General features: G+C 62.4%; 194 protein-coding genes, 1 tRNA gene and 2 other RNA genes (1 of these 197 cut by a window edge). 114 read left to right on the top strand and 83 right to left on the bottom strand.

The annotated features are described in order from the left end of the window. Positions 1 to 183: the beginning of a serine hydrolase domain-containing protein gene (locus tag ACTIGF_RS02640; RefSeq protein ID WP_439635393.1), read on the bottom strand. Its footprint begins 882 nt before the window's first position; 183 of the gene's 1,065 nt are visible here — the first part of the coding sequence; it begins with the start codon at positions 181 to 183; its stop codon lies beyond the left edge, outside the window. 101 nt (positions 184 to 284) lie between these two features. On the opposite strand from ACTIGF_RS02640, the gene ACTIGF_RS02635 reads away from it, so the two are divergent. From ACTIGF_RS02635 to ACTIGF_RS02625, 3 genes are all read left to right on the top strand, one after another. Further along, positions 285 to 737: an Lrp/AsnC family transcriptional regulator gene (locus tag ACTIGF_RS02635; protein ID WP_439635392.1), complete on the top strand. Its 453-nt coding sequence runs from the start codon at positions 285 to 287 to the stop codon at positions 735 to 737. 639 nt (positions 738 to 1,376) lie between these two features. Beyond that, the gene (locus ACTIGF_RS02630; RefSeq protein ID WP_439635391.1) at positions 1,377 to 2,072 is read left to right on the top strand and encodes a hypothetical protein; all 696 of its coding nucleotides are present in this window, start codon (positions 1,377 to 1,379) and stop codon (positions 2,070 to 2,072) included. 214 nt (positions 2,073 to 2,286) lie between these two features. Continuing rightward, complete coding sequence (locus tag ACTIGF_RS02625; RefSeq protein WP_439635390.1) at positions 2,287 to 2,538, top strand: hypothetical protein; 252 nt, start codon at positions 2,287 to 2,289, stop codon at positions 2,536 to 2,538. Between the two features lie 80 nt (positions 2,539 to 2,618). Here the strand turns inward: ACTIGF_RS02625 and groL are convergent, their stop codons facing one another. Further along, a complete protein-coding gene (groL, locus tag ACTIGF_RS02620) occupies positions 2,619 to 4,259 on the bottom strand; it encodes a chaperonin GroEL (RefSeq protein ID WP_439635389.1) in 1,641 nt (546 codons plus the stop codon). Between the two features lie 54 nt (positions 4,260 to 4,313). Next, positions 4,314 to 4,601: a co-chaperone GroES gene (gene groES, locus ACTIGF_RS02615; protein ID WP_022700132.1), complete on the bottom strand. Its 288-nt coding sequence runs from the start codon at positions 4,599 to 4,601 to the stop codon at positions 4,314 to 4,316. 292 nt (positions 4,602 to 4,893) lie between these two features. On the opposite strand from groES, the gene ACTIGF_RS02610 reads away from it, so the two are divergent. The 3 genes from ACTIGF_RS02610 to ACTIGF_RS02600 all read left to right on the top strand — a co-directional run bounded on the left by ACTIGF_RS02610 (position 4,894) and on the right by ACTIGF_RS02600 (position 7,905). Continuing rightward, positions 4,894 to 5,547: an OmpA family protein gene (locus ACTIGF_RS02610; protein WP_439635388.1), complete on the top strand. Its 654-nt coding sequence runs from the start codon at positions 4,894 to 4,896 to the stop codon at positions 5,545 to 5,547. Positions 5,548 to 5,743: 196 nt separating this feature from the next. Then, positions 5,744 to 7,006: an EAL domain-containing protein gene (locus tag ACTIGF_RS02605; RefSeq protein WP_439635387.1), complete on the top strand. Its 1,263-nt coding sequence runs from the start codon at positions 5,744 to 5,746 to the stop codon at positions 7,004 to 7,006. A gap of 50 nt (positions 7,007 to 7,056) precedes the next feature. Then, complete coding sequence (locus ACTIGF_RS02600) at positions 7,057 to 7,905, top strand: TIGR01459 family HAD-type hydrolase (protein ID WP_439635386.1); 849 nt, start codon at positions 7,057 to 7,059, stop codon at positions 7,903 to 7,905. Here the strand turns inward: ACTIGF_RS02600 and ACTIGF_RS02595 are convergent, their stop codons facing one another. Continuing rightward, positions 7,906 to 8,628, bottom strand: coding sequence for an SIMPL domain-containing protein (locus ACTIGF_RS02595; protein WP_439635385.1), 723 nt, complete (start codon positions 8,626 to 8,628; stop codon positions 7,906 to 7,908). It abuts the gene before it with no gap. A gap of 179 nt (positions 8,629 to 8,807) precedes the next feature. Here ACTIGF_RS02595 and ACTIGF_RS02590 point away from each other — a divergent pair. The 5 genes from ACTIGF_RS02590 to ACTIGF_RS02570 all read left to right on the top strand — a co-directional run bounded on the left by ACTIGF_RS02590 (position 8,808) and on the right by ACTIGF_RS02570 (position 14,700). Then, positions 8,808 to 8,884: transfer RNA gene (locus ACTIGF_RS02590), tRNA-Ile, on the top strand. 40 nt (positions 8,885 to 8,924) lie between these two features. Beyond that, positions 8,925 to 9,446, top strand: a complete 522-nt coding sequence (locus ACTIGF_RS02585) for an HAD-IA family hydrolase (protein ID WP_439636639.1) — start codon at positions 8,925 to 8,927, stop codon at positions 9,444 to 9,446. Between the two features lie 546 nt (positions 9,447 to 9,992). Continuing rightward, on the top strand, positions 9,993 to 12,890 hold the full coding sequence (locus ACTIGF_RS02580; RefSeq protein WP_439635384.1) for a TonB-dependent receptor: 2,898 nt from the start codon (positions 9,993 to 9,995) through the stop codon (positions 12,888 to 12,890). A 164-nt stretch (positions 12,891 to 13,054) separates the two neighbouring features. Beyond that, complete coding sequence (locus ACTIGF_RS02575; protein ID WP_439635383.1) at positions 13,055 to 13,774, top strand: FadR/GntR family transcriptional regulator; 720 nt, start codon at positions 13,055 to 13,057, stop codon at positions 13,772 to 13,774. A 29-nt stretch (positions 13,775 to 13,803) separates the two neighbouring features. Next, a complete protein-coding gene (locus ACTIGF_RS02570) occupies positions 13,804 to 14,700 on the top strand; it encodes an SMP-30/gluconolactonase/LRE family protein (protein ID WP_439635382.1) in 897 nt (298 codons plus the stop codon). Positions 14,701 to 14,718: 18 nt separating this feature from the next. On the opposite strand, the gene ACTIGF_RS02565 is transcribed toward ACTIGF_RS02570, so the two are convergent. Both ACTIGF_RS02565 and ACTIGF_RS02560 read right to left on the bottom strand, forming a co-directional pair. Next, positions 14,719 to 16,371 carry a sodium:solute symporter gene (locus ACTIGF_RS02565; protein ID WP_439635381.1) on the bottom strand — a complete coding sequence of 551 codons (1,653 nt, stop codon included), beginning with the start codon at positions 16,369 to 16,371 and terminating at the stop codon, positions 14,719 to 14,721. Positions 16,372 to 16,562: 191 nt separating this feature from the next. Beyond that, the gene (locus tag ACTIGF_RS02560) at positions 16,563 to 17,594 is read right to left on the bottom strand and encodes an arabinan endo-1,5-alpha-L-arabinosidase (protein ID WP_439635380.1); all 1,032 of its coding nucleotides are present in this window, start codon (positions 17,592 to 17,594) and stop codon (positions 16,563 to 16,565) included. A 163-nt stretch (positions 17,595 to 17,757) separates the two neighbouring features. Here ACTIGF_RS02560 and ACTIGF_RS02555 point away from each other — a divergent pair, with 163 nt between their 5' ends. From ACTIGF_RS02555 to ACTIGF_RS02535, 5 genes are read left to right on the top strand one after another with little or no spacing between them, the layout of a single operon-like run. Further along, the gene (locus ACTIGF_RS02555) at positions 17,758 to 19,329 is read left to right on the top strand and encodes an aldehyde dehydrogenase (NADP(+)) (protein WP_439635379.1); all 1,572 of its coding nucleotides are present in this window, start codon (positions 17,758 to 17,760) and stop codon (positions 19,327 to 19,329) included. A 49-nt stretch (positions 19,330 to 19,378) separates the two neighbouring features. Beyond that, positions 19,379 to 20,368 carry an AraD1 family protein gene (gene araD1 / locus ACTIGF_RS02550; protein WP_439635378.1) on the top strand — a complete coding sequence of 330 codons (990 nt, stop codon included), beginning with the start codon at positions 19,379 to 19,381 and terminating at the stop codon, positions 20,366 to 20,368. Beyond that, complete coding sequence (locus tag ACTIGF_RS02545; protein ID WP_439635377.1) at positions 20,365 to 21,291, top strand: Gfo/Idh/MocA family protein; 927 nt, start codon at positions 20,365 to 20,367, stop codon at positions 21,289 to 21,291. Before araD1 ends, ACTIGF_RS02545 begins: the two co-directional genes overlap by 4 nt. A 55-nt stretch (positions 21,292 to 21,346) precedes the next feature. Next, the gene (locus ACTIGF_RS02540) at positions 21,347 to 22,978 is read left to right on the top strand and encodes an alpha-N-arabinofuranosidase (RefSeq protein WP_439635376.1); all 1,632 of its coding nucleotides are present in this window, start codon (positions 21,347 to 21,349) and stop codon (positions 22,976 to 22,978) included. Positions 22,979 to 22,983: 5 nt separating this feature from the next. Next, positions 22,984 to 25,332: a beta-L-arabinofuranosidase domain-containing protein gene (locus tag ACTIGF_RS02535; protein WP_439635375.1), complete on the top strand. Its 2,349-nt coding sequence runs from the start codon at positions 22,984 to 22,986 to the stop codon at positions 25,330 to 25,332. A 76-nt stretch (positions 25,333 to 25,408) separates the two neighbouring features. Here the strand turns inward: ACTIGF_RS02535 and ACTIGF_RS02530 are convergent, their stop codons facing one another. Beyond that, the gene (locus ACTIGF_RS02530) at positions 25,409 to 27,214 is read right to left on the bottom strand and encodes an IlvD/Edd family dehydratase (RefSeq protein ID WP_439635374.1); all 1,806 of its coding nucleotides are present in this window, start codon (positions 27,212 to 27,214) and stop codon (positions 25,409 to 25,411) included. 23 nt (positions 27,215 to 27,237) lie between these two features. Then, a complete protein-coding gene (locus ACTIGF_RS02525; RefSeq protein ID WP_439635373.1) occupies positions 27,238 to 28,350 on the bottom strand; it encodes an aldose epimerase family protein in 1,113 nt (370 codons plus the stop codon). Between the two features lie 259 nt (positions 28,351 to 28,609). On the opposite strand from ACTIGF_RS02525, the gene ACTIGF_RS02520 reads away from it, so the two are divergent. The 6 genes from ACTIGF_RS02520 (at position 28,610) to ACTIGF_RS02495 (ending at position 35,841) form a co-directional block, all read left to right on the top strand. Further along, complete coding sequence (locus ACTIGF_RS02520) at positions 28,610 to 29,698, top strand: ABC transporter ATP-binding protein (protein ID WP_439635372.1); 1,089 nt, start codon at positions 28,610 to 28,612, stop codon at positions 29,696 to 29,698. Further along, a complete protein-coding gene (locus ACTIGF_RS02515) occupies positions 29,695 to 30,606 on the top strand; it encodes a carbohydrate ABC transporter permease (protein WP_439635371.1) in 912 nt (303 codons plus the stop codon). The genes ACTIGF_RS02520 and ACTIGF_RS02515 overlap by 4 nt, the downstream gene beginning before the upstream one ends. After that, positions 30,606 to 31,445 (top strand): carbohydrate ABC transporter permease, encoded by an 840-nt coding sequence (locus ACTIGF_RS02510; protein WP_439635370.1) that lies wholly within the window; start codon positions 30,606 to 30,608, stop codon positions 31,443 to 31,445. Before ACTIGF_RS02515 ends, ACTIGF_RS02510 begins: the two co-directional genes overlap by 1 nt. Then, positions 31,442 to 32,752: an ABC transporter substrate-binding protein gene (locus tag ACTIGF_RS02505; protein WP_439635369.1), complete on the top strand. Its 1,311-nt coding sequence runs from the start codon at positions 31,442 to 31,444 to the stop codon at positions 32,750 to 32,752. Before ACTIGF_RS02510 ends, ACTIGF_RS02505 begins: the two co-directional genes overlap by 4 nt. A gap of 23 nt (positions 32,753 to 32,775) precedes the next feature. After that, a complete protein-coding gene (gene arfA, locus ACTIGF_RS02500) occupies positions 32,776 to 34,281 on the top strand; it encodes an arabinosylfuranosidase ArfA (RefSeq protein ID WP_439635368.1) in 1,506 nt (501 codons plus the stop codon). A gap of 351 nt (positions 34,282 to 34,632) precedes the next feature. Beyond that, a complete protein-coding gene (locus ACTIGF_RS02495) occupies positions 34,633 to 35,841 on the top strand; it encodes a GTP-binding protein (RefSeq protein WP_439635367.1) in 1,209 nt (402 codons plus the stop codon). A gap of 733 nt (positions 35,842 to 36,574) precedes the next feature. Here the strand turns inward: ACTIGF_RS02495 and ACTIGF_RS02490 are convergent. From ACTIGF_RS02490 to ACTIGF_RS02480, 3 genes are all read right to left on the bottom strand, one after another. Further along, entirely contained in the window at positions 36,575 to 37,726 is a 1,152-nt protein-coding gene (locus tag ACTIGF_RS02490; protein ID WP_439635366.1) for an ROK family transcriptional regulator, read from the bottom strand. Continuing rightward, on the bottom strand, positions 37,719 to 38,690 hold the full coding sequence (locus ACTIGF_RS02485; RefSeq protein ID WP_439635365.1) for a glycerophosphodiester phosphodiesterase family protein: 972 nt from the start codon (positions 38,688 to 38,690) through the stop codon (positions 37,719 to 37,721). Before ACTIGF_RS02485 ends, ACTIGF_RS02490 begins: the two co-directional genes overlap by 8 nt. Before the next feature lie 83 nt (positions 38,691 to 38,773). After that, entirely contained in the window at positions 38,774 to 41,416 is a 2,643-nt protein-coding gene (locus ACTIGF_RS02480; RefSeq protein WP_439635364.1) for a TonB-dependent receptor, read from the bottom strand. A 163-nt stretch (positions 41,417 to 41,579) separates the two neighbouring features. On the opposite strand from ACTIGF_RS02480, the gene ACTIGF_RS02475 reads away from it, so the two are divergent. The 3 genes from ACTIGF_RS02475 to ACTIGF_RS02465 all read left to right on the top strand — a co-directional run bounded on the left by ACTIGF_RS02475 (position 41,580) and on the right by ACTIGF_RS02465 (position 46,631). After that, positions 41,580 to 42,902, top strand: coding sequence for an MFS transporter (locus ACTIGF_RS02475; RefSeq protein WP_439635363.1), 1,323 nt, complete (start codon positions 41,580 to 41,582; stop codon positions 42,900 to 42,902). A 957-nt stretch (positions 42,903 to 43,859) separates the two neighbouring features. Beyond that, positions 43,860 to 45,305, top strand: coding sequence for a glycerophosphodiester phosphodiesterase (locus ACTIGF_RS02470; protein ID WP_439635362.1), 1,446 nt, complete (start codon positions 43,860 to 43,862; stop codon positions 45,303 to 45,305). Between the two features lie 12 nt (positions 45,306 to 45,317). Then, positions 45,318 to 46,631, top strand: a complete 1,314-nt coding sequence (locus tag ACTIGF_RS02465) for a glycerophosphodiester phosphodiesterase family protein (RefSeq protein WP_439635361.1) — start codon at positions 45,318 to 45,320, stop codon at positions 46,629 to 46,631. Between the two features lie 83 nt (positions 46,632 to 46,714). Here ACTIGF_RS02465 and ACTIGF_RS02460 read toward each other — a convergent pair whose 3' ends face one another. Further along, positions 46,715 to 48,037 (bottom strand): MFS transporter, encoded by a 1,323-nt coding sequence (locus ACTIGF_RS02460; protein ID WP_439635360.1) that lies wholly within the window; start codon positions 48,035 to 48,037, stop codon positions 46,715 to 46,717. Between the two features lie 18 nt (positions 48,038 to 48,055). Next, positions 48,056 to 49,207, bottom strand: coding sequence for an ROK family protein (locus tag ACTIGF_RS02455; RefSeq protein WP_439635359.1), 1,152 nt, complete (start codon positions 49,205 to 49,207; stop codon positions 48,056 to 48,058). A gap of 156 nt (positions 49,208 to 49,363) precedes the next feature. Here ACTIGF_RS02455 and ACTIGF_RS02450 point away from each other — a divergent pair, with 156 nt between their 5' ends. Together ACTIGF_RS02450 and ACTIGF_RS02445 are read left to right on the top strand one after the other, a co-directional pair. After that, a complete protein-coding gene (locus tag ACTIGF_RS02450; RefSeq protein ID WP_439635358.1) occupies positions 49,364 to 52,102 on the top strand; it encodes a TonB-dependent receptor in 2,739 nt (912 codons plus the stop codon). Beyond that, a complete protein-coding gene (locus ACTIGF_RS02445) occupies positions 52,102 to 53,073 on the top strand; it encodes a glycerophosphodiester phosphodiesterase family protein (RefSeq protein ID WP_439635357.1) in 972 nt (323 codons plus the stop codon). The genes ACTIGF_RS02450 and ACTIGF_RS02445 overlap by 1 nt, the downstream gene beginning before the upstream one ends. A 226-nt stretch (positions 53,074 to 53,299) precedes the next feature. Here the strand turns inward: ACTIGF_RS02445 and ACTIGF_RS02440 are convergent, their stop codons facing one another. Continuing rightward, positions 53,300 to 53,902, bottom strand: coding sequence for an alpha-ketoglutarate-dependent dioxygenase AlkB (locus tag ACTIGF_RS02440; RefSeq protein ID WP_439635356.1), 603 nt, complete (start codon positions 53,900 to 53,902; stop codon positions 53,300 to 53,302). A gap of 147 nt (positions 53,903 to 54,049) precedes the next feature. Next, positions 54,050 to 54,901 (bottom strand): hypothetical protein, encoded by an 852-nt coding sequence (locus ACTIGF_RS02435; protein WP_439635355.1) that lies wholly within the window; start codon positions 54,899 to 54,901, stop codon positions 54,050 to 54,052. A 243-nt stretch (positions 54,902 to 55,144) separates the two neighbouring features. Here ACTIGF_RS02435 and ACTIGF_RS02430 point away from each other — a divergent pair, with 243 nt between their 5' ends. From ACTIGF_RS02430 to ACTIGF_RS02420, 3 genes are all read left to right on the top strand, one after another. Next, positions 55,145 to 55,291 (top strand): hypothetical protein, encoded by a 147-nt coding sequence (locus ACTIGF_RS02430; protein WP_439635354.1) that lies wholly within the window; start codon positions 55,145 to 55,147, stop codon positions 55,289 to 55,291. 49 nt (positions 55,292 to 55,340) lie between these two features. Next, the gene (locus tag ACTIGF_RS02425) at positions 55,341 to 55,496 is read left to right on the top strand and encodes a hypothetical protein (protein ID WP_439635353.1); all 156 of its coding nucleotides are present in this window, start codon (positions 55,341 to 55,343) and stop codon (positions 55,494 to 55,496) included. A gap of 113 nt (positions 55,497 to 55,609) precedes the next feature. Continuing rightward, positions 55,610 to 56,317, top strand: a complete 708-nt coding sequence (locus tag ACTIGF_RS02420) for a TetR/AcrR family transcriptional regulator (RefSeq protein WP_439635352.1) — start codon at positions 55,610 to 55,612, stop codon at positions 56,315 to 56,317. Here the strand turns inward: ACTIGF_RS02420 and ACTIGF_RS02415 are convergent. Together ACTIGF_RS02415 and ACTIGF_RS02410 are read right to left on the bottom strand one after the other, a co-directional pair. Beyond that, positions 56,282 to 57,046, bottom strand: coding sequence for an SDR family NAD(P)-dependent oxidoreductase (locus ACTIGF_RS02415; RefSeq protein ID WP_439635351.1), 765 nt, complete (start codon positions 57,044 to 57,046; stop codon positions 56,282 to 56,284). The genes ACTIGF_RS02420 and ACTIGF_RS02415 overlap by 36 nt on opposite strands. A gap of 130 nt (positions 57,047 to 57,176) precedes the next feature. Then, on the bottom strand, positions 57,177 to 57,872 hold the full coding sequence (locus ACTIGF_RS02410) for a TetR/AcrR family transcriptional regulator (RefSeq protein ID WP_439635350.1): 696 nt from the start codon (positions 57,870 to 57,872) through the stop codon (positions 57,177 to 57,179). A gap of 177 nt (positions 57,873 to 58,049) precedes the next feature. On the opposite strand from ACTIGF_RS02410, the gene ACTIGF_RS02405 reads away from it, so the two are divergent. Continuing rightward, a complete protein-coding gene (locus ACTIGF_RS02405) occupies positions 58,050 to 60,389 on the top strand; it encodes a TonB-dependent receptor (RefSeq protein WP_439635349.1) in 2,340 nt (779 codons plus the stop codon). Between the two features lie 50 nt (positions 60,390 to 60,439). On the opposite strand, the gene ACTIGF_RS02400 is transcribed toward ACTIGF_RS02405, so the two are convergent. Next, complete coding sequence (locus tag ACTIGF_RS02400; protein WP_439635348.1) at positions 60,440 to 61,912, bottom strand: M20/M25/M40 family metallo-hydrolase; 1,473 nt, start codon at positions 61,910 to 61,912, stop codon at positions 60,440 to 60,442. Positions 61,913 to 62,167: 255 nt separating this feature from the next. On the opposite strand from ACTIGF_RS02400, the gene ACTIGF_RS02395 reads away from it, so the two are divergent. The 6 genes from ACTIGF_RS02395 (at position 62,168) to ACTIGF_RS02370 (ending at position 72,291) form a co-directional block, all read left to right on the top strand. After that, entirely contained in the window at positions 62,168 to 63,040 is an 873-nt protein-coding gene (locus ACTIGF_RS02395; RefSeq protein ID WP_439635347.1) for an alpha/beta fold hydrolase, read from the top strand. A 234-nt stretch (positions 63,041 to 63,274) separates the two neighbouring features. Further along, a complete protein-coding gene (locus ACTIGF_RS02390) occupies positions 63,275 to 66,061 on the top strand; it encodes a TonB-dependent receptor (RefSeq protein ID WP_439635346.1) in 2,787 nt (928 codons plus the stop codon). 115 nt (positions 66,062 to 66,176) lie between these two features. After that, a complete protein-coding gene (locus tag ACTIGF_RS02385) occupies positions 66,177 to 67,703 on the top strand; it encodes a phosphoesterase (protein ID WP_439635345.1) in 1,527 nt (508 codons plus the stop codon). Between the two features lie 12 nt (positions 67,704 to 67,715). Continuing rightward, positions 67,716 to 68,291 (top strand): RNA polymerase sigma factor, encoded by a 576-nt coding sequence (locus tag ACTIGF_RS02380; protein ID WP_439635344.1) that lies wholly within the window; start codon positions 67,716 to 67,718, stop codon positions 68,289 to 68,291. Beyond that, a complete protein-coding gene (locus ACTIGF_RS02375; protein WP_439635343.1) occupies positions 68,284 to 69,354 on the top strand; it encodes a FecR family protein in 1,071 nt (356 codons plus the stop codon). The genes ACTIGF_RS02380 and ACTIGF_RS02375 overlap by 8 nt, the downstream gene beginning before the upstream one ends. Before the next feature lie 111 nt (positions 69,355 to 69,465). Further along, a complete protein-coding gene (locus tag ACTIGF_RS02370) occupies positions 69,466 to 72,291 on the top strand; it encodes a TonB-dependent receptor (protein ID WP_439635342.1) in 2,826 nt (941 codons plus the stop codon). 195 nt (positions 72,292 to 72,486) lie between these two features. Here ACTIGF_RS02370 and ACTIGF_RS02365 read toward each other — a convergent pair whose 3' ends face one another. Both ACTIGF_RS02365 and ACTIGF_RS02360 read right to left on the bottom strand, forming a co-directional pair. After that, positions 72,487 to 73,635, bottom strand: coding sequence for an OprO/OprP family phosphate-selective porin (locus tag ACTIGF_RS02365; RefSeq protein WP_439635341.1), 1,149 nt, complete (start codon positions 73,633 to 73,635; stop codon positions 72,487 to 72,489). Between the two features lie 85 nt (positions 73,636 to 73,720). Further along, entirely contained in the window at positions 73,721 to 75,394 is a 1,674-nt protein-coding gene (locus ACTIGF_RS02360) for a methyl-accepting chemotaxis protein (protein ID WP_439635340.1), read from the bottom strand. A 413-nt stretch (positions 75,395 to 75,807) separates the two neighbouring features. Between ACTIGF_RS02360 and ACTIGF_RS02355 the strand changes: the two genes are divergently transcribed. After that, entirely contained in the window at positions 75,808 to 77,586 is a 1,779-nt protein-coding gene (locus ACTIGF_RS02355) for a peptidase M61 (protein WP_439635339.1), read from the top strand. Between the two features lie 25 nt (positions 77,587 to 77,611). Here the strand turns inward: ACTIGF_RS02355 and ACTIGF_RS02350 are convergent, their stop codons facing one another. From ACTIGF_RS02350 to ACTIGF_RS02340, 3 genes are all read right to left on the bottom strand, one after another. Continuing rightward, positions 77,612 to 78,769, bottom strand: coding sequence for a pyridoxal phosphate-dependent aminotransferase (locus ACTIGF_RS02350; protein ID WP_439635338.1), 1,158 nt, complete (start codon positions 78,767 to 78,769; stop codon positions 77,612 to 77,614). A 194-nt stretch (positions 78,770 to 78,963) separates the two neighbouring features. Beyond that, positions 78,964 to 81,957, bottom strand: coding sequence for a TonB-dependent receptor domain-containing protein (locus ACTIGF_RS02345; protein ID WP_439635337.1), 2,994 nt, complete (start codon positions 81,955 to 81,957; stop codon positions 78,964 to 78,966). A 280-nt stretch (positions 81,958 to 82,237) separates the two neighbouring features. Next, on the bottom strand, positions 82,238 to 84,019 hold the full coding sequence (locus tag ACTIGF_RS02340; RefSeq protein WP_439635336.1) for a peptidase M61: 1,782 nt from the start codon (positions 84,017 to 84,019) through the stop codon (positions 82,238 to 82,240). Positions 84,020 to 84,303: 284 nt separating this feature from the next. On the opposite strand from ACTIGF_RS02340, the gene ACTIGF_RS02335 reads away from it, so the two are divergent. Genes ACTIGF_RS02335 through ACTIGF_RS02320 form a run of 4 tightly spaced genes read left to right on the top strand, consistent with a single transcriptional unit; the run spans position 84,304 to position 89,292 of the window. Beyond that, a complete protein-coding gene (locus tag ACTIGF_RS02335; protein ID WP_439635335.1) occupies positions 84,304 to 85,566 on the top strand; it encodes an aminotransferase class V-fold PLP-dependent enzyme in 1,263 nt (420 codons plus the stop codon). Continuing rightward, positions 85,563 to 86,516 carry an ornithine cyclodeaminase family protein gene (locus tag ACTIGF_RS02330; RefSeq protein ID WP_439635334.1) on the top strand — a complete coding sequence of 318 codons (954 nt, stop codon included), beginning with the start codon at positions 85,563 to 85,565 and terminating at the stop codon, positions 86,514 to 86,516. The genes ACTIGF_RS02335 and ACTIGF_RS02330 overlap by 4 nt, the downstream gene beginning before the upstream one ends. After that, positions 86,517 to 87,836, top strand: coding sequence for an APC family permease (locus tag ACTIGF_RS02325; protein ID WP_439635333.1), 1,320 nt, complete (start codon positions 86,517 to 86,519; stop codon positions 87,834 to 87,836). Beyond that, on the top strand, positions 87,823 to 89,292 hold the full coding sequence (locus tag ACTIGF_RS02320) for a S10 family serine carboxypeptidase-like protein (protein ID WP_439635332.1): 1,470 nt from the start codon (positions 87,823 to 87,825) through the stop codon (positions 89,290 to 89,292). The genes ACTIGF_RS02325 and ACTIGF_RS02320 overlap by 14 nt, the downstream gene beginning before the upstream one ends. 24 nt (positions 89,293 to 89,316) lie before the next feature. Here the strand turns inward: ACTIGF_RS02320 and ACTIGF_RS02315 are convergent, their stop codons facing one another. The 7 genes from ACTIGF_RS02315 to ACTIGF_RS02285 all read right to left on the bottom strand — a co-directional run bounded on the left by ACTIGF_RS02315 (position 89,317) and on the right by ACTIGF_RS02285 (position 96,611). Further along, positions 89,317 to 90,288, bottom strand: a complete 972-nt coding sequence (locus ACTIGF_RS02315) for an ornithine cyclodeaminase family protein (RefSeq protein ID WP_439635331.1) — start codon at positions 90,286 to 90,288, stop codon at positions 89,317 to 89,319. After that, entirely contained in the window at positions 90,285 to 92,333 is a 2,049-nt protein-coding gene (locus ACTIGF_RS02310; RefSeq protein WP_439635330.1) for an amidohydrolase family protein, read from the bottom strand. The genes ACTIGF_RS02315 and ACTIGF_RS02310 overlap by 4 nt, the downstream gene beginning before the upstream one ends. A gap of 147 nt (positions 92,334 to 92,480) precedes the next feature. Continuing rightward, positions 92,481 to 92,960, bottom strand: coding sequence for an Lrp/AsnC family transcriptional regulator (locus tag ACTIGF_RS02305; RefSeq protein WP_439635329.1), 480 nt, complete (start codon positions 92,958 to 92,960; stop codon positions 92,481 to 92,483). 134 nt (positions 92,961 to 93,094) lie between these two features. Then, positions 93,095 to 94,558: a S10 family serine carboxypeptidase-like protein gene (locus ACTIGF_RS02300; RefSeq protein WP_439635328.1), complete on the bottom strand. Its 1,464-nt coding sequence runs from the start codon at positions 94,556 to 94,558 to the stop codon at positions 93,095 to 93,097. A 164-nt stretch (positions 94,559 to 94,722) separates the two neighbouring features. After that, positions 94,723 to 95,643 (bottom strand): glutamate cyclase domain-containing protein, encoded by a 921-nt coding sequence (locus ACTIGF_RS02295; RefSeq protein ID WP_439635327.1) that lies wholly within the window; start codon positions 95,641 to 95,643, stop codon positions 94,723 to 94,725. Positions 95,644 to 95,651: 8 nt separating this feature from the next. Next, a complete protein-coding gene (locus ACTIGF_RS02290) occupies positions 95,652 to 96,143 on the bottom strand; it encodes a hypothetical protein (protein ID WP_439635326.1) in 492 nt (163 codons plus the stop codon). A gap of 9 nt (positions 96,144 to 96,152) precedes the next feature. Then, positions 96,153 to 96,611: a YHS domain-containing (seleno)protein gene (locus tag ACTIGF_RS02285; protein WP_439635325.1), complete on the bottom strand. Its 459-nt coding sequence runs from the start codon at positions 96,609 to 96,611 to the stop codon at positions 96,153 to 96,155. Between the two features lie 199 nt (positions 96,612 to 96,810). Between ACTIGF_RS02285 and ACTIGF_RS02280 the strand changes: the two genes are divergently transcribed. Continuing rightward, a complete protein-coding gene (locus ACTIGF_RS02280; RefSeq protein ID WP_439635324.1) occupies positions 96,811 to 97,311 on the top strand; it encodes a GAF domain-containing protein in 501 nt (166 codons plus the stop codon). Here ACTIGF_RS02280 and ACTIGF_RS02275 read toward each other — a convergent pair. Together ACTIGF_RS02275 and ACTIGF_RS02270 are read right to left on the bottom strand one after the other, a co-directional pair. Then, positions 97,308 to 97,742 carry a hypothetical protein gene (locus ACTIGF_RS02275; protein ID WP_439635323.1) on the bottom strand — a complete coding sequence of 145 codons (435 nt, stop codon included), beginning with the start codon at positions 97,740 to 97,742 and terminating at the stop codon, positions 97,308 to 97,310. The two genes, ACTIGF_RS02280 and ACTIGF_RS02275, sit on opposite strands and share 4 nt — an antisense overlap. A gap of 36 nt (positions 97,743 to 97,778) precedes the next feature. Continuing rightward, positions 97,779 to 99,017 (bottom strand): hypothetical protein, encoded by a 1,239-nt coding sequence (locus ACTIGF_RS02270; protein WP_439635322.1) that lies wholly within the window; start codon positions 99,015 to 99,017, stop codon positions 97,779 to 97,781. A 176-nt stretch (positions 99,018 to 99,193) separates the two neighbouring features. Here ACTIGF_RS02270 and ACTIGF_RS02265 point away from each other — a divergent pair, with 176 nt between their 5' ends. Next, positions 99,194 to 99,790 carry a DsbA family protein gene (locus tag ACTIGF_RS02265; protein ID WP_439635321.1) on the top strand — a complete coding sequence of 199 codons (597 nt, stop codon included), beginning with the start codon at positions 99,194 to 99,196 and terminating at the stop codon, positions 99,788 to 99,790. An 827-nt stretch (positions 99,791 to 100,617) separates the two neighbouring features. Here ACTIGF_RS02265 and ACTIGF_RS02260 read toward each other — a convergent pair. Then, entirely contained in the window at positions 100,618 to 102,876 is a 2,259-nt protein-coding gene (locus ACTIGF_RS02260) for a S9 family peptidase (protein ID WP_439635320.1), read from the bottom strand. Positions 102,877 to 103,023: 147 nt separating this feature from the next. Between ACTIGF_RS02260 and ACTIGF_RS02255 the strand changes: the two genes are divergently transcribed. Then, complete coding sequence (locus ACTIGF_RS02255; RefSeq protein WP_439635319.1) at positions 103,024 to 103,383, top strand: hypothetical protein; 360 nt, start codon at positions 103,024 to 103,026, stop codon at positions 103,381 to 103,383. Here ACTIGF_RS02255 and ACTIGF_RS02250 read toward each other — a convergent pair. After that, the gene (locus ACTIGF_RS02250; protein ID WP_439635318.1) at positions 103,380 to 104,825 is read right to left on the bottom strand and encodes a M61 family metallopeptidase; all 1,446 of its coding nucleotides are present in this window, start codon (positions 104,823 to 104,825) and stop codon (positions 103,380 to 103,382) included. The two genes, ACTIGF_RS02255 and ACTIGF_RS02250, sit on opposite strands and share 4 nt — an antisense overlap. A gap of 171 nt (positions 104,826 to 104,996) precedes the next feature. Here ACTIGF_RS02250 and ettA point away from each other — a divergent pair, with 171 nt between their 5' ends. Beyond that, positions 104,997 to 106,661, top strand: a complete 1,665-nt coding sequence (gene ettA / locus ACTIGF_RS02245; protein ID WP_439635317.1) for an energy-dependent translational throttle protein EttA — start codon at positions 104,997 to 104,999, stop codon at positions 106,659 to 106,661. 70 nt (positions 106,662 to 106,731) lie between these two features. Here ettA and ACTIGF_RS02240 read toward each other — a convergent pair whose 3' ends face one another. The 3 genes from ACTIGF_RS02240 to ACTIGF_RS02230 all read right to left on the bottom strand — a co-directional run bounded on the left by ACTIGF_RS02240 (position 106,732) and on the right by ACTIGF_RS02230 (position 108,938). Further along, entirely contained in the window at positions 106,732 to 107,406 is a 675-nt protein-coding gene (locus ACTIGF_RS02240) for a CatA-like O-acetyltransferase (RefSeq protein ID WP_439635316.1), read from the bottom strand. A 142-nt stretch (positions 107,407 to 107,548) separates the two neighbouring features. Continuing rightward, the gene (locus ACTIGF_RS02235; RefSeq protein ID WP_439635315.1) at positions 107,549 to 108,166 is read right to left on the bottom strand and encodes an MlaC/ttg2D family ABC transporter substrate-binding protein; all 618 of its coding nucleotides are present in this window, start codon (positions 108,164 to 108,166) and stop codon (positions 107,549 to 107,551) included. A 31-nt stretch (positions 108,167 to 108,197) separates the two neighbouring features. Then, positions 108,198 to 108,938: an MlaA family lipoprotein gene (locus ACTIGF_RS02230; protein ID WP_439635314.1), complete on the bottom strand. Its 741-nt coding sequence runs from the start codon at positions 108,936 to 108,938 to the stop codon at positions 108,198 to 108,200. 187 nt (positions 108,939 to 109,125) lie between these two features. Here ACTIGF_RS02230 and metF point away from each other — a divergent pair, with 187 nt between their 5' ends. From metF to ACTIGF_RS02210, 4 genes are all read left to right on the top strand, one after another. Continuing rightward, on the top strand, positions 109,126 to 110,025 hold the full coding sequence (metF, locus tag ACTIGF_RS02225; RefSeq protein ID WP_439635313.1) for a methylenetetrahydrofolate reductase [NAD(P)H]: 900 nt from the start codon (positions 109,126 to 109,128) through the stop codon (positions 110,023 to 110,025). Positions 110,026 to 110,039: 14 nt separating this feature from the next. Further along, on the top strand, positions 110,040 to 111,101 hold the full coding sequence (locus ACTIGF_RS02220) for a homocysteine S-methyltransferase family protein (RefSeq protein WP_439635312.1): 1,062 nt from the start codon (positions 110,040 to 110,042) through the stop codon (positions 111,099 to 111,101). A gap of 9 nt (positions 111,102 to 111,110) precedes the next feature. Further along, complete coding sequence (gene metH, locus ACTIGF_RS02215; protein ID WP_439635311.1) at positions 111,111 to 113,798, top strand: methionine synthase; 2,688 nt, start codon at positions 111,111 to 111,113, stop codon at positions 113,796 to 113,798. Positions 113,799 to 113,875: 77 nt separating this feature from the next. Further along, positions 113,876 to 114,553, top strand: a complete 678-nt coding sequence (locus ACTIGF_RS02210) for a hypothetical protein (protein WP_439635310.1) — start codon at positions 113,876 to 113,878, stop codon at positions 114,551 to 114,553. Here the strand turns inward: ACTIGF_RS02210 and ACTIGF_RS02205 are convergent, their stop codons facing one another. Both ACTIGF_RS02205 and ACTIGF_RS02200 read right to left on the bottom strand, forming a co-directional pair. Continuing rightward, positions 114,554 to 115,525 (bottom strand): glutathione S-transferase family protein, encoded by a 972-nt coding sequence (locus ACTIGF_RS02205; RefSeq protein ID WP_439635309.1) that lies wholly within the window; start codon positions 115,523 to 115,525, stop codon positions 114,554 to 114,556. 67 nt (positions 115,526 to 115,592) lie between these two features. Continuing rightward, positions 115,593 to 116,429: a pirin family protein gene (locus tag ACTIGF_RS02200; protein WP_439635308.1), complete on the bottom strand. Its 837-nt coding sequence runs from the start codon at positions 116,427 to 116,429 to the stop codon at positions 115,593 to 115,595. Positions 116,430 to 116,616: 187 nt separating this feature from the next. Between ACTIGF_RS02200 and rimK the strand changes: the two genes are divergently transcribed. Then, complete coding sequence (gene rimK / locus ACTIGF_RS02195) at positions 116,617 to 118,038, top strand: 30S ribosomal protein S6--L-glutamate ligase (protein ID WP_439635307.1); 1,422 nt, start codon at positions 116,617 to 116,619, stop codon at positions 118,036 to 118,038. A gap of 58 nt (positions 118,039 to 118,096) precedes the next feature. On the opposite strand, the gene ACTIGF_RS02190 is transcribed toward rimK, so the two are convergent. The 3 genes from ACTIGF_RS02190 to ACTIGF_RS02180 all read right to left on the bottom strand — a co-directional run bounded on the left by ACTIGF_RS02190 (position 118,097) and on the right by ACTIGF_RS02180 (position 122,955). Further along, entirely contained in the window at positions 118,097 to 118,636 is a 540-nt protein-coding gene (locus tag ACTIGF_RS02190; protein ID WP_375548532.1) for a fasciclin domain-containing protein, read from the bottom strand. A 173-nt stretch (positions 118,637 to 118,809) separates the two neighbouring features. Continuing rightward, the gene (locus ACTIGF_RS02185) at positions 118,810 to 119,214 is read right to left on the bottom strand and encodes a BLUF domain-containing protein (protein WP_439635306.1); all 405 of its coding nucleotides are present in this window, start codon (positions 119,212 to 119,214) and stop codon (positions 118,810 to 118,812) included. A 141-nt stretch (positions 119,215 to 119,355) separates the two neighbouring features. Further along, positions 119,356 to 122,955, bottom strand: coding sequence for a hydantoinase B/oxoprolinase family protein (locus ACTIGF_RS02180; RefSeq protein WP_439635305.1), 3,600 nt, complete (start codon positions 122,953 to 122,955; stop codon positions 119,356 to 119,358). A 211-nt stretch (positions 122,956 to 123,166) separates the two neighbouring features. Here ACTIGF_RS02180 and ACTIGF_RS02175 point away from each other — a divergent pair, with 211 nt between their 5' ends. From ACTIGF_RS02175 to ligA, 25 genes are all read left to right on the top strand, one after another. Then, the gene (locus ACTIGF_RS02175) at positions 123,167 to 123,871 is read left to right on the top strand and encodes a TerB family tellurite resistance protein (RefSeq protein WP_439635304.1); all 705 of its coding nucleotides are present in this window, start codon (positions 123,167 to 123,169) and stop codon (positions 123,869 to 123,871) included. A 99-nt stretch (positions 123,872 to 123,970) separates the two neighbouring features. Beyond that, positions 123,971 to 124,261 (top strand): hypothetical protein, encoded by a 291-nt coding sequence (locus tag ACTIGF_RS02170; protein WP_439635303.1) that lies wholly within the window; start codon positions 123,971 to 123,973, stop codon positions 124,259 to 124,261. A gap of 107 nt (positions 124,262 to 124,368) precedes the next feature. Continuing rightward, positions 124,369 to 125,280 carry a DMT family transporter gene (locus ACTIGF_RS02165; RefSeq protein ID WP_439635302.1) on the top strand — a complete coding sequence of 304 codons (912 nt, stop codon included), beginning with the start codon at positions 124,369 to 124,371 and terminating at the stop codon, positions 125,278 to 125,280. Between the two features lie 12 nt (positions 125,281 to 125,292). Beyond that, the gene (locus ACTIGF_RS02160; RefSeq protein ID WP_439635301.1) at positions 125,293 to 126,030 is read left to right on the top strand and encodes an N-acetylmuramoyl-L-alanine amidase; all 738 of its coding nucleotides are present in this window, start codon (positions 125,293 to 125,295) and stop codon (positions 126,028 to 126,030) included. Positions 126,031 to 126,098: 68 nt separating this feature from the next. Beyond that, on the top strand, positions 126,099 to 126,473 hold the full coding sequence (locus ACTIGF_RS02155) for a DUF2141 domain-containing protein (RefSeq protein WP_439635300.1): 375 nt from the start codon (positions 126,099 to 126,101) through the stop codon (positions 126,471 to 126,473). Between the two features lie 76 nt (positions 126,474 to 126,549). Next, positions 126,550 to 126,954: RNase P RNA component class A (rnpB, locus tag ACTIGF_RS02150), an RNA gene on the top strand. A gap of 220 nt (positions 126,955 to 127,174) precedes the next feature. Beyond that, the gene (locus ACTIGF_RS02145; RefSeq protein WP_439635299.1) at positions 127,175 to 127,639 is read left to right on the top strand and encodes a division/cell wall cluster transcriptional repressor MraZ; all 465 of its coding nucleotides are present in this window, start codon (positions 127,175 to 127,177) and stop codon (positions 127,637 to 127,639) included. Further along, positions 127,636 to 128,640: a 16S rRNA (cytosine(1402)-N(4))-methyltransferase RsmH gene (rsmH, locus tag ACTIGF_RS02140; protein WP_439635298.1), complete on the top strand. Its 1,005-nt coding sequence runs from the start codon at positions 127,636 to 127,638 to the stop codon at positions 128,638 to 128,640. Before ACTIGF_RS02145 ends, rsmH begins: the two co-directional genes overlap by 4 nt. Continuing rightward, positions 128,637 to 128,999 carry a cell division protein FtsL gene (ftsL, locus tag ACTIGF_RS02135; protein ID WP_439635297.1) on the top strand — a complete coding sequence of 121 codons (363 nt, stop codon included), beginning with the start codon at positions 128,637 to 128,639 and terminating at the stop codon, positions 128,997 to 128,999. Before rsmH ends, ftsL begins: the two co-directional genes overlap by 4 nt. Next, positions 128,999 to 130,834: a peptidoglycan D,D-transpeptidase FtsI family protein gene (locus ACTIGF_RS02130; RefSeq protein ID WP_439635296.1), complete on the top strand. Its 1,836-nt coding sequence runs from the start codon at positions 128,999 to 129,001 to the stop codon at positions 130,832 to 130,834. The genes ftsL and ACTIGF_RS02130 overlap by 1 nt, the downstream gene beginning before the upstream one ends. Then, on the top strand, positions 130,831 to 132,288 hold the full coding sequence (locus tag ACTIGF_RS02125; protein ID WP_439635295.1) for a UDP-N-acetylmuramoyl-L-alanyl-D-glutamate--2,6-diaminopimelate ligase: 1,458 nt from the start codon (positions 130,831 to 130,833) through the stop codon (positions 132,286 to 132,288). The genes ACTIGF_RS02130 and ACTIGF_RS02125 overlap by 4 nt, the downstream gene beginning before the upstream one ends. Next, positions 132,285 to 133,694: a UDP-N-acetylmuramoyl-tripeptide--D-alanyl-D-alanine ligase gene (locus ACTIGF_RS02120; RefSeq protein ID WP_439635294.1), complete on the top strand. Its 1,410-nt coding sequence runs from the start codon at positions 132,285 to 132,287 to the stop codon at positions 133,692 to 133,694. Before ACTIGF_RS02125 ends, ACTIGF_RS02120 begins: the two co-directional genes overlap by 4 nt. A 15-nt stretch (positions 133,695 to 133,709) precedes the next feature. Then, entirely contained in the window at positions 133,710 to 134,810 is a 1,101-nt protein-coding gene (gene mraY / locus ACTIGF_RS02115; RefSeq protein WP_439635293.1) for a phospho-N-acetylmuramoyl-pentapeptide-transferase, read from the top strand. A gap of 42 nt (positions 134,811 to 134,852) precedes the next feature. After that, positions 134,853 to 135,986, top strand: a complete 1,134-nt coding sequence (locus ACTIGF_RS02110) for an FtsW/RodA/SpoVE family cell cycle protein (protein ID WP_439635292.1) — start codon at positions 134,853 to 134,855, stop codon at positions 135,984 to 135,986. Further along, positions 135,983 to 137,080 (top strand): undecaprenyldiphospho-muramoylpentapeptide beta-N-acetylglucosaminyltransferase, encoded by a 1,098-nt coding sequence (murG, locus tag ACTIGF_RS02105; protein ID WP_439635291.1) that lies wholly within the window; start codon positions 135,983 to 135,985, stop codon positions 137,078 to 137,080. The genes ACTIGF_RS02110 and murG overlap by 4 nt, the downstream gene beginning before the upstream one ends. After that, entirely contained in the window at positions 137,080 to 138,489 is a 1,410-nt protein-coding gene (gene murC / locus ACTIGF_RS02100; protein ID WP_439635290.1) for a UDP-N-acetylmuramate--L-alanine ligase, read from the top strand. The genes murG and murC overlap by 1 nt, the downstream gene beginning before the upstream one ends. After that, on the top strand, positions 138,486 to 139,409 hold the full coding sequence (gene murB / locus ACTIGF_RS02095) for a UDP-N-acetylmuramate dehydrogenase (protein WP_439635289.1): 924 nt from the start codon (positions 138,486 to 138,488) through the stop codon (positions 139,407 to 139,409). The genes murC and murB overlap by 4 nt, the downstream gene beginning before the upstream one ends. Continuing rightward, positions 139,406 to 140,320 carry a D-alanine--D-alanine ligase gene (locus ACTIGF_RS02090; protein ID WP_439635288.1) on the top strand — a complete coding sequence of 305 codons (915 nt, stop codon included), beginning with the start codon at positions 139,406 to 139,408 and terminating at the stop codon, positions 140,318 to 140,320. The genes murB and ACTIGF_RS02090 overlap by 4 nt, the downstream gene beginning before the upstream one ends. Beyond that, positions 140,308 to 141,213: a cell division protein FtsQ/DivIB gene (locus ACTIGF_RS02085; RefSeq protein WP_439635287.1), complete on the top strand. Its 906-nt coding sequence runs from the start codon at positions 140,308 to 140,310 to the stop codon at positions 141,211 to 141,213. The genes ACTIGF_RS02090 and ACTIGF_RS02085 overlap by 13 nt, the downstream gene beginning before the upstream one ends. Continuing rightward, complete coding sequence (gene ftsA / locus ACTIGF_RS02080; RefSeq protein ID WP_439635286.1) at positions 141,210 to 142,544, top strand: cell division protein FtsA; 1,335 nt, start codon at positions 141,210 to 141,212, stop codon at positions 142,542 to 142,544. Before ACTIGF_RS02085 ends, ftsA begins: the two co-directional genes overlap by 4 nt. A 141-nt stretch (positions 142,545 to 142,685) precedes the next feature. Beyond that, entirely contained in the window at positions 142,686 to 144,275 is a 1,590-nt protein-coding gene (gene ftsZ / locus ACTIGF_RS02075; RefSeq protein ID WP_439635285.1) for a cell division protein FtsZ, read from the top strand. 213 nt (positions 144,276 to 144,488) lie between these two features. Then, positions 144,489 to 145,388, top strand: coding sequence for a UDP-3-O-acyl-N-acetylglucosamine deacetylase (gene lpxC, locus ACTIGF_RS02070; protein WP_439635284.1), 900 nt, complete (start codon positions 144,489 to 144,491; stop codon positions 145,386 to 145,388). A 150-nt stretch (positions 145,389 to 145,538) separates the two neighbouring features. After that, the gene (locus ACTIGF_RS02065) at positions 145,539 to 146,372 is read left to right on the top strand and encodes an outer membrane protein assembly factor BamD (RefSeq protein WP_439635283.1); all 834 of its coding nucleotides are present in this window, start codon (positions 145,539 to 145,541) and stop codon (positions 146,370 to 146,372) included. Positions 146,373 to 146,395: 23 nt separating this feature from the next. Continuing rightward, positions 146,396 to 148,096, top strand: a complete 1,701-nt coding sequence (gene recN / locus ACTIGF_RS02060; protein WP_439635282.1) for a DNA repair protein RecN — start codon at positions 146,396 to 146,398, stop codon at positions 148,094 to 148,096. Continuing rightward, positions 148,093 to 150,180 (top strand): NAD-dependent DNA ligase LigA, encoded by a 2,088-nt coding sequence (gene ligA / locus ACTIGF_RS02055; RefSeq protein WP_439635281.1) that lies wholly within the window; start codon positions 148,093 to 148,095, stop codon positions 150,178 to 150,180. Before recN ends, ligA begins: the two co-directional genes overlap by 4 nt. Before the next feature lie 132 nt (positions 150,181 to 150,312). Here the strand turns inward: ligA and ACTIGF_RS02050 are convergent, their stop codons facing one another. From ACTIGF_RS02050 to ACTIGF_RS02020, 7 genes are all read right to left on the bottom strand, one after another. Then, entirely contained in the window at positions 150,313 to 151,227 is a 915-nt protein-coding gene (locus tag ACTIGF_RS02050; RefSeq protein WP_439635280.1) for an alpha/beta hydrolase, read from the bottom strand. Positions 151,228 to 151,410: 183 nt separating this feature from the next. Then, positions 151,411 to 153,711, bottom strand: coding sequence for an ATP-dependent helicase (locus tag ACTIGF_RS02045; protein ID WP_439635279.1), 2,301 nt, complete (start codon positions 153,709 to 153,711; stop codon positions 151,411 to 151,413). An 85-nt stretch (positions 153,712 to 153,796) separates the two neighbouring features. Then, positions 153,797 to 154,111, bottom strand: a complete 315-nt coding sequence (locus ACTIGF_RS02040) for a HigA family addiction module antitoxin (RefSeq protein ID WP_160092358.1) — start codon at positions 154,109 to 154,111, stop codon at positions 153,797 to 153,799. Positions 154,112 to 154,122: 11 nt separating this feature from the next. Continuing rightward, positions 154,123 to 154,410 carry a type II toxin-antitoxin system RelE/ParE family toxin gene (locus ACTIGF_RS02035; RefSeq protein WP_439635278.1) on the bottom strand — a complete coding sequence of 96 codons (288 nt, stop codon included), beginning with the start codon at positions 154,408 to 154,410 and terminating at the stop codon, positions 154,123 to 154,125. A gap of 40 nt (positions 154,411 to 154,450) precedes the next feature. Further along, a complete protein-coding gene (locus ACTIGF_RS02030; RefSeq protein WP_439635277.1) occupies positions 154,451 to 156,103 on the bottom strand; it encodes a chloride channel protein in 1,653 nt (550 codons plus the stop codon). A 42-nt stretch (positions 156,104 to 156,145) separates the two neighbouring features. Then, positions 156,146 to 156,364: a ribbon-helix-helix domain-containing protein gene (locus ACTIGF_RS02025; RefSeq protein WP_439635276.1), complete on the bottom strand. Its 219-nt coding sequence runs from the start codon at positions 156,362 to 156,364 to the stop codon at positions 156,146 to 156,148. A gap of 5 nt (positions 156,365 to 156,369) precedes the next feature. Then, positions 156,370 to 157,470, bottom strand: coding sequence for an NADH:flavin oxidoreductase (locus ACTIGF_RS02020; RefSeq protein WP_439635275.1), 1,101 nt, complete (start codon positions 157,468 to 157,470; stop codon positions 156,370 to 156,372). 325 nt (positions 157,471 to 157,795) lie between these two features. On the opposite strand from ACTIGF_RS02020, the gene ACTIGF_RS02015 reads away from it, so the two are divergent. After that, positions 157,796 to 159,907 carry a TonB-dependent receptor gene (locus tag ACTIGF_RS02015; RefSeq protein WP_439635274.1) on the top strand — a complete coding sequence of 704 codons (2,112 nt, stop codon included), beginning with the start codon at positions 157,796 to 157,798 and terminating at the stop codon, positions 159,905 to 159,907. A gap of 137 nt (positions 159,908 to 160,044) precedes the next feature. Beyond that, complete coding sequence (locus tag ACTIGF_RS02010; protein ID WP_439635273.1) at positions 160,045 to 160,596, top strand: CBS domain-containing protein; 552 nt, start codon at positions 160,045 to 160,047, stop codon at positions 160,594 to 160,596. A gap of 77 nt (positions 160,597 to 160,673) precedes the next feature. Here ACTIGF_RS02010 and ACTIGF_RS02005 read toward each other — a convergent pair whose 3' ends face one another. Next, positions 160,674 to 160,868 (bottom strand): DUF4169 family protein, encoded by a 195-nt coding sequence (locus ACTIGF_RS02005; protein WP_439635272.1) that lies wholly within the window; start codon positions 160,866 to 160,868, stop codon positions 160,674 to 160,676. A gap of 49 nt (positions 160,869 to 160,917) precedes the next feature. Beyond that, positions 160,918 to 162,309 (bottom strand): class II fumarate hydratase, encoded by a 1,392-nt coding sequence (gene fumC / locus ACTIGF_RS02000; protein ID WP_439635271.1) that lies wholly within the window; start codon positions 162,307 to 162,309, stop codon positions 160,918 to 160,920. A gap of 169 nt (positions 162,310 to 162,478) precedes the next feature. Here fumC and ACTIGF_RS01995 point away from each other — a divergent pair, with 169 nt between their 5' ends. Then, the gene (locus tag ACTIGF_RS01995; RefSeq protein WP_439635270.1) at positions 162,479 to 163,036 is read left to right on the top strand and encodes a DUF6653 family protein; all 558 of its coding nucleotides are present in this window, start codon (positions 162,479 to 162,481) and stop codon (positions 163,034 to 163,036) included. Between the two features lie 88 nt (positions 163,037 to 163,124). Next, a complete protein-coding gene (locus tag ACTIGF_RS01990) occupies positions 163,125 to 163,484 on the top strand; it encodes a RusA family crossover junction endodeoxyribonuclease (protein WP_439635269.1) in 360 nt (119 codons plus the stop codon). Between the two features lie 57 nt (positions 163,485 to 163,541). Here the strand turns inward: ACTIGF_RS01990 and ACTIGF_RS01985 are convergent, their stop codons facing one another. The 6 genes from ACTIGF_RS01985 to ACTIGF_RS01960 all read right to left on the bottom strand — a co-directional run bounded on the left by ACTIGF_RS01985 (position 163,542) and on the right by ACTIGF_RS01960 (position 169,664). Beyond that, entirely contained in the window at positions 163,542 to 164,753 is a 1,212-nt protein-coding gene (locus tag ACTIGF_RS01985; protein WP_439635268.1) for an alginate export family protein, read from the bottom strand. Between the two features lie 177 nt (positions 164,754 to 164,930). Further along, positions 164,931 to 165,584, bottom strand: coding sequence for a hypothetical protein (locus tag ACTIGF_RS01980; protein WP_439635267.1), 654 nt, complete (start codon positions 165,582 to 165,584; stop codon positions 164,931 to 164,933). A 180-nt stretch (positions 165,585 to 165,764) separates the two neighbouring features. Continuing rightward, entirely contained in the window at positions 165,765 to 167,438 is a 1,674-nt protein-coding gene (locus tag ACTIGF_RS01975; protein WP_439635266.1) for a methyl-accepting chemotaxis protein, read from the bottom strand. Between the two features lie 123 nt (positions 167,439 to 167,561). Beyond that, positions 167,562 to 168,773 carry an MFS transporter gene (locus ACTIGF_RS01970; protein ID WP_439635265.1) on the bottom strand — a complete coding sequence of 404 codons (1,212 nt, stop codon included), beginning with the start codon at positions 168,771 to 168,773 and terminating at the stop codon, positions 167,562 to 167,564. After that, positions 168,766 to 169,209, bottom strand: a complete 444-nt coding sequence (locus ACTIGF_RS01965) for a PaaI family thioesterase (RefSeq protein ID WP_439635264.1) — start codon at positions 169,207 to 169,209, stop codon at positions 168,766 to 168,768. Before ACTIGF_RS01965 ends, ACTIGF_RS01970 begins: the two co-directional genes overlap by 8 nt. Then, on the bottom strand, positions 169,206 to 169,664 hold the full coding sequence (locus ACTIGF_RS01960; RefSeq protein ID WP_439635263.1) for an SspB family protein: 459 nt from the start codon (positions 169,662 to 169,664) through the stop codon (positions 169,206 to 169,208). Before ACTIGF_RS01960 ends, ACTIGF_RS01965 begins: the two co-directional genes overlap by 4 nt. Before the next feature lie 366 nt (positions 169,665 to 170,030). On the opposite strand from ACTIGF_RS01960, the gene ACTIGF_RS01955 reads away from it, so the two are divergent. After that, positions 170,031 to 171,671, top strand: coding sequence for an ATP-binding protein (locus ACTIGF_RS01955; RefSeq protein WP_439635262.1), 1,641 nt, complete (start codon positions 170,031 to 170,033; stop codon positions 171,669 to 171,671). Positions 171,672 to 171,674: 3 nt separating this feature from the next. On the opposite strand, the gene ACTIGF_RS01950 is transcribed toward ACTIGF_RS01955, so the two are convergent. The 5 genes from ACTIGF_RS01950 to ACTIGF_RS01930 all read right to left on the bottom strand — a co-directional run bounded on the left by ACTIGF_RS01950 (position 171,675) and on the right by ACTIGF_RS01930 (position 178,664). After that, the gene (locus tag ACTIGF_RS01950) at positions 171,675 to 172,835 is read right to left on the bottom strand and encodes a methyl-accepting chemotaxis protein (protein ID WP_439636638.1); all 1,161 of its coding nucleotides are present in this window, start codon (positions 172,833 to 172,835) and stop codon (positions 171,675 to 171,677) included. A 408-nt stretch (positions 172,836 to 173,243) separates the two neighbouring features. Continuing rightward, positions 173,244 to 173,600: a transfer-messenger RNA gene (ssrA, locus tag ACTIGF_RS01945) on the bottom strand. Positions 173,601 to 173,624: 24 nt separating this feature from the next. After that, positions 173,625 to 174,002 carry a VOC family protein gene (locus ACTIGF_RS01940; protein WP_439635261.1) on the bottom strand — a complete coding sequence of 126 codons (378 nt, stop codon included), beginning with the start codon at positions 174,000 to 174,002 and terminating at the stop codon, positions 173,625 to 173,627. Positions 174,003 to 174,131: 129 nt separating this feature from the next. Beyond that, positions 174,132 to 176,156, bottom strand: coding sequence for a S8 family peptidase (locus tag ACTIGF_RS01935; RefSeq protein WP_439635260.1), 2,025 nt, complete (start codon positions 176,154 to 176,156; stop codon positions 174,132 to 174,134). A gap of 252 nt (positions 176,157 to 176,408) precedes the next feature. Further along, positions 176,409 to 178,664: a heavy metal translocating P-type ATPase gene (locus tag ACTIGF_RS01930; protein ID WP_439635259.1), complete on the bottom strand. Its 2,256-nt coding sequence runs from the start codon at positions 178,662 to 178,664 to the stop codon at positions 176,409 to 176,411. 189 nt (positions 178,665 to 178,853) lie between these two features. Between ACTIGF_RS01930 and ACTIGF_RS01925 the strand changes: the two genes are divergently transcribed. The 14 genes from ACTIGF_RS01925 to ACTIGF_RS01860 all read left to right on the top strand — a co-directional run bounded on the left by ACTIGF_RS01925 (position 178,854) and on the right by ACTIGF_RS01860 (position 193,835). Further along, positions 178,854 to 179,666, top strand: coding sequence for a thymidylate synthase (locus ACTIGF_RS01925; protein ID WP_439636637.1), 813 nt, complete (start codon positions 178,854 to 178,856; stop codon positions 179,664 to 179,666). A 3-nt stretch (positions 179,667 to 179,669) separates the two neighbouring features. After that, positions 179,670 to 180,191 (top strand): dihydrofolate reductase, encoded by a 522-nt coding sequence (locus ACTIGF_RS01920; RefSeq protein ID WP_439635258.1) that lies wholly within the window; start codon positions 179,670 to 179,672, stop codon positions 180,189 to 180,191. 102 nt (positions 180,192 to 180,293) lie between these two features. After that, a complete protein-coding gene (gene hflK, locus ACTIGF_RS01915; protein ID WP_439635257.1) occupies positions 180,294 to 181,460 on the top strand; it encodes an FtsH protease activity modulator HflK in 1,167 nt (388 codons plus the stop codon). A gap of 3 nt (positions 181,461 to 181,463) precedes the next feature. After that, positions 181,464 to 182,345, top strand: a complete 882-nt coding sequence (gene hflC / locus ACTIGF_RS01910; RefSeq protein ID WP_439635256.1) for a protease modulator HflC — start codon at positions 181,464 to 181,466, stop codon at positions 182,343 to 182,345. Between the two features lie 159 nt (positions 182,346 to 182,504). Further along, a complete protein-coding gene (locus ACTIGF_RS01905) occupies positions 182,505 to 183,911 on the top strand; it encodes a Do family serine endopeptidase (protein WP_439635255.1) in 1,407 nt (468 codons plus the stop codon). Between the two features lie 9 nt (positions 183,912 to 183,920). Then, positions 183,921 to 184,865, top strand: coding sequence for a tRNA (adenosine(37)-N6)-dimethylallyltransferase MiaA (miaA, locus tag ACTIGF_RS01900; RefSeq protein WP_439635254.1), 945 nt, complete (start codon positions 183,921 to 183,923; stop codon positions 184,863 to 184,865). Then, a complete protein-coding gene (gene ilvC, locus ACTIGF_RS01895; RefSeq protein ID WP_439635253.1) occupies positions 184,865 to 185,854 on the top strand; it encodes a ketol-acid reductoisomerase in 990 nt (329 codons plus the stop codon). The genes miaA and ilvC overlap by 1 nt, the downstream gene beginning before the upstream one ends. A gap of 124 nt (positions 185,855 to 185,978) precedes the next feature. Then, positions 185,979 to 186,770, top strand: a complete 792-nt coding sequence (locus ACTIGF_RS01890; protein WP_439635252.1) for a TVP38/TMEM64 family protein — start codon at positions 185,979 to 185,981, stop codon at positions 186,768 to 186,770. A 56-nt stretch (positions 186,771 to 186,826) separates the two neighbouring features. Then, a complete protein-coding gene (locus ACTIGF_RS01885; protein ID WP_009801441.1) occupies positions 186,827 to 187,867 on the top strand; it encodes a rod shape-determining protein in 1,041 nt (346 codons plus the stop codon). A 77-nt stretch (positions 187,868 to 187,944) separates the two neighbouring features. Further along, positions 187,945 to 188,790, top strand: a complete 846-nt coding sequence (gene mreC / locus ACTIGF_RS01880; RefSeq protein WP_439635251.1) for a rod shape-determining protein MreC — start codon at positions 187,945 to 187,947, stop codon at positions 188,788 to 188,790. Further along, on the top strand, positions 188,790 to 189,299 hold the full coding sequence (locus tag ACTIGF_RS01875) for a hypothetical protein (RefSeq protein ID WP_439635250.1): 510 nt from the start codon (positions 188,790 to 188,792) through the stop codon (positions 189,297 to 189,299). Before mreC ends, ACTIGF_RS01875 begins: the two co-directional genes overlap by 1 nt. A gap of 27 nt (positions 189,300 to 189,326) precedes the next feature. Then, positions 189,327 to 191,204, top strand: coding sequence for a penicillin-binding protein 2 (gene mrdA, locus ACTIGF_RS01870; protein WP_439635249.1), 1,878 nt, complete (start codon positions 189,327 to 189,329; stop codon positions 191,202 to 191,204). Between the two features lie 3 nt (positions 191,205 to 191,207). Continuing rightward, a complete protein-coding gene (gene rodA / locus ACTIGF_RS01865; RefSeq protein ID WP_439635248.1) occupies positions 191,208 to 192,353 on the top strand; it encodes a rod shape-determining protein RodA in 1,146 nt (381 codons plus the stop codon). 126 nt (positions 192,354 to 192,479) lie between these two features. Continuing rightward, a complete protein-coding gene (locus ACTIGF_RS01860) occupies positions 192,480 to 193,835 on the top strand; it encodes a sodium-dependent transporter (protein WP_439635247.1) in 1,356 nt (451 codons plus the stop codon). Between the two features lie 78 nt (positions 193,836 to 193,913). Here ACTIGF_RS01860 and pip read toward each other — a convergent pair whose 3' ends face one another. Next, positions 193,914 to 194,888, bottom strand: a complete 975-nt coding sequence (gene pip, locus ACTIGF_RS01855; protein WP_439635246.1) for a prolyl aminopeptidase — start codon at positions 194,886 to 194,888, stop codon at positions 193,914 to 193,916. A 125-nt stretch (positions 194,889 to 195,013) separates the two neighbouring features. Between pip and ACTIGF_RS01850 the strand changes: the two genes are divergently transcribed. Both ACTIGF_RS01850 and ACTIGF_RS01845 read left to right on the top strand, forming a co-directional pair. Further along, on the top strand, positions 195,014 to 195,652 hold the full coding sequence (locus ACTIGF_RS01850) for a hypothetical protein (RefSeq protein ID WP_439635245.1): 639 nt from the start codon (positions 195,014 to 195,016) through the stop codon (positions 195,650 to 195,652). Further along, the gene (locus ACTIGF_RS01845; RefSeq protein ID WP_439635244.1) at positions 195,652 to 196,284 is read left to right on the top strand and encodes a class I SAM-dependent methyltransferase; all 633 of its coding nucleotides are present in this window, start codon (positions 195,652 to 195,654) and stop codon (positions 196,282 to 196,284) included. The genes ACTIGF_RS01850 and ACTIGF_RS01845 overlap by 1 nt, the downstream gene beginning before the upstream one ends. On the opposite strand, the gene ACTIGF_RS01840 is transcribed toward ACTIGF_RS01845, so the two are convergent. From ACTIGF_RS01840 to ACTIGF_RS01830, 3 genes are read right to left on the bottom strand one after another with little or no spacing between them, the layout of a single operon-like run. Further along, entirely contained in the window at positions 196,253 to 197,356 is a 1,104-nt protein-coding gene (locus ACTIGF_RS01840) for a hypothetical protein (protein ID WP_439635243.1), read from the bottom strand. The genes ACTIGF_RS01845 and ACTIGF_RS01840 overlap by 32 nt on opposite strands. Beyond that, positions 197,353 to 198,075, bottom strand: coding sequence for a class I SAM-dependent methyltransferase (locus ACTIGF_RS01835; protein ID WP_439635242.1), 723 nt, complete (start codon positions 198,073 to 198,075; stop codon positions 197,353 to 197,355). The genes ACTIGF_RS01840 and ACTIGF_RS01835 overlap by 4 nt, the downstream gene beginning before the upstream one ends. Next, on the bottom strand, positions 198,072 to 199,373 hold the full coding sequence (locus ACTIGF_RS01830) for a glycosyltransferase family 4 protein (RefSeq protein WP_439635241.1): 1,302 nt from the start codon (positions 199,371 to 199,373) through the stop codon (positions 198,072 to 198,074). The genes ACTIGF_RS01835 and ACTIGF_RS01830 overlap by 4 nt, the downstream gene beginning before the upstream one ends. A 108-nt stretch (positions 199,374 to 199,481) precedes the next feature. Between ACTIGF_RS01830 and ACTIGF_RS01825 the strand changes: the two genes are divergently transcribed. From ACTIGF_RS01825 to ACTIGF_RS01805, 5 genes are read left to right on the top strand one after another with little or no spacing between them, the layout of a single operon-like run. Then, entirely contained in the window at positions 199,482 to 200,660 is a 1,179-nt protein-coding gene (locus ACTIGF_RS01825; RefSeq protein WP_439635240.1) for an MFS transporter, read from the top strand. Between the two features lie 49 nt (positions 200,661 to 200,709). Beyond that, the gene (locus ACTIGF_RS01820) at positions 200,710 to 201,864 is read left to right on the top strand and encodes an ABC transporter permease (protein WP_439635239.1); all 1,155 of its coding nucleotides are present in this window, start codon (positions 200,710 to 200,712) and stop codon (positions 201,862 to 201,864) included. Then, positions 201,861 to 202,637 (top strand): ABC transporter ATP-binding protein, encoded by a 777-nt coding sequence (locus tag ACTIGF_RS01815; RefSeq protein ID WP_439635238.1) that lies wholly within the window; start codon positions 201,861 to 201,863, stop codon positions 202,635 to 202,637. Before ACTIGF_RS01820 ends, ACTIGF_RS01815 begins: the two co-directional genes overlap by 4 nt. A gap of 9 nt (positions 202,638 to 202,646) precedes the next feature. Then, on the top strand, positions 202,647 to 203,603 hold the full coding sequence (locus ACTIGF_RS01810) for an MlaD family protein (RefSeq protein ID WP_439635237.1): 957 nt from the start codon (positions 202,647 to 202,649) through the stop codon (positions 203,601 to 203,603). Continuing rightward, positions 203,600 to 204,235, top strand: a complete 636-nt coding sequence (locus tag ACTIGF_RS01805) for an ABC-type transport auxiliary lipoprotein family protein (RefSeq protein WP_439635236.1) — start codon at positions 203,600 to 203,602, stop codon at positions 204,233 to 204,235. Before ACTIGF_RS01810 ends, ACTIGF_RS01805 begins: the two co-directional genes overlap by 4 nt. A gap of 73 nt (positions 204,236 to 204,308) precedes the next feature. Here ACTIGF_RS01805 and ACTIGF_RS01800 read toward each other — a convergent pair whose 3' ends face one another. Beyond that, positions 204,309 to 206,435 (bottom strand): hypothetical protein, encoded by a 2,127-nt coding sequence (locus ACTIGF_RS01800; RefSeq protein ID WP_439635235.1) that lies wholly within the window; start codon positions 206,433 to 206,435, stop codon positions 204,309 to 204,311. A 127-nt stretch (positions 206,436 to 206,562) separates the two neighbouring features. Beyond that, a complete protein-coding gene (locus ACTIGF_RS01795) occupies positions 206,563 to 206,883 on the bottom strand; it encodes a hypothetical protein (protein ID WP_439635234.1) in 321 nt (106 codons plus the stop codon). Positions 206,884 to 207,092: 209 nt separating this feature from the next. Here ACTIGF_RS01795 and ACTIGF_RS01790 point away from each other — a divergent pair, with 209 nt between their 5' ends. After that, entirely contained in the window at positions 207,093 to 208,304 is a 1,212-nt protein-coding gene (locus tag ACTIGF_RS01790) for a DUF418 domain-containing protein (protein ID WP_439635233.1), read from the top strand. Further along, on the top strand, positions 208,304 to 208,699 hold the full coding sequence (locus tag ACTIGF_RS01785) for a gamma-glutamylcyclotransferase family protein (RefSeq protein ID WP_439635232.1): 396 nt from the start codon (positions 208,304 to 208,306) through the stop codon (positions 208,697 to 208,699). The genes ACTIGF_RS01790 and ACTIGF_RS01785 overlap by 1 nt, the downstream gene beginning before the upstream one ends. On the opposite strand, the gene maiA is transcribed toward ACTIGF_RS01785, so the two are convergent. Beyond that, the gene (maiA, locus tag ACTIGF_RS01780; protein ID WP_439635231.1) at positions 208,696 to 209,331 is read right to left on the bottom strand and encodes a maleylacetoacetate isomerase; all 636 of its coding nucleotides are present in this window, start codon (positions 209,329 to 209,331) and stop codon (positions 208,696 to 208,698) included. The two genes, ACTIGF_RS01785 and maiA, sit on opposite strands and share 4 nt — an antisense overlap. A 152-nt stretch (positions 209,332 to 209,483) precedes the next feature. On the opposite strand from maiA, the gene hppD reads away from it, so the two are divergent. After that, positions 209,484 to 210,551, top strand: coding sequence for a 4-hydroxyphenylpyruvate dioxygenase (hppD, locus tag ACTIGF_RS01775; protein WP_439635230.1), 1,068 nt, complete (start codon positions 209,484 to 209,486; stop codon positions 210,549 to 210,551). A gap of 2 nt (positions 210,552 to 210,553) precedes the next feature. Next, positions 210,554 to 211,048 (top strand): MarR family winged helix-turn-helix transcriptional regulator, encoded by a 495-nt coding sequence (locus tag ACTIGF_RS01770; protein WP_439635229.1) that lies wholly within the window; start codon positions 210,554 to 210,556, stop codon positions 211,046 to 211,048. A gap of 100 nt (positions 211,049 to 211,148) precedes the next feature. On the opposite strand, the gene ACTIGF_RS01765 is transcribed toward ACTIGF_RS01770, so the two are convergent. Then, positions 211,149 to 211,601, bottom strand: a complete 453-nt coding sequence (locus ACTIGF_RS01765) for a MaoC family dehydratase (protein ID WP_439635228.1) — start codon at positions 211,599 to 211,601, stop codon at positions 211,149 to 211,151. Between the two features lie 31 nt (positions 211,602 to 211,632). Continuing rightward, positions 211,633 to 211,893 carry a CBU_0592 family membrane protein gene (locus ACTIGF_RS01760; RefSeq protein WP_439635227.1) on the bottom strand — a complete coding sequence of 87 codons (261 nt, stop codon included), beginning with the start codon at positions 211,891 to 211,893 and terminating at the stop codon, positions 211,633 to 211,635. Positions 211,894 to 212,047: 154 nt separating this feature from the next. On the opposite strand from ACTIGF_RS01760, the gene ACTIGF_RS01755 reads away from it, so the two are divergent. Continuing rightward, entirely contained in the window at positions 212,048 to 212,362 is a 315-nt protein-coding gene (locus tag ACTIGF_RS01755; RefSeq protein ID WP_439635226.1) for an Hpt domain-containing protein, read from the top strand. Here the strand turns inward: ACTIGF_RS01755 and ACTIGF_RS01750 are convergent. After that, a complete protein-coding gene (locus tag ACTIGF_RS01750; RefSeq protein WP_439635225.1) occupies positions 212,359 to 212,703 on the bottom strand; it encodes a chorismate mutase in 345 nt (114 codons plus the stop codon). The genes ACTIGF_RS01755 and ACTIGF_RS01750 overlap by 4 nt on opposite strands. A gap of 102 nt (positions 212,704 to 212,805) precedes the next feature. Here ACTIGF_RS01750 and ACTIGF_RS01745 point away from each other — a divergent pair, with 102 nt between their 5' ends. Beyond that, entirely contained in the window at positions 212,806 to 213,429 is a 624-nt protein-coding gene (locus ACTIGF_RS01745; RefSeq protein WP_439635224.1) for a glutathione S-transferase family protein, read from the top strand. 69 nt (positions 213,430 to 213,498) lie between these two features. Here the strand turns inward: ACTIGF_RS01745 and ACTIGF_RS01740 are convergent, their stop codons facing one another. The 5 genes from ACTIGF_RS01740 to ACTIGF_RS01720 all read right to left on the bottom strand — a co-directional run bounded on the left by ACTIGF_RS01740 (position 213,499) and on the right by ACTIGF_RS01720 (position 218,800). Beyond that, the gene (locus tag ACTIGF_RS01740; RefSeq protein ID WP_439635223.1) at positions 213,499 to 214,686 is read right to left on the bottom strand and encodes a vWA domain-containing protein; all 1,188 of its coding nucleotides are present in this window, start codon (positions 214,684 to 214,686) and stop codon (positions 213,499 to 213,501) included. An 11-nt stretch (positions 214,687 to 214,697) separates the two neighbouring features. Further along, positions 214,698 to 215,540, bottom strand: a complete 843-nt coding sequence (locus ACTIGF_RS01735; protein WP_160092315.1) for an AAA family ATPase — start codon at positions 215,538 to 215,540, stop codon at positions 214,698 to 214,700. A 79-nt stretch (positions 215,541 to 215,619) separates the two neighbouring features. Next, positions 215,620 to 216,345, bottom strand: a complete 726-nt coding sequence (gene pseF, locus ACTIGF_RS01730; RefSeq protein WP_439635222.1) for a pseudaminic acid cytidylyltransferase — start codon at positions 216,343 to 216,345, stop codon at positions 215,620 to 215,622. A 2-nt stretch (positions 216,346 to 216,347) separates the two neighbouring features. Then, positions 216,348 to 217,571 carry a DUF4915 domain-containing protein gene (locus ACTIGF_RS01725; protein WP_439635221.1) on the bottom strand — a complete coding sequence of 408 codons (1,224 nt, stop codon included), beginning with the start codon at positions 217,569 to 217,571 and terminating at the stop codon, positions 216,348 to 216,350. Then, the gene (locus ACTIGF_RS01720; protein ID WP_439635220.1) at positions 217,568 to 218,800 is read right to left on the bottom strand and encodes an N-acetyl sugar amidotransferase; all 1,233 of its coding nucleotides are present in this window, start codon (positions 218,798 to 218,800) and stop codon (positions 217,568 to 217,570) included. The genes ACTIGF_RS01725 and ACTIGF_RS01720 overlap by 4 nt, the downstream gene beginning before the upstream one ends. A 121-nt stretch (positions 218,801 to 218,921) precedes the next feature. On the opposite strand from ACTIGF_RS01720, the gene ACTIGF_RS01715 reads away from it, so the two are divergent. Beyond that, positions 218,922 to 219,650: a WbqC family protein gene (locus ACTIGF_RS01715; RefSeq protein WP_439635219.1), complete on the top strand. Its 729-nt coding sequence runs from the start codon at positions 218,922 to 218,924 to the stop codon at positions 219,648 to 219,650. Positions 219,651 to 219,653: 3 nt separating this feature from the next. Here the strand turns inward: ACTIGF_RS01715 and hisF are convergent, their stop codons facing one another. Genes hisF through pseI form a run of 5 tightly spaced genes read right to left on the bottom strand, consistent with a single transcriptional unit; the run spans position 219,654 to position 224,214 of the window. Further along, on the bottom strand, positions 219,654 to 220,439 hold the full coding sequence (gene hisF, locus ACTIGF_RS01710; protein ID WP_439635218.1) for an imidazole glycerol phosphate synthase subunit HisF: 786 nt from the start codon (positions 220,437 to 220,439) through the stop codon (positions 219,654 to 219,656). Further along, positions 220,433 to 221,065 (bottom strand): imidazole glycerol phosphate synthase subunit HisH, encoded by a 633-nt coding sequence (gene hisH / locus ACTIGF_RS01705; protein ID WP_439635217.1) that lies wholly within the window; start codon positions 221,063 to 221,065, stop codon positions 220,433 to 220,435. Before hisH ends, hisF begins: the two co-directional genes overlap by 7 nt. A 13-nt stretch (positions 221,066 to 221,078) precedes the next feature. After that, positions 221,079 to 222,077: a hypothetical protein gene (locus tag ACTIGF_RS01700; RefSeq protein WP_439635216.1), complete on the bottom strand. Its 999-nt coding sequence runs from the start codon at positions 222,075 to 222,077 to the stop codon at positions 221,079 to 221,081. After that, complete coding sequence (locus tag ACTIGF_RS01695; RefSeq protein WP_439635215.1) at positions 222,074 to 223,156, bottom strand: DegT/DnrJ/EryC1/StrS family aminotransferase; 1,083 nt, start codon at positions 223,154 to 223,156, stop codon at positions 222,074 to 222,076. Before ACTIGF_RS01695 ends, ACTIGF_RS01700 begins: the two co-directional genes overlap by 4 nt. Next, positions 223,153 to 224,214, bottom strand: a complete 1,062-nt coding sequence (pseI, locus tag ACTIGF_RS01690; RefSeq protein WP_439635214.1) for a pseudaminic acid synthase — start codon at positions 224,212 to 224,214, stop codon at positions 223,153 to 223,155. The genes ACTIGF_RS01695 and pseI overlap by 4 nt, the downstream gene beginning before the upstream one ends. Positions 224,215 to 224,304: 90 nt before the next feature. Here pseI and ACTIGF_RS01685 point away from each other — a divergent pair, with 90 nt between their 5' ends. Beyond that, positions 224,305 to 224,952, top strand: a complete 648-nt coding sequence (locus ACTIGF_RS01685; RefSeq protein WP_439635213.1) for a class I SAM-dependent methyltransferase — start codon at positions 224,305 to 224,307, stop codon at positions 224,950 to 224,952. 3 nt (positions 224,953 to 224,955) lie between these two features. On the opposite strand, the gene ACTIGF_RS01680 is transcribed toward ACTIGF_RS01685, so the two are convergent. Then, on the bottom strand, positions 224,956 to 226,755 hold the full coding sequence (locus ACTIGF_RS01680; RefSeq protein ID WP_439635212.1) for a tetratricopeptide repeat protein: 1,800 nt from the start codon (positions 226,753 to 226,755) through the stop codon (positions 224,956 to 224,958). A 167-nt stretch (positions 226,756 to 226,922) separates the two neighbouring features. Between ACTIGF_RS01680 and flbT the strand changes: the two genes are divergently transcribed. The 4 genes from flbT to ACTIGF_RS01660 all read left to right on the top strand — a co-directional run bounded on the left by flbT (position 226,923) and on the right by ACTIGF_RS01660 (position 229,918). Next, positions 226,923 to 227,324, top strand: coding sequence for a flagellar biosynthesis repressor FlbT (gene flbT / locus ACTIGF_RS01675; RefSeq protein WP_133725231.1), 402 nt, complete (start codon positions 226,923 to 226,925; stop codon positions 227,322 to 227,324). 15 nt (positions 227,325 to 227,339) lie between these two features. Beyond that, on the top strand, positions 227,340 to 227,690 hold the full coding sequence (flaF, locus tag ACTIGF_RS01670; protein ID WP_439635211.1) for a flagellar biosynthesis regulator FlaF: 351 nt from the start codon (positions 227,340 to 227,342) through the stop codon (positions 227,688 to 227,690). Positions 227,691 to 227,916: 226 nt separating this feature from the next. Beyond that, complete coding sequence (locus tag ACTIGF_RS01665) at positions 227,917 to 228,744, top strand: flagellin (RefSeq protein ID WP_439635210.1); 828 nt, start codon at positions 227,917 to 227,919, stop codon at positions 228,742 to 228,744. A gap of 349 nt (positions 228,745 to 229,093) precedes the next feature. Continuing rightward, positions 229,094 to 229,918 (top strand): flagellin, encoded by an 825-nt coding sequence (locus tag ACTIGF_RS01660; protein WP_439635209.1) that lies wholly within the window; start codon positions 229,094 to 229,096, stop codon positions 229,916 to 229,918. Positions 229,919 to 230,016 lie beyond the last annotated feature (98 nt).

Raw genomic sequence — 230,016 nt, 5'->3', positions numbered from 1 at the left:
ACCGCGCGTGATGATCCTGCGGCCTTCAGCGTCTTCAACCAGAACCACGGCGCCCGCGATCTCACCCTCTTCAAGAATGGCGTCGATCTCCGCTTCGATGGTCGGCGTGTCGGGGAGAGCGGCCAAAGCGCTGATGGGAAGGAGCCATGCAATCAACACAGCGATGGGGAGCAGGCGTGTCATGACGAACCTCATCTGTTTTGCAGACATGCTAGCAGAGCCGACTTGCCTGATCCCGCCGAAATCAGCACGTTAAGCGCCGAAATTCGGCGCGGAGCAGGCTTATGACACTGGATGAGACAGATCGAGCGATCTTGCGGATCGTGCAGTCTGACAACCGCCTCTCCAACCATACAATCGCACAGCAGGTGAACCTGTCTGAAACCGCTGTCCGTCGTCGGCTTGAGCGGTTGCGGCGGGAAGGCGTCATCATGGCGGATGCGGCGCTGCTGGATCGAGCCCGCCTCGGGCAGACGCTGATCGTGTCGGTGACCTTTCACGATGACGCGCCGGACATCTATGAGCGTTTTCGCGCGGCCATGCAGGCGGACCCGAACGTCACCCAGATCTATTCCATCGCGGGCGAGGTGGACTTCCTGCTGCACGTACACGCGCCTTCACTGGCGTCCTATGAGCAATGGGCGGAAGCCAGCCTGCTGCAAGATCCGATTGTGCGGCGCTATGAAACCTCTGTGGTGCTCAGCACCGTCAAATTCACGACAGAAACTCCTGTGTGATAGAGCGGACCGGCTAACCCTCTAAATATTTTGACGATTTGTCTGCATTGGCGCGTGAGGCTCTCGTCCCTGATCTGTCTGGCGGTCGCCAAATCGGATTGAGATTCGTGTTTGTCGCCCAGTCATGATCTGGCTGTATTGGAGAATAATGATTTTAAATTCCCTTTTTGGGAGTATCGTGGTGTCCGTGTCTTTTGCAGATAGCGACATGTTCGAAGGGAGATGATCAATGAGACAGACGTTTTTCACCGCCTTGGTTTCAGCCGCCGCCTTGTGTGTATCGTTGACTGCGCAGTCGGCAGCTCAAACTGGCGCGAGTTCAGACTGTCTTATGCAAGCCCGCGCGTATTGCGCTTATCTGAGTTCAGACCGGATAGCCTATTATGAGTGCGTGCTGGCGCAGTATGAAGCGTGTCTTGGATCGGCGACACAAACTCATCAGCCAGACGCGCCATTCCGAGGGCGAGACTGCGAGATTGCCTAAGTGCGATGCAGTTTTGAATGAAACAGGGCGGCTCGATTGAGCCGCCCTGTTTGATGAAGAGAGCTGAATTCAGCCTGTCGGACACGTTTTTGCTCCCTGTCCTGACACGGTTTCGATAGCGTCAGAGCGTTCGAAGTCTCTTTGTCGGAGCCGCCATGAAACGCGACCGGATCGAAAGTCTCAAACACAACGCCAAGCTTGATGTGCGCTTGCCCGACCAGCTCAAGGACGAGTTCCTGGCGCGCTGTCGGGAGGAAGGCGTCTCCAGCGGGGCGGTGATCCGGTCGTTGATCCTTGATTATGTGACGGCCCAGCCCCGGCATCTGCCGGTCATGGCGGCGCGGCTGAAGGAGACGATCATGAAACGCGCGAAATGGATTGCCGGCGGCGTCGGCGGAAGCGTCCTGGCCGGGCTGGCGGCGATGAGCTTTGTCTTTGCGCCGATGGCGAACGCCGAGGATGTGAGGGTGGATTTCGAACTCACGCTTGGAGATGGTCAAACAGACCTGTCTTTCTCAAACTCGTATCTGACCGAGCTGGGCGAGAGGCTCATGATCATTCCTGAAACTGAGCAGGGCGGCGTAACGCATGCCGTCGTACTCGACGTTCGGTCCTGCACGGGTGACGAGCTTGCACAGACGCCCCAGTGCGAAGTGGTCTTTGAGGTCGAGATCATGGAAGTGCTCGCCTATCACGACAATGAGCAGGGCGGCATTAGCGTGACCGAGAAGCGAGTTCTGTCGGCTCCGGTCCTGATGGGGGCATTGGGGCGAGCCGCGATGATTGAGATTGGAGCAGAGCAGGGCACGCGTTTGCAAATGAGCATGCAGGCGGCTCCGGTCAACGGCTAAAAAACCTGCCCGATCAGCTCCAGGACGAGTTCTTGAGGAGTCCCGCGGGCTGCCGGTCAAGGACGGAAAACGAGCCTGTGGCGAGGGCGAGACTGAATTGCGACTCGCCTTAATAGGGAAACTATTGTCAAACTTCTCTCAGAAGGCGGCTTTACGGGTGAGCCGTTAAGCCAGTCTGTGGCCTCCCCGGTCACCAGAAAGGGAGAAACGAACCATGATCAAATCAATCGCTCTCACCGGCGCGGCGGCGCTGATGGCGCTTTCATCCGCTTCGATCGCAAGCGCGCAGTCCTCGCCGTTTGATCCGTGCATGGTGGAAGCCCGAGCCTATTGCCGTTCGCTCAACCTCGCTGACCGGCTCGAATTCTACAATTGCGTCCAGGAAGAATACGCGGCTTGCATCGGTTCGCTGACACTCAAGGTCTCAGCGGGTCAAAAGGCATATCTACGTCGTTGTGCGAGCTAGCTTACAGTCTGTGAGCCACGTCAAAAAAAGGGCGGCTCGATTGAGCCGCCCTTTCCGTTCGTAGGCTGTGAGAGCCGAGCTTAGAAGCCCATGCCGCCCATGCCGCCCATATCAGGCGCAGCCGGAGCTGCACCTTCTTTTTTGGGCTTTTCAGCGATCGCCGCTTCGGTGGTGATCAGCAGGGAGGCGACAGACGCCGCGTCCTGCAGAGCGATGCGGGACACTTTCACCGGATCGATGACGCCGGATTTCACCAGGTCTTCGTACTCGCCGGTCTGGGCGTTGTAGCCGAAGTTCACATCGTTGTTTTCCAGCACTTTGCCGACGACGATGGAGCCTTCAACGCCTGCGTTTTCGACGATCTGGCGGATCGGAGACTGCAGGGCGCGCGCCACGATGGCGATGCCCTGGTTCTGATCTTCGTTATCGCCGGTCACGCCTTCAAGCGCCTTGGTGGCTTTCAGCAGCGCAATGCCGCCGCCCGGCACGATGCCTTCTTCCACCGCAGCGCGGGTGGCGTTCAGGGCGTCGTCCACGCGGTCCTTGCGCTCTTTCACTTCGATTTCCGAAGCGCCGCCGACCTTGATCACCGCAACGCCGCCAGCGAGTTTCGCCAGACGCTCTTGCAGTTTCTCTTTGTCGTAATCAGACGAGCTGTCCTCGACCTGACGACGGATCTGGTTCACGCGGCCTTCGATGGCCTCTTTCTCACCGGCGCCGTCCACGATGGTGGTGTCGTCTTTGGTGATGGTGACTTTCTTGGCGGTGCCCAGCATGTCGAGGGTGACGTTCTCGAGCTTGATGCCCAGGTCTTCAGAGACGACCTGACCACCGGTGAGAACGGCGATGTCCTCGAGCATGGCTTTCCGGCGATCGCCGAAGCCCGGCGCCTTGACGGCTGCGATTTTCAGGCCGCCGCGCAGCTTGTTGACCACCAGGGTCGCCAGCGCTTCGCCTTCAACGTCTTCTGCGATGATCAGCAGTGGACGGTTGGACTGAACCACAGCTTCCAGAACCGGCAGCATGGCCTGCAGAGAAGACAGTTTCTTCTCGAACAGCAGGATGTACGGGTCTTCGAGATCCGCGATCATCTTTTCGGAGTCGGTGATGAAGTACGGCGACAGGTAGCCGCGGTCGAACTGCATGCCTTCCACGACGTCCAGCTCGGTCGCCAGAGACTTGGCTTCCTCGACGGTGATCACGCCTTCATTGCCGACTTTCTCCATGGCGTTGGCGATCATGTCGCCAATTTCTTTTTCGCCATTCGCGGAGATGGTGCCGACCTGAGCAACTTCAGAATTGCCCTTGATCGGGGTCGCGGAGGATTTCAGGTGCTCGATGACCAGCGAGACGGCTTTGTCGATGCCGCGCTTGAGGTCCATCGGGTTCATGCCGGCGGCGACCGATTTCATGCCTTCACGCACGATCGATTGCGCCAGAACGGTGGCGGTGGTGGTGCCGTCGCCCGCTTCGTCATTGGTGCGCGAAGCGACTTCGCGAACCATCTGGGCGCCCATGTTCTCGAACTTGTCTTCCAGTTCGATTTCCTTCGCTACGGACACGCCGTCCTTGGTGGTGCGCGGAGCGCCGAAGGATTTCTCGATCACCACATTGCGGCCTTTCGGGCCGAGGGTGACTTTCACGGCGTCGGCGAGGGTATCCACGCCTTTGAGCATTTTTTCGCGGGCGGAAGCGCCGAACTTAACGTCTTTGGCAGCCATTGTTCGTCCCTATCAATCTTGAGTGTGTGGTTCGGAAAAGCGGTGAGGCGGCGATTAGCCGACCACGCCCAGAATGTCGGACTCTTTCATGATCAGCAGATCCTGACCTTCCAGAGTGATCTCGGTGCCGGACCATTTGCCGAACAGCACGCGGTCGCCGACCTTGACGTCCATGGCGATCAGAGCGCCCTTGTCGTCACGGGCGCCCGGGCCCACAGCCACGACTTCAGCTTCTTGCGGCTTTTCCTTGGCGGTGTCGGGGATGATGATGCCGCCAGCGGTCTTGGATTCTTCCTCGACGCGCTTGACAACAACGCGGTCCTGCAGAGGACGAAATTTCATTGCCGGTACTCCGTTTTTGAGCGTCAGCTCACTGAAGATCTGGTTTAGCTCTCGCCGCCTCGAGGCGCTTAGCACTCTCTTGGGTCGGCTGCTAACAGAGGCGGAGGTAAGAGGCGCGCGTGACCCCGTCAAGAGCGCCGAGCGACATTTTTGGCCGCGTAATTCAGCGCGATCTCCAGCCGGTTCAGCCTGCGTTCATGCACACGTCGCGCACATAGGCTAGGATAGGGCTAGCTAGACGGGGAACTTCTAGGTTAGTTCTGCGTTTTAGGGGACGTTTACGGGAGAGAGTATGATGTTTCGTTCAATGATCGCCGCCGTCATGGCGCTGGGCCTTGCGGCCGCCTGCACCACCACTGACCAGTATGGCAATGTCACGCAGAACCGGACGGGCACCGGCATTCTGGCCGGCGCAGCGGCTGGCGCGCTGCTGGGCACGCTGGCGGGCGGTGATGACCGCCGCAATGCGCTGATCGGCGCGGGCGTGGGCGCCCTCGCTGGCGGCGGCATCGGCAACTACATGGATCGCCAGGAAAACGCTTTCCGCGAGCGTCTGCGCGGTTCGGGCGTGACCGTGCGTCGTGTGGGCAATGACCTGTATCTGGTGATGCCGGGTGATGTGACCTTCGCCACCAACTCCGCCCAGATCAGCGGCCGCTTTGGTCCTGTGCTCAATGATGTGGCGGACGTGCTGATGACCTATCCGGCCACGTATGTGGACGTGATCGGTCATGCCGACAGCGTCGGCGACGCCGGCTACAATCAGGCGCTGTCCGAGCGCCGCGCCAGCTCTGTGGCGTCGGAACTGATCGCACGCGGCGTCATGCGTGACCGTCTGTATGTTGCGGGCATGGGCGAGAGCCAGCCGATCGCCTCCAACGACAGCGATGCAGGCCGCGCTGCGAACCGCCGCGTGGAAATCAAGATCGCCCCGCACACCTCGTAACTGCGAGGCGGGAGACCGCGATTAACGACAAGGCGCGTCCGCATGTGCGGGCGCGCCTTTGTTTTTTCCATTTGTCCACGGCTCACAGCGTTAACGTTCTGACAAGTCCGGTTAACGCACTTTATGATCGCCAAAATGAGTGTGATTCGTTGGACTTGGTCTGGTCTGGACCAAGTCGCGACATTCAGGAGCGAGAATGCCGCGCGCAAGCGACATATTGGTGATCCTAACCTATGCGATGGTCGCCATCGTCGCGGCTCTGGCGTTTGATCGCTTCGGGCTGATGTCGGCCGAGCTCGCCTGGATGATGGGCGCGCTGGTGTTCCTGATCGGCGGCCAGGTGCACGCCTCTGTCGCGCGCGCTGAAGAACGCAAACTCTTTGAGGACGAGATCCATCTTCTCAAAGCCGCCAACATGTCCATGCTTGATGAGCTGAGCAGCGCTCAGGACCGGATTGAAGCGCTGGCGGAGACCGCGGTCGCCACCAAATCCAAGACAGCGGAAACCCGCACTTCGGCCACACAGGAGTCGGCGCTGGAATTGAGCCAGCCGATCCAGGCCGCGGGCGATCCGCAAAACGCCGATGAGCGTCTGGTCGCTGAAATTCTGGCGCGACTGGAAGGCGGCGGTCGCGCTGCGCCTGTCGCCGCCCAGACGCCGGATGCGGTGGATCTGGTGCGCCGGGCGCTCGATGACAATCGCGTCGATCTGTATCTGCAGCCTGTGGTCGGCCTGCCGCAGCGCCGCACGTATTTCTATGAAGGCTATACGCGCATTCGCGACGAAAACGGTCAGGTTCTGGGACCGGGCGAGTTCCTGGCCGCCGCCGAAGAAGCGGGCCTGATCACCGATGTGGACAATCTGCTGCTGCTGCGTTGCGTGCAGATCGTGCGCCGTCTGACCAAGTCTGATCGCCGGGTCGGCGTGTTTTGCAATGTCTCTATCCGTTCGCTCGCCGATGAAGACTTCTTCCCCGCCTTCCTCGATTTCTTGCGCCGCAATTCCGACCTCGCCGGCGCGCTGATCTTTGAATTGCCGCGCGCCCAGTTTGAAAACCGCTCCGCCACCGCCGCCCGCAATATGGCGCGTCTGGCCGATTTCGGGTTCCGCTTCTCCATCGACCAGGTCAATGACCTCAATATCGACCTTGCGGAGCTGCAGCGCGCGGGCGTTCGCTTCATCAAGGTGGCGGGCGACCGCCTGATCGCCGCCGCCCATGGCGCCGAGCCGATTGCAGGGCGTGAACCGGGCGCCTTGCGCCCTGAAGACGTGGCGGGTCTGTTCGCGCGTTATGGCGTGGATTTGGTGGCTGAAAAGATCGAGGTGGAGAGCACGGTGGTTGAAGTGCTTGATCTCGACGTCGCCTATGCCCAGGGGCATCTGTTCGGCGCGCCGCGCCCGGTGCGCGATGAAGTGCTCAACGAAGCCGATAACAAGCTGCGTCGCGCTGCGGGCTAGGGTGTGCTTTCATCGTTGACGCGCGCGTCTCAGCAGCCTAGCTCCGCGCCATGACCGATTTTCCTCGCCTCTCCGATCTCGCCCAAGACTATGACGCAATCCTGTGTGACGTCTGGGGCGTCATCCGCGATGGCTCGGACCTTTTGCCCGAAGCGCTCGACGCCTTGCGCCGCTATCGCGCTCAGGGCGGAACCGTGGTGCTGGTGTCAAATTCACCGCGTCGCGCATCATCGCTTGAGAGCTTCCTCAAACAGATGGGATCGGGCGAGGATGTCTGGGATGGCGCCGTCAGCTCGGGCGAGGCGACCCATGCCTTGCTTGAAAGCCGCGCGCCAGGTCCCGCCTTCAAGCTCGGCCCCGATTGGGATGACGCGCTGTATGAGGGGACGGGGCTGGAGTTCGCCAAGCTCGAAGACGCCGCCTTCATCTCCTGCACGGGCCTGTTTGACTGGGAAAACGAGACCCCGGACGACTACACGGATCTTCTGACCGAAGCCAAGCTGCGCCGCCTCGACCTGATCTGCGCCAATCCCGATATCGTCGTTCAGTTTGGCGACGGCTTGCGCTATTGCGCGGGCGCGCTGGCGCAAAAATACCAGGAGATGGGCGGGACGGCGATCATGGCCGGCAAACCCCATCCACCGATTTACGATCTGGCCTATCGCGAGATCGAGCGCCTGCGCGGCGAGCGTCTGGACAAGGCGCGGGTTCTGGCCGTGGGCGATGGCCCGCACACCGATATTCAGGGCGCCCAGTCTGAAGGCGTGGATGCGCTGTTCATCGCCGACGGCATTCTGGGGCAGGCCTTCGAGGCCGGGTTTGACGCACACAAAGCGGCCGCCCTCCTTGAGGAGGACGGCCTTGTTGCGCGCTATTGTGCGCCCAAGCTGGTCTGGTGATCAGCCTTCGATCTCCCAGGTCCCGTTGACGGTGATCGAGACGACAAGCTCGCCGCCCGAGACCGGCGTGGCTGAATCTTCCATCGCCATGGCGCGCGAGAACATCACCGGCTGGGGCGCATAGCCGCCGCTTTCAGAGAAGTTCAGCAGGCGCTCGACGGTGAACCCGCCCGCCTCGGCGTAGAGGTCGCGGGTCTCGTACAGCTCGGCGACAGCGCGGCGCCGCGCTTCGGTCTCTGCGGCGTCGGCTTCAGAGCTGGAGAAGGTCACGCCGTTCAGCGAGTTGGCGCCCGCCTCAAACAAGGCGTCGATGGCCGGGCCGACGCTGTCCATGCCGCGCACCAAAGCGGTGACGGTGTTGCGCGCGCTATAGCCGGTGATCTCACGCGTGCCGCCGTCGCGGCTGGACGGCTGGGAATAGACCGGGCTGACATTGAGCTGGCTGGTCTGAATGTCGCGCGCTTCGACGCCGGCCTCCTCCAGCGCGCTGAACACGCGCTGCATGCGTTGGCTGTTGGCGCGCAGCGCCTCGGCCGCCGTGCGCGCCTCGGTGACGACGCCGGCTGAGACTTGCGCCTGGTCCGGGGTGATGCGGACTTCGCCGCTGGCTGACAGGCTCAGCTGTGCGGTCTGTTCCTGCGCGGGCGCGGTTTGGGCGACCGCTGCAGCGGGCAGGGCGGTGGTGGTCATCAGGGCGGCGGCGAGAAAAACGGTGCGGATCATAATAGCTCTCCCAGTCTGTTGTGCGTCCAGTATACGGTCTTTGAAGCCCGTCTCATGTCGGAAACGCGACTCTTTGATGGCCGTTCCCTGAACGCCTGTTCAGCTGCGTCTCGCCGCCATCGCCACTTTGCCAAATTCGCCGCCCGCGTTATCAAGTCAGGACGCTGTCTCGTCTCAGCGGGCCTGTAGCTCAATTGGTTAGAGCCGGCGGCTCATAACCGCTTGGTTGGGGGTTCGAGTCCCTCCGGGCCCACCAGAGCTTCTGGAAAACTTCAGGGGTAAAGCACTGTCAGGACCTGTCTGTCAGGACAGCCGTTGAACGGGCCGTGCCCATCCCTGGCGTGCTCGACTCTATCGCTCGGCTGCGCAAGGCCGGCGTCAAGATCGGCTCGACCACAGGATATGCCCGCAAGACGCTGGACAAGCTGGCGCCGGCCGCCGCAGCGCTGGGGTATGCGCTTGATGTTATTGTAGCGGGTGATGAAGTCGAGAATGGTCGACCAGGGCCTGGCATGATGCTGGCTTGCATGCAGGCGTTGGGCGTGACCGCAGAAGAAACCGTCAAGGTGGATGACGCCGCTGCGGGCGTGGCTAAAGGGCGTGCTGTTGGCGCTTATACATTTGGTCTGGCGTTGACCGGCACGCTTGCAGGTCTGGATAAGCGACAACTCTTCAATCTGGGCGGTCTAGAGCAGCAGCGCCTTCGCGATCGGGCTGAGAGCATTTTGGTTCCAGCCGGAGCGAACCGGATTATCGGTAGCGTCGCAGGTTTGGCGGATATTTTGCTCAGAGAGCCAGCCTTCCATCTAAAGGGGTGAACCCTTTACAGGCTTGCTCGCCATGGCATTTCGAGCATTGAAACCTCTTTGTTCCCGCCAAGCCCATCATCGTTGCGGTCTGTTGCCCAAGACACTCATGGTTCTAAGGCGGCGCCGTGCCCGGATCAATTTCCATGACTCCTTTGGCCGGGGGGGCTTGTCCAGACGCTCATAGAGCTGACTTCCCAGAATGAATGGTCTACTTTAGTGGTGTTTTCACCAAGGTTGTTCCGAGGCGCTGGTTGTCAAAGTAGTCTTTGATTCGGAATGCTGCACTAGCGAATTTCTTTGATAATTATTTGTGCAGGCGCGAAGTGCTTTGCGATAGTTTGGTATAATTATACGATAAAAGGACTGGGTGCGTGTGTCTGAAGGATGTAATTTCACTATAAATTATAAGTTAATCTATTGTTTTATAAGTGAATTTGGGAGATTTTTTAAAAGTTCAATTTAAGCGGGCTGAGGCGTTGACATTCAATAAGTAAGATAAATACTCTCAATAGATGTCAGGGTGAAAATACACTCGACCGAAATGGGGAGGACAGAATGAACGTTAATCAGGGACAGAGTGAACACAGCCGTCTGAAGCGCCTGCTGAAGCTGTCTTGCGGTGTGCTGGCGCTTGGGCTGGCCATGCCGTCGGCCTATGGTTTCCAACAGGCCGACGAGGGCGAAGCGGCCGAGCAGCAAGAAACGCGAGACGTGATTGTGGTGACCGGCATCCGAGCCTCGGTCACCCAGGCGCTGGATCTCAAGCGCACGTCGACCGAGATCGTGGATTCGATCGTTGCTGAAGATATTGCGGAATTTCCCGACAACAATGTGATTGAGGCGCTCCAGCGTGTTGCTGGCGTGCAGATTACAGACCGGGGGGCGGGCGAGGGCTCTGCCCTGACGATCCGGGGACTTCCGGACGCAACCACGACCTTCAATGGGCGTAATGTTTTCACAGCCTCCGGCGCGGCCCTGTCCCTTGCAGATGTGCCGGCCAACCTTGTTCAGCGTTTGGATGTCTACAAGACCCGCTCTGCTGACCAGTTTGCAGCCGGTCTGGCGGGACAGATCGATATTCGCACCCGACGTCCGTTCGATTTCGAGGATTTCAGCTTATCGGCGGTCGCGCGTGCGACCTATAATGAGCAATCGGACAGGATTGATCCCAATTTCAGCGCCCTCATCGCAAATCGTTGGGAGACGAGCGCCGGTGAATTCGGCCTCATGGCGAATGTCAGCTATTCCGAGACCCATTATCGCGATATGGGGGCCTCGGCGGGGGCGATCATCCCGTTCGCTACCGCGGACAATCCCCCGCCCGGCTTCGCGCCGCTCGAGCGGATCTTCCCGACCGATGCGCGCGTGGTCGACGCCAATGGTGAGCAAGTTGAAATCTGGCAGCCAGGCCTGGACCGTGGTCTGCCTGATGCGGCCGGCTCCACGCTGAATTTCGGCACGCTGGGCGATTATGAATATGTTCTGGCGCGCGATGCGCTCTTTGCGGGGGATCTCTACGGCGAACGGGAACGCCCGGCCTTTAATATCGCCGCGCAATGGTCGCCCAACGCCAATGCGGTTTATACGGCGGAATACCTCTACCAGGGCTTCCGGTCGCAAACCTTCAACAGCCTGCACTTCACCTTCGCGGACTGGTGGGGATCTCTGGGCGCCGATCCGGGCTCGACGTTCGAGACATATGAAGGCACGAATGTCATTTCCTCTCGCACGGTTCGGGATGTCTTCGGCTTCCAAAGCGGGGATTTCACCGACAGCCAGACCGACAGCCATGTCTTTGCGCTGAACGGGGACTGGACGCTGTTTGACGATGCCCTGAATCTGGTGGGGGATTTATCCTACCAGACCTCGGAATTTGAAACCGCCTTCATCGCGATGCGCACATCGCGCGTTGCGCCGGAGCTCACCGTGGACTTCAACTCGGGCAATGGCATGCCTGACTGGGGCTTTACGGATGAATCCCTTCTGCTCGATCCGTCTGTCTGGACGGTCGGGGAGCTGTTTGACAATCGCGGGCGCAATACCGGCGACGCCATCACCTTCTCTCTGGATGGCGATTACGATCTGGACCGGGGACGTGGCGGCTTCCTGCAAACCTTCAGCGCGGGCCTTCGCTGGGACCGCCGCGGCGCCACAGAGGGCATTTGGGAGCAACCCCAATCCGTCGGAGCTCTGGGCCAGCCGTTTTCGAACCTGCCTGAAGCGGCCTATCATGTGAACAAGGGTTTCAACGACGGTCGGTCTGATGTGCCGACAAGCTGGGTGCTGCCCAATGGCTACTGGTTGGCGGACAATGCTGATCAGGTGCGCAGCCTTTACGCGGCGGCTTTGCCAGCCTTGGACATCGAGTTGAGCGACGAGATCGAGATCGTGGATGATTTCGATGTCGAAGAAACCACCATGTCGGTCTACGCCATGCTCGACATGCAGTTCCAGCTGGCCGAGCGTCCCCTGGATGTGCGTCTGGGCGGCCGTTACACCAGTGTGGAAACCGATATTGCGTTCACGGACCGCATTACCGGTGATTCCTCCGATGCATCGCCTTCCAGCGAGAAATTCCTGCCGTCCGTGCTGCTGCGTTATGAAATGACGGACGACATCGTGCTGCGGTTTAACTACGGCGAGACCTTGCGCCGTCCGGCTTTCGCAGCCCTAAATCCGAATTTCAGCCTGACAGAAGACTTGACCAATGTGGGCTATGGCAATGGCGACGGGGGCAATCCCGATCTCGATGTCACCACGTCGAAGAACTACGACTTCTCGGCTGAATGGTATTTCGGCGACGATGACGCGTTTTACGTGACGGTCTTCCGCCGTGAAGTGGATGGCCTGGTGGTTCCGCTGAACCGGCGCATCACGATCCCGAACGACCGCTACAACACCGACCTCTTCGTGGTCAGCCAGCCCGTGAATGCGTCTGACGGCGTGCTTGAAGGCGCAGAAATCGGTCTGACCTACTTCCCGGACAATCTGCCCGGTTTGCTGGACGGGTTCGGGGTTCTGGGCAGCGTCACCTTCCTGGATTCCGAGCAGAATATCCCGCTGACCAACAGCGCGGGCGAGATCGTTGGCGAGGAAAACACGTCTTTCTTCGGCGTTTCGGATTTCTCCTACAACGCCACGCTGGCTTACGAGAACGAATGGCTTGGCGCGCGCCTGTCCTATGTGTATCGGGAAGACTTCCTGAATGCGAATGAGGAGCGCAACTTCGCCAACCCGATCGGGATCTGGCGTCGTCCCGAAAAGAGCCTGGATCTGGCTGTGAACCTGAACTTGCGTGACAACGTCTCTGTGACGTTCGACGCCGTGAACATCACAGACGAGGTCCAGCAGGAATACTATGCGTTCGGCGATGCAGGCGGACCGGATATCTACAATTTCCGGAATCTCATCCTCGGCCGGACTTTCACGGTGGGCGTCAAATATGACTTCTAGAGTTTGAAGCCCCCCTGACTGACTGGCGTCGCTGCATTCCCTCCAACCAGAGGGTTCGGCGGCGCCAGTTTTCCTGTGCATTCAAGACTTCAGGTAAGCTTGAACCCACTCGGGCCGCGCTGTAAGCATATGATAATATAAAAAGCTGCAGAGCGGACATCGTAATGGAACGACATCAGAACCTGACCATGAGCGTCAATCAGGCCCTGGGCCGTGAGATTGCGACGGGCAAGTACCCGCCCGGATCGTCCCTGCCGCCTGAGAAGGATCTGGTGATTGAATTCAACGCCAGCCGTACGGTACTGCGTGAGGCAGTGAAAATGCTCGCCGCCAAAGGGCTGGTTGATACTCGCCCCCGCCGCGGCACGGTCGTCAAACCCGAGGGCGACTGGAATCTGGCGGATCCTGACCTGCTGGGCTGGTTGCTTCACCGCAAGAATGTTCTGCCGCTGATTCTGGAGTTTGCGGATGTGCGGCTTGCCATCGAACCGGCTGCGGCGGCTCTGGCCGCCCGTATGCGGGATCCAGACATGATTGCTGAAATGGAGGGCGCGCTGCAGCGGATGATTGATGCCGAATCCGGCAATGACGATTCCCTGGAAGCGGATATCGCCTTTCACGTCGCCATTTTGCGCGGCAGCGGCAACCGGTTCTTCTGGAGCTTACGCTATATGGTTGAAGTCGCTTTGCGATTTTCAATCCGGATCACCAACGCCCGCAAGGCCGGGCGCGGCCCTTCCATCCCGGCGCATAATCGCGTCCTGCAGGCCATCAGGGCGGGCGACCAGCAAGCGGCTGAGTCCTCCATTCGCGCTTTGATCATCGAATCCAAGACTTTGCTGTATGAGGCGCAGGAAAAGGACGACACAACTGTGCTCGGCTAAGATTGACCCGTATTATCAAGGAAAATCAAATGGCGTCTGATGTCTTGAAGGCTGAACTGATTGGCCGCCTTGATTGCAAGGCGACGCTTGCGGAAGGCGTGATCTGGGACGAAGAGGCGCATGCGGTATTCTGGGTCGATATTGAAGGCGCCAGGCTGTGCCGGGCGCGCACCCCATTTGAAGCATTCGAAGTCTTTGAAACGCCTGAACGGATTGGCTCCATTGGACTCGTCGAAGGGCGCACAGACTGCCTGATTGCTGCATTTGAAAGCGGGTTCGCACTTTTCCATTTCGAGACGGGCCAGGTGGACTGGCTTGCCAGGCCTGAACTGGCCAGCGATGTCCGCTTCAATGACGGCCGGGTAGACCGGATGGGGCGCTTCTGGGCCGGGACCATGGTCGAGACCGCGGCCCGGCGCCACTCAGGGGATGGCGCATTGTTCCGACTGGATGCGTCTGGTCAGGCCTCTGTTCACCTCAAGGGGATCGGCATCTCAAACAGTCTGTGCTGGAGCCCTGATGGGGCGACGATGTATTTCGCAGACACGCCTGAAAAGACCATTTGGTCATTTGATTTTCAGGACGGTCGGCCGAGCGGGCAGGCCGTGTTTGCAAGATGCGCCGCGGGCGCGCCTGACGGGTCAGCTGTGGATGCAGACGGCTGTGTCTGGAATGCGGAGTGGGGGGCTGGCCGGGTCGTGCGGTATGACGCGCAGGGCCGCATTCTGGGTCACGTGCCGGTTCCGGCGCCCCATGTCAGCTGCGTGGCGTTCGGCGGCGAAGCGCTGGACTTGCTGTTCGTCACGACCGCGCGAGCCGAGATGAGCGCGGACGCGCTTGAGCGCACCCCTGAGGCCGGTTCGGTTTTTGTCTACAAGACAGATTGTAAAGGTCTTCCCGAAAGCCGCTGGCGTCCTGTTGACTGACGCCAGCGGCAAGCGGGCCTACCAGAAAATGATATAGATGATAGCGGTGATCGACAGGATCGCCACGGTGTGAACCACATCCCAGAGGTTCCAGCTGGCCCTGACATCCTGCGCCTGCTCAGATGAGATCGACTGATGTGTCAGTCCGTCTAGAGCTTCACGCGATTTCGGACGGGTCACCAGAGAGACCACAAACATGACCGCCAGCGTGAACGCCAGCAGCCCGCAGCAATAATACAGCCAGTTCAGGGACTGGATTGCGGTCAGGGCGGGGTGGGCGTTGGTCAGCCCAGGCGACAGGTCAAGCACGAGCCTGAGCATGCCGGCGGCGAAGCCCGCCACCAGGCCGTAGAAGCCAGCTTCGGGCGTGGCGCGAGTCGACCACAGACCAACGAAGAAGACCGCGACGATGGCGGGCGCAATCAGACCCTGAACCTTTTGCAGCGCTTCATACAGGGAATCGCCCAGCATGGGGATGACCGGCACCCAGGCGATGCCCAGCAGAACAACGACCAGTGTCGCGCTCCGGCCTACGGAGAGATAGTGTTTCTGCGTGAGCCCGGGGCGAATACGCTCATAGAAGTCCACGGTGAATAACGTGGCGGATGAGTTGAAGAGCGAGGCCAGCGAGCTCATTAAAGCGGCGATCGCGCCGCCCAGCACCACGCCCTTCACCCCTGCCGGCAACAGCTCTCTGACCAAGGTGGGGAAGGCGGCGTTGGCGCCGCCTTCCAGCGAGATCAGTCCCTCCTGGGCCATGGCGGCGGCGATCATGCCCGGCATCAGGAAGATGAAGACCGGCAGGAGTTTGAGATAGCCGCCAAAAATGGCCCCGCGCCGCGCTTGCGTCATGTCACGCGCCGACAGGACGCGCTGGACGATGTATTGATCTGTACACCAGTACCAGGCGCCAATGATGATCGATCCGCCAACCACGGCGGGCCAGGGGAAGTCCGGATCATCAATGGGACGGAATAGATGCATGTTCTCGCCGCTGGCCTGTTTCAGGACGACAAACCCTTCCATTAGCCCGCCATCTCCACCGAGTTGGGTCAGCCCGACGAAAAGGATGATCACCGAGCCCAACAGCAGCACCGGTGTCTGGATGACAGATGTCCAGAGCACCGCCTTCATGCCGCCGACGACGGTGTAAAGGCCGGTGATGAGCACGAGTGAAATCGCAGCAATCCAGAAGAAGTCGATGCCGAACATCGTATCGATGCCGAAGATTTCCTGAATGGCCAGGCCGCCGGCGAACACGGTGACGGACACCTTTGTGAGCACGTAGGACACAAGGGAGATAAAGGAGAAGAAGGTCCGCGTGCGGCTGGAATAGCGCTTCTCGAGGTATTCCGGCGTTGTAAAGATCTTGGCGCGCCAGAAATAGGGCGCGAAAACCCAGGCCAGCACCAGGATAAGCCAGGACTGCAGCTCCCAATGGGCCATGGCCATGCCGTTCTCAGCGCCCGCAGACGCCAGGCCGACCAGGTGTTCAGACCCGATATTGGAGGCGAAGATCGAGGCCCCGATGACCAGCCAGCCGGCGTTGCGACCAGCGAGGAAATAATCCTCGGTATCTTCTTCTTTCATCAGGGCGACCCAGACGACCACCCCCAGCAGCACCAGGGCGAAAAGCCCCAGGATCGCCCAGTCCAGCGCAACGAACGACATTTTCCCTCTCATTGGCGACGCCTGCGGCGCCACACACGCCGACAAGTCACCTCTCTGCCTAAGGGAGACACTGCTCGGATCGTCGCGCCCGAATTCGGGCGTCGCAATCCTGTTCCTCCCCCTATGCCGTGCGCCTTGTGTGACGCTTGAGCATATTTATCTGACAAATAGAGGGGTTTCAGGTCCGTCCGTCAAGTGACGACGGGCCAATCATTGCGCCACTGGATGGGACGAATTCGTAATGTCGGTATTCCGTCCGCCTGCAGGTCATAGGCGTGATGCACCAGATAATCCTGGTCTGTGTCGCGCAACACCGCGCAATGGCCCGGCCCGACAAAGCGGCCATCGGGGTCATCCGCGGCTTGAAGAATGACCGTTCCTCCGCCTTGCATCATGTCAACCCCGTCCTGGTCCAGATATGGGCCAGTCGCCTGTCGGGAGCGCCCGACAACGGTGCGATAGGTGCTCTCTTCCCCGCGGCAGCACAGGCCAAACGAGGCGAACAGGTAATGCCAGCCGTTGCGGACAATGATGAAAGGCGCCTCGATCGCGCCGGGGCTGGGTCGCTGGGCGATGGCATGCAGCTCCGGCTCTGCTTCCAGCGCCAGGCCTGTGAGCGGATCAAGCTCGAAAACCTTCAGGCCGCTCCAGAAGCTGCCGAACGACATCCAGTGTCGCCCATCGGCGTCTGTGAAGACGGCGGGGTCAATGGCATTGTAATCATTGGCGTCCGTTGATCGGAAGACAGGCCCTCGATCAACCCAGGACGTGGGAGACGACAGGTCGTTGCAAACCGCCATGCCAATGGCGGATTTGTTTTCGCCAAAGCTTGAGACCGAATAATACAAGCGATGTTCGCCCTCTATGGTGACGATATCAGGCGCCCAAAGCCCGCGACTCTCCGGATAGTCGCTTCGGGTCCAGTCCGGCATTTCGGCAAAAACGGCGCCGTGCAGGGTCCAGTCTGTGAGATTGGTTGATGTTCGCCAGTGCACAAGTCCGGGCGCTTCACCCATGTGCGAGGTGGAAAACAGATGGTAGACGCCATCCGTCTTGAGGATGGCCGGATCGTGGACGGGGGTCAGGTTCCCGCTCAGCGCTAGCGGAGCAAGACCGCTTGCAGGCTGTAATCTGGAGCTCGCGAGCGAACACCCGCCAAGCCCGGCAGCCGCACCTGTTGCGAGCGCACCCCAAACAGCACGTCTTGTAAATCCTTCTGGCATGAACGCCCCTCCCGCATTTTCAAAAAGCAGCCTCTTGCTGACTTTGAAAAAGCCGCCGGGCTGTCTTGTCATGGCAAATTATCATATTTATCGTCTTAGCCAACTTCTTGATGGGTCTGGCGGGTGAACCGCCGTCCCGACGCAAAAATCGGAGCACCGACGGATGAGTATCACCGGCGAACTTTTCATCGCAGGCGAACGCGTGGCCAACGGCGAAACCTACAAGGCCGTGGACCCCTCGACGGGCAAGGAGCTCAGAGAAACCTTCTCCATTGCTTCGACGGCGGATGTGGCAAAGGCCTGTGAAGCAGCCGGCGATGCTTTCGCGTCCTATTCCGCAAGCGCGCCGGAAGATCGCGCGCGCTTTCTCGAAGCGATCGCCGACAATATCGAGGCGCTGGGCGATGAACTGCTGGAGCGCGGCGTTCTGGAAACTGGCCTGCCGACAGCGCGTCTGACAGGTGAACGCGGCCGGACAGCCAACCAGCTGCGTTTGTTCGCCAGTGAATTGCGCGATGGTGGGTATGAAGGCGTCCGTATCGACAGCGCGCTTCCCGATCGGGAGCCTGCGCCTCGCCCTGCCTTGCGCACCCGTAAGGTCGCGCTGGGCCCGGTTGCGGTCTTTGGCGCGAGCAATTTTCCGCTGGCCTTCTCGGTTGCAGGCGGGGACACCGCTTCGGCCTTGGCGGCGGGCTGCCCCGTGGTCGTCAAGGCGCACCCGGCCCATCCGGGCGTGTGTGAACTCGTCGCCGGCGCCATCGCAAAGGCGGTCAAGGATTGCGGTCTGCACAAAGGCGTCTTCTCGATGGTGGCGGATACCGGACACAAGGGCGGTCAGGCGCTTGTGGCGGATCCCAACATCAAGGCCGTGGGTTTCACTGGATCGCGCGGCGGCGGCCTGGCCTTGATGAAGATCGCCGCCGAACGCGCCGAGCCCATCCCGGTTTACGCCGAGATGAGCGCCGTAAACCCGGTCGTGTTGTTCAAGGGCGCGCTCGAGAAAGACGCGGCTGGACTGGGCGAAGCCTTTGTCGGTTCGCTGACCATGGGCGCCGGTCAGTTCTGCACCAATCCGGGGCTTGTCTTTGCGATTGATCGCCCGGAGCTGGACGCCTTCGTGGACGCCGCGCGCAAAGCGGTGGAGGCCGCGTCGCCGCAAGTCATGCTGACCGCGGGAATCAAGTCCGCCTATGACAGCGGCGTGGAGAAGCTCGCCCAGGTCAAGGGTGTGAAAAAGCTGGCGCGCGGCGAGGATGGCGATGCCTGTGGTGCCGGGCCCGCACTCTTTGAAGCGGCCGCCGACATCTTTGAAGGTGATGCCGCGCTGAGCGAGGAAGTCTTCGGGGCCAGTTCCGTGCTCGTGCGCTGCAAGGATGAAGCGAGTTTGATCAAGGCGCTTGAACGACTTGAGGGCCAGCTGACCGCTACGCTGCATCTGACCGAGTCCGACCATGCGCTCGCTTCGAAAGTTCTGCCGGTTCTGGAGCGCAAGGCGGGCCGCATTCTCGCAAATGGTTGGCCGACCGGCGTGGAAGTCTGCCACGCCATGGTTCATGGCGGCCCGTTCCCGGCGACCAGTGATACGCGCAGCACCTCTGTGGGGACCATGGCGATTGATCGTTTCCTGCGGCCGGTCTGTTTGCAGAACATCCCTGAAGCCCTGCTGCCGGCCTCGCTGAAAGGCCAGGGGCTGGACGGACGGTTGCGTCGCGTCGATGGCGAATGGCGCAGCTGAGCCATCCAGTACAGTAACTAGACAAGATACAAATTAATCGGGGGAAACCATGACGCTGAGGCTGGTCCAGTATATCGACGCTTCAAACGCGCCCAGTATCGCTTTGCTCGATGACTCGGGGCCAGCGCGCCGCATTGAAGGCTATGAGCACGTGCTCGACATGGCGAAAGCCGCGCTTTCAGAAAGCGTGTCTCTTGCAGAGCTGGCGAGCCGTCAGGCGGGCGCTGAGATTGATCTTGATGACCCCAAGACCGTGAAGGCCTTGCGGGCGCCCATCAGTCATGGCGATCCGGCCCATCTGGCGCTCACTGGCACGGGTTTGACCCATCTGGGCTCGGCTGAAGGCCGTGACAAGATGCACAAGGCGGCCGCCGGCGAAACGCTGACGGATTCCATGCGCATGTTCAATATCGGTCTGGAGGGCGGCAAGCCGGCCCCGGGCGAGGAGGGCGCCCAGCCTGAATGGTTCTACAAGGGCGATGGTTCCGGCGTCGTGGCGAGCGGCGAGGCGCTTCAGTCTCCGGCCTTTGCGCTGGATGGCGGTGAAGAGCCTGAAGTGGCGGGCGTCTATCTGATCGACGACGAAGGCTGCCCGCGTCGTCTCGGATTTGTGCTGGCCAACGAGTTCTCTGACCACATCACCGAGCGTGGCAATTATCTCTGGCTCGCACACTCCAAATTGCGTCCCGCCTCCTTGGGGCCGGAGCTCTATCTGGGCGATTTGCCCCCTAGCGTGATCGGCAAGAGCCGCATCATCCGCAATGGCGAGATCGTCTGGGAGAAGGACTTTCTCTCGGGCGAAGACAACATGTCTCACTCGCTGGCCAATCTGGAGAACCATCACTTCAAGTATGAGCAATTCCGTCGGCCCGGTGATGTGCATGTGCATTTCTTCGGCACGGCGACATTGTCGTTCTCGGATGGCTTTGAAACCCGGGAGGGAGATGTTTTCGAAATTGAAGCCGCGCCCTTCCGACTGCCTTTGCGCAACCCATTGAAGCGCGCCTCCAAGGTCAGCGTCGAGGTCAAAGCGTTGTGAGTAAGGTCAAACTCGCCCTGATCGGCATCGGCAAGATCGCGCGGGACCAACACATCCCGCACATCGCCGAAAGCCCGGATTTTGAGTTGGTTGCAGCCGTGACGCGACACACGGCGCCTGAGGGCGTTCCAGGCTATCCGACGCTCGCCGCCATGAAAGCCGCTCACCCGGAGGTGACGGCTCTGTCTGTTTGCACGCCGCCGTTCGGACGGCTAGACGTGGTGCGCGAAGCCCTGACGCTGGGGCTTGATGTAATGATCGAAAAACCACCCGCGGCCACCGTGAGTGAGGCGCGCGCCAGTGTTGCGCTAGCCGCCGAGACGGACCGCGTTTTTTATGCGACCTGGCATTCGCGTGAAGCCGCCGCCGTTGAGCCGGCCAAGAGCTGGCTCGCGGACAAGATGATCAAGCGCGTCACCACACACTGGAAAGAGGATGTGCGCGTCTGGCATCCAGGACAAAGCTGGATCTGGAGCCCGGGCGTCGGCGTGTTTGATCCGGGGGTGAACGCCCTCTCGGTGCTCACTGAAATCCTGCCCGGGCCCGTGCTTCTCGACAGGGCTGACTTGCGTTTCCCGGAAAACAAGGACGCTCCGATCGCCGCTGATCTCGATATGAGATGTGGGTGCGATGTGCCTGTCCGGGTCGAGTTCGACTTTGACCAGACTGGCGAGCAGACCTGGATGATCGAAGTCGAAACCGATACCGGAACGCTGCGCCTGACTGACGGCGCCTCGCGGCTCTGGCTGGATGACGCTCCGGTCAAGACATCCGAAGACCCCGAATACCGCCGTCTGTATCGCCGGTTCGCTCAATTGTTGGCGGAGCGTCGGTCAGACGTCGACATGTCACCCTTTCAACTTGTGGCGGACGCTTTTCACATCGGCCGACGCCAAACGGTAGGGCCATTCAACGACTTCTGATGACCCAAGCGCCGGCAAGTGCGCACGGTCATGCATGACACAAGGGAGGAATGTCATGAAACGGACTACGAACTCTGCGGTGGCGTTTGCCGCTATTCTGGCCGCGGGTGCGCTGGCGCCTGCAAGTCTGGCTCTGCAAGACGGGCCGCCCAATCCCGCCGACGTGTTTGACGCGCAAGAGCGTCTCGATCACTGGAGACCTGCGCGAAACGCTGAACTCAGAGCCGATCTGGACGCCACGGGCGCTCCGATAGCGCCGGAGATCTATGGTCACTTCGCCGAACATCTGGGTCGCGGCATTTATGAAGGCATCTGGGTTGGCCCGGAGTCCGATATCCCCAACACCAATGGCTATCGGCAGGATGTCGTTGAGGCGCTGAACGTCCTCGACGTGCCGGTGGTGCGTTGGCCGGGCGGCTGCTTCGCAGACGAGTATGACTGGCGTGACGGCATTGGGCCGCGTGACGAGCGTCCGGTGCGGATCAATACGCACTGGGGCTGGGTGACCGAAGATAACAGCTTCGGCACGCACGAATTCATGAATTTCGCCGAGCTGATCAATGCTGACGCCTATGTGGCAGGCAATATGGGATCCGGTTCGCCGCGTGAAATGGCTCAATGGGTCGAATACATGACCTCCGATATGGAGACGAGCCTGGCGGAGGAACGGCGCGCGAATGGTCGTGACGAGCCCTGGGATATGCCTTATTTCGGTGTGGGCAATGAGAGTTGGGGATGCGGCGGTCACATGACCGGCGAATACTCAGCCGATTTGCACAATCGCTACGCCACCTTCATCAAATCGCCTCCGGGCGCCGAAACGCGTGTCGCGCGTGTGGCCACGGGCGCCAATGTGAATGATTACGCTTTCACACGCGCCTTGATGCGCGATGCGCGTCCCTGGCTGATGGATGCGTTGTCGCTGCACTACTACACCTTCGCAGGGCGTTGGGAAGACAAGGGCGCCGCCACCGAGTTCACCGAGTCCGAGTGGGGTCGCACGCTCTATCACGCCCTGTTCCTGGAAGAGCTTGTGGCCGAGCATAGCGCCATCATGGATGAGTATGATCCGGAGAAACGGGTCGGTCTTTATGTGGATGAGTTCGGCACCTGGTTTGAATCCACCGTAGGCTCCACTCCGGGCTTCCTCGAGCAGCAGAACACCATTCGCGACGCGCTTGTGGCGGGGCTGTCCTACAACATCTTACATCGTCATACCGACCGGGTCCGGATGGCCAACATCGCCCAGATGGTGAATGTGCTTCAGGCGTCCATCCTGACGCGTGGCGAAGAGATGATCCTGACGCCGACCTATCATCTCATCCGCATGTATCAGCCCTTCCGTGGCGCGACGCCGATTGATCTCACGATCGAGGCGCCGTCGGTGGAGATTGGCGGCGATGCCTTTCCGCATGTCGACGCGTCGCTCGCGCGCATGGAGAATGGCGATCTGGTCCTGTCGCTGATCAATCTGCACCCGACCGAGGCGATCACTGTACCGACCAATCTGAGCGGTTCGGTGACGGGTGAGGTGCTGACCGGCGCATCGATTGACGCCCACAACACCTTTGAGGCGCCTGAAACGGTCACTCCGGCGATCTATGACGGCGCCCGTGAGCGGAATGGGGCTCTCAGCTTCGCGCTGGAACCGCGTTCGGTGACGGTCGTGCGCATCGCACAGGACTGATCTCAATGCAGTCTCGACGCGGATTTCTTGCAAGCGCCAGTTTTCTGGCGCTTGCGGGAGCCGTGGCGCCCGGTTGGATGCCCGCCGCCGCGTTCACAGGACGGTCGACGCGCCGTCAGCCCTTGCCCTTGCGGGATGTGAGGCTCAAGCCTTCGATTTTCGCAGACGCTGTTGAACGAAACAGTGAATACCTGCTGTTCCTTTCCCCCGACCGGCTGCTGCACAATTTCCATCTCAGCGCGGGTCTGGAGCCACGCGGGCCGGTCTATGGCGGCTGGGAAGCCCGCGGCATCGCCGGACATACTCTGGGCCATTATCTGACGGCCTGCGCGCTGGCCTATGCCCAGACCGGGCGCGGCGAATTACGGGAGCGGGTCGCTTATGTGGTCGACCAGCTGGCAATGTGTCAGGCGGCGCACGGCGACGGCTATGTGGGCGGGACGACTGTCGAACGAAACGGCGAAGTCGTTGACGGCAAGATCATCTTTGAAGAACTGCGAGATGACGACATCCGCACTGGCGGCTTCGACATCAACGGGGGCTGGGTGCCGCTGTACACCTGGCACAAGGTTCAGGCCGGTCTGATCGACGCGTTGCGTCACGCTGAGCTGGACGCGGCCAGGCCGGTTCTGCTCGGCATGGCGGCATATCTCGCGGAGATACTCGAGGGGCTCGATGACAGCCAGATGCAGACCTTGCTCGCCGCCGAGCATGGCGGGCTGAACGAAGTCTATGCCGAACTCTACGCGCTGACCGGCGAGCGGCGCTGGCTGACCCTGGCGGAACGGATCCGGCATAGGTCAGTGCTGGACCCGCTGGCCGCCGGCGCTGACCCCTTGCCGGGGCTGCATGCCAACACTCAGATTCCCAAAGTCATTGGTCTGGCGCGCCTTCACGAGCTGACAGGCGAGACGCAATACCGGGAAACGAGCGAGCATTTCTACGCTCTTGTGACGGACCACTATTCCTATGTGATCGGCGGCAATTCAGAGCGGGAACATTTCCCCGAACCCGATGTCATCGCGGGGCGCCTGACAGACCGAACCTGTGAAGCTTGCAATACCTACAATATGCTCAAGCTGGCGCGCCATCTGCATGCCTGGTCGGGCGACCCGGCGATACTGGATTATTACGAGCGCGCCCATCTCAACCACATCATGGCGCACCAGCACCCCCAGACCGGCGGGTTTGTATACTTCATGCCTTTGGCGTCGGGCTCGCGACGGATCTATTCAGAACCTGAGGACAGTTTCTGGTGTTGCGTGGGCAGCGGCATGGAAAGCCATGCCAAACATGGCGAGTCCATCTGGTGGGAAGATGAGGGCGGTCTCTATCTGAACCTCTATTACGCGTCCCGCGCTCACTGGAGAAATGGCGGGATGACGATCTCGCTGGACACCGATTTTCCGATGGACGAGCAGGTGACGATCACCATCGAGGACGCGCCAGACGCCGATCGAAGTCTGGCCTTGCGAATACCCGGTTGGTGCGCCAATCCGGAACTGTCCATAAACGGGGCGCTTCATAGGGTGGAGGTTCAAGCCGGTTATCTGCGCCTCACTCGCAGATGGCGCGCCGGAGACGTGATCCGCCTCAGGCTGCCAATGGCGCTTTCAATGGAAACGCCGCCGGATGCCCCCAACCTGACGACTTATTTGCATGGCCCTCTGGTGTTGGGGGCGGATCTTGGCGACGCAGCGGAGCCCTATGAGGCCTTGCCGCCAGCGCTGATCAGCGCCGATCCTGGAGCGGCCTTGCAGGCGACGGGCGCGGGGTTTGCGCAATACGCCATGGGGGGCGCTGAACCTCGGGGGCTCACTCTAAGCCCTTTCTTCAGCCAGTATGACAGGCGATCCGCCGTCTATTTTCCAAGCTTCACCCCGGAGGAATGGGCGCTTCAACGTGATGCGTTTGAAGCTGAGCAGCGTGCGGAAGCGGTTCTGCAGGCCCGGACAGTGGACGTCATCCATCTGGGAGAAATGCAGCCCGAACGCGATCATGACTTCCGCTTCAATCAGGCGGACCTGATCGCTTTTGGCGGGTTGACCGGGCGCCAGGCCTGGTGGGGCGAGGGCAACTGGATGGCCTTTGATCTGGCGGTCGATGATGGCCCCATGATCTTGCAGGCTCTGTATTGGGGTGAAGAGATCAACAAGGATTTCGAGGTCCGGGTTGACGGCCAGCTCATTGCCCGAGAGCGTCGGGATCGTGAACCCGATCAGGAATTTCACGCTGTGGATTATCCGCTTCCTCTTGCTCTTACCCAGGGTAAGGACGAGGTCGAGATCCGCTTCGTGACACGCGGCACTGATGCGCCAGTCTATGTCGCTCGGATGCTTCGCGAGGAAGGCTGAACCTCAGGCGTCTTCTTATGAAAACGGGGCGACACTGGAGTTCCCAGTGTCGCCCCGTCATGCGCAAGTGGTATGCTTAATGATTGTTACGAGGCGGCCCATACTTCCGGGTGATGTCCTTGTATTTCAGAGCCGGTTCCAGAACGGCGCCGGTTCCCAAATCTCCGACAACGCTGCGCTGCATTTCCTGCCAGGGCGTCTGGCTCTCGGGATACTTGTAGCCGCCCTGTTGCTCCAGAGCGTCTTTGCGGCGTTCCCATTCGTCGGCGTCGACCATCGCATTGACTTCGCCCGTATTGAGATCGACCCGGATTGTGTCGCCGGTCTGAAGCAGGGCCAGGCCGCTATTCACTGCCGCTTCGGGCGAAGCGTTCAGGATTGACGGGCTGCCGGATGTGCCGGATTGGCGGCCATCGCCAATGCAGGGCAGGGCTTCTACGCCTTCCGCCAGCAGGCTGGCCGGTGGGCGCATGTTCACGACTTCTGCCCCGCCTGGATATCCGATCGGACCGGCGCCCCGCATGACAAGGATAGAGCGCGCAGTCGCGCCCAGATCAGGAGAGTCGATGCGGTGGTGATAATCTTCAGGCCCGTCAAAGACGATGGCTTTGCCTTCGAAGGCATTCGGATTTGCTGGATCAGACAGGAACTCCTTGCGGAACCAGTCCGAAACCACGCTCAGTTTCATGATGGCGTTATCGAACAGATTGCCATGAAGGACCGTAAAGCCGGCATTCTGGCGTATTGGACGGCTGAAGGGTCGAATGACGTCTTCGTCGTGGATTGTCGCGTCCTTGTAGTTCTCGCCGATAGTCGCGCCGTTCACCGTGAGCGCATCTTCCTCAATCAAGCCCTGAGCCATCAGTTCGGACATCACCGCGGGCACGCCGCCCGCGCGATTGAAATCCTCGCCCAGATATTCGCCGGCGGGCTGGAGATTGACCAGGAGCGGCAGATCGCGACCGTAAGTCTGCCAGTCATCCAACGTGAGCTCGACGCCCAGATGGCGGGCGATGGCGATCAGGTGAATGGGCGCATTGCTGGATCCGCCGATCGCCGCGTTCAGGCGAATGGCGTTCAGGAACGCCTTGCGCGTCATGATGTCAGAGGGTCGGCGGTCCGCGTGAACCATGTCCACGATGGCGCGTCCGGTATGGTAGGCGTTCTCGGCACGGTCCCTGTGAGGCGCCGGGATCGCCGCCGAGCCGGGCAGGGACATGCCCAGTCCCTCGGCCAGGGAATTCAGGGTGGTGGCCGTGCCCATGGTGTTGCAATACCCGGTCGAAGGCGCGGAGGATGCAACGATGCGGATGAACTCCTCTTTGTCGATCTCGCCTGCGGCGTACATTTCGCGCGCTTGCCAGACGATGGTTCCCGAGCCGGTTCGCTTGCCTTTGTACCAGCCGTTCAGCATGGGGCCGACCGAGAGGGCGATCGAGGGGATATTGACCTGCGCGGCCGCCATCAGGCAGGCCGGCATGGTTTTGTCGCAGCCAATGGTCAGGACGACCCCGTCAATAGGGTAACCGTAGATCAGCTCTACAAGGCCCATATACGCGAGGTTCCGGTCCAGCCCTGCGGTTGGACGTTTCCCGGTTTCCTGGATGGGGTGAACCGGAAATTCAATCGGAATTCCGCCCGATTCCCGAATGCCTTCACGCACCCTCTCAGCCAGCTGGAGGTGGTGCCGGTTGCAAGGCGACAGATCGCTGCCGGTCTGGGCGATGCCGATGATGGGACGCCCGGATTGCAGCTCTTCCAGGGACAGACCGAAGTTGAGATAGCGCTCAAGATAAAGCGCCGTCATGTCCGGGTTTTCGGGGTTGTCAAACCAGTGTCGCGAGCGAAGGTTCGTTTCGGATCGACGTTTGGTGTCGCTCATTAAACTGAAGTCCTGTGCAAGTGTCAGTCGGTTGCGGCGTCAGTGACGCTGAACCGCAGGACGATTTCATTGCGATAGGTCTCACCCGGATTGAGGCGGGGAGACGGAAAGCGCGCTTCATTGGGCGCGTTGGGGAAGGTTTGCGGCTCCAGGCACAAGGCATCGCCTTGGCGGTGCGCGACGCTGTCTTTGCCAGTCAGCGTGCCGTCCAGGAAATTGCCGGAGTAGAACTGGATGCCGGGCGCCGTGGTGTGCATCTCCAAGCGGCGACCACTGGCCGGATCTTCCAGCACGGCCGCCAGTTCGAGCGCGCCAGGCGCATCCCGCAGGACCCAGTTGTGATCATAACCGCGTCCGAGGCGGAGCTGTTCATTTGTGTAATCACGCACTGATTCCCCGATGCGACGGGGCTGGGTGAAGTCGAAGGGCGTGCCGACGACAGGGCGCAATTCACCTGTGGGAATGAGCCCGGAATCTACGGGAGTGAAGCGGTCGGCATTCAAGACGAGGGTCTGGTCCAGGATGCTTTCACCGCTGTTGACGCCCGCCAGATTGAAATAGGCGTGATTGGTCAGGTTCACGATGGTGGGGGCGCTGGTCTCGGCTTCATAGACGATGCTCAGCTCGCCTGAATCCGTTAGCTCATAGGTGACACGGGCCTGGAGTTCTCCGGGATAACCGCCATCGCCATCCGGGCTGACCAGGGACAGGACAACGCCCGAACGTTCGCCGTCATAGACCTCTTCAATGGTCCATAGACGCTGGTCAAAACCGTCAGCGCCGCCGTGGAGGTGGTTGTCACCGTCATTGACGTCGAGCTGATAGGTCTGCCCGTCCAGTTCGAAGCGGCCCTGTGCAATGCGGTTGGCGTAGCGACCCACGCTGGAGCCGAAATACTGGCCTTTATCAAGATATTCCTGCGGCGTGTCATAACCGAGCACGATATCGGCGCTTTCGCCTGCAGCGTCGGGTGTGTGAAGGGACTGGATTGCTGCGCCGAGGGTTATGAGGCGCACTGAAATGCCCGCATCGCTGGTCAGTCGTACGGATTCGACCGTGCGTCCGTCATCCAGGACGCCGAAAATGCTGCGTTCAGGAGGCGCGGCGAGCGCCCCTGTCGAAGTGGTCAGCGTCATTGCCGCTCCTGCTAACATCGCGGTGCACAGGTTTGATCTCATCATCCTCCCCTTTCCGTATATTTCCTTATTTATGTGACTTATAATCTTAAGCGCTTTGGTCTGACAAGTGAACCTGATCAACGGTCCGCTCCCGCACAGGGCTTTCAGATATTAGCAATTCGTATGCAGCTAGTCGGCGATGCATGATTGACAGTCGGAATTAGATACCGTTGTCTATCATCCTATAAAACATATAAATGTTGAGGGGAGGGACGCGGTGTCACGCGTCGCGCTGAAGAACGTCGCCAAATCGTTCGGGCCCACATGTCCGGTCGATGAGCTTACACTGGATATCAGGAGCGGTGAGTTCCTGGTGCTCCTCGGGCCGTCCGGCTGCGGCAAGTCCACATTATTGCGTCTGATCGCTGGTCTGGAAACGCTAGATGAAGGCGAAATCCATATCGGCGACCGTCGCGTGGATCATCTTGCGCCCGGACAACGGGGCGTGGCCATGGTTTTCCAGAACTATGCGCTCTACCCGCACATGACGGTTTATGAAAATCTGGCGTTCGGCCTGCGTAATGCGCAGGTGCCTGAACCGGAAGTTCGCGACCGGGCGACCGAAGCGAGCCGACTCCTGGAAATCGAGGAGCTGCTGGACAGACGACCCGATCAACTCTCGGGCGGCCAGCGACAGCGCGTTGCGATTGCGCGCGCCATTGTCAAAAAGCCAGAACTGTTCCTCTTTGATGAGCCGCTCTCCAATCTCGACGCGGCCCTGCGCACCCGGACCCGGGTGGAGCTGGCCCAGCTGCATCAGCGTCTGGGCGCGACCATGATCTTTGTTACCCACGACCAGGTGGAGGCCATGACGATGGCTGATCGGATCGTGGTTTTGAACGAAGGCCGGATCGAGCAGATCGGCGCGCCGATGGATGTCTATCACCGCCCTGAGACTCGCTTTGTTGCCGAGTTTGTCGGCTCTCCGAGCATGAACATACTGCGTTGTCGGATCGTCGAGGGTGCGGGCGGCTATGCCCGCGCGCAAATCGAGGACGGGCCGGAGCTGGATACGCGGGTGCCGATGACGGCGTTGAAGGATGGTCCTTATGAGCTGGGTCTAAGACCGGAGTTTCTGCGGCTGACAGACAGTGGAGAGGACTTCGTCGGTACGGCGCGCATGGTCGAAAGACTGGGAGAGCGCACCCTGCTGCATGTCGATCTGGCCAATGGCGTGCGGGTGATAGGCGAGGATTTGGGGGTGTCTCATGTTCACCCCGGAGACTCCGTGAAGCTCAAGGCGCAGGCGGACATGGCGCACCTGTTTGATGCTTCCGGGGGCGCGCATCACGCGGAGCGTTCATGACTGACGCCGTGTCTTCTGCCCTGGCGTCACGGCGCCCCAAACCAGTCCGCGACAAGGGCTGGCGCAATGCATTGTTTGTATTGCCTTACATGGTCGTGTTCGTCTTCATGATCGTGTTGCCGCTGGGATTGGGCTTCAGCCTGTCGCTGACCCGAGCGGACCTGTTCGGGGTCGAGCGCTTTGTCGGTTTGGACCATTATGCAGCGCTTCTGGCAGACCCGTTTTTCCGGCGCGCTGTGTTCAACACCTTCTACTTCGTAGCGTTGACCGTGCCTGCTTTGGCGATCATCGGCCTGTTGCTGGCTATGGCGCTGAACCGGCAAACCCGATGGGCTACGATCTGCCGGGGCGTGTTCTTTTCATCCACTGTGCTGTCCGTGACCGTCGTGACGCTCGTCTGGCGCCTGGTGTTCATCCCTGATGGCGGGCTTCTGGCCTTGATCAACGAGATCTTCGGCGCCGCGCCTGTGAACTGGCTCAACTCGCCCTATCTGGCGATGCCGGCGATCGCCATCACCACGATCTGGTGGTGCATAGGGCTGCCGATGGCGCTCTATCTCGCGGCTTTGCAACAAGTGCCGAGAGAATTGTACGAGGCCGCAGCCCTTGATGGGGCAGGACGCTGGCGCACCTTTCGCAACATTACGCTGCCAGCCGTGCAACGCACTACGATCGTGGTGGTGATCATTGAGGTGATCTTGCAGTTCCAGCTGTTCGGTCAGGCTCAGTTGATGACCCAGGGCGGACCGAATAACGCCACCCGACCCCTTGTGCTGTTCATCTATGAATCAGGATGGCGGCAATGGCAGCTGGGCTATGCCTCAGCGGCTGCGCAAATCCTGTTTGCTCTGATCGTCTTGGTGGCGATGGCGCAATACGGACTCACCAATCGCAAGGGTGATGCGTAATGGCTTGGGCGGGGAAGAAGCAGGCGTCGACCAATCGCATTACCGCGATGATAGTCGTGGCGGCCGCCATTCTGATGATAGTTCCGCTGGCTTGGGTCCTCTTGTTATCGCTCAAGGACAACAGTGAGCTGATGACCAGTACCGCGACCGCTTTCAACGGGCGGTACACGTTGGACAATTATCTCAATATCCTTGCCGATGGTCAGGTCCTGCGCTGGGTGCTGAATAGTCTTATTGTGTCCGTTTTCGTCACTACGGGAGTGCTCGCGCTCTCCTCGCTGGCGGGTTACGGTTTCGCGCGACTGGAGTTTCCTGGCAAGAACATCCTCTTTGTGATTGTCCTTCTGGGACTGGCCGTGCCGGAGCAGGCGGTGATCATCGCCCGGCACCAGATATTCTCCTGGCTGTCGATCCACAACACCTACCCGGCCTTGATCATTCCCGGGCTCGCGGCGCCGTTCGGGGTGTTCTTAATGACCCAGTATTTCCGGGCGATCCCGAAAGCGATTGATGAAGCGGCCCTCCTGGATGGCGCCTCCCGTTTCACGGTTTTCCGCAAGGTCTTGCTGCCGCTTACGATTCCAGCGCAAGCCACGCTTGGGATTTTCACTTTCCTGACGGCCTGGAACGATTACTGGTGGCCGTTGGTCTCCGCGACCAAGGGCTCCATGTTCACGCTGACCGTCGGCATCGCGTCGCAGCAGCAGAACTTCGCCCAGACCGAAGGGCTCGGTTTCCTGATGGCCCAGGCGGTATTCGCGGCCCTGCCGGTCCTGCTGGTATACATCTACTTCCAGAAATACATCATTCAGGCGGTCGCCGGGGCGGCGGTGAAATGAAGCGGTTCCTGATCCTCGCCAGCCTGTCACTCATGCTGCTGCAAGGCTGCGAACGCGATGAGCGTACGACGCTCACGATCCAGCGCATCTTTGGCGCGTGCGAGGCTGAATACGGCGATGTGACCGATATTGCTTCCGCAGAGGGTGAATGCGGGATCATGACCGCCATCATCAACAAGTTCGAGGCGGAGAATCCTGATATCCGGGTTGAAGAGAACATCGTCTTCTGGCCGGGCTATGATCAGCTGACGGCGCAGCTCGCCGCCAATGACATCCCTGATCTGGTCACCATGCATGGCTCGGTTCTGCCAGATTATCAGAGCCGTGGTCTGCTTGAGCCGATGGGGCCTCTTCTGGAGCAGGCCGGTATTGATCCAGCACGCTTCACCGAGGCGGCGGACCTGGCGTCGACCATTGAGGGCGCGCGCTGGTCCTTGCCCATCGATACCTGGGCGCCGCTCTGGCACATCAACATGAACCTGTTCCGCGAAGCCGGGCTTGTGGACGAGACGGGGCAGCCTATCCTGCCGTCCAGCCCGGAAGAGCTCTATGCTCAGGCGGAGCAGTTCCGCGAGCGGACAGGCCGCCCGTATTTCGTGCTCAGCACAGCGAATGAATACGCAAGTTTCGCCCGCAACTTCTACACGCTGGCCCTACAGCAGGACGCTGAGCTTTTTCCCGAACCGCGAGCCGCCGATTTTCAATCGGATGAGGTGGCTGCCGCGCTGGAGGTGTTCCGCACCGTTTTCGAGCGCGATTTCACTACGAAAAATCAGGATTATTCCGCGGCCGTGAGCGGTTTTCTCCGCGGCGACGGCGGCGTTTTCATTGTGGGCACCTGGATGGTCGGCGCGTTTGAGGACGCCTCAAAAGAGGCTGGCGGCCCTCTGTCGAACGGATATGCCGTGCGCACCTATCCGCGCCTGTTTGACCAGCAGCGCGTCTTTGCTGACGGACATGGCTGGGCCATGCCGGTTGATCCGCGGCGCAGTGAAGCGGAGGCGGAGGCTGTCGCCCGGTTCCTGGCCTTCTTCGCTGAACATAATCTTGACTGGTCCCGGACCGGACATTTGCCGGTTTTTACAGATGTTCTTGAAAGTGAAGACTGGCTTGCGTTGCCCCACCGTCAGGACCTGAGCGGGCTTGCTGAACAGGCCACGCCGTTACCGCGCTATGTCCGGCGCCAGTTCCCGCTTGAAACGATTGTCGGACAGGAAGTTTCAGCAGCGGTTACCGGTCTCAAGCCGGTGAGCCAGGCCCAGGCTGATCTGGATCGCCGCGCGGAAGCGCTGCTTGAAAGCTACTGATTTATCCCAAGGGAGAAACGTCCATGCATGATGCGCGCCTGGTGGTGAACCGCAATTTCACGATCGCCCCGCTTAACCGCCGGATCTTCGGCACGTTTGTCGAACACATGGGCCGCTGCGTGTATGGCGGCATCTATGAACCGGGCCACCCCACCGCCGATGAGAACGGCTTTCGGCAGGATGTGCTGGAGCTGACCAAGGAGCTCGGCCCGACGATCATCCGTTATCCCGGCGGCAATTTCCTGTCCGGCTATAACTGGGAAGACGGGGTGGGGCCCAAGGAGGAGCGTCCGGTCAAGCGTGACCTCGCCTGGGGGCAGACCGAAACGAACCAGTTCGGCACAAATGAGTTCATGACCTGGATCGCCAAGGCGGATGTAGAGCCCATGTTCGCGGTCAATCTCGGCACGCGCGGACCGGATGAGGCGCGCAATCTCATCGAATACTGCAACCATCCCTCGGGCACTTACTGGTCGGATCTGCGCCGCTCGCATGGCGTGGAAGAGCCTTATGACATCAAGTTCTGGTGCTTGGGCAACGAGATGGATGGCCCCTGGCAAATCTGCAAGAAAACTGCTTACGAATATGGCCGGGCTGCGCTTGAAACCGCCAAGGTCCTGCGCTGGGCCGATGATGATCTGGAACTGGCGGCCTGTGGTTCGTCCTTCCGCGACATGCCGACCTATGGCGCTTGGGAATATGATGTGCTCGACCAGTGCTTCGAGGAGGTCGACTACATCTCCTTGCACCAGTACTTCCGCAATGATGACAACGACATCGCCAAATTCCTGACCAGCATTGATGATCTGGACAGCTTCATCAACGAAGTCGCCGCCATTGCTGACGCCGTAGCGGCCAAACGGCGGTCCAAGAAGCGGATCATGCTGTCGCTGGATGAATGGAATGTCTGGTACAAAGCCCATGGCGAAGGCCATTTGCGCAAGCCGGGCTGGCCGGAAGCTCCCAAGATCCTTGAGGAAGTCTATAATTTCGAGGATGCGCTGGTGGTTGGCGGCGTCCTGATCACCCTGATGAACAATGCGGATCGAGTGACCGCGGCTTGCCTGGCCCAGCTCGTCAATGTGATCGGTCCAATCATGACGGAAACCGGCGGTCCGGCCTGGCGTCAGACAATTTTCCATCCGTTTGCGCTGGCGTCACGACTGGCCCATGGCGAGGTGCTCCGTCCGGTCGTGGAGACGGGCGGTTTCAAGGCCGGCGATCATGACAATGCGCCTCTACTGGTCAGCACTGTGATCCGAGACCCTGAGTCAGGCCGGGTCGTTGTGTTCGCGCTGAACCGCGCTCAGGACAAACCCATGCATCTGAAGGTGGAGCTTGAAGGATTGTCGCTCGGCAAGGTCAAAGAAGCGCACGAGCTTCATCATGCGGACCTCAAGGCCATCAACGACAAGAACAATCCCGATGAGGTGGCGCCGGTTTCTCATGGCGAGCATGACTTCACGGACGAAATGCTGTCCGCCACGCTCAAACCCTTGTCTTGGAACGTGTTTGTTCTGGAGGCCTGATCCAGAAGCCCAGCGCTGGACACAAAAAGCCCGCCAGTCTCTGGCGGGCTTTTTCGATAGTCCGGAAATGTATGATGCACAGTCGCGCCTAAAGAGTGTGTCCGTTGCCTGCATCAGGGTTCACCATCAGCCGCATCCCAACCGCTTTTGTTACGGTCAGCCCTCCGGCTCGCCTTCGGGCACATAGATCATGCGGCCGTCATTGAGCTGGTAAGCGACGCCAGCAGGCGCTCAAACCAGGCCTGGGCGGGTCAGGCTTTGGGAGGGGCTTCAATCGAGATGGAACCAGCCTTTGACAAAGGCCGACGGGGATCGATATGAAACGTGATAACGTAACGTATGGAGCGCGTCATGACCGTTCACCCGTCGGACACCCGACTTCCCGTCACCGTCCTGTCCGGATTTCTGGGCGCGGGCAAGACGACGCTGCTCAATCACATCCTGACCAATCAGCAGGGTCTGAAGGTCGCCGTCATCGTCAATGATATGAGCGAGGTGAATATCGACGGCGATCTGGTGGCGCGCACGGGCGAGGTCACCCGTACGGATGAAACCTTGGTTGAAATGACCAATGGCTGCATCTGCTGCACGTTGCGCGAAGACCTTCTGACCGAAGTTCGCAAGCTGTCCGAAAGCGGCCGGTTCGATGCGCTGGTGATTGAGTCCACCGGGGTTTCCGAGCCCTTGCCCGTGGCGGCGACCTTTGATTTCAGGGACGAGGCCGGTCAGTCATTGGGCGATGTATCAAAGATCGACGCCATGATCACCGTCGTGGATGCCGTGAACCTTCTGAAGGATTACGCCTCGACTGATTTTCTCTCTGACCGCGGGGAAACCGCCGGTGAGGGGGATCAGCGCGCTGTGATCGATCTTCTTGTCGATCAGATCGAGTTTGCGGACATCGTGATCATCAACAAGGTCGAGCAAGTCACCCCTCAGCACCTTGAGACCGTCCGGAAGGTCATTGCAGGACTTAACCCCGAGGCAGAGGTCATCGAGACCAGCTTTTCGAAGACCGATCTCGACAAGGTTCTGAATACGGGCCGGTTTGACTTTGAGAAGGCGCACAATCATCCGCTTTGGGCCAAGGAGCTCTATGAATTCGACCAGCATGTGCCCGAGACCGAGGAATATGGCGTCGAGCATTTCGTCTACCGGGCGCGCGCGCCCTTTGATCCGGCGAAGCTGCATGCCTTCTTCGGTCGTGAATGGCCCAACGTCATCCGCGCCAAGGGCCATTTCTGGATCGCCACACGCCCGGACTGGGTGGCGGAGCTGAGCCAGGCCGGCGCCTTGGTGCGTCATCAAGGTCTTGGGCGTTGGTGGGCGGCGGTCCCGCGAGAGCATTGGCCAAGCGGACGTGATTTCGATCAGATGGTCGACACGCACTGGGATGAGGTCTGGGGGGACCGCCGTCAGGAGCTTGTCTTCATTGGCATCGGCATGGACGAGGCCCTAATCCGGCGAGAACTGGACGAATGCCTGGTGGAAGGGGATTCAGACTACGCGCCAGAGCTATGGGCCGGGCGGCTGGATCCATTCCCCGAGTGGGCGCGGTAAAGGAAGAGGCTGATTGGTCAGCCTTCTGTGCCGCATCCCTTCTGACACTTGGGTTGAGTTGGAGCGGCTCTATCCCTATTGGCTCTGAACTCGCGTTACCTAGCGCCAAGCAAGCGATCAATATGGCGCGGATCGGCAAGACAAGCCAGACCACACTGTCACTTTGCTAGGCCCCTTATCGCGATGGAGGCCAGTGATCGGGCGCGGTGATGGCGTTGATGTCGGCAATCTCACGGGCAGCTTCGGAGTTGAGCGCCGCCATGCTGGTCAGGTCCGTGCCGCGGAAAGCAATGATCTGCGTGCGGACGCCAGCGTCGGCCTCGCCGCGCTGACGCCGTGGGGAGTCTGGGTGCGGGTTGAGGCGGGTTTCGACGGATTGGGCGTGGGCGATTTTGTAGCCCGGACAGGGCGCCTTGAAATCCGCTTACCCTTCGGCGCCAGGGGACGCGCCGGAGGCAGCGCGACCCGGTCTTCGTCAGACGCGTCGGGTCTGACGGAGTGCTCTGCCGCTCTCAATCTGAGGCCTGAGCTCAGCCGGGCTGGGAACTGTTGACGGGCTAGGGGCGCCGGCGTCTGCCTAATGAGCGCCATAGGCTGTGAGAGCCTGTGTGGAAATAGCGCATCCGATTATGCTTGAGCCGGTTGTGTGATGTCAAATAAGTCAATGAAAATTAGTGGCTTACTTGACATCCTTCTGGCTCGTCAGTGTTTGCTTGAGGGCACAGTTCCTGCCTCAACGCCGGTCATCGGTTGTCAGAAGGCGGGACTTCACCGCCAGGCTTGCCGCGCCGATCACGCCCGCGCGGGAGCCATGCTGGGACGCGGTCAGGATGGGCGCGGGGAGTTCTTGGGTGCGCGCAAATCCCTCCCCGCCGCCAAAGGCGCGGCTGAGATCCACCTGGTCACAGACCGCTTTTGAAAGGCTCCCCGGCAAGCGTCCGCCAATAACGACGACGGAGGGGTCAAACAGGCGGGTGGCGACATAGATGGCGGTTTCCAGCTGGGCTCCCGCCCGGTCGATCCAGCTCAGTAGCGTGGGGTCGTTGGCCTGATACAGGGCTTCAAGATCGGGAAAGTCGATCCGTGCGTCATGTCCCGCCGCTTTCAGGCGCTCAAACAGGTCCATGCCGGAAGGCCGGGGCTGGTCATCGGGATAGAGCACGCCGACGAGCGCTGCATTGCCATGCGCGCCGCGAAAGGCTTCCCCCTTGTGCATCAGTCCCCCGCCGACGCCATGACCGATATGGATCAGCATGAGTGATTGCACTGACCTTCCATAGCCTAGCAGCTGCTCACCGATGGCGGCCGTCAGGGCGTCATTCTCGAAAAAGCATTCGAGCTCGATATCGCCCGCTAGCGCCTCGCGGATGTCCACATCCGTGAAGCGAGGAAAGTAAGGGTGGGCTTTCAGCCGGACGCCATCGGGCAGGAAGTCGCCGGGCAGGGTGAAGCCAACGCCCAGACAGCGCTCAATGGGGGCGCCCGCTTCTTTCAAGAGCCCCGGGATCAGGGCTTTGACACGGGCGGAAATCTCAGCCGGGTCGGGATCGGACCGGGACAGCCTGACGGTCTGGTGGGCGAGCATCTCTCCCTTGAGGTCCACCGCGCCTGCCTCGACAAAGGAGTGAGAGAAATTCACCCCGATCGAAAAGGCGCCACGACGATTGATGGACAAGGGGCGCGCGGGTTGTCCCCGCGCGCCGCTGCGCTCCACCGTTTCCGTGACGAGATTTCTCGCCGCCAGCTCACGCGCCAGCCCGGTCACCGCCGCAGGCGTCATCTGCACCCGGTCTGCTATGTCCCGGCGGGCGATCGGGCCGAAATGCCAGATCTGCTCCAGAACCCGTTTCTGGGACGGGGTCAGATCAAACGGCGTTTCACTCATCGCTGTGTCCGGGCATGCAGGTCTTGGGGCCGAACCGCGCATCAAGATAGCTCTGAAGACGCAAGGGGCGTCCGGTCATGATCACGTCAGCGCCCAGATCGATCAGGCGGCCCCAGCCTTCGGCGGGGTCAACCATGGAGACCGTATCCGAATATCCGCCGCTCCAGCGTGGTTGCACGGCGACCATCATGATCCGTTTGCCGGCGAGACGCTCGTCCGTGCGGCCTTCAATCCAGTTCTGCGGATCATCAATCACCACTTCAAAACCCACAGGTTGGTAGGCGTCAAACTCGTCCAGGCGCTGGCTGAACGGTCGATCAGAATACCAGATGATTGGCATGTGCATCTGCACATCGGTCAGGTCGAGGCGGGAGATCATCGGCTCAGAGCCTGACCGGCGGTCCCGGCCGACAATATTGTCGGGAATCTTGAAGAACACGGTGTTCAGCGCCCCGGCCTCACGCACGGCGGCGACGGCGGCGTTGAACACATCGGTGAAGCCGTGCAGGGAGTCCGTCTTGATCTCCAGATTGATCAGGAGGTCGTCGCCCGCCGCAGCGAGGACTTCCGCCAGTGTGGAGACCGGCAGGCCGGTCAGCGCGGCGCCCGGCTCGCCGCTGCCTTCGCGCAGGCGGTGGCTGCGGATCTCTTCAAGCGAGTGTTCGAACGTATAGCCATAGCCATCGGTCATCCGCCCCAGCGTGGAGTCGTGAAAGACGATCAGCTGGTCATCTGCGGTCAGCCGCACATCAATCTCGATGGCTTCAACGCCAATCCGGATGCAATCGCGGACGGCCATGGCCGTGTTTTCCGGCGCTTCATCATGGCAGGCGCGGTGAGCGACGATCATCGGACGCTCAAGCTCCGGCGCGCGGAACGCCTCAGACAGCGAGGACGGGCACGATTGAGCCACAGCGCCGGGAGTGATGGCGGCCATCGCGCACAGAACAGGGATCCATTTCATGACAAACTCCTTATCGGGAAATCGGATGGGAAAGAAGGTCCGGCCGGATACTCAGGGGGAGTTCCGGCCGGTGGGGGCAGGTCCTAGTATTTGTAGATCAGGCCCACCCAGGCGGAGCGGCCGTAATCGCGAGTCCAGGCCGTGCGTCCATAAGAGAGTTGGCGATCCTGGGCGCCATCGCCGACATTGCGGGCTTCAGCAAACAGCTTGAGTCCGTTGTCGAAATTGTACCGCGCCCGCAGATCGATCCAGGTTTGTGCGCCAATGTGCTCGTCAAAGGTCGGCGAAGATGAGCTGACCGAGATCAGATAATCGTCGCGGTATTTCCAGGCGGCCCGGAATTCGAAATCGCCCGGCGCCCAGAACAGCGCCAGATTGGCGATGTTGGAGGGTTGATAGAGCAGGCCGGACAGTTCGCGCTCGACGCCATCGCTCATCTCTATGGCGAAGCTGCTGTCAATGCGGGCGTAGTTGGCGGTGAAGCCGACATCGGCAAGATAGGGGCTGATCCAGTCCAGGGAATTGACCGTGGCCCCGATCTCGACGCCAGACAATTCGGCGCTATTGGCGTTGTCAGGCTGGCGGCGCGTTTCAAGGTATTCGGCGTCACCCACCATGACCGTGTTGCGGGTGCTGCGGGTGAAGATCTCATTGTCGATCAGCTTGGAGAAGGCGCCGACGGAGATCACGCCGTCCACGCTCGGCATGTAATACTCCACTGACAGATCGAAATTGTCAGACAGGCGCGGTCTCAGGTCCGGATTGCCCGAACTGATCGAGATGGTCTGCATGGTGTCGTCGATGCTTTGCGAGCCCAGAACCGAAAGATCGTCATACTCGCCCCGGCCCAGGGTGCGGCTATAGGCGGCGCGCAGACGCAGAGTGTCCGTCACGTCATAGACAGCGCTGGCGGAGGGCAGGAATTGCTCATAGCCACCGGTTTCTCGAACGAATTGCAAGGAGCGATAGCCTGAGGAGTCCACCTGGGTGTCTTCATACCGAACGCCAGCACGCAGGACGTAAGACTCACCAGCATAGCGCGCCTGCATATAGAGGGCGGTGATGTCTTCCTGCACGGTGAACTCGCTGGACAGGCCTTCATTATCCTGGTCCTTGCGGTCGTCCCATTCCATCTGGGTTTCTTCAAAGAAGCCCAGATAGGCGTCATGGTCGATGAAGCGCTGGGGGACGTTCGTAAAGAGGTTTGGATCGAACTCCTGCGTATAGTCCAGCAGCGCCTGATCCATGGAGAAGGCCTTGGTGCGGGCGGTGTCCGGCCGGTAGTCATGGTCAAAGAGTTGGTCCTGGAAACGCTCGTCCGTGCGATAACTCAGACCGACCTGAACACCCCAGCCCAGATCGTCGCTCTCGGCGTTCAGGCCGTAATCAAGCTTGAACTGGAAAGCGTCCTGCTCGTTGATGTCCAGACGCGGACGATAGAAGACCGCCGTGTAGCGCGACCCGTCCAGATAGTTTTCCGGGTTGGTCAGCGTTAGTCGCGGATACTGGCCGGAAATGTCATAGGAGAAGCCGAACGCGGTTTCGTTCGCCGTATTGGTGTCAAACCTGATCTGGTAGAAAGGGTTTTCACGTTCGCCATGCGCCTGGGTCAGCAGGCCGGAGAGCGTGTGGTTCTCATTCGGCGTCCATTCAAACTGACCGGTCAGGCTGGAGAGGGTGTTGGTGTCGCCTTGCAGGAAATACTGGCTGCGGACACGGCCTTCCGCGACCACGCCGCTCGACGCCGTCAGCTCGCCCGGCAGATTGTTGCGCCGGTTGCGATAGAGCATGTTGTCCCAACGCTGCTCGGTATCTGTTTCTTCAAACCAGTAGCCTGAAACCGTCGCATAGAAGGTGCCCGGACGCTGGTACTCGAACTTGCCGAACACGCCCTGGCGTTCGATCTCGTTTGTGTACTGGTAGGTCTGCGCGCCATGAGGCACCTGAATGGTGCCAGGCTCAGCGTCCTCGATCCGAGCGCTGGACACCCGCGAGCCATTACTATTGAAGAAGTCGTACTCACTCCAGGACACGCCCGGCAGCCAGGTGTCGTTCGTAGCGTTCAGATAGCTGCCTGAGAGCACCAGACCGAACTGGTCCTGATCGCCAAATGTGCTGGTGAAGGCGAAATCACCGCGTGTGCCCAGATCATGCTCGCCCGGCGCATCGGTATGGTCCGAACCTCCAAGGGCGCCGCGGACCGCGAAATAGACGCCGTCCGTGTTGAAGGCGCTGCGGGTGCGGACGGCGATATTGCCGCCCAGCGCATTGCCGTCCATGTCCGCCGAGAAGCTCTTCTGAACACCGGTGACGTCGATCACATAAGATGGAATGACCGACAGCTGGGTTGCGCGGCCATTATTCCGGGTCGAAGGCACGATCGCGCCGTCAATCGACAGGAAGTTGAAGTCCGACCGCAGGCCGCGCACCACCACAAACTCGGTATCCCCGTTGCGGTCTTCGGTGGACACGCCCGCAATCCGGGTCAGCGCTTCGGCGACGGAAAAGTCAGGCAAGGCGCCAACATCGTCAGCGGTGATGAAGTCGGCGATCACATCGGCATCGCGCTTCTGTTCGACCGCGCGCTGGTTCTGCAGGCGTGCGCCGGTCACGACGATGACATCCTCAACAGGCGTTTCGCTGGTTTGCGCGATCGCAGGCATCGAATAGGCGAGGATTGAGGCGCCCGTCAGAAGGGCGCAGGTGAAGGCTTTTGAAGTGGTCATGGTCCATCCCCCAGAAGGTCTAGCGTCGCGGGTCCTGATCGACGCAGGCGGGGAGATATCAGCGGCTTGCGACAGTTTTGTTTAAATCAATCAATTTAATTTAATATATCATCGAACCGTCATATCAGGCGCTTACATACGCTTCGTAGCGTGGGGGGCGAGCATGCAGGCGTCAGCTTGGCGGAACGAGGCGAAGGCCTTTGGGTACGCCACAGGCAATTTCGGAAAGAACCTGCTCTGGGGCTCGGCGGATATCATTCTCTTGTTCGCCATGACCGACTTGGCGGGCGTGGCCCCCGCCACAGCCGGTCTGATCCTGCTGGTGTCTCTTGTCTTTGATGCGGCCGTTGATCCGATGGTTGGCGCCTTGGCGGACCGCCTCCGTTCGCGGTTAGGCAAATATGGCGTTTTCATCCTGCCAGGCAGCGTGCTGGCGGCGTCCTGCTATGTCTGGATGATCCAGTCCGCCAGCGCGCCCGGCGCGCCAGTGATGGCGATTGCAATGGCGGTCTTTGCCTTCCGCATGACCTATTCACTGATCGACCTGCCGCACAACGCCCTGATGTCTGTGGCCTTTCAGCGAAGCCGTCAGCGGGCGCGCCTTGCGGGCTACCGGTTCCTGTTCAGCTCGATCGCCTCCTTGCTCTTCGCTGTCTGGCTCGGGCCGGTGCTGGGGCAGGGCGGAGCGGACGCGGCGGGGGCGTTGCGCCATTTCGCCTGGCTGGCCGCGGCTCTGTCGACGCTGACGATGGTCTTCGCCTGGTCCATGGTGCGTCGAGAGGACCGCGAGGCGGTGCGTCTCAAATCTCATCAGGCTCAGGCCGGGCGCATTCGCGACCTGTTCGCGAACGGGCAGTTCCAGCTCATCTTGATCTTGAGCGTGCTGGGTGGTCTGGGGCCGCCCCTGTTCGCCAAGACGCTCGCCTATGTCACGGTCTATGTGATCGAAGCGCCAGCGCTGAGCGCGACGGCGCTGGCCGCGATTACCCTGGGTCAGCTTCTGGGCTTGCCGCTCTGGATCGCCGCCGGTCACAGGTTTGAAAAATCCAGACTGCTTCAGACGGCCTATCTGATCTCAGGGGGCGCCTTCCTGCTCGCGACAGGGTTCGCACGGGTCTGGCCGACGAGCTATATCGTGTTCGCCGCTATGGGCGGCGCGGGCCTGTCCGGCGTCTATTCCATCATCTGGGGCATGATCCCGGACGTGTTTGACTGGGTCGAACACCACTGCGGCGCCCGCCATGAGGGCGTTGGCTATGGCGTGGTCATCTTCCTGATGAAGGCGAGCAACGCGCTGGCCACGGGCGCTCTGGGTCTAGCTTTGTCGCGTATGGCCTATACGCCGGGCGAGCCGCAGGGGCCTCATGTGCTCTGGGTCATAATCGCCTTCTCCGGCGGTCTTCCTTGTCTGGTGGCGCTGCTTGCGGTCTGGGTCTGCTCCCAATATCGCATCACGCATAGGCTTCAGAGCCGACTGAGGTTTTAAGTTTTGTCAGCGTTGGCCTTCATACAATGCCATGAAGGTATTCAGGCCTGTGATCCGTCACGGGGCTGACGCCTTGAAACACGCTGACTTGACCTCTGAGACCCATGCCGCGCTACGTTCAGACCCCGACGCTTTCCAATGATCTTCAGGCGAAGCCGCATCCTCTCAAGCGCCCGTTGCGCGCTTTGTCTATCGTGCTGCTGGCGTCCACCGCTTTGGTCGGGTTGGGATAGGCGGCGCAGGCGCAAGTGAACAGGTCGATCAACGGGACTGGCCTTGTCATTGACGGGGTCAGCGGGGGGACCGTTGGGGCCCACCATTTTTACGTTTTGTTCGCCATAGGCTTCACTGTCCGGAAGGTCGGGGACACGCGGCGGGTCCGCGGTATGCGAGCGCCGTTGATCAGATCGGACTTTCGGGCCGGGATGGCTTGGGTCCTGTCATGGCGGGCTTCACCAGACAGGATCAGGAGTGAACCGGGTTCCAGTCGCAGGCTGATGTGTGCATCTCTGCGGGCATTTTGCAGCACCATGTCCGCGCAGCCTCTGTCAGGCTGAGTGAGGCGATGGCGGGGCCGAAGCAGGGGCGCAATCGATATGGGCCGATATGCCTTGCCCTGGCTGATATTCCTTGATGATGACCTGATCGGGAATGGCCTCAAACTTCTTCAAGGCCGTCACAGAGCGGCAGGGTTTCGAAGCTGGCAAGCTAAACCGTCAACAAATCAATCTTCTACTTGTCTGAAACGTAGCGGAATATCGGTTCGAGCCATGTCAAGCGGTCAGCGGAATATCAATATTCTTATTAAATTGCATTCTGTAGCATTTTTAATATGAAGCGTTGATACGTTTCTTCGAGCCGGTAGGGCGCACAGAAACAGCGTGGTGTTCAGCCGCCCGGCTCGGGTCAGTCCAACTTCGGCGGCCTGAACAATGTTTATGGAAAAGGAGATCGGACATGATCATCAGATCCCTACTCAGGATCGGGATTCCCGTCCTGATGATGACGTCATCGCCGGCCATGGGGCTGGCTCAAGACACTCATATCAATCCCGTTCTGGACGCCATCATTACGGCGAATGAGAACGATCAAAGCTGCGCGAATCTGGCCTGTGTTCCAGTGTTCCATAAAGGCCAGAGGACAAACTACGCGAGAACAAATTTTGTCGCCCACCGGGGGTATTGGCACGCAGATATGGGCTCATACGGGAGTGTGACGCCGCTGCTTGAAAACAGCCCGCGCGCCATTTGGGAGGCCTATGACCGCGGCATCCCGGCGATTGAGGTGGATGTGAGGGTTTCACAGGATGATGTGGCGTTCGCCATGCATGATGTAACGCTCGGACGTTTAATGCGCGAGTATCCTCTAGATGACAGCAGGAATGTAAGAACCTTAACTGCTCTACAAATACGGAGTACTTATTCTCGTATTTGTACAGGATTTTGGATATTTAGGTCGTGTATGCCAGACTACAGTGCACACCATCTTGAGGTGGCACGTCGAGCTCATGATATGGTTGCCGCCCCTCGTGGAAGCGGGAGGAGTCTTACAGTGGTGGGTGCAATAGATCTCGAAAGTGTATTATCAACCATTCATGATGAAATATATGATCCAGGAGGCCGAGCAGTTAATGAAGATACAATACCAAATGTATCTGGGCATTATATGCCACTTATAATTCTTGATATTCAGGATATGCATACAGCTCAAGCAGCAGCGCGCTTGGTTGTTCAGCATAATCTTCAAGACTGGGTGGTTTTGAAAATATTTGCGGCCAGAGTAACGACTGTTAATCCATCGCAGTCCGTAACTAGTAGTCCCGCTGAATGGTTCTTTAGTCAAATGCCAGCGTACAGCGATACTTTAAATTATATTATACAAATAAATGATTCACAAATTAAAAATTGCTCATTATTTGAGTGTTATTTAAATATAGAAGGTTATGCTCGGGCGCATCGCCCTAGGGATTTTATAGCTGACTTTGATGACTATCTAGCGTCCCGCATGGGAAATTTGATAGGTATTGGCTTGAGCACGCCCAGTAACCCTCCTGAAGAGGCTACCGGGCATCTAGAATCTGAAGAAAAGCGGGACTATGTAGAGCAACTGTATTCAGATCTGAGCTTGGGGTATTTGAATGGAAACGGTACTGGCCGCAGGATGAGATTGGCGACTTTTGGAGTGTCCAGATCATTCGAGGTTGTATCGCAGACTGGTTGCGAACAAAGGCTGTTTCAACAAGGGTCTCATAATTGGGAGCCCTTCAATCCTGCGGATTCATCAATGAGAAATGAGTTCGCTTCCGAAACTGACTTTAACATTGCTGACATTACCCGAAATCAGACTGGGAACTATATTATCCCGCTGGGTAATGAGCATCAGTCTATGTATTGCGCTGAATAATAGGGGCACGCTATGAAGATCAAAACACTTGTAATTTCTGCTTTGTGCTTTGCGGTTTCCCCTCAGGCTCAAGCTTCCGTCCCGGTTCATCCGGTTTTGCAACTGCTTGTGGACGCCGCACAGGCTGAAACCGGATGCGCCAATTGTCTGGCGAACAACCGGATCGCTGACCGGGGTGTTTACAACGCCGCCCCGCAGTCACGGGATTTTGACAGAGCGCATCCTGAAAACAGCTTTCTGGCGATCGAGGGGGCTGAGCGTGCTGGTCTCGATGCTGTGGAGCTGCGCGTGCGTGTGACGTTGGATGGCGTCGCCATGCTGATGTCTGATGTCACGACGGATCGTATTTCTGATAATGACGGCTCAAATGGGGGTTATGATCCGATCCGCGATTTTCCGCATGATTGGCCCGATCTGAACTGGGTCGAGCATGAGCGTTTCCAATCCATCGCGTATGAACGTAAATCCTCTCCCATGTTCAATGATCAACATGAGTCTTATCGTCTCAAGACTTATGGAGAAGGCGGACCGAACGTCTCGGATGTAGCTTTGTCCGACCAGCGTCTGATCAATGTCCTGAGCGATGTTCGCGATGCTCAGTTTGGATACGGCCCCTATCCCATGCTCATCCTGGACGTGGGTGATTATGAGAGCCTCTATGCGGCGGCGATGGCTGTGGATGCGACCGGTACCTATGAGCAAGTGCTATTTAATGTCGAGCTGACAGAGTCTCTTCTGCATCAGTCGCTTCTCGGCGGTGCGCTGGAAGTGACGGCAGCGGACATCGTTTCATCTTTGCTCGAGAGTCTGCCGCATGCGGATCGGTACTGGTTTGCGCTGGATATTGATGGGGACGGCTTGAACCATTGCAACAATGGAACAGGATGCCAGGTTCGCCATACGCATGCCGGACAGACTGTCACTGTGGATCCAGATCTACTGATCTCGGCGTTTCAGGCGACAGGCCAGCTGGTGGCTCTGTCACTGGACGTGCCTCAGAACGGGGCTGGCTGGGAGCGTGAAGAAAAGGCTCATACCGTTCGATATCTGGGCGAACGCTATGAAGACAGCCTTCCGCGCATCGGCATTTTGCATGGCCCGGATATGGCGTATTTGACGCCGTCCGGTCAGTGTGAGGCCTATTGGTTTGACGAGCTTGGCCAGCCTCACATCTATGACGAGGCTGATTTCTCCGAAAACCATGCCTATGCGGCTCAGATGGACATGGTGGTTCGTCCGGTTGTCGCGCGCAGTGAGTATGGCGAAGACTGGATCGAGAACATGACCACAGCCGCCGATGCAATCGAGACCTATTGCGGTCGTTGATTGCTGTTGAAGAGGGAGGGCGCACAGCGCCCTCCCTCTCTCTCTTTTAAGACAGGGCTTGAAGCGCGATAGTACTTAGCTTGTCATGTCAGTGCGACTGGAAGGCGGGCCCTGTGCATCAGGCTCCAGATGAGGCTAAGCGCCAGTCCGGCGACAAAGGGGCTGGCCGCCATGATCAGCGTCAGCGTCCGCGCTGCAGCCATGTCGGTATAATCAAACTCGGCCAGCGCCCATCCCAGGCAGATCAGAGCGACGCCCTGGGCTGATTTCGACGCGAAGGTGAACAGGCCATATCGCGTGGTGGTCTGCTCAGGGTCAGCGCTCGCGACTCTCGCCAGAAGACTCCATAACACCATAGCCGCCCCGCCCAGGGCGACGCCGTACAATGCGCCGCTGCTGAGCGCGCCAAAGGCGCCTGCATGAGACATGAGCAGGAAATACACACCCGCGGCGCATAGCGTGCCGGCTGCGGTCAGCAAGGCGGTTTCCAGTGATGTGCGCGAGGCCCAGAAACTCCAGAGCGGCTGTGCGCAGACCTGGCCCAGAGCGACGCTGACCATGAAGCCCGAAGCGCCCATGTCTGAAGAGAGTGCGTAAGCGGAGAAATAGGCTTCGAGCTTGCCGAAAAACGGCGCGGTCAGCGACAGCGAGAAAATGCCCGCCAAGAGCAGGGTGAAGCCATGATCGCGCCAGATCGAGGACAGGGCTTTTGGCTGAATCGCTTGTTCTACTGAGGCGGGTGTGACGGTTGCTTTGGGGGGAGGGGTATTCAAAGTCGACCACAGGCCAAGCCCCAGAGAGCACAGTGTGGATACCAGAACCAGTAAGGCCGAGAGCATCAGATATTGACCAGCCTGGTCGGCGGTCGGCGTGTTGCGCACAAGGGGGGTTAGCACGCCAGCAATCAAGAGGCTTGAAATCCCGGCCGCTATGTAACGGGCGGCGGCGAAATTGGCGCGTCTGGAATCTGAGTGCGTTGCGAGCGCCATGTAAGCGTTCTGCGGAACGTCGTAGAGGGAATATCCCATGCGAAACGCCAGCAGGCTGATCAGGGCGTAGGCGGTCTGGACGCTTTCGGCCAGATAGGGGGTGAATGAGAAAGCGCAGAAGGCCAGCCCCGCGAGCGCTGCGCCGATCAGCTGAATCCGGGCTGCAGACCGGGCGGTGCGAACATAAGGTCGGAGTGTTCGTCCTGTGAGAAAGTCCATACTCGCATTGAAAAACAGCGAGATGGAGAGGACCATTCCCATCTGGAGGGGCGGCAGGCCGACAATCTCTGTCAGAAAAAAAGCAAAGAAGAGAGAGGAGGCTGTCCAGAGCAGGCTTTTGCCGAAATGCGCCGCGCTGTAGACAATCAAGCCTATTGCGCCGTCCGTCGTCGAGGCTCGCATGCAAGAAGTCGCCATGGCGTCCTCATCTTGTCATCACTCGTCTGCGCGAACGCTGACCGGCCTGAAGAACAAATCCGCCAGAGGTATGGCCGCCGCCCCGATCAGGTAAGCACGTTCGCCGACCTCGGCCGGCAATATGCTGAGAACAGGGTGTGGACGGTCGCGGCGGACGTGCTTTGCGCGTTCCTCGTAATTGATTTTTGCTTTCTCGGCGAGCATTTCCCGAAGCGATTGCGGCAAGCGGCCACCTATGACGAGCGCCTCGACATCAATGGTGTAGTGCACCAGAAGCGCAAGGGTGTGAAGAGCGGGCGCCGCTGTTTCCTGAATCCACTCGGACACACCGGGCCAATCCAGGTCAAACCTTTGAATTAAATCGCGGACATTCTCCGTAGTGACGCCGTGTCGCTGCAGGGTTGAACGCAAGGTCTCAAGGCTGGGCGGTGTGACGCCAGCGACCTTGAGGCTGGCGGCAAACTCCGCCGCATTGCCATGGGCGCCGCGCCACAGGCGTCCTTCCAGCATCACGCCGCCGCCGAAACCGGAGGCGATGCTGACATAGGCGAAATTGGAGACATGACCGCCGACACCCAGAAGGTGTTCCCCGACCGCCGCCGCATTGGCGTTATTTTCCACATAGACGGGCAGGCCATAGCGAGTTTGAAATTCAGCTTCAAGATCCAGCAACGCCCAGTCATCTAGCTCCGACGCGGGATTGAGCTTGTCTCCCTCGCCAATAAAGAAGCCAGGTACAGTGAGTCCGATCGCAGCGACCTGATTGTGCAAGCCTTCGGGCAGATGGGTCTCAATAAAGCGATGAATTGCTTTATGAACGACCTCTCGAGTGATCGGAGGTTCGACGATATCGTCCACGGCGCGCACCGCGCCGCACAGATCCACCAATGCGATTTCGGCTGTATCCGTCAGGATGCTGACACCGAGGACAAATGCGGAATCAGCGTTGAGCATGACCTGGTGACTTGGTTGCCCGCGTCCTTCGACAACCTGGCCGCCAATCTTCAAAAACCCTTGTTTCGAAAGGCTTTCGGTCGCCCTGAAAACGGCGGGGCCTGAGAGGCCTGTCAGTTTCATGAGCCGTGCGCGCGTGAGTTGACCATGCTGTCTGACAAGGGTCAGGACGGCACGTTCGCGCTCGGTCAGATTGAGATCACCCAACTTTATCATGGATAGAATTTACTCCGTTGACCCCCTCAATAACACGAACTGAGAAATGCGCGTCACAAAAATATCATTCGTCATGTAATTTAATCGGGGATATCACCCGCAGCGACATGGAACGGCGAGATGCCGGGACAGTTCACAAGCTTTTGGGGGTTCTTCATGCGTATTCACTTCTACGGTGTGTCATGCGCCGCACTTGCAGCCGGTTTGCTCGGGGCGGCGGTCTCGCCGGCTTACGCTCAGCAAGATGAAGCAGCAGCGCCGCGAAACGATGCGACGACATCCGAGGATGTCATCATTGTGACGGGGTATCGGGAGTCAAACCAGGCGTCCATTGAAGCCAAACGCGAAGCGCCGGGTATTCTGGACGCCATCAGCCAGGATCAAATCGGGCTCCTACCGGATTTGACCATTGCAGATGTCGCGCGACGCATTCCGGGACTGGCGACGATTTCTCAGGCGGGGGCCGTAGGCAACCGGTCTGTGGACGCCGAAGAAAGCGTGATTATCCGTGGCCTTGATCCGAACTTCAATCTGACCACGTTTGACGGTGCTCCGATTGCATCGACGAGCGAGAATGACCGCGCCGCGAACCTCAGCATCATTCCGCCTACGGTCGTCAGCCGGATTGAAGCGGTGAAAACCCTGAGCGCCGACCTCAACCCACACGGCCTTTCCGGTCAGCTCAACCTGGTGACCATGAGCGCATTTGACCGCAATGGTCCATTTGCGGCGGCGCGGGCGTCAGTCGGTGTGAATTCAACTGCCGGCCAAGGGCTTGAAAGTGACAAGCCGTCACTGCGCGTCGGCGGCGTCTACTCAAACGTTCTGGGCGCCCAGGACCAGTTTGGTCTGGTACTGAGCGCATCATATGAAGAATTCCACGAAGCCAGCTTGGATTATCGCCCCGGGGCCGCCAGCGACACCTATCTGTTCTATGATGCAGATACGTCCAGCAACGCAATCATGGACGAGTTCGCACTGTCAAATGGCATGCCGGCGTCGCGTCGTAACCAGCTCTATCTCTTTGATAATTCACGTGAGCGTGCATCGGGCGTCGCCAAGTTCGAGTATCAGCCCAGCGACCGGACCGAAGCGTCTATTCTTTTCGGCGCCTTTTATCAGGATGAGCAGGAAGCCCGGCACGAGCACCTTGCGCTCGCTAATAAGGGCGTTCGCCCCATCAATCAGACTCTGCTTGAAGGCGACTATACCCAAGGTCGGGTTGAAACCGGCATGGTGTACCAGCCCGAAGAAAGCCTGACCACGGTTGTGACGGGGCAGGTTGAGCACCGCTTTGACAATGACGCCGCCTTGAACCTGACTGCGTCCTTCTCGCGTGCGGATGTGGACGTGATCCGCAACATGTACAAGTTTCGTCCCGGCTATGATGCCGAGACGGGTTATCATTATGACCTGACAAGTGGACGTCCCGTGTTGGATTTCGTCAATCCGGACCAGGTCAATGACCTGTCTACCTACACGAACAATTATATTCGTGAGCGTACGCAGGATATCGAGCAAACGCTGAGCTATTTCGCCGGCAGCTATGGTTGGAATGTCGATCGTGACGATATGGGCTTTGGCCTGAAAGTCGGCGCTCAATACACTGGTCGCGACCAGTCATTTGACCGTGAATACATCGAAGGCGACGTCTTTGACGCCAATGGCGACCTGGTGACGTTAGATCAGTTTGTGGAAGACCTGATCCTGCCCTCCTATGACCCTGACGTGCAGTTTCGCCTGATCGATGGCGATGCGCTGCATGAGGCCTGGATCGCGCAGGGACGTCCGATCACCAGTGACCGAAGCGATAACTCGATCAGCGATGATTACACAATCAAAGAAGAAATGTGGGGCCTGTACGGTCGGGTGGTTTATCGTGCTGACCGGTTCAATCTTCAGGCTGGGCTGCGATACGACGATACTCAGGCTGACATCAGCCTTTACGCACGCAATGACGCCTTGGACGCCATTCCCAATGACGCCGCACAATATGTGCCTGAAAACCGGTCAAACGATTACGCGTTCTGGCTTCCCTCTGTCATCGGCACATTTGATCTGACCGAGGACCTGATCCTGCGGGCCGCTTATGGTCGCACGATCGGTCGTCCGAACTTTAACCAGATGGCCTCACAAGAGCGGATCGGCGAACCCGATCTGAGCAATGGCTCAATCTCCATCAGCCGGGGCAATCCGGATCTGGAGCCGCTGGTGTCTGACAACTTCGATCTGTCGTTGGAATACTATTTTGACGGCGGTCAGAGCATGGTGTCTCTGGCGGGCTTCTACAAAGATGTGGATGGCCTGATCTACACCCAGACCGTGCTTGATCCCGCTTATGACTATGAGGGCCAACAGCTTTCGGCCACCATCACCCAGCCGATCAACACCACTGGATCGACGATCTACGGCGTTGAACTGGGCGTTCGCAAAGACTTCGCGGACATGTTTGACGGTCTTCTGAGCGGGTTCGTCTTTGATGGGAACCTGACCTGGATCGGCAGTGAGTTCACCTTCATCAATGCGGAAGGCGTAGCGCGTGATCTGGATGGCTGGGAGAACCAGCCAGAGTTTCTGGCCAACGCCCAACTCTCTTATGAGAACGGCCCGTACGGCGCCAAGATCGCCTACAACCATGTGGGCGAGTTCCTGGCGAACATTCTGGCCGATGAGGGCGACCTCTATGAAATGCATCGTCAGGGCCGCGGTGTCTGGGACGTGCAGGCGCGTTACGAGGTTAACGACCAGCTTCAGCTGATCGCTGAAGTTCAGAACCTGACTGAGGAAGGGGTGTCTTACACCCGGGACTTCCCCGATGCCGGCGAACTGCTTGCCGCTGAAGTCGAACGCGGCCGCGTGTTCTGGCTCGGGCTGAGCTGGACGCCGGGTCTGTAATGAAGCGCGTGAGCTGCTCGCCTGACCTTCGGGCGAGCAGCTTACCCTTTTTCAAGGGAATAACAATGAAGTCTATGTTCGCTTTTGCGGGCGCCATGATTGGTCTGGCGACCTGCACTCTCTCGGCTCCCTCCGCTTTTGCTCTCCCGAGCCAGCTGGGCGAATCTGATGATCAGGTTCTGGTGATAGCGCATCGCGGCTGCTGGCAGACCGTTCCAGAGAACTCCGTAGCAGCGATTGAGCGCTGCAAGGCGTTCGAAATTGATATTGTAGAAGTGGATTTGCGGCTCACCTCGGACGGTGTGCTGGTCAATTTTCACGATGACAGTCTGGAGCGTATGACGGGACGCTCGGGACGGATCGAAGACCTGACACTGGCCGAGGTTGCTGAAATTCGCTTGCGCAATCGTGATGGTCGGGGGGCGCCGGACCTCACTGAGCATGTCATCCCCACTTTCCAGGAGATGTTGGACGCCGCAGGCGATGACATGATCCTGGTTTTGGACATGAAAGGCGACATCCCTGAAATCTCTCGTGAAGCGGCCCGTGTCCTTCACGCCAACGATGCCTGTGATCGGGCCTTGTTCTCCCTCGTGTCCTCGGCAGAAGATGTTGCTGAAATTGCAGGCCCATTGTTTGGCTGTGCGGGTTTCATGGCGAACTTGCGTCCGCCAATGGGCGTTATGAGCGAAGTTTCACTCTCTTATCAGAGCCTTGATCCGCTCGCGATAGCGGTCCGTTTCGATGAGTGGGGATATCTGGAAGAGGGTGCTGATGATGTTCTCGCCATGGATGCGCGCATCTGGGTCAACACGCTGAGCCGGTATCACGCAGCGGGACTGATCGATGAAGACGCCATGAATGATCCTGCGGCTCTTTGGGGGCGTCTGGTCGAGAATGGCGTGACGATGATCCAGACCGACGAACCTGAAGCTTTGATGGCGTATCTGTACGTGACAGGACGGCGCTAACATCCTGTCGCCAGACGGCTCGGCGCCCCCTGCGCCGGGCCGTCATTGTACTCTTTTTCGTATTGGACGAAATTGGCCAGTATCTTTATGCCAGCGGTCCACCATCAAGCTTCTCTTCCAAATCAGGAAGGCGAACCTGGTTAGCCTTTTCATCTCCAACCCATTGATTTATTTCGTGAGGATTATAAAGGTTAGCCCTCGCAACACTTTGAAATTCCGCACCTCTCTACTCCCTCCGGGCCCACCATTTCCCGTATTTGTTATCCATGAGTTTCATCGTCCGGAAAGTCAGGGACACGCGGCGGGTGCGCGGGATGCGATCGCCGTTGACCGCATCAGACTTTCGCGCCGGGATGGCGTGGGTCCAGTCATAGCGGGCTTCACCAGACAGGATCAGGAGCGAGCGCGGTTCCAGTCGCAGACTGATGTGATCATGTGTGTGCGTGTTCTCAAACATCATCTCCGCGCCGCCTGTCAGGCTGAGGGAGGCGATGGCGGGGCCGAAGCAGGGGGCGCAATCGATATGGGCCGAAATGCCTTGCCCTGGCTCATATTCATTGATGATGACCTGATCGGGGACGGCCTCAAACTCGGCTTCTTGAGCTATGCTCTGAGCGAGGGGCGCGAGCCAGTCAGGCAGTGGCCCGAGCCACATATCAGGGCTCACAGTCCGGGCGCGATAATCATATCGCCAGCCATAGTGTTGGACACGCCGTTTGAGGTCAGAGCGCCAGGACTGGCCATCCACCTTCGCAAGCAAGGCTTCAGCTGTCTGTCTGGAGAGGTGGCTGTCCAGAAGTCGCGCGCCGGGGGGCAGGGACAGGGTCATTTCAAGCCTATCTCCGGGACGGCTTGAAGGCCCAGGTGCAACATGACCGGTAAGCAGACAATGCGCTTTGTGATGGATTGTTTGGATTGACGTGCCCGTATCCAGCCCAGCGCGCGGCGCCCGGTCGATCAAATGTTCCGGAGCGTCTCATCGCGGTGCAGGCCAGTGGTCTGGCGCTGTAATGGCGTTGCGGTCCGCAATTGCGCGAGCGGGGTCGGAGTCGAGCGCGGCCATGCTGGTCAGGCATCGGGCCAGCGTGTGCATGCTGTGCTGGGTGACAGCGCCGCCTTCACGGGTGCAATTGAGCGAGGTGTAGAGCTGATCGGCCTCCCGACCGAACAGGCGCAGGATATAGTTGATCTCGCCGAATTCGACGACGGAGAAGTTGCGGTTGAGATAGGTCTCCTCGCACAGGGCCTTGCTGAAACGCGGTGAGCTGTCGAACACGACGCTGAGATGCACGTCCCGGCACAAGGAGACCTGGGTCGCCAGCGCGCCCCCCAGAGAGTGGCCGGTCACCGATGGAGTGACGTCGTATCGATCCGACACGTCGTCAAACAGGGCCAGAGCTGAGCGGCGCTGACCTGTCAGGAGATTGCCATGCAGCCAGTCTGGCCCGCTGGTGAAGTCCGTGCCCCGGAAAGCGATGATCACCTCTGTCGTCTCGCCATTGAGGCGGCGCTCATAAAGGACATAGCCAAAACCGTTGGCCTGTTCGTATTCGTGTTCGATGTATTGAAAACGTTCGCCGAGCTCGAAAGTGTCCACATCATACGCGTTGGAGGACATCAGGGCGTATTCGTAAGCCTGCTCGGCGGCATGGCGAGAGCAAGCGTTCCAGCCGCGAATGACATCGGTCTCTTCGCACTCCGTCTGGGACATCGCCTGAAGGGCGGTGAGTTGTGGGTCATCGCTGTGATGGTCATAGGTGGTTGCGCAGGCGCTCAGGAGGAAGGCCAGGACAAGACCGCCTCCGATCTGCATTGGACACTGGGTCAAAGTCTGTCTCCCCGATCAGCCGTACAGTACAAATTACTACCATTGGCGGGTGAGCGTAACTTCTTAAGTTCCGGCTTGGCCCCCAAACGAGAACGCGGCATTTGTCGGGGCGCGCAGCTGTGCATTGATCTTCCTGTAACCATCTGTTGCTGTGAATAATTTCACGATCGTTCCTGTGGCGTATTACTGGTACGGCGATTGAGCAAACCTCAATAGCCCGCCATTTGCCGACATCAGGGACCGATGCTGACTGACCCCTTTCACACCGAGCGGATTTACACGCTCTGGGACGAACTCGCTGATTTGGGAGCCGCCGGAACCGAGGAGGCCCGCCGACACCTGCTGTCCACGGTCGCCGATATGGTCCAGGCGCGTCAGGCGGACTGGTGAACACAACGGCGCGCCGGTCTGGCCTTCTTATGGCGAAACCCGAAGCTATATGCGCTTTGACGGCGGCGCGGAGGTGGCGGAAGGCCTTAATCCCGGGGCGTTTGAACTGCATGATGCGCTCTACCAGGCGCGATTGGCGCAAGGTCTGGGCTGGTCTTGGAATGTGGGCACGGCGTCTCCAGTGCTCTGCGCGCCTGACGCCTGACGTGTTCGGCTCATCGCTCTTGTTCCATCGCGTCGACGCAGGTCAGGATTGAAAGACGCGATCAGATGAAAGGCGGGGCTGTGACGGGCGCAACCAAACCAGGCAAGGAGAGGATGACGAAGGCGGAACGCCGGGCCGAATCCATTCGGCAGATCCTCGACTGCGCCGAGCGCCTGTTCGCCGAACGCGGCTTTCACGGCGTCTCGCTCAAGGACATCGCCGCCGAGGCGGACGTGCATCACACGCTCATCCACTATTATTTCGGCGACAAGAACGCGGTGGTTGACGCGGTGTTCGCGCGGCGAGCGCCGCTGTCATGTCAAAGACGCATGGAGGCGCTCAAGCTCTATGAGGCGGAGGCGGCGGGCGCCCCCACAGTGGAGGGCGCGCTCTCGGCCTTTCTGTCGTCTGACTTTGATCTGTATCAGGAACAGCCTGAAGAATGGAAATACGCGCTCGCCCTGGGCGCCCAGGTCGCAAACACCCCCGATTGGGGCGCAGAGATCATGGAGAAGCATTTCGACCCGGTGGTGCAGCAGCTGATCGATATTCTGGCTGTCGCCTTGCCCGCTTGCAGCAAGGAAGACCTCTACTGGGGCTATCACTTCGTCACCGGGGCTTTCATGCTGACGCTGGCGCGGACGGGGCGGATCGACAAACTCTCTGACGGGCTGTGCCGTTCTGATGATCTGCCGTCCGCCCGCAAGCGCCTGTCCAGCTTCATGGCGGCCGGATTTCGCGCTTTGCACGCCTGCCGTCAGGCCGGCGTCAGCGCCGAGGACATGTTAGAGCAATTGCCCGTCATCCAGGGTGAAGGCTGATCCGGTGATCTGACGGCCCGGCGCGCCGGCCAGCATCAGCAGTGCAGCGTCCAGTCCGTCCTCGTCCATCAGGCGGCGGCGGGGAAATGTCTGGATTTGCCGTTGGCCGCCTTCGGTGGCGAACCAGTCGGCGTTGATTTCAGTCTCGATATAGCCCGGGCAGATCGCGTTCACCGAGATCAGGCGCTTGGCCCACTCGCGCGCCAGCGCCTTGGTCATCGACACCACCGCCGCCTTGGAGGCGCAATACGCTGACAGGGCCGGCAGCTGCGTGAAGGCTGCGATCGAGGCGATATTGATGATGCGGGCGTTCCCGGCTTCGGCCTGCCCGTTTTTCAGCATGCGGCGGGCCGCCTCAGCCGCGCCGAAATAAACGCCGCGCACATTGACGTTGAAGGTGTTGTCAAAGTGCTCCTGGCTCATCTCCAGCGCCATGCCGTCGCCCCCGACGCCGGCATTGTTGATCATGATGGACAGCGGACCCAGCTCGGCCTCCACTTGATCCAGCGCCGGACCGATATCAGCAGTTTGCGAGACATCCAGAGCGCAGGTCATGGCCTTGCCGCCCTTGGCGCGGATCTCTTCAACCAGCGCTTCCAGGCGATCCGTCCGGCGCGCCATGACGGCGACAGCCGCGCCTTCTTCGCTCAGCTTCAAAGCGAACCTGCGTCCCAGTCCGCTCGATGCGCCGGTGATCGCCGCCACGCGGCCCTTGAGTTGGAAATCCATGAAGCGTCTCCCGTTGTGTCATGCTGGTCAGAACGCCAGCTTATCGACTGGAGAGACTGTTTCATTATCAAGTATGTGAAAATCTTTTCGGTGTGATGTCTTGAGCTTGCCGAAGGCGCGGGAGTGAGCCTCACTCTTCCTGTCGCGCAGGCAGAGCCATCAACCCGGCGCCATAGATTTCGGTCATGCGGTCGGTAATCGTCTTGAAGTCATCGGAGCGGCAGGCGCCGCCGGACAGCGCGTCAATCCGGCCGTTCTGCACCAGCGACAGCGTGATCGCGCCCGACAGGGTGTGGTAGAACCAATAGAGATCCGTGCGGTCGCAATCAGGACGCACCTGGGCGAGCATTTCGATCAGTTTCTGCACCACCGGGTCAAACGGAGCGTCGAGGCCTTCCATCAGTTCGCGATCATTGGAGGCGTTGATGCTGGCGATCAGCGCGCCATAGCTGCGATAACCCTCATGATCCTCAAGCATGAAGCCGAAGGTCGGCGCCAGATAGGCGCGCACCACGCCCTCGGCGGTGAGCTGGCCTGCGGCCTCTTTCTCATAGGCGTCCAGCGTCTCGAGCCGGGTTGCGTTGATCAGTGGCGCCCGGCGCGCGATCACCGCGTTGTAGAGGCCCATCTTGTGGTCGAAATAATAGTGCAGCAGCGAGGTCTTGGTGTCGCACAGCTCGGCGATCTCGCGCATCGTCACGCCATGAAAACCCTTCCGGGCGAACAGCGCCTCGGCAGCGTCCAGGATGCGTTCAGAGGATTCCTCGCGGCGGTCGGCCTGTGTGCGCCGTTTGCGGCCTGAACTCGTCTTGGCTGCGGAACTCATTGATTCTCCCTTGAGCGCGACGGGCGCTGACCCGGCCATACTAGGCAGCTGACCGGGATTTCCAAAGCCGTCAGGACCGCCTTTTCCTAAAAACTTATTGAACGGACGATAAAGAAATTGACTTGACCGTTTCCTGAGGCATGTTTGGCGACACAAAACAATCATGGGAGGACAGTCATGGCGTATTCACGGGCAGGGACGTTCAGGAAGACCATCCTTGCGGGCGCCGCTCTTGCGGCATTGGGGCTGGGCGCGATGCCTGTTCCCGCCGCACAGGCGCAAGACACCGAAACTCAGGCCGGGGCGGGTCGTCAGGTCGACACCATCACCGTCACCGCGCGCCGCCGCGAAGAGACGCTGAACGATGTGCCGGTCTCGCTGACCGTGCAGACCGGAGCCGAGCTGAGCGAGCGCGGCGTCACCGATATCACCGGGCTGCAGCAGCTGACGCCGAACCTGACCCTTCAGGTGGCCAGCGGCACCAATTCCACGCTGACCGCCTTCATCCGCGGCATTGGCCAACAAGATCCGCTGTGGGGCTTCGAGCCGGGCATCGGGCTTTATGTGGACGACGTCTATATCGCCCGTCCGCAGGGCGCGGTTCTGGACATTCTCGATGTGGAGCGCATCGAGGTTCTGCGCGGCCCGCAGGGTACGCTCTATGGCCGCAACACCATTGGCGGCGCGGTCAAATACGTCACCGCGCGCATGGGCGCCGAGCCCGAAATGACCGCGCGGGTGAATGTGGGCTCCTACAATCAGCTTGATGTGCTGGTGTCCGGCTCCACTCCGGTGGGCGACATGCTCCATGTGGGCGGCGCCCTCGGCCAGTTCCGTCGCGACGGCTTTGGCACGAACCTCTACACGGGCGCGGATCAGGCCAACAAGGACGTTATGGCGGGCCGCATCGCCATCGAGTTCACCCCGACAGAGTCGCTGTTCTTCCGCCTGTCTGCAGACCGGGTGGATGATGACAGCAACGCCAATCATGGCCACCGTGAAGTTCCGCTTCCGGCCGCATTCGGCTTCCCGCCCGCGACCCTGTTCGGGGTGTCTCCGCCGCCTGAAGCCTTCGCCGTGCCCGAGCATGAGTACGACACCTGGGCCGGGATCGGCGACCGTAATGAGGTCATCACCCAGGGCGTCTCCCTGACGGGGGAATGGATCCTCAATGATACCCTGACCCTGAAATCAATCAGCGCCTATCGTGATGGCGTCACCCATAGCCGCGGCGTGGATTTTGACGGCACCCCGGCGCCGATCGTGGACATCCGCTCGCCGGAAAATGTCTATGAAGACCACCAGTTCTCACAGGAGCTGCAGGCCGTCATCGAGCGCGATCGCTGGCAGGGCATTGCAGGTCTTTACTATCTGAATTCGTCCGCAGCGGGCGCGTTTGATTCCGTCGTAGGCCTTGGCGCGCTGGCGATTCCGGGCACCCCGACACCGAACCTGACCCAGGGCACTTCGGGCAATGTGGACACGCGGTCCTACGCGATCTTCGGCGATTTCAGCTTTGACATCACCGAGCGCTGGGCCATGTCGCTGGGCGGCCGCTGGACGCGGGACGAGAAGACCGCAACCGTGTTCAAGGCGAACTATCTGGGCCTTGGCAGTCCGATCACCGGCACGCCCAATGTGCCGATCCAGGTGCTCACCGATTACGAGAACGACGCCACCTATGAAGAGTTCACCCCGCGCGTCAGCGTCAGCTATGCCCTGAATGCGACCACGAATGTCTATGCGGCCTATAGCCGGGGCTTCAAGTCGGGTGGGTTCGACATGCGCGGCGACGCCACGGCCACGCCGTTGACCGCCGAGGGGTATGAGCCTGAAACGGTGGATTCCTTCGAACTGGGCCTGAAGGGCGTGTTCCTGAACGGTCGCCTGCAATTCACCGGCGCGGTCTTCCATTCCGACTATCAGGACCAGCAGGTCACCAGCGCCCAGCCCAACGCCAGCGGCGTGGGTCTGGTGAGCTTTGTGGACAATGCCGGCAGCTCCACCATTCAGGGCGTCGAGGCCGAAGGTCAGTTCGTGTTGAACGACTATTTCACGCTCGATTTCGGTGTGGGCTATACCGATGCCTCGTTTGACGAGTTCAACGTCTACGCCCCCGATGGTTCCGGCGGCTATGTGATCGTGGACGTGGCCGATCAGCGTTCCTTCGAGAACACTCCGAAATGGAACGGCCATGTGGGACTGAGCTATGAGACCGAGCTGGCCAGCTATGGCTCGCTGCTGGTGCGCGGGGACGTGTCTTTCCGTGACAGCACCCAGGTCACAGAAACGCCGGTGCCTGCGATCGATCAGGACGCCTATGAGCTCTACAATCTGAGCGCGGTCTGGACCGCGCCGTCCGACCGCTGGGAGCTGGGCCTTTACGGTCGCAACCTCTCGGACGAGCGCTACCATCCCGATGGCAACAATTTCTCTGGCCTTGCCTTCGGGGAATCCACCATCGCCTATTACGCGCCGCCGCGGACCGTGTTCGCCTCGGTCACCTACCGGTACTAAGGCCTTCGCCGCCCCGCCAATACGGCGGGGCGGCGTTGCTTTGGACGGGTCTAGCCTTCCGTTTCCGGATGGACCGCGGAGCGGTCGATCAGCGTGTGGAAGAAGCCGGTCATGGCTTCGAGATTGTCCAGGCTGATGCGTTCATTGTCACCGTGAATGCCCGCAAAATCCTCTTCGCCCAGCGTCACGGCGGTGAAGCGATAGAGCGTATCGGTCAGCGACCCAAAGGCCCGTGCATCGGTGGCGCCGGTGATCATGAAGGGCACGACCGGCGCGCCTTCGGGACCATAGGCCTGAGCCGTCTCTGAAATCAGGCGCCAGGCTTCGCCCTCCGTGGGCGCCACCGGCGTCTGGCTGAAGGGCGCGCCTTCAAGCGTGATTTCAACGCCTTCGAGATCATTGACGCTATCGCGCAGATGGGCGAGGGCGTCCTCCACGCTGTCGCGCGGGTGAAGGCGCAGATTGATCAGCGCATGGGCCTGTTGCGGCAGCACGTTTTCCGCCGTGCCGCCCTGGATGACCGTTGGCGCGATGGTTGTGCCCAGAAGCGCGCGGCCCACCTCTTCCCCTGCCAGCTGGCCGGTGATGATCGGACCGAACGTACCGGGATGGGACAGGATGAACCCGCCGACGCCGCCCATGGTCGGGCCCAGAGCCAGCAGCATGTCCCGCGTCGGCCCGCCCGAGACCGAGCGACTGAACGGCCGGTCCTGTATCTGCACGATGGCGCGCGCCAGCTGGCTGACAGCGGTCTCTTCAGGCGGGGTTGAGGAATGACCGCCGCGCGCCTGCGCCGTCACCTGTACGGTCATGGAGTGTTTTTCAGCGATGGCGATCATGATGGCCGGCGTGCCCGTCACCGGGTTTTCGGACATGATGAAACCGCCTTCATCCACCACGAAGAACGGCTTCACGCCGCGGGCCGCCAAAGCCTCCGCTGCGCTGCGCGCCCCGGCGCCTTCGGTTTCTTCATCGCCGCCCAGAACGATATAGACCCCGCGCCGGGGCGTGTGGTCTTCGGCGATCAGCGCCTCGACCGCGCTCAGAAGGGCGATGAGATGCCCCTTCATGTCCAGCGCGCCACGCCCATAGACATAGCCGTCATGGATCGTGCCGGAGAAGGGAGGAAAATCCCAGCGCTCCAGCGTGTCGCCTTCCACCGGCACGACGTCCTGATGGGCCAGAAGCACGATCGGGTCGAGGACCGGATCCGAGCCCGGCCAGAAATACATCAGCGTATGGGCGTCCAGCTCTGTGAGCTCCGCTTGCGCATGAAGCCGGGGGAAGCGCTCCGCCAGAAAGGCGTGAAACGCCTCGAACGCGGCGCTTTCGACGGCCGGATCCGCGTCATTCGCCACGGTCTGGAACTGCAGCGCTTGCGACAGGCTGTCAGCGATCTCGCCCCGGTCCAGGGACAGTTCGCTCAGGACAGCCGCAGCCGGGGCGTCCGCCTCAGGTCCGGAAGGGCCGCAAGACGCTAAGAGCGCAACGGCGCAAACGCCGGTCAGGATTGCACGAGGCATGGAGTGTCTCCTCAAGACAGGGCGCCGTTTCGGTCAGGCGGCGGGGCGTATCAATGAATTCCCCCCAATCGGGCGGGCTGGCAAGTCATCATGATAAACTTATTGATCAGATAATAAAGATGTTGACTTGGCGGGATGAGTCAGTGTGACTGAAGACCCGGCGCGGAACGGCGTCCGGATGCGCCCGTCACACCATCTGTCCGCTGACCTCCAGCAGGAGCGCTGTGGGGAAGATGCAATCAGTGGAACACATTCATGACCTCACCCCTTGTCATCACTGATCATGTCTGGACGTCCGGGGATGGGCTGAAGCTGTTTGCGCGTGAATATGCGCCTGACAAAGCGGCGGGCCTTCCCGTGGTTTGCATACCGGGACTGACGCGGAACAGTCTGGATTTCGAGGATGTGGCGCCCTGGCTGGCGGGTCTGGGGCGCCGCGTCCTGGCGGTGGACCTGCGGGGGCGGGGGCGCTCGGATCGCGCCGACCCCAAAGCCTATCGTCTGCCGGTCTATGCGCAGGACATCGTGGCGCTGCTGGATTCATTGAAGCTCGAACAGGCGCACATACTGGGCACGTCGCTGGGCGGGATGATCGCCATGCAGATGGCGCGCACGCATTTGCCGCGGCTGGCCGGAGCGGTGTTGAACGATATCGGTCCCAGGATTGAGGCGGAGGGTATCCGCCGGATCGGCGGGTATGCAAAAACGGCCCCTGTGGTGGACAGCTGGAGCGCCGCGACCGAGTACGCCCGGCATATCGCGGGATCCGCCTTTCCCCATTACACGGCCGCAGACTGGGAGCAGTTCACCGCCCGCATGTTCAACCAGGCGCAGGACGGCGCATTGACGCCGACCTATGACCCAGCGGTCGCGAGCAAGGCTCCTGTGTGGATGATCCAGTTGGCGAGCCTTGTCATGTGGCGCCATTTCAATCGCCTGGCGAAGCATCGTCCGGTACTGGTGTTGCGGGGTGCGCGCTCTGACATTCTCTCCGCAAGGACGGTCTCGCGCATGGCGCGCAAACCCCTCGTGACGGCGGTGGAGATTCCGGGCGCATCGCACACGCCGGACCTGACAGAACAAAGCTCAAGGTCTGCTCTGTCGGAGCATTTTTCAAACGTCGCATAGGATGTTTCACGGCGTTCGACCCTCGAGCGTTCAGCCCTCGCAGGCGGACAAGCGTTCAGAAGACTGATCCAGCTCCGTCCGGTCCTGATCACGGACAAGGGGAGGTCCCGCGCCTTCTCCGTGAAGAATTCGTGAAGAAACGCGAGCCTGCGCAAAACCGGCCGCGCAAAGGCGTCTTCCTTCCGCAAACGCTTCGATGCGCGAAGCGTGCTGTGTTGTGGGGGAAGCCATCACATGCCTTTTTCATTTGCTTTGCCGCTGACCAAGCGGAACCGATCCATCGCCGCCGCCGTGCTGTGCGGCTCTGTCTCTGCTGTGGCGCTGGGGGCTGCTTCAGCTCAGGACGCCGAACCTGACGTCATCGTGGTTCGGGGCAGCTTCACCGCCAGCCTGGCGGACTCGCTGGCCGAAAAACGTACGGCCGACGGCATTGTCGACGCCATCGTGGCCGCTGATATCGGCAAGCTGCCGGCGGTGAACGTGGCTGAGGCGCTGCAGCGCATCCCCGGCGTCACCATTGTGCGCGAAGGCGGGGAAGGGCAGTTCATTTCCGTGCGCGGTCTGGGGCCGAACTTCCAGGCGGTGACCATGAACGGCATGCCGCTCGCCTATAACGAAAACATCCGCAATTCCGGCCAGTCAGGCCGTCAGTTCCGCCTGCGCGTCATTCCATCTGACCTCATTGACGGCATCGTCGTCGCCAAGACCCCGACCGCGGATCTGGTGGAAATGGGCATCGGCTCTTCGGTGGACATCCGCACGGTGGCGCCGCTGGATCGCGACAGCTTTGTCTCCGGCTCCCTGTACGGCTCTTATGAAGAGCGCACCGATGATCTGGCGCCGAACGGCTCTCTGGCCGCAGGCTGGCGCAATGCCGACAGCAGCTTCGGCGTGATTGGCGGGCTGTCCTTCTCCCAACGCGAGGTTCAGTTTGAACGCCTGCGTCTGGGCTGGGGCGATGTGGATGTCGCAGGCCTTGGGACCGTGCGCGCGCCGGGAGACATCCAGCCCTATCTCGAGCAGGAAGACCGTGAGCGCATGAGCGCAGTCGGCGGGCTGCAATGGCGTTTGTCCGACACGCTCGAATTCAAGGCGGATGCGCTCTACTCCATCTTCAATAACGAAGTGGTGGAACGCCGTCTGACTTACTACATCCCCAGCCAGCTCGACCGGCTCGACCTGTCCACGGCTGTCGTCGAAGATGGATATTTGCTGGCCGGGACCATCAACGGCGCCCGGATCCGCAACTACACCGAATTCCTTGATCAGCAGCATGAAAACATCAATCTGACCGCGGGCTTCATCTATGAGGTTGGCGGCTGGGAGATCGAGCCGAAGTTCAGCTATGCGCTCGCCAACTCCGACCTCACCACGCCGATCTCACGCGTTGAAATGCGCACCGGCTCTGGCGATGGCGGCAATCTGACCTTTGACCTGTCCAATGACGTGGCGGGCGACGCCGAGATCAATGCGCTCTACACCGATCTCGACCTGACCGATCCGTCTATCGTGCCCTATTACCGCTTCCGTTATCGCCCGATCAATTCCGAGGACGAGGACAAGACCTTCACCCTGGATGTCTCGCGTGATCTGGACATGGCGTTCGGCGGTCTGACGCTGACGCGCTTCATGGCGGGCGGTCAGTACTCGGATCGGTATCGGGACTATCAGCGCCGCGATCGCGATGTGCGCGATGTCAGCCAGTATCTGCGCGCCGGTTATGACATCAATGATCCGGCCTTCATGAACACAATGGTGCCGGGCAACACGTTTGATGAGTCCATCGTCAACGGTCAGCTGTGGACCAGCGCCAATATCCAGCAATGGATGGACGCCTTCACCACTGGCGGTGAATTCCCCAATGTCAGCCCGAACGCGTCTGACCTTGAGCCGACCGCGGGCGATCTGCAGAACTCCTACCGCATCGGCGAGGAGATCACCGCCTTCTACAGCCGAGTGGATTTCGCCTCGGAATTCCAGGGCGTGCCGCTCGATGGCAATGTGGGGCTGCGCTACGTCTCCACCGACACCAATGTCCTGGGCACGACGGTCGCTCCGGTCGACGATGGCGCTGGCGGCGTGACCACGGCCGTGACGCCGACCGAGTTTGACAGCACGTATGAGGAGTTCCTGCCCAGCCTGAACGTCACCTTCGATCTGACCGACGATGTTCTGCTGCGTCTGGGCGCGGCGCGCACCATGACCCGGCCCTCCCTGTCAGAGCTGCGCAACTCGATCAACACCAATTCCGGCACGGTCTCCCAGATCTTCATCCAGGGTGCGGATGCGCTCAATGACGATACGCTGATCCTGACCGCGTCGGCCGGCAACCCGGAACTGACGCCGTACACCAGCTGGAACTATGATCTGTCCTTTGAATGGTATTTCGATGAATTCGGCGCCTTTACGGCGGCGGCGTTCTACAAGGATGTCAGCGATTACATCGCCAGCGACGTGGAAACCCGCACCCTGGCGTTCGCGGTTCAGGACGGCTCGACCCTGCCGGTGGACATTCTGGTCTCCACCCCGGTGAATGTGGGCGACGCCAGCATTTCCGGCATCGAGTTCGGTTTCACCAACAAGCTTGAAATGGGTCTGGGCGTCACTGCGACGGCCACGTTCGCCACCACCAAGCTCGAGCTCGCTCAGCAGGGCGTCGGCGTCCAGTCCGCCGGCATTCAGGGCGTGTCAGACACCAGCTTGTCCATCACCCCGTTCTTTGAGCGCGGCCCGATCTCGGCCAATCTCAGCTATACGTGGCGGGATGATTACCTGACCGACACCGGGGCGACCGTGACCTCGCGTCCGACTGATCCCGATGAAGTCGGCTTCTATCAGAAGGGCTATGGCACGCTCGATTTTGGGGCGAGCTACCAGGTCAATGACTGGCTCGAACTCTACACCCAAGGCACGAACCTGCTCAATGAGCAGCAGGTCTCCTACCAGGGCGTGGAGCGCGAAGTGACCCAGATCCATACCTATGGCCGCACGCTCTATTTCGGCGTTCGCGGAAGTTTCTAAGCCATCCTCTGGCTCTGGTCGGCGCAATGCGCAACCCCCGGCGTCGACCGGGCCAGTTGTTGGGAGAACCCGTCAGACATGACGGGTTCTCTTCTGCTTTTCAGGAGATCTGATCATGTGGCGTCCATGCCTTCTGTCCGTTGCGACCCTTGTGTCTGTGTGCGCGCCGGCATCCGCGCATCCTCATCACGCGCACCCGCACGCCCACGAGGATGTCGAAGCGCCCGCTCGCGAACCGGTCCAGTATCCTGCGCCGTCTGACAGCGCGCGTTGGCTGGCGGGCGATCACCATGTGCATAGCGAATACTCCGCAACCTGGTCTGAAAAGGGCGCGCCCTCAGAAGACCTGCCGCCTGTGCCGCGGATCGCTGGCGATGCGGTCTATCCAATCATCGAAAACGCGCGGCAGGCCCGCGCCTACGGGCTGGACTGGATGGTGTCCACCGATCATGGGGGCCCCAATCACAGTCGGCTCAATCTTGAACGCGCCTATCCGGACGTGCTGGCCGCGCGCGCCGAATTGCCTGAGCTGATCCTGTTTTACGGCATGGAGTTTGATACGCCCGGCGCGGATCATTCCAGCCTGATTATTCCGCACACGCCTGACGAGGCGGAGCGGCTGTTCGAAATCGAAAGCCAGTACAACAAGCGTGAACCCTTTCCGCCGGATCTGGGGTGGGATCTGGAGCCGCGCATGGACGAGGCTCTGCGCGTGATGCGCGATCTGCCGGTGCCGCCGGTGCTGATCGCCAATCACCCGGCGCGGTCCTTCTTCCAGGGAACATATGCGCGCGTTGAACCTTCCGAGCTGCGCCGCTGGAACGATATCGCCCCCCATGTTGCGGTTGGCATGGAAGGCGCGCCAGGGCACCAGGCCCGCGCCATCATGCCTGACGGCGGCATTCACCCGACCGCGCCGCGCGCCGGATACACTGAGGCGCAGACCTTTGGCGGGTATGATCCGCTGACCGCGACGCTGGGCGGGTTCTGGGATTCCATGCTGGGCGAGGGGCGTCGCTGGTGGGTGACCGCGACTTCGGATTCCCATCGCAACTGGCGCGATGGCGGCGATGACTTCTGGCCCGGTGAATACGCCAAGACCTACGTGTTTGCAGACAGGACCTATGACGCTGTCCTGCAGGGCTTGAGAGCGGGGCGGGTCTTCGTCGCGACGGGCGGCCTGATCACTGAGCTCTCCATGGAACTTGAAGCCTCAGGCGGCGCAAGAACCCGGCATCTGGGTGAAACGCTGAGCGTCACCCGGGGCGAGGATCTGGTGATCACCGTGTCCTTCACCGACCCCCAGGCCGAGAACGCCCATGGCGACGACCCCAGCGTGGAGCGCGTTGATGTGATTGTCGGCGAGTTTGTAGAGCCGGTCGGAGAGCATCGCGACCAGAACCCCTCCACCCGTGTCCTGGAACGCCTGCCGCGGTCACAATGGCGTCGGTCCGGCGACAGCCTGTCTCATCAAATCGTCATCGAAAACGTGCAGACAGGATTTTATGTGCGCCTGCGCGGAACGAATACGGATGAAGGCGAGCCGGAAGCTGATCCGCGCGGAGAAAACCCGTGGGAGGATCTCTGGTTCTACTCCAATCCCGTTTTCATCGAGATTGTTTCGGATTCCGAGGCTCAATAAGGGGATGGCCCGGTGTTGACGCAGAAGGGTTCAACGGACCAGGGGGAGGGGCGACGCAAGCTGATCGATCAGCTTTATCGCCAGCACAAGCGCAGCCTGACGGCGCGTTTGCGTCGCGTATATGGCGCAGGTCCCCCCGACCCTCAGGATCTTGTGCAGATCGCGTTCGCCAAACTCGCCACGCTTCCAGATATTGACGCCATCCGACAGCCCGGCGCTTTCCTGTTTCGCGTGGCCGTAAACGCCGGTCTGGACCAGGTGGATCGCCTCGCCAGCGCCCGACGGTTTGAGGAAGAACAATTGCGCGCTGTAGACAGTGTGCAAAATCCGACGCCTGAAACCGTCTATCTAGACCAGGAGGCGCTCACACGCCTTGGGCGCATGATTGACAGCTTGCCTGCACAACAGCGTGAAATCGTCTATCGTGCGCGGTTCAAAGGTGAAACCTTGACCGTGATCGCGCGGGACATGCAGGTCAACGTGTCTTCCGTGTCGCGTCTGCTGGCGAAGGCTATGATCCAGTTGCGCGCGGGTCTGAATGAAGGCGAGAAGAACGAGTATGCACACCCGAGAGCCTTCAATGACTAATTCTGTCTCTGAGTTTTTCCCGGTGGGCAAGGACGGCTCGGTCGAGGATCAGGCTGCCGCGTGGTTCGCCTATTTGCGCTCCGGTCACGACACTGAAGCTGGCCGTGCTGATTTCAGCGCCTGGCTGCAGCAAGATCCCTCACACGTCCACGCCTACACAACCATCAAGCAGGCCTGGGAGGCGTTTGCGGAAGTCGATCGTGTCGAGGAGCGACTGACCGTGTCCGCGAATGACGTGCGACAGGACGAGCCGTCAGCGCGATTTGAACAGCCGCGTTCGGTTTGGCGCGGCTGGAGCACGGCGGCCGCGGCCTTGGTCGCGGTGACGTTAGGGCTGGGAGTGGCGGCAGGTGCGCTTCACCAGCTTCTGAGCCCGGCGAGCGACACCGTGCAGGTCGCGGCTCAGGTCGAAACCTTGCGCTTTCAGACCGGCGTTGGCGAGGTCGAGACGGTGTCCTTGCCGGATGGCAGCGTGATCACGTTGAGTGGAGATACGCGCCTGCAGGTGCGGCTCGGCGAAATCCGCGAAGTGGTTCTGAGTGCAGGGCAGGCCTATTTCGAGGTCGCCCATGATGTCGCACGCCCCTTCGAAGTGCGAGCGGGCGCAGCTGAAGTGCGTGTCGTCGGGACAGCGTTCGACATCCGCCACGGCGCGAACGCCGTAGCGGTGTCCGTCACCGAAGGACGCGTGCGTCTGACTTCTGCTGCAGTCTCGACAGAGGAGGAAAGCGCGTTGTCCATGCTGCTCACGCCCCGACAACAGGCGGTGCTGTTTGACGATGGCGCGGTTCGGCGCGGCGCTTTCGACGCAGAGCGCACGCTCGCCTGGCGTCAACGCCGGTTTTATTTCGAAGACGCTTCCTTGTGTGATCTCATCATTGATGTGAATCGCTTCACGCAGACGCCTGTCAGCGCCACCGATCCTGACGCCTGCGAAATGCGCGTCAGCGCTTCGTTTGACAGTGAGCAGATCGATCAGACGCTGGAGGCCGTCGCGCACAGTCTGGGCCTCAATCTGGAGCGCCGTTCCGGAGAGATCCGACTTGTGAGCATGAAGGGATAGGCAGCGCCAGACCCCGCGTGTGCGGAAACGGGGGGCGATGTGATCAAACTGACAGGCTTCCTTGATAGCATGCCCACAGCCCGTCTGAGGGGGCGGGGATGGGGGAATACCGTGTCGTGGATCTGGCGATCGTGTTTGTGCGCGATACTGGCGGCTTGCCTGGCCGGCTTGGGCTTTCACGCCCCTGCCTGGGCCAGGCAGGGGGCGTCGCCGTTCGAGCTCAGCCCGTTGAGCGACGTGCTGGACGCCTTGTCGCGGGAGTATCATCGCCCCATTGTCGCCAGTCCTGACCAGTTGCGAGGGCGTATGGCGCGCCTGCCGCAATCAGCCCTATCGCTGGAAGCGGCCCTGACAGGGCTTCTGGAAGATCAGGCGCTGGACTTTGAAGTGCTTGAGAGCGGAGCTGTGATCATTCGCGCAGCGCCGCCGCGTGATGAGGTGCGACTGGAGGCTGACCCGGTGCGGCCCGAGCGTGGGCCGGACACCGTCATTGTTCGGGGGCGGTATTCCGGCAGCCTGGCCTCGGCGCGTCAGATCCGGCGGCGATCCACCAATTTGGTGGACGCAATCGATGCTCAGGATATTGGCGATTATCCGGCGCGCAATGTCGCGGAATCCCTGCTCCGCGTGCCTGGCGTTTCGATTGTGCGCGAACGCGGGGAGGGATTGTTCGTCAGCGTTCGCGGCCTGGCGCCGAATTTCCAGCTTGTCACGCTCGACGGTCGGGCTCTGGCCGTGAACGAGAATGTCCGCGATTCCGGTCAGGACGGCCGCCAGTTCCGGTTTGACGTTCTGGCGCCGGAGACCGTGGCCGGGGTGAGCGTGATCAAGACCCCGACTGCCGATCACGATGAGGGCGCTATTGGAGCCATCATCGACATCAAGACCTATGACCCGCTCGACTTGCCCGATGAAACCTTTCGGTTTTCGGCCGCCGGCAACCATTCCGATCTCGCCCAAACGCTCAGTCCTCGCGTGTCCGCACTGGCGAGCTGGCGTGATGACGCTGCCTCGACGGGCCTGATGCTGGCCGCGAGTTTTCTGGAGCGCGACGGTCGGCAGGATCGTGTGACAGGGGTGGATTATCGCGAGCTGGACATTGACGGCGAGAGCATGCTGGCGATGACGGCCGCGCGCCCCACGCTGGAATGGGAGACGCGTCGGCGCTTCACCATCAATGGCAAGCTGCAATGGCGAGGCGCGCGTCAGGCGCTGGAGGTGGGCGTATTTCATACCCGTCTCGACAATACCTATAACGAGCTGACCTATTCAGCAGGTCTCAACGAGCCGCACGAGCGTATCGCTGTCACGCGCGCGGATGGGGCTGTGGCGTCCGTAGAGGGGCAGGGATCATCCCAGATCGGCTATGAGCGGTCGCAGCTACGTCATGACAATTCGATCCTGACGCTGGAGGGGCGTCGGGACTGGGGGCGCTGGAGCGTGCAGGCCGAGCTTTCGGGAACGCGCGCTGTGAGTTCGACAGCCAGTCCGATCCTGCGCACCCGGCTCCAGGGGGATGTTGGACGGATACGGCTCAGCCAGCCCGCTGCGGGCGCAGAGCTTCCCGAAGTCCGTTTGCTGGAAATCGACCTGAATGATCCATCCGCCTTGCCCTTTCGTCGTATCGAGTGGCGACGTCAGAAATCTGTGGATGAAGAGTTGAGCGGCGGGGTCGATGCAGTGCGGGCGCTCAACGCCGGTCCCTTCGAAGACATCGTCATGGGGGCGAGCTGGCGCAGCCGGTCGCGCACTTACACAAGGCAGGATGTGATCCTCACGGACCTCGCCGGAGACCGTTTTGGCGCGGAGATGTTTGATCCGTTTCCGGTATCGGGTTTCCTGAACTCAGGGTCAGGCATTCTGGACAGCTGGTTGCAGCCCGACGCTGACGCCTTTCTCGCCCTGTCAGACCGCAGCGCGTTGTCGCGTGAACCCACATCCTGGGATTTGCGAAATTCCTACAAGGTGAGTGAAGACATCGCCGCAGGCTATGTGATGACGAATATGGACGCCAGGCTGGCCGAGCGGCCCTTGCGTCTGAATATGGGGGTGCGGCTGACCCATTCAGAACAGCGGTCTTCAGGGCATGCCGAGGAAGACGGCGAAGCTGCGCCTGTGTCCGTCACCCGTCGCTATGTCGACGCCTTGCCCTCGCTGAATGCAGTCTATGAAACGACGGACCGCCTGTGGTTCCGCGCCGCAGCGGCGCGCGTCATCACGCGGCCCTCTCTGGCCGACCTGGCCCCGCGTCTGACGCTGAACTCCGCAGAGACCGTGCTCGAGGCGCGGGGCGGCAATCCCGGCTTGGGGCGTTACCAGGGCTGGCAGTACGATGTTTCAGCTGAATATGACGCGCCGTCGGGCTTTCTCAGCGTGGGGCTGTTTTACAAGGATATTGACCAGTTCGTCTTTGACCGGGTGTCCACGCTCGATCTTGGCGGCGTGATGTATGAGCTGACCGGACCCGCCAATGGCGGGCGCGCCAGCGTCTATGGCGCGGAGATCGCCGGGCAGCTCATCTTCACCGGCTTGCCGGCGCCGTTCGATGCGATGGGGGTGCATGCGAACTACACATTGACCCGCTCACACGCGCACTATTCAGACACGTTGACCGATGACCTTCCGGATGTGGCCCCTGCGAGTTTTCACATCACCGGTTTTTACGAAAGCGACCCGTTTCAGGCGCGTATCGCCTATAGCTGGCGCGACAGGCTGATCACTTCCGTCGGCCCGGACGCCGCCCTGATCTCAAACCGGGACGCGTTCGGCAGCCTTGACGCCTCCGCCACCTGGAGCCCGTCGGACGCATTGGAGATGCAGCTGCAGGTGACGAACATGCTCAACGCCAGGCAGTCCGAGTTTATCGGAGACGGCCTGTTTGCAGGTTATACGGAGTTTGGCCGAACGGTCTCTCTGGTGGCGCGCTACAGCTTTTAAAAACCAAGTCAGGCTGCGCCATCGCTCAGCATGGCGCGCGATTCTTGAGAGCGCCGCCCCGGCAGAAGGCGGGCGTGTCGCCGAAGGGGGCGAGGGGGTGAGCTATGCGACTGCAGCGGGGCGGGTTGGACGCCCGGACGGACGCCCCGATGTGCTCTGACCTTCCAGCTTCGAATCCGGTCGAGGCCTGGTGTTTCACCAGTCAAGCTGCACGCGAAGGCCCAGCGTGTCGCCGGAGGCGCCGTCCGCGAATTCGACCGGAATGAACGCCAAGGAGGAGGTGTCGTGGCGAACCCAGTTGACCATGACCCGCACCCGGTCTTCAGGATACCAGTTCAGGGCCAGAGAGACGCTGGTGAGTTCATTGGACTGTGCGGGGCCTTGTTCGATCTGGGTCAGGCTGTAGCGCGCCCCGATCTGGAAGGCGCCAGACCCGCCCGCGCTCAAGGGACGCAGGACAGTCACACGCTGAAAGGTGGAATTGGCGGGATTGAGTGAGCGGTGCTCGCCGGTCAGCATGTAGGCCGCCTCGACATATCCGCCCTCAGCCTGAACATCAGGGCCCGAATTGGAGGCGAAGCGTCGCGCGCCCGCTTCGGCCTGCACCGAGACGGCGCCCAGAGCCAGCCCGGTCTCGAAGCCCAGGAAAGACGCCGTGTCCGGCGCGGTCAGTGAAAACTGGAGCAGTCGGGGGCCGGCGTTGATTTCTGGCGTCAGACCGCCGCCGTAAACGGCTGCGCTGGAAATGTCCGCGACGTGCCCGGAGACGCCGAGATGGAACTGATCGCCGGTTTCGCGCGTGATCACGCGCCCCAGACGAACTCCGGCCTGTGCTCCGTCATGATCCAGGACAAAGGAGTCTCCATCGCTCCCGGTTCCGAACACGCCGGCTTCGGCGTGCCAGCCATTCTTCGCGAACTCGTACGATACGCCGAGCGCATATCCGGGAGAGAATTGTGCAAAGGTGGCGCGTTCGAGAAATGTCGAGAACAAGTCGTCTGTCTTCTCGTCCATGACGGACGGGACCTTGTTGTGCCCGAAGACAAAGCGGTGGGATGCTGCGGGACGATACCAGATCAGGAGATCCTGCTCGGCGATCTGATCGCCAGCGAAATCAAGATCAATGACGCCGCCCCAGTGTTCGGTGAACTGCGCGGCCAGTCCCAATCGCGCCCTGCGGTCCACCGGTATGTCGTCACCGAAGGGCGGTTCCTCGGACAGATCGAGCTGAAGCCGGCCAATGACGTCAAACGTCGGCAGGCTGCGCGTCTCTTCATTTGCATAGGCCGTCCCGGAGGCCAGGAGCGCGGCGGAGAAGGCTGAGGCGACACTCAAAGGCTTCATGACATGAACTCCTGGTCCCGTGTTTTTGACGAGCGCCGCCCGCCGGGACGGTCTGTCCCGGCTGTTTACGAAGCGCTTTTTTGCGTTATGCGGCCCGAACAGCAGCCATGAAGGCGTCGAACCTGGCCTGCATGCTCTCGGCGCGTTCAGCCAGGGCCTTGGCGTTGGTCAGCCCCTTGTCAGCCGAAGACTGGGTGGAGGTCGCAAAATCACGGACGTTCTTGATGGAATCGTCCACTTGCTGGGTCGAGGCCGCGGCGTCTTGCGCACTGCCCGCGATCTGGCGGGTCGCGGCGCTTTGCTGGTCCATCGCAGCGGCGATGGCTGCGCAGATTTCATCAACGGACTGGATCGACTTGGTGATGGCGTCCATTGAGCTGGTCGCGCCTTCGGACGCGGTCTGCACGGCTGAGATATGACGCTCGATATCATTGGTGGCGTTCGAGGTTTGCTCGGCCAGGGCTTTGACTTCACTAGCGACGACCGCGAAGCCCTTGCCGGCTTCACCGGCCCGCGCGCTTTCAATGGTGGCGTTGAGCGCCAGCAGGTTGGTCTGCTCGGCGATGGCCTTGATGATGTCGACGATCTGTCCGATGGCGATTGCGGTTTGCGCCAGCTCCTGGATGTCTCCGGTGCTGCGCTGGGAGTTTTCGACCGCCTGGCGTGACAGATTTGCGGATTCTGAGATTTGCGAACTGATCTCGGCGATCGAGGCGGACATTTCTTCCGCTGCGCCCGCCACGGTCTGGACTGCGCCGGTGGAATTCTGAGCCGCCGTCTGGGCCTGACTGGTTTCATTGTTCATGGATGAGGAGTTCCCGGCCAGCCCGGACGCGGCGTCTTCCATGTCGCTGGCCAGTTCGACCAGGCTGGACATCAGTTCGGACGATGTGGCCTCAAAATCCGACAACAAGGCGTCAATGGATTCCTGGCGTTTCGCTGCGGCTTCACGGTTTTGCGCCTGTTCGGCGGCTATCCGGTCAGCTTCTGCAAGCGCAAGCCTGAAAACTTCAACGGCTCTCGCCACCTCGCCCAGTTCATCGCCGCGCTGGGTGCCCTCGATATCCAGGGAGCGTTCGCCCTTGGTCATGCGTTCCATGGCCTGTTTCAGCCGGTCGATAGGGCCAGAAATATCGCGTCCGAGAAACACGCTTGCTGCAACCGCCAGCACAATGGCCAGAAGCGCGCCGCCAATGCCGATCAGACGCCCTGTGGAGAGGTTGGCCTGCAGCGTTTCCTCGCGTTGTCCGAGCAGAGCGCTTTCCATAGCCGCAAACTCGGCGAGCAAGACGCGAATTGAGTCCATTTGCGTTTTGCCGGCCCCTGAAATCTCCATGTTTTGCGCCTGCTCACGGGTCGCAGGCGAGCGCATCAGGGCGATGGCGCGTTCAGCATGGTTGATTCGCCAGTCGAGACCGGTCTCTGTGATTTCAGTCGCGAGACGCGTGGCGCGCGGATTATCGCTTGTCTTGGACAAGAGAGTCTCCACGGCGTTATCGAAATTCTCTTGCCCCGCAATATAAGGCTCAAGGAAATTGTCTTCGCCTGCCAGTAGAAAGGCTCTCAGCCCGGTTTCCTGATCAATCATCGCCATTTGGGCTTGATCGAGCAGGCTGAGCACCTCGTATGTGTGCTTTGTCCAGGCCGAGCTTTGAAGGCTCCGATTGACGTTCAATACAAAGATTGCGCCCAGCAGCACGGCGATGCCCGCCAAGGCGCCGCAGGCGGCCGCAAGTTTAAGTGCGATATTGATTCGCATCAGGCTCTCTCCAGGCGATGGCGGGAACACCCTGCGGTTGCTTGGTTAAGAAGGGTGAAACCATGAAGCCTGTGTGTGCTCAATTATAGATTTTGAACCCGAGTTCTGGCGGACGGATCGGGTCGCCGTCGTATGACAACTCTCCGGGAGCCAGTCGACGCTGTGCCCAGGCCCGCCAGTGTCAGGGCCGAAACGGTCATCTGGATAGCTTTTCCGGCTCAGCGGCGCCTGTCGCGAAACCGGACTGTCAGAGCGATCAGAGTGAAGCGGTCAGGAGATGCGCCGCCCTCTCTTCTGGCCGGCCGGTATGTCAATGCGGCGTGTTTATGCGTCGCGGCGGGGGCTGGCGCGGACAATGGCAAGAATATTCCCTGGCGCGGCGCTACACTGGCCCCAAAGCATGAGGTCAGGATATGCGGTTGAAACAGTCTTTGCTCGCGGGTGTCATGGGAGCGGTATTGGCGGCGTGCGGCGCGGCGCCGGAACCGGGCGGACCCCCGCAAACATCGCTCGCGCCGTCCGTGGCGCTGACCCTCTCGCCGCAGGCCGGGGCGGACGAGCCCGATCAGATCGAGACCGTGCAGTTGCGCTTTGTCTTTGACGGCATTCGCGCCCAGGCCGGCGAGCCTGTTTTCCAGCTCCCTCTCATCGCCAGCAATGTGGATACGGTCGCAACGGTTCTTCACGATCTGGTAGCGGAAGATGCGCAAGGCCCGATCGAGCTGAGCTATCAGGATGTGGACTTGCCCGAGCAATCGGCGCGCGACGCCGTCAGCGGCGGCCCGACGCGCCAATGGCTGGCCGGGCGTGCGACGCAAGGCCCGGTGACGGTCCGCTTTACGGTTCCCGCGGAGGCGAGCTTGCCGCCGCGCGGCCCGGCGCCGCCCTTCGGCTTCAGCAATAACGGCCAGGGCGTGTCCGCGGCCGGGCATATCTTTTTCATTCTGCCGCCGGGCGCGAACCGGTACGACGCCAGTATCGACTGGGATTTCTCCCGCGCGCCGGACGGCATGCGCGGGTTCAGCTCGCTGGGCGAAGGAGACGTACAGGCTGCCGAGCGTCTGAGCGGGTCTGAGTTGCGCATGGGCTTTTACATGGCGGGCGCGCTTGAAAGCTGGCCGGAAGTCACTCCGGAGCGGGGCTTTTTCGGCGTGGTCCAGGGCGAGCCGCCGTTTGACGGCCCGGCCCTGCTGAGCTGGGCGGGCGAGCTCTATGATGAGTACGCAGATTTCTTTGGGCAGGACGAGACGCCGACCTATGGCGTCTTCATTCGCTATAATCCGATCAATGGCGGCGGCGGCGTCGGGCTGCACCACTCGTTCGTGCTGACCTATAAAGAGGAGTCAACGGACGTCGCAGCGCTTCAGTCCACGCTGGCCCATGAGATGTTCCACACCTTCCAGCCCTTTATTGCTGAGCCGGGCGGACTTCAGTCCTCCTGGTTTGGCGAAGGGCTCGCCGTGTTCTATCAGGCGCGTCTGCCGCTGCGCTTCGGCCAGATCAGCGCTGAAGATTTTCTGGCGGATCTGAACTTTCACGCCGGCCGCTATTACACCAGCATCATGGCCACGGCGCCCAATAGCGAGGTGCCGACGCGGTTCTGGACGGATACGCGTATCCGGACCCTGCCGTACGACCGGGGCATGCTGTATTTCGTGACGGTGGATCACGCCGTGCGACAGGCCAGCGGCGGCGCGCGGTCGCTCGATGACCTGATGCTTGAGATGCTGCGCCGTGAGCAATCTGGCGAAACGCTGACCAACGCCAGCTGGGAAGCGGTGCTGTCCGCCGAGCTGGGCGATGAAGCGGTTGAGGAGTTTCGGGCGTTTCTGGACGGCGCCATGCCGATCCCCGCACCAGACGCCTTCGGTCCGTGTTTCACGCGCACCACGCGGTCCATGCGTCGGTACGAGCTGGGCTTTGACACGGCGGTGCTCGCCGAGCCGACGCGCATCATTCGCGGACTGGAGCCTGGCTCCGCCGCCGCTGAAGCGGGTTTGCGCAATGGCGACGAGATTTTGCGTCCGGTTCCCCAAGATCATCTGCAGGGGGATCAGGATGCGCGACTGACGCTTGAAATTCGCCGGGGCGAAGAGAGGTTCTCCGTCACGTACTGGCCGCGTGGCGAAGTGGTGGACGCGTATCAGTGGGAAATTGTTGAGGGGGCCGAGACCCGATCCTGCGGACTGTGATCAGGCGCCGGCCGGATCCTGAAGGTCAGACGACTTTCCGGATCCGGGCCTGGCGATAGGCCTGCAAGCCTTCGGTGAAACGGGTCAGCCCCTCTTCCAGCTGCGCGGGGTCTTGCACATAGCCCAGACGCACATAGCCGGGCTGACCAAACAGCTCGCCGGGGGCGACGATGACATTGCTGTGCTCCATCAGCCAGGTGGAGAACGCCTGCGTGTCTTCGATCTCATTGAGCTTGAGGAAGGCGACGCAGCCATGATCGGGCAGCGCGCTCTCCACCCAGCCTTCCTGGCGCCAGAGATCGCAATGGCGCGTCATGACAGGCCGGGCGGCTTCCGAGAGGCGCTGCACATAGGCGTCAAAAGAGGCGCTGTTTTCAAGCACCAGCGCTGCGACGGCATGTCCGAGCTTGGAGACGCCGAACGAGAAATGATCCGTGTGCGCGCGCAAGCGTTTCAACGCGTCCTCGGAGGCGATGATCCAGCCGCAGCGCAGCGTGCTCAATCCGTAGATCTTGGTCAGGCTGCTGATCGAGATGAACCGGTGCGAGCGTTTTGCGCCAATATCCTGACGCGACCTCATCGGCCCGTAATCGCGATACACCTCGTCGACCACCACCCAGAAATCACGCGCCTCCGCCAGCGCGGCCAGCGCGTCCAGTTGATCGGGCGGGATCGGATGGCTGGACGGGTTGTGAAGGTCTGAAACCACCACCATGCGGGTTTTGGGCGTCAGCGCGGTTTCCAGCCCAGCAAGATCAAGCGCGAACTCGGGCGCCGGGCGCTGGAAATGATCAACGTTGAGGTGGTTGTTGGCGGCGAGGCTGTCAAACAGCTCAAACCGCGGCGTCTCCACCAGCACATGATCGCCAGGCTCAAGCAGGGCGCGATAGACCGTATGCAGGCCTTCGGTCGCGCCGGTGGTGCTTATGATCCAGTCCCGCGGCACGTCATAGCGGCGCGCAAGGGCGGAGACGGTGTAGGGATTGCCGCCGATAAAGGCGCTGGTATAGCGCGACGTGACGGGGTCTCTGAACGCGTCGGACACGAGTTCCCGGACCAGTGATTTGGGCTCTGGAACGGCGCTGTCAAACAGGGCCCAGGCTTCTCGCGGCTCTTTGGCGAGCCGTTCGATCATCCCGCGTATCCATGACGCATAGTCCATGGGGTCCGTACTTTCTGCCATTGTGCCGCCGCCAGAACAGAGGCTCTGCTCACCGTTGATAGCGTTCGGGGAGAGGCCTTTTTATGCATTCAGCGGCGAGGCCTCTGGAAAGGCCGCATAATCCTGCCTGCGCGAGAACGCCGGTCTGGGCGTGTCAGTCTGCGCAGATGGCGAACGGGAGCGCCTCGGCTGAGACGCTCCCATGCGCGACCGGTCTAGAACCGGTAATTGGCGCCGACGAACCAGCGGCGTCCCAGGATGTCGCCATGGCTCAGCGACGGGTAGGACGGTTCTTCATCGGTGACGTTGATGACGCCGGCCCGCAGGGTCAGGTCATCGGTCAGCTGATAAAGCCCGGAAATATCGTGGGTGATATTTGAGTCCAGAACCGGGTTGGGATTGTTCTCGATGGTCGCGCCCGGCGCCGCCAGGACTTCATCGAGATAATACGCCTGGTAGGTCATGCGCAGCGGCCCGCGGGTCCAGATCGCGTCAAACCGGCCCACCCATTCGGGTTTGTCATCCGTGCCGTCGGTGCGAATGAAGGTCGAACCTGTGGCGGACGTGGTCAGAAGGCTCGTATGCGTGGCCTGCAGGCCCAGGGTCAGCTGGCCGGGATCAAAGCTGGTGAACCAGCTTTCAAGCGGCAGCTCGTACTGGGCGTAGTAGACTTCGCCTTCATAGCGGATTTCGCCAGCGTTCACCGTCGTCGAGCGGCCTGTGACCACGGTGCCGGCCGGGTTGGTGCCTTGCGGCGCCGCCAGGCGGGTGAAGGCGGCGCAGATGTCGGCGGGTTGCTCGGCGCTGTCATAGCAGGTCGCCATGAACTCTTCATTGGTGAAGGCGGACAGACCGTCCGTCAGATCAATCTCGATCCGGTCCACCGTCAGGGTCAGCCCCGGAACGAAGGACGGCTCGAACACGAAGCCATAGGTCCAGGTGTCGGACACTTCGTTCTTGAGGTCCCGATTGCCGCCCGTGGTGATCTCCGTGAGGGTGAAGTTCTCCGCCGGGTTCTGGAAGGTGGCCAGATCGCCGTAATTGGGATTGGCGGCCCATTCCGCTTCGCAATTGGCGCGGCGCACAGCCGGGTTCGGGCCGGCGTCAATGCGGTCGGCGTCACACGGGTCGATCCCCGAGCTGCTGAGCACGACATTGGTCGGGGCGAACAGCTGGGTCAGGGTCGGAGCGCGGAAGTTCCGGCTGCGCGAGGCGCGCACCATCAGGTCTTCGCTCACACGCCAGCGCAGCCCGGCGCCCCAGACGGTCTCGGCTTCGGTGATGGAGTTGTCCACATACCGGAAGGAGCCTGAGAATTCGAGTTCCTGCACGAAAGGCAAGGTGAAGTCGCCGCCCACCAGAGGCGCCAGGACTTCCACGGAGAGCTCGTCGGTCTTGTAGTCGCCTTCTTCAGCCAGGACGCGTGATCCCGTGCCGACAAGGCCAAGACGGTTCGCTTCCAGCGGATTGAACTCAGCTTCCTCATAGCGGTGCTCATAGGCGAGCACATAGTCGACCGGACCTGCGGGCAGATCAAACAGGGAGCTGCCGAGCGTGGCGAGGAAATCAAACTGGGTGTTGGTGAAATCCTGACCGGTCCGCGCAGAGACATAGTTTTGCGCCTCTGCCGAGATATTGCCGAACCCGAACGGATTCAGCGGTGCGCAGGCCGGATCGTCATTGCTGGCGTCCGCATCGACATTGATGGCGCAAACGATGTTGCCCGCGCCGTCGCTGACGGCGGCCAGGGCGTTGTCCATGTGCGCGGTGTTCACGCCCCAGGAGCGGACCTCGCCCTCAACGCCGGCATAGCTGCCTGACACCGTCCAGTAGAAGTCGCGATCTGCGGCGAAGAACTCACCTTCCGCGCCCAGCATGGCGCGCCAGCTGTCGGTGGTGTGCGTCTGGCGGTCTTCCGGGAAGAGCTGGCCGTCAAAATGCTTGGACATCCACATCGGCGCGCCGAACGCGAAGCCGGGATTGACCTGGCTCAGCGAGGCGATGGCGTCTGCGGTCAGGAACGGGTTGTTGACCGTGAACAGGATCGGGCCAGACCCGCTGGCCGCGCTGTTGAGCACGGTGCGCGACGCGCCTTGCGGGCGCTCTTCCGCTTCGGTGGACGAGTACATGAATTCGCCCGTCAGACGCAAATTCGGCGATACGTCGTAATGGGTGATGACGTTGGCGGCGATGCGCTCGACGCCGGTCCGCAGACCCGCCAGATCGCTGTAGCGGAAACCGTCCCCGCCTTCGGCGAAGGGAATGCCCAGGATGTTGCCCGGATCATAGGGAACGATGCTGCCGTCTGCGGCGAACTGGATCGGGCTGCCGTTCAGGCGCGCCAGAAAGTTCGGGGGCGGGGCGGGGGTGGAGTAGATCACGCCGTTGGTGTTGAAGTTCCAGAAATGGGCCGGGATGACCTCGCTCACGGACGGGATGCCGTCATTGGGTCCCGTATCAAGCGGATTGCCCTGGGTCAGACGCGCCAGGTTGGAGCGCGGCCGGTCGGAGAACTGCAGGCTGGGCGTGTCGGACCATTCGAGGTTGAAGGCGATATTGCCTTTGTCGTCGGCGAAGTTCGTGCCGCCGGTCAGCCGGATCGAAGGCTGTTCGTAGTCATTGTACTCCCAGGAGTCGCCGTATTGCAGGTCGAGCTCCAAGCCTTCGTAATCATCAACCAGGATGTAGTTCACCACGCCGGCGATGGCGTCTGACCCGTACACGGCGGCGCCGCCGCCCTGGACGATCTCGACCCGTTCGATCAGACCGGTGGGGATGATGTTAGCGTCGACCTGTGCGTCCCCGAGACCGCTGGAGGTGGTGACGAACCGACGACCGTTGACCAGGCTGAGCGTCCGTCCGGCGCCAAGACCGAACAGCGAGGGATATTGCTGGCCGGAGCCGCTGGACTCGCCGCTGCCATCGGCCTGGTTCAGTTGCGGCGCCATGGACGGGATGTCGTTCAGGGCGTCGGCTGCGCTCAGATAGCCGCGATCCTCGATCGATTGCGCGCTGATTTCCGAAACCGGCGCCGGGGTCGAGGCGACCGAGCGGCGGATCCGCGAACCGGTGACGACGATGACTTCAGCCGAAGCCGTGTCGTCCGCTTCGGTTTCAGTTTGGGCCAGGGCGCCGGGTGCGGCGCTGAGCAAGGCGGCTGTCACCAGTGCGGTGGTTGAATACAGCCGTTTCAGAGTGTGACGTTTCATACTGCTTCCCCATTAGGCTTTTTGATTGCGCCCGGCCGATTGTTATTGATGTGCTGACCTGGGCCCGTCCTGAGGTCTAGTTTCATTCATGGCTCGCGAAATATTTAGGCGTTCTGGGGTGGTCCTTGGATGATCTGGGACAGGTCTATGCGGAGTATGACAGTTTTTGCGCAGATTTTATCCGCCCGAATGACGCGGTTTCTTGCAGCGCACAATCCAGACATGACAAACCCCGCGGGCCTGGCCCGCGGGGTTTCGATGACCTGAAAGGGGACAGGCGTCAGAGCGGACAGGCGTCGTCGTCAACACCAGGCGTGCGCGCCCAGGTGTAAACGGTGACTGTCTGGCCACGGGGAAGGTACTCAAGGGTGAAGCGTTCGCCGTCACGACCGACGGACAGTGAGAGTGTGCGCTCAGGGTCAGACTGCGCCGCTTCCAGCGCCACCGGCTCCAGAATGCGGTCGCCATTGCGAAGGCCGGCCTGCTCCGCCGCTGACCCTTCAACCAGCCCGGACACGATCCGCTCCTCGCTGCTCAAGGTCGAGGCGTCAAAGCCGAGCTGGAATTCACGGCTCGGAGTCTCCTCACGCATGAAGCAGGGGCCGTACGCGTCTGACGGCGGCACCTGCAGCGCGCCCGCCATCATCTCGGTGAACCGGGTGCGGGCGTCCTCGCCCAGCTCCGCGACCATCAGATCGGCCCAGACTTCCGGTGTGAACGGGTCGCCTGCTTCCCGGATCTCGTCGATCTGGAAGAACACATCATCCATGCTGCGTTCGCCGTTGCTGGCGGCGCGAATGCGCGCATCCTCGCCGGCGAAGTACAGCGAGCCCCGGTCATAGGGCAGGGTGCGCACGCGGGTGTCGCGCCAGAACAGATACGGGATCTGGTCATTGGGCAGGTCATTGATGGCGTTGGTGTAGTACCGGCGAGCGTGCTTGTTGACGTCTTCCAGGAAAGCGTCCGGAGACAACAACCCGTATTTCAGCGGCACGCGGCGCGTGTAAAACACGTTCATGCCTTCGGTGAACCACGAGGTGGCGCCGGGAGGGCCCGAGACGCCGCCCACCCATTTATGGCTCATTTCGTGGATGATCGTGATGGCGATGTCATCGAGATTCGCGGTGTCCCCGGGATAGGACAGCATGAAGGAATTGGTCAGCCCCGCGCCGCCGCCGCCCGGATACGGGTTCGGGCGCGACATGAAGGTGTAGGGCTCCGGGTTCTCGATGCCGAAAAAGTCAAGCTGCGCCTGATAGACCTCTTCAGACCAGGGCATGGTCTCGTCCGGATCAAAGGGCGGATCGCCGATCCAGTAGGCGCTGAAGGCGTGGTCCTCGCCATCGGTGGGGTATCGGCCGACCGGACCGGCCATGTAATAGGCGGGGATCAGTCGTCCCGCCGGGCCGGTGAGCTCGGTCTCGCCCCGACCGAAACTGGAAATGCCGATCGACCCTTCTGCCATGTGGTCGAGATCCCAATTCAGGGTCATCTGGAAAGGCTGGTTGGTGTCCGGCACCACAAGAAAAGTGCTGCCCGCGCCTGTGATCACACCTTCGTTCAGACGCAAGTCGAACGGCGGCCCCGCCCCCAGCGTGGGCGGAACCAGCGCGATGGGCGCGCGGTACTGAACCCGGATCGGCCCGAAAGTGTCCCGATCCGCAAGCCAGCGCCGATAATAGATGAAATTGTTGGGGTCTTCGGGATTGTCCGCACGGGTCAGCGAGACCGGACCTTCCGTGTCAAACGCCATGACAGGCGCCACATCGCCCTCGCCATAAGGGGCGCCCAGAACGCCTGCGAAAATGGCGGGCGCTGTCAGAAACGGCTCGCCCGCTTCAACGTCATAGCCCGTCAGCTCCACCGTGACGTCGACAAAGGCTTCCTCTTCAAGCCCGCCGGGAGTGAAGGTGAGGCTCATCCGGGGCAAGCCGGCATGGGCGTCGTTCTGAGCTTCCGGCTCAGCCGTCGTGGCGGAAGGGTCAGCGCAGCCTGCCAGTGTTGCAAGCGCAAGCGCCGACATGCTGAGCGCGATCTGACGCGAGAGTGTGCGTAGGCCCATCCTTCATCTCCTCAGACTGGTAGGGTGACGCCAGTGTAAAAGCCCGCATGCGGAAGGATTTGCTGAATCTTGCAGGGTGTCTGGCTTTTTTATGCCCGGCTCTCTCGCACAGGCTCGGGTGACGCCAGCCTCTATGCGGCGTGTGGCGCCGGGTAAACTCTTCGAAAATTCCAACCCTGGCGCATTTGTTATGCGCGCGCCTGCGGACAAGTGCTCCAATTGGCATGAAATGCAGACTGGAGCTGGCCTATTGTTTACTGAGCGCATGCGTATGGGAGCCTATCATGACCTCATCCTTTTCAGACGCCAATCTGACCCGTCGGGCCTGCCTGGTCGGGGCTGCGGCGACGCCGCTGGCGGCAAGCGTTGTGGGGAAGGCGTCCGCCAAGACGCAGGATGCGCGACGGATTTTCCCTGATCGGGCCGAGTTTCCCGATATCGCCGGAACCTATCTCAACTCAGGCTCGGTTCACCCGGTCAGCCGTGGCGCGCGTCAGGCGGTCGAGACCTATCTGACATCGCGCAGCATGAGCGGTGAGGTCGAGGGCTACAGCATTGGCGAGAAGCGCCGCTCCGTGCTGGAGCGCTACGCCGCGCTGATCAATGCGGATGTGTCTGAAGTCGCCTATGTGACCAACACGTCTGCAGGCGAGGCCCTGGTGGTCAAGGCGCTGGGGCTGCCTGAACGCGGCGGCCGCATCGTGACGGACGCGCTGCATTTCTTCGGCTCCTTCCATCTCTATAACGAGTTGGAGGCCGCGGGCATGGATGTGGTGATCATCCGACCGCGTGAAGACCATCAGATTCATCTTGAAGACATGGCGGCGGCCATGAATGACCAGACGGTGCTGGTGGCGGTGTCGGCGATCTCCACCATCAACGGATTTCAGCATGATCTCGCCGCACTGACCGAGATGGCGCACGCCTATGGCGCAAAAATCTATGTGGATGCGATCCACGCCATTGGCGCGGTCCCGTTCGACGTCAAAGCCAGCAATATTGATTTCATGGCGGGCGGAAGTTTCAAATGGATGATGGGCGATATGGGGCTTGGCTTCGCCTATATGCGCGCCGACCTGATTGATCAGGTGCAGCGCCCCTGGGCCGGGTATCAGCAGCTCGCCCGCTTTTCGAGCCATGTCTATCCATACGATACGCCGGGCGATGTGGCGTTCGAGACCGGCGCGCGCGATGACGCCACGGGCCTGTTCGCCATGGGCACTTATTCCAACACCGGCGTGGCCCATCTGGACTGGTCGCTGGATTATCTCAGCCGCGTAGGGGTGGAGGCCATTCAGGCGCACCGCCAGCCGCTGATCGAGAAAGCGCGGCGCGAGATGCCGGCTCTGGGTTTTGAGCCCATGACGGCGGAGGACAGCACCGGCCCCCTGATCAGCTGGGCGCGCGAGAACGCGTATGCAGAGCTTCATGAGCGCTTGCAAGCCGCGCAGGTCCAGGTGTCGCTCTCGCGCCATCGCTTGCGGATTTCGCCGTCCGTCTTCAACACCGAAGCTGATATCGACCGGGTTCTCGAGGCGCTTTCTTGAGCGCGGCCCCGGTCTTTCTGGACGCTGACGCTGTTCGTGACAGGCTCGACTGGCGCACCTGCATGGATCTGATGCGGCAGGCCATGACGGGGTTGTCTCTGAGACAGGCCGACAGCTTGTTGCGCAGCTTCATCGCGCTGGGCGATCAGCGCACTTTCGCGATGATGCCCGCCAGCCTGCCGGAAGGGCAGGGCTTCGGCGCCAAGCTCGTCAGCGTCTACCAGACCGATCACGGCAAGACCCATGACGGGCTCGTCATCCTGTTTGAGCGCGAGGCCGGGCGGCCGGTCTGCGTGGCGGACGCCGGCGAGGTGACCCGCATCCGGACCGCCGCCATGAGCGCGGTGGCGACCGACGCATTTTCGCGGCCGGAGGCCAACACCCTGGCCCTGCTTGGAACCGGCGTTCAGGCTTTCTCCCATTTGCAGGCGTTGCGTCATGTGCGCGACTTCCAGCGCGTGACCGTGTGGGGGCGGGACGCCGCGCGCACCCGCGCTATCGCTGCAGACTGGTCGCGAGAGACCGGCCTCGTCATCGACCCGGTGCTTACGGCGAAAGACGCGGTAAGCGACGCGGACGTGATCTGCACGGTGACCGGCGCCCGCGATCCGGTGCTGAAGGGCGCCTGGGTGCGTCCCGGCGCGCATGTGAATCTGGTGGGGTCGTCAGGCCCGATGGCGGCAGAGGCGGACGCGGCGCTGCTGCAACGAAGCCGGGTCTTTCCAGACCATCTCCCGCATGTGCTCGCCCATGGCGGCGAGTTCCTGCGCGCGGTCGAGGCGGGCGCCTATTGCGCTGACATGCTGGGGCCTGAAATCGGTCTGGTGCTGGCCGGGCGTGAAGCCGGGCGCACCACGGATCAGGACATCACGGTCTTTAAATCACTGGGACACGCGGTTCAGGACCTGAGCGTCGTGTCCTGGCTTTACGAAACACGAGGGGAGAGCTGAATGGGGACGGATCCGGAATTGCGCAAAGGGGTGGGGTTGTTCCCCGTCATCGCGCTCGGACTGGGGACCGCGATCGGGGTCTCGATCTTTTCCGTCATCGCGCCGGCGACCGCGCTCGCCGGTCCCGCCATGCTGCTTTCAGTCGTTTTCGCGGCTGTGCCGATGTTCGTGATCGCGGTGACCTACGCCTTCATGGGCTCGGCCCTGCCGGCGTCCGGCGCATCCTATGAATGGCCGCGGCGCTTCGTTTCTGAAAAGCTGGCTTTCATCATCGTCTGGCTGCGCATCGCCGGGAATGTCGGCGCCATGTTCATTCTGGCGCTGGTGCTGGTGCGCTACCTGTCCTTCATCGTGCCTCTGCCCACGAAACTGACCATGGCGGGGCTGTTCGTCCTGGTGTTCGGCCTGAACATTCTGGGGATCTCCATCGCCGCGACCGTGCAGACCATGCTGATGGTGGTCCTGGTCGGCTTTTTCGCCATCTTCGTCGGCTTTGGCGGCACGGATGTCGCGCCTGAAGCGTTCACGCCCTTCATGACGGGCGGATGGGGCGGTGTCTTCGCCGCCATACCTTTGCTGGTGGGCCTGTTCTTCGGCATTGAAGCGGCGACCGAGGTCGGCGGCGAGGTGCGCAATAGCCGCCGCAACATCCCGCTCGGCATCGCGCTGGCGATCTCGACCGCCGTGGTCGTCTACTTGCTGGTCGGCGGCGTGACGCTGGGATTGCTGGGGGCGGAACGGCTGGCGAGCAGCGAAACCCCGATCCTTGACGCCATGGCCGAGCTTGTCGGGCGCGAGGCCGCCCAGCCCATCGTCGCGGTGGCGGCGGTGGCGGCGATCGGCACCTCGCTCAACGCGCTCGCCATGGGGTTCAGCCGCTCGCTCTACGCCATGGGGCATAGCGGCGCGCTGCCGTCGATTTTGGGCCGGGTGCATCCGCGTTTCGGCACGCCCTATGTGGCGCTGGGCGCGATGTTCGTCGCCTGCATTCTGGGCCTGTTCATGCCCACCAGCCTGGCGCCGCTCTTCCTGGCGGTGAACATCCCGACCTTGCTGAAATTCTGCACCACTTGCCTGTCCTCCATCGTGCTCGTGCGCACCGAGCCTGCGCTGTACGAGCAGGCCGGGTTCAAGCTGGGCAAGGGCGCCACCCAGGTCTGGGCGGTGCTGGGCATGGTGATGGCGCTTCTGGTCACCGCGCTTGGCGTATCCACCGACTGGCGTCCGTATCTGGCCCTGACCCTGTGGGGGCTGGTGGGTGTCGCCGTTTATTTCGCTCGTCCGCTCTGGACCAAGGAGGCTCCCCTTGAAGCTCATTAATCGATCAGTTCTTTCAAGCGCAGCCCTTGCAGCGGCGCTCTGGTTCGAGCCTGCATCCGCCCAGTCGCTTGAAACCGGGCTGACCGCGCGCACCCCGCATGACGGCGTGTTCGAGGGGCAGGCGGTCCAGTATGACGCCATCGTGGAAACCACATTGCTGCCCGGCGCAGACGGCGAAACCGCGGGGCGGCTGGTGACCACCAGCTATGTGGCGCAAGGCGCGGGGGACGCGTCGGAGCGGCCTGTGCTGTTCCTGTTCAATGGCGGGCCAGGCGCCTCCACCACGCCCTTGCATTTCAGCGCCTTTGGTCCGATGCGCCGGTTCGGCGACGGAGAGACCGCCTATCTGCAACCCAATCCCGACAGCCTTCTGGACCGGGCGGACCTGGTCTTCATCGACCCGGTGGGCACCGGCTTCTCCATCCCCGAGAGCGAGGATGACGGCGCGCAATTCTGGAGCCGTGAAGGCGATGCGCGCTCGGTCGCGGATGTGATCGCGGCCTGGCTGGAGCGTCATGACCGGACCGCGTCGCCGCGCTTCGTGCTGGGCCAGTCCTACGGCACGATCCGGGCGGCGGAGATCGCCCGGCTGGCGCCTGAGCTGGATCTGGACGGCGTGCTGATGTTCGCGCTGGTGCCGGACGGACGCGGCGAGGATACGGGCTATGCGCTCAGCTTTCCCAGCATGGCGGCCGCGGCCTGGTATCACCAGCGCATCGACCGGGACGGCCGCAGCGTGACTGAGGTGTTTGACGCGGCGGTCGCGTTTGTCGAGCACACCTATCTGCCTGCTCTGGAGCAGGGTGACGCTTTGCCTGAGACGGAGGCGACGGCGATCGCGGAGACGATGTCGGGATTTCTGGGCCTGCCGGCGGACTTCATCACCGAGAAGAATCTCCGCCTCAGCAATCGCGATTTCATGTTCGCCCTGCTGGAGGATGAGGGCCTGCGCACGGGGCAGCTGGATGCGCGCGCCACGGCGCGTCTGGACGCCCCGGCGCAACGCCCGCCCTATGACGATCCGGGGCTGAGCTATCACCCCGGCGAGCCGACCGAGCCAGAGGGTGAGCCGGCCTTGCGGTTTGATCCCGAAGCGCACGAGTCCATCGTCGAGGCCTATTACGACACCGTGCTGGGTTTTGACCCGGAGCGTCCCTATCGGGCGTTGAACCTTGATGTGAACGCCGCCTGGGATCATCAGGACTGGCGACCGATCATCCCGCATCTGGCGGCGGCCATGCAGGCGGATCCCGAACTGACGCTGTTCTGGGCGGCGGGTCTGTATGATCTGTCCACGCCGGCCTATGGCGGGCGCTACGCCCTTGATCAGGGGGGCGTGCCCGCGGATCGGTTGACGGCCGCCTATTTCCCGGCGGGGCATTCGGTATTTGTGGGCGAAGACAATCGTGCGCTTCTGGGAGACGCGGTCCGCACATTCCTGAGTGCTCAGGACTAAGGCGCGACGCCGGCCTGCGCAGCCCTAGAAGGGGTGTGCGGGCAGGCCCAGCTTTTGCGCTTGCTGTTCAAGAAAGCGTCCGCAGACCAGATCCTGAACGATATGACCCAGAGATTTGTAGGCTGTGATGGTGTCTGACTCGGGACGGCCGCTCAGGCGTCCCAGATAGACATCGCCGATCTCGCCCGCCACATGGCTGTCATCGACGCGACCCGCGGCTTTCGCGTTCAGGAATTCAGCGCCTTGCGCCAGCACGCCTTCGCGATGGTCGGCGATGAAATAGCTTCGCGCGACCAGATCGTCATCCACTTCCGCCGGGCCGGCATAGCTTGAGCCGACAATGTTGATATGGGCGCCGGGCGACAGCCATTCGCCCTTCACAAGCGGGGTGGGCGAGGCGGTGACGGTGGCGATGATGTCGGCGCGTTCCACGGCGCTGCGGATGTCCTCGCAGGCCTGGATGTCGAGCCCGGAATACGCCGAGATGTCCCGCGCGAACCGTTCGGCTTTCTCCATCGACCGGCCCGTGACGCGGATCTCTTTCAGATCCCGAACCTTGGAAATGGCGAGGATGTGAGAAGCGGCCTGTTCGCCATAGCCGACCACCGTCAGGCGCTCCGCGTCATGGCGGGCCATCGCATTGGTCGCGGCGGCGCTGGCGGCGCCGGTGCGGATCGAGGTGACCTCGCCCGCATGCACCAGCGCGGTGGGCTCGCCGGTGTCTGGATCAAACATCAAAATGCCGCCCTGGTGCGATTGCCGCCCCTTGTCGGCGTTTCCGGGGAACACGCTGACCAGCTTGGCGCCGAAAGCCCCTGATCCGTTTAGCGCTCCGGGCATAACGCCGAACATGCGGCTGTCGGCCATACGCAGGATGGACCGGAGCGGTTGGATGCTCTGACCGCTCGACAGGGCGATCATGCCCTCGCGCATCAGGTGGATCGCTTCTTCATAGCTGAGATGAGTGCGGACGAAGTCCTGGCCGATCACTCTCATTGCGCCGATCCCGCATCATGACCTGGCAGCGCGACAGGCTCCGCGAAAGGTTGAATGCCCAGAGCGCGATGAATGTCGGCGGGCCGATAGGCGACGCCGTCTTTCATCACCAGCCGGATCTGGCGGATGGCCGAGATGTCCTCCAGCGGATTTCCCGGCACCAGGAAGAAGTCCGCCCGTTTGCCGATTTCGATGCTGCCAAGCCAGGCATCGCGCCCGAGATAGCGTTCAGCTTCCAGCGTCGCCAGAGCCAGCGCACGCGCCGGGCTCAGCCCCGCCTGAACATACAGCTCGACCTCGCGATGCACGGTGAATCCGTAGCCGTTATCAGTGCCCGGCAAGAGCTGGACGCCCCGCGCGTCGAGCATCTTCATGGTGTCCAGAAGACTCTGGAAGCCGTTGCGGTATTCAAGGTCGGTCGCTTCACTGTCGATGGTGACGAAGGCGCGGCGACGATTGCGCTGGAACCCGACCGGCATGTGTTCCACATGACCGGCGGCGGAGCTCGGGAATTCGCCTGACCGGCTGAGCATCAACAGCTCCAGCGTCACGGCGGTGGTGTCGAGCGCGGCGCCATGCTCGACCATCAGATCGACGGTATGCCGCACCTCTTCGCTCTCAAGATCGAGCGCGGCGGCGCGGCGCATGCCGGTCAGACGGATCGGGGTGCGCGTGTCTTCTTCGGGCTCAAGCAGCCAGCCCAGCATCAGCTGGTTGATGTGGGAGATGTCGTCATAGCCGGCCTCGATCACATAGTCGGGCGAGACGAAGGCGGGCACATGTCCGGTGACCCCGAGCCCCCAGGCGTGAGCCTCTGCGATCACCGGGGCGATCCAGTCGCCGGGCAGGGAGTTGTAGATCTTGACCTGGTGATAGCCGTGGCTGGCGTACCAGCGCACCGCTTCCAGCGCGTTTTCAAGCGAGTCCGCAATGATGCCGGTGCGCACTGAATAGGGGCTGCGCCCTTCCAGCATGCCGTTGCGCACGGTGCGCGGGCCGGCCAGCTCTCCCGCCTCGATCCGGCTGACCAGTTCGATCAGGCCTTCAGGGTCGTTGCCCATATCCCGCACGCTGGTGACGCCGGCGGACAGATAGCGCAGGCCGGTCTGGGCGTTGATATGGGCGTGCATGTCGTGAAGGCCGGGGATCAGCACGCCGGCTTCGCCGTCGATGACCTGATGATCCTCGCCAATCCAGGCGTCGGCGTCGGGCTGGACGCCCACGATCTCGCCCTCAAACACGGTGACGGCGGACAGATCGGTCAGCGCGCCGGCGTCGGGATCAAACAGGCGCACATTGCGGATGACCACAGGCGTTTCATAGCGGTGCGCCAGCTGGTCCTGCAGCTCTTCCTGATGACGGTTTTCAAACTGGTCGCGCAGCGCGGCAAGTTGAGGCGCGAGCGCGGCGTATTCTTCCAGAATGGTCATGCCGCCGGAGAAGTTGGCGATCAGCCGCAGATCCGGGTCCATCAGCACATAGCCGGCGCCCAGATTCAGACCGGTCAGCCGGTAGACGCGCGCGTCCTCCGCGCCGTCGATGGGCGCGTCAAGCGCCACCTCTTCCACCCGCAACTGGCCGGCGGGCAGAACGGGCAGGGAGTCCGCGCCCGCAGCCAGGATGGCCCGCACATAAAGGCCGGCGCTCCAGGGGCTGCTGTCTGCGGCGATGTAGAGCCGGGGCTCGCTGACCGCGACGTCGCCGCTGTCTGACTGACTGTTCCACACCAAGCGCCCGTCCTGCTGGGTCAGGGTTTCGTGAACCGGATCGCCAAAGAGGGAATGGCCTTCAATGGTCCAGGACAGCGGCACGCCGTCATCGTTCAGCGTCAGGCTTTGGTGATTGCCCGGCCCGCGACCGTTATTGTCCACGTCGTAATCAAGCTCGACCTGATCGCCGCGGATTTCGGCGGTCAGATACCCTACGTTTTCGCCGGCTGCGATGACGACATAGGCGTCAGTTCGCGCGTCTTGGGCGTGCGCGTCCGCCGCTGAAAACAGGCACAGGCCAAGGATGAGGCTGGCGACAAGAGATGACAGGCGCATGAGCGGAGAACTCCGTTCCGGAAATGAAGCGCCTGAGGGGCGCTTCATGCAGACTAACGGGGCGTTGGTCGATATTTTTGCCTATTGGCGTGAAGCCATGCCCGGGTGCAGGAAAAATCTCGCGTTCAGACGACCGAATGCGATTGCTTATGCCTCTGTGATCCGCACGGGCAGGGCGGTGGTGTTTTTCATCTGAGAGAGCGCCACAATCGAGCTGACATCTTCAACGCCTGGTAGCTTCAGGATCGTGTTGAAGATAAACTCTTGATACCATTTGATATCTGGCGCGACGACCTTGATCATGACATCGCGCTCGCCCAGAATGGAGTAGCACTCCACCACTTCTGGAATGGACATGACGCCCCGGACAAATTTTTGCCGGTCCGCATCCGCCAGATAGGAGATTTTGAGCTGGGCGAACACATGCAGGTTCACACCCAGCATTTCCGGATCCAGAAGCGCGACCTGGGCCTTGATGAACCCCTCTTCGCGAAGACGCTGGATGCGCCGCCAGCACGGGGACTGGGACAGTCCGACCCGGTCGGCCAGCTCGGCGGTGGAGATGGAGCAGTCTTTCTGAAGCTGCTCCAGAATGCGCACATCAATGGCGTCCAGTTTCGGCGTCATCGAATTTCTCCCCTCTTCATGCGCATGTCTTTATCGACTTATGGCGCTATGAAAGTTGAAACTTGAGAGTTTCAGTGAAAGGGAGAATAAACAATGCGTCAAATTAAAAATCTGCAGGATTTTCAACCGTAGAGTTAACGCGTGAGAAAGCGCCGGAGATCCGCACTCATCGCCGCCAGGGCGTCCGGGTTGGTATAGGCCATATGGCCGCCTTCATACTCGGCCAGCCAGATGCGGCCGTCGCCGCCCTCGAGATGGTCAGCGAGGTAGCGCGCCGGTCCCAGAGTGGTGGTCGTGTCATATCGGCCTGTACCGATCAGGATGGCGAAATCGTCCGAAGCGGCCAGCGCCGCTTCGAGATGGGACGCATAATTATAGTCGTCAAAAGGCCCGCCCATTCCGCCCGTGGGAAGCCAGCGCCAGTCCGATGCATTGGGCGCGCGCCAGTGATAGTCGTTCATCGGCAGGGGCACGCTCAGCGTTTCGCTGAAATGCGCGGTCAGGGCTTGCGGAATCCAGCTCGACACAGGGCCGAACGGGTCTGACGGCCGTTCGCCTGGCTGCGGTGCGGGAGCGGTGTAGCGCGCATCGTATACCGCCAGGCGTTCATCCGTGTCCGCCAGCAGAACCTGGCGGAATGCGGCCTTGGTGATGGTCAGGCGATGGTCGAGATAATACTGCGCCGGCACGCCGGTATAGGCGTGCAGCTGTCGGGCGACAGCGTTTCGCTCCTCATCGCGCAACGCCGAGCCTTGCGACAGCGCCATCAGATAATCCGTCATGGCCCAGTCGTGGACCTGATCCACGAACCCGGCGACGTCCAGGCCTTGCGGATCCACCCGGCCATGATAGGCGGCGATGGCGGCCAGAGACGCCAGATTGGTGGCGTAGGAGACGATATTGTCGGCGCGCTGGGAGGTCTCGATCATGTTGACCGCCTGGCCCATCAAGATCACCCCGTCCAGCGGACGGGTTTCAGCCAGCAGTCCAGCGACCACGCTGGCGCGGATCGTGCCATAGCTTTCGCCCATCACGTAGACAGGAGAGTGCGCGCGATCATGCGCCTCCAGCCAGTCCGTGATGAACTGCGCGGTCATCTGTGCGTCGCCCCACACGGTCAGAAGCACTTCGTCTGCATCCTCGCTCGTGACCCGGCTGAAGCCGGTGGCGGGCGGGTCGATGAAGACCAGATCTGCAATGTCCAGAAGCGTGTGGGGGTTCGCCACCGTTTCAGCTTGCTCAGGAACCGGCGCTTGCGGATCGCGAGGCGCATTGATGCGCACCGGCCCGAGCGCGCCCATGTGCAGCCAGCTGGACGGAGCGCCAGGGCCGCCATTGAACAAGAACAGCACCGGGCGCTCTGCGGCCGCCGCGCGGGTGTCCGCCAGATATGCGGTCGTCACCAGGCTGGCGGCGGGCAAGGCGTCGCTCGCCTCGATTTCTGTGCGTTCGACCAGCGCCTGATATCGCACGGCCTGGCCCCCGAACACGCCTTCAAACTCGGTGTTGGCGTTCAGCACGACAGGCTGCGCCGCGCTGGCGGCGCTACATCCCAAGGCGAACACGGTGGCGGTGAGAATGGAGCGCAGTACGGTCATGACGTCTTCCCTGGTGTGCTTCGTCACCAGTCTATCGGCCTAGAGGGACATGGATGGTTCGAAAGTGTGCGTTATTCAGCCTGATGTTGGAATAATCATGCGCGCCGTTGCACAAAATGAAGGCGATCGCGCGTTTTCGTCCCATGGCGGGCTGGAGGCAGGGCCTAGGCCGGGCGGGGCACGGCGAACAGCGCATCACGTTTGGCGAGATGCGTCGACAGGGCGAAGCCGTCAATGGTCGGCGTCGCTTGCCCGGTCACGCCGTCCACCGCGCCAGCCTTGAGCGCGGCGGCGAGCCGGTGGTGTTCGCGCACATCGCTGACCGCATCGCGCCAGACGGGCGCCTGATCGGGCGCGAGTTGGGCCATGGCCGCAGCGAGGGCGTAGCTGGTCCAGTGAGTGACGCCCGCAATGATCAGCGCGTCGGCGCCGGTGGCGCTGGCGATGGTCTGACCTTGGTCGACATGGGTGAACAGCGCGGATTTGGGCAGGGCGCCCATGCCGATCTCATTGCCGCCATCGCCGGCAGCCAGCCGCATAAAACCGGATCGGGGATGAAAGGCGGCGTCAAACGCCAGCGTATGCGCGCTGAGATCGCGGCCGCGCATGGAATAACAGCGCCCGTCTATCGCCCGACCCGGGCGTTCAATGGAAAAAACGGTCCTCACGCCGCGCGCGTTGAGCTCGTCCTGCAAGCTGTCAGCGTGGTCCAGCGCCAACAGAGTGGAGCCAGGCAGGCCCGCCTCGCGTATCAGCGGGTCGAGCACCGGCGCGCAGGGCGTGTCGGTCACCACCACCACATCCCGGCCAAGCGCATGCAGCGCTTCGGCGATGGCCATGACCGCCAGCGGTCCGTCGGTTTCTGCGGCGGGTTGGGCGGCATGGGCCACGTAAAAGCCGGTGAACAGGGCGATCGCGCCGTCCGTCTGCGTCAAATGACGCGCCGCCCGTTCAAGTCCGCCCTTTGCGTGCGGCGCCAGCAAGTCCGCGCCCCGGCTGGCGCCAAGGGCCAGCTCTGTCTCGAGCGCTGCGAACAGGGCGTCTGTCGCATGCGTCTCAAGCGTCGGGGCGGGGGCGGTCGGCATGGCTCGGGCTATCCTTTCAGCGTGCGTAAGGCCTCGCCTCCACGCAACACCACCACAATCAGTCCAGCGACCCAGGTGATGCAAGCGGCGATGAACAGCGCCGGGCTCCATTCGGTCGGCTGACCGTCCGCCCAGGCCGTCGGGGTTTCAATGCCCAGGGGCGTGAACAGGTGGAACACGATTGCTCCGCTCATCACGCCCATCGCCAGTAATCCGCCCAGGCTCTGGCTCAGGGCGGCGTGTCCGGGTTTGCGCGTGGTCAGCATCACCACGAAGGGAATACCCAGCACCAACAGGGCGGCCGTCAGCTCCGCGAGCCCGATGATCCAGGGGCCGGCGGGGTAAAACAGCCCGATGCCGGACCAGTCGCGCAGGGTTTCAAAGATATGTTGAGGCGTTTCATGCCCGGTGAATTTATAGCGCAGGGAATCCAGAAAGATCGCCGATATCCAGATCCCGAGCCCATAGGCGGCCAGTTTGCGAAGGTTGATCCCCAGCATGATCGTCTCCTATTCGCTCAAAAGGGCGGGGAAATTGGCGTCCGCCTGCGCGATATGGCCGGGAATATCCTGGGTCCAGCGCTCTTTGATCTCGCGATTATAGTTCAGATACAAAACGCCATCGACGATATTCCAATGATTGGGATCGCCCTTGGCGGTGTAACCCTGAGACACCGCCCAGGCGCAATAGCCGCCATAGGCGGGCGCGTATTGTTCGGGGTCCGCGACGAACAGATCCAGATTGGCCTGGCTGGCGAAGCGCCAGTCCGCGCCATTCCAGGACGTCGTGTACGCGCGATCACCGCGCACGGCTTCGCCTTCAGTGTGATAGGCGACGGCGTCATACCCGCCCACAGCGGTGTTGCTGAACCGGCCCGTATAGACCGCGTCTTCCGCCAGAGCTGCGCCCGTCGGCAGGGCGGCGCCGGTGAAGGCCAGCATGCCGGCCAGAAGGATTGCGTTTCGCATGGTCTTGCTCCTGTTGCATCGACATCAGTGTCGTTCAGGCAAGGCTTAGACGAAGTAGTCCCATACCGCTCTACACAGGCTTGCACGAAGGCGTGAGCGGCGTGTGATCACGATTGTTTGCAGACCCGGCGCTGGCGCCGGACGCCATGCGCGATTAGATGTGCCGCCAATGAAATGTGTGACAGCGCAGGAGCCGGCCATGGCTGAGGAAATGAGCACCGCCGTAGAGGGCGAGACCAAGGCTGAGGCCTATGTCCGTCTGGGCAAGGAAATCGCCGCCATCGTCGCGGGCGAGACCAGTCATACGGCCCGCTACGCGACGGCGGCCTGCCTTCTGGCGCATAATTTCGGCCCGCGGTTTTTCTGGACCGGGTTTTACGTGGTCGATCCGTTGAAGCCTAATGAGCTGGTCGTCGGCCCGTATCAGGGCACGCTGGGCTGTCTGCGCATTCCGTTCGGCCGCGGCGTCTGCGGCGCGGCGGCGGCGACGGGCGAAACCCAGCTGGTCCCTGATGTGGAGGCTTTCCCCAACCATATCGCCTGCGACAGCCGGTCGAAATCAGAGATCGTCGTGCCGGTGTTTGACGCGGACGGGCAGCTGGCGGCGGTCCTTGATGTGGACTCCGCCGAGCTCGACGCCTTTGACGGTGACGATCAGGCCGGTCTTGAAGCGATCTGCAAGACGCTTCTGACCGCCTAGAACAATCCCAGGAATTTGCGGCGCCGGGTTTCGCCGGGCTGCGCTTGCACCGGCGGCGTGACCGGGGTCGCCTGCTGCTGGTCCGTGGCTTTCGGGCTGGCGGACTGCGGCGCTTCACCCAGACGCGGCGGGGCCGGTGCGCAGATTTCGGCGTCGCACAAAGCGGCGTCCATGCCCGTGGCGCTGCTGGCGCTGTGAGCGTAGCTCATGGAGCCGCCAGACGCTTCGCCCAGGCCCAGCCGGGTGCGTACGGAGGCGCGGAAGTCTTCGGCGCGGTCGCTGAGCGTCTCGGCGCGCGCCTGGTGTTCCTCAAGGCGGGAGAGGTCGGCCGGGCGCGGCGCCCGCACAGCCGACGCCACATCGTCCAGTCTGGCGCGGGCCAAAGCTTCTCGGGCGCGTTCGATGTTCAAACGGGTGGGGTCTGCACTCATCATCGCCTCCTGAGGGGTTTGCGAGGGTGAAGGAGTTTACGATTTCTTAGCATACCACTCAAACCCCCCGGTGCGCGAGATCATCGCGACGTCGACTTCGCCGCCGACTCCGGTCTGGGTCTGATGCAGGTCGCTTTTGAGAATGTTGAGTTCCACCAAAGCCTTGGCGGTCTCCCCCATTTGCTTTTTGCCAGAGGCCGCCACCACGGCGATGAACGGGTCGATAAATTCTTCCTGCGAGATCGTGCGCGCCGTGTGGATGAATTCCGCTGACAGGGACAGCAATTCAGAATCGCGCAGCTCGCTCATCACCGCGTCCACCGTGTCGTCGTCGAGCCCGGCTTTTCGAAGCGCGACCTCGCTGGCGGCTTCATTGGTCACCATGTTCATCGACGCCATGACGTCAAACAGATAGGGGTGAACCCCGCGCAGGAAGGCGTGGGTCATCTCGGCTTGAGCGAAGGTGCGCAAGAACGCGTTCGGTCCGTTCTCAACGCCGACCTGAGTGGTTTCGTCATGGGCGCGCTTCATCACGCCGTCCACCAGGATCGAGGCGTAGTAATGGCTGTAGACCGGGAAGACGTCGCTTTCCCCAAAGCCTGCAAACACCAGCCCGGCATAGGGCTCCAGGAAGGCGGGCTTGGTGACGATCAGATAGGCGAAGTCAAACAGCTTGTTGCGGATCCCTTCCTGCATGCCGAACGGACCAAGCGCGTCTGAAATCAGGCTGTCCAGCATGGCGGCGTAACGCTCGTAAAAGCGGTCGCGGTCAAGCTCGGCAAAGACGTCCAGATTGGCCCGCTCCGCTCCGCCGTCATCTTGCAGAAGGTGCGCGCGATACAGATCCAGCGCGCCTTCGAACGCGGCGTTGTCATCGCCATACTCGCCCGGCGCATGATGGCGCAGGCTGCGGGCATGGTTGAGCACGGTCAGCATGGCCGCCCGCATCAGGCTTTCCAGCTCTTCCGTTTCCTCCTTTTCAGGAAAGAGCGCCCGGTTGCGGTCGATGAAGGCGAAGAACGCGTCGGCGCAGGCCTGGACGCTGTCAAAGTCATGGTCGCCATGGGCGCGTTTGAAGGCGTGGGCGATATGCGACCAGGAGCGGCCCAGCACATCGCCGCGCGAATACACCATCAGCGCCATGTTCGGCCCGAGCTGCAGGATCTTCTCGGCCTCCAGCGTGACGACCGAGCCCGGCCCGCCGCCATAGGTGACGGCGCTGTCCGCCGCCAGCACGACAGCCTGCCGGTTCATGATCATGACTTCAGACGTCATCGCCGTATTTCCCCTCGGCTTCAGCCCCCTCAGGCCGCGCACCCTGAGCACCTTGTGGCGTCATGCAATTATGAATGGCGTGCATGCGTCCAGGCGTTAACAGAACGTTAGCGCTCCGCGGTGTGGCTGTTAAGCTCGAAGCCAGAGATTTCTTCTGAACCCCCGGATATTGCGACATGAATGACACGACCGCCGACACCGACACCCAGACCGGGCTGCGCTGCTATTTCGCCTTCCGCAGCCCGTATTCACGCCTCGGCCTGCACAAGCTGGCGCGCGCCGGGTTTGACGGTGATCTGATCCTGTTCACCGGCCCGCCCGAGGATGCTGAGTTCGCTGATCCGACGCGCAACAAGTACAAGCTCGCCTATTACCAGCAGGACGTGTTCCGCATGACTGTGCGGATGGGCCTGCCGCTCGCTTTGCCCGATCCGTTTGACCCCGATTATCGCCTCGCCAATCTCAGTTTTCTCGCTGCGCAACAAGCGGGCAAAGGGCTCGACTACGCGCTCGCCGTGTCCGATGCGCGCTGGGGGGCGGGGAAGAATATTTCCGAAATGGACGTGCTCGCCGAAGCCGCGAAGAGCGTGGACTGGAACGGCTTTGACGCGGACGCCATCAACGCGGACGCCAGCCTGGCGCAAGTGATCAAGGACCAGCGCGCGCAGATCCAGGCGGACGGCGTGTTCGGCGTGCCCTTCCTGATCGAGGGGCCCAATAAATACTGGGGGCAGGACCGGTTTGATCTCTGGTTGGAAGAACGCGCGGGTTAGGGGCATTTGGGGTGAAGTCCCGGGCGAGCATCGCGAAGACCCGGGACCTCCCTCCGCGAAAAGCGCCTCATCCTGATGAAGGCCCCGGCTCTGCGCTGCGCTGGGCCGGGGTTTCAGTTTGGGGGTAAGCCGCAAACTTATCCGCCCCCGCCCGAAGCTGAGCCATACTCACAGCCGTTCCTTCCAGGGCGGGCGGCCGGCGCGTTCAGGCTGGGAGGGGCGAGATGTCCCGAGGACAGAGGGTCTGACGCGCCCTCTGACCAAAAAGGCGGGTCATCATCGTACGGTCCAGGGCGGCGGCGTCTGATGAGGCGGCGACTGCACCGGCGGCGCGACAGCGCAGAAGTCTCCGTGCGGTGATCCCGACAAAACATCTCCAGCGCGGGAGCCGGGTTTGGCTTTCAAGACTGAACACCATCAACACAAACGGCCCGCTCCCGCGCGACCCGTCATTTGGCTTCATCCTTGCGTTTGCGCGCGGGGCTGTCGGCGCTTCCCCTCTCCCCCTTGGACAAGGGGGAGAGGCAGGGTGAGGGGGTGCGTTTCAGCCAGGGTCACGCTTACAGGATCAGGCGCCGCTCACCCCTCACCTGTCCTCTCCCCTCAAAGATGGGAGAGGGACGCGCACAAGCGTTACGGGGTTATCTGTCATCCTTCTACAGCCGTCATCCCGGCCTTGAGCCGGGATCTGCTGACAGAATCTTTGTGATCAGGACAGAGCGTTTCCAGTAGATCCCGGATCGCTGCGTCCGGGATGACAAACTGGAAGCGCAAACAAAAACCCCGGAGGCTGGCTCCGGGGGTTTCGCGTTCGTTAGTTCTGAAACCTACTCTTCGTCATCCTCAGACAGCTCACGACCGAAGAAATCGTAGATCGTGGTCCACAAATGGCGTTGCAAAGCGGGCGGGCGGACGCCGTGACGCTGGCCGGGATAGGTCATCATCTCGAACAGCTCGCCGCGCTGCTGCAGCTCGGCGTAGAGCCGGGTGGAATGATCAAACGTCACATTGTCGTCCGCCATGCCGTGGATCATCAGGGTCGGGGTTTCATACCCGTCCAGATGCGCGAAGGCGGAGCCTTCAAAATAGCCGTCTTCATTGTTTTGCGGCGTGTCCATATAGCGCTCGGTGTAATGGGTGTCGTAAAGCGCCCAATCGGTCACCGGCGCACCGGACACCGCGGCGTCAAACCGGCCCGGCGCCTGCAGCGTGGTCATCAGGGTCATGTAGCCGCCATAGGACCAGCCCCACAGGCCGATCCGTTCGCTATCCACAAACTCAAGGCCTTCAAGGTAATCGAGCCCGGTCAGCTGGTCGCGCACTTCCACGCCGCCCATCCGGTCATGCAGCGCGGCCTCAAAGGCGTGGCCGCGGTTCCAGCTGCCGCGATTGTCGAGCTTGAAGAGGATATAGCCCTGATCGGCGAACAGCTGGTCGCGCGCGCCGACCCAGCCCTTGTACACGCTCTGAACATGTGGGCCGCCATAGACCTGCACGATGGCCGGGCAGGGATCAGCGGCGGTGCAATGGTCAGGCTTCAGCATCGACCAGTAGAGCTCGGTCTCCCCGTCATCGGCCAGCACGGTTCCAAACTCGGGAACCAGATGGCTGTCCAGGAAGGGCGCATAGGGATGGTCTTCGCCGATGGCGTTTTCCTCAATCCAGGCCACGCGCTCGCCGGAAATGTCATAGAGCGCGGTCTGGGGCGGGGTGTCGGGATCAGAATAGCTGCCGATAAAGCCCGTGCCGCCCTGGCCGAGGCTGGCGTTCCAGCGGCCTTCACCTTCGGTGATCTGCACCGGCTCGCCGCCGTCAAACGGCACAGCGTACAGGTGTCGCTCCAAGGGGCTCGTCATCCAGCCTTCAAAATAGACGGTCGCGCCGTCTTCAGACAGGCCGGCGAGGTCGTCGACCACCCAGTCGCCCGAGGTCAGCGCGCGCGCCTCGCCCTCCGCGCTCACATGATAGACATGGCGAAAGCCGGTGCGTTCGGATGTCCACAGAAAGCCGCCATCGTCGAGCGCGGTGAAGTCATTGGTGAGATTGATCCAGGCGTCAGACTGTTCGGTCAGAACCGTCTCGGTCTCGCCGGTCATCGGGTCGGCGGCCAGGATATCGAGCACAGTCTGGGCGCGGTTCTGGCGCTGGGCGTAGAGCGTGCCGCTGTCCGCGCTCCAGTTCACCCGCGCCAGATAGATGTCGGTCTCCGGGCCCAGATCGACCCGGGTGCGCTGGCCGGTGGCCACGTCGATCACATGCAGCTGGATCAGCACGTTATCCGTGCCCGAACGCGGATAGCGCTGATCGGTGACGGTGACGCCTTCGGCGTTGATGCCAAAGCGGGGCACGATCTCGACCGGCGTCTCGTCAATGCGAGCTGCGGCCACATACTGCCCGTCCGGGCTCCACCAATAGCCGGTATAGCGGCCCATTTCTTCCTGGGCGACGAACTCGGCGACGCCCCAGCTGATCGCGCCGGCGCCTTCACTGGTCAGGGCGCGTTCCTCGCCGGTCGCAAGATTGTGCACCCAGAGATTCTGGTCGCGGATGAAGCTGACATACTGGCCGTCCGGGCTGACGCGGGCGTCGGTTTCAAACGCCTCGGTCTGCATCAGGCGCTCGGCCTCGCCGGTGTTCACGTCCACATAGAAGACATCGCCGTCGAGCGGCACCAGGATCGCTTCGCCCGTCTCGTCCCAGTCATAGCTGACCACGCCGGAGGTGGAGATGCGCGCGCGCTCGCGATACTGGATCTCGGCTTCCGACAGTTCGCGCTCATCGGGCGCCAGCACCGCGGAATCCACCAGCATGTAGGCTTCGCCATCGCTGAGATTCATCGCCCACAGATCGGTCACCGTACGGTCGTCATCCTTGGGGCGCAGGAAGGTCACCCGCTCGCCGTCGGGGGAAAAGCGCAAGCCCCGCGGCGTGGCGCCGGCGAGGTTGGCGCTGCCGAACACGTCGTCAATGCTTAGTGCTGCTGGATCGACCGGGGCGGCCGGCGGTGGTGTTTGAGCGGTGTCCGTAGACGGCGCACAGGCGGCCAGGGCCAGAAGGCCGACGCAGGTGAACAAGGCGTGGCGCATGAGAGCTCCCCTTCTCAAGTCAGTTTGGGCGCGACGCTAATGGGTGAGGGCGCCGGGGTAAACGCCGGGGCGGCGTCGTAACTGATCATAAGCATTCTTTTGAGAGGCTTGCAGGCATCGCAGTTTGAGACTTCAAGGGAGAGGTTCATGCCGGGTCTGACCCTGATCGCTGTTGCGGCCAGCGTGCTGGCGACCGCACAAGGCCAACGCTTCCCCGTGATCGAAGTGCCCAATGACCCTGCGGCGCGCTATGATGTGCTGATGCTGGTTCCGGTGCGCGGCGGCAAGCTGGAAATCGTCACCCGTCGCGTCGGGCGCCGGGGCGAGACCTTCGTCCAGCGCGAAATCGACTGCCGCGCCGGCCTGGTGCGCTATCTGGGCCAGGGCCATACGGTGGACGAGATGAACGCCGACCACCGCAATTATATGCTCGACCCGATCGACCCTGAGTCCATCTCAGGCCATATCGCGGACTATGCCTGCGAGAATGTGGAACGGCCGGATTAGGGCTGAGAAATCCCCGCCGCACACGCCTCTAGCGCCTCAGAACCCGGCTTGAGTCTCAGATGGGCGTGGGCGTCTGCTTCGAGACACTCCGGCAGGGTCAGCGCGCGCAGATCAATCAGCCCGCCCTCCACGATATAGCGCTGATAATCGGTATCGAATTGCGCCCCGAGCGCGTCGCGTAGGGAGGCGTGAAGCGCCTCGTCTGACAAGGTGCGCGGTCGTCCGTCCGCTTCCAGAGCGTCAGCGCGATCAATGAGGTTTGCGAGCACGCGAGTCAGGCCTTCATCGCCCTCCGCCTTTAAAATCGTGTCCCAGTGCAGCGCCAGCAGCGCGCCGCGTTGATAGGGCAGGCGCTCGGTCTGCTCGCTTTCAAACAGGCGCTCATTCAGGTCTTCAGCAGGCAGGGTGTTCACGTCAGACGTCATATAGGCGGTCCAGAGCGCGTCCATGTTCGCGGCATAGTCTTCAAGCGTGATGCGGCCGGTCTGCAAGAGCAGGCGCTGGGTGAAGTATTCGGTGAAGCCTTCGGTGAACCAGGCGCGGGACGGGTCGGTCGCCTCGTCGGTTTGCCCGGCGCGGCGCGGAATCCATTCGTGCAGCACTTCATGAGTGATCGTATGGATGAGGTTGGCGGGGTCGGCGTTGGGCGTCGCCAGAAGGAAGAAGGCCTCATCAAAGCCCGACCCGATCACCGCCGAGCCCTGGGGCAGGTCCGGCAGCGGCGTCACCATGAGAAAATACTGATCAAAGGCGGGGTCTTCAAACAGCGTCGAAGCGTGCTCCAGCGTCAGCGCGGTGACCTCATGGATCGTCGCGTCATCAAGCGCCCAGTCGCCCCGTATCGCCGAGCGCAGCTCAAGGTCTGCAGCATCCGCTGTTTCGCTGCGAAAGGCGCCGAACGCAAACAGGCCATTGGTCAGCGCCGCATAAGACACGGGCGCGCTCCCGCCCGTGTCGTTCACCGGGCGGTTGAACGCGCCGGTATCGGGCAGGCTGACGCGAATATCGCCGACCGGCGCGTCAAAGCCGGGCAGCACGGCCCCGCCTGCAAAAAACGCGTAGTCTGGCTGCAGCACGGGCCGCATCCCCGGCAGGCGCTGTACGCCCCATTGCGGCTCGCCCTCATAATCCTGGGCGATGTCATAGCGCACCAGAACCGGGCCTTCGGGCAGGGCGGGCACGGTCAGCGCGGCGCCCTCAAGCGTGTGGGCGAGGGGGCCGCCCGGGCCGCTGACGCGCACATGACTGACCAGCTGGGTCAGGTTTTCCGCCGGTCCCCAGTTTTCCACGAAGGTCAGGGACAGGGCGTCGCCCGCCTGCGCCTCAAAGCTCAGCGTGAGGGTGACCGCGCTCCAGTCGTCGCCGGTTTGCGTGATGGACAGCGCATTCGGCAGCGCGGTCTGCTGCGTGGCGGCCAGCGCCAGTACGAGCAAGGCGTTCATGTCAGTCTCCCCCAGTTCGAGAGGAGCCTGACATGAAGAAGGGGTCAGATCACATTACAATCTTGATACTGGCGACGTGCGCGCCCGACACGCTGCATTGCGTCATCCCCCCCAAACCCGCTATAGCGTGCGGCTAGAACAAAGCCCCCAGCTAATGGAGCGCGCACGCCTATGGCCGCGTATCAATACGTCTATCACATGGACAATCTGGCGAAGACCTATCCCGGCGGGAAACAAGTCTTCTCCGGCATCTCGCTGCACTTCCTGCCGGACGCCAAGATCGGCGTCGTGGGCGTCAACGGCGCGGGTAAATCCTCGCTGCTGCGCATCATGGCCGGTCAGGACACCGACTTCACCGGCGAAGCCTGGGCGGAGAAGGGCGTGCGCGTGGGGTATCTGCCCCAGGAGCCCAAGCTCGACGAGACCAAGACCGTCTGGGAAAACGTCATCGAAGGGTCTGAAGACAAGCAGATCTATGACGCCTACAACGCCATCGCCATGCAGCTCGCCGAGGATTATTCCGACGAGCTGATGGAGAAGATGACCGAGCTGCAAGAGCAGGTCGATGCGCGCGACGCCTGGGACATCGACTCCAAGATCGAGATGGCCATGGACGCGCTGCGCTGCCCGGCGCCGGATGCGGACGTGACGAATTTGTCGGGCGGTGAACGCCGCCGGGTGGCGATCTGTCAGCTGCTCCTGTCCAAGCCGCACGTGCTGCTGCTTGACGAACCGACCAACCACCTCGACGCGGAAAGCGTGGCCTGGCTCCAGAACCATCTGGAGAATTATCCCGGCGCCGTGCTGATCGTCACCCACGACCGTTACTTCCTGGACGCGATCACCACCTGGACGCTCGAGCTCGATCGCGGTCAGGGCGTTCCGTATCAGGGCGGCTATTCAGACTGGCTGGAGCAAAAGGCCAAGCGCCTGGCGCAAGAGTCGCGCGAAGAGAGCGCCAAGCAGCGCGCCCTGCTGCGCGAGCTCGACTGGATCCGCGCCGCGCCGAAAGCGCGTCAGGCCAAATCCAAGGCCCGTATCAAATCCTATGAAGAAAAGCGGGACGCCGCCGAGAAGGAAAAGATCTCGACCGCCGTCATCCGCATTCCGCCGGGCCCGCGCCTGGGCGGCAATGTGGTGGATTTCGACCATGTGTCGAAAGGCTTTGATGATCGCCTGCTGATCAATGATCTCGACTTCAAACTGCCGCCGGGCGGCGTTGTCGGCGTGATCGGTCCGAACGGCGCGGGTAAGACCACCCTGTTCAAGATGATCGTCGGCGAGGAAAAACCCGATAACGGCTCCGTCACCCTCGGCGAGACCGTGAAGCTTGGCTATGTGAACCAGTCGCGCGACGCGCTCGACCCCAACAAAAACGTTTGGGAAGAGATTTCGGGCGGCAATGACATGATCATGCTGGGCGACCATGAAGTGGCGAGCCGGGCCTATGTGGGCGCGTTTAACTTCAAGGGCGGCGACCAGCAGAAGAAAGTCGGCATTCTGTCGGGCGGTGAGCGCAACCGCGTCCACCTCGCCAAAATGCTCAAAGAAGGCGGCAATCTGCTGCTGCTTGACGAACCGACCAACGATCTCGACGTCGAGACGCTGTCGGCTCTGGAAGCGGCTTTGGAAGATTTCCCCGGCTGCGCCGTGGTCATCTCGCACGACCGTTTCTTCCTCGACCGCATCGCCACCCACATCCTCGCCTTTGAAGGCGACAGCCATGTGGAATGGTTTGAAGGCTCGTTCACCGACTATCTGGCCGACAAGAAGCGCCGCCTGGGCGACGACGCCCTGGTGCCCAAGCGCGTGAAGTTCCAGAAGTTCGAACGCTAGATTTTCTCAAAATCACAACAAAAAAGGGCGCGCCAGCTGGCGCGCCCTTTTTCGTGGAAAGCAGCTGAGACTATCCGCCCACAAACCGCGCCAGCCTGTCTCGCACCGCGTCGAAATACGCGGCCACATGAACGCCATCCACCAGGCCGTGATGGGTCTGGACCGACAGCGGCAGGCTGAGCTGACCCTCCGCCTCGCGCCGCCACTGGCCCGCTGCGATATTGGGCGTGGCGGCCAGGGCGCCGCCGCCGGAGCGGGGATGCTCGATGGAGGTGAAGCGCAGGAAGGGCAGGCCGGTGCAGTAGAGCTGGCCGCACTCGGGCGCGGCCTTCACATTGGTGCGCATCCCGGTCGCGGTTTCCGCCTCGTGCTTGTCGGCGTGGTAGGCCTTCACAAAGGCGTCGAGATCTTCGGTGAACGGCACGTAGGAAAAGTTCACATGGCCTTGGGTGTTTTGCACGGTGTAGCTGGGCAACAGCGCATTGATCCGGAAGGGCTCGCCCTGGTCGGTCAACCGCCAGCGAAACGCGTCCACATCAAGGCTTGCGCCTGAGATCGCGTGAAACAGCACGGCGAAGGGCGGCAGGGCGCGGGCTTTCGCAGCGGTCACGAAATCGGGCGCCATAAGCTCGGCGGTGACGTTCAGGCGCGGATCGTCCATGGCGTCGAACCAGCGCAATTGCGGCCCGCGTTCAAACGGCGCGTCGATTGGCGCGATGATGTCGGGTGTGTATGCAGGTGTCATGGCGCGCCTTTCTGGCCGGGCGCTGAGACCGGGCGGGCGCTTGGCGCGCAGGCCGGAAACGAAACCGCCGGAGCGCGCTGCTGGTAGCGCGCCCCGGCGGGCGTTTCAACTCTATGCGCTCAGGGGCGAGAGAGGACTGTGATCAGGCGTCTTCGCCGGGCTCGCGATTGCGCAGCATGGACGTCGCAGCGCTGACATCACCGCGATGATCGCCGATCACGGCGAGGATTTGTTCGCGCTGGGTCTGGGCCAGCCAGACGCCGAGCACTTCCACGTCCACGGCTTTCAACTCGCCGCTCGAGTCCAGAATGCGCCAGTTCACTTCGAATTCTTGGCCGTCGGGGCCGCCATAGACGCGCGAGCGAACGATGAAATCGCCCGGATTGCGGGTGACCGAACCCGTGACTTCCAGCTGCTGGCCGGCATAGGTGCTCAGCTCGCTTTCATAGACGCCGATGGCGTAATTGCGGAACGCCGTGCGGAACGCATTCAACTCGTCTTCCGAGGCGGTGCGGCGATACCGGCCGAGCACGAAATTGGAGATGCGGTCCACATCGGCCAACGCGTCGATACGGTCGCGGAATTCGGCGCGCACTGTGGGCAGATCGGTTTGCCCGGAATTGAGCTCGGTCAGGGTTTCGATGACCTGATTGGCTTGGTTCTGGACAAAGGCTTCTGCGTCGTCAGCCGTCGTGGACTGCGCCAGCGCCACGGGCGCCAGAAGCGTCAACGCGAAGGCGGTGAGGATGTGTTTGATCATGGGGAGGTCTCCTGCCGCCATTTCGGCGTGCTTATTCAAACTCAGGCAAGTCTTCATAGTTCGGGTCGGACCGCGCTCCGTTTTCGATGAAGGCGGAACGCGACTGACGCCAGGCCGAACGGGCCTGAACATAGGGGTCAATTGCGGTGCGATTGAGGCTGCCGATAGCGTCATCGAGATCGGCGCGGGTCTGAATTCCGTTCAGGCCACGCAGGCCCCAGGCCCAGGCCTCGCTAGATTCCTCTTCGCTCCAGTTCAATGGATGAGGATAACGATCGACAAAGCGTCCGGTTGCATCGCGAACGTTGGATGGGCCAATTAATGGCAGCACCAGATAGGGGCCGTCGCCCACGCCCCAGACGGCGAGAGTCTGGCCGAAATCGCGCCGATGCTGCGGTACGCCTTCATGAGAGGCGACGTCAAACACGCCCGCGACGCCGATCGTGGTGTTCATCACAAACCGGCCGACAGTGTCGCCAGCGGCATGCACATCGCCTTGCAACAGGGCGTTGGCGAACACCACAGGCTGATTGAGATTGCTCATGAAATTGCGCACGCCGGTCTGGACCGGGTCAGGGGTCACGGCGTCATAGGCGCGGGCGGACGGGCCGACCACCACATCATCAAGCGTCTGGTTGACGGCGAAGACAGCGCGATTGGCGGGTTCGAACGGGTCGCCGGTCTCCTGCGCCAGTTCACGCGATGCGCAAGCGGTCAGGCTGAGCGCCGCCAGCATGACTGCGGCGTATGAGGAAAAAGCATGGATGCGCATGGAGCGTCCTTTGGGTCGTAAATTCTGTTGGGAGCAATGTCGTGTCTGGGGCCGTGATATCAAGTCAGTGTGATCCATTAGGTACTGTTCCGGAGTGAATACAGCCTTGCCCGAGCGTCAATAATCGCATAAAGATATCTTTATGTGGATGTGTCGCCGTGTCCGTGCGACGCGCAGCCAGGGTAGGATGGTGGTGACCGTTATGGGCCGTTCCTCTTCACAAGGGCCGAAGGTGTCCTTTGAATTCTTCCCGCCTAAAAGCGAGGAAGCCGAGGCGAAATTATGGTCGTCCATTGCGCGGCTCTCGCCTCTGGCGCCGGACTTTGTGTCTGTCACCTATGGCGCGGGCGGCTCTACGCGAGACCGCACCCACCGCACGGTGCGCCGGATCGTGTCTGAGACCGAGATGGCGCCTGCGGCCCATCTGACCTGCGTGTCCGCGACCCGCGAAGAGGTGGATGAGGTCATCCGCGATTACTGGAATGCCGGCGTGCGCCATATCGTGGCGCTGCGCGGCGATCCGCCCGAAGGACTGGACCAGGCGTATACGCCTTTCCCCAACGGCTACAGCAATTCGGCCGACCTGACCGCCGGCATCAAGGCCATTGGCGATTTCGAGGTGTCGGTCGGCTGCTACCCCGAAAAGCATCCCGACAGCGCGGACTGGGACGCGGATCTGGACATGCTGAAAGCAAAGATCGATGCGGGCGCGACGCGCGCCATCACCCAGTTCTTTTTCGACGCCGACATCTTCTTTCGCTATCTCGAGCGCGTGCGCAAAGCCGGGATCGACATTCCCATCGTGCCCGGCGTGATGCTGCAGCCCAATTTCAAAGGCCTGGTGCGCATGGCCGAGATGTGCGGCGCCCATGTCCCTGATCGGGTCCATGCGGTGTATGACGGCCTGGAAGATGACGCCGGCACGCGCGAGCTGGTGACGGCGCACCTGGCGGCTGGAATGTGTGAAAAGCTGAGCCAGGGCGGCGCGGAGGCGTTTCATTTCTACACGCTGAACCGGGCTGAGCTGTCGCTGTCCACCTGTGCGCTTCTGGGCGTAAAGCCCCCTCACGTCGTCAAAGCCGCCTAACGGGACCGAACGCCATGACCAAAGCTGAACGCCGCGCTGCGCTGGAAGCGCTGGCGCAAACCCGCATTCTGATCCTGGATGGCGCCATGGGCACCCAGATTCAGACGTTGAAGCTGGATGAAGCCGGCTATCGCGGCGACCGGTTTGCAGACTGGTCCTGCCCGATCCAGGGCAATAACGATATCCTCAACCTGTCTACGCCCGACGCCGTGCGCGCGATCCACAAGCAGTATTTCGATGCGGGCGCCGACATGGTGGAGACCAACACCTTCTCCGCCACCGTCATCGCCCAGGCGGATTACAAGATGGAAGACCTCGCCGCCGAAATCGCGTCCGAAGGCGCGCGCCTGGCGCGCGAAGCGGCGGATGAAGCCGAAGCTGAAACCGGCTCGCCCAAGGCGGTGCTGGGCGCGATCGGGCCGACCAACAAGACGTTGTCGCTGTCGCCCAATGTGGAAGATCCCGGCTTTCGCGAAGTGACGTTCGACCAGGTGCGTGAGGCCTATGCCGAGCAGGTCCTGGCCATGGCCGAGCATGTGGACTTCTTCCTGATCGAGACGATCTTTGACACGCTGAACGCCAAGGCGGCGATCAAGGCCATTCTTGACCTGCGAAATGAGGGCAAGATCGATCCCGATATCCCGATCATCCTGTCAGGCACCATCACCGACGCCTCGGGGCGCACCCTGTCGGGCCAGACCACCGAAGCGTTTTACAATTCCGTCCGTCACGCCCAGCCTTGGGCGGTGGGCCTGAACTGCGCGCTGGGCGGCAAGCAATTGCGGCCCTATGTGGCCGAGCTGGCGCGCATCGCCGATTGCCATGTGCTGGCCTATCCCAATGCGGGCCTGCCCAATGCGTTCGGCGAGTATGACGAGACGCCGGACGAAACCGCCGCCTTCATCGCGGACTGGGCGCAATCGGGCCTGATCAACATTGCCGGCGGTTGCTGCGGCACCACGCCGGCCCATATCGCCGCCATCGCGCGCGACGCCAAAACCGGTCAGCCGCGCACGCTCAAAGAGCGCCCTCAGGCCATGCGCCTGTCGGGGCTTGAACCGTTTGAGCTGGCTTGAGGAGCCCGTATGTCTGACGCCTCACCTTCTCGCGCCATTTTCGTCAATGTGGGCGAACGCACGAACGTCACCGGCTCGGCGAAATTCCGCAAGCTGATCAAGGCGGGCGATTACGCCGCCGCGCTCGACGTGGCGCGCCAGCAGGTGGACGCCGGCGCCCAGATCATCGACGTGAACATGGATGAGGGCTTGCTGGATTCAAAGCAGGCCATGACGACCTTCCTCAACCTGATCGCCGCCGAGCCCGACATCGCCCGCGTGCCGGTGATGATCGACTCTTCCAAATGGGAGGTGATCGAGGCGGGCCTGAAATGCGTGCAGGGCAAGGCGGTCGTCAACTCGATCTCGCTGAAGGAAGGCGAGGCGGAGTTCCTCAAGCACGCCCGCGCCTGCAAGGCTTATGGCGCAGCGGTCGTGGTCATGGCCTTTGACGAGGACGGCCAGGCGGACACCGCCAAGCGCAAGATCGAGATCTGCGAGCGCGCCTATAAGACGCTGGTCGACCAGGTCGGGTTCGATCCCAACGACATCATCTTTGATCCCAATATCTTCGCGGTGGCGACGGGGATCGAGGAGCACAACAATTATGCGGTGGACTTCATCGAGGCCACGCGCTGGATCCGCCAGAACCTGCCGGGCTGTCACGTCTCGGGCGGGTTGTCGAACGTGTCCTTCTCCTTCCGCGGCAATGAGCCGGTGCGCCGGGCCATGCACTCGGTCTTCCTCTATCACGCCATCAAGGCGGGGATGGATATGGGGATCGTCAACGCTGGCCAGCTCGACATTTATGACGCCATCGACCCCGAGCTGCGCGAGCTGGTGGAGGATGTGATCCTCAATCGCCGGGACGACGCCACCGAGCGCCTGCTGGAGGCCGCCGAGCGGTACAAGGGCACGGGCGAGTCTGCGCAGAAGGAAGACGAAGCCTGGCGCAGCGCGCCGGTGGAAGAGCGTCTCAAGCACGCTCTGGTCAAGGGCATCGACGCCTATGTGGTCGAAGACACCGAAGAGGCGCGCCAGGCCGCCGAGCGTCCGCTGCATGTGATCGAAGGCCCGCTGATGGCGGGCATGAACGTGGTCGGTGATCTGTTCGGCGAGGGCAAGATGTTCCTGCCGCAGGTCGTCAAATCCGCCCGCGTGATGAAAAAGGCCGTGGCCTATCTCTTCCCCTATATGGAGGAGGAGCGCGAACGGTCCGGCGCTGAAAAGGAAGCCGCCGGCAAGATCATCATGGCGACCGTGAAGGGCGACGTGCACGATATCGGCAAGAATATCGTCGGCGTCGTGCTGCAATGTAACGGCTATGACGTGGTGGATCTGGGCGTGATGGTGCCCGCCGAGAAGATCCTTGAGACCGCGCGCGCCGAAAAGGCCGACATTATCGGCCTGTCCGGCCTGATCACGCCGTCGCTGGATGAAATGGTGCATGTGGCCAGCGAGATGGAGCGGCAGGGTTTTGACCTGCCCTTGATGATCGGCGGCGCCACCACCTCTCCGGCCCATACGGCGGTGAAGATCGAACCGGCTTACAACAAGGCGCCGATCATTCACGCCACCGACGCCTCCCGCGCGGTGGGGATCGTCTCGCGCCTTCTGTCCAAGGAAGAACGCCAGCCGCTCTGGGACGAAGTCTCCGCTCGCTACGCCAAGATCCGCGAAACCCGCGCCCGCACGCAAGGCAGCCGCGAGCGCGTCAGCCTGGACGCCGCCCGCGCCAACGGCTTTGACGCCGACGCCGGCGGGTATCAGCCGGTCGCGCCGCAAAAGGCGGGTCTGACCACGATCGACGATGTCCGTCTGGCGGATCTGGTGGACTATATCGACTGGACGCCGTTCTTTTTCTCCTGGGAGCTCAAGGGCAGCTATCCGGCCATTCTGGATGATCCCAACCGCGGCGAGGCGGCGCGCAACCTGTTCAAGGATGCGCAGGCCATGCTCAAGACCATGGTCGAGGAAGACTGGCTGAAACCGCGCGGCGTGGTCGGTCTGTGGCCGGCCCGGCGCGACGGCGATGACGTGATCGTCTTTGCTGATGACAGCCGGACTGAAGAGGCGGGGCGCTTCTTTGGTTTGCGTCAGCAATCGAAAAAAGAGGGCGACAAGCCCAACTACGCCATCAACGATTTCGTCTCATCCACGCAAGATGACTGGATCGGCGGCTTCGCCGTGACGGCGGGCGAGGGCGAACAGGCGATGATCGACCGCTTCAAGGCGGACAATGACGACTATTCCGAGATCCTGTTCAAATCGCTGTCTGACCGGTTCGCGGAAGCCTTCGCTGAATACCTGCACCAGCGCGTGCGCCGCTCGATCTGGGGCTATGCGTCTGATGAGACGCTGTCCAATGAAGAGCTGATCAAGGAAGCCTATGCCGGCATCCGCCCGGCGCCGGGCTATCCCGCCCAGCCTGACCACACCGAAAAAGACCTGTTGTTCAAACTGCTCGAAGCGCCTGAGCGCACCGGCATCACGCTGACCGAAAGCTGGGCGATGAGCCCGGCCTCGTCCGTGTCCGGGCTTTATATCGCGCATCCTGACAGCGTGTATTTCGCCGTGGGCCGGGTCGCCAGGGACCAGGTCGAGGACTATGCGAAACGCAAGGGCTGGACCCTCAAGCGCGCCGAAAAGGAACTCGCCCCGGTGCTGGGCTATGAGCCCGACGCCGAGGCCGCAGCCTCAGCAGAAGCGGCGGAATAACTCTTCAAGAGCAGATATCGTGTCTGCGTCTTTGAGTTGTCATGCTTCTCCTCCATAGTGTGTTGGGGTGGGGTGGTATGAGCACATTTGAGAGAGTTCTGGGCTTTCTGGCGAGCCTGATTGCGGTGGGAACATTCGTCTGGGCCGTTGCGACGACGTTTTTTGGGGTGGAATTCGCTCTGAGTTTCGAGCCACAGGCGGCCAAGCTGCCTACGCCGGATATGTCAGATGTTTGGGCAGGGATCGCGTCTGTCCTCACGGGCGTGCAACAGATCATCCAGGTCATTTTTCGCTGGGCCTCCCAGAACATCGTCCTGAAGATTTTCTTCTACATCGTGGTGATGCTGATCTACGCGCTGATCTTCGCATCGCTCTTCGTGGTGCCTTGGGTCAGGCGTCGGGAACCGGTCTTCGTTCCTACCTTTCTGAGTTATCTGTTTTTTCTGGGCGCGGTCTGGGTGTTTGACAATCTCTTTGTGGGAGGTGAATTACGCGTCATTTCCGCAGCTGTGCTGTCGGGTGACTATATGCAACTCGAGAATGAGGGCGTGGAGCATTCCATGTGCTTGTTCGCCAGCCTGGCGCTGTATGCATTCGGCGTGAACGCCGCAGCGAGCATTGCGCGCCAAACGGCGGAAGAGGACATGGATTTCTTCGAGCGTACGTTCAAAGGCGGCGGCGCTCCGGCAGGCTCCTGGACGGCTCATGCCGTCTTGGCCTTCCTGATGGCGCTCGCCGCCCTCTTCACGTACTGACTATTCGGCGTCGCCGTCCGCCACATGAACGTCCGGGCCCAGCGGGACCACGGCTGTCGGATTGATCATGTCGTGGCTTTCATAATAGTGCCGCTTGGCGTGTTCGAGATTGAACACGTCGGCCACCCCATGCTGCGTATGCAGGCGGCGGGCATAGGCGTTGATGTTGGGATAGTCGATCAGGCGCTTGAGATTGCACTTGAAATGGCCGTGATAGACCGGGTCAAAGCGCACCAGGGTCGTGTAAAGACGCCAGTCGGCTTCAGTGACCTCCTCGCCCATCAGATAGGCGCGGCCGTCTGACAACCGGTCCTCGATCCAGTCGAGCGCATCAAACAGCGTGGTCACCGCCTCTTCATAGGCGTCCTGGGTGGTGGCGAAGCCGGATTTGTAAACGCCGTTATTTATCTCGTGATAGACGCGCTCATTGACGGTCCCGATCTCTTCACGCAGCGCTTCAGGATAGTAATCACCCGGCTTGGCGCCCACCTCGTCAAAGGCCGAGTTGAACATGCGGATGATGTCCGCGCTCTCATTGGAGACGATCGTGTTGGTCTTCTTGTCCCACAGCACCGGCACGGTCACGCGGCCCGAATAGTCAGATTTGGCGGCGGTGTAGACCTGGTGCATGAACTCGGCGCCGTGCAGCGGGTCGGCAATGACGCCGGGGCCGTCCTTGAAGGTCCAGCCGTTCTCGCGCATCAGCCAGTGAACCACCGACACGTCGATCATGTCTTCCAGGCCCTTCAGGCGCCGGAAGATCAAGGTGCGGTGCGCCCAGGGGCAGGCGAGGGAGACATAAAGATGATAGCGGCCCGGCTCGGCCTTGAACCCGGCTTCGCCGGTCGGTCCGGCTGAGCCGTCTGCGGTCACCCAGTTGCGAAACATCGCCTCGGAGCGTTTGAACCGCCCGCCAGTGGATTTGGTGTCATACCATTTGTCCTGCCAGACGCCGTCTACAAGCAATCCCATGGTGTGGTCTCTCCTTTGTTGCGCCCCTGCAAATGAATGGATCGGCCCAGAGTTAACCGGCGAGCGCCTAGAACCGGCCCTGCTGGTAATCGAGCATGGCCTGGCGCACTTCGCCTTCGGTGGTCATCACGAAGGGGCCGCCCCAGACGATAGGCTCGCCAATGGGCTTTCCGGCGGCCAGCATCAGGCGCGCGCCTTCAGGCCCGGCCTTGATGCGGATCGCATCGCCACGTCCGAACACGCCCAGCTGGGCCTCTTTGAGCTTCATGCCGCCCGCTTCCACGTCGCCCGTGTGAACGGCAAGGAAGGCGGTCTTCGCGTCCGGGATCGGTTCCTCAAAGACTGCGCCCGGCTCCATGCGGAGTTCGGCGTAAAGCGGCTCAACGGTCACATCTGTGACGGGGCCTTTGACGCCGGTCGAGGTCTGCCCCGTGACGATTTTCGCGACCACGCCGTCGCGGATGTCTGAGGGGACGCGCTCCTCGTCAAACTCCTGATAGGCGGGGTCTTTCATCTTCTCGGCCTTGGGCAGGTTCACCCAGAGCTGGAAGCCGCTCATCAACCCGTCTTCCTGCTCGGGCATTTCCGAATGCACAATGCCGCGCGCGGCGGTCATCCATTGCACGCCGCCCGGCTCGATCACGCCTTCATGGCCTTTATTGTCCTGGTGGCGCATCCGGCCTTCGACCATGTAGGTGACGGTTTCAAAGCCGCGGTGCGGATGCGGCGGGAAACCCGCCAGATAATCGCCGGGATTGTCGGAGTGGAACTTGTCGAGCATCAGGAACGGGTCCAGCACGCGCAGATCGGGCGTGCCCAGCAGGCGGGTCAGCTTCACCCCGGCGCCGTCAGAGGTCGGCATGCCTTGGGTGATCTTCACGATCGGACGCAATTGCGGGCTCATATCTGGCTCCTGTGTCGGCTTCAGGCCTGAACATGGGGGCCCAGGACGCAGATGACGAGCGCGGTTTCAGACAGGCAGCGTTTCCGAAACGCGAATAATCAAGCCTTGCGTCCATAGGCGATGGACGAAACACTAGCAGCGCTGTAACCCATCCCCCTTTTCCGATCTTACTGGAGGTCCTCACGGCATGACTGATGAGCCGTTCGTTCTGGGCTGGGAAGAATGGGCCTCGTTTTCGGGGCTCGCACTTCCGGCGATCAAGGCCAAAATCGATACGGGGGCCAAGACGAGCGCATTGCATGCGGTCGCCATCGAGCCTTTCGGGCCGGAGGATAACCCTCAGGTCCGCTTCGTCATGCACCCCATTCCCGACCAGCCGGACCTGGAAGTGGTGTGCGCGGCGCCGGCTGTGGATCGCCGTGAAGTCACCTCGTCAAATGGCGAGACAGAGTTGCGCTGGGTGATTGAAGCCAATGTCACCATTGGCGAACGCACCTGGCCGATCGAGGTCACGCTGACCAATCGTGAGAGCATGGCGTATCGCATGCTGCTGGGCCGAACGGCGATTCTGGACGACATGGTGGTCAGCCCCACCCAGTCTTGCGCGCAAAAGGAGCTGAGCTATGACCTCTATCAGCACTTGCCGCGCAGCAAGCCGGTGCACCGTCCGCTACGGATCGCCATTCTGACCCGCGAGCCGAAAAACTATTCCTCCCAGCGTCTGAAGGAAGCCGCAGAAGCGCAAGGCCATGTGGCGGAGATGATCAACACGGCGCGGTGCACCATGGCGATCAACGCGCTGTCGCCTGCGATCTATTATGATGGTCGCCGCCTGCCGCGCTATGACGCGGTCATTCCGCGCATCGGCGCCTCGATGACCAATTACGGCATGGCGGTGCTGCGCCAGTTCGCCATGACCGGCGCCTATATCCTCAACACGCCAGAATCCATCGGCGCCAGCCGCGACAAGCTCTATGCGCATCAGGTGCTGGCGAGCGCCGGCATCGGCATGCCGACCACGGCTTTCGCGCACTCGCCCAAAGACACCAAGAACCTGATCGAGCACGTGGGCGGCGCGCCGCTGGTGGTGAAGCTTCTGGAAAGCACGCAAGGACGCGGCGTGATCCTGGCGGAGACCGGCAAGGCGGCGGAATCGGTGATCGACGCCTTCCGCGGTCTGGACGCCAACTTCATCGTTCAGGATTTCGTCAAGGAAGCCTCGGGCGTCGACATCCGCTGTTTCGTCATCGGCAACAAGGTGGTTGCGGCGATGAAGCGCGAGGCCCAGCCCGGCGAGTTCCGCTCCAACCTGCACCGGGGCGGTCAGGCGAGCCGTGTGCGAATCTCGAAAGAAGAACGTGCGGCGGCGGTGAAGGCGGCGCGCGCGCTGGGTCTGTCCGTGGCGGGTGTGGATCTGCTGCGCTCGGATGAAGGCCCGAAAGTGCTTGAGGTGAACTCGTCACCCGGCATTGAAGGCATCGAGAAGTCGAGCGGCAAGGACGTGGCCGAGATTATCATCGACCATATCGAATCCCATGTGCGCGCTTTGCGGCGTCCGCCGGTTCGTCGCCGCAAGGGCAAGACAGCGCCAACGGCGTCTGCAGACTAAGAGCTAGAAAAATGCCCTGGCGTCCGGGGGATGGGACGCCAGGGCTGACCGGATCGGATTACTGACCCGGCATGATCACGCTGTCGATGACGTGTACGACGCCATTGGATGCGTCGACATCGGCGGCGATGACCGAAGCGCCGTCGACCATGACGGAGCCGTCAGCGGCCACGACCACGTTCACGGTGTCGCCTTGCAAGGTGGTCAGGTCATACGTGCCTGGCGCCGTGCCGGCGGCCATGTATTCGCCCTGAACCACATGATAGGTCAGGATCGAGGTCAGCTGATCGCGGTTTTCCGGCTGCAGCAATGCGTTGAGGGTGTCAGAGCCCACAGCGGCGAACGCGTCATTGGTCGGGGCGAAGACGGTGAAGGGGCCGTCGCCGGACAGCGCGTCGACCAGCTCGGCGGTCTGCAGCGCGGTCACCAGCGTGGAGAAGCTTTCGTCACCAGTGGCGATCGCCACGATGGAAGGCTGGCTGGCATGGTGGTCTTTGGTCACTTTGGGGGCGGAAGCGGCGCCGGCGTCGATCGCCATGGCCGGGGCGGCGAGGGCGGCGCTCAGAGCGGCGGCGGTCAGAGCAGTCAAAGTACGCATGTCTGTCTCCCATAAGGGTGAGGATCAAACCTGCTGGCGTTTGGCCGACAGGCATTCCAGTCTCGCTGGAACACCCATGGTTACGCAGCGCTCGCGGCGCTGGATCATTCTTAACGCATTTTAATATGATCGAGGCGCGACGAAGGCGGTGGTTGTGGGCGCAGCGCGCCGCGCTATGCGCTGTCCTCAGGCGGGGATGGTGCAAAATACGCATCCAGTCCGCCCTCCAGATTGGCGAGCCAAGTGACGCCCTCATGGTTTCGAAGGCTTGCGTTCGCCTTCAGGGTTTCCGCCGTGATCACTTTCAGCGGCCAGTCCGGGAACAGCGCGGCTTCTCCATGCGCGATGTCCAGAATGGAGAATTCCTCATTGCGCCGGTCATCCCAGATGCATTCAAGGATGGAGCGGATGGTCTTGGGCGGGCCTTCGAGCGCATGCAGGACTCGCCTCTCATTCATCAAGAAGGCGGAGGTCACCTCCACATCTCGATTATGCGCCTCGCTGCTGCTGAGCAATGAGTCGATTTCCGCTACGCCGAGATCGGCGCGCAGCACGCTGCGGTATGCGACTCGGAACACCCAAGTCTCCTGATGGAATCCTTCAAACTTGTTAGGAACTTATGGAAGTCGGCGGGTGAAAAAAGCCGAATTCACCACAGTGAACGCATTTAGTGTAACCATAAGCAGTTTTATGCGTATACATTGTGGAAAATGAATAGGTTAGGCTCCAGCTCCGCCGCCGCCCGGCGTCAGGATTTCAACGCTCTCGCCCGCTTCGACATCAAGTCTGAACAGAGCCTCCAGATTCTGGCGTGTTCCGTCCTTGCGCAACAGGGCCTGCGCGCCTGTCGCGCCGGGTGATCCGCCGTTCAGGCCGGCGGGATGCTCGGTCCGTCGGCCGGACAGAAGCGCCGCCTGCATGGGGTCCAGAAACATGATGCGTCGCACCGATCCGTCGCCGCCCTTGAACGCGCCGTCGCCGCCAGAGCCCTTGCGCACCGAATGCTCGAGCAGGCGCACCGGATAGCGCGCTTCCAGCACTTCAGGGTCGGTCAGGCGCGAATTGGTCATGTGCGTGTGCACGGCGCTGGCGCCGGCGAAGCCTGACCCGTCCGCGCGATAGCCCGCGCCGGCGCCGCCGCAGATCGTCTCGTAATACTGCCGGGTCTCATCGCCGAAGGTGAAGTTATTCATGCTGCCCTGGGCGCAGGCCATGCGGCCGGTCGCCATGAACAGGGCGTCCACCACCAGCTGGCTGGTCTCCACATTGCCGGCCACCACAGCGGCGGGCGGGACGGGATTGAGCAAGCTGCCTTCGGGCACGATCAGGGTGATGGGTTTCAGGCAGCCCTCATTGAGCGGGATGGCGTCATCCACCAGGCACCGCAGCACATACAGCACCGCCGCGCGGGTGACGGCGCTCGGGGCGTTGAAGTTGCTGGGGCGCTGTTCAGAGGTGCCGGTGAAATCGATGATGGCGGTGCGATCTGACTGATCGACGCTGATCTTCACGCGGATGACCGCGCCGTCTTCAAGCCGCATCTCCGCTTCGCCATTCGACAGCGCCTCGATCACGCGGCGCACCGCGCGTTCGGCGTTATCCTGCACATGGCCCATATAGGCGCGGACCACAGCTGTGCCGTCCAGCGCGTTGAGCTTGCGTAGCTCGGCTGCGCCCTTCGAGCAGGCGGCGAGCTGGGCCTTGAGGTCGGCGATGTTCTGATCGGGATTGCGGGCGGGATAGGCGCCGGACGCCAGAACCTCGCGCACAGCCTGTTCGTCGAACCGGCCTTCGTGAAGGATCTTGACGCTGTCGAAGATCACGCCTTCCTCGTCAATCGTTTTGGAGAAGGGCGGCATGGAGCCCGGCGCGATGCCGCCGATATCAGCATGGTGACCGCGCGACGCCACATAGAACATGCGTTCGCCGGTTTCGTCGCAGACCGGCTGGATCACCGTCACATCCGGCAGATGGGTGCCGCCATTATAGGGCGCGTTGACCGCAACCGCGTCGCCGGGGCCGAGATCGGGATGCGCTTCGACCGCCGCCAGCACGCTGGCGGACATGGAGCCCAGATGCACCGGCATGTGAGGGGCGTTGGCGACCAGCCCGCCCTCGGCGTCAAACACCGCGCAGGAAAAATCGAGGCGTTCCTTGATGTTGACAGAGTGCGCCGTGCGTTCGAGCACCACGCCCATCTGCTCGGCGATGGACATGAAGCGGCGATTGAACAGCTCCAGCCGGATCGGATCAAGACGCGTATCGCCAGCCTGCAAGGGCGCGGCGGCCTCGTGGGTCAGAACGAGCATGCCGTCCGCCAGCCGGTCGGCGCGCCAGCCCGGATCAAGCACGATGGTCTGGTTGGCGTCCATGATCAGCGCCGGCCCTGTCACGCGGGCCTCGGCGCCCAGATCCTCAAGATCAAAGACGGGCACGCTTCGGCTCTCGCCCATGCTATGCATCCCGGCCTCGGCTCGCGGAGAGGGTGCGCCGGACTGAGCGGCCAGATCGGCTTCGGCGCGGGGCGCGCCCGCGGGGGCGCCTTCAGCGTCAGCGGCGGCGGAATCAAGGATCAGCACGGCGTCATCAGGCGTGAAGCCAAAGAGCTGGCTGTGCGCGGCGTCAAAATCACGGCGCATCTGCGCTTCATCGCCCCACGCCACGGGCAGGGCGGTGTCAGAGCCCTGAACCCGGATTCGCACTTCCTTGGCGACTGAAATGTCTCGCGCGCTCTGGACTTTCAGCGATTGCAGCGCTTCGGTTTCCAGAGCCTGCAGCGTACGCTCGGCGGATTGCAGCCCCGCATCATCAAAGACGATCTCAAGGCCCGCTTGCCGTGTATCGCGCAAGGGCGCCAAGCCGATCCCGTAAGCAGACAGAAGACCCGCCTTGGGGTGAATGAGCGCTGTGCGCATGCCCAGAGCTTCCGCCACCTTGCAGGCGTGCTGGCCGCCCGCGCCGCCAAAGGCGTTGAGCGCATAGCCGCGCGGATCTACGCCCTGGGCGGTCGAGATCTGTTTGATGGCGTCGGCCATGGCTTCGATGGCGACCGACAAAAACCCCTCGGCGGCGGCTTCAGGACTGTCGAGCCCCATCTTGTCCGCCAGCTCGCCCAGGGCCTTGCGTGCGGCGTTCACATCCAGCGGCTGGTCATGGTTCGGGCCGAACACTTTGGGAAACCAGTCCGGCTGGATGCGGCCCAGCACCACATTGGCGTCCGTCACCGCCGCCGGGCCGCCGCGGCCATAGCAGGCCGGTCCCGGATCCGCGCCGGCGCTGCGCGGGCCCACACGGGCGCGTTCGCCGTCAAAGTCGAGCACGGAGCCGCCGCCGGCCGCGACGGTGTGCACGCTGAGCATGGGCGCGCGCAATTGCCGACCGTCGAGGTTCGCCATGTCTGTGCGCGCATAGCTCTCGCCGTCATAGCGTGACACGTCGGTGGAGGTGCCGCCCATGTCAAAGCCGATCACCGTGTCATAGCCCGCCGACTTGGCGGTCAGGGCCATGCCCACCACGCCGCCCGCAGGACCGGACAGGACGGCGTTGCGCGCCTTGAAATGCCTGGCGCTCGACAGGCCGCCGCCCGACTGCATGAAATAGAGCGGGGCGCCTTCAAGGCCCTTGTCCACCCGGCCTACATAATCGCGCAGCACCGGCTCAAGATAGGCGTCGATCACCGCGGTCGAGGCGCGCGGAACCAGCTTGATCAGGGGGCTCGCCTCGCTGGAGCGGGTGACATGGTCAAAGCCGATCTCCCGGGCCAACTCGGCGACGGCCTGTTCATGGGCGTCGTTCACATGCGCGTTCATGAAGGCGATCGCGATGCTGTCAAAGCCGTCTGCACGCGCTTGCTCCAGCGCAGCCCTGGCGGCGTCAAGGTCAAGCGCGGTCACCTCTTCGCCCCGGGTGGACAGACGACCGTCAAGCTCGACCGTTCGCGCAGGCAGCGGCGAGGGGCGTTTGATGTCGAGCGCGAAAATATCGGGCCGGGTCTGGTCGCCGATGATCAGCAGGTCGCCGAAGCCGCGCGTCACCAGAAAAAGGGTTTTCGCGCCGTCCAGCTCCAGAAGGGCGTTGGTGGCCACGGTCGTGCCCATCTTCACCGCCGCCAGAGCGCCCTGCGGCAGCGCTTCGCCGGTCGACACGCCCAGCAAACGCCGGACGCCTTCTGTGGCGGCGTCTTCATAAGCGTCTGAGTTCGAGAGGAGTTTGAGCGCCTTCAGATCCCCTTCAGGGGAACGCCCGATCACATCGGTGAACGTGCCGCCGCGGTCAATCCAGATTTCCCATTCAGCTTGGGCGGCGTCAGATTGGGTCACGCGGTGCTCCTTGGCGGCGAGTGTGTCGGCCTTTTGTTATGAACAGCACAGCTTGCCCGGACAGAGCAAGAACGCGGCCGCACCCCGCACCCGTATTCTGATGCGCGAAATCATGGCGTCAGCGCCCGCTTTTGGGTAATATTTCGCGGATGCAGCGTAGCTTTCTAACTCCACGCAGCCCGACCGGCGCTCCGATACAGGAGGCAGGGGGATGAGCTTTTGGCGCAAACTGGCCGACCTGATCACCGGGCATCGCGACCCGTTTGAATGCCGGGGCGAGGATTGCCCGCCCGGCCGTGCGGTCGATGACGCGGAATTCGCCATGGCCCTGATCGGGCTGGGCGCCAAGATGGCCAAGGCCGACGGCGTGGTGACGCGCAATGAAGAGCGCGCCTTCCTGCAGGTGTTTCAGGCGCCGCCCGGTTTTGAAGCCTCCCTGCGTCGCGCGTTTGATCTCGCCAAGCAGACGACCCTGGGCTTTGACGGCTATGCGCGCCGGCTGGCGCGGCGGTTCAAGGACCATCCGGCGGTGCTGGAAGACGTTCTGGACGGCCTGTTCCACATCGCCAAGGCCGATGGCCGCGTCACGCAGGATGAAGATGACTTCCTGTCGCGGGTGGCGGATTTGTTCGGGTTCACCGCGCGCGAATATGACCGGATCCGCGTGGCGCATCTGGGCGCGCCTGAAGACGACCCTTATGTGATCCTGGGCATAGACCGGGACGCCGATGAGCAGGCGGTGAAGACCGCCTACCGCAAGGTCGCCTCACAAAATCACCCCGACCGGCTCATCGCGCGCGGGGCGCCCGCCGAGATGCAGCGCATCGCTGTGGAGAAGATGGCGGTGATCAACGCGGCTTACGCTGCGATCACCCGCAAGCGTGATGTGAAAGGACTGGGCGCTCCGGCTGAATGACAATTCTTTCACGCAAGAGGCTCTAGCATTGACCTGAGGCGTTGAACCCCCAAACTATAGACAAGGCGGGGACGACTGACTCACCGTGGAGATATCGTGATGACGCACCAACAGACTTATGATGCCGGCGGCCTGATGAATGGCTTGCGCGCGCTGTTTGCAGGGCTGGCGGCTGTGGCGGTGATCGGTCTGGTTCTGGTGCTGGCGGCGTTTCTCACCATGGCGGCTTTCGTCGTCGCAGGGCTCGCCGCGGTCGGCGCTGCGGGCTACTGGGCGTATCGCAAAGTGGTCAAACGCTCTCGCAAACAGACGGACCGGACTGTGCTCGACGCGCATCGTGGCCCGCACGGCTGGACCGTTGACGGCGAAGACCAGGCGCGCGGCGTCTAGCTTGGCCTGAGGGCGCGCCTCCCAGGCGCGCCGAGGCTAACATTCAGAAATTGATCGTGAGCGATACACTGCTTGCGGGCGAGGGCGGGCTCGCTTAGAGCGAGGCTATGTCACTTCGCCATTTCGCTCTTCTCTTTGGTGTCTGCCTCGTCTGGGGACTGAATTTCGTCGTTGCGAAATGGTCCCTGTCCGGCACGCCCGTTCTGGTGGAAGGCTTTGAGGGCAGCCCGCCCTTCTTCTTCGCCTTCCTGCGCTTCTTCCTGCTTTATGCGGTGCTCGGGCCGTGGCTCAGGCCCGTGCCGCGTCATATGGGCGTGGTGATCGGGGCGGCGCTGACCATGGGCGCGATCCAGTTCGCGCTTTTGTTTGTCGGGCTGCGTTACGCGTCGCCCTCCGCCATCGCCATTGTCGTCCAGCTGGCGGTGCCCTTCACCACGGTTTTGTCCATTATCTTCCTGCAAGAGCGGGTGCGCTGGGTGCGCGGCAGCGGCATGGCGATCGCGTTCGCCGGCGCTGCGCTGGTGGTTCTCAAACCGGCTGAGTTTTCTTTCACCGCCGGCCTTCTGGCCGGGGTCGGCGCGGCGTTCGCCGCGGCGGCGGGCTCCATTCTGGTGAAGAAGGCGGACATGTCCGCCATGTCGCTTCAGGCCTGGATCGGGCTGATTTCCTGGCCGCCGCTTCTGGCCATGACGCTGTTGTTTGAGCGCGATCAGATCGCCGCCTCTCTGGACGGCGGCTGGCTGTTTGTGGGTTCGCTGGCCTTCACCGTGCTGCTGGTGAACATCTTCGGGCACGGATCGTTCTATTATCTGCTGCGCCGGTATGACGCCTCCCTCATCGCGCCTTTGACCCTGATGGGGCCGCTGATCGGCGTCATTCTGGGCGTGGTGCTGCTGGGCGATCCGGTCACCTGGCAATTGATCGTGGGCGGCGTTCTGGCGCTGGCCGGCGTTGGCGTGGTCGCGGCGCGGCGCGCCAAGACGGTGGATCCCACAACGCCCATGGGACGCCCGCGCTAGCAGGAGAGACGCATGGCCGTGATCAAGCGCCCGTCGCCCAATTTCAATGACCGACGCCTGCCGCTGTCGATGCTAGTTTTGCACTATACCGGCATGGAGACCGGCGACGCCGCGATCGAGCGTCTGTGTGATCCAGAGTTCTCTGTGAGCGCGCATTATGTGGTCGAGGAGGATGGCCGCGTCTTCCAGCTTGTGAGCGAGGACAAGCGCGCCTGGCATGCGGGCAAGGGCGTCTGGCGCGGCTGCAGCGAGATCAATTCCGCCTCCATCGGCATCGAGATCGTCAATGGAGGCCATGATTTTGGTCTGCCCGATTTTCCCGACGCCCAGATCGAGGCGGTGCTGACGCTGAGCCAGGGCATTCTCGCGCGCCATCCCATCCAGGCGTGCGATGTGATCGGGCATTCCGATCTGGCGCCGGATCGCAAGCAGGATCCGGGCGAGAAATTTCCCTGGAAGCGCTTCGCCGAGGCGGGCGTCGGTCTGTGGCCCGAGCCGGCTGATCCCGGCTTCTCTCCGTGTTCGCCCGGTGAACAGGGAGACGCCGTCGACGCTCTGCGTCAGGCGCTGCGCGAGATCGGGTATGGCGTGGAGCGTGATGGTCCGTATGACGCTGAGCTGAAAGCGGCGGTTCAGGCGTTCCAGCGCCGCTTCAGGCCTGAACGGCTGGACGGCGTGGCGGATGACGAGACCTGCGCCCTGATCGAAGGGCTGCGGCGAGAGGTGACATCTGTCATCTCAAAAGGGTGACGCCTGCAACCTGATCGTCGGGCGAGGGCGGGGCAGTCTGGGGACAACAAAGCAAAGGAGCTTGTCCCATGTTGTTGTCCCTCATCGCCGCCCTGGGTTCTGTGTCTGTCAGCGTCAGCACCCCGACCCCCGAAGGCGATATGTATGTCTCGCTCTGCTCGGAAGACACGTTTCTGAGCGGCGCTTGCGAACATGGCCAGCGCCGGGCGGCGTCAGCAGAAGATGTTTTCGTGTTCGAGGATGTGCCGGCCGGACAATGGGCGGTTCAGGTCTGGCGCGACCCGGAAGGCGACGGCGAGATGCGCACCATGGCGTTCGGCATCCCCGCGGAGCCGATCACCATTTCCAATGACCCGCCGATGAATTTCGGCCCGCCCCAGTTTGCGGATGCGGCCGTCGCCGTCACCGATGAGGGCGTGCAGATCAGCCTCTCTGTGAACTGACACGCTGTACCTCGCTTCATGGAAGACTGGCCGTCGCGCTTGACCGCGGCGGCCTTTTTCGTGATGGGATGGGATATCAGAGGGCTGGGCGGCCGCTGCTGCGAGAGGGGAAACCCTGCAGGAGAGGAAAGTCCGGGCTCCATGGAGGCAAGGCGCCGGGGAAATCCCGGCGGGCCGGGCGACCGGTTCAGGGACAGCGCCGCAGAAATCAGACCGCCGCGTTTCGGCGCGGTAAGGGTGAAACGGTGGGGTAAGAGCCCACCGCCCCGACCGCAAGGAAGGGGGCACGGCAAGCCCCGCCTGGAGCAAGACCGAATAGGGACCCGCGTTTCGCTTCGGCGAGACAGACGCGCCTCCGCGTCGAGGTCCGGGTAGGTCGCTGGAGGCGTCGTGCAAGCGGCGTCCTAGAGGAATGGTCGCCCCCGGTCGTCCTTTATGGGACGGCATGGGACAGAACCCGGCTTATAGGCCCTCTGATCTTGTCTTTCCGAGCGTTAGCGTCGCCAAAGGTTAACGTCTCGGCCAATCTGTTCTCAATCTGTTCTTGTTTTCGGGGTCCGTTTTTCACGAGATTCTTAGTTATCATGCGGTAAAACGGGGTCCGCAACAGGTTAGGACCATTGTAACCCATGCTTTCCCATGTTATCCCATAGTTAACCCGCCATGATGGGGTGCGGGTGAGGTATGGGGCTAAGCCGGTCATGTTCGTCTCCACGACGACCAACGGAATTGATGCGAAAGGGCGGGTGTCTGTACCCGCCGACTTCCGCGCGACCGTGTCCGGCCAGGGCTTTCCCGGCATCTATGTCTGGCGCTCGTTCAACGGCCCGTTTCTGGAAGGCGGCGGACAGCGCCTGCTGGAAGATTATTCCGACGCCATCGAAGACATGGATCCCTATGATCCCGCCCGCACCGCGTTTGAGCGCGTAATCTTTGGCGGCGCCAAGGCGCTGTCGTTTGACTCCACGGGCCGCGTCTCCCTGCCCAAAGAGCTGATCGACCATGCCGGCCTCGCCAAGCAGGCGGTGTTCATCGGCATGGGCAAGCGCTTTGAGATCTGGGACCCGTCCGCGCACGCCGATCAGGCGGAAGACGATCTGGCCTTTGCGCGCGACAACAAGTCTGCGCTGCGTCGCCCGTCCCGCCGCCGGGGAGATGAGTCATGAACGACGCCTCCCACGTCCCGGTGATGCTCGATGAAGTGCTGACGGCGCTGCAGCCGCGTGATGGCGGTCTGTATGTGGACGGCACCTTTGGCGCAGGCGGTTATACGCGCGGCATCCTTGGCGCGGCGGAGTGCCGGGTTCTGGGGATTGATCGCGACCCGAGCGCGCGCGAAACCGCCGAGATGATGAAGCCCGCCTATGAGGGGCGCTTCGCTTTCGGCTTCGGCCCGTTCTCGATGATGGAAGACATTATCGAGGCGGCGGGCAGTTCCGGCGTGGACGGCGTGGTGCTTGATCTGGGGGTCAGCTCCATGCAGATCGACCAGGCCGAGCGCGGGTTCTCCTTCCAGAAAGACGGCCCGCTGGACATGCGCATGTCCCAGTCCGGCCCGACGGCGGCGGATGCGGTGAACCATCTCGAAGCGAACGAGCTGGCGGCGATCTTCAAGATTTATGGCGAGGAGCGTCATGCGCGCCGCGCCGCCCAAGCGATCATTCGCGCCCGTGAGATCGAGCCGATCACCCGCACATTGGCGCTGGCGGACATCATCGGCAAGGCGGTCGGCGGCAAGCCGGGCCGCATTCACCCCGCCACGCGCTCGTTTCAGGGTTTGCGCATTTACGTCAATGACGAGCTGGGCGAGCTGGTGCGCGGACTGCAAGCGGCTGAACGCGTGCTCAAACCCGCCGGGCGCCTGGTGGTGGTGACCTTCCATTCTCTGGAAGACCGCATCGTGAAAACCTTTCTGCGCGAGCGCGGCGGCCTGATGGGCGGCGGCTCGCGACACCAGCCGGAAATCCAGCCCGAGCGCGAACCGAGCTTTTCGGTGATCAGCAAGAAAGCGCAGGCCGCCTCCGACATGGAAGCGTTTGAAAACCCGCGCGCGCGTTCCGCCAAGCTGCGCGCTGGAATCCGGACTGAAAACCCGGCCTGGCCCCGTGATGAAGAAGGCTTTGCGGGCGTGCCGCCCTATCGCCGTCTTGAGGAGTGTGTTCAATGATCCGCATCGTTGAAATCGTCGGCGTTCTTGTCGCCGCCATCCTGCTCGCCGCGCTTTATGTGGCCAAGTCAGGGACCGCCAGCGACTCAGAAAAACTGGCGCAATTGCAGGCTGAACTGGCGCGCGAGCGAGGCCGGATCAGTGCGCTGGATGCGGAAATCTCTCACCAGGAAGAGCCTGAGAACCTGCGCCGCCTGGCGCGGGCCTATCTGGGCTTCGAGCCGGTGCGCCCCGAGCAGGAGCTGGCCTTTTCCGAGCTGCCGCGCCTGAGCGCTCAGGACGCGCCTGAAGGCTTGCGCGCTCCGCAGCAAGCGCTGGCCACGGCGCGCGTGTCTTACGCCAATCCCGGACAGAACTGATGAAGTTCCTCCGGCGGCTTTCGCGGCGGGTGCGGGTCAAGGATGACCATCGCGCCACCCCGCCCGCGCCGGTGGAGTCAGCCCCGGCGCAGGCCATGCGCCGCGTGCGCATTGAAAACCGCAGCAATCTGGCGGGGCGCCGCCGCTCCCGTCTGAGCGTCATCGGACTGGTGCTGAGCGTCGGATTCGTCATATCGGCGGGCCGGGCGGTGGAGATCGCGGTCTTCAACGGCGAGGCCGATACCCGGTTTGAAGCCGCCGCGGCCGAGATGGCGCCGGCGCGCCGCGCCTCGATCCTGGATCGCGATGGGGAAATCCTCGCCGCCACACTCGACTTTCATTCGGTTTACGCCGATCCGCTTTATGTCTGGGACGCCGAAGAAGTCGCCCAGCAATTGGCTACGGTGCTGCCCGATCTGGATGTGGAGCGGCTGACCCGCAGGCTGTCCTCGAACTCGCGCTATGTCCCCATCGCCGACGGGCTGAGCCCGCGTGTGCGCCAGGCGATCCACCTTCTGGGGCTGCCGGGCGTGAATTTCACCGTGGAGCCGGGGCGCATCTATCCCAAGCAACGCGTGGCCGCGCATCTGGTCGGTTATGTGGATGGCCAGATGGAAGGCGTGGCGGGCGCCGAGCGTGCGTTTGAAGCCGAGCTGGCCGAAGGCGGCCGTCCGGTCAGCCTGTCCATTGACCTGACCGCGCAATACCGGGTCGAAAGCATTTTGCGCGAGCGCATGGCGGCCCACCAGGCGGCGGGCGCGTCGGCGGTGCTGATGCGCGTCGGCACCGGCGAGATCATCGCCATGGCCTCCCTGCCGGATTACGACCCCAACCGGTTCGCCGAAGCGACAGCGCCCGGCTCTGATATCGACCCGCTGTTCAATCAGGCGGTGCAGGGCGTCTATGAGCTGGGGTCTGTGTTCAAGCCGCTCTCGCTCGCCGCCGGTCTTGAAGCCGGCAGCGTGCATATGGACGATGTCTATGACGCCTCGACCCCGGTGCGCATCGGCGGCCACACCATCCATGACTATCGGGGCGAGAACCGTCCGCTGACCGCGCGGGAAATGGTGCTGTATTCCTCAAACATCGCCGCTTCGCGCATGGCCGATGTGATCGGCGCCGATGATCTGACCGGGTTTTATTCCGATCTGCGCCTGTTTGAGGCGCCGCCGGTGGAGTTGCTGGAAGCGGCGGGGCCGAGCCTGCCGCGCCGCTGGGGCCGCATCCAGACCATGACGGCGTCTTACGGGCATGGCTTTCAGGTCAGCCCGCTGGCGCTTGCGGCGGCCTATGCCGCGCTGGCCAATGGCGGTGTCTACACCCCGCCCACCCTGCGTCCGGTCGCGCCTGGCGAGACGGTGGCGGGCGTGCCGGTGATGAGCTCCAGCGTCGCCGCCCAGGTGCTGGGCGTGATGCGCGAGTTTGTGGCGCGCTCCCAGACCGGAACGGCGGATGTGGAAGGATTGGCCGTGGCGGGCAAGACCGGCACGGCGGAACGGGTCGTCGGCGGTCAGTATGTGGAAGGCAGCACCTTCAACACGTTTGTGGCCGTATTTCCGTTTGATGATCCGCAATATGTGCTGACGGTCTCGATGGACCGCCCCCAGCCGACGGCGGAAACCCACGGCTTCTCGACCGCGGGCTGGACGTCCATGCCGGCGGCGGGCGAGATCATGCGCGCGCTGGCCGGGGTTCTGGACATAGACCGTCACGACGCCGATCCTGAGGCGCAAGTCTCGGTGGTCGCTGAACTGTTCGCGCCCCGTCCGCGCATCGTGGCCCCGTCCGAGGAGCCGGTTGAGCTGGAAAACGCCGCATTCGAGGACCCGCAATGATCCGTACGCTTGCTGATTTGCTGCCTGAGAGCCTGAGCGCCCCGGCGGGGGCGGACGGCCTTGAAATCACAGGATTGGCGCTCGACAGCCGTAAGGTGAAGCCTGGTGACCTGTTCGCGGCGCTGCCCGGCGTGAAAGTCAACGGCGCGCAATTCATCTCCAAGGCGATCGAGAAGGGCGCAGTCTGCGTGCTCGCGCCGAAGGGGACGCAGGCCTCCGTCCCGGTCATCGAGGCGGAAGACCCGGCGGGCGCCTTGTCAGCCATTGCGGCGCGGTTCTATCCGCGTCAGCCCGCGACCATTGCGGCGGTCACCGGCACCAATGGCAAAAGCTCGACCGTTGAGTTCCTGCGCCAGATCTGGGCGGCGGCAGGTCTTGAAGCGGCGGCGCTCGGCACACTGGGCGTCACCCGCGCCTCGGGCCGGACGGATGTGGGCTATACGACGCCTGACGCCATCGCGCTTCATCAAAGCCTGGACAAGCTGACCGAGGAAGGCGTCACCCATCTGGCGATGGAGGCGTCCTCGCACGGGCTCAAGCAGCGCCGCATGGACGGTGCGCGCCTGGCGCTGGTGGGGTTCACCAACCTCACCCAGGACCATCTCGATTATCACCCCGACTTTGAGGACTATTTCGCCTCCAAGATGCGGCTGTTCTCAACGCTTGCGCCCATGGGCGCGCCGGCGGTGATCAACATGGATTCAGACTGGTCTGCGCGCGTGGCGCAGGCGGCCCAGTCCGCAGGGTTGAGCCCGGTCGAGATCGGCTGGCGCGGCCGGGACCTGACTGTGCATGAAATCACGCCCCATCCCGCCAGCCAGCATGTGCGCTTCAGCTGGAAAGGCGAGGAACGCGAGGTTGATCTGCCCTTGATCGGCGAGTTCCAGGCCGCCAATGCGCTGGGCGCTGCCGCGCTGGCCATCGCCAGCGGCGTTCAGCCCGATCAGGCGTTTGACGCCATGGGCGCCTTGCAGGGCGTCGCCGGGCGTTTGCAAACGGTGGGGACCACCATGGACGGCGCTCCGGTGCTGCTCGATTACGCGCACACGCCTGACGGCCTGGATAAATTGCTGCGCGCGGCGCGGCCGCACACGCAAGGACGGATCGTTCTGGTGTTTGGCGCAGGCGGGGACCGGGACGCCACCAAACGCGCGCCCATGGGTGAGATCGCGGCGCGGCTGGCCGACATCGCCATCGTCACCGACGACAATCCGCGCACCGAAGATCCCGCCGGCATTCGCAAGGCGATCATGGCCGCGTGTCCCGATGCGCAGGAAATCCCTGATCGCGAAGCGGCGATCCGCGCCGGGATCGAGCAGTTGCAAAAAGGCGATGTTCTTCTGATCGCCGGCAAAGGGCATGAGACGGGCCAGATTCTGGCTGATCGCGTCATTCCCTTTGATGAAGCCCAGATCGTCGCCACACTTCTGCAAGAGCGGGGAGGGACGACATGACCGAGCCGCTCTGGACCGCCAAGCAGGCCGCCGAGGCGTCTGGCGGGCGCCTGACCGATGGCGGATGGAGCGCCACGGGCGTTTCCATCGACACCCGCACGCTGCAGCCCGGTGATCTGTTCGTGGCGCTGACGGACCGGCGTGACGGCCATGACTTCGCGCAGGCTGCGCTTGATAAGGGCGCCGCGGCGGTGCTGGTGTCGCGCCCGGAGGTCTGCTCGGGCCCGCGGCTTGTGGTCAATGACGTGCTGGACGGCTTGATCAGGCTGGGCGAGGGCGCGCGGCGCCGCTCGGACGCTGTGCGCGTGGGCGTGACCGGCTCGGTGGGCAAAACCAGCGTCAAGGAGGCGCTGGCCGCGGTGTTCCGCAAGGCTGGCGCGGCGCATTGGTCAGAGAAGAGCTACAACAATCATTGGGGCGTGCCGCTGACCCTGTCGCGCATGCCCGAAGCGACCCGGCACGCCGTGTTTGAAATGGGGATGAACCATAAGGGTGAGATTTCGACCCTGACCCAGATGGTGCGTCCACATGTGGCGATGATCACCAAGATCGCGCCCGCCCATTTGGAGAATCTGGGCTCCATGGACGCGATCGCCGACGCCAAGTCCGAAATCTTTGAAGGGCTTGAGGCGGACGGCGTAGCGGTGATCCCGGCCGATGACGAATTCGCCCCGCGTCTGATGCAGGCCGTTCAGGGCTCGGGCGCCGGATTCATGCTTGATTTCGGTCTTACTCCGGGCGCCGCGGTGCGCATCCTGTCCTATGACGAAGGACCGGATGGAGGCGTGGGCCGCATGGATGTGATGGGCAAACCGATGGATTTCCGCCTGCGCCTGCCCGGCGCGCACCAGGCGGTGAACGCAGCGGGCGTGGTGGCGGCGGCCTTGGGCGCCGGCGTCGACCCGGACCTGGCGCTGGATGCGCTGTCCGAGCTCAAACCCACGGCAGGCCGCGGCGTCGCCTTCTTTGCCCAGCTACCAAAAGGCCGCGTCATCGAAGTGGTGGATGAAAGCTATAACGCCAACCCCGCCTCCATGCGCGCGGCCTTCAGCGCGCTCAAGCTGCGTAAACCGCACGGCCAGGGCCGCAAGCTGGCGGTGATTGGCGAGATGCTGGAGCTGGGCCCTGACAGCCAGGCGCTGCACGCCAGCCTGGCCGAACCGCTGGTCGAAGCGGGGGTGGATCAGGTCATCGGAGTGGGCGAGGGCGCACGCGCGCTGATGGATGCTTTGCCCGCCGCGCTGCGTGCGCACTGGTGCGAGAGCGCCGACACTGTGGTTGAAAGCCTGACCGAACTGGCGCGGGATGGGGATGTGGTCCTTGTTAAGGGATCAAACGCATCTGGCGTTCATAAACTAGTGTCATCGCTACGCGACAAAGCCGCGTCCGCCACCGCCTCCGCCTAAAGGGCCTTTTTGACTATGCTTTATCTTTTACTGTCTCCTTTTACAGAACAGTTTCAGGCCCTTAACCTGATCAACTACCTGACATTCCGAACCGGCGCAGCGATGATGACCGCCTTTGTTCTGGCGCTCGCCATCGGCAATCCCTTTATCGGCTGGCTGCGCACCAAGGGCAGCCAACCGATTCGCACCGACGGGCCGGAAAGCCATATCGTCGCCAAGGCGGGCACCCCCACCATGGGCGGCTTCATCATTCTGGCCGGCATTCTGGCGGGGACGCTGATCTGGGCGGATATTTCCAACCCCTATCTGTGGGTGGTGATCTTTGTGACCGCAGGCTTTGGCGGCATCGGCTTTATCGACGACTGGCGCAAGGTCACTCAGAAATCCACTGAAGGCCTGTCGGGCAAGGGCAAGCTGATCCTGCAATTCATCATCGCCGCGATCGCGGTGGTGGCCATGGTCTATTTGCTCGACACCGCGCCGGATACGCCGGACAATTTCGCAACCTCTGTAGCCGTGCCGTTCTTCAAGGATCTGATGGTTCCGCTCAGCTATGCCTTCTACCTGTTCGGCATGGTGGTGATCGTGGGCGCGTCCAACGCGGTGAACCTGACGGACGGGCTGGACGGGCTGGCCATCGTGCCGGTGATGATCGCGGCGGCGAGCTTTGGCTTCATCGCCTATTTCGTCGGCTCGTCTGTGTATTCAGAATACCTGTTCCTGAACTTCACGCCCGGTACCGGTGAGTTGTCGGTGATCTGCGGCGCGATGATCGGCGCCGGCCTGGGCTTTTTGTGGTACAACGCCCCGCCCGCCATGGTGTTCATGGGCGACACCGGCTCATTGTCGTTGGGCGGCGCCATCGGCACGATTGCGGTGGCGGTCAAGCACGAGATCGTGCTGGTGATCATTGGCGGCCTGTTCGTGCTGGAAGCGGTGTCGGTGATGGTCCAGGTGGCCAGCTTCAAGCTGACCGGCAAGCGCGTCTTCCGCATGGCGCCGATCCACCACCATTACGAGAAACTGGGCTGGGCGGAGCCCACCATCGTGATCCGGTTCTGGATCATCGCCTTCGTGCTCGCCCTGATTGGCCTGTCCACTTTGAAACTTCGCTAGGCCGCCGCATTCGCGGGCGCTGATGACTGTTGGGAAACGCGCATGAGCACCCGTCGCAAGGCCGGATTGTGGAGCGGACTGGACCGCCCGATCCTGGTCATCGTGATCTTCTTGATGGCGATCGGGATTGTTCTGGCCTTCGCCGCCAGCCCCGCAGCGGCCGAGCGCGCCGCCTGGATCGATGATCCGTTCTATTATCTCTACCGTCAGCTGTTTTTCGCGGGCGTCGGGCTCGCCATACTGGCGTTCGCGTCCGCGCTGTCGGTGACGGGCGTTCGGCGCTTCGCCGGACTGGCGCTGGTCGGGGCCCTGATCGCTCTGGTCCTGGTGCTGATCGTCGGCGCGGATGTGAAGGGCGCGACGCGCTGGATTCGGATCGGCTCGTACTCGCTGCAGCCGTCGGAGTTTCTTAAACCCGCCTTCGTGGTGATCGCCGCCTGGTTGTTCGCCGAGGAGGATCGCGGCGCGCCGATCCCTGGGCGTCTGGTGGCGTTCGGGTTTTACGGGCTGTCTGTTCTCTTGCTGATGCTGCAGCCCGATTTTGGTCAGACCGTGCTGATCTCGCTGGTGTTCGGCGCACTGCTTTGGGCGGGCGGCCTGTCCTGGCTGCACACCACAATTCTGGGCGTCCTGGCGGTCATCGGCGGCGGCGGCGCGTATGTGGCGCTGCCTCATGTGCGTGATCGCATTCTGGACTTCATCGGCCCGGGCGGCGCCCAGACCCAGACTGAAACCGCGCTCGACGCCATGTCGCGCGGCGGCATCTGGGGTGCGGGGCCGGGCGAAGGCCAGGTCAAACATCTGCTGCCTGAAGCGCACACAGATTTCGTCTTCTCCGTCGCGGCGGAAGAGTATGGCCTGATCGCTTCGCTGGCGATCATCGGGCTTTACGCCTTGCTGTTCGCGCGGGCCTGGATGCTGTCGCTGCGGCTGACGGATCCGTTCGCCCAGCTCGCCACCTCCGGGCTGGCGCTGCTGTTCGCGCTGCAGGCGCTTGTGAATATCGGGGTGAATCTCGATATCGCGCCGCCCACCGGCATGACCTTGCCCTTCATCTCCTATGGAGGCTCGTCCATGCTGGCATTGTGTTTCTCCGCCGGCTTGCTGCTGGCGCTGACCCGTCGTCGTCCGGGCGCCTATGCGCACCGGCCCCGCCAAGGAGCGATATCCACGTGACCCCGAAACGAGTGCTCATCGCCGCCGGGGGAACGGGCGGCCATATGTTCCCTGCCCGCGCCGCCGCCGACGCCCTGATGGCGCGCGGCTGGTCGGTCAAACTGGTGACCGATGCGCGCGGCGCCAAGCATGCCCGCGATTTTCCCGGTGACGGCGTGACCGAGATCGAGGCGTCCAGCCCGTTCTCCAAGAACCCGATCAAGATGGCGCAATCGGTGATGAAGCTCACCACAGGCGTCTTTCAGGCGCGCCGCATTCTGGCTGAATATCAGCCCCATGTGGTGGCGGGCTTTGGCGGCTATCCCGCCTTTCCGGTGCTGACGGCGGCGTGGATGAACTCTGTTCCGCGCGTCATCCATGAACAGAACGCCGTTCTGGGCCGGGTGAACCGTTTGTTCGCCGGATCTGTGGTCAGCGTCGCCTCAGGCTTTACGCGTCTCGATAAAATGCCGGACTCAGCCGTGCATGCGGTCACCGGAAACCCGGTGCGCGCCCAGGTGCTTCAGGCGCGTGAGGTTGAGTATGAACCGCCGCAGCCGGGCGGCGAGATCCGGCTTCTGGTGCTGGGCGGCTCGCTCGGCGCGCGCATCCTGTCTGAGACCGTGCCGCGGGCGGTCGCGGCCCTGCCCGAGGACCTGCGTTTGCGGCTGAAAGTGGTGCAGCAAACACGCGAGGAAAGCCTCGACAGCGCGCGAGAGATTTATGCGGACGCCGGGGTGCAGGCTGAACTGAGCCCGTTCTTTCGCGGTATGGGTCGGCTTTACGCCGAGACCCATCTGGTGATTTCGCGTTCGGGCGCGTCCTCCGTATCCGAGATCGCCGCCATTGGCCGTCCCGCGCTGTTCGTGCCGCTGGCGATCGCCATGGATGATCACCAGACCGCGAATGCGCAGGGGCTTGTGAAGGTCGGCGCGGCGGAGATGATGACCGAGGCGGAGATGACCGTCGATCATCTGCGGGCGCGGCTTGAAACGCTGCTGGCGGACGGCGAAGCTCTGGATGCGCGCGCTCGTCTGGCTCGAACCGAAGGCCGTCCCGACGCGCATGAACGTCTTGCTGATCTGATTGTCCAAGCTGCGGAGCCGAAAACCTGATGCCGCCTATTGATCTCGCCGCCTCCGTGGGTCCCGTTCATTTCGTCGGCATAGGCGGCATCGGCATGAGCGGCATCGCCGAAGTCATGCTGACGCTGGGCTATCAGGTGACGGGCTCTGACATCAAGGACAGCGCCAATGTCCAGCGGCTGCGCGCCAAGGGCGCGACCGTCCATATCGGCCACGCGGCTGAAAACGTGGACGGGGCCGGGGCGCTGGTGGTCTCCAGCGCGGTGAAGCCTGACAATCCCGAACTGGTCGCCGCGCGCGCCAAACGCACGCCGGTGGTGCGCCGGGCGGAAATGCTGGCCGAGCTGATGCGTCTCAAGCACGCGGTCGCCGTCGCCGGCACCCATGGCAAGACCACCACCACCTCGCTCGTGGCGTGCCTGATGGATTCTGCGGGCTTTGATCCGACCGTGATCAATGGCGGCATCATTTCCGCCTATGGCTCGAACGCCAAGATCGGCGAGGGCGACTGGATGGTGGTCGAGGCCGATGAAAGCGACGGCTCCTTCCTCAAGCTGCGCGGCTCGGTGGGGATCATCACCAATATCGACCCTGAGCATATGGAGCATTACGGCTCGTTCGACGCGCTTCGCGCGGCCTTCGCCCAGTTTGTCGAGAACCTGCCGTTTTACGGCTTTGCGGTGCTGTGCATCGACCATCCTGAAGTGCAGGCGCTGGCGGCGAAGATCGAGGACCGCCGGGTCATCACCTATGGCTTTTCACCCCAGGCCGATGTGCGCCTGTCCAATCTTGTGATGGACGAGACCGGCGGGCATTTCGATCTGACCTTCCAGCCGCGCGGGACCGAGCCCGTGACCTGGGCGGGGATCAGCCTGCCGATGATGGGCGAGCATAATGTGCTGAACGCGGCCGGCGCGCTGGCTGTGGTCCAGGCGCTGGGCGGCGGCGAGGAGGAAGCGCGTACGGCGCTGGCGGGTTTCACCGGCGTCAAACGCCGCTTCACCCTCACCGGACAAGCCCATGGCGTCACGGTGGTGGATGATTACGGTCACCACCCCGTGGAGATCACCGCCGTGCTGAAAGCCGCGCGCCAGCAAGTGGGCGACGGTCGGGTGCATGCCGTAGTCCAGCCCCATCGCTATTCGCGCCTGCATGACTTGTTTGAAGACTTCTGCACCTGCTTCAACGATGCAGACAGCGTGCTGGTGACCCCGGTCTTCGCTGCGGGTGAAGCCCCGATCGAAGGCGCCAGCCAGGAGGCGCTGGTCGCCGGACTGGCGCGCCATGGTCACCGCAACGCCAGCGCCACCACGCGCGAAAGCCTGCCGCGGGATCTCAAGGCCTTCATTGAGCCCGGCGATCTGATCGTGTGTCTGGGCGCTGGCGACATCACCGCCTGGGCGGCGGAGCTGCCCCAGCGTCTGGAGGCGCAAGGTTGAGCTGGCCCTCTCTCCTGCATCGTCTGCCCGAGGTTCGCGGCAAGCTGATCGAGAACGCGTCCCTGGCCGACATCACCTGGCTGCGCGTGGGCGGTCCGGCGCAAGTTTTGTTCCTGCCCGCAGACGCCGCCGACCTGGCGCGCTTTCTGGCGGAGACGCCGCGCGATATCGAGGTGCGGGTTCTGGGCGCGGGCTCAAACACGCTGGTGCGTGATGGCGGCCTGCCCGGCGTCACGGTCAAGCTGACGCCCGCTTTCGGCAAGGTCGAGGCGTTAGAGAACAATCGCATCCGCGCGGGCGCGGCGGCGCTTGATAAAATGGTCGCCAAGGCGGCGGCGAAAGCCGGGATTGCAGGCCTTGAGTTCTATGTGGGGGTGCCCGGCGCCATTGGCGGCGCGCTGCGCATGAATGCCGGGTGCTATGGGACGGAGACCAAGGACGTGCTGGTTGAGGCGATTGCGCTGGACCGCACCGGCCGCCGGATCGTCGCGCCAGCCTCTGAACTGGGATACGCCTATCGCCATTCCGATGCGCCGGACGACTGGATCTTCATCGAGGCGGTGTTTGAAGGCCAGCCTGATAACCCCGAAGCCGTCACCGAGCGCATGACCGCCATCACCGAGCGGCGCGAGACGACCCAGCCGATCCGCGAGAAGACCTCGGGCTCGACGTTCAAGAACCCCGATCCTGATACCTCCGGCGGGCGGTCGGCCTGGCAATTGGTCGATGCTGTGGGCTGGCGTGGCAAGCCCATTGGCGGCGCGCGCTTTTCCGAACAGCATTGCAATTTCCTGATCAATGACGGCACGGCGACCGCCAGCGATCTTGAAACCCTGGGCGAGACCGTGCGCGCCGCTGTGAAGGATCAGTTCGGCGTCGAGCTGACCTGGGAAGTGAAACGGATCGGAGAGCCGCAATGAGCAAGCATGTAGCGGTTCTGTTGGGCGGACGAAGCCCGGAGCGCGACGTCTCTCTGGTCTCGGGCATTAAGGTGATCGAGGCGCTTGAGGCCAAGGGCTATCAGGTCTCTCCCATCGACCCGCAGGATGCTGACTGGATCGACCAGCTCAATGGCATAAAACCCGATGTGGTCTTCAACGCGCTTCATGGCGATTGGGGCGAGGATGGCCGGGTGCAGGGCGTGCTCGATTATCTGGGCTTCGCCTATACCCATTCCGGGGTTGCGGCGTCGGCGCTGGCCATGGACAAGCAGCGCGCCAAGGCGGTGCTGCGTGAAGCGGGGATCGCTTGCCCCGAAGGCCAGCTGATCAGCCGGTTCGAGGCTGCCCGCGAGCATGTCATGGCGCCGCCCTATGTGGCCAAACCCAATGCGCAAGGCAGCTCGGTGGGGGTTGTGATCGTCACCGAAGGCGCGAACCGCCCGCCCGCAATCCTGGGCTCTGACGACTGGCCCTATGACGAAGAGGTGCTGATCGAGCGCTTCATTCCGGGGCGCGAGCTGACCGTGGCCGTGATGGGCGATCGGGCGCTGACGGTGACCGAGATCGTCCCCAAGACCGCTTTTTATGATTACGACGCGAAGTATGCGGAGGGCGGCTCGGTTCACCAGCTGCCCGCCGATGTGCCGCAAGCTGTTTTTGACCAGTGCATGCGCGATGCGCTGACCGCCCATCAGGCGCTAGGATGCGAAGGCCTGACCCGGTCTGATTTCCGATATGATCCGGTGACAGGCGGGGTTTGGTTACTCGAAATTAACACCCAACCCGGCATGACTCCCACATCCCTTGCGCCCGAACAGGCGGCGCACTGCGGCGTCGGTTTCCCCGACCTCGTAGCGTGGATGGTGGAGAATGCGGCGTGTCCAAGCTGAAGGGCGCCGGCGCTCGAGACTCATCGAAAGCCCGGCGCAAGTCGAATCAGGCCCCCAAAGCGGCGGGCGGTCGAAAGCTGTCCAACTGGGCGGCCGCGCAATGGCGTGCGGCGCGCAATCGGGCGAGCTATGCCTTCAAACTGATTTTCACCGTCTTTGGCGCCTTGCTGGCGGGGACTGCGGTCATCTTGCTCGTCTTCGGTCAGCTTGATGATGTGGGCGGCATGCTGGCGGGCCGGGCCGAGGCCGAGCTGGAGCAAGCGGGCTATACGCTGGACTGGCTCGATGTGGCGGGCGCGGACCGCACCGGCGTCGAGGAGATCGCCATGGCGGTGGGCGCCGCGCCGGGGCTGGGGCTCAGCCGGGTGGACCTGAACGCGGCGCGGGACGCCATTCAGTCTTTGTCCTGGGTGAAATCGGCTGAAGTCCTGCGGCTGTGGCCGGACCGGATCGCCGTCCTGATCGAGGAACGCCAGCCCTATGCGCTGTGGCAGATCAACCAGACCTATCATGTGATTGATGCGGACGGCGCGGTGATCGACGCCGCCAATCCGCTCGAGTTCGCCTATCTTCCGCGCGTGGTTGGCGAAGACGCCAATCTCGAGGCGGGAAGCGTCATCGGACTGCTGGCGATGCACCCTGAAATTCGCGACCGGGTCACTCACGCCATTCGGGTGGGCGAGCGGCGCTGGAGCCTGCGGCTTCAAAGCGGCGGCGATGTCTTGTTGCCTGAAGATGATCCCGCGAGCGCTTTGGCGCTCTTGGCGGCGATGCATGAGGAGCGCGGCGTGCTCGATTACGAAGCGCAGATATTTGATCTCAGAAATGCCGGTGAAATGGTGATGCGTCCCTGGCCTGACCGGGCGGCGGAACGTGCAGGGCGAGGGGCGTGACAGTGGGGGCTATGGGGTTTTTCAAACAGGGGGGCGCGTCGAGCGCCGCCACGCCGCCGCGTAAATCAGGCGTGTTCGCAGCGCTCGACATCGGCGCGTCCAAGACCGTCTGTTTCATCGCCAAGACCGAAGAGACGCTGGCGGGTTTGCGCCCGCGCGTGATCGGGGTCGGCCACCAATCCACGCGCGGCGTGCGCGCCAGCCAGGTGGTGGACGTCAATCTGGCGGTGGAAAGCATCCGCGCTGCGGTGGAGAACGCCGAACGCATGGCGGGCCACACCGTCAGCGAAGTGTATCTGGCCGCGTCCGCCGGCGCGCCGTCGAGCGCGCGCATCTCTGTCGAGATGGACCTGGCCGCCCGCGAAGTCACCGACCGCGATCTGCGCCGCATCCTCGCGGAAGCCCTGCGTCGTCATCACGAGCAGAAACGCGTGCTGCTGCACGCTTTGCCCTTGTCCTGGCGGGTGGACGGCCATCGCGGCGTCAAGGATCCGCGCGGCATGTTCGGCGAAAGCCTGGGGGTGGATCTGCACCTGGTCAGCGCCGCCGCCGATCCGTTGCAGAACCTGATTTCCTGCGTCGAGCGTTGCCAGCTGACGGTCGCGGGCGTCGCGGCCACGCCTTATGTGTCAGGCATTGCGGCGCTGGCGCCGGATGAGCGGGATCTGGGCGCCATGCTGATTGATATGGGCGCGCACACCACCACGGTCGCGGTGTTCAATGAAGGCGCGCTGCAGCATGTGGACGGGGTGCCGGTGGGCGGCGCCCATGTGACCAACGACATCGCGCGCGGGCTGTCCACGCCTGTGAACGCCGCAGAACGCATCAAGGCGCTGCATGGTTGCGCGCTCGACAGTCCCGATGACGACCAGATCATGATCGAGACGCCGCCCGTCGCGGGGTCGGGCGTCGTGACCATGAACCAGCAACCCAAGGCGCTGTTGAACGCCATTATTCGTCCGCGTCTGGAAGAAGTCTTCGAAATGGTGCGCGACCGGCTCGACGCGGCCGGCGCCGCCAGCGCGGCAGGGCGCTCAGTGGTGTTGACCGGCGGCGCTGCGCAATTGCCCGGCGCGGCGCAACTGGCGGGCCGGGTCTTAGGTAAACAGGTGCGTCTGGGACGGCCTGATACATTGGCGGGGCTCGGCGATGCGGTCAGCGGTCCGGGCTTTTCAGCGGCGGCGGGATTGCTGCTGCGCTGCGTGCAAGGCCCGTCGGAAGCCATCTCGGGGCCGCCGCGTTTTGACCAAGGCCCTGTGCGCATTCGCGAACGCGCCGATGGCGATGGCGGCATGAAAGCGGTCTGGCGCTGGTTCGCGGAAAGTTTCTAGACTCCTTATCCAGACTCAAGGTTCTATTATTGTTCGCGAAAAAAGGTTTGCTCGACGAGGGGCGATTTAACTCTCGATTAAGCTAGAACGCGCAGTGTCACGGGGTGATTCGTTAACTCTACCGCCCCACGGAGACCTGCCATGCCCTTGAACCTTTCCGCGCCAGAAACCACCGAACTGAAACCTCGCATCCTTGTATGCGGTGTGGGCGGCGCCGGGGGCAACGCCGTAAACAACATGATCGACGCTCAGCTTGAGGGCGTGGACTTTGTGGTCGCCAACACCGACGCACAGGCGCTGCAACGCGCGCGGACCGATCGGCGCATCCAGATGGGCGCTGCGATCACCGAGGGTCTGGGCGCTGGGGCGCGCCCGGAAGTGGGTGAGCAGGCCGCCGAAGACTCTCTGGCCGAGATCCAGGAGCACCTGCAGGGCGCGCACATGGTGTTCATCACCGCCGGCATGGGCGGCGGCACCGGCACCGGGGCTGCGCCGGTCATCGCCCGCGCGGCGCGCGAACAAGGCATCCTGACCGTCGGCGTCGTCACCAAGCCGTTCCATTTTGAAGGCACGCGCCGCATGCGTCTGGCGGAGTCCGGCATTGACCGGCTGCAAGAGCATGTGGACACGCTGATCATCATTCCGAACCAGAACCTGTTCCGGATCGCCACCGAAAAGACGACCTTCGCGGAAGCTTTCGGCATGGCCGACCAGGTGCTGCACTCGGGCGTGCGCGGCATCACCGACCTGATGGTCATGCCCGGCCTGATCAACCTCGACTTCGCCGATGTGCGCACCGTGATGAACGAGATGGGCAAGGCGATGATGGGCACGGGCGAAGCCAATGGCGAGAAACGCGCCGTGGAAGCCGCCAACAACGCCATCAACAACCCGCTGCTCGACGATGTGTCGATGAAGGGCGCCAAGGGCGTGCTCATCAACATCACCGGCGGCATGGACATGACGCTGTATGAAGTCGACGAAGCGGCCAACGAAATCCGCAACGAAGTCGACCCGGACGCCAACATCATCGTCGGCTCCACCTTCGATCCCGAGCTTGACGGCATCATCCGTGTTTCCGTGGTCGCCACCGGCATCGACGCTGAGATGAATGAAGCCACCGACCCGCGTCGCCGCCAGGGCGCCGAGCCGGTCTCCGCGATGTGGAAGGGGCGTGACACCCGTCAGCAGCGTCAAACCGAACCGCTGGTGCGCCGCGCCTCTGATGCGGTGGCGGTCAATGAGACCCCTCAACAAGTGACTCCGGCCTCGCACACGGCTCATACGGGCCATGCCGGCCATGCTGCGCAAGGCTCTGTGGCGATGCGCGGCTCTGACGCTGTGAACACGCCGGATTCCTTTACGGGCGGCGAGCCGGTGCATCCGGTCGCCAAGCCCGCCGTGGTCGAAACCCGCGAACGTCTGGAGCGCGAAATCTCCGCCTCCGCCGAACCGCATCAGCAGGCCCAGGCTCCGGTCCAGCCGCAGACGCAACACGCGCCGGTGGAAGAGACCAAATCGCGCGAGCCGCGCCGCGGCCTGTCGCTGTTCGGGCGTCGCAAGTCCGCGCCGGCCGAGCACAAGGCGCCGAGCCAGCCTGAGCGCCCCAGCGTGGTGCGTCCGGTCGAGGCTGCGCCGCGTCCGACCCAGCCCAGCGGCGACCTGTTTGGTGAGGATCTCGACGAGAACGAGCTGGAAATCCCGGCCTTCCTGCGTCGCCAAGCCAACTAGGCGTTACTGCCAACACATTGAAAACGCGCCGTTCTGTTCACTCAGGGCGGCGCGTTTTCCGTTTTAGAGCCGGTTTCGTAACACGGTGCAACAATCCTTTAATTGCGGGATGCAACCCGGCCCGTAGTGTGCAGGGCGAGGGGCATAGCCTGTTAAGCATCTTGCGATGTGGCGGGCTATTGGATTGACGAACAACTGGATTGGGCCTGCTTCATGATTGAACGCGCAACTTTGGCGGCGCCGGCGGTTTGCGCCGGGATCGGTTTGCACACCGGGGCCCGTGTCCGCATGGCCATGAAGCCCGCATCGCTGGGCTCGGGCATCGTCTTTGAACGCACCGATCTGGATGTCGAGGATTGCTTCATTCCGGCGCGCCGCGACTATGTGCGCTCCACCGATCTGGGCACGACCTTGGTTAATGACGCCGGCGCCTCCGTCGCGACGGTCGAGCATTTGATGGCGGCGCTGGCGGGGCTGGGCGTGGACGATCTGATGATCGAACTCGATGGTCCCGAAGTGCCGGCCATGGATGGGTCATCCGCGCCCTTCGTCGATCTGATCCTGCAAGCCGGGCTGAAGTCCCGCCCGGCGCCGCGCAAGGCCCTGCAGGTGCTCAAGCCTGTCGAGGTCGAGGACGGCTCGCGCCATGCGGTCTTCCTGCCGGCCCTGCGTCCGGCCATTGATGTGGAGATCGACTTTGACGATCCCGCCATCGGTCGCCAGCACTTCGCCTTTGAAGTCAGCCGCAGCAATTTTCAGGATCTGGTCGCCCCGGCGCGCACATTTGGCTTCCGCCGCGATTTCAGCGCGCTGCTGAAAGCGGGTCTGGCGCGCGGCGGCTCCATGGAGAACGCCGTTGTCGTGGATGAAGACGGCGTCGCCAATCCCGAAGGTCTGCGCTTCGCCGATGAGTTCGTGCGTCACAAGGCGTTGGACGCATTGGGTGATCTGTATCTTCTGGGCGCGCCGATCATCGGTTTGTACAAGGCGCATCGTCCCGGACATGGCTTGAACGCCAAGGCTTTGGCGGCTCTGCTGGCTGATGAAAGCGCCTGGCGCTGGACATCCATGACCGACACGGTCGTGCAGAGCGAACGTCTGGTTCACTCGTAATCGACGCGGAAAAGTTCGCTCTTATTCACTCCGGGCCTGATAGGGCGCTTTTGCCCGCGCCCGCGATGGGTTAAACCATTCTCAATACCTAAGAGTCCGCTGCGTCCTGAGGGTCAGGGCAGGCGGTCGCCGGCTTGAGGGCGTGTGTCCATGAAGACTGTTCTGCGTGTTGCTGTTATGGGCGCCGTCGCCTTGTCGCTCACCGCTTGTGCGGGGCGTGACCGCGAAGAGCTGGCCTATGTGGAGCAGCCGGTCGAGACGCTCTACGCCGAAGCCTTCGAGAAGATGCAGCGCAGTCGCTATGACGAAGCCGCCGCTTATTTCGATGAGGTGGAACGCCAGCACCCGTTCTCGGAATGGGCGCGCCGTTCCATGCTGATGGCGGCCTACGCCAATTACCGTCAGTCCAAATATGACGAGGCGATATCCGACGCCCAGCGTTTCATCGCCCTGCATCCCGGCAACGCCAGCGCGCCCTACGCGTATTACCTGATCGCGCTGAGCTATTACGAGCGCATCTATGATGTGGGCCGCGACCAGTCCACCACCCGGCAGGCGCTGCAGGCGCTTGAGCAAGTGGTGCGCCGCTATCCCGATACGCCCTACGCTCAGGACGCGCGCCTGAAGATCGACATGGCGCGCGACCATTTGGCCGGCAAGGAAATGAGCGTCGGACGCTGGTATCTGCGCAACGGCTATCATCTGGCGGCGATCAACCGCTTCCAGAATGTGATTCGCGAATATGAGACCACCAGCCACACTCCCGAAGCGCTGCACCGTCTGGTGGAAGCCTATGTCAGCCTGGGCGTGGATGAAGAGGCCCGTCAGATCGCCGCGGTTCTGGGCTATAACTTCTCCGGGTCTGAATGGTATGAGGACAGTTATGATCTTCTCACCTCGCGCGGGATCGCTGTGCCGGGCTCTGAAGACCTTGAACGTGATCCGTCCTTGCTGCGGCGCGCGTTGAACCGCGTCTTCGGCTAATTTCAAACGCACTGCGAACCTGAATGCTGGCTTCGCTCTCCATCCGTGACATCGTCCTGATCGACTCGCTCGATCTGATGTTCGACGCCGGTCTGTCCGCCCTCACGGGCGAGACGGGCGCGGGCAAATCCATTCTTCTGGGCGCATTGGGGCTGGCGTGCGGCGAGCGCGCCGAACGCGCCCAGGTGCGCGCGGGCGCCGACAAGGCGGTCGCCATCGCCATGTTCGAACCGCCTGTTGATCATCCGGTCTACGCTTTGCTGGACGAGGCGGGCGTGGATGTGGAGCCGGGCGAGGCGGTGATCCTGCGCCGCACCCTGACGGCGGATGGCCGCTCACGCGCGCATGTGAACGATCAGCCCGCCAGCGTTGGATTGCTGGCGCGTCTGGGCGAAGTGCTGGTGGAGATTCACGGCCAGCATGACGGTCGGGGTTTGATGGATCCCAAAAGCCATCGCGGCCTGCTGGACGCCTATGCGGACGCCGGCGCTGAACTGGCGGCGGTGAAAATCGCCTGGACAAGCCTGAGTGACGCCCGGTCTCGCCTGGACGAGTTGACGGACGCCCGTGACAAGGCCGCGAGCGAGGAAGCCTTTCTGCGCGGCAGCGTGGACGAGCTGGAGGCGCTTGATCCCCAGGCTGGCGAAGAGGCGAGCCTCGCCGCCGAGCGCAAATTCCTGCAGCAGGCCGAATCCGCGTTGACCGAGCTCAATGACGCCATGGAAGCCGTGGCGGGCGGCGACGGCCTGTCCAACCGCCTGAACACCGCCTTGCGCGGGCTTGAGCGCGTGCGCGGGGCCCTGGGCGAAGCGGATGGCGCTGAAGGCGCGGCGGGTGAGGCGCAGGCGTCAGTGCAGCGCGCCGCCGGGGCCCTCGACCGCGCTTTGATCGAGTTTAACGAGGCCGAGGAAGCGCTGTCAGACGCCGCCGCCCGCTTTGATGTGGAGCCTGGGCGCCTGAACGAGGTGGAGGAGCGCCTGTTCGCCCTGCGCGCCGCCGCTCGCAAGCACAGTGTGGATGTGGATGCGCTGGCCGAGCTGCGCGATCGTCTCGCCGCTCGTCTGGATATGATCGAACACGCTGATGATCGCCTGAAAGAAGCCGAAGGCGCGCTGAACGCCGCGCAGGCGGACTATGCGCGCGCCGCCAAGGCGTTGAGTGCTGTGCGTTCCAAAGCGGGCGTGGCTCTGGCGAAAGCCGTCGAGGTTGAACTGGCGCCGCTGAAAATGGACAAGGCGCGCTTTCAGGTTCGCGTGGACGCCGATGAAGACAAGCCGGGCGCCTCGGGCTGGGACAAAATCGCGTTTGAAGTCGCCACCAATCCCGGCGCGCCGTTCGGAGCGCTCGACAAGATCGCCTCGGGCGGCGAGCTGTCGCGTTTCGCTCTGGCCCTGAAAGTGTGTCTGGTGGGCGAGGACGCCCGCACCATGGTGTTTGACGAGGTGGATCAGGGCGTGGGCGGCGCGGTGGCGGATGCGGTCGGCTCGCGCCTCAAACGCTTGGCGGAAACCGGGCAGGCGCTGGTGGTCACCCACAGCCCGCAAGTGGCCGCGCGCGCCGGCACGCATTATTCTATCGAAAAGGCGGAGCAGTCAGACGGCATGCGCACCACCGTGCGGCGCCTGGCCGACGCCGACCGCCGCGAAGAGATCGCCCGCATGCTGTCGGGCGCGGAAATCACCGATGCGGCCCGCGCCGCCGCCGACCAGCTGATGGGCTCATGAACGCTGCGATGAAGGATGTGGAGGCGCTGACCTCCGAGGACGCCGCCACAGAACTTGACCGTCTCGCCCGCGAAATCGCCAAGCATGATGCGGCGTATTACGAGAAAGATGCGCCGAAAATCTCAGACGCCGCCTATGACGCCTTGCGGGCGCGCAATACGGCGATCGAGGCGCGTTTTCCCGAGCTGAAACGCAAGGACAGCCCCTCTGACCGGGTTGGCGCCAAACCGTCAGAACAGTTTGGTGAAGTGGTCCACGCCGTACCCATGCTGTCATTGGGCAATGCGTTTGAAGATCAGGATGTGCGCGATTTCGCCGACCGCATCCGCCGCTTCCTGAACCTCAAGGACGAGCCGCTGGTGCTGACCGCCGAGCCCAAGATTGACGGGCTGAGCGCCAATCTGCGCTATGAAAAGGGCGAGCTGGTGATCGGCGCCACCCGCGGCGACGGTCGGTCAGGCGAGAACGTCACCGCCAATCTCAAGACCATTTCCGACATTCCCCACAGGCTTGAAGGCGATGTGCCCGACGTGTTGGAAGTGCGCGGCGAGGTCTATATGAGCCACGCCGATTTCGCCTCGCTCAACGCCATGCAGGAAGAGCGCGGCAAGCCCGCCTATAAAAATCCGCGGAACGCCGCCGCCGGATCGCTGCGCCAGATCGACCCGACCATCACCGCCGAGCGCCCCTTGCGCTTTTTCGCCTATGCTTGGGGCGAGCTGAGCGAACCGCTCGCCGACACCCAGTATGACGCCGTCAAACGCCTGGGCGCATTGGGCTTCGTCATCAATGACGACATGGTGCGCGTGGACAGCGTCGAGGCGGTGATCAACCATTACCATGCGCTGGAAGAGAAACGCGCCGATCTCGGCTATGACATAGACGGCGTCGTCTACAAGGTGGACCGGCTCGACTGGCAGGAGCGGCTGGGCTTTGTCGCCCGCGCCCCCCGCTGGGCCATCGCGCACAAATTCTCGCCCGAAAAAGCCGTCACGCGGCTCAACGCCATCGAGATCCAGGTGGGGCGCACGGGCGCGCTGACGCCCGTCGCCAAGCTCGAACCCGTCACCGTGGGCGGCGTGGTGGTGTCGAACGCCACTCTGCACAATCAGGACGAAATCGAGCGCAAGGATGTGCGCGTGGGCGACACCGTGATCATCCAGCGCGCCGGCGATGTGATCCCGCAAGTGGTCGAGGTCGTGCCGGGCAAACGCCCCGAGGGCGCCGAACAGTTTGAGTTTCCCACCCTGTGCCCCGTCTGCGGCAGCCATGCCGTGCGTGAAGAGGGCGAGGTGGTGCGCCGCTGTACGGGCGGGCTGATCTGTGACGCGCAAGCCGTCGAACGGCTCAAGCATTTCGTCTCTCGCAAGGCGTTTGACATTGAAGGGCTGGGCGCGAAACAGATCGAGGCCTTCTTTCACGAGGGCCTCGTCAAACAGCCCGCTGACATCTTCACCCTGCGCGCTCGTAATGAGGCGGGCGAGATCAATCCGCCCATCCAGACCCGCGAAGGCTGGGGCGAGCGCTCGGCGGCGAACCTGTTTGGCTCCATTGATCAGCGCCGCACCATCGGCCTCGCGCGCTTTCTGTTTGCGCTCGGCATCCGCCATGTGGGCGAGGAGACCTCACGCCTGATCGCGCGCAGCTTTACGAGCTGGCAGGCGGTACGCGAGACGGCGGAAGCCGCAAACGAGCCCGGCGAGGCCTTCGCCGCCTTCATGGATATTGACGGCATTGGCGAGACGGCGGTCAAAGCCCTCGCGGAGTTCTTCGCCGAAAGCCATAACCAGGACGCGCTGAACGCGCTGCTTGAGCATGTGACCGTCGAGGACGCCGAACAGGTCGCCGCCGAGAGCCCGGTCGCCGGCAAGACGGTGGTGTTCACCGGCTCGCTCGAACGCTTCACCCGCGATGAAGCCAAGGCGCGCGCGCAATCGCTCGGCGCAAAGGTGTCGGGTTCGGTGTCGGGCAAGACCGACATCCTCGTCGCCGGTCCCGGCGCAGGCTCCAAGCTGAAGAAAGCGCAGGAGCTGGGCGTTCAGACCATGACCGAGGATGAATGGCTGGCGCTGATTGAGGGGTGAGGGCCTAAACTTTATGACTGTCATCCCGGCCTTGAGCCGGGATCTACTGACAGCGTCTCTGTGATCAGAACAGAGTGGTTGCGGTAGATCCCGGATCGCCTGCGGCGTCCGGGATGACAGGAAGGGGTGAAATTACTCCCCCAGAAGCCGCTCAACCTCAGCCAAAATGATCTCCCAAGCGGGCGCGGTCGGGTCGATCAGCTCGAAATGCCCGGCGTTCTCCAGCGTGACTTCAGTGACGGTATCGCCCGCCGTTTGCGCCTCTTGCGCATAAGCCGCGCCAAACTGCGGCGGCACGATGGGGTCGAGCGCGCCTGAAATGATTACCTGCTCCACCTGCATCGGCAAATTCTGATCGGGTGAGGTGTCGGCATAGGGCGCGGCGCCGGGATGGCCGGCGATCAGCGCGTCCACGGTGTCGGGCTCGCCGCAGCGGCCGGGGCCTTCGGCGCGGTACAATTCAAGATCATTGATGCCCGCCAGCGTGATGACGCCATTGGGGGTGAACGGGTTCGGGACGGCCAGAGGACTGTCTGTGAGCTGGCCGCGCGCGGCGGCCCAGAGCGCCAGATGCCCGCCCGCGGAATGGCCCATCAGCACGGTGCGCTCAAGATCAATGGGATAGGTCTCCGCCAGCGTCCGCACATAATCGGTCGCCAGCGCCACACTCTCAAACGTGCCCGGATAGCCGCCTGTCTCATGGCCGAGGCGCGGATAGGTGAGGTTCCACACCGCGATGCCGCGCGCCTTGAGGTCCGCGTTCAGCTGGTCTTGAAGGATGGTGCCCGGAATGGCCGCCTGCCAGCAGCCGCCATGGATCATGATCACCAGCGGGAAGGGGCCGACGCCAGCGGTCTCACGATCAGGCAGCCACAGCTCGCCATACTGCTCCTCGCCGCTGCCGTATTCGATGCGGGCGTCAGCCGGCGCGCGCTCGCGGTCTAGCAAGTCCCGCCAGCTGATCGGGCGCGCGTCGGCGTGCGGGTCCTGCGCCAGCGTAGGCGCGGTGAGGAGGAGGGCGGCGGCGAGGCTGAGGGCGAGGCGCATGGGCGTATCCGGTTCTGTTTTCAGTATTCTAACCTGAAACCCCGGGCGAGATAGTCCACACCCGTCATCCCGGCCTTGAGCCGGGATCTACAGACGGCGTCGCTGTGATCAGAACAGAGTGGTTCCGGTAGATCCCGGATCGCTGCGCGTCCGGGATGACGATGTGTTTTCTCAAGGGGGAGCCTAAGGCGCCTCTTCAACAAAGCTCGCGACCACCTTCTTCAGGCCGGCTTTATCAAACGCCACGCTGAGCTTGGCGCCGTCGGCGGCTTTGACGGTGCCATAGCCGAATTTCTGGTGGAAGACGCGGTCGCCCGGTTTCCATTTGGAGGTTCCGCCCACCGAACTTGTATCGAGCAAGGTGGCCTGGCCCTCGATGACGCCGGGGTCGGGACGGCGACCCGCGGCCTTGCTGGCCTGAAAGCGTTTCCAGCCGGGGCTTTCATAGCTGGATTTGAAGGGGTCGGCGGCTTCCGCCACGCCTTCAAAGCCGGGACCGGCGTCGTAATAGCCGGTCTCTGATTGCGCCTCGCAATGCTCGGCGGGCATTTCATCGATAAAGCGGGAGGGCAGCACGGACTGCCAGCGACCGAAGATCATCCGGTTGGCGGTGAAGCTGATGATCGCGCGCTGGCGGGCGCGGGTGATGCCGACATAGGCGAGGCGGCGTTCTTCTTCCAAAGCCGCCGTGCCGCCTTCATCCATCGAGCGTTGGGAGGGAAAGACGGTTTCTTCCCAGCCCGGCAGGAAGACCAGCGGAAATTCGAGGCCTTTGGCGGCGTGCAGCGTCATGATGGAGACCTCGTCGCCATCCTCTTTACGATCCGCGTCAGAAACGAGCGCGATGTGTTCGAGGAAGGCTTCCAGGCTGTCAAACTCGCCCATGGAGCGGACGAATTCCTTGAGGTTGTCGAGCCGGCCTGCGGCTTGCGGGCTCTTGTCCTCGCGCCACATGGCCGTATAGCCGCTTTCATCGAGGATCACTTCAGCCAGCTCGTCATGGCGCATGGTCTCGGACAGCTCGGCCCAGCGATCGAGATCGCGCAGAAAGGCGATCAGCCCGGTGCGGCCCTTGCCCCGGATCTCATCGGTCTGGGTCATCAGGCGCGCGGCGGCGGCCATGGACACTTCGGCGCCGCGGGCGGCCATGGCGATCTTCTGAACCGAGGTGTCGCCCACGCCGCGCTTGGGCGTGTTCACCACGCGCTCAAACGCCAGATCATCATCCAGGCTGCGCACCAGCCGCAGATAGGCGAGGGCGTCGCGGATCTCGGCGCGCTCGAAAAAGCGCGGTCCGCCGATCACCTTGTAAGGCAGCCCCAACATGATGAAACGGTCTTCAAACGCCCGCATCTGCCAGGAGGCGCGCACCAGAACAGCGATGTCGGAATGCTGGCCGCCAGAGCGCACATGGCCCTCGATCTCGTCGGCGACGAAGCGCGCTTCGGCCTCGCCATCCCAGAGGCCGGACACCTGGACTTTCTGGCCGGGATCATCCTCGGTCCACAGGGTCTTTCCCAGCCGCGCCTTGTTGGCCGTGATCAGGCCCGCCGCCGCGCCCAGGATATGGCCCGTCGAGCGGTAATTACGTTCCAGCCGGATCACTGTCGCGCCGGGGAAATCCTGTTCAAAGCGCAGAATGTTGTCCACTTCCGCGCCACGCCAGCCATAGATCGACTGGTCGTCATCACCCACGCAGCACACATTGCCCGAGCCGCGCGCCAGAAGGCGCAGCCACAGATACTGAGCGACGTTGGTGTCTTGATACTCGTCCACCAGCAGATAGCGGAATTTCCTGTGATAGTCGGCCAGCACATCGTCATGGGTCTGAAAGATCGTGATGTTGTGCAGCAGCAGATCGCCGAAATCACACGCGTTCAGGACGCTCAAGCGGTCCTGATAGAGCTTGTAGAGCTTTTGTGCCTTGCCGTCGGCGAAGCTCCACTTGTCCTCTTCGGGGATGCGTTCTGGCGTCTGGGCGCGGTTCTTCCAGCCATCGATCAGGCTGGCCAGATGGCGCGGCGTCCAGCGCTTGATGTCGATGCCTTCCGCTTCAAGGATCTGCTTCAGAAGGCGCAGCTGGTCGTCGGTGTCGAGGATCGTGAAGCTTGATTTCAGGCCCACCAGCTCGGCATGGCGGCGCAGGATCTGCGCGGCGATGGAGTGAAAGGTCCCCAGCCAGGGCAGACCCTCGACCTGTTCGCCGATGATCGCGCCGACACGGGTCTTCATCTCGCGGGCGGCCTTGTTGGTGAAGGTCACCGAAAGAATGTTCCAGGGCTGCGCCTTGCCGGTGGCCAGGATATGCGCGAGCCGCGTCGTCAGAACACGCGTCTTTCCGGTGCCTGCGCCCGCCAGCACCAGCACGGCGCCGTCAATCGCCTCGACCGCGGCGCGCTGTTCAGGGTTCAACCCGTCCAGATAGGCCGCGTCGGCGCGCGGCGCCCGTGGGGCCGCCTGCTGGGAAAGGGGAACAGAGGACATGACGCACGCTTTCGCAGATCGATTCGCTAAGGAGAACGAAACTAGCACATCCGCTTGCAATGCGTAGGGGCGGCGATGTCATCTCTCAGGCGGACAGGCGCTCGACTTCCGCCTCGATGTCGGACCAGCGACCGGCGCGCAGTTGGGCCAGATCATAGGCCTGCTGAAGGTTCAGCCAGAATTGCGCCGAGGTTCCGAAGGCTGCGGCCAGCCGTACGGCCAGCTCGGTGGAGACAGACTGCTTGCCCGCCACGAACCGCGACAGGTTGGCCGCGCTGATATTAAGCGCGGTCGCGGCCCGGCGCATGGACAAGCCCAGTGGCTCAAGGAATTCCTCAGCCAGATACTCTCCGGGGTGAACGGTCAGCCCTGTGACCAGGGGGGCGTCAATCTTGGTCATTTCAGTCCTCCCTAATGGTAATCGGTGACGGTGACGTCTTCTGGGCCTTGCGCCGTCCACACAAAGCAGACGCGCCATTGATCATTGACCCGGATCGAATGCTGCCCTGCGCGGTCGCCTTTCAGGGCTTCCAGCCGATTGCCGGGCGGCGCCTTCAGATCTTCCAGAGCTGTTGCAGCATGAAGCGCCAGGAACTTGCGGGCTACAACACGCTGCACATCCGCCCAGCTGCAGCCTTTCGGAAGCTTGCCGGTCAGAAAGAAGCTTCGGCTCGCCTTGTCCGCAAAGCTCTGGATCATGATGTAACGTAGTGCGTAACGCGCAACAAATCAAGCCGCGTTAGCGATGCTCTTCCTCGTGCCGCGCCTGCAGCGCGGCGGCGTAGGCGGCGTGGGCGTCGGCCTTGGTGATGTAGCCCACAATGGGCTGGTCGCCATGACGGGAGCGGACCTGGGCGCCGTCGAGTTTTTCCGCCGAGAAGAACCCCATCACCCGGCCTAGATAATCATCGTCATAGACGCAGGATTCATCGAGCTCGCCGGCGGTGTCATGGCTGTCGAGCGGGGTCATGATGTCGCGCGCGCGAATGGTCTGCAGGATGACGCGGGCATCGCCCTGGGTGAGGTCGAAACCGTGCCGCTCCACCTGTTTGTGAAAGAAGCTGCCCTTGGTGACAGACGTGGTGATCACGCTCGCCAGCGACACGCAGACCAATAGCGCGATCGAGGCTTCATAGCTGGCGGTCAGCTCAAACACGATCAGCGTGGTCGATAGCGGCGCGCCCAGCACCGCCCCGCCGACTGCGCCCATGCCGATCACGGCGAAATAGGCCGAGCCGGCGCTGTCTGTCCCAAGCCAGGGCGCAATCAGCGCGCCATAAAGCGCGCCCAGCATCGCGCCGAGATAGAGCGAGGGCGCAAACACGCCGCCGCCGAACCGGAACGCCATGGTGGCCATGGTCGCGATCAGTTTCAGCACAATCAGTGCCGTCAGCGTGGCGATGGCGTAGCCGCCCGCCAACGCGATGGAGGTCGCTTCATACCCCACGCCCAGCACTTCCGGCGCGAGAACGCCCAGAACGCCAATGATCAATCCCCCGAAAGGCGGCAGCAGCCACAGCGGGACCGACAGGGCCTGCGCGCGGATCGCTAAAAGGCGCGGCGCGTTGAAGGACAGCAGGATACAGGCGATGGCCACGCCCGCAGACGCCAACCCCAAGGGGATGATGGCGATGAAGTCCGTCAGGGTGGCGGGGGGAATCTCAGGCACGATGAAGGCCGGGCTAGCGCCGAAATGGATGCGCGACAGGATCGCCCCGATCACGCTGGAGGCCGCGACAGGGCCGATCGATCGCAAGGCGTAATGGCCCAGCACCACCTCGAACGCGAACAACGCCCCGGCGACAGGCGCGTTAAAGCTGGCGGCCACCGCCGCCGATGCGCCGCAGGCCAGCATGATCCGCGCGCCCCGCGCTGGCAGGTTTAGCGGACGGCTGAGAAAGCTGGCGAGGGACGCGCCCAGATGCACGGACGGGCCTTCGCGGCCGGTTGAACCGCCAGCGCCGATGGAGACGGCGTGAACCAGCGCGGACCAGATGCTGGGCATCAGGGCCATCTTTCCGCCTTGCGCGGCGCGGGCTTCCATCACATCGGCCACGCCTTCGGCCCGGACTTCAGGCAGCCATTGGGTTTTCAGTCCCACATACAATAACAGCGACACGATGCAGCCGCCCGCCACGGGCGCCAGAATGACGTGATGGATCGGCAGGCCCGAAGCGGTGCTTGCCAGTCGTTCGGAGAATTCGCCAAAGGCGACGAGTTGCACCGACTGGATCACCAGACGCAATCCGATGGCGGCGTAGCCCGCGACCACGCCGACCACCAGCGCCAGCAGCCAGAGCGCCGGAGAGCGCCCATCGGCGAAGCTGTTCTTGAGATAGCGGAGAATCTTGTCCAGTGGCGACAGGGGCGGCGGATTGATGGCGGTGCTCATACCATCTTCAAACCCCTCACAGGCTATGGCGTCAACTGCGGATCAATCCTGACCTGCGCTGAGCGCGCGGTTGAGCGCCCAGACGCGGCAGGCGCTCGACAGGGGCTGGTCGGGCTCGCGCGTCTCGTCAATCGAGGTCACGAGCCCGGCCAGGGATCCGCCGGTAACGCTCAGCTGCTTGTCGATCACGGACCAGAATTCCGGCTCAAGCGCCAGAGAAGTCGCGTGTCCTTTCAAGGTGACTGAACGTTTCTTGAGCATGGTGTCTAGGCCAGTTCTTTCAGCGCTTCGGCGTTGAAATCTTCAAGTTCGTCAAAGCGGCCGTCCTTGACCTTGCGCGCCCAGGCGTAATCAGAGAGCAGCGCGCGGCCGACGCCGACCAGCTCGAATTCACCCGCGTCCAGACGTTCGATCAGCTTGTCGAGGCCGGACTTTTCAGAGGCTTCCCCCATAAACGCGCCAATGAAGTCACTATTGAGGCCAACTGATCCCACTGTGATGGCAGGCTTGCCGGTGAGTTTCTTCGTCCAGCCGGCGAGATTGAGGTCAGAGCCGTCAAACTCGGGCAGCCAGAAGCGGCGCGTGGAGGCGTGGAAGATATCAACGCCTGCCTCTGCCAGCGGCGCCAGGAAAGCTTCAAGCTCGGCCGGGGTCTGCGCCAGCTTCGCGTTATAGTCTTGCTGCTTCCATTGCGAGTAACGCAGGATGACAGGAAGGTCGGCGGGGATGCGCGCGCGGACGGCGCGGATGATCTCTTGCGCGAATTCGGTGCGCGAAATCATGTCGCCGCCGTACTTGTCGTCGCGCTGGTTCATGCCTTCCCAGAAGAACTGGTCGATCAGATAGCCGTGCGCACCGTGCAGCTCGATGGCGTCAAAGCCGATCTTGGCGGCGTTTTCCGCCGCTTCTGCAAAAGCGCGAACGGTGTCGTCAATGTCAGCCTGGGTCATCGGCTCGCCGACTTTCTTGCCGCCGGGCATGATGCCGGACGGGCTGTCGGACGGCGCGTCAGGGTGCGGGCCGGTGCCGGGCTTGCGCGCCAGTCCCACATGCCAGAGCTGGGGCGCGATCTTGCCGCCCTTGGCGTGAACCGCGTCCACAACCTTTTTCCAGCCCGCGAGGGCCTCGTCCGTGTGGAAGTTCGGGATCGCAGGATCAAAACTGGCGCCGGGGCGGTCGACGGTCGTGCCTTCGGTGATGATCAGGCCCACATCATTGGCCGCACGGCGCTCGTAATAGCCCACCACGTCATCATTGGGCACGCCGCCCGGACTTTTGGAGCGGGTCATGGGCGCCATGACGATGCGGTTTTTCAAAGACAGCGAGCCAAGCTCGAACGGTTGGTAGAGGGCGTCTGTGTTGAGCATTGGGATCCCCTGAATGCACGAAATTACCGGACCCAGTTGGATATGTCGCGCGCGACAATCAAGGCGCAATTTTGAATGGGCTTATGCCTTCTTCTGCTCAAACAGCATATTCTTCAGGTATTTCAGAGCAATACGCAGATATGCCTAGGGTGCAGCTTTCTGCGCTGACCGGTGGGCCCGCTCTGAATATGGGCGGCGGACGCCTGTAGTTGCGACTGATAATGAGATTGATTATCGAAGTTCTGCCCCTATAACTCAGGCCTGAACGCAACGCATTCTCAATTTCAAATCGGACCTGCCCAGCATGTTGAATTCGAGTGCGCGGATGATGACCGCGCTTGCCGCCTTCTTCACCCTCGGAACGGCGCCCGTCTGGGCGACGGAGACGACCGAGCAGGCCGCCGTCGACACCATCACGGTGACGGGCCGCTTCCTGTCGATTGACCAACTGAACGCGGTGAAGACCCCGACGCCGGTGCTGGACGTGCCGCAAAGCCTGTCCATCGTCACCCGCGCTCAGCTTGATGATCAGGCCTTCAGCTCCATCGCAGACATTCTGCGCTATACGCCGGGCCTGGCCGTCAGCCAGGGCGAGGGGCATCGCGACGCCATCATCATTCGCGGCAATCAGAGCACGGCGGACTTCTTCCTCGACGGCCTGCGCGACGATGTTCAGTACTACCGCCCGCTTTATAATCTCGAACAGGTCGAGATTTTGCGCGGCGCCAATGCGCTTCTGTTCGGCCGCGGCGGCGGCGGCGGCGTGGTCAACCGCGTCACCAAGACCGCGCAGCTGGACGAGAATTTCGGCGGCCTGACCTCAAGCCTGGATACCTTCGGCGCTTACCAGGTGTCAGGCGATGTGAACTCGGTTCTGTCTGACACCGTGGCCTTCCGGGTCAATGTGTTCGGCGAGCATCAGGAAAACCATCGCGACGTGTTTGAAGGCGACCGGTTTGCGGTCAATCCGACCTTTACCGTGGATCTGGGCGATCAGACCCAGGCCGTGTTCAGCTATGAATATGTCAATGATGACCGCGTGGTGGACCGCGGCGTGCCGTCCGTCACGGTCGTGGGTGGCCCGGACGTGCCGCTGGACGGGTATCGCGACACCTTCTTCGGATCCGCCGATGGCAACTACACCACGCTGGAAGCCAGCATCTTCCGCACGCGGCTGGATCACACCTTCTCCGATACGCTGCGCGGCAATGTGACGATCCAGTACGCCGATTACGACAAATACTATCAGAACATCTATGCGGCCGGCTTTGAGGCCGACGATAATCCGCCACAACTGACCCTGGACGGCTATGCGGATGAGACTGCGCGTCAGAACTTCATCGCCCAGGGCAATCTGGTGGGTGAGTTTGAAACCGGTCCGTTCAGCCACACCGTCTTGCTGGGTATCGAATATGGAGATCAGTCCACCAGCAACGCCCGCATCGACAACACGTTTGCGACCAGCAATGACGACCGGGACACTATCGACTTCTCCACGCCGATCTCGGTGCCGGACTATGCGTTCGTGGATACGCTGCGCGATCGCGAATCTGACGTACAGTTCGCCTCGCTGTACCTGCAGGACCAGATTGATCTGACCGCGCAGCTCAAGCTGGTGCTGGGCCTGCGCTTTGACCGGTTTGACGTGGACGTGCTCGACCGGGAAGCAGTGTCGGCGACTGATGACGGCCGCCGCGGCCGGGTGGACGAGGAAGTTTCTCCACGTCTGGGCCTGATCTACAAGCCGGCGGAGAACGTCTCGGTTTACGCCAGCTATGCGGAATCCTACCTGCCGAGCGCCGGGGATCAGTTCCTGACGCTGACCCGATCGACGCCCACAAGCACCGGCACTGAAGACATCCAGCCCCAGCGTTTCGAAAACACCGAAGTGGGTTTGAAATGGGATTTCACTCGCAATCTCAGCCTGACCACGGCGCTGTTCCGCGTCGAGCGTGGCCTGTTCACCTCTGTGGATCCCAACAATGTGTCCCAGGTGATCACCATTCCGGGCAGTGTGACAGACGGGTTTGAAGTCCAGCTCACCGGTCAGCTGACCGAGGCCTGGACGGTGAACGCCGGCTATAGCTATCTCGACAGCACGATTGATGGCGGCGGTTTTGACGGCAATCGCACCTTGCAGACGCCTGAGCACATGATTTCGATCTGGAATGAGTATCAGGCCACCGACCAGCTCGCCCTGGCGCTCGGCGTGACCTATCAGGACAGCTATTTCGTGCGCGAGGACAATGCGGTTGAAGTGCCTGACTACACCCGCGTTGACGCAGCGGTGTTCTATGATCTGTCAGATCAGACGCGTCTGCAGCTCAATATCGAGAACCTGCTCGATGAGGAGTATTTCCCCGACGCGCATTCCAACGACAATATCTCGACCGGCAAGCCGCTGAATGCGCGGATCACGATCCGCCATCGCTTCTAGGCTCTCAAGCTGACAGATATGGGAAGAACCAAGGCGGTGGAGCATGGCTTCACCGCCTTTTCTCCATCGAGGCAAGTTCGCCGCGACTGGAGGTCGCACTAGGTGATGTCGAGAGCTATCTTGAAGGAGACGCGATCATGACATCCGCCCCGACCCAGAACGCCCGCCATGGCCTGCGTTTGCGCGACCGGCCTGAATTCTCGCGCAAGACGGCGCCGCTGACCATGTCGGCGACTTCCATGGCCAAGGATGCGGTCGCTGAAATGGCCGCGCGCAATTTCGGCTCCGTCATCATCGTGGACTCCGAGAACAAGGTCGAAGGCGTGGTGACCGAGCGCGATATCCTGCGCCGCCTGGTCAATGAAGGCCGTGATCCCGCGAAGACGCCATTGTCCGACATCATGACCGCCAACCCGCGCACCGCGCAGGCCGATGACGACATGCTCGAATGGCTGCGCATGATGAGCAATGAGCGCTTTCGCCGCTTGCCCGTGGTCGACGAGGACGGCCGCCTGATCCAGGTGCTCACCCAGGGCGATTTCGTCAGCTATACATGGCCGGATCTGCTCAGCCAGGCGTCCTCGCTGGGCAAGGCGACGGTGATGCGCAACTTCCCTCTGGTGCTGATCGGCGCCGGCATATTGATCTATCCGCTGATCCTGGCGTTGGCGCTGGGCGCGTTCGGATAGGCGAGGGATCGCCTTACGCTGTTCCAGAAACGGCACGTCCCGTAATGAAAACGGCGGCTCATCGAGCCGCCGTTTTTCTAGGTCTCGGAGCCTTTGTCCGTATCCCGCTTGTGCGCCTCCAGCGCCGCCTTGCGCTTGGCTTCACGCGCCTGCTCAAGATCGCGCTGAGCCTTGGGCGTTCCAAACTGGACGCGATTGACCTCGGCCTGCTTGGCCTTGTCTTCGCGTGCTTTGCGTTTGCGGACCTGACGCAGATTGATCGGCTGGGTCATGGGAGCCTCCAGGCTCCGCCGCCGAAGCGGCGGAGCAGGGTGTTCGGCCTTATTTCGGGCCGATCATGTCTTCAGGGCGCACCACGCGGTCAAACTCCTCCTCGGTGACGAAGCCGAGTTTGACGGCTTCCTCGCGCAGGGTGGTGCCGTTCTCGTGGGCGGTCTTGGCGACCTTGGTGGCGTTGTCATAGCCGATGGTGGGCGCCAGGGCGGTCACAAGCATCAGCGAGCGTTCCATGATGTCGGCGATGCGCTGCTCATTGGCCTCGATCCCCACCACGCAATTGTCGGTGAAGGACTGGCAGGCGTCCGCGATCAGCTGGGCGCTGGTCAAAACGTTATAGGACATCATCGGCTTGAAGACGTTGAGCTGGAACTGGCCCTGGCTGCCGGCGAAGGTGACCGCCGTGTTGTGGCCCATCACCTGGGCGCAGACCATGGTCATGGCTTCGCACTGGGTGGGGTTCACCTTGCCCGGCATGATCGAGGAGCCCGGCTCGTTCGCCGGCAGGGAGATCTCGCCGATGCCGCAGCGCGGGCCGGAGCCCAACAGGCGGATGTCATTGGCGATCTTGAACAGCGACACCGCCGCGGAGTTGAGCGCGCCGTGCGCCTCGACCATGGCGTCCTTGGTGGACAACGCCTCGAACTTGTTCGGCGCCGTGATGAAGGGCAGCTCGGTCAGCTCCGCCACTTGCTCGGCGAAGGCGTCGGCGAACCCCACTTTGGCGTTCAGCCCGGTGCCCACCGCGGTGCCGCCCTGAGCCAGCTCGTACAGAGCGGGCAGGGTGGCTTCGACGCGGCGGATGGCGTTGTCGAGCATGTGCACATAGGCGGAGAATTCCTGGCCCAGGGTCAGCGGCGTCGCGTCCATCAGGTGCGTGCGGCCGATCTTGATGATGTCCTTGAAAGCTTCGGACTTGTCATTGAGCGCGTCGCGCAGCGTCTCGAGCGCGGGGACCAGCGTATGCACGAACACTTCCGCCGACGCGATGTGCATGGCGGTGGGGAAGGTGTCGTTGGACGATTGCGACCGGTTCACATGGTCATTGGGGTGGACCGGGTCTTTCGAGCCCACTTCGCCGCCCAGCATCTGGATGGCGCGGTTGGAGATGACCTCGTTGGCGTTCATGTTCGACTGGGTGCCAGACCCTGTCTGCCACACCACCAGCGGGAAATGATCGTTGAGCTTGCCTTCCGCCACTTCCAGCGCGGCGGCGGCGATGGCGTCGCCCAGTTTCGGATCAAGATTGTCGAGCGCCATGTTCGCCTTGGCGGCGCAATGCTTGACCACGCCGAGCGCGCGGATCAGCGGCAGGGGCTGGGTCTGGCCGCCGATCTTGAAGTTCATCAGCGAGCGCGCGGTCTGCGCCCCCCACAGCTTGTCGGCGGGAACTTCGAGGGGGCCGAAAGAATCGGTTTCAACGCGCATCTCGGTCATCGGTCTTTCTCCAGTTCGGCAAGGGCCTTGTATGGGGCGTCTATAGGCCCGCACAGCAAAGACAGGCAAGCCGCAGCGTGGCGGAGCGCCGTCAAATCTGCACCTGATTGAACCGTTTGTGACCGGACCCGCACCTGTAAGGAGAGCCTGATGCTTCAAGGAGAATGATATGGATGCGTTTCAAGGGGCGGCCCGACTGATCGGAATGGATGATGCGGTCTGGGCCAAACACGCCCATCCGTTGAGCGTGTGGAGCCGGATGCTGGCCGCGCCAGTCATCTTCTTGTGTCTGTGGAGCCCGGTCTGGATCGGCTGGTACGGGGCGGGGCTCATCGCCATGGCGCTGGTGTGGATGTGGATCAATCCGCGTCTGTGTCCGCCACCGAAGACCGGGCGCAGCTGGGCCAGCAAGGGCGTGATCGGCGAGCGCATCTTCATCAACCGCAAGGCTGTTCCCGTGCCCGAAGGCTATAAGCGCGCCGCCTTTCTGACCTCGGGGCTGTCCGCTCTTTTCATGCTGGGCTTTGTGTACGCCTATTATAGACTGGATGTCCTGGCGGCGGCTTTGGCCTGGCATGGCTCAGCGGTGGCGAAATACTGGTTCGTGGACCGGATGGCGATGCTCACCGACACCATGGCGGACGCACATCCAGCTTATGCAGCCTGGCTTGCCGGTGACTGGAGCGCGACGCCTGAAGATGAGGCTGCGTCTGGCGAATCGCCATAAAGAGCGGGGGTGTAAACGGTTCCAGCTCCCGCTTCACAGTTTCGCCGCTGGAGACATGGAACCAGATCGATTGAGTGGGAGAGGGAAAGTGCAAGCATCCGCCACTGAAGGCTCGCTGAATGTGCGTGTGGACGCGCCGACCTCGCAATCGCGTCAGTTCAAGGATCTGATCGCCGCCTATTTCCGCACCGAGTTCAAGCGCGTGGGACCCCGATACGGCGCGTTTGAAATCGAGATCGAAATCGAACACGGCCCAGACAGCCCGGTTCATGACGTGGACAGTGTGGCCCGGGTCGTGGTCGAGGCCTTGACCGGCATTGTTTTTCACGATGACAGCCAGGTCCAGCGTCTGCATGTGGAGAAGACGACGGGTGAGCGCGACCGCGTGAAAGTGCGTGCGCGGCCGATTGGCGATCTGTTCGAAGAGACGCACGCGGACGCCGCCTGAAACGAAAAACGCCAGGGCCGGAGCCCTGGCGTTGCTGACTAGGTATGACGCGGCAGCCTAGAATTTATAGCCCAGCGTGACCCAGAACTTGGTCTTGTCCGCAGGGGCGTAGCTGGCGTCGGGGCCGTCATAATCGGCCATCTGCACCGACAGCGACACATTGTTCGCAAAGCTGAGATTGACATAGGCGTCCAGCTCTTCACCCAGGTCATTGCTGGTGTTCTCAGAGCTGAAATCCCGCCAGATCAGGCCGGCGCGCCAGCCTTCAATGGCGGAAGAGTCCACGCTGGCGCCATAGCTGACCTCGACATGGAAATCTTCCAGGCCGTCCGCCGGCGCGGCGCGGCCGCCGCCGTGGAAGACATCCGCCCAGCCGGCGGTGCCGTGATTGGCGGCCAGCGGGTTGGCGAAGGCGACATTGCCGTCACCTGAGACCACGTCATACCCAAGCGCGAGGCGAGCGCCGCCATAGGCAAACGCGACGCCGCTATCCACCAGCGTATTGTCAAAGCTTGCGGTGGCAGACCCGGAATCATTTTGCGCCGCGACCAGCAGATCATAGCTGACGCCGATTTCGCCCAGATCGGTCGAGCCGGTCACGCGTGCGCCATAGGTGGTGTTGGACAGGTTTTCGCGGCCAGCTTCGGGGATGTCGATCAGATAGACGAAGCCGGAGACCTTGAAAGCGTCGCTGGCGTTATAGCTGGCGTGGAAGAGGTGGGCGTCGGTGTCCCAGTCAAAATCGGTGTCCGGCCCGCGGTTCAGTTGCCAATGGTAGACATAGCTGGCTTCAAAGGCGCCATTTTCATAGCTGACCATCGCGGCGTCATGGGAGTTCTTGTCCTGACGCCAGCCGGGGGAGCCGATGATGCGGTTGCCGTCAAAGCCGAGATACTGACGGCCGACGGTGAATGACAGCGCGTCGTTCGGCGCGAATGTCAGCTGGGCGCGATTGAGCTCGGTGAAGTCAGGGTCGTTGATCGTCGCGAACTGGGGCCGCGGATCAAAACTGGTGTTCCGGTCATCGCCAGAGAGCGTGATGTTGTTCTCAGCTTCCGCCAGGAAGGTGAAGCGCTCGTCCGCAGGTTTGAAGCGCACGCCGACCCGGCTGCGCAGAGTGAGGGAGTCCGCATCCAGCTTGCCGGTCTGCTCGACCGTCTCGTATCGAGCGCGAAAATCGCCGAAGACTTCAGCAGACTGGGCTAGGGCGGCCTGGGGAACCAGAGCCACACCTGCGCCAAGCAGCAGGGAGAGTTCATAAGATTTCATGTCCAGCCCCATGGGTCGCAAACTAAAAAATATTTGGCGGCCCGAGTTGGGGCGGCCTGTGTCTGGAGCCATTAAGGATAAAAATGCTTCAAGTTTGGTTAGTCAGGTGTTCAGAACAAATGCACGACTTCCCCTGGACTGGGGATTTTGTGGCGGGCTGGGCTTTCAAAAAGGGGTCTACTCGGCGATCTGAGCGGCGCTGAGTTGTGGGCGCGCTGATTTGAGCGCGCTGTAGATCAATCCCAAGACCGCAAGGACAGCCAGGATGTTGATGATCCAGGACAGCACACGCAGTCGACCCGCCATGGCGGACGAGATGGCGGGTGCGTTGGAGAGAGTTTCATTGATTTCAGTAATTTGCGCGCGCATCTGAGTGTCCAGCCGGGTCATCGCCAAGGCCTGGTCCTGAACTGCCGAGGCTGAACGATCTGTATCCAGACGTGCAGCTTGCAGGGTCAGGCTGCGAATGGCGGGAAGGGCCTGCTCCAGGGCGTCGAGGGGCGCTTCAAGATTTGAGCGCGGTGTCGCCAGAGCGCTCATGGCGTCCACGCCGGCTTCGTATTCTTCAAGATTGATCAGCACAGCCTGCATCCGCAACTGGGACGGGGCGCTGATCATCGCGTGTGCGTCGCGCATCAGAGAGCTGAGCTCTTTGTCGAGGGTCGAGGCGGCGTAGATGCGCTCGATGGTAAGCCGTGACTGGGTTTCAAACTGTCGAAGGGACGCACCGATCACGATGCTGGCCACGGCATAAATCAGCAAGAGCAGCAGGGCGAGACTTGGCAGCGCCTTACCTGCGGCGGGAGAAAGAGCAGACTTCAAGGCAGGCATGGCGAGACCTCCGCTGAGATGCATGCTTCCCGTAAACCGGGAACACGCGTTCGCATTTCCCCTAAACTGATACCGACTTGATTAATGCATCCTTAAGCGTGTGCCTGAATCCCCAAAGGGGGATCGTGGACAAAAAAAAGGGGCGCATGCGCGCCCCTTTTCAACCCTATCTGAGGTGCGTTACGAAGCGCGCATGGTCTGCACGAAGCTTTCGAACTCTTCTTTCCAGGCCTCGTGACGGTCCGCCATTTCCTGGGCGGCGGACAACACGGATTTGGAGATCTCGTCGGTCTGGTGAGTGAACTCCACCACTTTCGCCACGCTGGAGGCGGCGTCGCTGGAGCCTGAATCCGCGCGCTGGGCGGATTCTGCGATCTCGGTGGTCGCGACGCGTTGCTGATCGATCGCGGCTGCACAACTGGTGGCCAGTTCGCCCAGCTGACGCACGGCCTGCAAGGTGCGGTCCGTGGACGCCGCCGTTTTTTCGGAGGCGGATTGAATGGCGTTGATCTGCGCGGAAATTTGCTGGGTTGCGCTGCTGGTCTGCTCGGCCAGTTCCTTGACCTCGCTGGCCACAACCGCGAAGCCCTTGCCCGCCTCGCCGGCGCGCGCCGCTTCGATGGTGGCGTTCAGCGCCAGTAGGTTGGTCTGGTCCGCGATCGTTTCGATCAGGGTGACGATCTCGCCGATGGCCTGAGCGGCTTCGGACAATTGAGTCACCACGGTCGAGCTTTGTTCGGTTTCCGAGCTCGCCTCATTGGACAGTTCGCTGGTGCGGGTGACCTGCTCGGAGACTTCGCGGATCGACGCCGCCAGTTCTTCAGAGGCCGCCGCCACCGCCTGGATGCCGGACGCCGCAGCGCCCGAGGCGGTTTGGGCGTCACGCGACAGGCCGGAGGCTTCGCTGGACGAGCTTTGCATTTGAGACGCGGAGGACGACAATTGCTGAGAGGCCGCCATCACCGAGCTCAGAAGTTCGGTGGAGCTGGTTTCAAAGCGCAGCACTGCATCCTCGATATCCTTCTGGCGCTCAAGACGTTGAGACGCCTCACTGGCCTGATTGGCGTGGATCTGGTCTGCGTTGCTCAGGGCTTCTTGCAAGGTCGCGATCGCGCGGCCGAGATCGCCGAACACATCCTTGCGGGACGTCTCGGAGATCGTCATGTCGCGTTCGCCGTCCGCCAGCTTGCCGACCAGAGACTGGATCGAGCTGACGGAGCGCCGAATGCTGCCGCCGATGACCTGGGTCATGGCCATCAGGCCCGCCGCCGTCAGGATCAGGGCGATCAGGCTGACCCATTGCGAAGCGGTCGCCATCTGGTCGCGGCTGGCCCAGGCGGCTTCCAACAGCGCGCGCTCGCCGTCACGGACCACTTCGATATTGGTGTCCATCCGGTCGTCATAGACAGCCAGTTCATCAATGAAGCGCTGCATTTCGATGTCGGAATAGCCGGCGATGTTCGCCGCGGCGCCCTCGATCAGTGCGTTCAGGCCCGGCACGTCCGCCCGGATTGCGGTAAGCGCGGCCTGGAATTGAGGGTCGGTGACAATCCCTTCCACATCGGACAAGGCGGTTTCAAAATCTGCGAGATTTCCCAGCGCTGCATCCCGGCGTTCAGCCGTGGGCGAGCTCGCCATCAGATATGTGTCGCGCAAAAGCGAGGTGAGATCTTTCTCAAGACCGCTGGCTGCGACCAGGTTTTCTGTGGCGTGGGTCGCGCGATTGTCTGCCTGTTGGCTGAACATGCCTGTGACGAAGTTCGCGCCGACATAACTCAGCATCAGAACAATCGACGCCCCGGCGATCATGCGAAGGCGGGTTGTCATGGAGAACTGATCTAGCTGCTGGATCATGGTTTGCCCCCTAGCTGGCTGCATGATTACGCGATCTTTCCTCAACCCTAGCGGTAGGGAGCGCAATCCTTAACTATGCTTAGCCATTTGCGCGTTAATATATGTTTGCGCATACGGTCGATTTCATCGTCGACCGCCAGCCATTTTCACGGCGTCGCCCTGACGTCTCAGGCTGAGCATCGCCCAGACGCCCACCATCGGGCCAAGCGCCAGCGGCCAGAAGGCGAACCTCCATCCCGTATAATCCGCCCAGACGGGAAGAAGCTGAACCGTGATCAGCGTCAGGGCGAACCCCAGAGCGGTTTGCAAGGTCAGGATGGAGCCCGCCTTGTCCGGCGGCGCCAGCTCGGCGGCGGCGGCGGAAAATTGCGCGGAGTCCGCAATCACGGTGACGCCGTATATGACAAGCAGGCCGATCATCAGCGCGGCAGGGCCAGACCAGGCCCAGGCGCTGAGCAGGGCGCACGCGCCGCTGAGGGCCATGGCGACGCTCGTCACCAGCGTGCGGCCGACCCGATCCGCGATCCAGCCCGCTCCCAGCGCTCCCAAAGCGCCGACGCCCACAATGACAAAGGTCGTGACCGGAACCGAGACGGATGCAGAGAGGGCGTTCTGCTCAGCCCAGACGGCGAGAAAAACGCCGACCCAGGCCCAGAAGGCATACAGCTCCCACATATGGCCCAGATAGCCCAGATTGACCCGGGCCAGCGCCGGATCGGTGAGGCTGAGCCTTATGGCGCGTGGATCAAACCGGGCGGCGCGTTTGAAGGCGGGGCCTGCACGGGCGCACAGAATCAAGACAGCGCTTGCAAGCGCCGCCAGGCCAGACAGGGCGAAGGGCGCGCGCCAACCCAGACTATCGGTGACCACAGGCGCCAGATGCGGGCTGGCCGAACCCAGTGTCAGAGCCCCGACCAGCAATCCGATCAGCAGTCCTGTATCGCCTTTGGCCCAGCTGGCGGCGAGTTTCATGCCCACGGGATAGACGAAGGCCAGGGCCGCGCCCGCCCCCAGCCGCGTTACGGGCATCAGAAGAGAGCCGGGCTCCAGCAGGACGGCGGCTCCGCTCATCAAGGCGGCGACGCTCGCGCCGGCTGCGAAGACGTGCCGGGCGTCATATCGGTCCGCCACGCCCAGAACGGCGCTGGTCAGAGCGCCGAGAACAAATCCGAGCTGGACGGCGCTGGAGAGGGCGGCGCCGGCGAAAGGGCTCAAGGCGCCGGTGTCTTGCAGGCCGGGAAGGGCGGCGGCGCCCGCGAACCAGACCGACAACGCCAGCACCTGAGACAGGGCGATCAGCGCCAGATGACGCGGTTTGCCGGATAGGTCAGCCATGCTCGAAGGGGCGCAGCGCCGCAGTGGCGGTCGCTGTTGCGCACAAGACGCCGTCGGAATTCCACAGCCAGCCTTCGGTAAAGGCGACGCTGGAGCCCAGCCGCACCACCTGGCCGCGCGCTCGCGCGCGATCCGTCATCAAGGGGCGCAGAAAGCTGGTTTTCATTTCCAGCGTGGGCACGGCGGCTTTCAGGTCGCCGGCGATGAAGGCGGACAGGCTCATCGCTTCATCAAGAAAGCCGGATACGATGCCGCCCTGAATGGAGCCGTTCGGATTGAGGAATTCCGGCCGGGCTTCAAACCAGGCCTCCACCCAGTGCGCGTCCGGGTCGAGATCAATCAGCGAAAAACCAAAATGCCGGGTGGCCGCAGGCAAGTGAGCGGGGTCAGAGAACAGCGCCGTCAGCTCGTCCCGACGCGATGGGGACGCGCTCACTCCTTGTTCCGGAACGCTTCGAGGCTGACCACGGTGCCTTCATGGACTTCATCATCATCAGACCCATTGCCCGGCGTATCGCCGGGGGCGGGTGACGCGTAGTCAAAATGAAGCCGGAAGCCCACGCTGGGATCGTGAAAGCGGGTCACCGCGCGCCAGGGAACCTTGAGGTATTTCGGAACGCCGCCGAACTTCAGCGTGACTTCAAACCCGACGTCATCAATTTCCAGGTCCCAGAACTGATGCTCCAGGACAATGGTCATCTCTTCTGGATAGGCGCTGGCCAGGGATTCATCGATATCGCAGCCTGGATCGGTCGTGCGAAAGGTGATGTAAAAATGGTGCGCCCCCGGAAGGCCGTCACCCGCCGCCCGTTCAAGAGACTTTCGAACCACGTCGCGCAAAGCATCCTGTGCGAGCCGTTCATATTGCATCAGGTCTTTCGTCACCTGCATCGCCCTTTCCCAGCCGCGGCAATCAGTCACGAAGCGTACTTGTTCCCAGCGGTGCGTCAATCGGTCGTGGCGGTCGGACTCACCTGTGCGGCGCCCGCCTCAATGCGTCATGCACACGGCGAGGCGTCGGTCTTCAGGGCGCGCCTCACCTGAATAAGATTTTCGCAACCAAACCCTAAGGTCTTTGGTGTATTGTCTTCGCATCATCGACGACGTCAGGCCCGTGGACGGGACTGGATGGTGGGGAGACTTTGGATGCGAGCTGCACTTAGGCGCTATTGGCCGTCGTCGGAGGCGACTGAGCCTTTAACCGTAGCCTCTGCCCGTGTGTTGTCGGTCTTCTGTGTGCTTGGCGGGCTGAGCTGCTTGGCCGTCAACATCATCAATCTGCAGTTTCTTCCCGACTACGCCTTTGAAATAATGATGGGTACGGGTGTGTCTCTTCTCGTGCTGGCGGGTCCCTACCTGGTCAATGGACGGTCGAATTACCAGCTTCGGATGCGTATCGTCGGCGTGACCTTCGTGTTGTTTCTGGGCTTGCTGTCGCTGCTGAATGGCCAGTTGGTCAACGTCAACAATCTGGGCCTGGTGCCGGCGGTGTTGACGTTTTGCCTGGTGCTGGGGGTGCTGGACGGTCTGATGATCGCCCTGTTCAGCATTGGTGTTTACACGGCGACCTATTTCATGACGCGGTTAGGCGGTGACGCCAATCTGTCTCTGGATACGCTCTACACCGGTCTGGTCCTGTCTCAGGTGTTTGTGTTTGTGACCGCGGGCTTTTTCCGCGCCAGCATGATGACCGCCGTGGCGGCGCTGGAGGCGGAAAAGCAAAAGGCGGAGCAGGCCAATCAGGCGAAATCCCACTTCCTGGCCAATATGAGCCATGAAATTCGGACGCCGCTGAATGGCGTTCTGGGCATGACAGCGGTTCTGGCCTTGTCCAGGCTTGATGATCGTCAGCGCAAGGCGGTCGAGGTGATCCGCACCTCGGGCGATCATTTGCTCTCGACGCTCAATGACATACTCGACCTGGCCAAGATTGACGCAGGCCAGATGGACGTTGAAACCGTGGAATTCACCCTGGGCGAGGTCGCTGAGCAGATTGAGTCGCTTTATGCGCCCCAGGCTGAAGAGGCCAGTCTCAGCTTCTCCCTGCGCTATGAAAACGGCGTGAGCGCACAGAGCTTGCGCGTCGGGGACCCGACACGTCTCAGCCAGATCGTTCATAACCTTGTGTCGAACGCCATCAAGTTCACGCGCAAGGGCGGCGTGCGCCTTATTTTCTCTCAGGATGACGCGACCGACGAGTTGATCTTGCGGGTGCGCGACACGGGTTGCGGGATGACGTCCTCACAACTTGATCGCGTTTTCCTGCCTTTCACCCAGGCGGATGCGTCCACATCACGTGAATATGGCGGCACGGGTCTGGGCCTGTCGATCGTCAAGCGTTTGCTGGAAATCATGAAGGGCCGCATTGACGTGGAAAGCGAGCCCGATGTCGGCACGCTGTTCACCGTCCATCTGCCGTTTCGCTCGACCAACACGCAAGACCCTCACGCCGCGATCAGAAATGAGTGTGATTGCGATGGTTTGATCCCCAAAGGACTGAAAGTGCTCGTGGTCGACGACTGCGAAACCAATCAGGCCGTCGCCGCGGGCTTGTTGCGGGCGTGCGATGTCGACGTGGTTCTGGCCGACAGCGGCGAGGCGGCGCTGACACAGACCCAGACGCATGATTTTGATCTGGTGCTTCTGGATATCCGCATGCCCGGGCGCGATGGCGTACAGGTGTTTGGCGATATGAAGTCGGCGCGCCAGAAAGACGGCCGCACACTACCTCCAGTGATCGCAATGACCGCCAACATCATGGCCCATCAGGTGGAGGGCTATATCGAAGCCGGCTTCTCCGACACTCTGGCCAAGCCCTTGCGGCAGGATGTGTTGATGCAGGCGGTGTCTGACGCCCTTGCCGAACAGAGCGCCGCGATGCGAGCCCGGTCCGCCTAGGCGTTAGGCGTCTGACGCGATCCGATAAGCCAGTCTGAGGCCGCCCCAGTGTCGGCCTTTTATGAAAATCGGCGCGCTGAGATCCTTCATCATCACGAAACGCCCAGCCCCCATATCCCTGCGATAGGTCTGCAACAGCACAGCTTTTGTATTCTGACCGGCGCGCAATCCCACACGGTCGTCAAAGATCCGGCGATTGCGGCAATGGGCGGCGTTCCAGTCGGGGTCTGCGCTCTGGGGCTGGGAGAATTTCAGATTATGGGTCGGCAGATAGCCGTTCCGGTCGACAGCCGCGCAAAATACGATGTCGGGGTGCTCGCTGGCGACGCGCTCCTGTATGGGCGGCAGCAAGCTGTCCGTCAAAGCCGTGAAGCGGGTCATGAATTGTTGCGGGACTGTTCCTGCGATCGGCGTGTAGACCTCGTCAAACAGGTCCTCCAATTGGGTTTGACCACTGGAGAGCGCGTGCTCGAACGCCGCCACGATTTCATCCCGGGCGGCCTGCACCATGGTCATGAATTCGCCGTCACGCGTCTTCGCGCCCTCAAGCGCCGCCTGCACGACCATGGCGTCGGCTTCATCCACGGTCAGGCTGATCTGGGTCGCGGACTGGTCGAGCTGGTGGGAGGACGCGCTGACCACGCCGCTCAGATTTTGCACCTGTCCGGTCAGATGCTCTGTGCGCTGCTGGATTTCCCCGGCGTCGCGTGCGGCTTCAAGGCTTGAGGCCGACATGCCTGTGATGGCGTCGGACATGCCCTGAACCAGCGTGCTCAGGCGCCCGGTGGACTGGCTGACCTCTTCCCCCGCGCTCGCTGCGGTTCGGCCCAGATCAACCAGCGCGTCGCTCTCGCCGCGAATTTCGCTGAGCAGGCCCTGAATGGTCACCGTGGCGGTGGCGGTTTCGCCAGCCAGCGTTTTCACTTCATCGGCGACAATGGCGAAGCCGCGTCCCGCTTCGCCGGCCCGCGCCGCCTCGATGGTGGCGTTGAGGGCCAGAAGATTGGTCTGGCTGGCGATGCGTTCAATCGTGTCGGACATGACGCCGACCCGGTTCAAGGCGTCCAGAAGCACGCCGACCTGGGTTTGAATGGTGTCGACGGTGTGGATCAGGGTGGTGATGTCCTGCCCGGTCTGCTGAAGCGCCGTGTCTGCGTCCGTCATGGCCGAAGCGGCGCTGCGTGAATACTCTTCGGTCTGTTGGGTCACGGTCAGGATCGACCGGCTTTGTTCCAGGGTGGCGCGCGCGTCTTCGTCCAGTTCAGCGAAGGACTGTTTCAGGCTCAGAATGGATCGGGAGGTTTCATCGATCAGGCCTGAGACGTCCGCCATGGACACGCCGAATCTGGAGAGCGCTTCAGAACCGGAGGAGGCTGGCGGATCCAAAGCGATCTGGGGCTCGGTGGCGGCGGCGGGATCAGGCCCTGTAGACATGCCGGTTCCAGTCCAGAACGAATCTAGGTGCACAGCATCAGCTTTGGAATATTAATAAAACCTTCCTGCTGGGCGACCAGGCTCGAAACGCTCCCCTTCTTTCGTCGGAGGCGGAGGGCGGGCAAGCGGAGCAGGGAAAGTGGAGGCTTCTGTTGCCAGGCGCCTCCGAACCCCGCCTAACCTTGCTAGAGATTAGGACTTAAGTGCGAGATACCCGCGCTGCTATGCAGCGAGAGCGACCTCTTCAGCATAGTTGTCGTTGGCAACTACTATATATGGGCTGGTAACGAAGCCCATTCGGGCGAAAGCCACGTCTTTAGCCATCCGTCGATCCTATTCGGCCCCATGCTCGCCGCCCAACGTGCGGAGGAAGATTGGTGGAGCCGCCGGGATTCGCACCCGGGTCCGGTCTAGTTATTACACGCGCGTTTATCGCCATAGTCCGCCGGAGCGAACAATTAGAATATAGGCGACGCACGCGCCCCGTTAAAGGGGCGGGCGCATCGCCTAAGGCTGTAATCAGCCCATCTTCATGACGAAGGCGTTGAGCTTGTTGCCGTCCAGATCGCGGAAATAGGCGGCGTAAAACCCTTCGCCGCGGGGACCCGGCTCACCCTCGCAGGTTCCGCCCATTTCAATCGCGGCGTCATAGATCGCCTTCACATGGTCTTCGTCACGGGCGGCCAGCGCCACCATGACGCCATTGCCTACGGTGGCCGGTTCGCCATTGAACGGCTTGGTCAGCCCGATCCCGGCGCCGCCGTCAGGCTTGCCCCAGGCGATGAAATTGCCCGGATCCTCCATCATGCGCGGCGTGTCGAGCAGCTCCGCGATGCGGTCATAAAACACCGCCGCCTTCTCAAGATCATTCGTTCCGACAGTCACATAACCAATCATAGTGTGTTCCCTGTTTGTTCGTGATGGAAATTTGCTCCTTTTCTTCCTTCCGGGCAAGTGAAAATGCGGGGTTCGGGCAAAAAAAGAGCCGCCGGGGATGCCGGCGGCTCCAGTCAGGCTCGTGTCGCCTTATTGGCTGATCGAGAGGGCGATATTGCCGCTGGCGGCGTTATAGCCGTCCACCGCGATGTGATAGGTCACACCGGGTGTGGGGAAGAAACGCACCCGGCTTTGCAGCGTGCTTCCGGCGTCGTCATTCGTCCTGACCGTGGACAGGGCGTTCACCGACGAGCCGGTATAAACCCCGAGCAGGGTGTCGTAATTGGAGCCGAAGGTGGTGACGGTCACCCGGCTCGACGAGGTCGCCGTCCAGCTCCACCAAACCGAGGCGCCGCCAGATTGGGCGTGATTGGGTTCACCGGCTTCCTTGTCCGCTCCGATATTGGACCCCGTGGCGGAGGTCGACGCGCCAGACAGGGTGATCCGGTCTGCGAAGTCGTTGTTGGCGGGACCGGTTGAGCCGCCGCCGCCCGCAAGCTGGGCGTAGGCCGCATCAATCTGGATGCGCGGATAGGTCTGCCCGTTCCGGGAGTCAAAGATGGACACGCCCGTGCTTTCAAGCGCGGTTTCGATATCGGTGACGCTGGCGCTGGGGAAGGCTTCGCGCAACAGGGCGAAGGCGCCGGCCACGTGAGGCGTTGCCATGGATGTGCCTGACGAGCCCGAGAACCAGTGACAGAACCCGTCTGGTCCCGGCGCTGTCGGCGTGCCGGCGGCGATGCAGTTCTGGCCCGGAGCAGGCTCTTCAGACTGCCAGGCGGCGGTGATGGCGCTGCCCGGCGCCATGAGGTCCACAAGGCTGGAGGCGTTTGAGTAGCTGGCGACGGCGTCCGTTTTTGTGGTGGCGCCGACCGTAATGGCGCTGGAGATGCACGCTGGCGTGCTCACCGAGTTTGTGAAGCCGTTATTGCCGCTGGCGATGACCGTTGCGATCCCGGCGCTGCGCAGATTGTTGATCACCGTGGTGCGTGGATCGGAGCTGTCGCAGGCGGAGAAATTCTGACCGCCGCCCAGGCTCATATTGATCGAGGCGAGGTTCAGGCTTGCGCGGTTGAGATAGAGCCAGTCGAGCGCGGCGATCTGGTCGGAGGTCCAGGACTGGATGCAGGGCTGGGTCGCGCCCGCGCCGCATTGGCTGGCGGGGAAGCGTGCGAACACGTTCACGGCGATGATGTTGGCGCCGCGCGCCACGCCCGAGATCGGACCCGAACCGAGGCTGGTGGTGCGGCCTGCGGCGGTTGAGGCCACATGGGTGCCGTGGAAACAGCCATTGGTGCCGTTGGTGGGATCAAGCACAGCTTCAACGCAGGAATCGCCGGCGCCGGCGCTGCTCAGGCTTGTCACCTGCGAGACGCCGCCGGGGCAGTTGCTGGTCGAGACGCCAGATACGATCTGGTTGAAACAGGCCGAGGCGGTGATGGCCGATCCGGTCATCGGGTGTTCGTTCTCGACGCCGGAATCCAGTATGGCGACGGAATACCCTGAACCCTCAATGGACTGGGCCCAGACGTCATCTGCGCCGACAATCACGGTGCTGTCTTGCAAGAGCAGGGGGTCAGGCCGGTCCTGATAAATGGCCATCACACCGTCTGTGGCGCGCAAAAGACTGATTTCACGGGCGTTCGCCAGCATGGTGAAGCCCGGCGTCGCCACATAGGCGCGCGTCAGGACAGGGCGGTTCGCCGTTTCGGCTTCACCCGTGCCGCCGCGCTGGGCGATGGTCGCGTCTGCTGCCTCGGCGCGCAGGACGCCATTGCCCCCGAACGCGTCCAGAAGCACTCGCTCGCGCAGGGCGCGGATGGCGGTCAGTTCTGGGGATTCTCCGGCGCGTGGCTCGGTGAAGCCGCGGACGTCCCGGTCCTTGGCGGGACGCATCATGACGATGATCGGAATACGGGCTCCGGTCACCAGGGCCTGTTCAGACTCTGGTGAGACCGGGCCTGTCAGGCCGTGACGCAGGCTTGAAACATCGACGTCTCCGAGCTGGGCGTTCAGGCGAGCCTCGTTAGCGTCACGAGGGAGAACATCCTGCGCATAACTCATAGGTTGAAGCGCGGCGAGGATGAATGCTGCTGATAAGGCGGACTTAAGCATAAGGGCCTCCAAGGGGTTAGGGCGCCATTTGGATACCGTCACGTAAAAATTGAGGGGGTGACGGGGCGGCGGCGCATGCCCGAAGAGTGACGTATTACGGTATTAAAAAACAACCCAAAATCGCTAAATTCCCTCAAAAATTGAAAAACACGTGCAGATTCAATCAACAGCGGAGCGTGCAAGGAGCGCCGCTCGGAGCAGATCACACCGGCGAGGGAAGGGCTGCGCTGGATGTCAGGTGAGAGGGCCGCCTCAGCCCTTGAAGCCGCGCAGCCTGAGGGCGTTGCTCAAAACGCAGACGCTGGAGGCGGCCATGGCGGCGGCGGCGAAAATGGGCGACAGCGACCAGCCGAAGACGGGTGTGAACACCCCCGCCGCCACCGGGATCAGCAGCGCATTATAGCCGAACGCCCAGACCAGGTTCTGTTTGATGTTGTTCAGGGTCGCCCGGCTGAGGCCGAGGGCGGCGGCCACTTTGGCGGGATCGTCGCGCATCAAGACGACGTCCGCGCTTTCCACGGCGATATCGGACCCTGAGCCCATGGCGACGCCCACATCAGCCTCGGCGAGGGCGGCGGCGTCGTTGACGCCGTCGCCGATGAACGCCACCGGGCCATACGCTTTACGCAAGGACGCGACAGCCTGGTATTTTTCATCGGGCGGCGTTTCGGCGCGGATATCGTCAATGCCGAGCGCGTGTCCGACCGCATGCGCCGGCGCATCGCCATCGCCGGTGATCATCGCGATCTTGACGCCCTGGCGGCGCAAGGCGTCCAGAGCGGCGAAGGCGCCGGGCCGGATCGGGTCGGAGACTCCGAAGACGGCTTGAACCTGGGTGTCCCGCGCGAGGATGATCAATGTGACGCCGGACTCATCGAGCGCCTTGATGGCGAGCGCGAGCGGATCAAGGTCCACGCCGAGACGTGTCATATAGCGTTTGGAGCCAAGCGCGACGCTTTGATCGTCCAGAACAGCTGTGACGCCGAACCCGGATTCGGCGCGCCAGTCCTCCAGTCCGGGCAGGGAGAGTGCGCGATCTTCGGCGGCTTTGAGAACGGCGCGGGCGATCGGGTGTTCGCTGTTGTGCTCAAGCGCCGCGGCGAGGGCGAGGGCGTCATCTTCTCTCACATCGCCGCTTGTATGGATCGCGGTCAGGGTCGGACGGCCTTCGGTCAGGGTGCCGGTCTTGTCAAAGGCGGCGACGCGAATGCCCGAAAGGCCTTGCAGCGCTTCGCCTTGCCGGAACAAGACGCCCAGCTCGGCGCCGCGGCCTGCGCCGACCATGATCGAGGTGGGCGTCGCCAATCCCATGGCGCAGGGGCAGGCGATGATCAGAACGGCGACCGCTTTCACCAGCGCCTCGCTCAGTCCGGCTTCGGGCGCCAGCGTCAGCCAGGCGAGGAAGGTGACAGCCGAGATGGCGATGACGGCGGGGACGAAATAACCCGTCACCCGGTCGACCAGGGACTGGATCGGCAGCTTGGCGCCCTGGGCGTGCTCAACCATGGCGATGATCTGGCTCAGCACCGTGTCCGCGCCCGTGCGCTCGGTGCGGATCGTCAGCGCGCCATTGGTGTTCATCGAGCCGCCGACGACGGCGTCACCCTTGGCCTTGAGCACGGGAACCGGCTCGCCGGTCAGCATGGATTCATCCACATAGGACTGGCCGTCCGCCACCACGCCGTCCACCGGCAGGCGTTCGCCGGGCCGCACATGAACCTGATCGCCGGGGGTGATCGCGTCCAGCGCCAGCTCGACGACCTCACCGTCACGCTCCACCCGCGCGGTTTGCGGGCGCAGGCCGATCAGCTTGCGGATGGCGGCGCTGGTGCGGCCCTTGGCGCGCGCTTCCATATACCGGCCCGCCAGGATCAGCGTGGTGATCATCGCGGCGGCCTCAAAATAGATATGGCGCGCATCAACCGGGAACAGGTCCGGCGCGACGAGCACCAGCGTGGAATAGGCCCAGGCCGCGCCGGCGCCGAGCGCCACAAGCGCATTCATTTCAGGCGCCAGCCGGACCAAGGCCTTGCCGCCCAGCGTGAAGAAGCGGCGGCCGGGAAAGGCGAGCACCAGGGTCGTCAGCACGAACTGGATCGACCAGCTCAGCGTCTGACCCAGCGTGTTCATGATGAAATGGTGGAAGCCCGGGATCATGTGCCCGCCCATTTCCAGCACGAAGACCGGCAGCGTCAGCAAGGCCGCCAGGATCAGCTGGCGTTTGAGATCAGCTCGCTCGCGCGCTTTGTTCGCTTCATCGCGGGCGGCGCGATCCGGGGCCGGATCATAGCGTTCCGCCTCAAAGCCGACGCTCTCGACTGCGGCGATCAGCGCGGCTTCATCAAGGTCTTCGCCCGCCACTTGAGCGCGGGAGGTGGCGAAGTTCACATGCGCTTGCCGCACGCCCTCGCTTTTGGAGAGCGCGGTCTCCACCTTGCGTACGCAGCCTGCACAGGTCAGGCCGGAGAGAGACAGGGTGAGTGAGGAGGACGGGGCGCTCTGGGTCATGGCGTTGAGATCGGCCTTGAGCGTCTCAGATGCAAGTGTCTGGAGATGCGAAACAGATGCGGTTTATCCGCGCAAGACCGGATCATGGATGCGCCGTCGGCCTTTCCCGAATCGGCAGCCGGGTTACACTCCGCCGTGTTATTTGGATCTCAGGAGGCCGCCATGGCGCTTGCCGAAACTCCGACGCCGATGATCGGCTCCCCCATCGAGCGCGCCTATCTCGATCTGCTGCACGAGATCATGGAGACCGGCGAGGATCAGACCGACCGCACCGGCACCGGCACGCGCGGCGTGTTCGGTCGCCAGATCCGCTGTGATCTGCGTGACGGCTTCCCGCTGTTGACCACCAAGAAAGTCCATTTCAAATCCATCGCGGTGGAGCTGTTGTGGTTCATCAAGGGCATCACCAATGTCAAATGGCTGCAAGAACGCGGCGTCAGCATCTGGGATGAATGGGCGGACGAGAACGGCGAGCTTGGCCCTGTCTACGGCAAGCAATGGCGCCGCTGGGAAGGGCCGAACGGCGAGGAGATCGACCAGCTTGCCGCCCTGATCGACCAGATCAAGACAAGCCCTGACAGCCGCCGTCATGTGATCAGCGCCTGGAACCCCGCCGACGTGCCGTCCATGGCGCTGCCGCCCTGTCATACGCTGTTCCAGTTCAAGGTGCTGGGCGGACGCTTGCACCTGCAGCTCTATCAGCGCAGCGCGGACATGTTCCTCGGGGTGCCGTTCAACATCGCCAGCTATGCGCTGCTGCTGGCCATGGTCGCGCAAGCCACCGGCTATGAGCCGGGCGAGTACGTGCACACCTTTGGCGACGCGCACATTTATTCCAACCATTTCGACCAGGTGCGCGAACAGCTGTCGCGCACCCCGCGCGCCTTGCCGTCGCTGACGCTCAACCCGGACGTGACCGATCTGTTCGCGTTCGAGTACGAAGACATCACGATCGAGGGCTATGATCCCCATGCGCGCATTTCCGCGCCGGTGGCGGTGTAAGTGATGACCCACACCAAGCTCGCCATTGTCGTCGCGGTCGCCAGAAACGGCGTCATCGGGCGCGCGGGTGATCTGCCCTGGCGCATCCCCTCTGATCTCAAACGGTTCAAGCAGGTGACCTTGGGCAAGCCGGTGGTTATGGGGCGCAAGACCTGGGATAGCTTGCCGCGCAAGCCTTTGCCGGGGCGGGCGAATTTCGTGATCAGCCGGTCGATGACGGCTGCGGCGGGCGCCTATGTGTTCGCCGATGTCGACGCGTGCCTCGAGGAAGCGCGCGCCGCGGCTGTGGATGCGGGAACCGATGAGGTCTGCCTGATCGGCGGGGCGCAGCTTTACGCCGACCTGCTGCCGCGCGTGGACCGCATCTATCTCACTGAGGTGGATCTGGAGCCTGAGGGCGACGCGCATTTTCCAAAGCTTGATGAAGCGGACTGGCGTGAAATCAGCGCTGAACGCGTCCAGGCGTCCGACACAGACGATGCGGGCTTCACCCTGAGGGTGCTCGATCGCAAGCTGGCGGTTTAGCGCAGCACCCTGATACCGGTTTTACTTGAACCGGAGCGTGTGACCGGCCACATACTCGTATACCAAAGAAACGCAAAAACCACTTAACCAGCGGGGAGATCTATGCCCTGGAACGACAATGCAGGCGGCGGCGGCCCATGGGGCTCCGGCGGCGGCGGTCAGAATAACAATAACAACAACCCCTGGGGCCGCGGCCCCAACGGGCCGGGCCGTGGCCCGTCCGGCGGGGGTCAGGAGCCTGACCTTGAGGAATTGGTGCGCCGGTTCCAGCAATGGCTCGGCGGCAAGGGGCCGCGCGGCGGTGGCCGCGGCGGCTCTGGCAAAGGCGGTTCAGGCGGCGGCCTGGTCGGCGTTGTGGCGGGTCTGATCGCCATCGGCGTCATCACGGCGGCCTCCGTCTATCAGGTGGGACCGGGTGAAGCGGGCGTGGTGCAGCGCTTTGGCGAATACGTGCGCACGACCGGCGCCGGTCTTCGCATCAAGCTGCCCTATCCGATCGAGACGGTTGAAACCGTCAACGTCACCGAGATCCGGTCCGTCACGATCGGCTCGACGCCGCAAGAAGCGCTGATGGTCACCCGCGATGAAAACATCGTGGACCTGTCCTTCACCGTTCAGTGGCAAGTCGATCCGACCCGCGTGCGGGACTTCGTCTTCAACGTCCGTGATCAGGCCTCCATGGTTCGCGCGGTGGCGGAAAGCGCCATGCGTGAAGTCGTGGGCACGTCCGACCTGCAGCCGATCATCGGCACGGGCCGGGGCGAGGTGGCTCAGCGCGCTGAAGAGATCATCCAGGAAACGCTGAACCTTTATGAATCCGGCATTCAGCTCGTGGGTCTGCAATTGCAGGAATCCGCGCCGCCGGAAGAGGTGATCGCGGCCTTCCAGGACGTGATCAGCGCAGACCAGGATGCTGAAGCCAACGCGCTGCAAGCGACGGCTTACGCCAACCAGATTGTTCCTGAAGCGCGCGGTGACGCCGTCCGTCTTCTGGAAGAATCGCGCGGCTATCGCGATCAGGTGGTCGCTGAGGCCCAAGGTCAGGCGGATCGCTTCAACTCGATCTACGCAGAATACGTCCAGGCTCCGGACGTGACGCGTGAGCGGATGTATATCGAGACGCTGGAACAGGTTCTGGGCCGGTCCGATCTGATCATTCTGGATCAGGACGGCGCCGCGAACGGGGCGGTTCCGTATCTGCCGCTCGACCAGTTGGGCCGCAACCGAGGCGACGTCAATCGCGCCGCAGGTTCTGGGCAGGGAGGTTAAGTCATGAGATTTCTCACAATCGCCCTCGTGGTCATTCTGGGCGGTCTGCTGATCGCCGCGGCGACCGCGACCTTCACCGTCAGTGAAACACGCTCCGCCCTGGTGCTGCGTTTCGGTGATCCGGTTCGCGTCATCAACGATATCGGCGATGACGAAGCCGGGCTGCACTTCAAGCTGCCCTGGGAAGAGGTCTTGCTGTTTGACCGCCGCAATGTCGAATTCGACATGCGTCCGCAACAGCTGCAGGCCGGCGACCAGGAACGTCTCGAAGTGGACGCCTTCCTGCGCTACCGGATCGTCAATCCGCTGCGCTATTATCAGACCTTGCGCAATGAGAATGGCGCTGAGGCCCGTCTGGGCTCGATCATGGAAGACGCGCTGCGCGCCGTGGTCGGCTCGATCCCGTCCCAGGACGTCATCTCAGGCCAGCGCGCCGAGCTGATGGACCGGGTGGAGCGTTCGGTGGACGCCGCCGTGACACGCGCCGATCTGGGCCTTGAGGTGATCGATGTGCGCATCCTGCGCGCCGATCTTCCCAACGAGGTTGAGGAGCGGGTGTTCCTTCGCATGCGCTCTGAGCGTCAGCAGGAAGCGGCTCGCATCCGCGCTGAAGGTGAAGAACGCGCGCGTGAAATCCGGGCGTCTGCGGATCGTGAAGCGACGGTTATTCTCGCGAATGCGCGCGCCGACGCTGACCGTATTCGTGGTGAAGGCGACGCCCAGCGGAACGCCATCTATGCGGCGGCGTATGGTCAGGACGCGGAGTTCTTCCGCTTTTATCGGTCCATGATCGCCTATGAGACGGCGCTGCGTGAAGGCACCCCCATCGTGATGGGGCCGGACAGCGCCTTCTTTGACTATTTCGGATCCCAGGACGGCCGTTAACCGGTATTCTGAGATCAGAAACAGGAGCGGCCGGGCGCAAAACGCCCGGCCGTTTCACTTTTTAGCCCCCAAACACAGGTCAGCGCTTGGCGGGGCCGGGGCGGCGCCGTTAAGACTCTTGGCCTGATTGAAAGACCAAACAGACAACGGGGAATGCCGATGCGCGTGCTTGGCGCTGTGATCTTTGCTCTGGCCCTTATGGCGGCTTGCGCCGTACAGGCCGCAGCCCAGCCCAATGAGGGCTTCGCCGATCTCAATGACCGGCTGAGCCCCGCCGTGGTCAATATCGCCACCGCCCAGCGGGTTGGCGATGAGGACGGCTCCCCCCTGTTTGCGCCGGGCACCCCGCTGGAACGCTATAATGATCTGTCGGGCAATCGCTTGCGCATGCAGCGCTCGCTGGGTTCGGGCTTCATCATCGACGCGGACGGCGTGGTGATCACCAACCACCACGTCATCGACGGCGCGGACGAGGTGGAGGTCGTTTTGCAAAACGGCCGCATTCTCTCTGCGACGATTGTCGGCAGTGACCCGGCGACCGACATTGCGGTGCTGCGCGTGCAATCTGAAACACCCTTGCCCGTCGTGGCCTTCGGCGACAGCGAAGCGGCGCGTGTGGGCGAATGGGTGGTCGCCATCGGCAACCCGTTCGGCCTGGGCGGCTCGTTGACCGCTGGCGTGATCAGCGCACGCGGCCGCGAGATCGGCGGTCGCTATGACGATTACCTGCAGACCGATGTGGCGATCAACCGGGGCAATTCCGGCGGGCCCTTGTTCAACATGGACGGCGATGTCATCGGCGTGAACACGGCGATCTTCTCACCCACCGGCACATCGGTCGGCATTTCCTTTTCCGTGCCGAGCGCGATCGCCGAGCCGGTGATCAACCAGCTGATCGAATATGGCGAAACCCGCCGCGGCTGGATCGGCGTCAACGTGCTGGAAGTCACCCGCGACATGGCTGAGGCGATGGGGCTGAACACCCCGCGCGGCGCCGTGCTGACCCGCATCGATCCTGACGGCCCCGCCGCGAACAGCGGGCTTCAGACCGGCGATGTGATCCTGGCGTTCAATGGCCGCCCCGTGGCGGACGACCGGGTGCTGCCGCGCATCGTGGCGGAAACCGCACCTGGCTCTCGCGTGGATGTGGAAGTGTTTCGCCGCGGCGAATCCATGACCCTGGCGCTGGAAGTGGAACGCCTTGAGGAAGAGGCGCAGCCCACCCCGCCCGTCGGTGCGGAGCTTGATGAAGACGGCGATGGTCGAGGCGACGCCATCAATGGCGATCTGTTCGGCATGACGCTTGAGCCCATCACCGACGCGCTGCGTCGACGCTACCGCATCAATGCGGACGCCAGCGGGCTGGTGGTGACGGCGGTGGATCCTGATAGCGATGCGGCTGGCAAGGTCCGTCCCGGCGATGTGGTGGAAGAGATCGCCTGGACCCCGGTGGAGAGCCTGGATCAGGCCCGTGACCTGATCGCCCGGGCCGGCGCCGACGGCGCGCCCATACTGTTCAGTCTGAACCGGCAGGGTCAGTACGTGCTTGAAACCTTGCGCAGCTAGAGCGCGTTGATGGCCGCCACGCCCGACATCCTGCTGCTGGCCGGCCCGACCGCGTCTGGAAAAAGCGCGCTCTCGCTCCACGCCGCACGGGCGCTGGATGGCGAAGTGATCAACGCGGATTCCATGCAGGTTTATGACGGGCTGGGCGTGATCACCGCGCGCCCCGAGCCCCATGAGATGGCGGGGGTGCCGCATCATCTGTTCGGCGTGATTGATCCGTCTGAACGGTGCTCGGTCGGAGCATGGGCGAAGCTTGCGATCCAAGCTGTTCGCGACATCACCGGTCGCGGCAAACGTGCGGTCTTCGTCGGCGGGACGGGGCTGTATTTCAAGGCGTTGATGGACGGCCTCGCGCCGACGCCGGAGGTTTCCCAAGCGATCAGCGATGAGGTTGCGGCGCTCTATGAGCGCGGCGGGCTGGAGGCTTTGCGCGCCGAAGCGGACGTGCTGGACCCGGTCGGCGCAGCGCGCATCGAAGCGGGGGACCGGCAACGCCTGATGCGCCTGATCGCGGTGGCGCGCGCCGCCGGGCGTCCGCTGTCAGAGATCCAGGCCGAGACACGCCCGCTGATTGATCCAAAGCGATGTCTGGGCGTGGTGATCGCGCCGGATCGTGAGGCGCTTTACGCCCGGATCGAGGCGCGCTTTGACCAGATGGTGGCTCATGGCGCGCTGGAAGAAGCCCGCGCCATCGCCGAGCGTCGCCTGTCGCCAGACCTGCCCGCCATGAAGGCCGTCGGCCTGCCGCCATTGATCGCCCATGTTCAGGGACGGATGGAGCTTGATGAGGCCATTGATCTGGCCAAGCGCGACACCCGCCGGTACGCCAAGCGCCAGTTCACCTGGTTTTCCAACCAGCACCCTGACTGGAAGCGCGTCCAATCCCTTGATCCAGTCACCGCTCGCGCGGAACTGGACGACATTCTTCTCAAACCCTTTTTCGGAGCCGCGTGATGGCTGAACCGTTATATCAGGCTGATCTCGATCTGAGCGCGCTGCAGAGCGAGACCCTCGCCATTATCGGCTATGGCAATCATGGCCGGTCCCATGCGCTCAATCTGCGCGATATGGGCGCGCGCTCCATCCTGATCGCCTTGCGTGAAGGCTCGCCCTCACGCGCCAAGGCGGAAGCGGATGGGTTTGAAGTGGTGTCGATGGCGGAGGCCGCGCGGCGCGCGGACATGCTGTCGCTGCTGGCGGCGGACGAGGCGCATGGCGAGATCTGGCGCGAGCATATCGCGCCCCATTACCGTCCCTGCCTGACCTTGCTGCTGTGTCACGGGTTTTCCATTGAATACAAGGTGATCGAGCCTCCCGCCGATATTGATGTGGTGCTGGCCGCGGCCAAGGGGCCGGGCGGCGCGGTGCGCTCGAGCTTTGAAAAGGGCGGCTCCCTGATCGGGTTCTGGGCGGTGCACCAGGATTATACCGGTCAGGCGGAGGCACGGGCGAAAGCGTATCTGGGCGGACTGGGGTGTGGTCGGGCCGGGGTGTATTCCACGACTTTCGGCGAGGAGGCGCTGGCCGATATTCTGGGCGAGCAGGCGGTGCTGGTGGGCGGCATGTGCGCCCTGGCGCGCGAGGGGTATGAACAGCTTGTCGCCGCCGGGATCAGCCCGGTCATGGCCTATATCGACACCGTCCATGAGCTCAAATACATCGCCGATCTGATCCAGAGCCGCGGCATCGCCGGCATGTATGAAGCCATTTCCGACACCGCCGAGTTTGGCGCCCATGAAGTGGAAGGCCCGATCCGCGACGCGGTGCGCCCGGTGTTTGAAGCCATCGTCAAGGACGTCACCGCGGGCGGTTTCGCCAAGCGCTGGGTGGCGGACTATGAACAGGACAGGGCCCGGCTGAAAGCCATGAGGGCCAAAGCCGCGGAGCATGAGCTGGAAGACACCGGGCGACTGATCCGCCGCGCGTCAGCCTTTGGAGACTGAAGCGCTTAACCGAATTGATTGCGCCAACCGATTGCCAGCGGTGTAAAAAAGCGTATGCGTACCGCCGCTCTGCGCTGGATGGCGTTTGTCCAGTCGCGTCGACACTGTTCCGGATATGACCGCCATGAACCCGCTTGTTCGCTTTTTCACCCGCATGGACGCCCGCGCCGCCCGCGCGGTCTATATTTCACTGGGCTTGTTCGCGCTGGTTCTGGCGATTTTCCTGATCGGCAAGTTCGTCCTGGACATCGAGCCGGGCCAGATCGGGACCTGGTTTGAGAGCGCGGCGGACCAATGGTACGCGCTGCCGGCGACCATCGTGATTTTCACCGTGTTGGCTTTTGTGGGCGCGCCGCAATTTGCGCTGATCGGGGCGGCGGTGTTCGCCTTTGGTCCGGTGCAGGGGTTCTTGTATTCGTGGGTGGCGACGATCTGTTCGGCGACCGTGACGTTTTACGCTGGCCGTCTGGCGGGGGCGGACGCCGTGCGCCGCTATGGCGGGCAGACGGTCAACCGGATTTCGGAGTTTGTCGGGCGGAACGGGTTTTTCGCCTCCATGATCGTGCGAATCGTTCCGAGCGCGCCCTTCATCGTGGTCAATATGGCGGCTGGTGTTTCGCACATGAGTTATTTTGCCTTCATCGGCGGATTGGCCATCGGCGTGCTGCCCAAAACCGCTTTGGTGGTGTTCGCTGGCGGCGGTTTGATGGCGCTGTTGTCGGGCGGCGGATGGCTCGCAATCCTTGCCCTCATAGGGATTGTGGCGGTTTGGATCGTGTTCATGCTGCTCGCGCGCCGCTGGCTGCGCGGGCCTGAAACAGAGTTAAAAAATCCCGTGGAAGACTCAGAGAACACTGAGGCTGAGGCGGGCGAGCGGCTTGCAATCAGTGACGCACCATCGCACAAGGAGTCATGATACTTGCCCCAGCGCGGCGACTCGCCTGCTGCGCCTGACAGATAAAGAGGCAGAGAATGTTCTCCAGCGTGTTCGGTCTCCTTTCCGCGGATATCGCCATCGATTTGGGGACGGCGAACACATTGGTCTACGTCAAAGGCCGCGGCGTCGTTCTGAATGAGCCCTCTGTCGTCGCCTATAAGGTGGACAAGGGTCGTAAGCATGTGCAGGCCGTCGGCGCCGAAGCCAAGCTGATGCTGGGCAAGACACCGGGCAATGTGGAAGCCATCCGACCCATGCGTGACGGCGTGATCGCCGATTTCGACGTGGCCGAAGAGATGATCAAGCACTTCATTCGCAAGGTGCACAATCGCCAGACCTTCGTCAGCCCGCAGGTGGTGATCTGCGTGCCGTCCGGCGCGACCGCCGTGGAGCGCCGCGCCATTCATGAAAGCGCCGTCGGCGCCGGCGCGCGCAAGGTCTATCTGATTGACGAGCCCATGGCGGCGGCGGTGGGCGCAGGCCTGCCGATCGACGAGCCGACCGGCTCCATGATCGTGGACATTGGCGGCGGCACCACCGAAGTGGCTGTGATGTCTCTGTCAGGCATCGTCTATTCGCGCTCGGTCCGTGTGGGCGGCGACAAGATGGACGAAGCCATCATCAATTATATTCGCCGTTCGGCGAATCTTCTGATCGGCGAAACCTCGGGCGAGCGGATCAAGAAGGAAATCGGTTCGGCCACCCCGCCGCAAAAAGGCGAAGGCCTGACGCTGGACATCAAGGGCCGTGACCTGATGAACGGCGTGCCGCGTGAGATCGTCGTGACCGAAGCCATGATCGCCGATGCGCTTTCCGAGCCGGTCGAGCAGATTGTGGAAGCGGTCAAGCAGGCGCTGGAAGCGACCCCGCCGGAACTGGCGGCGGACATCGTGGACAAGGGCATCGTGCTCACCGGCGGCGGCGCCTTGCTGCGCAATCTCGACACCGAGCTGCGTGACCGCACCGGCCTGCCGGTCAGCCTGGCCGACGAACCGCTGTCTTGCGTGGTTCTGGGCTGCGGCAAGGCGGTGGAGAATCTGCGCCTGTGGCGTCCGATTCTGGCGGAAGCGGTTTAAGCGTGTAAGCGAGCCTGCGAGGGAGGCTATCCAGCGTGGCTCAACGGCGGAGTTCCAGACGAAGACAGGACGAGGGAGTGCGGTTTTCGCCTCTCTTGTTCATCATTTGCATTCTGGTCAGCTGTTTCCTGATTTATATCGACCGGCCTGAGAGTCGGCCGCAAGCCTTGACGGGCATGCGGGCTGGCTTCAATGATCTGGCGACGCCGGTGCTCGATCTCAGCGTTCGTCCCTTCCGCGGACTCGCCAATATCGGCCCGTGGTGGAAGCGCCAGTTCGAGCTCGCCGATGAAAACCGCAATCTGCGCATACAGGCCGCCGAGATGCGGGCCTGGCGCGACGCCGCCCTGTCCTTGCAAGAACGCAACGCCCGCTACCGCGAAGCGCTGAACCTGCAGGCGGACGCCGCCGAGGCGCGCATCAGCGCCTGGACGGTGGCGGACCGGTCCAACGCCTTTGTCCGCTCGCGCCTGATCGACGCCGGTCATGAAGACGGGGTGCGCCCCGGCTATCCGGCGGTGAATGTTTACGGTCTTGTCGGACGGACGGTGGAAGTGGGGCGCAGCTCCACCCGGATCCTGCTGCTGACCGACATCAACTCACGCGTAGCCGTGATGGCGGATCGGTCCAACGCCCGCGCCTTGCTGGTGGGCGACAACACGGAATACCCCCGCCTTGAATATCTGGGCGCAGAGCCGGATTTGCGCGAAGGCGACCGCATCGTCACCTCCGGTGATGACAATGTCATGCCGCGCGGCGTGCCGGTGGGGCAGGCGGTGCGAGACCGAGACGGGCGCTGGCGCGTGGCGTTGTTCAGCCGGACCGCGCCGATCGACCTGATCTGGATCTGGCCGTTCGAGCCGGTTCAGGCGCCTGAGGCGGACCCGGTCATTGAGCTCTCCACGCCAGAGGAGGCGAACTGATGCGCCCATCGGTCGAACGCAATAACGCCACCACCGATCTGGTGCTGTTCATCGTCACAATGCTGGTTGCGCTGATCCTGCACGCTCTGCCCAGCCGGCTGGGCGGCGGACCGGATCTTGCGCCCGCCTTTCCTTTGATCGCGCTGTTTATCTGGTCGGTGCGTCAGCCCTGGTTTATCGCCCCGCCTGTTCTACTTCTGGTCGGCGTCTTGCAGGATTTGCTGGCGGGCGCCCCCATGGGCGTCTGGGCGTTTGCGTTTCTGGTCGCCTTCAGCGTCATGCGGTTGCGCGAAGCGGACGGCGCCGGCGGCGAGATCGGGCCTCTGGCCTTGCGGTTCACGCTGACGGCGGCAGTGGCCTTCGGTGCGGCCTGGGGGGCTGGATCATTCGCTATTGGCGCCCCGGTGGCGCCAGGACCGTTGATTACTGAAGCGATCCTGACCATCCTTCTGTTTCCGATCTTCGCCTGGTTGTTCGCCCGGCGAAAGGAACGCAGCACCTTCTCCTAAGGCAGCCAAGGCTGAGAAAGAGCGCGAATGCGTCGCGACAAGCAGGAAGCCCAAGCCCAGTTCACCCGCCGGTCCCTTTTGTTGTCAGGGTTCGGAGCGGGCGCTTTCGCCGCCTTGAGCGCGCGCATGTACGGCTTGCAGGTGCTTGAGCAGGACGCCTATCGGTTATTGTCTGAGCAGAACCAGTTCAATTTCCGCCTGCAACCGCCTGCGCGGGGACGGCTTCTGGACCGGTTTGGCGAAGCGATTGCGGAAAATCGCGAAAGCTACCGGTTGATGATCGTGCGCGATCAGGCCGGTGATCCGCGCGCCGCACTGGAACGCCTGTCTCGCTACATGCCGATCAGCGAATCGCGCATCGAACGCATCTTGCGCGCCGTGTCGCGCACCTCGCGATTCACCCCGGTCACCGTGGCCGAGGATCTCGATTGGGAGACGTTTGCGCGAATCAATCTGCACCTGCCCGATCTGCCGGGGATCACGCCGGATGTGGGCGAAGTGCGCACCTATCCGCGCCCCTATGATTTTGCGCATGTGACCGGCTATGTGCAGGCCGCACCGCCTGAAGCGGCCAATGACGACCCGCTTTTGCTGCATCCGGGGTTCCGGATCGGTCGTACGGGCGCGGAGCTGCAGCATGAAGACCGTTTGCGCGGCTCGGCAGGGCAGCTCAAGGTCGAGGTGAACGCCACCGGCCGGGTGATGCGCGAAATCCCCGAACAATCCATTCCCTCCGTGCCCGGTCAGGATGTGACCCTGACGCTGGACGCCCGCGCGCAACGCACGGCGATGGAGGCCCTGGGTGATCAAAGTGCGGCGGCGGTGGGGCTTGATGTCATCACAGGTGAAATCCTGGTGCTGGCCTCCACGCCGAGCTTTGACCCGAACGCCTTTGTTCTGGGCATCGGGACGGAGGCGTTCGCCTCTTTGAACAACAATCCCTATCGCCCCTTGTTCAACAAGGCGACGACGGGGCTGTACGCACCCGCCTCCACGGTGAAGGTCATGTCCTCGCTGGCGGCGCTGGAGCATGGGGTCACCGACCCCGAAGAGACCATTTACTGCGGCGGGCATACCCGGCTGGGCAATCGCGACTTTCACTGCTGGCGGCGACAGGGTCATGGCCGCATGAATCTGCACGAAGCGGTCAAGCAGTCCTGCGACGTCTATTTCTACGAAATGGCCAACCGGCTGGGCATCGAGCGCTATCGCGAGATGATGCTGAGCTGCGGTCTGGGCCAGTATTTCGACATTGGTCTGCCGTTCCCGCGCCGGGCCGAAGGGCTGGTGCCCAGTCCGGCCTGGAAACGCGCACGCCGTAATGAGCCCTGGACGACGGGCGACACCTATAATGTGGGCATCGGGCAGGGCGCCTTGCTGGCGTCGCCCCTGCAATTGGCGGTGATGACCGCACGCATCGCCACGGGCCGTCAGGTGACGCCTACATTGACGCGTAACGTCGGCGCCGTACCCGATTTCGCGCCCATGGGCTGGAACGCCGAGCATCTGGATCATGTGAACCGGGCCATGTCTGGCGTGGTCAACGAGCCGGGCGGGTCCGCCTATTGGCCGCTGGGCACGCGCGGGCTGGATCTGGACGGACTTGAAATGGCGGGCAAGACCGGCACGTCACAGGTGTATTCAATTTCCACCGAGGAACGTGCGGCGGGCGTGCGCGATCAGGACGATCTGCCCTGGCGGCTGCGCAATCACGGTCTGTTCGTCTCCTACGCGCCGGTCAGCGCGCCGCGCTATGTGGTCACCGTGGTGATCGAGCATGGCGGCGGCGGCACCCGCGCCGCTGCGCCGGCGCAGGCCATTTTGCGCGACCTGGTGCGCCGCGATCCCTCCAACGCCCGTCCTGACATGCTCGCTTCGGCGGCGCGTCCGACCACGGAAGGATAGAGCATGGGCGTTTTCACCCAGTCCGCGCCGCGCGGCTTCCGGGGCAAGCTGTTTGAGATCAACTGGGCCTTCGTCCTGTTGATCCTGCTCGTCGGCCTGATCGGGGTCGGCATGTTGTATTCGGTCGAGGGGGGCGCGTGGAATCCCTACGCCTCGCGCCATGCGCTGCGCCTGGGCGTGGGATTGGTGATCATGGTGGTGATCGCGTTGTTCCCGCCGCGCTTCTGGATGGGGCTGGCGTATCCGGCGTTTCTGGGGGCGCTTGTGCTGCTGATCGGGGTGGAGCTGATGGGCGCCACGGCGATGGGCGCGCAGCGCTGGATCGATATCGGGCCGATCCGCATGCAGCCGTCTGAAATCATGAAGATCGCCCTGGTTCTGGCGCTGGCGCGGTATTATCACGACCTGCCCGAGGAAAAGGTCTCCTCGCTGGGCGGACTGATCATACCGGCCCTGATGATCGCCTTGCCCATGGGGCTGATCGTCAAACAGCCTGACCTTGGCACTTCGCTCTTGTTGGCGGCCACCGGGGTGGTGATCGTGTTCCTGGCGGGGCTGAGCTGGAAGGTGATCGTCGGCTCAGGGGTTCTGGGCGGCGTCGCCGGCGGCTTCTTCTTCCAGTACGGTCTGCAGGATTATCAACGCCGGCGGATCATGACCTTCATCAATCCCGAAGACGATCCCATGGGCGCGGGCTATCACATCCTGCAGTCCAAGATCGCGCTGGGGTCGGGCGGCATGACCGGCAAGGGCTATATGGAAGGCACCCAGGCGCACCTGAACTTCCTGCCGGAAAAACAGACCGATTTCATTTTCACCATGCTGGGCGAGGAGTTCGGCTTTATCGGCGGGCTCGTGGTGCTGGGGCTGTATGCGTTGATCCTGGCCAATTGCGTGATGATCGCCACCTCATGCCGCTCGGTGTTCCTGCGTCTGGTGGTGATGGGGGTGGCGACGACCTTCTCGCTCTATGTCTTCATCAATGTGGGCATGGTCATGGGCATGCTGCCCGTGGTGGGCGTGCCGCTGCCGATGATCTCATATGGCGGCACGGTGATGATGACCGTCCTGATCGGCTTGGGCCTGATCCTGGGCGCTCACGTTCACCGCGACACCGAGCCGCCCAAGGGCGCAGGTTTGTTTGGTTAACACCGCATTGCCCAACTTGACCGCAAGGCGCGGATCGCCCAACCTCCCGCGCCAAAGCGCCGCAGGGCGGATTCAGATTTAATGCACGCGCCGATCAGGCGCGGCTGAGGGGAGGAGACTGCACCTATGGCGATGGGCGGCGCGAGCGCGCACGGAACTTGGAGCAGCCGTTTCGGCTTTCTGATGGCGGCGATCGGGTCGTCGGTCGGGCTGGGTAATTTCTGGCGGTTTCCATACACGGCCGGCGAGAATGGCGGCGCGGCTTTCGTGCTGATCTATCTGGTCTGTGTGGTGTTGATCGCCTTTCCGATCCTGATGGCGGAGCTGAGCGTAGGCCGTCATGCCCGTCGGTCCGCGGTGGGGTCCACCCGCAAGATGGCGTTTGACGCGGGCGCGTCAGAGATGTGGTCGATCACAGGCTGGGTCGGCATGGCCGGCGGCGTGATGATCCTGTGTTTCTATTCCGTGGTTGCGGGCTGGGTCGCCGCCTATGTGTTCAAGATGCTGTCGGGCGGCATGATCGGCATGGAGCCGTCGGCGGTTTCGGACGCCTTCGGCCAGCTGGTGGGCGATACCCGCACGGTGATCCTCTGGCATACGGCCTTCATGCTGGTGACGGTGGGCATTGTCTGCTTTGGCGTCATCAAGGGCATTGAGCGCACGGTCTCAATCTTGATGCCGCTCTTCTTCCTGATGCTGGTGGGCATGGTGATCTATGCCGGTCTGACCGCGGATATGGGCGCAGCGATCGAGTATCTGTTCGCGCCGGACTTCTCCAAGATTACGGCCCAGACCTTCCTGGAAGCGCTGGGGCAGGCCTTCTTCTCGATCGGGGTGGGCTCTGCGATCATGATCACCTATGGCTCCTACCTCTCGCGTGATGACAACCTGCCGCAATCGGCCGTCATCATTGCGGGCGCGGACACGATCGTGGCCATCATTGCAGGCCTGGCGATCTTCCCGTTCGTGTTCGCGTTCGGCCTGAGCCCGGACGCCGGCCCCGGCCTGTTCTTCCAGACCCTGCCGTCTGCGTTCGCGCAGATGCCGGGCGGCCAATGGGTGGGCGGCGCCTTCTTCTTCCTCGCCCTGATTGCGGCGCTGACAAGCTCGATTTCGCTTCTGCAGGTGATCGTGGCCTTTGGCGAGGAGCACACCGATTTCGGTCGCGTGGGCTCGGCGCTGTTCTTTGGCGCGATCATCTACATGTTCGGCGTGGCGGCGGCTTTCTCCGGGGAGTTCTTCGACATTCTCGACAAGGTGTCGGGCACGATCTTGCTGCCGCTCGGGGGCTTCCTGATCGCGCTGTTTACAGGCTGGGTCGTTTCCAAGGCGCTCATGCGCAAAGAGCTTCCCAATGCGGGGTCGGGCTTCTTCGCGTATTGGCGCTTCAGCATTCGCTGGCTGGCGCCGGTCGCTGTGGGCCTGATCATCGTGACGGGTCTGGCCAGCACCTTCGGCTTCAACCTGCCCTTCCTGAACTAGGCGGCGGTCAAGCCTGACGACAAAAGCCCCGGTCCATGCGGACCGGGGCTTTTTTGTGCGCTTTTCCAGGTGAGCGGGTTAGCCGAAGCGCCGCGCGAACATGTCGGTGGCGCGCACCAGCCCGTCCACCGTGCCCGGCTCGCCTGCGGCGTGACCGGCGTCCGCGACGAAGTTCAGCTGCACGCCCGGCCAGGCCTTTGACAATTTCCAGGCGGTGCGCGGCGGCGTGACCATGTCATAGCGCCCCTGCACGATGACGCCGGGAATGTCCGCCAGATGCGCGGTGTCCTCGAGCAAGATCCCGTCGCGTTCCAGAAACCCGCCATGATGAAAGTAATGCGCTTCGATCCGGGCCAGCGCATCCGACCGGTGCGGATCGGGGTTCACAAGGTGGGGCGCGACGCTCATCGAGATCAGCGCGCTTTCCCAGCTGGACCAGGCCAGCGCGTCCTCGCGGCGTTCATCCATGCTGGCGCCGGAGGTCAGGCGTTCGTAATACGCTGCGACCACGCGCTCGCGCTCGGTCGGCGTCAGGCGGTCGGTCAGTCGCGCCCAGGCGTCGGGGAACAAGCGGTTGGCGCCGTCCCGGTAGAACCAGTCGAGCTCTTTTCGGGTGCAGGCGAAGACGCCGCGCAGCACAAGCCCCAGCACATGTTCGGGACAGGCGCGGGCATAGGCCAGCCCCAGCGTCGCCCCCCAGGAGCCGCCGAACACCAGCCATTTGTCGATGCCCAGATGTGACCGCAATTGTTCGATATCGTTGACCAGATGGGCGGTCGTGTTGTGCTCCAGCAAGGAATAGGGGCGTGAACGCCCGCAGCCGCGCTGGTCAAAAACGATGATGCGATACCGGCGCGGGTCGAAAAACCGCCGCATGGCGGGGGCGGCGCCGCCGCCTGGCCCGCCATGCAAGGTGATCACGGGCACCCCGTCGGGGCGGCCGCAATCCTCGTAATACAGGCTATGGCCCTGTCCGACGTCCAGAAAGCCGGTATGCACCGGCGTGGTGGGCGGATACAGGCCCAGCCGGCGGTGGGAGCGGAGTGTGTCCATTTTTCGCGCGGTAATCAGCCGATTAACCCTCAAGTTCTGTTTACCGTGACACTATGTCGTTTTATCACTGTGTGGAACCGGGTTCGGAGGGGAAACCGGTCTGCGTCAAAAAGGGTCGCTTCGGCATGCATTCGTTCGTCCGGGCTTTGGGCCTAGGTATCGTTCTAAGCGCCTGCATCCTGTCCTCAGGATGCGCAAGCCAGCCGATTGCGCTGGGCGCTGACACTCAGGCCGGCATGGCCGCCGAGACACAGCTGAGAACGCAATCGCAAACCGTGAACGCGCTGGTGGACGATGAGGGCTGGTCGCTGAGCGCCGCGCCCGCCGCGGCGGCGCGCGCCTTTTTCGGTCGGCTGATCAATGGCGCCAGCGATGAAGAGGCTGCAGCGGATCCGGTCAGCGTTTATGTGGACGCGCAGGGCGATGCGATGGTGCAAGCGCTCAATTCTGATCTGGGGCGCCTGATCGGTCTGACGCGCGCCATCGCCGACGCGGCGGAAGATATCGCCGGGGCGGAGCATACGCTGGGACAGGCCAGCCTGACCCAGGATCTGGCGTCTGCGGAAAGTGCGCTGGGGGCTGTTCGCCGGGCGCAAGACTTCTTCCTCGCCGTGTCAGAGCGTCTTGATGAAGCAGATGCGGTGAGCGGGTATGAGCCCTCATTGCAGACGCTCGACGCCGAGAAAACCCGTCTCGCAAACGCGGCGGACGCTCTGGCGGAACGCCGCTGGGCGGCGCACTCCAATCTGGGTCTTGCAAGTTAATGAGTCATTCTGTTCCGGGCGACGCGCTCGACCCGCAAACCGTCAAGGGCTTCCTCGCCGATGATGAAGGCCAGGCCTTGGCCCGGCACGCCCGTATCGCCGCTGACAGCGCGCCGGGCGCCTTTGTTGAAATCGGCAGCTGGTGCGGACGCTCCAGCGTCTATCTGGGCCGGGCCGCGCGCGCGGCGTGTCGCCTTCTGTTCGCTGTCGACCATCATCGCGGCTCGGAAGAACATCAGCCGGGCGAAGGCTATCATGACCCCGAGCTTTATGACGCCGAGCTGGGCCGTGTGGACACGCTGCCGGCCCTGCGCCGGAGTTTGGCTCTGGCTGATCTTGAGCGCGACGTCATCCCCATGGTCGGGCCGTCCGCTCTGATCGGCGCCAGCTGGTCTGGTCCGCTGAGCTTTGTGTTCATTGACGGCGGTCACGCCATGGACACGGCGCTGGCGGATTATCGCGCCTGGGCGGGACATGTGGCGCGCGGCGGATTGCTCGCCATCCATGACGTCTTCCCCAATCCCGAGGATGGTGGCCGTCCGCCTTATGAAATCTGGAAACTCGCCGTGGCCTCGGGGCTGTTCGAACCGGTGGAGCGGGTCAATACGCTCGAGATTCTGCGCCGTCTGTAAGCCAGGCGTCGGCCCGGGCGTGGCGGATCAGCAGGTCTGATCCGGCGCTCAGGCCATACAGCGCGTCCGCCGCCAGGATGACCGCGCCGGCGGTCCAGCTGGGGCGTTCCTTGGGCCAGACCTGGCCCAGCTCATACTGCCAGCCCATCCAGTAGCCGTCGCCGTCGCGCGCCAGGGGCGCCAAAGCGCCCAGAAGGTTTTGCGCCCGGACCGTGTCGCCGATGCTCAGACAGGCCAACGCCAGCTCGGCGGTTTCCGCCGCGGTGATCCAGGGCTCTTCGGTGACGCAGCGGCAGCCCAGATCCTCGACCACGAACCGGTCCCAACCCGCATGCAGGTGCGCCTTGGCTTCCAGCCCCGTCACCACGCCGCTCAGCACCGGGTAATACCAGTCCATGGCGTAGCGAGAGCGGTCCTCGCCCAGCCGGTCAAACCGGTGCGGCTTGGTGGTGAAGGCGTTTGCAATCTGGCGTCGCGCCTTGGCCCAGTCCGTGCGCTTGCGACCCAGGGCGTCGGCGATGCGCAATCCGCATTCGAGACTTTTGAACAGCGAGGCGTTGCCCGCTTTCAGCGAATCCACCGCCTCCAGAGCCTGTCCCTCATCGGGTTTGCGCCAGACCACGTCGCCATGGGGCGTCTGGTGATCGACCACCCAGTCCAGCGCGCGGCTGATCATGTCGGCATGACGCGCAATCAGGCGTGGCTCGTCGAGCGCCAGCGCGCTGCGCAAGACGGTCACGGCGGCGTAGCCGGTGAAATTGGTGTCATGGGCGGTGACGGGATCTTTGGGCGGCGCGATGCGCTCGCCGTCTTGATCCATGGGCACGCCCGCGCCCAGCTCGCCCAGCCAGGAGCCGTCGGCGTGCTGACGCTCGGCCAGGGCGTCAAGCGCGGCGTGGGTTGCGGTGTCCCGGCCGGCGATGGCCAGCGCCATGGCGCTCTCGCCATGGTTCCAGGGATCCCAGACGCCGGTCTCCACCCACGGGATAGACCCGTCGCGCAATTGCAGATCCTCGATCCGGTCGGCGCAGGCGGCGATGTCCACGCCGATGGATTGGGGACGATGGCTCATGCTGCGTCCTTCTGGAAATACAGCGCGACGGATTTGCCCATCACCGGGTTCAGCGCGGCTTCGGTCCAGCGCGTCAGGCGCGGCTTTTCCATCAGGTCCCATTCCAGAAGCTTGCGGAAGGCGTTGACCGAGCGGCTTTCGTCCTGGCGCTCCCATTTGGCGCAACGCAGCCACCAATACGGCGCGTGCAGGGCGTGCGCCCAATGGCGTTTGTAGGGACGATAGCCGCGGCTCGCGACGCGGTCTCGAAGCTCATGATCGCGGAAGATGCGCACATGGCCGCCCGGCGTGTTCTGATAGCCTTCAGACAGCGCCCAGCAGATCTTTTCCGGCCAATAGCGCGGCACGGACAGCGCAAAGCGACCGCCGGGCTTCACAATACGAGTGATTTCATCAAGCGCCGCGTCCACATCGGGCAGATGCTCCAGCACTTCAGAACAGATCACCACGTCAAAGCTGTCATCGGCGAAGGGCAGGCGACCGGCGTCGCCCACGCTCCACACCGCGCTGCGGGGTGGGTTCTGGGGCGGCGGGGGAAGCTCGAAGAAGCCGTCGACCGCGCTCTTGAGGTCTTCGAGGCTGAGGTCGAGCATGGTCACGTCCAGCGCCTTGTCATGCCAGTAAAAGGCATGGCTGTGCCGGCCGCGCCCGCAGCCCAGGTCGAGGACGCGCTGACCGTCTTTGAGATCCAGCGCATCAAGGTCCAGCGTCACCATCATTGGGCGGCAAGCTCCGTTATGTCAGGCAGGCGCCCGCGCTCTTCCAGCGCCTGGGCGTAAAGGTCCATGCTGGCGCGAGCGTGCTCGTCCCAGCGAAAGGCGCTGTGCGCGCGGGCCGCGCATGCGGCGCTCATCTGCTGGCGTAGCGCCGGATCAGACAAGACCCGCTCCAGCGCATCAGCGAGGCCGTCTGAATCTTCCACCTCGGTCACAAGGCCGGCCTCGCCCGCCACTTCCGGCAAGGCGCCGCCGCGCGACACAATCACCGGCGCGCCGCAGGCCATGGCCTCGGCCGCGGGAAAGCCGAAGCCTTCAAAGCGGGAGGCGGAGACAAAGACGGTCGCCTTTCGATAGAGCGCCACGATCTCGTCCAGGCTGAGGCCGGAGACGAAGTCGACGCTGTCGATCAGCCCGGTGTCCTTGAGCGCGCGTTTGGTGGGGCCGTCGCGCAAGGAGCCGATCACGGTCAGGCGCGGCGTGCGACCGCGGGCTTTCAGCTTCGCCAGAGCGTCGATCAGCACGTCGAGCCCCTTGATCGGAACATCGGCGCTGGCGAGCGCCAGAATATGGTCGTCGTCGCGCGTGACGCCGTGGTCGGGTTTGAAGCTGTCCAGATCGAGCCCGTTGAAGGCGACGCGCACCCGATCCGGATCGACGCCGCAACGCTGGGCGTAAGACTGACGCGCGGCGTCCGACACGGCCAGAAAGCGCGGCAGCGCGCGCGCGGCCTTGGCCTGATGGTTCACAAAGGAATGCCAGCGCCGGGTCAGGGCGCGCCGCCACCAGTTCGCCGCGCCCGCCACGGCGAAATCGCGATCTATGGCGATAGGGTGGTGCAAGGTGGTGATCACCGGCAGATAGCTGTCCACGCCGGTCATCGGCAGGGCGAGCGTCTGGTTGTCATGCACCACGTCAAACCGGTCGCCATGCTCGGCGACCCAGGCTTCAAGACGCAGGGCGTAGCTGACCATTTCAGCGAAGGCGCCGGTATTGTGCGCCAGCCATTCGGTTCGGTTGGCGCGATCCAGCAGTGTTTCGAGCCGGAGAGTCAGGAACGCGTTGTCGACGCTGAACAGATCGAGCGAGGGCAGCGTGATCAGCTCGATATCCGGATCAAGATCGGGATAGGGCGGGCCCGAAATCACGGAAACGGCGCAGCCCTGATCGGCGAGCGCGCGCGACAGGGCGCGGACGTACACGCCCTGACCACCCACATGGGGTGCTGAGCGATAACTGGAGACCAGCACGCGCAAGGGCGCGGAGCGGGTCTGGGTCGGATCAAGGACGGCGTCTTTCATGAAGGCGGGAAGCTATCGCCAGCCGCGCCGGAAACCAAGAGCAAACAGTGTTCACCGTGCGGTCAAACGCGCTTTCCTCACAGGTTCAGCCGCGCTAAGCCCCTGAACATGTCCGCCTTGCTCGCCTCGATCCCGCGTCCTGTTCGCTTTGCGCTCTTTTACGGGGCGTTCTATCTGGGGTTCGGCGCCTACCTGCCCTACATGCCGGTCTGGTATGAGGGGCGGGGGCTCAGTCCTGAAATGATCGGGGCCGCGGCCGCCGCCTCAATGGCGGGGCGGGTCTTCGCGGCGCCGCTGGGCGCGATGCTGGCGGACCGCGCGCCGAAAAAACGCTGGGCGGTCCTGACGTACGCGCTGGTCTCGTTTTTCGCCTTCGCCGCTTTCATTCCCGCCACCAATCCCTGGGCGATCTTGGTGTTGGCGGGCCTCGCGGGGGGCGCCTTCACCGGCATCATGCCGATCATCGACGCCTTCGCGATCCAGGAATCCAGCCGTCGCCGGTTTGCGTTCGGCCCGCCGCGCGCGTTTGGGTCGGCGACGTTCATCATCGGAAATGTGGGCGCGGGCTGGTTGATCGGCTGGCTGGGCGGCGAGGCGGCCCTGGCCTGGACGCTGATCGGCGCGGCTCTGGCGGTGCTGACCGCGCTGATGCTGCCCGAAGGGCGCAACCGGCCCGAGCCTGTCGCCTCCGAGAACACGGCGCCGAAGACCGGCGTGGTCGCGGCCATGCTGTCCAATGGCTTGCCGCTGGCCTTTGCGGCGTCAGCGCTGATCCAGGGCGCGCACGGATTTTATTATGGGTTTTCCGCCGTCGCCTGGCGGGCCGAGGGCGTGCCCGCCGGGGCGGTGGGATTGCTCTGGGCCACCGGGGTGGGGGCCGAGATCGTGTTTTTCGCTGTCTCCGCCCGACTGCTCAGATCGGTAAGCCCCGCAAAAGTGCTGGCGCTGGGGGGCGCGGTGTCCGTGATCCGCTGGTTGGCGCTCGCCGTGTCTCCGCCGCTCTGGCTCTTGTTTCCGCTCCAGCTCCTGCACGCCTTCAGCTTCAGCGCCACCTATCTGGGCTTTCTGCGCTATGCGGCGGATAACAGCCCGCAGCGCTTCGCCTCCATGGCGCAGGCGATCAACTCCGCCTTCTCGGGCGGGTTGGTCCTGGCGCTGGCGGCCTATGCGTCTGGATTCGCCTATAGCGCGTATGGCGCAGGCGGCTTTGCAGTGATGGCGATTCCGTCGGGCCTGGGTTTGCTCTTTGCATTCTGGCTCGTGCAAACCGCGCGAACACAGCCATAATGGAGCCACACTCCCATTTAAGCCTCACAGCTCAGGGGAAGCGGGGACGATGACAGCAGCGATCGCAACAGAGCGTCAGCAGGCGGGGCTGACAACGCGCCAGGAAGGCGCGCGTCTGGTGCTGGAGCCGCGCGGCGATTGGATGATCGAAGCTGTCGGGCGTTTCAACCGCCAACTCAAGCGCATCGAGACCGAGACCGATCCGCAGGATCTGGTGATTGATCTGACGCATCTGGGCCGGATCGACACCGCCGGCGCTTATCTGCTGGGCCGAACCCTCAGCCGGTGCGGCGATCCTGATGCAGACTGGCATTTCATCGGCGAGCACGAGACCGCGCGCCGCCTCATGGGGGAGATGCGCGAGCGGCTCGCCGATTGCCCGCCCCTTGAAGAAACGCCGCGCGGTGTCGTCGCCACCTTCGCTCGGATCGGCGCCGGGGTGGAGGACGGCGTGAAGGAAACCGTCGAATCCTTCGCCTTTTTCGGCCGCACCATCACCACCGGGCTGAGTGTGCTGATCAATCCGACCAAAATGCGCTGGACGCCGACCATTCACTTGATGGAGACGGCGGGCGTCGATGCGTTGCCGATCATCTCCGTGCTCAGCTTTTTCATCGGCGCGGTCGTGGCCTTCATGGGCGCCAGCCTGTTGGAAACCTTCGGCGCCTCTGTATTCACCGTGGATCTGGTGGGCATCGCGGTCTTGCGTGAATTCGGCGTGCTGATCACGGCGATCTTGCTGGCGGGGCGGTCTGATTCCGCCTTCACCGCCGCCATCGGGTCGATGAAGATGCAGCAAGAGATCGACGCCATGAAGGTGATGGGTCTCGACCCGTATGAGGTTCTGGTGCTGCCGCGCGTTCTGGCCTGCGTGCTGATGGCGCCGCTTCTGACCCTGTCCGCCATGGTGGCGGGGGTTGTGGGCGGCATGATGGTCAGCTGGTGGACGCTGGACATCTCACCCAATTTCTTCCTCACCCGGATGCACGACACCATCGATCTCAAACACTTCCTGGTGGGCATGTCCAAGGCGCCGGTGTTTGGCCTGGTGATCGCCATTGTGGGCTGCCGTCACGGGCTACAGGTGGGCGGTGATGTGGAGAGCCTGGGCGCCCGGGTGACGACGTCCGTGGTGCAGGCGATCTTCGCCGTCATCGTGATCGATGCGCTGTTCGCCATGATGTATCTGGAGCTCGATATATGAGCGGTGCGCCCTTGATCGAAGTGCGCGGCCTGCGCAGCCAGTTCGGCTCTCATGTGGTCCATGACAACCTCGATCTCGAGGTCCGCCAGGGCGAGACCCTGGGCATTGTCGGCGGATCAGGCTCGGGCAAATCCGTGCTGATCAACACCATTCTGGGACTGAAATCGCCTGATGGCGGCGAGATCCTGTTTCGTGGCGCGCCCATGTCCAAGATGTCAGGCAGGGACAGGCTGGAGCTGGAAAAACGCTGGGGAGTCCTGTTTCAGGCCGGCGCCCTGTTCTCTTCGCTGACCGTGCAGGAAAACGTCATGGCGCCCATGCGCGAGCATGTGCGCATGCCTGTCAGCCTGATGAAGGAGCTGGCGGATCTCAAGATCGGCCTGGTGGGATTGTCGGGCGAGGCGGGGGGCAAGTTTCCCGCGGAATTGTCGGGCGGCATGAAAAAACGCGCCGGGCTGGCGCGGGCTCTGTCGCTGGATCCCGACATTCTGTTTCTGGATGAGCCCACCGCCGGGCTCGACCCGATCGGGGCCAGCGCCTTTGATGATCTGATCAAAGAACTGTCTGAGACGCTGAACCTGACCGTAGTGATGATCACCCACGATCTCGACAGCCTGCACGCCATTTGCGACCGGGTTGCGGTCATCGCCGACAAGACGATCATCGCCAATGCGCCGCTCGATGAGCTGACCCGCAATCCGCATCCCTGGATCCAGGAATATTTTGGCGGTCCACGCGGACGCGCCGTGTTAAGACAAGCCGCTGAGGACTAGAGGCACGCTATGGAAACCAAAGCGCATCACGCCATTGTGGGTTTCTTCGTCGTTTTCCTGACGGTGTCGGGGGTGATGTTGTCGCTCTGGCTGTCCGGGGCGGCGCTGGACCGTGAATTTCGCGAATATGACGTCGTCTTTGACGGCGCCGTCAGGGGCTTGCGCCCGGCGTCGGAGGTTCGCTTTAACGGCATTCAGGTCGGCGAGGTGACGGAGCTGGGTCTGAACCCCGACAATCCCGGACAGGTGATTGCGCGCATTCGGGTGAATGTGGAAACGCCGGTGAAGTCGGATTCCGAAGCCCAGCTGGAGCCGCAAGGTCTGACGGGGCTGTCCTATATCCAGATTTCAGCGGGTTCGCCCAATGCAGAGCGTCTTGAAAGCCGGCCCGGTGATCGCGCGCCGCGCATTTACGCGACACAGGCCCAGATCGATCAGCTGGTGGAAGGGGGCGAGAGCCTTCTGGAATCCGCCCAGCTCAGCTTTGTGCGCATCGGTCGCCTGCTCAGCGATGAAAATCTCGAGAGCATGACCAACACGCTCAATCATATCGAGACGATCACGGGCGATCTGGCCGAGCGCGAATTGTTGATCAGCGAAGCGCGTGCGGCGCTCAACAGTGTGCAGCAGGCGGGCGCTGACGTGTCCGTCGCCGCCCAGGCCATGCAGCAATTCGCCCAGGTCACCGAACGCTATGTGGTCGATGATCTGACGCCGGCGACGCTGGACACCGCCGCCGCCGCGCAGGAAGTCGATCGCACCGCTGTCGAGACCTATGACGCGCTGGTCGCGATCCGTCCCGGCGTCGAAGAGTTTTCCGAGGACGGACTGACCCAGCTGACGGCGACCTTGCGTGATTTGCGATCCCTGGTCGCGGCGCTCGAACGGGTCGCGCTGGAGCTGGAATCCGATCCAGCCGGATTTATCGCCGAACCTGAAGGCGCTGAAGTGGAGGTGCCGCGATGAGCACTCTTGGAAAATTCGCGCTGGGCGCGCTTGGGGCGGCGAGCCTTCTGGCGACGCCGGGCTGCATCTCCTTGCTGCCGGAAAGCGAGCCGGTGTCGCTATATCGCCTGACCGGTCTGACGGCGGATGAAGTGGCCCCTTCCGCCGAGGCGCAAACCATCTTGATTGATCATATCAGCGCCCCGCGTGGATTGGCGGTCGACCGGGTGGCTCTGCTGCGCGATGGCGAGCTGGCCTATATGGCGGGCGCAGCCTGGCTGTCGCCGGCGCCGACGCTGGTGCATGACCGGATACTCGATGTCTTCCTCAGTGAGACGCCGGAACTGATCCCCGCCCGCAGCGAAGACGGAGTGCAGGCGCGATACCGCCTGCAGCTGGAGTTGCGCCGGTTTGAAGCCGAATACGATCAGGGCGATGCTCGAGCGCCCCTGATCCAGATGCGCATGGTGGCGCGTCTGATTGACCGCGATGCGCGGGCTTTGGCGGCGTCGCGCCGCTTTGATGTCAGCGTCCGGGCCAGCGATAACCGTCAGGCGGCGTTGATTGACGCCTTCAGCCAAGCCTCCAATGAAACCGCCCATGCCCTGGCGGACTGGACGACCGGCGTGGTTTGCGCCGACACCGCCTGCTAGAGCGTCACTGAGCGTAGAACAAAAAAAGGCCGGCCCCATCTGAGGCCGGCCGTTTTGTGCGTGCCGCCGCGCGTCAGGTGTCGCGATTTCGGCGATTGCGTTTGGGATCGTCCTTGCTTGCGGACGGCGTCTCGTCTGAATCCATATTGGCCAGTAGGTCGCGCCAGCGCCAGCTGGCTTCCTTGCGGGCTTTCTCGACACCGTCGCGGATGCTGTCGCGCACCGGATCCTCTTCATCGCCATTGAGCGCCGCCTCGTCTTCATCCTCTTCGGAGCGGGCGGGACGAACGGCTTTCAGATCAGGCTTGCTTTCATCCTTGCGGCGGGCGCGCTCCGCCTTGCGTTCTTCCGTTTTGGAGGCTTCCCAGTCTTCATCGCGCTCGGCGCTGTCACGCGTCTCCGCGGAGCGGGCGTCAGCTTCGCGTTTGGCGATCTCCGTGCGCTTGCGCGTGGGTTTGTCAGCCTTGCCGTCGTCCTCATCCTTGCGCCGGGCGCTGAGCGGGTCGGGCAATTCGTTGATGTTGAGATCGAGCGGTTTGTGACCGCCAGCCACAGAACCCATGCGCAGGATGAAATCGCTGAGCAATTCATAGTTCTGGCGGATGCGCGACTGGAACAGGGCGTCAATGTCGCGCGCCTGATCGGACGCGGTCTGCGCCGTCTCATTGAGCTGGCTCAGCCCGTCTTCCAGCGTGCGCTGCATGGCCTTGGCGGCGTTGCGTGCGGCGTCGGGGGCGTCATCAAGCTTGCTGCGCAGACCAGACAGCTCATCCTCGATCCGGCGGCTTTCACGGCGCGCGGCGTCGAGGGTTTCAGACATTTGCTTGCGCACCGCCTCGGCGGCCTCTTCGGCGGCTTTCTCGGCGCGCGCGGTTAGGTCTTCAGCCTCGCGCAGGCGAGCCTGGAAGGCGTCGTCAGAGCGGCGGGCGACGTCAAATCCGCTTTCACTGACCCGTTCAAGCGCGGCTTCGGCGTCGTCGGCTTGTTTCTTCAGGCTTTCACCCGCTTCCTCGGCGGCTTCGCGTGCAGCACGAGCGGCGTCACGCATCCGGTCGAGCGCGCGCTCCTGGGCGCGGGCGGCTTCTTCACTGCGTTCAGACAGGGAATTGGCCAGATCCTTGGCCTGACCCAACGCCTTGTCCACGGCGTCCAGGAAGACTTCGCCGGAATTCTTGGCGGTGCTTTCAAGGATTTCAGCCCCGTCGCGCGCCTTGCGCGTCATGGTTTCCAGCTCGGCCTTGTGGAAGTCGAGCGCGGCGCCGATCTTTTCTTGTTCCTTGCGCAGGGTCTCGGTCACATCCTGCAGGCGATCGCGGTGTTTGACATAGGCGTCTTCCAGCCCGTCGGTGCGATTGCGCAGCATGTCGGAGAAGTCGCGCAGCTCGGTGGCGCGCGCGTCCAGCGACAGGGCGACCCGGTCGCCGGCTTCTTCAGCGGCCTGGCCAGCCGCGCTCAGGCGCTCGGCCCCTGACCGGATCAGGCGTTCGCCTTCTGACGCCTTGGCGTCGGCGAGTTCTGCGGCGGCGGCGACCATTTTGGACTGGTCCTGAATGGCGGCGGCGATCATCGCCGCCTTGTCGTCCAGGCCTTCAGACACGTCATTGAGGCGCAGGCGTTCGTCGCGCAGGGCGCGGGTCAGTTGTTCGGCGCGCTCCTTGGCGCGGGTGGAGCCGTCTTCCAGGCTTTCGGCATGGTGGGTGATCACCTCTTCCATGGCCGCAAGCCGCGCCAGGGCGCTCTCCATCGCCTTGTTGACGCGGTCCACTTGCATGGTGATCGCATCGGCCAGTCGCGAGGCGTCTTCCTCGGCGTGTTCTGTGGGGGTGGCGAGGCGAAGGACCGCCGCATCCAGATGGCGCGCACGAGAGCCGGCGCGAGACACTTCACGTCCCAAAAGGCCCGCCAGCACGAACAGCAGAGCCGGGGCGGCCGCGAAGACGGACAGGCCCGCCATCTGCGCAGGGCTTAAAGCGGTCAGATCTGTATAACCGGCGAGATAGGCCGCGGCGCCGCCAAACCACAACAATCCGAACGCGGCGCCGCCAAAGGCCAGCCATCCGCCGCCTTCGGTCTTGGGAGGGGGGGCGGTCATCTGAGGCGCGAGAGGGGTGGAGCGCACAGCCTCCAGCGCACCGCCCGCCGGTTCGGCGATCACGCTTTCCTCAATCTTTTCAGCGTCTTTTGTATCCTTGGCAGCCATGACGTCTCGTCTGGTTTGGCGCTGATCCCGTTCGGATATCGCCGTGAAACGACCATCCTAACAGAATCACGCGGCACTGCAGGCCTGTTTGTTCAGACCCTGTGTGTAACGCCAGAGTGTGAGTCGATCAAAGAGCGGGAAGCGCACGCCGCAAAGATAGGGTTTCGCAATCGTTAAGAATAATGATCTGCGGAACAGCTTGCGCATGCGTGGCGCCAAGAGCGCCCTGCGGCGGTGCGATCACAAGGGACGGCGCGCACAAGGATTGTGCGTTTTGCGCGGTCACTGAGAACGAGGCTGAGGTCAGCAGAGCGCCGCCTGACAAGGTTTCGACCTGTTGGGGGATCAGCTGGACAGCATGCGCTTCATCTTCCCGCTCATATCCCAACCCCAGAAAGGAGAGGGTGGCGGCGAGAATCATATGGGCGATATCGATCAGCAGCGACATAACGGGCCTTGGCGCAACATGGACGATGATTTTTATGCGCCCGGCCCGAGACCGATACAAGGTCAGTCGTGCTGAAATTTCATGAACTCTTGGTAAGACTAGATGCCGCTGGACTGATAACAGTCTTGCGCCGCTTCTGAAATGCGGCGAGCTTGTCAAATACTCAAGGCCAGTTAAGGCTGAGGGCCTGTCACGACCGGGGGATAATCATGAGCCTGCATACCGCGCCAGTGGCCGCGAAGGACCGCTTTGAAAGTCTTGATGTTCTGCGCGGCGTCGCCGTGCTGGGCATTCTGATGATGAATGTGCAGGCTTTCACCATGGCGTCCAACGCCTATGCGTATCCACCGGCGCACATGGACCTGACCGGGGCCAATCTGACCGTCTGGTACATCGCGCACGTCTTTTTCGAGATGAAGTTCATCACCATTTTCTCCGCCCTGTTTGGCGCGGGCATGCTGCTTATGGTGGGAGAAGAGCCGGACGCGTCGCGCAAGCTGCATTTCTCACGCATGACCTGGCTGTTGGTGATCGGCCTTGTTCACATGTTCGGCCTGTGGTTCGGCGACATCCTGGTCACCTATGCGATCGGTGGGTTCATCATCGTTTTCTTCCGGCGCATGTCGCCGGGCAAGCTGATCGGATGGGGTCTGTTCTGGGTGGCGCTGTCCGGGCTCCTGATGGTCGCCATCTTTGCCAGTTTCACCCTTTTGCCGGCCGATATGGGCCCGGTGGATGTGGGCATGGCCTATAGCGATGAGCAGCTGGCCAATCTCGTGAACACCTATCAGAGCGGCTATTGGCCCAGCCGTATTCCCAACGCCCTCAATGGCTTGGGCAATATTTTGATGTTTGCGTTCTTCGGCGGCCGCATCGTCGGCGTGATGCTGCTTGGCATGGCGCTGTATAAGCTCGGTTTTCTGCTGGGCCGGTGGAGCGTGCGCAATTACGTCATCGCAGCAGCGGTCGGGCTGGGCGTTGGCTTGCCGGTCGTGGCCTGGGGCGGCCAAATGGCCATCGAACACGACTTCTCCCTGGACACGATGTGGATTCATACCGCCACCAATTATGGCGGCAGTCTTCTGGTGAGCCTGGGCTATGCCGCGTTGATCAACCTGGCGTGCAAGGCGCCCTGGCTGAAGCTGGTCCGGACGCCGTTCGCCGCGGCGGGGCGCATGGCCTTCACCAATTATCTCACCCAGTCGATCGTCATGGTGTTCCTGACCGTGGGCGGAATTGGCCTGGGCTTGTTCGGAGAGCTGGAACGTGTGCAGCAGGCGCAGCTGGTGGTCACGGTCTGGATTGTCCAGTTGATCGTGTCCGTACTCTGGCTGCAGGTGTTCCGCTTTGGTCCGTTTGAATGGCTCTGGCGCAGCCTCAGCTATGGCAAGCTTCAGCCCATCATGAAGGTCAAGGCCTGATGCAGGTTCAAACGGGCGACGCGTTCGCTGTCTACGGCCTGCTCCGGGCGGGGGAGAGCGGCTTCGCGCAGTTCGGGCTTGAAAACGCCTTCGCTCCGCTCGGCCCCTGCACCCTGCGCGGTCAGCTTTATGATCTGGGCGCTTATCCAGGGCTGGTCGACGGGGCGGGCTCGGTGGTCGGCGAACTCTTTGAAGTGCGCGACGCGTCGGTCATGCCCAAAGTGGACGCGTTCGAGGATTACTGGCCCGAAGACCCGGCGCGCTCGCGCTATGCACGCAGACAAGTCCGGCTCATCGAGCCGGACCGGGACGCCTGGGTCTATGTCTGGGTGCTTGGCGTTGAGAACGCCCGCCTGATCCCCAGCGGAGACTGGTTCAAACGCGATTCCGCCTAGATGGCGTCAGGCTGGTTTTCAGGCGCGGCGCGTTCAAATTCTGGCAGCGCGCGCGCCGCTTCATCCGCCGCCACAAGCCGCGGATACGGCGTCAGATCTACGCCAAACCGGCGCGCATTGAACATTTGCGGCAGCAGGTAAACCTCCGCCAGCGTCGGCCCGTCGCCGAAGATGAAACCGTTCCGGCCATCGGCCAGCTTTTCCAGCGCTTCAAACCCAAGGCTGATCCAGTGACGCGCCCAGGCGGGGCCGGCCTCGGCGTCATCGCCCGACAACTCGCGCGCTTTCTTCAGGATGCGCAGGTTTTGCAGCGGATGAATGTCGCAGCCTATCGCCGCTGCGAAAGCGCGCACACGGGCGCGCTCAATGGGATCGGTGGGCAGCAAGGGCCGCTCGGGGAAGGTCTCTTCAATCCATTCCAGGATCGCGACGGACTGGGTCAGCACCTGTCCATCCACTTCCAGCGCCGGCACCAGACCTTGCGGGTTCTTGGCCTTGTAGGCGTCTGAATGCTGTTCGCCGTCCACCAGATTGACGCCGACATATTGATACTCGACGCCTTTCCAGTTCAACGCCAGGCGTGTGCGATAGCTGGTGCCGGAGCGAAAATAGCCGTGCAGGACGAGTTTCATGGAATTTTTCTCCGGTGTTTGAGACGGGGCCGCTGAGATAGGGGGTGAATTTAGTTGCAAATGATACTATCTTCCGCCACACGACGATGCGCGCCGGAGAGCGGCTGATCAAGCCCGCCGGCGCATCACGATTGATTTAAGGGAGCGCCCCCATGGCCGATCTGTTTGAGAACCCGTTGGGCACCGACGGCTTTGAGTTCGTCGAGTATACGAGCCCGGAACCGGAAAAAATCGAGGCGCTGTTTGAGAGCCTCGGCTTCACTGCGGTCGCCAAGCACAAGACCAAGAACATCATCCGCTACAAGCAAGGTGACATCAGCTTCCTGGTGAACAAGGAAGAGACCGGCCAGGCGGCGGAGTTCCGCAAGGAACATGGCCCCAGCGCCAACGCCATGGCCTTCCGGGTGAAAGACGCCAAGGCGGCGTACGCCGACGCCATTGCGCGCGGCGCGGAACCGTTTGGCGAGGGCGTGTGGACCGACGAAATCCCGGCCATCAAGGGCATTGGCGGCTCGGCGCTTTATCTGGTCGACACCTATGGCGAAAAGACCATCTATGATGATCTGTTTGAGCCGATCGCGGGCGCCGAAGATAAGGGCGGCGTGGGCCTTGAGGTGCTCGATCACCTGACCCACAACGTCATCAACGGCAATATGAACAAGTGGGCGAGCTTTTACGAGAACGTCTTCAACTTCCGCGAAATCCGCTATTTCGACATCAAGGGCCAGCACACCGGCCTTCTGTCACGCGCCATGACCGGCCCGTGCGGCAAGCTGAAAATCCCGCTGAACGAAAGCTCGGATGATCAGTCCCAGATCTCTGAATATCTGCGTGAGTATAACGGCGAAGGCATCCAGCACATCGCCCTGACCACGCCGAACATTTATGAGACCGTGGAACAGCTGCGCAAGAACGGCGTCGTCTTCCAGGGCACGCCGGAGACCTATTACGAGCTGGTCGACGAGCGCGTGCCGAACCATGGCGAAGATCTCGAGCGTCTGAAGAAGAACAACATCCTGGTGGACGGCAATCCCGAAACCGGCGACGGCCTGCTGCTGCAGATCTTCACCACCACCAATATTGGCCCGATCTTCTTCGAGATCATCCAGCGCAAGGGCAATGAAGGCTTCGGCGAGGGCAATTTCAAAGCCCTGTTTGAATCCATCGAGCTTGATCAGATCCGCCGCGGCGTGATCAAGACCGAGCCGGCGGCCGAGTAATCTTGGCCGACGACGCCCGCAAATCCTTGGATGCAGGCGAAGGCGCAAGCCTTCGCCTGCCGTCCTATGTGCCCTATCGCCTGTCGGTGACGTCCAACAAGGCCTCCAGCCTGATCGCCAAGGCGTATCAGGCCCGGTTCGGGCTGACGATCTGGGAATGGCGGGTGATTGCGGTGCTGGGCGAGGGCGCGGCTCTGACCGCGCAAGCGGTGTGCGAAGCCACCGCCATGGACAAGGTCAGCGTCAGCCGCGCCATCCGCGCGCTGGATGAGCGCGGCCTCGTGACCCGAATCCGCAATGCGAAGGACCGGCGCGCCAGCGATGTCTCGCTGACCGCGGAGGGACAGGCGATTTACGCGGACGTGGCGCCCCTGGCGCTGGAGTACGAGCAAAAGCTGCTGGCCGCGTTTTCAGACGAAGAGCGCGACCAGCTCATGACGCTGCTCGACAAGCTGGAAGCGCAACTCGATGAGGTGGGGCAAGCGTTCGAACGCTAGAGCCGTTTCGGTCGACTTTGATCGACCAAATCGGCTCTAGGGCATTCTTGGGCGCCTTTTCGAACCGCGTAACCGGTTCCCACTTTCGCTGAAAAGGCGTCTAGCCTTCCACCACCAGGCTGAGCCATTGGGCGATCAGCGCCGGGCTTTCAGAGCCTTCAATCTCAACCGTTGCGTCCTGAGTGAGCTGAAGCTGACCGGGCTTGCGCTCGACCACATTGGCGAGCGTGAACGTGCCGCGGATTTTTGATCCGACACGCACCGGCGTCAGAAAGCGCACTTTCTCAAAGCCGTAATTGATGCCGATCACGCCCGGCTCGAAGGCCGGCAGGGCCTTCTCGGCGAAATGGCTGAGCATGGACAGCGTCAGAAAGCCGTGGGCGATCGGGCCGCCGAACGGGCTTTCAGTCCTGGCGCGCTCAGGATCCACATGGATGAACTGGTGATCCAGGGTCACGTCCGCGAAGGTGTTGACCTGATCCTGAGTGACCTCAAACCAGTCCGACGAATGCGATTGGCCCAGACGGGCCTTGTATGTGTCTAGCAAGCTCATGTGCGGAGTTGAACGCTTTAGGCCTTAACGGTCAAGAGTCTGCTCGCTCGCGCCGTCGGCGGATCGCCCATTTCGTCAAGCCGAACAGAGAGATGGACAGCCAGCATATTTCAATGACGAAGCTCGCCAGATTGAACGTCACCATCAAGGAGACGAGCAAAAGCAGGGCGCCGCACAGATTGAGCAGCAGATAGCCGAGCCCGTCGCTGCGCACTTTCTCGATCTGGAGCAGGAAGAAGGCGGACAGCACGCAGGCGACGCCTGTGAGCCCGATCACGTCTGACAGCATCATGGCGGCGTCGCGTCCCTGTTTGATGGGTCTGATTGGCAGGAGGCCCAGCCCTACTTCTCCTTAAGCATACGGACAAGTCGGCGGGCTGCGTGAAGGTCTGTTAAGATGGGGGCTCTAAGGCTGGGAACTTCGAGATACGGAGGTTTGAACGCCCATGAGCGCGCCCGTTTTGGATCGAGACCATCTGGAGCAATACACCGCTGGCGATGCGGCGCTGGAGACCGAGTTGTTCGGATTGCTGTCCGATCAGATCGACGCCTGCGTCGGTCTGATGAAGGCCGCCCGATCTGATGAAGACTGGCGCACGGCGGTTCACACCCTCAAGGGCGCGGCGCGCGGCGTCGGCGCCATGGAGTTGGGCGAGGCCTGCGCGAAAGCGGAAAACTGTTATCCCGACGCTGAGGCGCTGCAAGCGGTGGAGACGGCGTCCGAACGGGCGCGAGACGCCATGGCGGCGGTGCGCGGCTAGCGGGTCTTGTCCCAGACCTTGAATTCGTAAGCGATGGATTGCTCGACCAGCTCGCGCCAGACCGGTTCGGCGATTTGCGCGGGCAGACCACAGGCTTCGGCGCTGTTGAGCACCTTGCTCACCACATCCTCGATGCGCGCTTCATCGCGCACCACATCCCGGCTGGGTTTGATGCGGGCGGCGGCTTGCATATAGCGCGTGCGCTCGGTGATCAGCGCCACCAGGGCGCGGTCCATGCGGTCCACGCCATCGCGCACGTCCGCCATGGTCTCGCACGCCTCAGGCGCGATGCGAGCGTTGAGATCTTCGAGATCAAAATGGTCAGGCGTTTTAGACGACATGGCGGCGTTATAGGCTGAAGTTTCCCGGCTCCAAACCCCTGTCTCGCATTGCATCGCGGCTGGGTGCAGCTAAAACTCGCAGAAAGGTTTCAGGAGAGCGCCATGCAGCCCGTCACCCTCTACGGCAATATCGAAAGCGGAAATTGTCTGAAGACGCTTTGGGCGGCGAAATTCGCCGACGCGCCCCATGACTGGGTGGAAGTCGACATCTTCGGCGGCGAGACGCGCAGCGACTCGTTCCTGGCGCTCAACCCGGCGGGGCAGGTTCCGGTTCTGCGCATGGCGGACGGCCGTACGCTCGCCCAGTCCAATGCAATCTTGCTGTATCTGCTCGAAGGCACGGAGCTGATCCCTGCCGATCCGTATCTGCGGGCGGTGATGATGCAATGGCTATTCTGGGAGCAATATTCTCACGAGCCTTATATCGCCATGCGGCGCAGCGCCTTGCGCTTCAAGGGCGCCAGCGAGGCCGATCTCGACCCGGACCTCTACGCCAAGGGACGCCGCGCCCTGGGGGTGATGGAGATGAACCTTCTGTCGCAAAGCTACATGGTGGGCGAAGACATGACCGCCGCCGACATCGCGCTGGTCGCCTATACCCGCGTCGCCGATGAGGGTGGATTTGACCTGTCAGAGTTTCCCGCCGTCAACGGCTGGGTCCGCCGGGTGGAAAGCGCGCTGGGCATCGAGCACGGCCAGGCCGCCGTGCATGGCGACCCGGAATAGACATCCTCGCTGACTGATGAAAAAAAGGGCGGCCTCAGGGCCGCCCTTTTTGTGTCCAGGCTCAGGCGTTTAACGTCGCTTGGTCAGTTCTTTCATCGCCTTGTCGACGCCCGCCAGGGTGAGTGAGAACATGCGCTCTTCGCCGATGATCTCGCGCACCAGCTGCACCGAATAGGTATGCGGCCACCAGCCTTCGGGCGTGGGGTTCAGCCAGACCAGATGCGGATAGGTTTCCTTCAGGCGCCGCAGCCAGACCCCGCCCGCTTCCTCGTTCCAGTGTTCGACCGAGCCGCCGGGATGGGTGATCTCAGAGGGGGACATGGCCGCGTCGCCCACGATCACCACCTTGTAGTCGCTGGGGTATTTGTGCAGCACATCCCACATGGACTGGGTTTCGGTGCGGCGACGTAAGTTGGACTTCCACACGCCTTCATAGATGCAGTTGTGAAAGTAGAAATACTCAAGATTCTTGAACACGCCCCGCGCGGCCGAAAACAGGCGTTCGGTGAGGTCGATATAGGGGTCCATGGACCCGCCCACATCAAAGAACACCAAGACTTTCACGGCATTGCGGCGCTCTGGCCGCATCTGAACGTCCAGATAGCCCTTGTTGGCGGTGGCGCGGATGGTGCCGTCGAGATCGAGCTCTTCTTCCGCCCCGTCGCGGGCGAACTGGCGCAGGCGGCGCAGGGCGATCTTCAGGTTTCGGGTGCCGAGCTCACGTTCTGAATCAAGATCCTTGAAGCGGCGGTTCTCCCAGACCTTGCTGGCTTTCTTGTTTTTCGACTTGCCCCCGATCCGCACGCCGTTCGGGCTCCAGCCTGAATTGCCATAGGGGCTGGTTCCGCCCGTGCCGATCCATTTATTGCCGCCCTCATGGCGCTTTTCCTGCTCTTTGAGACGGTCCTGCAGCGTCTTCATGAGCTGGTCGAAATCCATCTCCTGCAGCGCCTCCATCTCTTCCTTGGTGAGATGGCGCTGCATCTGGGCTTTCAGCCAGTCTTCGGGAATCTCGTCGGACTTGAACAGATCGCCCAGCGCTTCAATGCCTTCGAAATGATGGGCGAAGACCTTGTCGAACTTGTCAAAATTGCGCTCGTCTTTCACAAGCGCCGCGCGGCTGACCGCGTAAAAGCTGTCCACCTCCTGCTCTATGGCGCCTTTTTTCAGGGCTTCAAGCAGGGTGAGGTATTCCCGGGTGGAGACCGGAATTTTCGCCGCACGCAGATCGGTGAAGAAGCGATGGAAAAGGGCCATGCGCTCGGCTCCTAGCCTTCTCTCCGGGTCATGAAGGCGAGGCGTTCAAACAGCTGAACATCCTGCTCGTTCTTCAGAAGGGCGCCGTGCAGCGGCGGGATCAGCTTGCGGGTGTCGCGTTCGCGCAGGATGGCCGGATCGATGTCTTCAGCCAAAAGGAGCTTCAGCCAGTCCAGCAGTTCAGACGTGGACGGCTTTTTCTTCAGGCCCGGCGCGCTGCGCACCTCAAAGAACATCTCCAGCGCTTCGGCCAGCAGCTCGGATTTGATTCCGGGGAAGTGGACATTGACGATCTGCTCCATCGTTTCCTCGTCGGGGAAGGCGATGAAGTGGAAGAAACAGCGGCGCAGGAAGGCGTCCGGCAGTTCTTTTTCATTGTTGGACGAGATGATCACGATCGGGCGCTGCTCAGCCTTGATCGTCTCGCCCGTCTCGTAGACATAGAACTCCATCCGGTCGAGCTCTTGCAGGAGATCGTTGGGGAATTCGATATCGGCCTTGTCGATCTCGTCGATCAGCAGGACAGGGCGCACATCGGCGTCGAACGCCTCCCACAGCTTGCCCTTGCGGATATAGTTTTTGACGTCGTTGACCTTGTCATTGCCCAGCTGGGAATCGCGCAGGCGCGCTACGGCGTCGTATTCATAAAGCCCCTGATGCGCCTTGGTGGTGGACTTGATGTGCCACTCGATCAACGGCGCCCCCAGAGAGGTCGCGACCTGGCGCGCCAGCTCGGTCTTGCCGGTGCCGGGCTCGCCCTTCACCAGCAGCGGACGTTCGAGAATGATGGCGGCGTTCACCGCGGCGGCCAACTCTTCGGTGGCCACGTAATCCTTCGTGCCTTCAAAACGCATGTCGGGTGTTTTCCCTGTTTTGTGTTCTGTGTCGTTCGGGCGCCCCCAGCACCCGGTTGCAGTCCTGTTTACACGCACTCTAACGCTGCGCGTTACGCCCGTCATCCTTGCGCAGTGCTGCGAACATAAGCTCGGCGCGGTCCCAGTCATATGGGGTATCAATATCCTGAACACGTTCAGGCGCGATCAGGATTGGAATGGAGCGCGGGGAGAAGACAGGCGCATGCTCCATCAAGGCCTTGGGGCGACACCAGAAAAACTGCGCTGCGTCGTGAAACGCCTCTTCCAGATCCTGAGACCGTGAACGGATGAATTCAGGATACATCGGCGTCAGGCCCGGTCCGGTGTCACTGTGAACGGCTTTCAGCGCGCGCTGCACGGGAAACGCGAAGGGCGTCACCGAGATCGCATACTCCTGCTGCGGGGCCTCGATCAGGGAGTCATGGCCGCGCGTGATGTCGGCGGCGCTGAGGAAGGGCGCGGTGGCGTAAATGGCGCAGACAAGCTCGGCGCTCTGGCCCGTGATGCGCTCCATCTCGTTCATGGCGTGAGCAATCACCGGGATGACGCCGGTGAAATCATCCGCCAGCTCGGGCGGGCGGCGGAAGGGCGCGCTGGCTCCGGCTGCTTCCGCGACTTGCGCGATTTCATCATCATCGGTGCTGACGATCACATGATCAAACAGGCCCGTTTCCAGCGCCGCCGCGATCGGCCAGCTGATCATGGGCTGGCCGTGAAAAGGGCGCACATTCTTGCGCGGGATCCGTTTGGAGCCGCCGCGCGCCGGGATGACCGCGATCTTCATGGTCAGCGCTTCGTGTTGAGCGCGATGCCGTGAATCTCCGACACCGTGGAGGGCAGGTGGAAGCTCTTGGACACCTTGGTGTGCTCATCGAACACGGTGATGGCGGTGTCGATGGCGATGTTCTGGCTCACGCCCATGGCGGCGGAATAATTGCGGTTCCGGCTCTGGCCGATGAAGAAGCGCGCGCCATCATGGGCGAGACCGCGGGCGAAGCCCGGAAATTGCCCCACGGTCTGGGCGTTATTCTTCAGAAGGCGTCCACGCAGGGAATCAAGCACCACCAGCGAGCCGTCCACAAAGTCGATGGAGTGCGGCATCCACAGGTCTGAAATCACCGATCCGACCCAGCGTCTGTCCGCCAGGTCATATTCCAGCACCACGCCGTCAAACACGTCGCGTTTCCAGTTTCCGGTGGCGGAGAACATCGACAGGTAGACGCTGTCGCCCAGCACCAGAATGTCATTGCAATGATGCTGCGCCGAGCCGGTGCGCGCCTGTTTGGGGCTGATCGGGATGCGATCGATCTCTTCACCCTGTTCGGAATAGACGAGGATCGCGTCGAGATAGGAGCAGGCGATGAAATACTGCCGCTTCTCCTCGGACCAGCTGACGCCATGACAGCGCGCGCCCTGAGGCAGGGCGAAGCTTTTCAGGATCGTGTAGTCGCGATCAAAAGTGATCAGGCCGCGTTCGTCATCAATGGCGATGAAGTGCTCGCCATGGGGCCGCAGCCCGTGAAAATTGCCCTTGAAGACCTTGCGGAAGCTGTGGTTCGCGCCTGAAATCTGCAGCTCGTAAAGCCCGCCGCCCGCTTCTGGATCCTCCAGAGGCGGCAGTCCGCAGGTGAACAGCACCGTCTCCTCCAGGCTTTCCATCTCGGCGATGATGCGCAGATCATTGAGCACCGGACTGACCACGAAATCCTGTCCGGGGATGAGGCCTAAGCTCACCAGCTGCTCGCCCACTTCCACAAACGAGGTGGTGCAGATCACGACAAAGGGGCGCGGCGTCCCGTCTTTCAGGCTGTCAGGGCGCGCAATGGTCAGCCCGGCCTGGGTTTCACCCGCAAGATTGGGATTGTTGTCGACAATCCCCGTCACGCCAGTGATCCGGCGCAGGGTTTTGTCGGCGATATTGCCCGCCCCCGCCAGCACGATCGGCCGGCCCCGGCCGCGCATGTTCACATCGGCGAAGGTCGTGAATTCGGCTGTGGTCGTGCGGCTCATACCTGCACGCCCTTGACCATGTACTGCTCACGGCGCGGATCGTCTTTATCAAGATGGACCGGGCCATAGCTCGACGCGCCGCCCCAGACATCATCCTTGACCCATTGATCATTCTCGATGCGCCAGACGCGCGGATCGCGGAAGGTGTCGCAGATCTGGTCGAACTCGGCCTCGGTCATGTCCACATATTTGAGCCAGCGTTCGAGATCGCGGCGCGGTTTGACGTGGTCATGCTTTCTGACCATCTCCAGCCCGGTCTTGTAGTCCATGATCCCCAGGCGCACGTCCTGGCTGGCATGGTCGGTGGCGCGGCCATAGCCGAACTTGATGAATTTGAGATAGTCGTGGACGCCGTTCTCATGCATGTCGTCGAGATTGGAAATTTTCCGGTAGGTGCGCTCGAACGGGTATTCCGCTTTCTTCCAGCCATATTCGGCCTCGGCCACCGCGGCGCATTTATTGCCGTTCCACTTCTCGTAAAACCCGAGATAAACGCCGCGCACGCCGACCCGGTCGATATCCTCGTCAGAGGGATACATGGCGAAGGACAGCTCTTTCTCGGTCAGGCCCATTTTCAGGTCCGGGCGGCCATGACGCTCCAGCCCCTCATCGGTGAAATCATCCCAGTCCAGCCCGTGAAGATCGTGCTCCTTGCGGGTCTTGGCGGTGAATTCGGGGAAGTCTGAGTAGGAGAACATGCCGCCCAGATCGACCCAGCCATGATCGCCCCACAACATCAGCGGGATGTCATGCAGCACGGCCTGTCGGATCGGGTAGGTCTTGATGCCGGCATGGTTGTGCCAGTTCATGTCGCCATGCAGCTTGAACCCCAGAAGGTTCATCTTGATCAGGGTCTCAAGGCCAGGGCGATAGATGATGTGATCGGCGTCGAACGCCTCGCGCATCAGCTGGAGATTATACTCGCCCTCGGGCAGGAAATTGTTGCCATGATAGGTGACCAGCAGCGGGCGCAGGCCCAGCTTTTTGACCGCCAGATGGGTCTGGTAAAAGCTGTCCTTGCCGCCGCCCACAGGAATGACGCAGTCATAGCCTTTGGGATTGCGGTAATCTGCCACCAGCTCTTCGAGCATGGTCCAGCGCTCGTCCCAGTCGATGTCGACCGTCTGGCCCGCCACACGGCAGCCCGAGCACATTCCCTTTTCATCAAAGGTCAGCGGCGCCGCTGACGAGCTGGGATAAAAACAGGTCTTGCAGAACTGGACACTCATGGCGCTTCCCTCAGGCTGGGGCGTCAGCGATGACGAATCACCGCCGGGCTTAAGGGTAACAAAACGCCTCAATCGTTAAGTTTAGCCCAAGCCACGCACCATTGAGGGGAAAGGCCGTCCATTGCGGATATTGAGCGCCCACCAACCGGTCTACCTGCCGGGGCTGATCCTGTTTCACAAGATCGCCCTCAGCGATGTGTTCGTATTGCTGCCGGACGTGCAGTTCCAGCGTCATAGCTGGCAGCAAAGAAACCGGGTGCGCAACGGCAAGGACGCGATCTTCCTGTCTGTCCCGGTGAAGAAGTCGGGAGACCTTCACCGCACGATCCGTCAGACCGAAATCGCAGGCGAACCCTGGCGCAAGAAGCATCTCACCACGCTTCGCCAAGTCTATGGCAAGCGGCCTCACTTCGAGGCGTATTTCCCGGCCATTCAAGCGCTGATCGAAGCGGACTACGCCAATCTCTCAGACCTCAATTGCGCGCTGATCCGGCATGTTTGCGCCGTGCTGGAGCTTGAGGCTGAGATCGTGGACAGCGCCGCGCTGGACCATGAGGGCGAGAGCCAGGACCGGCTGATTTCGCTGTGTCAGGCCGCGGGCGCTGACGCTTATATTTCAAACGTAGGCGCGGCGTCATATGTGGACGAGGCGGGCTTCTCGGCCAAGGGCGTCACCCATTACTGGCAGGCGTTTACGCCGCCGGAATACCCGCAAGGTAAGGCCTTCCTACCCAATCTCTCCATCGTCGACGCCCTGTTCAATCTGGGCCCGGACACGGCCAGGCTGGTGCGCGGCTGTGGAGAGATGACGCGGGATCTGGGCGCGGCGCAGGCGGCGCTGACTGGCTGACCCCTACATCCGCACGTCAAAGCCGGCGCGTTGCAAAGCGCGCTTGCCGCCGCGGTCGGCGAGTTCCTTGAAATGCCAGATATTGGCGGCGGCCACGGCGTCGGCGCCGGCTTTCAGGCCCTTGGAATAATGCTCGTACACCCCGACGCCCGAACAGGCGATCACGGGGATGGTGACAGCGTTCGAGACCTGCTCGATCAGGGCGATATCATAGCCCGTGCCGCGCCCGTCCCGATCAAGGCTTTGCAAGAGGATTTCACCCGCGCCGCGGTCTTCGGCTTCCTTGGCCCAGCTCACCGGATCGCGGCCCGTGGCCTCGCGCCCGCCACGGGTCATCACTTCATAGCCGTCGCCTGACTGGCGCACATCAACGCTGACGACCATGGCCTGCGCGCCAAAGCGTTTGGAGACCTGACTGATCAGCTCTGGTGTCTCGAAAGCGGCGGTGTTGATGGCGACCTTGTCGGCGCCGCGCGAGAAAATCTCGCGCACCTGATCCAGCGAGTTGATGCGTCCGCCCCAGGTCAGCGGCATGAAGCACTGGCTCGCCACGGCTTCGAGCACCTCCATGGAATCGGCATAGGCGCGATTGCCGGAATCGCGGCGACCTTGCGACAGCCCGCCTTCGCGGGTGATGTCGAGATAGATCAGCTCATCCACCTTCCACTCGTTAAAGCGCGACACCTCGTGCAGCGGATCGCCGATGATCTGGTGCTGGGTGAAGGTTTCAGAGCGGACCAGCTGGCCGTTCATGAGCAGGAGGACCGGGATCAGGCGCGGCATCAGCATGACGAGGCGAACTCCAGCCAGTTGGTGAGAAGGGCGAGGCCGGCCTTGTGGCTTTTTTCGGGATGGAATTGCGCCGCCCAGACCGAGCCGTGCTCGAGTGCGCAGACAAAGCGTTCGCCATGCTCAGACCAGCCGGCGGCGTCCTCTGTGCGGTCAGGTTCGCAAACAAAGGAATGGACGAAGTAGAAAGCCTCGTTTTCCGGCAGGCCTTTGAACAGCCCGTCCGACTTTGACGCCGCCACATGGTTCCAGCCCACATGCGGGACACGATAGGGCGGGGTGTTGGGCGGCGGGGCGAGGCGGCGGACCTTTCCGGGAATAATCCCGAGGCCCGCATGCTGGCCATGCTCGGTGCTTTCATCGAGCAAAAGCTGCATCCCGAGGCAAATCCCCAGAAGCGGGCGCTGCTGAGCGGCGATCTCCTCCTTGATCAGGTGCGCCAGCCCCAGCTCGTGCAAATGCGCCATGCCTTCGCCAAAGGCGCCGACGCCGGGCAGCACTACGCCCTTCGCCGCGCGCAGCACGCCGGGATCATGGCTCACCACCACGTCCGCCCCCAGATGGATGAGCGCGTTTCTCACCGAGGTGAGATTGCCCATGCCGTAATCAATGATCGCAATCGTCATTTGAGATCGCCGGTCAGGATGAGAGCAACTGTGTGATGGCCTCGGCCGCCCGCGCCATGCCCAGCCCGTCAATCAGTTCAGGCCCCTTGGCGCTCAGCGCGACAGCTTTGGAGGGATCGCCCAGCAAGGCTTCCAGCTGTTCGGACAAGGCCGGGATGTCATCGCCGTTTTCAAACCCCAGATTGATCAGCGCGCCGCGTTCCGCGAACCAGTCGATTTCCGGGATGAGGTTTTCGAGCTGCGGGAAGACGATCGAGGGCACGCCCGCGGCCAGCGCTTCATACACCACCATGCCGCCGGTCATGATCGCAACGGGCGCCCGCGCCAGATGGCTGGCGATCTGGTGAACCGGCAGGCCCTGCTTGGCGATGCCGCCGTTCAGAACCGTCATCCGCTTGAGGCTTTCAAAGTCGGGAAAGCTTGATCCGACGATCATGATGAAGGGGTGGGGTTTGGCCAGGGTCGGGCCATGCTCGGCCAGCTGCATCGCCCAGTCCGCCGCCCGGTCGCCGCCGCCGCATATGGCGATGACAGGGCCTTTGCGCGCGTCATTATGACGGGATTTGGCGAAAACCGGTGCGATCAGGGCGTACTCGCCGCCGCAAAGCGCCTGTCCGCCTGACCGAAGATTGGGATAGCGGTGATAGTCTTCGATCACCGTGCCGTTGAAAACCAGGTCGGCGGGGGCGTCAGATCCGAAATCATCCACCATCAGCCGCTTGAGCTGCGGCAGTGAGTCCAGCGCGCTCCACAAGACCGGGTCATGAACCGGCTGGTCCACCAGAACCGCGTCGGCTTCAGTCTCGATCACCAGAGCTTTCAGAAAGACGTCCACCGGCCCTTTGAGCGGCACGATCTTGTCGTAAGGAAAGAACTCAGACAGCGCCTCACCCTGGCCGAGCACATGCACGCGCGGGCGCTCAGGCAGAAGGTCGATCAGTCGGCTGCAACGCGCGGCGTGGGCCAGGCCTGTCTCATGGACGGCGTCCACGCGGATGATCAGGGAAGTCATGTCAGCGCCTCCAGAACCGGCTCCATCACGGCGCAGGCCGCGGTGATTCTGGCGCTATCATAGCGCTCATCGAGCCAGAGATTGATGACCGACTGCGCCCAGAGATCCGCATCGGGATGCGCGTCCTGGGCCGTCAGTGTGGGGAAAGACTGTGTCAGGGCCGGGTAATTCGTGCCGGCGTCAAAACCCGCCTTGCGCAGCGCCTGCACCAGCGGATCGCGCACAGCGGGCGCAGTTTTCACGATCAGCCGCCAGGGCGCGGTCTGATCCAGAGCGACCGGGGTGAGGGCGGGGGCCAAACCGCTCAGCGCGTCGAGCCAGAGCGCACGCCGGTCCTGGCGGGCAGCCAGATGTGCGGGCAGGCGCGCAAGTGCGACTGTCAGCTTTTCCGCCGTTTCGGGATCAAAGCCGAAGCGCAGCTGGGACAACTCGGTCACCAATGTGTGCTCGATCTCGGCAGAGCGGCCCTGATTGCGCAAGGCGCGCCGGTGCAGCATCAGCTGGCCTTCGGCTTCGGCTGCGGCGTCATCCAGCACAGGATAAGACTTGGCCCGTTTCGCCAGTTCAGCCGCCAGCGCCGCATCCTTGGTGATCACCGCGCCGCCTGCGCCGGCGTCCAGCACCTTGCCCGCTCCGAAGCTGACGATGCGCGCCAGATCTTCCAAGGGCGCCCGGGGCGTGAAGCTGGAGGCGTTGGCGTCGTTTTCGATGCTGATCCAGCCCTGCTCGCGTGCGGCCTTGCGCGCCTGAGTGAAATCGAGGCGAAATCCGTACAGCTGGGTCAGCAGAACTGCGCCCGTTCTTCCCGTGCGCGCCAAACGCTCGATTTGAGCGGCCAGAGCGGCGTCGTCATTGACGCCGGTCTCGGCGCTGACCGGCGCGAGCCGCACTTCAGCGCCGCTGGCCCAGGCGCTTGCGAGCAGGCTGGGGCAGGCGTTGGAGGGGATCAGAATGGTGGAGCGGCCATGAAGTCCCAGCGTTTCAAACAGCGCCAGCAAGGCCGAGCGCGCCCGTCCGAACAGGACAGCCTGATCGCCGCCAAAGGCGTTTGCGATCTGGTGCGCCGGCGCCGTCGTCATCTGAGCCCACCCTTAATCATGGACCAGTCCAGCGGTTCGCCGAATGTGAGATCACGTGCGGCGGTGCGTCCTAGAACTTTCGACCAGTCGCGCGGATGCAGGCCGCCGCCGGGGCGCACCGAGCGCACATTGGCTTCGGTCAGAACCTCTCCGGCCTTGATGTCCGCCGTCACATACAGCGAGCGGCGCACGGTGCGCGAGCGCACTTCAGATTGCGCCAGACCGGTTCGAACCTGGCCCAGCGCCGCATGGGCGTTGCGGGTTTCGCGCACCAGGCTCGCCAGCTCATCGGGCTCCAGCGAGAACTCCGCGTCCGGGCCGCCGTCCGAGCGGCGCATTGTGACGTGCTTTTCGATCATTCGCGCGCCCAGGGCCGTCGCGGCCACGGGCGCGGCGATGCCGGGGGTATGGTCGCTGAGCCCGATCGGGATTTGCAGACGCTGGATCAGCTCGGGGATGGTGCGAAGATCCGCTTGCTCAATCGGCGTCGGATAGCCCGAGGTGCAATGAAGAATACACAGCCGTTCGCATCCGGCCTGGCGGGCGGTCAGCACCGCCTCGATGATCTCGTCCCAGCTCGCCATGCCTGTGGACATCACCAGCGGGCGCCCCGTCTGGGCGGCGTGCGCAATCAGCGGCAGATCCACCAGTTCAAACGAGGCGATCTTGTAGGCGGGCGGTTCGAACTGTTCGAGAAAATCCACCGCCGAGAAATCAAACGGCGAGGAGAACACCTCCATGCCATGCTTGCGACCGCGTTCGAACAGGGCCGCATGCCAGTCCCAGGGCGTGTGCGCTTCCTCGTAAAGGTCATGCAGCTTGCGCCCGTCCCAGAGGCCGCCTTCGAGCACGAAGCCGGGCCCGTCATGGTCCAGCGTGATGGTGTCGGCGGTATAGGTTTGCAGCTTCAGCGCATCCGCGCCTGCGTCCGCGCAGGCGTCAATGATTTCGAGCGCGCGCGACAGATCCCCGCTGTGATTGGCCGACAGCTCGGCGACGATCACGGGCGGACGGCTCAGATCTTCGATCTGGTCAAACACGGAAGAGGGGGCGGTCATGACAACGCTCCTGCCGGTTGCGAGGGCTTGTTTACTGTTATGATGAGTCTTGGTTCACTAAGAATGAAACCCGGGGGAGAACCGCATTCGATGACCTCAAGCGCGCATAACGCCAAGCAGTGGGATGCGTTCTACGCCAGCTCCCAGACCCGTGTTCCCTATACGGACGCCGCAGTGTTCGCCCTGATTGCGCTTTCGAGAAACTCCGATGCGCGAGTGTTCGAGTTCGGCTGCGGCAATGGCCAGAATCTGGGCTTTCTGCGCAGCGTGTTTCCCAAGGCGCGCCTTTCTGGCTGCGATGTCTCCGCCGAGGCGCTGATCGCGGGGCGGCGGCTTTACCCAGACCTTGATCTGTTTGTCAGCGGCGACGCGCTGGGGCTGAAGCCAGGCTCGCTCGACGTAATTCTCGAGCGCGCCACGCTGCAACACATCCCCAAACCCCTGGCCGCGCGCTATGTGCAGGAGATGTTCGCGGCCCTGAAGCCGGGCGGCCGCGCCTTTTTCGAAGTCGCCAGCACCGATCATGGCTATGCCGCGCACGGCGATGGATCAGAAGACCCGGTGTTTGGGCATCGCGTGTTTTACGCGCTGGATGAGCTTAAAGCCCTGTTCGCCGACTTCCAGCTCGACCAGGTCTATGATCGGCGACGGGCGCTGGTCGAGGGCGCGGAGCTCAATAATGGCCGACCGGTCTATGACGAGGCGGCGTTCCAGCTCTATCTGACCAAGTCGGCCTAGAAATCAGGCCTTTACGTTTGCGGTTTCTTCGGCGAGCGCCTTGGCGACCTGCTTCATGATGTTGATCCAGTCCGCATAGCCTTTGCCGAAGAAGGAGCGCGTCGTGGTGAACCAGGGCGACCGCCCCGTCCCCATATGCGTCCAGATCCGGCCATGCGGGTGGATGTACCAGATGTTTCCGCCCGCCGCCGCGCCCAGCGAGGTGGTGGCGTTGGTCGGGCCGATCACCAGATCGCAAGCCTTGGCCAGAGCGGTCACCTGATCGAGATCGTTTTTCAGATCAATGCCGTCCAGCGTATGCACGTCGACGCCGAATTTGGACTTGGCGTAGGCGATGTCGTCTGCGGCGTCGCCATATTGCAGGTTCACGAAGGTGACGCCCGGCGTTTTCAGCACCGGCTTCCAGAGCTCAAACGCCGAGAAGTGTTTGGAGCGCTTGGAGTCCATTTTCAGCGATTTCCACAAAATGCCGACTTTCAGCCCCTCGGGCAGGGTCGCCAGCTGCTCGCGCCAATGGGCGACATCCGCCTCGGGCGGCGACAGAACCGGGCCTTGCGGAAAATCGGAGACCTTGGTGCGGAACGCGCAGGCGGGTTGGGCGAAGGGCGTCCAATAGTCAAAGGTCAGCCCGTCTTCAAACCCGGTGACGCCGCGTAAATCCTTGCCCTCGCGCTTCACCGTCCGGTGAGAGCCCACGATGGCATCCGGATAGGTGCGCTGGACCATGTCCACCAGACGCTGCTCAACGGCGATGTAGAGCTGACCGTCCGGCCCGATCGCGTCGAGCAGGTCATGGCCGAGCTGCAGGAACAGGATCTCGTCGCCCAGCCCTTGTTCGCCGATCCACAGAAGCTTCTTGCCGCGCAGGGCCTTGACGTCTTCGCCATCCCAACGTGGCGCGTCGATCAGGAAATAGGTGACATTGGTGTATTCAGGATCAAGCCGTGTCTTGTACAGCGACCAGCCTTCTTCCAGCTCGCCCATCGCCAGCAGGGACTGGGACAGGCCGTGGGTCATGATGATCACGTCTTTCTGGGACGCGGCGGTTTTCAGCGCTTCGCGGAAATGATGCACCGCCTTTTCCGGCTCGCCGAGCAATTCATAGGCGAAGGCCGTATTGTGGTGCGCGCGGGCGAAATCAGGCTGCAGCCGCAAGGCTTCGGAATAGAAGGTGAGAGCCTGATCCGGTTCGCCTTTTTCCAGCAAGGTTGTACCCAGCGAGTTCCAGAAATCCTTCTCTTCCGGATTGGCGTAGATGGCGGCGCGCAGGATCTCGACGGAATCGTCAAACTTGCCCTGATCGCGCAGCACGCCGGACAGGTTGATGACGCCGGCGGGGTGGTTGGGGGCCATTTGCAGGAAGAGGCGCAGGAATTTTTCTGCGCCGTCCATCATGTCGAGCTTCCACGCCAGCATGGCCAGGTTGAGATAAACTTCTGAATTCTGGGGGTTGAACCTCCAGGCGCGCTCATAGAACTGTAGCGCCTTGGCCAGGCGGCCCAGGCGTTCAAGGCTGATCGCCAGGGCGTGATTGGCCAGAGCGCTTTCCGGCGCCAGGTCCACCGCATCCAGACACAGCTTGGCGGCCTTGGCGGCGGACTCGCGGTCATCCTCGACTATCTTCATGGCCCGCTTGAGCAGGCTGATCGCCTTGGGCGGCAGGTTTTCGTCTTTTGATTTTCTGGAGGCGAGCGCACGCTGCACGTCCGAAGAGGCGGAGCTGTCACGGCGAACCCGCACATCACGAACGGCTTTTTCTTCACCCGCCGCCAGTTCCGCATCAAGATCGAGCAATTGGCTCATCGCGCATCATCCCTTGCAGTTTACCGAGCCAACAATGGATGCTTCGATTAAGGTTCTGCTAATAATGCGAACCTGCGTCACAGAAACGGTTTCTTCACTCTAGCCTGCTTGAGTGTGCGAGGTCGGATGCCGCCAGGCCGCGCCGACAATGAAGGGTCAGACACGTCATGCCGCTAAAGCTTTCCTTGAAGCCGGGTGAAAAGTTCGTTCTGAACGGAGCCGTGGTTGAAAATGGCGATCGCCGGGCGACTCTTGTCTTGCAAAACAAGGCGAGCGTTCTGCGTGAAAAAGACATCATGCATGAGCATGAGGTCGATACGCCGGCGAAGCGGATCTATTTCCCGGTCATGATGATGTACCTCTCATCAACCTCTCAGGACGGACTATATGACGAGTTCGTTCTGAGGATGACTGAGTTCATGAACGCTGTGGGCTCGTCAGACGTGCTTTCAGAGTGCGTCGCCGTCAGCCGCGAAGTCATGGCGGGCGAATTTTACAAGGCGTTGCTGCGTTGCAGAAAGCTGATCCAGTACGAAGCCAAGCTCCTGGCTGGATCTGACGAGGCTTAAAGAGGCTAAGCGTTCATGTCGTATCAGGCCTATAAGACTGCATCTTCGCGCACGGAAGACCCGCGTCAGACGGAATACCGTCTGATCGGCGAGGTCACGCGCGGGTTGATGGAGGTCAAGGACGCGCCCAAGACCGAAATCCGCAAAAAGGCGGCGGCGCTGGATCGCAATCGACGTGTCTGGTCCGCCTTTGCGGCGGATTGCGCCAGTGATCACAATAATCTGCCTGACTCCCTGCGTGCGGGCATCATTTCATTGTCGATCTTCGTCTCCAAGGAGACGAGTTCGGCGATGCGTGGCGAAACCGATCTGGACACCCTGATCGACATCAACCGCATGATCATGCAGGGGCTGTCGCCCTCCTGATCCGGCGCGCGTTGGGCAATTCCGCCCCGCCCGGACAAATTTGCCCGGCAAGGCGCGACGTGCGCGCCTCGCGGCATATGGCCTATTTCCAAGCATCTGAAAAACATAGCTGAAAACATGTCGCGCGCGTCCGCGCGGCGGCATGGGGTTTGCTCTGCACTGGACGGGACAAAATGTCCTTCGGCCGAGAATAGGCCGCTCACTTCCAGAATGGAGGAACCCCACAATGAACGTTTCTGTGAACACCAACTCTGGAGCCATGATCGCGCTTCAGAATCTGAACAAAACCAACATGGACCTGCAGACCACGCAGAACCGTATCAACACCGGGCTGGAAGTCGCCAGCGCTAAGGACAATGGCGGTATCTACGCCATCGCCCAGCGTATGCGCTCCCAGGTTTCCGGTTTTGGGGTTGTTGGTCAGATTTTGGACCGGGGCGAGGCGACGCTCGACGTTGCTCTTGCTGCGGGTGAAGCGATTTCGGATCTGCTGATTGAGATGAATGAGAAGGCTTTGGCGGCGTCAGACGCGTCACTGGATACAGCAAGCCGTAGCGCCCTGAATGAAGATTTCACGGCGCTGCGCGATCAGATTTCGACGATCGTGAGCAATGCTGAATTCAATGGCGTCAATCTGATTGACGGCTCAACCAGCGCATTCGTGGCGCTGGCCAACCAGGACGGCTCAAACACGATTACTGTGAGCTCGGAAGACATGTCGCTTTCCGGTTCGATCGTGTCTTTGGCCGCCACGGCGTCGTTTGCGACGGCGACACAGGCCAGCAATATCGCCTCTCAGATCGGCACTTCGCTGGATTCCGTGAACTCTGCGCTTGCGCGGTTGGGCACGAAATCCAAAGCGTTGGAGATCCACTCCTCGTTTGTCACAAAACTTTCTGACGCTCTGGAAGTCGGTATCGGCAATCTGGTCGATGCGGATCTGGCCAAGGAATCTGCATCCTTGCAGTCTCTGCAGGTCAAACAACAGCTGGGCACTCAGGCGCTTTCGATCGCCAACCAGCAGCCGCAATCGATCCTGTCCTATTTCGGCTAGGGCGACGGATACAGGCCGGGGCCGCCCTGCGCGGCCCCGGCTTTTTCTTGCTCTCAAGCAGAGTCAACGTCTGATTAACCAAATCATGGAGCAGGGCGCCCCGTCCGCCCGGCAATAACTGCCGCGTCCGGCATAATTTGCCGAGCGCGCCCGGCAGAAAATACCGACCTCTGACCGTAGGGTAAACGGTTTTCACACAATCAAATTACAGAAAAACAAGGGCTTGCGACCTGTTATGGGCGCAAAGGGTGAATCTGGCCCCAGCTTTGCTCCTAGTGACGTGGACCAGAAGGTCTGGCGGGCAAAAGGCGCGTCACATCAAACGTAGAAACGTTAAAGGAGCCAAGAAATGGCGACGATTAATACCAATCCGGGCGCAATGATCGCCCTGCAGAATCTCAACAAGACCAACATGGACCTGCAGCAGGTCCAGCAACGTATCAATACGGGTCTTGCGATCTCCTCCGCCAAGGACAATGGCGGCGTTTACGCAATCGCTCAATCCATGCGCGCCGATGTGGCGGGCTACAATGCTGTGGGCCAGTCTCTGGACTTGGCGCAATCCACGGTCGATGTCGCGCTGGCGGCGGGCGAAGCCATTTCAGATCTGATGATCGAAATGAAAGAGAAAGCGCTCGCGTCCACCGATTCCTCGTTGGACACGGCGTCTCGTAACGCCTTGAACGAAGATTTCACCGCATTGCGCGATCAGATCGGCACGATTGTGGCCAACGCCGAGTTTAACGGCACCAATCTGATCTCCAACGGTGCGGCGGACATTACGGCTCTGGCCAATTCTGACGGCTCCAACACCATCACCATCGGCGCCGAAGATTTGAGCCTGACCGGCGGCACCCTGTCGATCGGCGCGGGATCCTCGATCTCCACCGTCGCCGCCGCCAGTACGGCTGTGGCTGCGATCGAAGCGGGTCTGGACAATCTGAACTCCGCTTTGGCGCGCTTGGGCACGGGTTCCAAGTCGCTGGAGATCCACTCCACCTTTGTCACCAAGCTGTCTGACGCCCTGGAACGGGGCATCGGCAACCTTGTCGACGCGGACCTGGCGAAAGAATCCGCCCGTCTCCAGTCGCTGCAGGTCAAGCAGCAGCTGGGCACCCAGGCGCTTTCAATCGCGAACTCCGCGCCGAGCTCGATCCTGAGTTACTTCCGGTAATTCAACCCCAGATTCGGCGAGGGCTTCATAGAAGATGGAGCCGTCGCCGGAGCCTTGGCGCGCAAAAAGCGTGTCGTAACCGTAGAAACGGACACTTG

The sequence above is a fragment of the Oceanicaulis sp. genome, from assembly GCF_051859625.1.
Taxonomy (GTDB): domain Bacteria; phylum Pseudomonadota; class Alphaproteobacteria; order Caulobacterales; family Maricaulaceae; genus Oceanicaulis.
The sequence above is the reverse complement of the archived record's forward strand: the minus strand, read 5'-3'. Positions and strand labels throughout refer to the sequence as shown.

Bases quoted from the DNA above. Each gene is read 5' to 3' on its own strand.
- ACTIGF_RS02560 (WP_439635380.1), bottom strand. From the start codon at position 17,594: ATGCCAGAAGGATTTACAAGACGTGCTGTTTGGGGTGCGCTCGCAACA.
- ACTIGF_RS02425 (WP_439635353.1), top strand. From the start codon at position 55,341: ATGCGCTTTGACGGCGGCGCGGAGGTGGCGGAAGGCCTTAATCCCGGG.
- ACTIGF_RS02505 (WP_439635369.1), top strand. From the start codon at position 31,442: ATGAAGCGGTTCCTGATCCTCGCCAGCCTGTCACTCATGCTGCTGCAA.
- ACTIGF_RS01660 (WP_439635209.1), top strand. From the start codon at position 229,094: ATGGCGACGATTAATACCAATCCGGGCGCAATGATCGCCCTGCAGAAT.
- pseF (WP_439635222.1), bottom strand. From the start codon at position 216,345: ATGAAGATCGCGGTCATCCCGGCGCGCGGCGGCTCCAAACGGATCCCG.
- ACTIGF_RS02515 (WP_439635371.1), top strand. From the start codon at position 29,695: ATGACTGACGCCGTGTCTTCTGCCCTGGCGTCACGGCGCCCCAAACCA.
- ACTIGF_RS02335 (WP_439635335.1), top strand. From the start codon at position 84,304: ATGACCTCATCCTTTTCAGACGCCAATCTGACCCGTCGGGCCTGCCTG.
- ACTIGF_RS01760 (WP_439635227.1), bottom strand. From the start codon at position 211,893: ATGATGCTGTCAGACGTGATCGGGCTCACAGGCGTCGCCTGCGTGCTG.
- ACTIGF_RS01875 (WP_439635250.1), top strand. From the start codon at position 188,790: ATGCGCCCATCGGTCGAACGCAATAACGCCACCACCGATCTGGTGCTG.
- ACTIGF_RS01745 (WP_439635224.1), top strand. From the start codon at position 212,806: ATGCAGCCCGTCACCCTCTACGGCAATATCGAAAGCGGAAATTGTCTG.
- ACTIGF_RS01785 (WP_439635232.1), top strand. From the start codon at position 208,304: ATGCAGGTTCAAACGGGCGACGCGTTCGCTGTCTACGGCCTGCTCCGG.
- ACTIGF_RS01840 (WP_439635243.1), bottom strand. From the start codon at position 197,356: ATGAGCCATCGTCCCCAATCCATCGGCGTGGACATCGCCGCCTGCGCC.
- ACTIGF_RS02145 (WP_439635299.1), top strand. From the start codon at position 127,175: ATGTTCGTCTCCACGACGACCAACGGAATTGATGCGAAAGGGCGGGTG.
- ACTIGF_RS01960 (WP_439635263.1), bottom strand. From the start codon at position 169,664: ATGCAGGTGACGAAAGACCTGATGCAATATGAACGGCTCGCACAGGAT.
- ACTIGF_RS02530 (WP_439635374.1), bottom strand. From the start codon at position 27,214: ATGAGCGACACCAAACGTCGATCCGAAACGAACCTTCGCTCGCGACAC.
- ACTIGF_RS01920 (WP_439635258.1), top strand. From the start codon at position 179,670: ATGACCCACACCAAGCTCGCCATTGTCGTCGCGGTCGCCAGAAACGGC.
- ACTIGF_RS01815 (WP_439635238.1), top strand. From the start codon at position 201,861: ATGAGCGGTGCGCCCTTGATCGAAGTGCGCGGCCTGCGCAGCCAGTTC.
- ACTIGF_RS02610 (WP_439635388.1), top strand. From the start codon at position 4,894: ATGATGTTTCGTTCAATGATCGCCGCCGTCATGGCGCTGGGCCTTGCG.
- ilvC (WP_439635253.1), top strand. From the start codon at position 184,865: ATGGCTGAACCGTTATATCAGGCTGATCTCGATCTGAGCGCGCTGCAG.
- ACTIGF_RS01995 (WP_439635270.1), top strand. From the start codon at position 162,479: ATGGATGCGTTTCAAGGGGCGGCCCGACTGATCGGAATGGATGATGCG.
- ACTIGF_RS01790 (WP_439635233.1), top strand. From the start codon at position 207,093: ATGAGCCTGCATACCGCGCCAGTGGCCGCGAAGGACCGCTTTGAAAGT.
- ACTIGF_RS02445 (WP_439635357.1), top strand. From the start codon at position 52,102: ATGAAGCGCGTGAGCTGCTCGCCTGACCTTCGGGCGAGCAGCTTACCC.
- ACTIGF_RS02465 (WP_439635361.1), top strand. From the start codon at position 45,318: ATGAAGATCAAAACACTTGTAATTTCTGCTTTGTGCTTTGCGGTTTCC.
- ACTIGF_RS01950 (WP_439636638.1), bottom strand. From the start codon at position 172,835: ATGACGGACGCAGACACGGCGCTTCAGCAGACCGGGCAGGACATCACC.
- ACTIGF_RS02470 (WP_439635362.1), top strand. From the start codon at position 43,860: ATGATCATCAGATCCCTACTCAGGATCGGGATTCCCGTCCTGATGATG.
- ACTIGF_RS01860 (WP_439635247.1), top strand. From the start codon at position 192,480: ATGGCGATGGGCGGCGCGAGCGCGCACGGAACTTGGAGCAGCCGTTTC.
- ACTIGF_RS02040 (WP_160092358.1), bottom strand. From the start codon at position 154,111: ATGACCAAGATTGACGCCCCCCTGGTCACAGGGCTGACCGTTCACCCC.
- ACTIGF_RS02175 (WP_439635304.1), top strand. From the start codon at position 123,167: ATGAGCTTTTGGCGCAAACTGGCCGACCTGATCACCGGGCATCGCGAC.
- ACTIGF_RS02125 (WP_439635295.1), top strand. From the start codon at position 130,831: ATGATCCGTACGCTTGCTGATTTGCTGCCTGAGAGCCTGAGCGCCCCG.
- ACTIGF_RS02485 (WP_439635365.1), bottom strand. From the start codon at position 38,690: ATGAAATGGATCCCTGTTCTGTGCGCGATGGCCGCCATCACTCCCGGC.
- ACTIGF_RS01830 (WP_439635241.1), bottom strand. From the start codon at position 199,373: ATGAAAGACGCCGTCCTTGATCCGACCCAGACCCGCTCCGCGCCCTTG.
- ACTIGF_RS02315 (WP_439635331.1), bottom strand. From the start codon at position 90,288: ATGAGAGTGATCGGCCAGGACTTCGTCCGCACTCATCTCAGCTATGAA.
- ACTIGF_RS02405 (WP_439635349.1), top strand. From the start codon at position 58,050: ATGGCGTATTCACGGGCAGGGACGTTCAGGAAGACCATCCTTGCGGGC.
- ACTIGF_RS01740 (WP_439635223.1), bottom strand. From the start codon at position 214,686: ATGGCCCTTTTCCATCGCTTCTTCACCGATCTGCGTGCGGCGAAAATT.
- ACTIGF_RS01665 (WP_439635210.1), top strand. From the start codon at position 227,917: ATGAACGTTTCTGTGAACACCAACTCTGGAGCCATGATCGCGCTTCAG.
- ACTIGF_RS02575 (WP_439635383.1), top strand. From the start codon at position 13,055: ATGGAACGACATCAGAACCTGACCATGAGCGTCAATCAGGCCCTGGGC.
- ACTIGF_RS02475 (WP_439635363.1), top strand. From the start codon at position 41,580: ATGCAGGCGTCAGCTTGGCGGAACGAGGCGAAGGCCTTTGGGTACGCC.
- flaF (WP_439635211.1), top strand. From the start codon at position 227,340: ATGTCGTATCAGGCCTATAAGACTGCATCTTCGCGCACGGAAGACCCG.
- ACTIGF_RS02160 (WP_439635301.1), top strand. From the start codon at position 125,293: ATGGCCGTGATCAAGCGCCCGTCGCCCAATTTCAATGACCGACGCCTG.
- ftsZ (WP_439635285.1), top strand. From the start codon at position 142,686: ATGCCCTTGAACCTTTCCGCGCCAGAAACCACCGAACTGAAACCTCGC.
- ftsL (WP_439635297.1), top strand. From the start codon at position 128,637: ATGATCCGCATCGTTGAAATCGTCGGCGTTCTTGTCGCCGCCATCCTG.
- ACTIGF_RS01925 (WP_439636637.1), top strand. From the start codon at position 178,854: ATGATCGGCTCCCCCATCGAGCGCGCCTATCTCGATCTGCTGCACGAG.
- ACTIGF_RS02310 (WP_439635330.1), bottom strand. From the start codon at position 92,333: ATGCGCCTGTCATCTCTTGTCGCCAGCCTCATCCTTGGCCTGTGCCTG.
- ACTIGF_RS02300 (WP_439635328.1), bottom strand. From the start codon at position 94,558: ATGACCGTACTGCGCTCCATTCTCACCGCCACCGTGTTCGCCTTGGGA.
- mrdA (WP_439635249.1), top strand. From the start codon at position 189,327: ATGCGTCGCGACAAGCAGGAAGCCCAAGCCCAGTTCACCCGCCGGTCC.
- ACTIGF_RS01935 (WP_439635260.1), bottom strand. From the start codon at position 176,156: ATGCTTAAGTCCGCCTTATCAGCAGCATTCATCCTCGCCGCGCTTCAA.
- murC (WP_439635290.1), top strand. From the start codon at position 137,080: ATGCCGCCTATTGATCTCGCCGCCTCCGTGGGTCCCGTTCATTTCGTC.
- ACTIGF_RS01850 (WP_439635245.1), top strand. From the start codon at position 195,014: ATGCATTCGTTCGTCCGGGCTTTGGGCCTAGGTATCGTTCTAAGCGCC.
- ACTIGF_RS01975 (WP_439635266.1), bottom strand. From the start codon at position 167,438: ATGATCCAGCAGCTAGATCAGTTCTCCATGACAACCCGCCTTCGCATG.
- ACTIGF_RS02120 (WP_439635294.1), top strand. From the start codon at position 132,285: ATGACCGAGCCGCTCTGGACCGCCAAGCAGGCCGCCGAGGCGTCTGGC.
- ACTIGF_RS02570 (WP_439635382.1), top strand. From the start codon at position 13,804: ATGGCGTCTGATGTCTTGAAGGCTGAACTGATTGGCCGCCTTGATTGC.
- ACTIGF_RS02625 (WP_439635390.1), top strand. From the start codon at position 2,287: ATGATCAAATCAATCGCTCTCACCGGCGCGGCGGCGCTGATGGCGCTT.
- ACTIGF_RS02170 (WP_439635303.1), top strand. From the start codon at position 123,971: ATGACGCACCAACAGACTTATGATGCCGGCGGCCTGATGAATGGCTTG.
- ACTIGF_RS02205 (WP_439635309.1), bottom strand. From the start codon at position 115,525: ATGGGATTGCTTGTAGACGGCGTCTGGCAGGACAAATGGTATGACACC.
- ACTIGF_RS02130 (WP_439635296.1), top strand. From the start codon at position 128,999: ATGAAGTTCCTCCGGCGGCTTTCGCGGCGGGTGCGGGTCAAGGATGAC.
- groES (WP_022700132.1), bottom strand. From the start codon at position 4,601: ATGAAATTTCGTCCTCTGCAGGACCGCGTTGTTGTCAAGCGCGTCGAG.
- recN (WP_439635282.1), top strand. From the start codon at position 146,396: ATGCTGGCTTCGCTCTCCATCCGTGACATCGTCCTGATCGACTCGCTC.
- ACTIGF_RS02280 (WP_439635324.1), top strand. From the start codon at position 96,811: ATGGCTGAGGAAATGAGCACCGCCGTAGAGGGCGAGACCAAGGCTGAG.
- ACTIGF_RS02295 (WP_439635327.1), bottom strand. From the start codon at position 95,643: ATGCCGACCGCCCCCGCCCCGACGCTTGAGACGCATGCGACAGACGCC.
- araD1 (WP_439635378.1), top strand. From the start codon at position 19,379: ATGACGCTGAGGCTGGTCCAGTATATCGACGCTTCAAACGCGCCCAGT.
- ACTIGF_RS02565 (WP_439635381.1), bottom strand. From the start codon at position 16,371: ATGTCGTTCGTTGCGCTGGACTGGGCGATCCTGGGGCTTTTCGCCCTG.
- ACTIGF_RS02345 (WP_439635337.1), bottom strand. From the start codon at position 81,957: ATGAAACGTCACACTCTGAAACGGCTGTATTCAACCACCGCACTGGTG.
- ACTIGF_RS02260 (WP_439635320.1), bottom strand. From the start codon at position 102,876: ATGCGCCACGCCTTGTTCACCTGCGTCGGCCTTCTGGCCCTGGCCGCC.
- ACTIGF_RS02340 (WP_439635336.1), bottom strand. From the start codon at position 84,019: ATGGGCCTACGCACACTCTCGCGTCAGATCGCGCTCAGCATGTCGGCG.
- ACTIGF_RS02415 (WP_439635351.1), bottom strand. From the start codon at position 57,046: ATGGATTTCCAACTCAAGGGCCGCGTGGCGGCGATCACCGGCGCATCG.
- ACTIGF_RS02045 (WP_439635279.1), bottom strand. From the start codon at position 153,711: ATGTCCTCTGTTCCCCTTTCCCAGCAGGCGGCCCCACGGGCGCCGCGC.
- ACTIGF_RS02365 (WP_439635341.1), bottom strand. From the start codon at position 73,635: ATGAAGCCTTTGAGTGTCGCCTCAGCCTTCTCCGCCGCGCTCCTGGCC.
- rsmH (WP_439635298.1), top strand. From the start codon at position 127,636: ATGAACGACGCCTCCCACGTCCCGGTGATGCTCGATGAAGTGCTGACG.
- ACTIGF_RS02015 (WP_439635274.1), top strand. From the start codon at position 157,796: ATGATGACCGCGCTTGCCGCCTTCTTCACCCTCGGAACGGCGCCCGTC.
- ACTIGF_RS02490 (WP_439635366.1), bottom strand. From the start codon at position 37,726: ATGAGTGAAACGCCGTTTGATCTGACCCCGTCCCAGAAACGGGTTCTG.
- ACTIGF_RS01755 (WP_439635226.1), top strand. From the start codon at position 212,048: ATGAGCGCGCCCGTTTTGGATCGAGACCATCTGGAGCAATACACCGCT.
- ACTIGF_RS02110 (WP_439635292.1), top strand. From the start codon at position 134,853: ATGAGCACCCGTCGCAAGGCCGGATTGTGGAGCGGACTGGACCGCCCG.
- ACTIGF_RS02630 (WP_439635391.1), top strand. From the start codon at position 1,377: ATGAAACGCGACCGGATCGAAAGTCTCAAACACAACGCCAAGCTTGAT.
- lpxC (WP_439635284.1), top strand. From the start codon at position 144,489: ATGATTGAACGCGCAACTTTGGCGGCGCCGGCGGTTTGCGCCGGGATC.
- ACTIGF_RS01805 (WP_439635236.1), top strand. From the start codon at position 203,600: ATGAGCACTCTTGGAAAATTCGCGCTGGGCGCGCTTGGGGCGGCGAGC.
- ACTIGF_RS02390 (WP_439635346.1), top strand. From the start codon at position 63,275: ATGCCTTTTTCATTTGCTTTGCCGCTGACCAAGCGGAACCGATCCATC.
- ACTIGF_RS02355 (WP_439635339.1), top strand. From the start codon at position 75,808: ATGCGGTTGAAACAGTCTTTGCTCGCGGGTGTCATGGGAGCGGTATTG.
- hflK (WP_439635257.1), top strand. From the start codon at position 180,294: ATGCCCTGGAACGACAATGCAGGCGGCGGCGGCCCATGGGGCTCCGGC.
- ACTIGF_RS02290 (WP_439635326.1), bottom strand. From the start codon at position 96,143: ATGCTGGGGATCAACCTTCGCAAACTGGCCGCCTATGGGCTCGGGATC.
- ACTIGF_RS01680 (WP_439635212.1), bottom strand. From the start codon at position 226,755: ATGAGCCAATTGCTCGATCTTGATGCGGAACTGGCGGCGGGTGAAGAA.
- ACTIGF_RS02420 (WP_439635352.1), top strand. From the start codon at position 55,610: ATGACGAAGGCGGAACGCCGGGCCGAATCCATTCGGCAGATCCTCGAC.
- metF (WP_439635313.1), top strand. From the start codon at position 109,126: ATGGTGGTGACCGTTATGGGCCGTTCCTCTTCACAAGGGCCGAAGGTG.
- ACTIGF_RS02540 (WP_439635376.1), top strand. From the start codon at position 21,347: ATGAAACGGACTACGAACTCTGCGGTGGCGTTTGCCGCTATTCTGGCC.
- ACTIGF_RS02190 (WP_375548532.1), bottom strand. From the start codon at position 118,636: ATGCGTACTTTGACTGCTCTGACCGCCGCCGCTCTGAGCGCCGCCCTC.
- ACTIGF_RS01800 (WP_439635235.1), bottom strand. From the start codon at position 206,435: ATGGCTGCCAAGGATACAAAAGACGCTGAAAAGATTGAGGAAAGCGTG.
- ACTIGF_RS02265 (WP_439635321.1), top strand. From the start codon at position 99,194: ATGAATGACACGACCGCCGACACCGACACCCAGACCGGGCTGCGCTGC.
- ACTIGF_RS01970 (WP_439635265.1), bottom strand. From the start codon at position 168,773: ATGGCTGACCTATCCGGCAAACCGCGTCATCTGGCGCTGATCGCCCTG.
- mraY (WP_439635293.1), top strand. From the start codon at position 133,710: ATGCTTTATCTTTTACTGTCTCCTTTTACAGAACAGTTTCAGGCCCTT.
- hflC (WP_439635256.1), top strand. From the start codon at position 181,464: ATGAGATTTCTCACAATCGCCCTCGTGGTCATTCTGGGCGGTCTGCTG.
- ACTIGF_RS02235 (WP_439635315.1), bottom strand. From the start codon at position 108,166: ATGATCAAACACATCCTCACCGCCTTCGCGTTGACGCTTCTGGCGCCC.
- ACTIGF_RS02065 (WP_439635283.1), top strand. From the start codon at position 145,539: ATGAAGACTGTTCTGCGTGTTGCTGTTATGGGCGCCGTCGCCTTGTCG.
- ACTIGF_RS02305 (WP_439635329.1), bottom strand. From the start codon at position 92,960: ATGACGCCGAAACTGGACGCCATTGATGTGCGCATTCTGGAGCAGCTT.
- ACTIGF_RS02240 (WP_439635316.1), bottom strand. From the start codon at position 107,406: ATGACACCTGCATACACACCCGACATCATCGCGCCAATCGACGCGCCG.
- ACTIGF_RS01905 (WP_439635255.1), top strand. From the start codon at position 182,505: ATGCGCGTGCTTGGCGCTGTGATCTTTGCTCTGGCCCTTATGGCGGCT.
- hppD (WP_439635230.1), top strand. From the start codon at position 209,484: ATGGCCGATCTGTTTGAGAACCCGTTGGGCACCGACGGCTTTGAGTTC.
- pseI (WP_439635214.1), bottom strand. From the start codon at position 224,214: ATGACCGCCCCCTCTTCCGTGTTTGACCAGATCGAAGATCTGAGCCGT.
- ACTIGF_RS01700 (WP_439635216.1), bottom strand. From the start codon at position 222,077: ATGACTTCCCTGATCATCCGCGTGGACGCCGTCCATGAGACAGGCCTG.
- ACTIGF_RS01985 (WP_439635268.1), bottom strand. From the start codon at position 164,753: ATGAAATCTTATGAACTCTCCCTGCTGCTTGGCGCAGGTGTGGCTCTG.
- arfA (WP_439635368.1), top strand. From the start codon at position 32,776: ATGCATGATGCGCGCCTGGTGGTGAACCGCAATTTCACGATCGCCCCG.
- ACTIGF_RS02555 (WP_439635379.1), top strand. From the start codon at position 17,758: ATGAGTATCACCGGCGAACTTTTCATCGCAGGCGAACGCGTGGCCAAC.
- ACTIGF_RS02400 (WP_439635348.1), bottom strand. From the start codon at position 61,912: ATGCCTCGTGCAATCCTGACCGGCGTTTGCGCCGTTGCGCTCTTAGCG.
- fumC (WP_439635271.1), bottom strand. From the start codon at position 162,309: ATGACCGAGATGCGCGTTGAAACCGATTCTTTCGGCCCCCTCGAAGTT.
- metH (WP_439635311.1), top strand. From the start codon at position 111,111: ATGTCTGACGCCTCACCTTCTCGCGCCATTTTCGTCAATGTGGGCGAA.
- ACTIGF_RS02035 (WP_439635278.1), bottom strand. From the start codon at position 154,410: ATGATCCAGAGCTTTGCGGACAAGGCGAGCCGAAGCTTCTTTCTGACC.
- ACTIGF_RS02455 (WP_439635359.1), bottom strand. From the start codon at position 49,207: ATGATAAAGTTGGGTGATCTCAATCTGACCGAGCGCGAACGTGCCGTC.
- ACTIGF_RS02005 (WP_439635272.1), bottom strand. From the start codon at position 160,868: ATGACCCAGCCGATCAATCTGCGTCAGGTCCGCAAACGCAAAGCACGC.
- ACTIGF_RS02495 (WP_439635367.1), top strand. From the start codon at position 34,633: ATGACCGTTCACCCGTCGGACACCCGACTTCCCGTCACCGTCCTGTCC.
- ACTIGF_RS01835 (WP_439635242.1), bottom strand. From the start codon at position 198,075: ATGATGGTGACGCTGGACCTTGATGCGCTGGATCTCAAAGACGGTCAG.
- ACTIGF_RS02255 (WP_439635319.1), top strand. From the start codon at position 103,024: ATGCCGGGTCTGACCCTGATCGCTGTTGCGGCCAGCGTGCTGGCGACC.
- ACTIGF_RS01750 (WP_439635225.1), bottom strand. From the start codon at position 212,703: ATGTCGTCTAAAACGCCTGACCATTTTGATCTCGAAGATCTCAACGCT.
- ettA (WP_439635317.1), top strand. From the start codon at position 104,997: ATGGCCGCGTATCAATACGTCTATCACATGGACAATCTGGCGAAGACC.
- ACTIGF_RS02535 (WP_439635375.1), top strand. From the start codon at position 22,984: ATGCAGTCTCGACGCGGATTTCTTGCAAGCGCCAGTTTTCTGGCGCTT.
- ACTIGF_RS02050 (WP_439635280.1), bottom strand. From the start codon at position 151,227: ATGCGCCTCGCCCTCAGCCTCGCCGCCGCCCTCCTCCTCACCGCGCCT.
- ACTIGF_RS01720 (WP_439635220.1), bottom strand. From the start codon at position 218,800: ATGAGTGTCCAGTTCTGCAAGACCTGTTTTTATCCCAGCTCGTCAGCG.
- ACTIGF_RS01980 (WP_439635267.1), bottom strand. From the start codon at position 165,584: ATGCCTGCCTTGAAGTCTGCTCTTTCTCCCGCCGCAGGTAAGGCGCTG.
- ACTIGF_RS02030 (WP_439635277.1), bottom strand. From the start codon at position 156,103: ATGAGCACCGCCATCAATCCGCCGCCCCTGTCGCCACTGGACAAGATT.
- ACTIGF_RS02020 (WP_439635275.1), bottom strand. From the start codon at position 157,470: ATGCTCAACACAGACGCCCTCTACCAACCGTTCGAGCTTGGCTCGCTG.
- ACTIGF_RS02635 (WP_439635392.1), top strand. From the start codon at position 285: ATGACACTGGATGAGACAGATCGAGCGATCTTGCGGATCGTGCAGTCT.
- ACTIGF_RS02440 (WP_439635356.1), bottom strand. From the start codon at position 53,902: ATGACCCTGTCCCTGCCCCCCGGCGCGCGACTTCTGGACAGCCACCTC.
- ACTIGF_RS02010 (WP_439635273.1), top strand. From the start codon at position 160,045: ATGACATCCGCCCCGACCCAGAACGCCCGCCATGGCCTGCGTTTGCGC.
- miaA (WP_439635254.1), top strand. From the start codon at position 183,921: ATGGCCGCCACGCCCGACATCCTGCTGCTGGCCGGCCCGACCGCGTCT.
- rimK (WP_439635307.1), top strand. From the start codon at position 116,617: ATGACTGATGAGCCGTTCGTTCTGGGCTGGGAAGAATGGGCCTCGTTT.
- ACTIGF_RS02605 (WP_439635387.1), top strand. From the start codon at position 5,744: ATGCCGCGCGCAAGCGACATATTGGTGATCCTAACCTATGCGATGGTC.
- rodA (WP_439635248.1), top strand. From the start codon at position 191,208: ATGGGCGTTTTCACCCAGTCCGCGCCGCGCGGCTTCCGGGGCAAGCTG.
- groL (WP_439635389.1), bottom strand. From the start codon at position 4,259: ATGGCTGCCAAAGACGTTAAGTTCGGCGCTTCCGCCCGCGAAAAAATG.
- ACTIGF_RS01810 (WP_439635237.1), top strand. From the start codon at position 202,647: ATGGAAACCAAAGCGCATCACGCCATTGTGGGTTTCTTCGTCGTTTTC.
- ACTIGF_RS01725 (WP_439635221.1), bottom strand. From the start codon at position 217,571: ATGAGCCGCACGACCACAGCCGAATTCACGACCTTCGCCGATGTGAAC.
- ACTIGF_RS02360 (WP_439635340.1), bottom strand. From the start codon at position 75,394: ATGCGAATCAATATCGCACTTAAACTTGCGGCCGCCTGCGGCGCCTTG.
- flbT (WP_133725231.1), top strand. From the start codon at position 226,923: ATGCCGCTAAAGCTTTCCTTGAAGCCGGGTGAAAAGTTCGTTCTGAAC.
- ACTIGF_RS01930 (WP_439635259.1), bottom strand. From the start codon at position 178,664: ATGACCCAGAGCGCCCCGTCCTCCTCACTCACCCTGTCTCTCTCCGGC.
- ACTIGF_RS02430 (WP_439635354.1), top strand. From the start codon at position 55,145: ATGCTGACTGACCCCTTTCACACCGAGCGGATTTACACGCTCTGGGAC.
- ACTIGF_RS02165 (WP_439635302.1), top strand. From the start codon at position 124,369: ATGTCACTTCGCCATTTCGCTCTTCTCTTTGGTGTCTGCCTCGTCTGG.
- ACTIGF_RS01735 (WP_160092315.1), bottom strand. From the start codon at position 215,540: ATGCGTTTTGAAGGCACGAAGGATTACGTGGCCACCGAAGAGTTGGCC.
- ACTIGF_RS02600 (WP_439635386.1), top strand. From the start codon at position 7,057: ATGACCGATTTTCCTCGCCTCTCCGATCTCGCCCAAGACTATGACGCA.
- ACTIGF_RS02525 (WP_439635373.1), bottom strand. From the start codon at position 28,350: ATGACGCTGACCACTTCGACAGGGGCGCTCGCCGCGCCTCCTGAACGC.
- ACTIGF_RS02155 (WP_439635300.1), top strand. From the start codon at position 126,099: ATGTTGTTGTCCCTCATCGCCGCCCTGGGTTCTGTGTCTGTCAGCGTC.
- ACTIGF_RS02460 (WP_439635360.1), bottom strand. From the start codon at position 48,037: ATGGCGACTTCTTGCATGCGAGCCTCGACGACGGACGGCGCAATAGGC.
- ACTIGF_RS02025 (WP_439635276.1), bottom strand. From the start codon at position 156,364: ATGCTCAAGAAACGTTCAGTCACCTTGAAAGGACACGCGACTTCTCTG.
- ACTIGF_RS02275 (WP_439635323.1), bottom strand. From the start codon at position 97,742: ATGAGTGCAGACCCCACCCGTTTGAACATCGAACGCGCCCGAGAAGCT.
- ACTIGF_RS02510 (WP_439635370.1), top strand. From the start codon at position 30,606: ATGGCTTGGGCGGGGAAGAAGCAGGCGTCGACCAATCGCATTACCGCG.
- ACTIGF_RS02210 (WP_439635310.1), top strand. From the start codon at position 113,876: ATGAGCACATTTGAGAGAGTTCTGGGCTTTCTGGCGAGCCTGATTGCG.
- ACTIGF_RS02580 (WP_439635384.1), top strand. From the start codon at position 9,993: ATGAACGTTAATCAGGGACAGAGTGAACACAGCCGTCTGAAGCGCCTG.
- ACTIGF_RS02220 (WP_439635312.1), top strand. From the start codon at position 110,040: ATGACCAAAGCTGAACGCCGCGCTGCGCTGGAAGCGCTGGCGCAAACC.
- ligA (WP_439635281.1), top strand. From the start codon at position 148,093: ATGAACGCTGCGATGAAGGATGTGGAGGCGCTGACCTCCGAGGACGCC.
- pip (WP_439635246.1), bottom strand. From the start codon at position 194,888: ATGGACACACTCCGCTCCCACCGCCGGCTGGGCCTGTATCCGCCCACC.
- hisH (WP_439635217.1), bottom strand. From the start codon at position 221,065: ATGACGATTGCGATCATTGATTACGGCATGGGCAATCTCACCTCGGTG.
- ACTIGF_RS02395 (WP_439635347.1), top strand. From the start codon at position 62,168: ATGACCTCACCCCTTGTCATCACTGATCATGTCTGGACGTCCGGGGAT.
- ACTIGF_RS02450 (WP_439635358.1), top strand. From the start codon at position 49,364: ATGCGTATTCACTTCTACGGTGTGTCATGCGCCGCACTTGCAGCCGGT.
- ACTIGF_RS02375 (WP_439635343.1), top strand. From the start codon at position 68,284: ATGACTAATTCTGTCTCTGAGTTTTTCCCGGTGGGCAAGGACGGCTCG.
- hisF (WP_439635218.1), bottom strand. From the start codon at position 220,439: ATGCTGATGCCGCGCCTGATCCCGGTCCTCCTGCTCATGAACGGCCAG.
- ACTIGF_RS02385 (WP_439635345.1), top strand. From the start codon at position 66,177: ATGTGGCGTCCATGCCTTCTGTCCGTTGCGACCCTTGTGTCTGTGTGC.
- ACTIGF_RS02270 (WP_439635322.1), bottom strand. From the start codon at position 99,017: ATGACGTCTGAAGTCATGATCATGAACCGGCAGGCTGTCGTGCTGGCG.
- ACTIGF_RS01820 (WP_439635239.1), top strand. From the start codon at position 200,710: ATGACAGCAGCGATCGCAACAGAGCGTCAGCAGGCGGGGCTGACAACG.
- ACTIGF_RS01940 (WP_439635261.1), bottom strand. From the start codon at position 174,002: ATGATTGGTTATGTGACTGTCGGAACGAATGATCTTGAGAAGGCGGCG.
- ACTIGF_RS01795 (WP_439635234.1), bottom strand. From the start codon at position 206,883: ATGTCGCTGCTGATCGATATCGCCCATATGATTCTCGCCGCCACCCTC.
- ACTIGF_RS02250 (WP_439635318.1), bottom strand. From the start codon at position 104,825: ATGAACGCCTTGCTCGTACTGGCGCTGGCCGCCACGCAGCAGACCGCG.
- ACTIGF_RS02595 (WP_439635385.1), bottom strand. From the start codon at position 8,628: ATGATCCGCACCGTTTTTCTCGCCGCCGCCCTGATGACCACCACCGCC.
- ACTIGF_RS01685 (WP_439635213.1), top strand. From the start codon at position 224,305: ATGACCTCAAGCGCGCATAACGCCAAGCAGTGGGATGCGTTCTACGCC.
- ACTIGF_RS01765 (WP_439635228.1), bottom strand. From the start codon at position 211,601: ATGAGCTTGCTAGACACATACAAGGCCCGTCTGGGCCAATCGCATTCG.
- ACTIGF_RS01885 (WP_009801441.1), top strand. From the start codon at position 186,827: ATGTTCTCCAGCGTGTTCGGTCTCCTTTCCGCGGATATCGCCATCGAT.
- ACTIGF_RS01845 (WP_439635244.1), top strand. From the start codon at position 195,652: ATGAGTCATTCTGTTCCGGGCGACGCGCTCGACCCGCAAACCGTCAAG.
- ACTIGF_RS02410 (WP_439635350.1), bottom strand. From the start codon at position 57,872: ATGAGTTCCGCAGCCAAGACGAGTTCAGGCCGCAAACGGCGCACACAG.
- ACTIGF_RS01825 (WP_439635240.1), top strand. From the start codon at position 199,482: ATGTCCGCCTTGCTCGCCTCGATCCCGCGTCCTGTTCGCTTTGCGCTC.
- ACTIGF_RS02230 (WP_439635314.1), bottom strand. From the start codon at position 108,938: ATGCGCATCCATGCTTTTTCCTCATACGCCGCAGTCATGCTGGCGGCG.
- ACTIGF_RS01695 (WP_439635215.1), bottom strand. From the start codon at position 223,156: ATGACGACGGCGCCGGCGCACCAGATCGCAAACGCCTTTGGCGGCGAT.
- ACTIGF_RS02090 (WP_439635288.1), top strand. From the start codon at position 139,406: ATGAGCAAGCATGTAGCGGTTCTGTTGGGCGGACGAAGCCCGGAGCGC.
- ACTIGF_RS02480 (WP_439635364.1), bottom strand. From the start codon at position 41,416: ATGACCACTTCAAAAGCCTTCACCTGCGCCCTTCTGACGGGCGCCTCA.
- ACTIGF_RS02325 (WP_439635333.1), top strand. From the start codon at position 86,517: ATGGGGACGGATCCGGAATTGCGCAAAGGGGTGGGGTTGTTCCCCGTC.
- ACTIGF_RS02200 (WP_439635308.1), bottom strand. From the start codon at position 116,429: ATGAGCCCGCAATTGCGTCCGATCGTGAAGATCACCCAAGGCATGCCG.
- maiA (WP_439635231.1), bottom strand. From the start codon at position 209,331: ATGAAACTCGTCCTGCACGGCTATTTTCGCTCCGGCACCAGCTATCGC.
- ACTIGF_RS02350 (WP_439635338.1), bottom strand. From the start codon at position 78,769: ATGGCAGAAAGTACGGACCCCATGGACTATGCGTCATGGATACGCGGG.
- ACTIGF_RS01890 (WP_439635252.1), top strand. From the start codon at position 185,979: ATGAACCCGCTTGTTCGCTTTTTCACCCGCATGGACGCCCGCGCCGCC.
- ACTIGF_RS02285 (WP_439635325.1), bottom strand. From the start codon at position 96,611: ATGCGAAACGCAATCCTTCTGGCCGGCATGCTGGCCTTCACCGGCGCC.